General features: G+C 71.2%; 196 protein-coding genes, 3 pseudogenes and 3 riboswitches. Of the genes and pseudogenes, 103 read left to right on the top strand and 96 right to left on the bottom strand.

What is annotated here, in order from left to right; translation table 11 throughout:
- Positions 1-635 (bottom strand): 3-hydroxyacyl-CoA dehydrogenase NAD-binding domain-containing protein (locus tag H537_RS0103905; RefSeq protein WP_028996841.1); only part of this gene is annotated, 635 nt, incomplete at its 3' end.
- Positions 636-671: 36 nt separating this feature from the next.
- The gene (gene icmF / locus H537_RS0103900; protein ID WP_028996840.1) at positions 672-3965 is read right to left on the bottom strand and encodes a fused isobutyryl-CoA mutase/GTPase IcmF; all 3294 of its coding nucleotides are present in this window, start codon (positions 3963-3965) and stop codon (positions 672-674) included.
- Between the two features lie 174 nt (positions 3966-4139).
- On the opposite strand from icmF, the gene H537_RS0103895 reads away from it, so the two are divergent.
- From H537_RS0103895 to H537_RS0103880, 4 genes are all read left to right on the top strand, one after another.
- On the top strand, positions 4140-5201 hold the full coding sequence (locus H537_RS0103895; protein WP_043458137.1) for an AraC family transcriptional regulator: 1062 nt from the start codon (positions 4140-4142) through the stop codon (positions 5199-5201).
- Between the two features lie 108 nt (positions 5202-5309).
- Positions 5310-6293, top strand: a complete 984-nt coding sequence (gene gnd / locus H537_RS0103890; RefSeq protein WP_028996838.1) for a phosphogluconate dehydrogenase (NAD(+)-dependent, decarboxylating) — start codon at positions 5310-5312, stop codon at positions 6291-6293.
- A gap of 155 nt (positions 6294-6448) precedes the next feature.
- Positions 6449-7579, top strand: coding sequence for a tetratricopeptide repeat protein (locus H537_RS41065; protein WP_156901373.1), 1131 nt, complete (start codon positions 6449-6451; stop codon positions 7577-7579).
- 393 nt (positions 7580-7972) lie between these two features.
- Positions 7973-9055 (top strand): DUF3466 family protein, encoded by a 1083-nt coding sequence (locus H537_RS0103880; RefSeq protein ID WP_169516945.1) that lies wholly within the window; start codon positions 7973-7975, stop codon positions 9053-9055.
- Between the two features lie 9 nt (positions 9056-9064).
- Here the strand turns inward: H537_RS0103880 and H537_RS0103875 are convergent, their stop codons facing one another.
- The 4 genes from H537_RS0103875 to H537_RS0103860 all read right to left on the bottom strand — a co-directional run bounded on the left by H537_RS0103875 (position 9065) and on the right by H537_RS0103860 (position 13088).
- A complete protein-coding gene (locus H537_RS0103875; RefSeq protein ID WP_028996836.1) occupies positions 9065-10057 on the bottom strand; it encodes a Bug family tripartite tricarboxylate transporter substrate binding protein in 993 nt (330 codons plus the stop codon).
- A 45-nt stretch (positions 10058-10102) separates the two neighbouring features.
- A complete protein-coding gene (locus H537_RS0103870) occupies positions 10103-10450 on the bottom strand; it encodes an NIPSNAP family protein (RefSeq protein WP_028996835.1) in 348 nt (115 codons plus the stop codon).
- Positions 10440-12191: an FAD-dependent oxidoreductase gene (locus tag H537_RS0103865; protein ID WP_028996834.1), complete on the bottom strand. Its 1752-nt coding sequence runs from the start codon at positions 12189-12191 to the stop codon at positions 10440-10442. Before H537_RS0103865 ends, H537_RS0103870 begins: the two co-directional genes overlap by 11 nt.
- A gap of 72 nt (positions 12192-12263) precedes the next feature.
- Positions 12264-13088: an SDR family NAD(P)-dependent oxidoreductase gene (locus H537_RS0103860; RefSeq protein WP_028996833.1), complete on the bottom strand. Its 825-nt coding sequence runs from the start codon at positions 13086-13088 to the stop codon at positions 12264-12266.
- 256 nt (positions 13089-13344) lie between these two features.
- Here H537_RS0103860 and H537_RS0103855 point away from each other — a divergent pair, with 256 nt between their 5' ends.
- Entirely contained in the window at positions 13345-14244 is a 900-nt protein-coding gene (locus H537_RS0103855) for a helix-turn-helix domain-containing protein (protein WP_043458135.1), read from the top strand.
- Positions 14245-14364: 120 nt separating this feature from the next.
- Here the strand turns inward: H537_RS0103855 and H537_RS48855 are convergent, their stop codons facing one another.
- Complete coding sequence (locus H537_RS48855) at positions 14365-16662, bottom strand: putative bifunctional diguanylate cyclase/phosphodiesterase (RefSeq protein ID WP_051241737.1); 2298 nt, start codon at positions 16660-16662, stop codon at positions 14365-14367.
- A 665-nt stretch (positions 16663-17327) separates the two neighbouring features.
- Positions 17328-20078 (bottom strand): XrtA/PEP-CTERM system TPR-repeat protein PrsT, encoded by a 2751-nt coding sequence (gene prsT, locus H537_RS0103845; RefSeq protein WP_051241734.1) that lies wholly within the window; start codon positions 20076-20078, stop codon positions 17328-17330.
- Positions 20079-20526: 448 nt separating this feature from the next.
- On the opposite strand from prsT, the gene H537_RS0103840 reads away from it, so the two are divergent.
- Together H537_RS0103840 and H537_RS56445 are read left to right on the top strand one after the other, a co-directional pair.
- Positions 20527-21630 (top strand): HD-GYP domain-containing protein, encoded by a 1104-nt coding sequence (locus tag H537_RS0103840; RefSeq protein WP_028996830.1) that lies wholly within the window; start codon positions 20527-20529, stop codon positions 21628-21630.
- Between the two features lie 10 nt (positions 21631-21640).
- Positions 21641-25969 (top strand): PAS domain-containing protein, encoded by a 4329-nt coding sequence (locus H537_RS56445; protein WP_051241731.1) that lies wholly within the window; start codon positions 21641-21643, stop codon positions 25967-25969.
- On the opposite strand, the gene H537_RS0103830 is transcribed toward H537_RS56445, so the two are convergent.
- Genes H537_RS0103830 through H537_RS0103820 form a run of 3 tightly spaced genes read right to left on the bottom strand, consistent with a single transcriptional unit; the run spans position 25956 to position 30246 of the window.
- Entirely contained in the window at positions 25956-26999 is a 1044-nt protein-coding gene (locus tag H537_RS0103830; protein WP_238446596.1) for a zinc-binding dehydrogenase, read from the bottom strand. The two genes, H537_RS56445 and H537_RS0103830, sit on opposite strands and share 14 nt — an antisense overlap.
- Positions 26996-29407, bottom strand: coding sequence for an EAL domain-containing protein (locus H537_RS41050; protein WP_064735904.1), 2412 nt, complete (start codon positions 29405-29407; stop codon positions 26996-26998). The genes H537_RS0103830 and H537_RS41050 overlap by 4 nt, the downstream gene beginning before the upstream one ends.
- Positions 29404-30246, bottom strand: a complete 843-nt coding sequence (locus tag H537_RS0103820; RefSeq protein ID WP_028996828.1) for a phosphate/phosphite/phosphonate ABC transporter substrate-binding protein — start codon at positions 30244-30246, stop codon at positions 29404-29406. The genes H537_RS41050 and H537_RS0103820 overlap by 4 nt, the downstream gene beginning before the upstream one ends.
- 266 nt (positions 30247-30512) lie before the next feature.
- On the opposite strand from H537_RS0103820, the gene H537_RS41045 reads away from it, so the two are divergent.
- The 5 genes from H537_RS41045 (at position 30513) to H537_RS0103795 (ending at position 34420) form a co-directional block, all read left to right on the top strand.
- Entirely contained in the window at positions 30513-31076 is a 564-nt protein-coding gene (locus H537_RS41045) for a Spy/CpxP family protein refolding chaperone (protein ID WP_051241727.1), read from the top strand.
- A gap of 46 nt (positions 31077-31122) precedes the next feature.
- Positions 31123-31842 carry a winged helix-turn-helix domain-containing protein gene (locus H537_RS0103810; protein ID WP_043458132.1) on the top strand — a complete coding sequence of 240 codons (720 nt, stop codon included), beginning with the start codon at positions 31123-31125 and terminating at the stop codon, positions 31840-31842.
- A 28-nt stretch (positions 31843-31870) separates the two neighbouring features.
- Positions 31871-33169 (top strand): HAMP domain-containing sensor histidine kinase, encoded by a 1299-nt coding sequence (locus H537_RS0103805; protein WP_028996826.1) that lies wholly within the window; start codon positions 31871-31873, stop codon positions 33167-33169.
- Positions 33166-33585: a secondary thiamine-phosphate synthase enzyme YjbQ gene (locus H537_RS0103800; protein WP_028996825.1), complete on the top strand. Its 420-nt coding sequence runs from the start codon at positions 33166-33168 to the stop codon at positions 33583-33585. The genes H537_RS0103805 and H537_RS0103800 overlap by 4 nt, the downstream gene beginning before the upstream one ends.
- A gap of 79 nt (positions 33586-33664) precedes the next feature.
- The gene (locus H537_RS0103795) at positions 33665-34420 is read left to right on the top strand and encodes a ZIP family metal transporter (RefSeq protein ID WP_028996824.1); all 756 of its coding nucleotides are present in this window, start codon (positions 33665-33667) and stop codon (positions 34418-34420) included.
- Positions 34421-34438: 18 nt separating this feature from the next.
- Here the strand turns inward: H537_RS0103795 and H537_RS0103790 are convergent, their stop codons facing one another.
- Positions 34439-38434, bottom strand: a complete 3996-nt coding sequence (locus tag H537_RS0103790) for an ATP-binding protein (protein ID WP_028996823.1) — start codon at positions 38432-38434, stop codon at positions 34439-34441.
- A gap of 203 nt (positions 38435-38637) precedes the next feature.
- Between H537_RS0103790 and H537_RS41040 the strand changes: the two genes are divergently transcribed.
- From H537_RS41040 to H537_RS0103775, 3 genes are read left to right on the top strand one after another with little or no spacing between them, the layout of a single operon-like run.
- Positions 38638-39711 carry an SDR family oxidoreductase gene (locus H537_RS41040; RefSeq protein ID WP_051241725.1) on the top strand — a complete coding sequence of 358 codons (1074 nt, stop codon included), beginning with the start codon at positions 38638-38640 and terminating at the stop codon, positions 39709-39711.
- Positions 39708-40739, top strand: a complete 1032-nt coding sequence (locus tag H537_RS0103780; protein ID WP_028996822.1) for an SDR family NAD(P)-dependent oxidoreductase — start codon at positions 39708-39710, stop codon at positions 40737-40739. Before H537_RS41040 ends, H537_RS0103780 begins: the two co-directional genes overlap by 4 nt.
- A 34-nt stretch (positions 40740-40773) precedes the next feature.
- Positions 40774-41781, top strand: a complete 1008-nt coding sequence (locus tag H537_RS0103775) for a patatin-like phospholipase family protein (RefSeq protein ID WP_084150399.1) — start codon at positions 40774-40776, stop codon at positions 41779-41781.
- 112 nt (positions 41782-41893) lie between these two features.
- On the opposite strand, the gene H537_RS41035 is transcribed toward H537_RS0103775, so the two are convergent.
- The gene (locus H537_RS41035) at positions 41894-43900 is read right to left on the bottom strand and encodes a S9 family peptidase (protein WP_043458130.1); all 2007 of its coding nucleotides are present in this window, start codon (positions 43898-43900) and stop codon (positions 41894-41896) included.
- 253 nt (positions 43901-44153) lie between these two features.
- Here H537_RS41035 and H537_RS54320 point away from each other — a divergent pair, with 253 nt between their 5' ends.
- From H537_RS54320 to H537_RS0103730, 7 genes are all read left to right on the top strand, one after another.
- On the top strand, positions 44154-44702 hold the full coding sequence (locus H537_RS54320) for a DUF2244 domain-containing protein (RefSeq protein ID WP_051241723.1): 549 nt from the start codon (positions 44154-44156) through the stop codon (positions 44700-44702).
- Between the two features lie 33 nt (positions 44703-44735).
- On the top strand, positions 44736-46151 hold the full coding sequence (locus H537_RS0103760; RefSeq protein WP_051241721.1) for an NAD(P)/FAD-dependent oxidoreductase: 1416 nt from the start codon (positions 44736-44738) through the stop codon (positions 46149-46151).
- Positions 46152-46966: 815 nt separating this feature from the next.
- A complete protein-coding gene (locus tag H537_RS0103750; RefSeq protein ID WP_028996819.1) occupies positions 46967-47323 on the top strand; it encodes a bleomycin resistance protein in 357 nt (118 codons plus the stop codon).
- Positions 47324-47594: 271 nt separating this feature from the next.
- Complete coding sequence (locus H537_RS0103745) at positions 47595-48011, top strand: GFA family protein (protein WP_028996818.1); 417 nt, start codon at positions 47595-47597, stop codon at positions 48009-48011.
- A 99-nt stretch (positions 48012-48110) separates the two neighbouring features.
- On the top strand, positions 48111-48377 hold the full coding sequence (locus H537_RS52315) for a hypothetical protein (protein WP_156901371.1): 267 nt from the start codon (positions 48111-48113) through the stop codon (positions 48375-48377).
- 54 nt (positions 48378-48431) lie between these two features.
- Positions 48432-48896, top strand: a complete 465-nt coding sequence (locus H537_RS52310; protein ID WP_156901369.1) for a hypothetical protein — start codon at positions 48432-48434, stop codon at positions 48894-48896.
- A gap of 408 nt (positions 48897-49304) precedes the next feature.
- Complete coding sequence (locus H537_RS0103730; protein WP_028996816.1) at positions 49305-49784, top strand: pyridoxamine 5'-phosphate oxidase family protein; 480 nt, start codon at positions 49305-49307, stop codon at positions 49782-49784.
- A gap of 118 nt (positions 49785-49902) precedes the next feature.
- Here H537_RS0103730 and H537_RS0103725 read toward each other — a convergent pair whose 3' ends face one another.
- Complete coding sequence (locus H537_RS0103725; protein WP_028996815.1) at positions 49903-51336, bottom strand: aminotransferase-like domain-containing protein; 1434 nt, start codon at positions 51334-51336, stop codon at positions 49903-49905.
- Between the two features lie 212 nt (positions 51337-51548).
- Here H537_RS0103725 and H537_RS0103720 point away from each other — a divergent pair, with 212 nt between their 5' ends.
- Positions 51549-52847, top strand: a complete 1299-nt coding sequence (locus H537_RS0103720) for a M14 family zinc carboxypeptidase (protein ID WP_028996814.1) — start codon at positions 51549-51551, stop codon at positions 52845-52847.
- 47 nt (positions 52848-52894) lie between these two features.
- Here the strand turns inward: H537_RS0103720 and H537_RS0103715 are convergent, their stop codons facing one another.
- From H537_RS0103715 to H537_RS0103680, 8 genes are all read right to left on the bottom strand, one after another.
- On the bottom strand, positions 52895-54139 hold the full coding sequence (locus H537_RS0103715; RefSeq protein ID WP_051241720.1) for an NAD(P)/FAD-dependent oxidoreductase: 1245 nt from the start codon (positions 54137-54139) through the stop codon (positions 52895-52897).
- A 223-nt stretch (positions 54140-54362) separates the two neighbouring features.
- Complete coding sequence (locus H537_RS55370; RefSeq protein ID WP_051241718.1) at positions 54363-55478, bottom strand: HupE/UreJ family protein; 1116 nt, start codon at positions 55476-55478, stop codon at positions 54363-54365.
- A complete protein-coding gene (locus H537_RS55365; protein ID WP_028996811.1) occupies positions 55447-56544 on the bottom strand; it encodes a tetratricopeptide repeat protein in 1098 nt (365 codons plus the stop codon). Before H537_RS55365 ends, H537_RS55370 begins: the two co-directional genes overlap by 32 nt.
- An 11-nt stretch (positions 56545-56555) precedes the next feature.
- The gene (locus H537_RS0103700; protein ID WP_028996810.1) at positions 56556-58106 is read right to left on the bottom strand and encodes a DUF4331 domain-containing protein; all 1551 of its coding nucleotides are present in this window, start codon (positions 58104-58106) and stop codon (positions 56556-56558) included.
- A 159-nt stretch (positions 58107-58265) separates the two neighbouring features.
- Entirely contained in the window at positions 58266-58961 is a 696-nt protein-coding gene (locus H537_RS0103695; protein WP_028996809.1) for an anti-sigma factor, read from the bottom strand.
- A 1-nt stretch (position 58962) separates the two neighbouring features.
- On the bottom strand, positions 58963-59589 hold the full coding sequence (locus H537_RS0103690; protein ID WP_043458128.1) for a sigma-70 family RNA polymerase sigma factor: 627 nt from the start codon (positions 59587-59589) through the stop codon (positions 58963-58965).
- Positions 59590-59726: 137 nt separating this feature from the next.
- A complete protein-coding gene (locus H537_RS0103685; RefSeq protein ID WP_028996807.1) occupies positions 59727-60461 on the bottom strand; it encodes a LuxR family transcriptional regulator in 735 nt (244 codons plus the stop codon).
- 260 nt (positions 60462-60721) lie between these two features.
- Positions 60722-62422, bottom strand: coding sequence for a 2-isopropylmalate synthase (locus H537_RS0103680; protein ID WP_028996806.1), 1701 nt, complete (start codon positions 62420-62422; stop codon positions 60722-60724).
- Positions 62423-62963: 541 nt separating this feature from the next.
- On the opposite strand from H537_RS0103680, the gene H537_RS0103675 reads away from it, so the two are divergent.
- From H537_RS0103675 to H537_RS0103665, 4 genes are all read left to right on the top strand, one after another.
- Positions 62964-63353 carry a hypothetical protein gene (locus tag H537_RS0103675; RefSeq protein WP_028996805.1) on the top strand — a complete coding sequence of 130 codons (390 nt, stop codon included), beginning with the start codon at positions 62964-62966 and terminating at the stop codon, positions 63351-63353.
- 360 nt (positions 63354-63713) lie between these two features.
- On the top strand, positions 63714-64169 hold the full coding sequence (locus H537_RS0103670) for a GNAT family N-acetyltransferase (RefSeq protein ID WP_051241712.1): 456 nt from the start codon (positions 63714-63716) through the stop codon (positions 64167-64169).
- A gap of 7 nt (positions 64170-64176) precedes the next feature.
- On the top strand, positions 64177-64350 hold the full coding sequence (locus H537_RS50625) for a TfoX/Sxy family DNA transformation protein (protein ID WP_156901367.1): 174 nt from the start codon (positions 64177-64179) through the stop codon (positions 64348-64350).
- Between the two features lie 15 nt (positions 64351-64365).
- Positions 64366-64749 carry a nuclear transport factor 2 family protein gene (locus H537_RS0103665; RefSeq protein WP_028996803.1) on the top strand — a complete coding sequence of 128 codons (384 nt, stop codon included), beginning with the start codon at positions 64366-64368 and terminating at the stop codon, positions 64747-64749.
- A 234-nt stretch (positions 64750-64983) separates the two neighbouring features.
- Here the strand turns inward: H537_RS0103665 and H537_RS0103660 are convergent, their stop codons facing one another.
- Complete coding sequence (locus H537_RS0103660) at positions 64984-66420, bottom strand: aminotransferase-like domain-containing protein (protein WP_028996802.1); 1437 nt, start codon at positions 66418-66420, stop codon at positions 64984-64986.
- A gap of 151 nt (positions 66421-66571) precedes the next feature.
- Here H537_RS0103660 and H537_RS52305 point away from each other — a divergent pair, with 151 nt between their 5' ends.
- A complete protein-coding gene (locus tag H537_RS52305; RefSeq protein WP_043458127.1) occupies positions 66572-66937 on the top strand; it encodes a DUF2917 domain-containing protein in 366 nt (121 codons plus the stop codon).
- A gap of 178 nt (positions 66938-67115) precedes the next feature.
- Positions 67116-67469: a DUF2917 domain-containing protein gene (locus H537_RS0103650; RefSeq protein WP_028996801.1), complete on the top strand. Its 354-nt coding sequence runs from the start codon at positions 67116-67118 to the stop codon at positions 67467-67469.
- Between the two features lie 24 nt (positions 67470-67493).
- On the opposite strand, the gene H537_RS0103645 is transcribed toward H537_RS0103650, so the two are convergent.
- The 9 genes from H537_RS0103645 to H537_RS0103605 form a co-directional block, all read right to left on the bottom strand.
- Positions 67494-69773 (bottom strand): sensor histidine kinase, encoded by a 2280-nt coding sequence (locus H537_RS0103645; protein ID WP_028996800.1) that lies wholly within the window; start codon positions 69771-69773, stop codon positions 67494-67496.
- A 237-nt stretch (positions 69774-70010) separates the two neighbouring features.
- Positions 70011-70835: a 3-oxoadipate:acetyl-CoA acetyltransferase gene (locus H537_RS0103640; protein WP_028996799.1), complete on the bottom strand. Its 825-nt coding sequence runs from the start codon at positions 70833-70835 to the stop codon at positions 70011-70013.
- 68 nt (positions 70836-70903) lie between these two features.
- Positions 70904-72280, bottom strand: a complete 1377-nt coding sequence (locus H537_RS0103635) for an MFS transporter (protein WP_028996798.1) — start codon at positions 72278-72280, stop codon at positions 70904-70906.
- A 45-nt stretch (positions 72281-72325) separates the two neighbouring features.
- On the bottom strand, positions 72326-73102 hold the full coding sequence (locus tag H537_RS0103630) for a 1,6-dihydroxycyclohexa-2,4-diene-1-carboxylate dehydrogenase (protein WP_028996797.1): 777 nt from the start codon (positions 73100-73102) through the stop codon (positions 72326-72328).
- 62 nt (positions 73103-73164) lie between these two features.
- Positions 73165-74172, bottom strand: coding sequence for a benzoate 1,2-dioxygenase electron transfer component BenC (gene benC / locus H537_RS0103625; protein WP_028996796.1), 1008 nt, complete (start codon positions 74170-74172; stop codon positions 73165-73167).
- 51 nt (positions 74173-74223) lie between these two features.
- On the bottom strand, positions 74224-74709 hold the full coding sequence (gene benB / locus H537_RS0103620) for a benzoate 1,2-dioxygenase small subunit (RefSeq protein ID WP_028996795.1): 486 nt from the start codon (positions 74707-74709) through the stop codon (positions 74224-74226).
- A gap of 14 nt (positions 74710-74723) precedes the next feature.
- A complete protein-coding gene (gene benA / locus H537_RS41015; protein WP_051241709.1) occupies positions 74724-76145 on the bottom strand; it encodes a benzoate 1,2-dioxygenase large subunit in 1422 nt (473 codons plus the stop codon).
- A 112-nt stretch (positions 76146-76257) separates the two neighbouring features.
- A complete protein-coding gene (catA, locus tag H537_RS0103610; protein ID WP_028996794.1) occupies positions 76258-77172 on the bottom strand; it encodes a catechol 1,2-dioxygenase in 915 nt (304 codons plus the stop codon).
- Positions 77173-77216: 44 nt separating this feature from the next.
- Positions 77217-78344 carry a muconate/chloromuconate family cycloisomerase gene (locus tag H537_RS0103605; protein ID WP_028996793.1) on the bottom strand — a complete coding sequence of 376 codons (1128 nt, stop codon included), beginning with the start codon at positions 78342-78344 and terminating at the stop codon, positions 77217-77219.
- Positions 78345-78578: 234 nt separating this feature from the next.
- Here H537_RS0103605 and H537_RS0103600 point away from each other — a divergent pair, with 234 nt between their 5' ends.
- Positions 78579-79514, top strand: a complete 936-nt coding sequence (locus H537_RS0103600; protein WP_028996792.1) for a LysR family transcriptional regulator — start codon at positions 78579-78581, stop codon at positions 79512-79514.
- Here the strand turns inward: H537_RS0103600 and H537_RS41010 are convergent.
- From H537_RS41010 to H537_RS0103570, 6 genes are all read right to left on the bottom strand, one after another.
- Entirely contained in the window at positions 79504-80724 is a 1221-nt protein-coding gene (locus tag H537_RS41010; RefSeq protein ID WP_051241706.1) for a benzoate/H(+) symporter BenE family transporter, read from the bottom strand. The genes H537_RS0103600 and H537_RS41010 overlap by 11 nt on opposite strands.
- 72 nt (positions 80725-80796) lie before the next feature.
- Positions 80797-81603: a 3-oxoadipate enol-lactonase gene (pcaD, locus tag H537_RS41005; protein WP_238446595.1), complete on the bottom strand. Its 807-nt coding sequence runs from the start codon at positions 81601-81603 to the stop codon at positions 80797-80799.
- Positions 81604-81947: 344 nt separating this feature from the next.
- Positions 81948-82718, bottom strand: coding sequence for a 5'-methylthioadenosine/adenosylhomocysteine nucleosidase (locus H537_RS0103585; protein WP_028996791.1), 771 nt, complete (start codon positions 82716-82718; stop codon positions 81948-81950).
- Between the two features lie 258 nt (positions 82719-82976).
- Positions 82977-84182 carry a 3-oxoadipyl-CoA thiolase gene (gene pcaF, locus H537_RS0103580; protein WP_028996790.1) on the bottom strand — a complete coding sequence of 402 codons (1206 nt, stop codon included), beginning with the start codon at positions 84180-84182 and terminating at the stop codon, positions 82977-82979.
- A 26-nt stretch (positions 84183-84208) separates the two neighbouring features.
- Entirely contained in the window at positions 84209-84883 is a 675-nt protein-coding gene (locus H537_RS0103575) for a 3-oxoacid CoA-transferase subunit B (protein WP_028996789.1), read from the bottom strand.
- 19 nt (positions 84884-84902) lie between these two features.
- Complete coding sequence (locus H537_RS0103570; protein WP_028996788.1) at positions 84903-85604, bottom strand: 3-oxoacid CoA-transferase subunit A; 702 nt, start codon at positions 85602-85604, stop codon at positions 84903-84905.
- A gap of 177 nt (positions 85605-85781) precedes the next feature.
- On the opposite strand from H537_RS0103570, the gene H537_RS0103565 reads away from it, so the two are divergent.
- On the top strand, positions 85782-86609 hold the full coding sequence (locus H537_RS0103565) for an IclR family transcriptional regulator domain-containing protein (RefSeq protein WP_028996787.1): 828 nt from the start codon (positions 85782-85784) through the stop codon (positions 86607-86609).
- Positions 86610-86630: 21 nt separating this feature from the next.
- Here H537_RS0103565 and H537_RS0103560 read toward each other — a convergent pair whose 3' ends face one another.
- Entirely contained in the window at positions 86631-87509 is an 879-nt protein-coding gene (locus H537_RS0103560) for a LysR family transcriptional regulator (RefSeq protein WP_028996786.1), read from the bottom strand.
- A 115-nt stretch (positions 87510-87624) separates the two neighbouring features.
- Here H537_RS0103560 and H537_RS0103555 point away from each other — a divergent pair, with 115 nt between their 5' ends.
- The 7 genes from H537_RS0103555 (at position 87625) to H537_RS40995 (ending at position 94285) form a co-directional block, all read left to right on the top strand.
- Positions 87625-88773 (top strand): muconate/chloromuconate family cycloisomerase, encoded by a 1149-nt coding sequence (locus H537_RS0103555; RefSeq protein WP_028996785.1) that lies wholly within the window; start codon positions 87625-87627, stop codon positions 88771-88773.
- A 22-nt stretch (positions 88774-88795) separates the two neighbouring features.
- Positions 88796-89086 (top strand): muconolactone Delta-isomerase, encoded by a 291-nt coding sequence (gene catC, locus H537_RS0103550; RefSeq protein WP_028996784.1) that lies wholly within the window; start codon positions 88796-88798, stop codon positions 89084-89086.
- A 45-nt stretch (positions 89087-89131) separates the two neighbouring features.
- A complete protein-coding gene (locus H537_RS0103545; RefSeq protein ID WP_028996783.1) occupies positions 89132-90052 on the top strand; it encodes a dioxygenase family protein in 921 nt (306 codons plus the stop codon).
- A 14-nt stretch (positions 90053-90066) separates the two neighbouring features.
- A complete protein-coding gene (locus tag H537_RS0103540; protein WP_028996782.1) occupies positions 90067-91032 on the top strand; it encodes a tripartite tricarboxylate transporter substrate binding protein in 966 nt (321 codons plus the stop codon).
- 97 nt (positions 91033-91129) lie between these two features.
- On the top strand, positions 91130-92845 hold the full coding sequence (locus tag H537_RS0103535; protein ID WP_028996781.1) for an arylsulfatase: 1716 nt from the start codon (positions 91130-91132) through the stop codon (positions 92843-92845).
- Entirely contained in the window at positions 92832-93890 is a 1059-nt protein-coding gene (locus tag H537_RS41000) for a formylglycine-generating enzyme family protein (RefSeq protein ID WP_043458125.1), read from the top strand. Before H537_RS0103535 ends, H537_RS41000 begins: the two co-directional genes overlap by 14 nt.
- Positions 93891-93991: 101 nt before the next feature.
- Positions 93992-94285 (top strand): hypothetical protein, encoded by a 294-nt coding sequence (locus tag H537_RS40995; protein ID WP_064735903.1) that lies wholly within the window; start codon positions 93992-93994, stop codon positions 94283-94285.
- Between the two features lie 71 nt (positions 94286-94356).
- Here the strand turns inward: H537_RS40995 and H537_RS40990 are convergent, their stop codons facing one another.
- The 7 genes from H537_RS40990 to H537_RS0103490 form a co-directional block, all read right to left on the bottom strand.
- Complete coding sequence (locus H537_RS40990) at positions 94357-95187, bottom strand: methyltransferase domain-containing protein (protein WP_043458168.1); 831 nt, start codon at positions 95185-95187, stop codon at positions 94357-94359.
- Between the two features lie 287 nt (positions 95188-95474).
- Positions 95475-96278, bottom strand: a complete 804-nt coding sequence (locus H537_RS40985) for an ABC transporter ATP-binding protein (protein ID WP_043458124.1) — start codon at positions 96276-96278, stop codon at positions 95475-95477.
- Positions 96279-96283: 5 nt separating this feature from the next.
- The gene (locus H537_RS0103510) at positions 96284-97342 is read right to left on the bottom strand and encodes a FecCD family ABC transporter permease (RefSeq protein ID WP_051241701.1); all 1059 of its coding nucleotides are present in this window, start codon (positions 97340-97342) and stop codon (positions 96284-96286) included.
- A gap of 3 nt (positions 97343-97345) precedes the next feature.
- Positions 97346-98290, bottom strand: a complete 945-nt coding sequence (locus H537_RS40980; protein WP_310733007.1) for an ABC transporter substrate-binding protein — start codon at positions 98288-98290, stop codon at positions 97346-97348.
- A gap of 281 nt (positions 98291-98571) precedes the next feature.
- A complete protein-coding gene (locus H537_RS0103500; protein ID WP_028996779.1) occupies positions 98572-99141 on the bottom strand; it encodes a bifunctional adenosylcobinamide kinase/adenosylcobinamide-phosphate guanylyltransferase in 570 nt (189 codons plus the stop codon).
- Positions 99138-100460: a cobyrinic acid a,c-diamide synthase CobB gene (locus H537_RS0103495; protein ID WP_051241765.1), complete on the bottom strand. Its 1323-nt coding sequence runs from the start codon at positions 100458-100460 to the stop codon at positions 99138-99140. The genes H537_RS0103500 and H537_RS0103495 overlap by 4 nt, the downstream gene beginning before the upstream one ends.
- A 14-nt stretch (positions 100461-100474) precedes the next feature.
- Positions 100475-102343 carry a TonB-dependent receptor domain-containing protein gene (locus tag H537_RS0103490; RefSeq protein WP_028996777.1) on the bottom strand — a complete coding sequence of 623 codons (1869 nt, stop codon included), beginning with the start codon at positions 102341-102343 and terminating at the stop codon, positions 100475-100477.
- 75 nt (positions 102344-102418) lie between these two features.
- A riboswitch (cobalamin riboswitch) is annotated at positions 102419-102682 on the bottom strand.
- A gap of 98 nt (positions 102683-102780) precedes the next feature.
- Positions 102781-103015: riboswitch (cobalamin riboswitch) on the top strand.
- Positions 103016-103324: 309 nt separating this feature from the next.
- On the opposite strand from H537_RS0103490, the gene H537_RS0103485 reads away from it, so the two are divergent.
- The 25 genes from H537_RS0103485 to H537_RS0103360 all read left to right on the top strand — a co-directional run bounded on the left by H537_RS0103485 (position 103325) and on the right by H537_RS0103360 (position 129564).
- Positions 103325-103969 carry an energy-coupling factor ABC transporter permease gene (locus tag H537_RS0103485; RefSeq protein ID WP_028996776.1) on the top strand — a complete coding sequence of 215 codons (645 nt, stop codon included), beginning with the start codon at positions 103325-103327 and terminating at the stop codon, positions 103967-103969.
- 23 nt (positions 103970-103992) lie between these two features.
- Positions 103993-104805, top strand: coding sequence for a precorrin-4 C(11)-methyltransferase (gene cobM / locus H537_RS0103480; RefSeq protein ID WP_051241698.1), 813 nt, complete (start codon positions 103993-103995; stop codon positions 104803-104805).
- The gene (locus tag H537_RS0103475) at positions 104802-105707 is read left to right on the top strand and encodes a sirohydrochlorin chelatase (RefSeq protein WP_028996775.1); all 906 of its coding nucleotides are present in this window, start codon (positions 104802-104804) and stop codon (positions 105705-105707) included. The genes cobM and H537_RS0103475 overlap by 4 nt, the downstream gene beginning before the upstream one ends.
- On the top strand, positions 105704-106387 hold the full coding sequence (locus H537_RS0103470) for a precorrin-8X methylmutase (RefSeq protein WP_028996774.1): 684 nt from the start codon (positions 105704-105706) through the stop codon (positions 106385-106387). The genes H537_RS0103475 and H537_RS0103470 overlap by 4 nt, the downstream gene beginning before the upstream one ends.
- Positions 106388-106424: 37 nt before the next feature.
- Positions 106425-107534 (top strand): cobalt-precorrin-5B (C(1))-methyltransferase, encoded by a 1110-nt coding sequence (locus tag H537_RS0103465; RefSeq protein ID WP_028996773.1) that lies wholly within the window; start codon positions 106425-106427, stop codon positions 107532-107534.
- Positions 107524-108837, top strand: a complete 1314-nt coding sequence (locus H537_RS0103460) for a bifunctional cobalt-precorrin-7 (C(5))-methyltransferase/cobalt-precorrin-6B (C(15))-methyltransferase (protein WP_043458123.1) — start codon at positions 107524-107526, stop codon at positions 108835-108837. The genes H537_RS0103465 and H537_RS0103460 overlap by 11 nt, the downstream gene beginning before the upstream one ends.
- Positions 108834-109661, top strand: coding sequence for a precorrin-2 C(20)-methyltransferase (cobI, locus tag H537_RS0103455; RefSeq protein ID WP_028996771.1), 828 nt, complete (start codon positions 108834-108836; stop codon positions 109659-109661). Before H537_RS0103460 ends, cobI begins: the two co-directional genes overlap by 4 nt.
- On the top strand, positions 109658-110407 hold the full coding sequence (locus tag H537_RS0103450; RefSeq protein ID WP_028996770.1) for a cobalamin biosynthesis central domain-containing protein: 750 nt from the start codon (positions 109658-109660) through the stop codon (positions 110405-110407). The genes cobI and H537_RS0103450 overlap by 4 nt, the downstream gene beginning before the upstream one ends.
- Positions 110404-110811, top strand: a complete 408-nt coding sequence (locus H537_RS0103445) for a cobalamin biosynthesis protein (RefSeq protein WP_028996769.1) — start codon at positions 110404-110406, stop codon at positions 110809-110811. Before H537_RS0103450 ends, H537_RS0103445 begins: the two co-directional genes overlap by 4 nt.
- Positions 110812-110822: 11 nt before the next feature.
- Positions 110823-111845 carry a precorrin-3B C(17)-methyltransferase gene (gene cobJ / locus H537_RS40975; protein WP_084150409.1) on the top strand — a complete coding sequence of 341 codons (1023 nt, stop codon included), beginning with the start codon at positions 110823-110825 and terminating at the stop codon, positions 111843-111845.
- Between the two features lie 12 nt (positions 111846-111857).
- Positions 111858-112205 (top strand): (2Fe-2S) ferredoxin domain-containing protein, encoded by a 348-nt coding sequence (locus tag H537_RS0103435; RefSeq protein ID WP_028996768.1) that lies wholly within the window; start codon positions 111858-111860, stop codon positions 112203-112205.
- Between the two features lie 69 nt (positions 112206-112274).
- A riboswitch (cobalamin riboswitch) is annotated at positions 112275-112510 on the top strand.
- A 62-nt stretch (positions 112511-112572) separates the two neighbouring features.
- Entirely contained in the window at positions 112573-114678 is a 2106-nt protein-coding gene (locus tag H537_RS40970; protein WP_043458122.1) for a TonB-dependent receptor, read from the top strand.
- Between the two features lie 46 nt (positions 114679-114724).
- Complete coding sequence (locus H537_RS0103425; RefSeq protein WP_028996767.1) at positions 114725-115189, top strand: hypothetical protein; 465 nt, start codon at positions 114725-114727, stop codon at positions 115187-115189.
- Positions 115186-115524 (top strand): DUF2149 domain-containing protein, encoded by a 339-nt coding sequence (locus tag H537_RS0103420; RefSeq protein ID WP_238446594.1) that lies wholly within the window; start codon positions 115186-115188, stop codon positions 115522-115524. Before H537_RS0103425 ends, H537_RS0103420 begins: the two co-directional genes overlap by 4 nt.
- Positions 115525-115536: 12 nt before the next feature.
- Entirely contained in the window at positions 115537-119583 is a 4047-nt protein-coding gene (cobN, locus tag H537_RS0103415; RefSeq protein ID WP_028996765.1) for a cobaltochelatase subunit CobN, read from the top strand.
- 492 nt (positions 119584-120075) lie between these two features.
- Entirely contained in the window at positions 120076-120723 is a 648-nt protein-coding gene (bluB, locus tag H537_RS0103410) for a 5,6-dimethylbenzimidazole synthase (protein WP_028996764.1), read from the top strand.
- Between the two features lie 26 nt (positions 120724-120749).
- On the top strand, positions 120750-121319 hold the full coding sequence (cobO, locus tag H537_RS0103405) for a cob(I)yrinic acid a,c-diamide adenosyltransferase (protein WP_028996763.1): 570 nt from the start codon (positions 120750-120752) through the stop codon (positions 121317-121319).
- The gene (gene cbiB / locus H537_RS0103400) at positions 121319-122230 is read left to right on the top strand and encodes an adenosylcobinamide-phosphate synthase CbiB (RefSeq protein WP_028996762.1); all 912 of its coding nucleotides are present in this window, start codon (positions 121319-121321) and stop codon (positions 122228-122230) included. Before cobO ends, cbiB begins: the two co-directional genes overlap by 1 nt.
- Positions 122231-122232: 2 nt before the next feature.
- Positions 122233-123318: an aminotransferase class I/II-fold pyridoxal phosphate-dependent enzyme gene (locus H537_RS0103395; RefSeq protein WP_064735902.1), complete on the top strand. Its 1086-nt coding sequence runs from the start codon at positions 122233-122235 to the stop codon at positions 123316-123318.
- A 90-nt stretch (positions 123319-123408) separates the two neighbouring features.
- Complete coding sequence (gene cobT, locus H537_RS0103385) at positions 123409-124437, top strand: nicotinate-nucleotide--dimethylbenzimidazole phosphoribosyltransferase (protein ID WP_028996760.1); 1029 nt, start codon at positions 123409-123411, stop codon at positions 124435-124437.
- A complete protein-coding gene (cobS, locus tag H537_RS0103380) occupies positions 124434-125267 on the top strand; it encodes an adenosylcobinamide-GDP ribazoletransferase (protein WP_028996759.1) in 834 nt (277 codons plus the stop codon). The genes cobT and cobS overlap by 4 nt, the downstream gene beginning before the upstream one ends.
- Positions 125260-125841: a histidine phosphatase family protein gene (locus H537_RS0103375; protein ID WP_043458121.1), complete on the top strand. Its 582-nt coding sequence runs from the start codon at positions 125260-125262 to the stop codon at positions 125839-125841. Before cobS ends, H537_RS0103375 begins: the two co-directional genes overlap by 8 nt.
- A 75-nt stretch (positions 125842-125916) precedes the next feature.
- Positions 125917-126282, top strand: coding sequence for a DUF2946 family protein (locus H537_RS0103370; protein WP_028996757.1), 366 nt, complete (start codon positions 125917-125919; stop codon positions 126280-126282).
- Between the two features lie 70 nt (positions 126283-126352).
- A complete protein-coding gene (locus H537_RS40965) occupies positions 126353-128665 on the top strand; it encodes a TonB-dependent receptor (protein ID WP_084150383.1) in 2313 nt (770 codons plus the stop codon).
- Between the two features lie 11 nt (positions 128666-128676).
- Positions 128677-129564, top strand: a complete 888-nt coding sequence (locus H537_RS0103360) for a copper chaperone PCu(A)C domain-containing protein (protein ID WP_028996756.1) — start codon at positions 128677-128679, stop codon at positions 129562-129564.
- 64 nt (positions 129565-129628) lie between these two features.
- On the opposite strand, the gene H537_RS0103355 is transcribed toward H537_RS0103360, so the two are convergent.
- The 3 genes from H537_RS0103355 to H537_RS0103345 are packed head-to-tail and all read right to left on the bottom strand — an operon-like array spanning position 129629 to position 134306.
- Positions 129629-130567 carry a dimethyl sulfoxide reductase anchor subunit family protein gene (locus H537_RS0103355; RefSeq protein WP_028996755.1) on the bottom strand — a complete coding sequence of 313 codons (939 nt, stop codon included), beginning with the start codon at positions 130565-130567 and terminating at the stop codon, positions 129629-129631.
- On the bottom strand, positions 130564-131385 hold the full coding sequence (locus H537_RS40960; protein ID WP_051241696.1) for a 4Fe-4S dicluster domain-containing protein: 822 nt from the start codon (positions 131383-131385) through the stop codon (positions 130564-130566). Before H537_RS40960 ends, H537_RS0103355 begins: the two co-directional genes overlap by 4 nt.
- Positions 131382-134306 carry a molybdopterin oxidoreductase family protein gene (locus H537_RS0103345; RefSeq protein WP_028996754.1) on the bottom strand — a complete coding sequence of 975 codons (2925 nt, stop codon included), beginning with the start codon at positions 134304-134306 and terminating at the stop codon, positions 131382-131384. Before H537_RS0103345 ends, H537_RS40960 begins: the two co-directional genes overlap by 4 nt.
- A gap of 283 nt (positions 134307-134589) precedes the next feature.
- Here H537_RS0103345 and ssuE point away from each other — a divergent pair, with 283 nt between their 5' ends.
- The 7 genes from ssuE (at position 134590) to H537_RS40935 (ending at position 139182) form a co-directional block, all read left to right on the top strand.
- On the top strand, positions 134590-135150 hold the full coding sequence (ssuE, locus tag H537_RS40955) for an NADPH-dependent FMN reductase (RefSeq protein WP_043458120.1): 561 nt from the start codon (positions 134590-134592) through the stop codon (positions 135148-135150).
- Between the two features lie 104 nt (positions 135151-135254).
- Positions 135255-136232, top strand: coding sequence for a sulfonate ABC transporter substrate-binding protein (locus tag H537_RS40950; protein WP_043458119.1), 978 nt, complete (start codon positions 135255-135257; stop codon positions 136230-136232).
- Positions 136233-136268: 36 nt separating this feature from the next.
- Positions 136269-136688: a VOC family protein gene (locus H537_RS40945; protein ID WP_156901365.1), complete on the top strand. Its 420-nt coding sequence runs from the start codon at positions 136269-136271 to the stop codon at positions 136686-136688.
- On the top strand, positions 136660-137445 hold the full coding sequence (gene ssuC / locus H537_RS0103325) for an aliphatic sulfonate ABC transporter permease SsuC (protein WP_028996753.1): 786 nt from the start codon (positions 136660-136662) through the stop codon (positions 137443-137445). Before H537_RS40945 ends, ssuC begins: the two co-directional genes overlap by 29 nt.
- Before the next feature lie 23 nt (positions 137446-137468).
- Positions 137469-138344 (top strand): ATP-binding cassette domain-containing protein, encoded by an 876-nt coding sequence (locus H537_RS40940; protein ID WP_084150379.1) that lies wholly within the window; start codon positions 137469-137471, stop codon positions 138342-138344.
- Positions 138345-138379: 35 nt separating this feature from the next.
- On the top strand, positions 138380-138598 hold the full coding sequence (locus H537_RS0103315) for a TOBE domain-containing protein (protein ID WP_028996752.1): 219 nt from the start codon (positions 138380-138382) through the stop codon (positions 138596-138598).
- The gene (locus H537_RS40935; protein WP_051241692.1) at positions 138595-139182 is read left to right on the top strand and encodes an RBBP9/YdeN family alpha/beta hydrolase; all 588 of its coding nucleotides are present in this window, start codon (positions 138595-138597) and stop codon (positions 139180-139182) included. The genes H537_RS0103315 and H537_RS40935 overlap by 4 nt, the downstream gene beginning before the upstream one ends.
- Before the next feature lie 154 nt (positions 139183-139336).
- Here the strand turns inward: H537_RS40935 and H537_RS56440 are convergent, their stop codons facing one another.
- The gene (locus H537_RS56440) at positions 139337-141085 is read right to left on the bottom strand and encodes a methyl-accepting chemotaxis protein (protein ID WP_028996751.1); all 1749 of its coding nucleotides are present in this window, start codon (positions 141083-141085) and stop codon (positions 139337-139339) included.
- Between the two features lie 521 nt (positions 141086-141606).
- On the opposite strand from H537_RS56440, the gene H537_RS48840 reads away from it, so the two are divergent.
- Positions 141607-143235: an MASE1 domain-containing protein gene (locus H537_RS48840; protein ID WP_051241690.1), complete on the top strand. Its 1629-nt coding sequence runs from the start codon at positions 141607-141609 to the stop codon at positions 143233-143235.
- A gap of 21 nt (positions 143236-143256) precedes the next feature.
- On the opposite strand, the gene H537_RS48835 is transcribed toward H537_RS48840, so the two are convergent.
- From H537_RS48835 to H537_RS0103285, 3 genes are all read right to left on the bottom strand, one after another.
- A complete protein-coding gene (locus H537_RS48835) occupies positions 143257-146322 on the bottom strand; it encodes a hybrid sensor histidine kinase/response regulator (RefSeq protein WP_051241688.1) in 3066 nt (1021 codons plus the stop codon).
- 2 nt (positions 146323-146324) lie between these two features.
- Positions 146325-148145, bottom strand: a complete 1821-nt coding sequence (locus H537_RS48830; protein ID WP_028996750.1) for a sensor histidine kinase — start codon at positions 148143-148145, stop codon at positions 146325-146327.
- 152 nt (positions 148146-148297) lie between these two features.
- Positions 148298-149254: a CysB family HTH-type transcriptional regulator gene (locus tag H537_RS0103285; protein ID WP_028996749.1), complete on the bottom strand. Its 957-nt coding sequence runs from the start codon at positions 149252-149254 to the stop codon at positions 148298-148300.
- Positions 149255-149469: 215 nt separating this feature from the next.
- Here H537_RS0103285 and modA point away from each other — a divergent pair, with 215 nt between their 5' ends.
- The 3 genes from modA to modC are packed head-to-tail and all read left to right on the top strand — an operon-like array spanning position 149470 to position 152050.
- Positions 149470-150282 carry a molybdate ABC transporter substrate-binding protein gene (gene modA / locus H537_RS40915; RefSeq protein WP_084150373.1) on the top strand — a complete coding sequence of 271 codons (813 nt, stop codon included), beginning with the start codon at positions 149470-149472 and terminating at the stop codon, positions 150280-150282.
- Positions 150279-150959, top strand: coding sequence for a molybdate ABC transporter permease subunit (gene modB, locus H537_RS0103275; RefSeq protein ID WP_028996748.1), 681 nt, complete (start codon positions 150279-150281; stop codon positions 150957-150959). Before modA ends, modB begins: the two co-directional genes overlap by 4 nt.
- Positions 150956-152050, top strand: coding sequence for a molybdenum ABC transporter ATP-binding protein (modC, locus tag H537_RS0103270; protein ID WP_028996747.1), 1095 nt, complete (start codon positions 150956-150958; stop codon positions 152048-152050). Before modB ends, modC begins: the two co-directional genes overlap by 4 nt.
- Before the next feature lie 9 nt (positions 152051-152059).
- Here the strand turns inward: modC and H537_RS0103265 are convergent, their stop codons facing one another.
- On the bottom strand, positions 152060-153838 hold the full coding sequence (locus tag H537_RS0103265) for a methyl-accepting chemotaxis protein (protein WP_028996746.1): 1779 nt from the start codon (positions 153836-153838) through the stop codon (positions 152060-152062).
- Between the two features lie 203 nt (positions 153839-154041).
- Here H537_RS0103265 and H537_RS40910 point away from each other — a divergent pair, with 203 nt between their 5' ends.
- A complete protein-coding gene (locus tag H537_RS40910) occupies positions 154042-154725 on the top strand; it encodes a winged helix-turn-helix domain-containing protein (RefSeq protein WP_051241686.1) in 684 nt (227 codons plus the stop codon).
- A 16-nt stretch (positions 154726-154741) separates the two neighbouring features.
- Here H537_RS40910 and H537_RS48825 read toward each other — a convergent pair whose 3' ends face one another.
- Positions 154742-155134, bottom strand: coding sequence for a BLUF domain-containing protein (locus H537_RS48825; protein ID WP_051241685.1), 393 nt, complete (start codon positions 155132-155134; stop codon positions 154742-154744).
- A gap of 229 nt (positions 155135-155363) precedes the next feature.
- Here H537_RS48825 and H537_RS40900 point away from each other — a divergent pair, with 229 nt between their 5' ends.
- Positions 155364-156464, top strand: coding sequence for an RNA methyltransferase (locus tag H537_RS40900; RefSeq protein ID WP_051241683.1), 1101 nt, complete (start codon positions 155364-155366; stop codon positions 156462-156464).
- Positions 156458-157099: a DsbA family oxidoreductase gene (locus tag H537_RS0103245; RefSeq protein WP_043458118.1), complete on the top strand. Its 642-nt coding sequence runs from the start codon at positions 156458-156460 to the stop codon at positions 157097-157099. The genes H537_RS40900 and H537_RS0103245 overlap by 7 nt, the downstream gene beginning before the upstream one ends.
- A gap of 28 nt (positions 157100-157127) precedes the next feature.
- Here H537_RS0103245 and H537_RS48820 read toward each other — a convergent pair whose 3' ends face one another.
- From H537_RS48820 to H537_RS0103225, 4 genes are all read right to left on the bottom strand, one after another.
- Positions 157128-160319, bottom strand: a complete 3192-nt coding sequence (locus H537_RS48820; protein WP_051241681.1) for an MASE3 domain-containing protein — start codon at positions 160317-160319, stop codon at positions 157128-157130.
- Between the two features lie 217 nt (positions 160320-160536).
- Positions 160537-160959: a DUF1810 domain-containing protein gene (locus H537_RS0103235; protein WP_028996744.1), complete on the bottom strand. Its 423-nt coding sequence runs from the start codon at positions 160957-160959 to the stop codon at positions 160537-160539.
- A gap of 41 nt (positions 160960-161000) precedes the next feature.
- A complete protein-coding gene (locus H537_RS40885) occupies positions 161001-161975 on the bottom strand; it encodes a DMT family transporter (protein WP_084150407.1) in 975 nt (324 codons plus the stop codon).
- A gap of 73 nt (positions 161976-162048) precedes the next feature.
- Positions 162049-162741, bottom strand: a complete 693-nt coding sequence (locus H537_RS0103225; RefSeq protein ID WP_043458117.1) for a helix-turn-helix domain-containing protein — start codon at positions 162739-162741, stop codon at positions 162049-162051.
- A gap of 169 nt (positions 162742-162910) precedes the next feature.
- Between H537_RS0103225 and H537_RS55350 the strand changes: the two genes are divergently transcribed.
- Positions 162911-165364 (top strand): ATP-dependent DNA helicase, encoded by a 2454-nt coding sequence (locus H537_RS55350; protein ID WP_028996742.1) that lies wholly within the window; start codon positions 162911-162913, stop codon positions 165362-165364.
- On the opposite strand, the gene H537_RS0103215 is transcribed toward H537_RS55350, so the two are convergent.
- Both H537_RS0103215 and H537_RS50605 read right to left on the bottom strand, forming a co-directional pair.
- A complete protein-coding gene (locus H537_RS0103215; RefSeq protein ID WP_028996741.1) occupies positions 165306-165809 on the bottom strand; it encodes a DEAD/DEAH box helicase family protein in 504 nt (167 codons plus the stop codon). The two genes, H537_RS55350 and H537_RS0103215, sit on opposite strands and share 59 nt — an antisense overlap.
- 155 nt (positions 165810-165964) lie before the next feature.
- A pseudogene (locus tag H537_RS50605) lies at positions 165965-167484 on the bottom strand (ISNCY family transposase).
- Between the two features lie 269 nt (positions 167485-167753).
- Here H537_RS50605 and H537_RS0103200 point away from each other — a divergent pair.
- The 3 genes from H537_RS0103200 (at position 167754) to H537_RS40880 (ending at position 169982) form a co-directional block, all read left to right on the top strand.
- Positions 167754-168215 carry an Hsp20/alpha crystallin family protein gene (locus tag H537_RS0103200; protein WP_028996738.1) on the top strand — a complete coding sequence of 154 codons (462 nt, stop codon included), beginning with the start codon at positions 167754-167756 and terminating at the stop codon, positions 168213-168215.
- A 40-nt stretch (positions 168216-168255) separates the two neighbouring features.
- Positions 168256-168687, top strand: a complete 432-nt coding sequence (locus tag H537_RS0103195; protein ID WP_084150367.1) for an Hsp20/alpha crystallin family protein — start codon at positions 168256-168258, stop codon at positions 168685-168687.
- 134 nt (positions 168688-168821) lie between these two features.
- On the top strand, positions 168822-169982 hold the full coding sequence (locus H537_RS40880; protein ID WP_051241677.1) for an App1 family protein phosphatidate phosphatase: 1161 nt from the start codon (positions 168822-168824) through the stop codon (positions 169980-169982).
- Between the two features lie 13 nt (positions 169983-169995).
- On the opposite strand, the pseudogene H537_RS54315 reads toward H537_RS40880, so the two are convergent.
- The 3 genes and pseudogenes from H537_RS54315 to H537_RS52290 all read right to left on the bottom strand — a co-directional run.
- Positions 169996-170581: pseudogene (locus H537_RS54315) on the bottom strand (aldehyde dehydrogenase family protein); the annotation flags it as partial.
- A gap of 578 nt (positions 170582-171159) precedes the next feature.
- Positions 171160-171573 (bottom strand): hypothetical protein, encoded by a 414-nt coding sequence (locus H537_RS0103170; RefSeq protein ID WP_028996736.1) that lies wholly within the window; start codon positions 171571-171573, stop codon positions 171160-171162.
- 91 nt (positions 171574-171664) lie between these two features.
- Positions 171665-171805: a hypothetical protein gene (locus H537_RS52290; protein WP_156901361.1), complete on the bottom strand. Its 141-nt coding sequence runs from the start codon at positions 171803-171805 to the stop codon at positions 171665-171667.
- Between the two features lie 342 nt (positions 171806-172147).
- On the opposite strand from H537_RS52290, the gene H537_RS0103160 reads away from it, so the two are divergent.
- The 7 genes from H537_RS0103160 to H537_RS0103130 all read left to right on the top strand — a co-directional run bounded on the left by H537_RS0103160 (position 172148) and on the right by H537_RS0103130 (position 178784).
- Positions 172148-173143, top strand: coding sequence for an ABC transporter ATP-binding protein (locus H537_RS0103160; RefSeq protein ID WP_043458116.1), 996 nt, complete (start codon positions 172148-172150; stop codon positions 173141-173143).
- 71 nt (positions 173144-173214) lie between these two features.
- Positions 173215-174498: an ABC transporter substrate-binding protein gene (locus tag H537_RS0103155; protein WP_028996734.1), complete on the top strand. Its 1284-nt coding sequence runs from the start codon at positions 173215-173217 to the stop codon at positions 174496-174498.
- Between the two features lie 32 nt (positions 174499-174530).
- Positions 174531-175565, top strand: a complete 1035-nt coding sequence (locus H537_RS0103150; protein ID WP_238446593.1) for an ABC transporter permease — start codon at positions 174531-174533, stop codon at positions 175563-175565.
- Between the two features lie 2 nt (positions 175566-175567).
- Entirely contained in the window at positions 175568-176476 is a 909-nt protein-coding gene (locus H537_RS40870) for an ABC transporter permease (RefSeq protein WP_051241674.1), read from the top strand.
- A 7-nt stretch (positions 176477-176483) separates the two neighbouring features.
- Positions 176484-177209 carry a GntR family transcriptional regulator gene (locus tag H537_RS0103140; RefSeq protein WP_028996732.1) on the top strand — a complete coding sequence of 242 codons (726 nt, stop codon included), beginning with the start codon at positions 176484-176486 and terminating at the stop codon, positions 177207-177209.
- Positions 177206-177982: an aspartate/glutamate racemase family protein gene (locus tag H537_RS0103135; RefSeq protein WP_028996731.1), complete on the top strand. Its 777-nt coding sequence runs from the start codon at positions 177206-177208 to the stop codon at positions 177980-177982. Before H537_RS0103140 ends, H537_RS0103135 begins: the two co-directional genes overlap by 4 nt.
- A 304-nt stretch (positions 177983-178286) precedes the next feature.
- Entirely contained in the window at positions 178287-178784 is a 498-nt protein-coding gene (locus H537_RS0103130) for a hypothetical protein (RefSeq protein WP_028996730.1), read from the top strand.
- A gap of 46 nt (positions 178785-178830) precedes the next feature.
- Here the strand turns inward: H537_RS0103130 and H537_RS0103125 are convergent, their stop codons facing one another.
- The 5 genes from H537_RS0103125 to H537_RS0103105 all read right to left on the bottom strand — a co-directional run bounded on the left by H537_RS0103125 (position 178831) and on the right by H537_RS0103105 (position 182019).
- The gene (locus tag H537_RS0103125; RefSeq protein WP_028996729.1) at positions 178831-179298 is read right to left on the bottom strand and encodes a hypothetical protein; all 468 of its coding nucleotides are present in this window, start codon (positions 179296-179298) and stop codon (positions 178831-178833) included.
- A complete protein-coding gene (locus H537_RS0103120) occupies positions 179295-179513 on the bottom strand; it encodes a hypothetical protein (RefSeq protein WP_028996728.1) in 219 nt (72 codons plus the stop codon). Before H537_RS0103120 ends, H537_RS0103125 begins: the two co-directional genes overlap by 4 nt.
- Before the next feature lie 14 nt (positions 179514-179527).
- Positions 179528-180007 (bottom strand): nuclear transport factor 2 family protein, encoded by a 480-nt coding sequence (locus tag H537_RS0103115; protein WP_051241672.1) that lies wholly within the window; start codon positions 180005-180007, stop codon positions 179528-179530.
- A 107-nt stretch (positions 180008-180114) separates the two neighbouring features.
- Entirely contained in the window at positions 180115-181146 is a 1032-nt protein-coding gene (locus H537_RS0103110; protein ID WP_028996726.1) for an isocitrate/isopropylmalate family dehydrogenase, read from the bottom strand.
- A gap of 39 nt (positions 181147-181185) precedes the next feature.
- Complete coding sequence (locus tag H537_RS0103105) at positions 181186-182019, bottom strand: nucleotidyltransferase family protein (RefSeq protein ID WP_051241670.1); 834 nt, start codon at positions 182017-182019, stop codon at positions 181186-181188.
- A 108-nt stretch (positions 182020-182127) separates the two neighbouring features.
- Here H537_RS0103105 and H537_RS0103100 point away from each other — a divergent pair, with 108 nt between their 5' ends.
- Positions 182128-182976 carry a metallophosphoesterase family protein gene (locus H537_RS0103100; protein WP_238446591.1) on the top strand — a complete coding sequence of 283 codons (849 nt, stop codon included), beginning with the start codon at positions 182128-182130 and terminating at the stop codon, positions 182974-182976.
- Between the two features lie 214 nt (positions 182977-183190).
- On the opposite strand, the gene H537_RS0103090 is transcribed toward H537_RS0103100, so the two are convergent.
- The gene (locus H537_RS0103090) at positions 183191-183955 is read right to left on the bottom strand and encodes an acetoacetate decarboxylase family protein (RefSeq protein WP_028996723.1); all 765 of its coding nucleotides are present in this window, start codon (positions 183953-183955) and stop codon (positions 183191-183193) included.
- Between the two features lie 204 nt (positions 183956-184159).
- Here H537_RS0103090 and H537_RS0103085 point away from each other — a divergent pair, with 204 nt between their 5' ends.
- A complete protein-coding gene (locus tag H537_RS0103085; RefSeq protein ID WP_043458114.1) occupies positions 184160-185611 on the top strand; it encodes a hydroxysqualene dehydroxylase in 1452 nt (483 codons plus the stop codon).
- A 127-nt stretch (positions 185612-185738) separates the two neighbouring features.
- Entirely contained in the window at positions 185739-186479 is a 741-nt protein-coding gene (locus H537_RS0103080) for a PEP-CTERM sorting domain-containing protein (RefSeq protein ID WP_084150363.1), read from the top strand.
- 122 nt (positions 186480-186601) lie between these two features.
- Here H537_RS0103080 and H537_RS0103075 read toward each other — a convergent pair whose 3' ends face one another.
- Together H537_RS0103075 and H537_RS0103070 are read right to left on the bottom strand one after the other, a co-directional pair.
- Positions 186602-187441, bottom strand: coding sequence for a class III extradiol dioxygenase family protein (locus H537_RS0103075; protein ID WP_028996720.1), 840 nt, complete (start codon positions 187439-187441; stop codon positions 186602-186604).
- Between the two features lie 26 nt (positions 187442-187467).
- Positions 187468-187815 (bottom strand): protocatechuate 4,5-dioxygenase subunit alpha, encoded by a 348-nt coding sequence (locus tag H537_RS0103070; RefSeq protein WP_028996719.1) that lies wholly within the window; start codon positions 187813-187815, stop codon positions 187468-187470.
- Between the two features lie 122 nt (positions 187816-187937).
- Between H537_RS0103070 and H537_RS40865 the strand changes: the two genes are divergently transcribed.
- Complete coding sequence (locus tag H537_RS40865; RefSeq protein WP_084150361.1) at positions 187938-188954, top strand: LysR family transcriptional regulator; 1017 nt, start codon at positions 187938-187940, stop codon at positions 188952-188954.
- Here the strand turns inward: H537_RS40865 and H537_RS0103060 are convergent.
- Together H537_RS0103060 and H537_RS0103055 are read right to left on the bottom strand one after the other, a co-directional pair.
- A complete protein-coding gene (locus H537_RS0103060) occupies positions 188872-189528 on the bottom strand; it encodes a M23 family metallopeptidase (RefSeq protein ID WP_051241668.1) in 657 nt (218 codons plus the stop codon). The genes H537_RS40865 and H537_RS0103060 overlap by 83 nt on opposite strands.
- 4 nt (positions 189529-189532) lie before the next feature.
- A complete protein-coding gene (locus H537_RS0103055; protein WP_028996717.1) occupies positions 189533-190582 on the bottom strand; it encodes a L,D-transpeptidase family protein in 1050 nt (349 codons plus the stop codon).
- A gap of 255 nt (positions 190583-190837) precedes the next feature.
- Between H537_RS0103055 and H537_RS0103050 the strand changes: the two genes are divergently transcribed.
- On the top strand, positions 190838-191335 hold the full coding sequence (locus tag H537_RS0103050) for a hypothetical protein (RefSeq protein WP_028996716.1): 498 nt from the start codon (positions 190838-190840) through the stop codon (positions 191333-191335).
- A 98-nt stretch (positions 191336-191433) separates the two neighbouring features.
- Complete coding sequence (locus tag H537_RS0103045) at positions 191434-191883, top strand: YybH family protein (protein ID WP_051241664.1); 450 nt, start codon at positions 191434-191436, stop codon at positions 191881-191883.
- Between the two features lie 38 nt (positions 191884-191921).
- Here the strand turns inward: H537_RS0103045 and H537_RS50595 are convergent, their stop codons facing one another.
- Positions 191922-192923: an ATP-binding response regulator gene (locus H537_RS50595; RefSeq protein ID WP_169516944.1), complete on the bottom strand. Its 1002-nt coding sequence runs from the start codon at positions 192921-192923 to the stop codon at positions 191922-191924.
- 417 nt (positions 192924-193340) lie between these two features.
- On the bottom strand, positions 193341-193796 hold the full coding sequence (locus H537_RS0103035; RefSeq protein ID WP_028996713.1) for a fasciclin domain-containing protein: 456 nt from the start codon (positions 193794-193796) through the stop codon (positions 193341-193343).
- Between the two features lie 141 nt (positions 193797-193937).
- Here H537_RS0103035 and H537_RS0103030 point away from each other — a divergent pair, with 141 nt between their 5' ends.
- Both H537_RS0103030 and H537_RS56230 read left to right on the top strand, forming a co-directional pair.
- On the top strand, positions 193938-194867 hold the full coding sequence (locus tag H537_RS0103030) for a MerR family transcriptional regulator (RefSeq protein WP_043458113.1): 930 nt from the start codon (positions 193938-193940) through the stop codon (positions 194865-194867).
- Positions 194864-195028, top strand: a pseudogene (locus H537_RS56230) (DNA alkylation repair protein); the annotation flags it as partial. The gene H537_RS0103030 and the pseudogene H537_RS56230, both read left to right, overlap by 4 nt.
- A 29-nt stretch (positions 195029-195057) precedes the next feature.
- On the opposite strand, the gene H537_RS55345 reads toward H537_RS56230, so the two are convergent.
- A complete protein-coding gene (locus H537_RS55345) occupies positions 195058-196332 on the bottom strand; it encodes a hypothetical protein (RefSeq protein WP_238446590.1) in 1275 nt (424 codons plus the stop codon).
- 560 nt (positions 196333-196892) lie between these two features.
- On the opposite strand from H537_RS55345, the gene H537_RS0103015 reads away from it, so the two are divergent.
- Positions 196893-198035, top strand: coding sequence for a hypothetical protein (locus tag H537_RS0103015; protein ID WP_156901359.1), 1143 nt, complete (start codon positions 196893-196895; stop codon positions 198033-198035).
- 67 nt (positions 198036-198102) lie between these two features.
- On the opposite strand, the gene H537_RS0103010 is transcribed toward H537_RS0103015, so the two are convergent.
- Positions 198103-198888 carry a DUF2189 domain-containing protein gene (locus tag H537_RS0103010; protein WP_028996709.1) on the bottom strand — a complete coding sequence of 262 codons (786 nt, stop codon included), beginning with the start codon at positions 198886-198888 and terminating at the stop codon, positions 198103-198105.
- A gap of 182 nt (positions 198889-199070) precedes the next feature.
- Between H537_RS0103010 and hutF the strand changes: the two genes are divergently transcribed.
- Positions 199071-200453 (top strand): formimidoylglutamate deiminase, encoded by a 1383-nt coding sequence (gene hutF / locus H537_RS0103005; protein WP_043458112.1) that lies wholly within the window; start codon positions 199071-199073, stop codon positions 200451-200453.
- Positions 200454-200474: 21 nt separating this feature from the next.
- Here the strand turns inward: hutF and H537_RS0103000 are convergent, their stop codons facing one another.
- From H537_RS0103000 to H537_RS0102940, 13 genes are all read right to left on the bottom strand, one after another.
- The gene (locus H537_RS0103000) at positions 200475-201077 is read right to left on the bottom strand and encodes a hypothetical protein (RefSeq protein ID WP_028996707.1); all 603 of its coding nucleotides are present in this window, start codon (positions 201075-201077) and stop codon (positions 200475-200477) included.
- A 167-nt stretch (positions 201078-201244) separates the two neighbouring features.
- The gene (locus H537_RS0102995; RefSeq protein ID WP_028996706.1) at positions 201245-202216 is read right to left on the bottom strand and encodes a Bug family tripartite tricarboxylate transporter substrate binding protein; all 972 of its coding nucleotides are present in this window, start codon (positions 202214-202216) and stop codon (positions 201245-201247) included.
- Position 202217: 1 nt separating this feature from the next.
- Complete coding sequence (locus H537_RS0102990; RefSeq protein ID WP_028996705.1) at positions 202218-203219, bottom strand: aldo/keto reductase; 1002 nt, start codon at positions 203217-203219, stop codon at positions 202218-202220.
- Positions 203220-203224: 5 nt separating this feature from the next.
- Positions 203225-204187 carry a Gfo/Idh/MocA family oxidoreductase gene (locus H537_RS0102985; protein WP_028996704.1) on the bottom strand — a complete coding sequence of 321 codons (963 nt, stop codon included), beginning with the start codon at positions 204185-204187 and terminating at the stop codon, positions 203225-203227.
- Between the two features lies 1 nt (position 204188).
- Positions 204189-205043 (bottom strand): class III extradiol dioxygenase subunit beta, encoded by an 855-nt coding sequence (locus H537_RS0102980; protein WP_028996703.1) that lies wholly within the window; start codon positions 205041-205043, stop codon positions 204189-204191.
- Between the two features lies 1 nt (position 205044).
- Positions 205045-205488, bottom strand: a complete 444-nt coding sequence (gene ligA / locus H537_RS0102975) for a protocatechuate 4,5-dioxygenase subunit alpha (RefSeq protein ID WP_028996702.1) — start codon at positions 205486-205488, stop codon at positions 205045-205047.
- A gap of 100 nt (positions 205489-205588) precedes the next feature.
- The gene (locus H537_RS0102970) at positions 205589-206524 is read right to left on the bottom strand and encodes an amidohydrolase family protein (protein WP_028996701.1); all 936 of its coding nucleotides are present in this window, start codon (positions 206522-206524) and stop codon (positions 205589-205591) included.
- 3 nt (positions 206525-206527) lie between these two features.
- Positions 206528-207448: a DUF1932 domain-containing protein gene (locus H537_RS0102965; RefSeq protein ID WP_028996700.1), complete on the bottom strand. Its 921-nt coding sequence runs from the start codon at positions 207446-207448 to the stop codon at positions 206528-206530.
- 19 nt (positions 207449-207467) lie between these two features.
- On the bottom strand, positions 207468-208445 hold the full coding sequence (locus H537_RS0102960) for a Bug family tripartite tricarboxylate transporter substrate binding protein (protein ID WP_028996699.1): 978 nt from the start codon (positions 208443-208445) through the stop codon (positions 207468-207470).
- Between the two features lie 88 nt (positions 208446-208533).
- Positions 208534-209523: a Bug family tripartite tricarboxylate transporter substrate binding protein gene (locus tag H537_RS0102955; RefSeq protein ID WP_028996698.1), complete on the bottom strand. Its 990-nt coding sequence runs from the start codon at positions 209521-209523 to the stop codon at positions 208534-208536.
- A 17-nt stretch (positions 209524-209540) separates the two neighbouring features.
- Positions 209541-210224 carry a 4-carboxy-4-hydroxy-2-oxoadipate aldolase/oxaloacetate decarboxylase gene (gene ligK / locus H537_RS0102950; protein WP_028996697.1) on the bottom strand — a complete coding sequence of 228 codons (684 nt, stop codon included), beginning with the start codon at positions 210222-210224 and terminating at the stop codon, positions 209541-209543.
- Positions 210225-210268: 44 nt separating this feature from the next.
- Positions 210269-211297: an amidohydrolase family protein gene (locus H537_RS0102945; protein ID WP_028996696.1), complete on the bottom strand. Its 1029-nt coding sequence runs from the start codon at positions 211295-211297 to the stop codon at positions 210269-210271.
- 304 nt (positions 211298-211601) lie between these two features.
- Positions 211602-212537 carry a LysR family transcriptional regulator gene (locus tag H537_RS0102940; RefSeq protein WP_028996695.1) on the bottom strand — a complete coding sequence of 312 codons (936 nt, stop codon included), beginning with the start codon at positions 212535-212537 and terminating at the stop codon, positions 211602-211604.
- A gap of 221 nt (positions 212538-212758) precedes the next feature.
- On the opposite strand from H537_RS0102940, the gene H537_RS54310 reads away from it, so the two are divergent.
- Positions 212759-212932, top strand: a complete 174-nt coding sequence (locus H537_RS54310; protein WP_169516943.1) for a DUF6726 family protein — start codon at positions 212759-212761, stop codon at positions 212930-212932.
- Positions 212933-212971: 39 nt separating this feature from the next.
- On the top strand, positions 212972-214285 hold the full coding sequence (locus H537_RS0102930; protein ID WP_051241661.1) for an FGGY-family carbohydrate kinase: 1314 nt from the start codon (positions 212972-212974) through the stop codon (positions 214283-214285).
- 10 nt (positions 214286-214295) lie between these two features.
- Here H537_RS0102930 and H537_RS0102925 read toward each other — a convergent pair whose 3' ends face one another.
- Entirely contained in the window at positions 214296-215690 is a 1395-nt protein-coding gene (locus H537_RS0102925) for a replication initiation protein (RefSeq protein WP_084150355.1), read from the bottom strand.
- Positions 215691-216495: 805 nt separating this feature from the next.
- Between H537_RS0102925 and H537_RS0102920 the strand changes: the two genes are divergently transcribed.
- Together H537_RS0102920 and H537_RS40855 are read left to right on the top strand one after the other, a co-directional pair.
- The gene (locus H537_RS0102920) at positions 216496-217677 is read left to right on the top strand and encodes an AAA family ATPase (RefSeq protein WP_043458110.1); all 1182 of its coding nucleotides are present in this window, start codon (positions 216496-216498) and stop codon (positions 217675-217677) included.
- Between the two features lie 13 nt (positions 217678-217690).
- Positions 217691-218719, top strand: coding sequence for a ParB/RepB/Spo0J family partition protein (locus H537_RS40855; protein WP_051241660.1), 1029 nt, complete (start codon positions 217691-217693; stop codon positions 218717-218719).
- Positions 218720-220156: 1437 nt separating this feature from the next.
- On the opposite strand, the gene H537_RS0102910 is transcribed toward H537_RS40855, so the two are convergent.
- The 4 genes from H537_RS0102910 to H537_RS0102895 form a co-directional block, all read right to left on the bottom strand.
- Entirely contained in the window at positions 220157-222160 is a 2004-nt protein-coding gene (locus H537_RS0102910) for a site-specific integrase (RefSeq protein ID WP_028996690.1), read from the bottom strand.
- Positions 222161-222446: 286 nt separating this feature from the next.
- Entirely contained in the window at positions 222447-223859 is a 1413-nt protein-coding gene (gene hemN, locus H537_RS0102905) for an oxygen-independent coproporphyrinogen III oxidase (protein WP_084150353.1), read from the bottom strand.
- Between the two features lie 26 nt (positions 223860-223885).
- Positions 223886-224578 (bottom strand): Crp/Fnr family transcriptional regulator, encoded by a 693-nt coding sequence (locus H537_RS0102900; protein ID WP_028996688.1) that lies wholly within the window; start codon positions 224576-224578, stop codon positions 223886-223888.
- A 196-nt stretch (positions 224579-224774) separates the two neighbouring features.
- Positions 224775-225569 (bottom strand): IclR family transcriptional regulator, encoded by a 795-nt coding sequence (locus tag H537_RS0102895; protein WP_238446589.1) that lies wholly within the window; start codon positions 225567-225569, stop codon positions 224775-224777.
- Positions 225570-225677: 108 nt separating this feature from the next.
- Here H537_RS0102895 and H537_RS0102890 point away from each other — a divergent pair.
- Positions 225678-226104, top strand: a 427-nt coding sequence (locus H537_RS0102890; protein WP_028996686.1) for an MBL fold metallo-hydrolase, incomplete at its 3' end; no start/stop codon positions are given.

The raw sequence follows: 226104 nt of genomic DNA, 5'->3' as shown, positions 1-226104 counted from the left end.
TCGGCCGTGGCCAGGCCCTCCTGCAGCACGAAGATGGCCTCGTTGATCATCGGGCACAGGATGCGGTTGACCACGAAACCGGGGCTGTTCTTCACCGTCACCGGCGTCTTGCCCACCGCCTGCGCGAAGGCCACGGCCAGCGCGTGCGTCTCGTCGGAGGTCTGCAGGCCGCGGATCAGCTCCAGCAGCCCCATCAGCGGCACCGGGTTGAAGAAGTGCATGCCGATGCAGCGCTCGGGCTTGTCCAGCACCGCGGCCAGCTGCGTGATCGAGATCGACGAGGTGTTGGACGCGATCACGGCGTCGGCGCCGACGATGCCCTCGACCTGGCGCAGGATGCGCAGCTTCAGGTCGGGGTTCTCGGTCGCGGCCTCGATGACGATCTGCGCGTCCTTGAGCGCCGCGTAGTCGGTGCTGCCCTGCACGCGGGCAAGCGCCTCATCCTTCTGCGCGGGCGTGAGCTTTTCCTTCTTGACCAGGCGGTCCAGGCTGCCGGCGAGCGTCTTCACGCCGCGCTGCACCGCCTCGTCCGAAATGTCCACCATCACCACCTGCAGCCCGGCCACGGCGCACACCTGCGCGATGCCGTTGCCCATGGTGCCCGCGCCAATGACGCCGATGCGCTCAATTTTCATGCCTTCCCTTCCAATCACTCAGTAAAAACCCGCAGATTACATGCTCCGGCGGTACTGCCCGCCGACTTCGAACAGCGCGTGGGTGATCTGCCCCAGCGAGCACACGCGCACCGCATCCATCAGCACGTCGAACACGTTGCCGCCGGCAATCACCGCCTCCTGCAGCCGCTGCAGCATCGCCGGCGCCTCGGCCGCGTGGCGGGCGTGGAAGTCGGCCAGGCGCTGGAGCTGCGACTGCTTCTCCTCGTCGGTGGAACGGGCCAGCTCGATGTGGTCCGGCACCGGGTCGCCGTGCGGGTTGCGGAAGGTGTTGACGCCGATGATCGGATGCTCGCCCGTGTGCTTGAGCATCTCGTAGTGCATGCTCTCTTCCTGGATCTTGCTGCGCTGGTAGCCCGTCTCCATGGCGCCCAGCACGCCGCCGCGCTCGGCGATGCGCTCGAACTCGGCCAGCACCGCCTCCTCCACCAGTTCCGTCAGCTCGTCGATCACGAACGCGCCCTGGTTCGGGTTCTCGCACTTCGCCAGGCCCCACTCGCGGTTGATGATCAGCTGGATCGCCATCGCGCGGCGCACGCTCTCCTCGGTGGGCGTGGTGATCGCCTCGTCGTAGGCGTTGGTGTGCAGCGAGTTGCAGTTGTCGTAGATGGCGATCAGCGCCTGCAGCGTGGTGCGGATGTCGTTGAACGCGATCTCCTGCGCGTGCAGGCTGCGGCCGCTGGTCTGGATGTGGTACTTCAGCTTCTGGCTGCGCTCGTTGGCGCCGTAGCGCTCCTTCATCGCCACGGCCCAGATGCGCCTTGCGACACGGCCCAGGACGGTGTACTCCGCATCCATCCCGTTGCTGAAGAAGAAGCTCAGGTTGGGCGCGAAGTCGTCGATGTGCATGCCGCGCGCGAGATACGCCTCCACCAGCGTGAAGCCGTTGGAGAGCGTGAAGGCGAGCTGGCTGATCGGGTTCGCGCCGGCCTCGGCGATGTGGTAGCCCGAGATCGACACCGAGTAGAAATTGCGCACGCCGTGGTGCACGAACCACTCGGCGATGTCGCCCATCACCTTCAGGCTGAACTCGGTGGAGAAGATGCAGGTGTTCTGGCCCTGGTCCTCCTTGAGGATGTCCGCCTGCACCGTGCCGCGCACGTTGCTCAGCACCCAGGCGCGGATCTTGGCGGCCTCGTCGGCCGTGGGCTCGCGCCCGTTGTCGGCCTTGAACTTCTCCAGCTGCTGGTCGATGGCCGTGTTCATGAACATGGCCAGGATCGTCGGCGCCGGCCCATTGATCGTCATGCTCACGCTCGTGCTCGGATCGCACAAGTTAAAACCGCCGTACAGCACCTTGAGGTCGTCCAGCGTGGCGATGCTCACGCCGGAGTTGCCCACCTTGCCGTAGATGTCCGGGCGCGGGTCCGGATCGGCGCCGTACAGCGTGACGGAGTCGAAAGCCGTGGACAGCCGCTTGGCCGGCATGCCGTCGGAGAGCAGCTTGAAACGCCGGTTGGTGCGGAAGGCATCGCCCTCGCCGGCGAACATGCGCGTCGGGTCCTCGTTCTCGCGCTTGAAGGCGAAGGTGCCGGCCGTGTACGGGAAGGAGCCCGGCACGTTCTCCAGCAGCAGCCACTTCAGGATCTCGCCGTGGTCCTCGTAGCTGGGCAGCGACACCTTGCGCACCTTGTTGCCCGACAGCGTGGTGAGCGTCAGCGCGGTGCGGATCTCCTTGTCGCGGATCTTCACCACGTACTCGTCGCCGGCGTAGGCCTTCTGCATGTCGGGCCACTGCGCCAGCAGCTTGCGCGCGGCCGGGTCCTGGCCTTCGGCACGCGCGTCGGCCAGCGCCAGCACGGTCTTGCGGGCGCCGTCGCGCGTGGGGTCGTCCTCCTGCAGCATGCGCGCGCTCTCGCGCAGCTGCTGCAGCTCGCGCGCCAGCCGTGCCTGGGCGCGGGCGCGCTGCTTGTACGAGCGCACGCTCTCGGAGATGTCGGCCAGGTAGCGCGTGCGCGAGGCCGGCACGATGGCCGCGCCCTGCGTGCTGTGGCGCGTGTCTACCAGCGGCAGCCGGCCCTCGCGCAGCGGCAGGCCCAGCTCGCCCAGGCGCACCTTCAGCGCCTGGTACAGCGCCGTGACGCCGTCGTCGTTGAAGCGGCTGGCCATGGTGCCGAAGACGGGCATCTGCTCCGGGCGCACGTTGAAGGCCTCGCGGTTGCGCTGCACCTGCTTGGCCACGTCGCGCAGCGCGTCCTGCGCGCCCTTGCGGTCGAACTTGTTGATGGCCACAAACTCGGCGAAGTCGAGCATGTCGATCTTCTCCAGCTGGCTGGCCGCGCCGAACTCGGGCGTCATCACGTACATCGGCACGTCCACCATCGGCACGATGGCGGCGTCGCCCTGGCCGATGCCCGAGGTCTCGACGATCACCAGGTCGAAGCCGGCGCACTTGCAGGCGGCGACGACGTCGGGCAGCGCGGCGCTGACCTCGCTGCCGGCCTGGCGCGTGGCCAGGCTGCGCATGAAGACGCGCGCGCCCTGCTGCCACGGCCCGATGGCGTTCATGCGGATGCGGTCGCCCAGCAGCGCGCCGCCGCTCTTGCGCCGCGAGGGGTCGATGGAGACGACGGCGATGCGCAGGCTGTCGTCCTGGTCCAGGCGCAGGCGGCGGATGAGTTCGTCGGTGAGGCTGCTCTTGCCCGCACCGCCCGTGCCAGTGATGCCCAGCACCGGCACGCGCACCTGGGCCGCGCCCTCGTGCAGCGCCTTCACCAGGCCCGCATCGGCGGCGCCGTTCTCCAGCGCCGTGACCAGCCGCGACAGCGCGCGCCAGGCGGCGTCGCCGTGGCCCTGCAGCGCCGACACCTCGGCGGGCGCGCCTTGCGTCAGGTCACGGTCGCAGCGCATCAGCATCTCGCCGATCATTCCCTGCAACCCCATGCGCTGGCCGTCCTCGGGGCTGAAGATGCGCGCCACGCCGGCTTCCTGCAGCTCGCGGATCTCGGCCGGCACGATCACGCCGCCGCCACCGCCGAAGACCTGGATCTGCTCCCCGCCGCGCGCGCGCAGCAGCTCCACCATGTACTTGAAGAACTCCACGTGCCCGCCCTGGTAGGAACTCACGGCGATGCCGTGCGCGTCCTCCTGCAGCGCGGCGGTCACGACCTCGTCCACCGAGCGGTTGTGGCCGAGGTGGATCACCTCCGCGCCCATGCCCATGAGGATGCGCCGCATGATGTTGATCGACGCGTCATGCCCGTCGAAGAGCGCGGCGGCGGTGACGAAGCGCAGCCGGTGCACCGGGCGGTACTCGGCAAGCGACTTGAATTCGGCGGACAGATCGGTCATGGCGGCGTCTCCAGGCAGTGCTCTTGTAGCCCGCGACGATAGGCCCGCGCGCGCGCTTGCGCGATGGTGCGAGGCATCAACCGCGTTGGCAGTTTTTGCCAGTTCCAGGCCCTAGACTTCCGGGTGCCCGCCGCACGACGCCCGTGCAACTGCAGCGGCGGACCACCGAAGCCTATGCATCCCGCCCCCGTTCCGCTGGAAGAAAAGGACACCGTTTCCATCGCCTTCGTGCTGGCCGCCATGGCGCGGCTGGACGGCGCGGCGCGCGCGCGCGTGCTGCAGGCGGTGGGCATCCCGGCCGAGCTGCTGCGCGGGCCGCAGTCGCGGGTCACGGCCGACGCCTTCGCCGCGCTGTGGCTGGCGGTAGCGTCGGAGATGGACGACGAATTCTTCGGCCTGGACGCTCGTCGCATGAAGCCCGGCAGTTTCAAGTTGCTGTGCCGCTCGCTGCTGCCGGCAGCAGACCTGGGGCAGGCGCTGCGCCGGGTGCTGCGCGGCTTCGGGTGCCTGCTCGACGACATCGGCGCCGAGCTCCAGGTGCGCGAGGGCGAGGCCGTGCTGACGGTGCGCCACCGCATGCCGGACGAGGACACGCGCCGCTTCGCCGTGGAAACCTTCCTGGTGCTGGTGCACGGCCTGATGTGCTGGCTGGCCGGGCGGCGCATCCCGCTGCGCTGGGCGCGCTTCGCCTACCCGCGCCCGGCGCACGCGCGCGAGTACGCGCTGATGTACTCGCAGCAGTTGGCGTTCGACGCGCCGCAAACGGCCGTCGCCTTCGACGCCGCGCTGCTGGGCGCCCCGGTGGTGCAGGACGAGCGCGGCCTGAAACTCTTCCTGGCCGCCGCGCCGCGCTCGGTGTTCCTGAAATACCGCAACGAGGAAGGGACGGCCGCACGCGTGCGCCGCCGCCTGAAACCCTGCGTCGAGGCCGGCGCCGAGTGGCCGCGGCTGGAGACGGTGGCGGCCGAGCTGCACCAGAGCGCCAACACGCTGCGCCGCCGCCTGGCGGCCGAGGGCGCGAGCTACCAGGGCCTGAAGGACGCGCTGCGCCGCGACGCCGCCATCCACCTGCTCACCGGCTCGCGGCTGAGCGTGGAGGCCATCGCCGCGCGGCTGGGCTACGAGGACGCTAGCGCCTTCCACCGCGCCTTCCGCAAGTGGCTCGGCATGCAGCCGGGCGAGTACCGGGCGCGCGCCGCGCCCCAGGGGACGCCGCTGCCGGCGTCCGGGCGCTGAGCCGCGGCTTTCTCCCTGGCGCCACGTCCGGCGGTAACCACCCGGTACACTCCCGCCCCATTTTGGACAGCGCTATCCGGACGGAGCAGCGCAAGAAGGACGGTCGAGATGCAACTCGGGATGGTGGGTTTGGGCCGCATGGGCGGCAACCTCGTGCGGCGGCTGATGCGCGCCGGGCACGAGTGCGTGGTGTTCGATGCGGATGCCGGCACCGTGGAGAAGCTGGCCGGCGATGGCGCCGTGCCCGCGGCGGACCTGGACGCGCTGGTGGCGCAGCTGCAGGCGCCGCGCACGGTGTGGGTGATGCTGCCGCACGGGCGCATCACCGAGGAGACCATCGCCGCGCTGGCCGGTCGGCTGTCGCCGGGCGACGTCATCATCGACGGCGGCAATACGCACTTCCACGACGACGTGCGCCGCGCCGCCGAGCTGCGCGCCAAGGGCCTGCACTACCTGGACGTCGGCACCAGCGGCGGCGTCTGGGGCCTGGAGCGCGGCTACTGCCTGATGATCGGCGGCGAGGCCGAGGTGGTGCAGCGCCTGGCGCCGATCTTCGAGACCCTGGCCCCGGGCGTGGGCGACATCGAGCGCACGCCAGCGCGCACGGCTACTGCCGAGACGGCCAGCGCCGAGCGCGGCTGGCTGCACTGCGGCCCGGCCGGCGCGGGCCACTTCGTCAAGATGATCCACAACGGCATCGAGTACGGAATGATGCAGGCCATGGCGGAGGGCTTCGACATCATGCGCAGCGCCAGCAAGCCGCAGGTGCCTGCCGAGCGCCGCTACGAGCTGCCGGTAGCCGACATCGCCGAGCTCTGGCGCCGCGGCAGCGTGGTGTCGAGCTGGCTGCTGGACCTGGCCGCCGACGCGCTGGCCGAGAACGAGAGCCTGTCCAACTTCTCCGGCGTGGTGCAGGACTCCGGCGAGGGCCGCTGGACGGTGGAGACCGCCATCGAGGAATCCGTGCCCGCCGAGGTGCTGACCGCGGCGCTCTACACGCGCTTCCGCTCGCGCCAGGACCACACCTACGCCGAGAAGATGCTCTCGGCGCTGCGCTTCAAGTTCGGCGGGCACGTCGAGATCAAGAAGTGAAAGCGTAAGCCGGGTAACCCGCGCGTTGCGTCCGCATCCCGGGCCTTTGCCCGCCCCGGCCGGGGCAAGGCGCAAGCCATCGCGCTGACGCGTCCGGGGGCTGGCGCCGAACGGGGCGCGGCCTACGCTGCTTTGGAACCTCGGGAGTGGCGGCCATGCGAAAGCTCTGCGTCTGGACCTTGGCGAACCCGCACCTCGCCGCCCTCGCGGCGCTGGCCCTGGCGCTGCCGGCGCAGGCCGGCTGGGACGAGGCGCTGGCGCGCCTGCGGTCCACCGACCCAGCCGGGGCGGTGCAGGAATTCCGGCCGCTGGCCGAGCGCGGCGACGCCCGGGCGCAGTTCGCACTGGGGCTGCTGCTGGAGGAAGGGCTGGGCGCCGCCCGCGACGCCGCGGCGGCCGTCGCGTGGTACCGCAAGGCCGCCGAGCAGGACCACGCCGATGCGCAGCTCAACCTGGCCCTGGCCTACGACCGCGGCGCCGGCGTGGCGCCCGATCCGGTGCAGGCGCTCGCCTGGTACCGCCGGGCAGCCGAACAGGGTGACGTGCATGCCTTTTACGGGCTGGGCCGGCTGTACGAGTTGGGGCGCGGCGTGGCGGCGGACGCGCGCACCGCGGCGCAGTGGTACCGGCAGGCTGCCACCCAGGGCCTGGCGGTGGCGCAGTACCGGCTGGGCACGCTGCTGGAGAACGGCATCGGGCTGGCCCGCGACGAGGCCGCCGCCGCGCTGTGGTACCGGCAGGCGGCGGAGCGGGGCGACGCGGACGCGCAGAACGCCCTGGGCGTGCTGCTGGCCCAGGGCCGCGGCGGCCCGCGCGACGACGCTGCGGCCCTGGACTGGTACCGCCAGGCCGCCGCGCAGGATCATGCGCCGGCGCAGTTCAACCTGGCCCTGCTGCTGGACCGCCGCCGCGACGGCTCGGCGGACGGCGCCGAGGTGCTGGCCTGGTACCGCCGCGCCGCGGCCCGGGGCCACGCGGCGGCGCTGAACAACCTGGGCGTGGCCTACCGCACCGGCCAGGGCGTGACGGCGGACTTGGTGATGGCGCTGGCGCTGTACGAGCTCTCGGCCCAGGCCGACGGCGCGCCCGCCAACCCGGCGTCCGCGAACCGCCGCCAGCTGCTGGCGGTGCTGACGGGTACCGAAGTCGCCCAGGCCCGAGCGCTGGCGCAGCGCATGCGCGACCCGCAGCTCGGACTGATCGCGGTGCAGGAGCGGCACGACGCCCAGGCCACCGCGGCGCTGACGGCCCAGGCCGGCAAGTCTGGCCCGCCGTCGCGGCATTGACTGGAATTACCGGGATTTCCAACAGGCCGTTATTCAATGAATAACCACAGTCCCTTCTTCCAAGCCTCATAGAGCGACAGCCGTAACCAGATGCCATGAAAGTGAATTGAACCGATGCCTGCCATGGCCTGGCGGAGGCACCCTGGACGGCAGGACTGACACCCGGCCTTATTCACGGCCAAGTGCCTGCCCGCCACTCGATGGCGCCACACCAATAACACCCACATTCAATTTCCGGCGGGCTACAGCAGTAACCGCAATGCACGAAAAGCCGGAATTCGTTGGCGATTCCATGGGATGGCGGCACAGGTTTTATCGGGTTTAGGCTGGCTGACCTGGAAAGGAACTCATGCCATGCACAGAATTGGTTTGCGGTTATTGCTGGCGTTTTCCATGGCCCTGGCCATGACCGGCGGCGCCCAGGCACAGCTGCGGTATCGCGTCGAAACCATCGGCGTGCTCGGCCCGGACAATGCCAGCAGCTACAGCTGGGCTTATGGCTTGAACAACCACGGCTCGGTGGTGGGTTACTCCTATGCCCAGGACGATGAGGTGCCATTCCGGGCGTTCGCCTACGAAAACGACCAGATTCGAGACCCGGGCAATATGAACGGATTCAATACCACGAGCGCCCGCGCCATCAACGACCGCGGGCAAATCGTGGGCTACGCCACGAACTGGGCCACGTACGAAGACCGGCCTTTTCTCTACGACCAGGGGCAGCTCAAGGACTTGAATCCGGCCCCGGGTACAGGCAATGCGGCCTATGCCCATGCCATCAACGAATCTGGCCAGGTGGCAGGCACGATCAACGGCCGTGCCTACGTGCACGACGGCACGCAGGCACATTTCATTCCCTTCGAGGGCGAAGACATCGGCACCACCATCGCCTGGGCCATCAACGACCACGGCGTGGCGGTCGGACGCGCCGAACACGGGTTCGGCCGCAGCGACGCCTTCGTGTGGGACGGCAACAGCGTGTCCTACCTACCGGCACCACAGGGCGCCTCGGACTCGAGGATGGACGGCGCGGACATCAACAACGCCGGACAGATCCTGGTGGATGCCAACTACCGCGCCTTCCTCTACGACGGCGGCACCTACCAGGCCCTGGGCACGCTCAACGGCATGTCCACGTCGGCGGCGGCCCTCAACGAGAAGGGTTGGATCGTGGGCAGCTCGGAAGTGGGGGGCAGCAATCCCTCGCAGCCCTTCCACGCCTTCCTCTGGCGCAACGGCCGCATGCGCGACCTCAACGACCTGCTCGACCACGACGCAGCCCAACGCTGGGAGCTGCACTACGCCATGGACATCAACGACCGCGGCCAGATCGTGGGCCTGGGCATGACGGACGGGCTGCTGCGCGGCTTCATCGCCACGCCCGTGCCCGAGGCCGGCACGTGGAAGCTGCTGCTGGCCGGGCTGGGCGGCGTGGGCGCCGTGGCGTGGCGGCGCAGGCGCGGGCCGCGAGACTGAGGCCCGGTCTCAATCGATCGCGATCCGCCGGTCCCGGATCAGCGCCGCCAGCAGCCGTCCCTCGTCGCTGATCGTCTTGCGGAAGGCCGCACCGTCCTGCGCCACCGGCTCGGCGCCCAGCTCGGCGAAGCGCTGCTTCACCTCCGGCAGCGCCACCGCCCGGGCGATCTCCTGGCCCAGCCGCGCCACCACCTCCGCCGGCGTGGCCGCCGGCGCGAACAGCCCGAACCAGTTGCCCAGCTCCACGCCCTTGACACCCGCCTCGGCCAGCGTCGGCGCGTCCGGGAAGAAGGGCGAGCGCCGGGTGCCGCTCACCGCCAGCAGCTTCGCGCGGCCCTCGCGCAGATGGCTGAAGCCGGTGGCAGGGTCGAAGTAGTAGTCGATCTGCCCGGCCAGCAGGTCCTGCAACGCCGGTGCCGCGCCGCGGTAGGGCACGTGCACGGCGTCCACGCCGGCCTGCTGCTTGAACAGCTCGGCCACCAGGTGCATCTGAGTGCCCGGGCCGCCGGAGCCGTAGCTCAGCTTGCCGGGCTGGGCCTTGGCCAGCTGCACCAGCTCGGCCACGCTCTTCACCGGCAGGTCCTTCTTCACCACCAGGTACAGCTGCGCGTAGCCGAGGCTGGCCACGGGCTGCAGGTCGCGCTCCGGGTTCAGCGCCGGCTTGAACAGGTGCGGGTTGGCGGTCTGCACCGAGATCGGCGCCACCATGAACGTGTAGCCGTCGGCCGGCGCCTTGCTCACCTCGCCCACCGCCAGGTTGCCGCTGGCGCCGGGCTTGTTGTCCACGATCACGGGCTGGCCCAGCGCCTTCTGCAGTGGGGCCGCCACCACGCGCGCCATCACGTCGGTGGTACCGCCGGGCGGGAAGCCCACCACCAGCCGGATCGGCTTCGCGGGCCAGGGGCTCTGCGCCAGCACCGGCGCGGCCAGGGCGCTCAAGGTGCACAAGGCGGCGGCCTGCACGAGGCGGCGGCGTGAGAGGGTGTGTTGCTTCGTCTTCATGGCTTGTCTCCTTTGGTGTGATGTCTTGGGTCCGTCGTCGCCGCTTCAGCCCCGCTGGCGCAGGCTGGGCAGCTCCACCCGGCAGATGAGCCGGTTCTCCTGCGCCACGATCAGGTGCTCCGAGGCCTGCAAATAGGCCGGGAAGTCCGGGTGGCGGTCGCGCAGCGCGCTGCGGCGCTCGTACTCGGCCAGGCTCTCGTAGGCCCACAGGTGCACGAACTGGTTCAGCGGGCCCACCTGGCTGACGTGGAAGCCGATGGGATGGCCCAGCGTCTGCAGCAGCACCGGCATGGCCAGCCGGTCGAAGACCTCGATGAACTCGTTCATGCGCCGCAGCGCGATGGTGTAGACGCGGTGGTCCACGAGCGGCAGGCGTGCGAGATCAGGCGGCATGGCGCAGCTCCTTCGCGGCCGGCGCCTGCAGGCTTTCGACGCCGGCGATGTGCCGCGCCGTCAGGTACCCGAAGGTCATGATCGGCCCCAGCGTGATGCCGGCGCCCGGGTAGTTGCCGCCCATGACGCTGGCGCGGTCGTTGCCCACGGCGTACAGGCCCTCGAGGGCGCCGCCCTGCCCGTCCAGCACCCGGCCCGCCACGTCGGTGCGGATGCCATCGAAGGTGCCCAGGTCGCCCATCACCACCTTGAGCGCGTAGTACGGCCCCTCGCCGATCGGCGCCACGCAGGGGTTGGGCTGCCGCGCCGGGTCCGCCAGGTAGCGGTTGAAGCTGGTGCTGCCGCGGCCGAACTGCTCGTCCACGCCGCGCGCGGCACCCGGGTTGTAGTCGCGCACCGTGCGCTCCAGCCCCGCGGCGTCGATGCCGGCGCGCTGCGCCAGCTCCGCCAGGCTGCGGCCCTTCACCAGGTAGCCGTTGCGCAGGAAGCGCCCCAGCGGCATGGGCGCGGGCTTCACGTAGCCCAGGCCGTACTTGCGCAGGGTGGCGTGGTCGCACACGAGCCACATCGCCGTCTCGCGCTCACCCTTGCAGGCTTCGACCATCGCCGCGCCCACGTCGTGGTAGCTCTCGGACTCGTTGCAGAAGCGCAGGCCCCGGCGCGTGACGCCAATGATCCCGGGCTTGTAGCGGTCCAGCAGGTGCGGGAACACGCCCACGCGCCCGTCGCCCAGCGGCACTCTCGATACCGGCATCCACGCCGCCGGCTGCGGGTAGCGGATCGGCACCGTGCCGCCCGCCTGCTCCGCCATGCGCGCGCCGTCGCCGGTGTTGCTCGCCGGCACGGGCGACAGGTGCTCGCCGCCGCGGCGCAGGTGCGCATAGGCCTGCCGGATCCGCTCCACGTCGTGCGAGAAGCCGCCGCTGGCCAGCACCACGCCGCGGCGGGCGCGGATCTCCCTCTCGCCGTCCGGGCCCGACACGCGCGCGCCCACCACCCGGCCGCCTTCGAGCAGCAGCTCGCGCGCCGGCGTGCCGGTGTGGATGGGAATGCCCAGGTCCAGCGCGCTCTTGGCCAGCCGCGCTGCCAGCGCGTTGCCGCTGGTGACGTTGACGCCGCGCCGGTACAGCGCCAGCTCCTTCAGGTGCTTGGCCAGGCGCCGCACCACGTAGGCAAAGGAAGTGAACGACTTCGTGGCGTTGAAGAAGTGCTTCAGGTCGGCGTTGGAGCTGTTGAACATCATCCCGATGAAGGTGATGGTCTGCAGCGGCGGGCGCAGCCGCGCCATGTCGGCGCCCAGGCCGCGAATGTCGTAGGGCGCGGCCAGGATGGAGCGGCCCACGTCCACGCCGCCCGGCGCGGTGGGGTGGTAGTCCGGGTAGAGCGTGGGCACGAATCTCACGGCCGTCTCGCGCTCGAAGAACTCGACCATCTCCGGCGCCCGGTCCAGGAAGGCCTCCACGGCCGCCTCGTCGAAGAAGGCGCCGGTCTCGTGGCGCAGGTACTCGCGCGCGGCCTCGCGGCTGTCCCGCGCGCCGGCGGCCTTGGCGTGCGGGTTGCCGGGAATCCAAAGCACGCCGCCGGAGAAGGCGGTGGTGCCGCCGAAGACCGTGTCCTTCTCGACCACGACCACGTCGAGGCCGAGCTTCTTCGCCGTGACGGCGGTGGAGAGGCCACCGGCCCCGGAGCCGATGACGAGCAGGTCGCAGTGCTGCGTCCGTGATGGATTGGTGGCGCCCATGCGGCGGCCCTCCTGGTTGAGGAGTTGGAAAAATGCGGAGAGGAATACGGCCCGCCCGGCGGCGGGGCGGCGTCAGGCGGGGGTGGCGTTGAAGCCGGGGCGCGGCACGAGGTCCATGAGCATGGTGTCCATGCCGCCGTCCACGACCAGCTCCGCGCCGTTGAGGTAGGCGCTGCGCGCGCTGGCGAGGAACAGCACGGCGTTGGCGATGTCGATGGGCTCGCCCACGCGGCGGCTGGCGGTGACGGCGGCACGCCTGGCCTCCAAGCCCGGCTCCTCGTAGAACCGGGCCGACAGCGGGGTGCGGATCATGCCGGGGCAGACGGCGTTGCTGCGCAGGCCCAGCGGGCCCCATTCCGCCGCGAGCTGGCGCGACAGCAGCAGCACGCCGGCCTTGCTCGGGCTGTAGGCGCCGCTGCGCGTCTGCGGGTGCAGCGCGGCGATGGAGGCGACGTTGACGATGCTGCCCTGCCCCGCGGCCAGCAGCTGCGGCTGGAAGGCGCGGGCGCACAGCAGCGCGCCGGTGAGGTTCACCGCCAGCACCGCGTTCCACTCCTCCACGCTCACGCTGTCCAGCGCGCCGGCCTTGAGCATCCCGGCGTTGTTGACCAGCACGCCGCAGTCGCCCAGCGCGCGGCGCACCCGCTGCGCGGCCTCGCGCACGCCGGCCTCGCGGCCGACGTCGCATTCCACGGCGACGGCCGTGCCGCCGCCGGCCACGATGTCGCCGGCCACCGCCCCGGCCGCGGCGCCGTTGCGGTCCAGCAGCGCGACGCGGGCGCCGGCGCGCGCCAGCTCCGCGGCGATGGCGGCGCCGATGCCGCTGCCGGCGCCAGTGACGGCGCAGACCCGGCCTTCCAGCGCCAGCCAGGAGGTTCCGGAGGGTTGCGTGCTCATGTCTGTCTCCTAAGTATCTCGGTGTCAGTACCGGACAATTGCGCCTGGCTTAATGGCAAACCCGAAGGCACCTGAAGCCGACCAAAGCCCGAATGGTCCAGTGCCTCCGCATCACCAAGCACAATTTGTCCTTGCACATCAACGCGAAGGCAATTCGCGATGGGGTGGACTGTAGGAGCCGCTGCGATTGCTTCCAATCGACAAAGGCTGCAGCGAACCGGACAATTCGTGCATCGCCGGGTTCTCACTGAGCAGGATGACGACGGTTCCCAACTTCGCCCTCTACGGGCACGAGGCGCAGCCGAGCTGGCTGGACATGGTTCACGTGGAGCGCATCCCGGTGCGCTCCAGCCTGTTCGACTGGGAGATCGAGCCGCACGTGCACGACGCGCTGCTGCAGCTGCTGTACGTGGTGGCCGGCGGCGGCGAGGTGTTCGTCGACGAGATGAAATGGACGCTGCACCCGCCCTGCCTGGTCGTGGTGCCAGCCAGCGCGGTGCACGGCTTCCATTTCCGGCCCGATACGGACGGGCACGTCATCACCGCCGCGCAGCGCCCGCTGGAGGCCGCCGTGCAGGCCGTGGCGCCGGAGCTGCTGGGGCAACTGCGCAAGCCGGCGGTGCTGCGGGTGGAGCCCGGGAGCCGCCACGCCGAGGCCCTGCTGCCGCTGTTCGAGGCCATGGAGCGCGAGACGCGCGTGCACGAGGCCGGGCAGATGGCGGTGGGCCTGTCGCTGCTGGTGGCGCTGCTGGTGCAGGTGGCGCGCGTCGGCGCGGCGCAGCCCGCGGGCGAGGACGCGCTGCTGCGCTCGCGCAAGGCGCGGCAGGTGGAGCGCTTCCGCGCGCTGGTGGAGGCGCGCTTTCGCGAGCGCGGCGTGGGCGTGGAGGACTACGCGCGCACGCTGGGCGTCAGCGCGGGCCAGCTCAGCCGCTTGTGCCGCGAGGTGCTGGGCGCGTCGGCGCTGGACGTGCTCAACGCCCGCGTCGTGCACGAGGCGCAGCGCGAGCTGGCCTATTCGCTGCTGAGCGTCAAGCAGGTGGCGGCGGTGCTGGGATTCGAGGACGAGGCCTATTTCGGGCGCTTCTTCAAGAAGCACACGGGGCACCGTCCGACGGAATTTCGGGCCATGGCGCGGCAGCGTCTGGCGGGGGGATGAGAGAAGCTCTCATTTCACACCGCCGGGAGCCGCCCCCTGTGCGCCAGCAGCCATCCGGTTTCACGATGGCCGCAACGCTGGCGTGACTGGCAATGCGGCCCGCTGGAAGGCCTTGGCTGATCAGGCTTGATCAAGCACGGCCAATTGAGACCGCTCCGCCCAAACTGCAATGGCCCGCGAGTCCACGGGCCGGGAAAACAAATAGCCCTGTGCCGCGTCGCACTGATACTGGGCCAGCATGTCACGCACGGCCTCGGTTTCCACACCTTCTGCGACAACGGTCAGGTCGAAACTGTGCGCCAACGCAATGGTGCTGCGCACTATTTTCTCGTTGGCCGCATCACTGTCCATGTTGACGACAAAGGAAAGGTCGATCTTCAGCACATGCACCGGCAGCAGCTTGAGGTAAGCCAGTGAGGCGAAACCTGTGCCGAAATCATCTATGGCCAACCTCACGCCCATGTCCCGGATGGAAGCCAAGCGAGGGATGATCAATTCGGGACTGCGCATCACTGCGGACTCGGTGATCTCCAGCTCAAGCAGAGACGCCGGGATATCGAACTCCGCCAAGAAGCGTTTCAAGTCCGGCACAAAGTCCGCACTGAGGAGGTTGTTGGCACTGACGTTGACAGCCACCGGGACGCGCACGCCATGCTGTATCCAGTGCTGCTGCGCCTGGAGGGCACGTCGTATCACGAGACTGGTGAACGGATGAATCAATTCCGTGGATTCGGCCAGTGGAACAAATTCGGCCGGCGACATGGTCTGCCCACCGGGCCGAATCCAACGCGCCAGCGCTTCGACACCGACCATGGCTCCGTTCTTCAAGCTGACCTTTGGCTGGAACACCAGGGAAAGCTGTCCCTCGCGAATGGCCCTGGCCAGTTCCGTATGCATGGCCAGCCGGGTCAGGGAGAAGCGGTCAAGCTCCGGGCGATAGTGTTCGACAGCATGCACCTCGGATTTTGCCTTGTGCAACGCGATATTGGCACGCCGCACCAGGTCTTTGACGCTGTCCGCGTCCGAGGGAAAGGACGCCACGCCCATGGCCACGGTGATTTCGAGATCCACTTCGCCCACCGGCATGACGTGCCCAATGGCTGCATGAAGGTCGAGCAGGACGCCGTCCCCCAGTTCCGGCAAAAAGGGCAGCTTCAAGCCAAACTCGTCGCCGCCCACACGCGCCACGACGCCGCCAAGCACCTGCACAGGACGGGATATGCGGCGCACGACTTCTTTCAAGACCCGGTCTCCCGCCTCATGGCCCATCGTGTCGTTGATTTCCCTGAACCGATTGATGTCGATCAGCACGACGCTGAAAGGCGGTGCGGCCAAAGATTGAACATCACGCTCCAGCAATTGTGCGAAGGCATCCCGATTAAGCACTCCCGTCAGCGCATCGTGCCGAGCAGCATGCATATACGCATGGGCTTCCTCGAGTTGCACCCGGACCGAGCGGCACAGCATGAACCAGAAAGCCAGTATTCCCGAAATCCCCAGCAGCATCACCAGAAACGGCGCCGCGGCAGCCTTGAACCAGGCTTCGCGTATTTGCGAGACCGATACTCCTACGCCGGCAGAAAAAGGCAGAATATCCGAGCGCGCATGGCTGTACATCGTGAGCTGCCCATCGAGCACATTGCGGGCCTGGAAAAGGACCTGCTTGGTCGTCCACACATGGGGCAAGACCTCGGGATGCACGAATGGGTCGTTCAGAACAAAAACATGCTCCTCGGGCAGGTAGCGGAACAACTGAACGCCATTCATCGAGACCACGCTCATGAAACTGCCCGGCAGCACGCGCAGGCTTGTCATGCTCTGCGTCAACGTCTGGGCGGGGATGAGCGCGAATATCTGGAGTGGCGAGCCCGCCGCATCATGGCCATTGAAAAACAGCGGAAGCAGCCATTCCGAAGTGGCGGGATGCTGCACCATGGGCAATATCATCAGGTCGTCCGCCTTGACTCTCGCATGCGCTCGGTCTGCCGTGGCCACGGATTGCTGCAAGTCCTGTGTCAATTGCTGGCACTGTCGTTCCGACAACGGCACCCCATTCGTGAATAGCGCTTGCAGTCGACCATTCTTCAGAATGCCCAGGACGCCACTCACCGGATCAAATTTGGCAGCCTGCGCCAGAAGGTCACCATACTGTGGCGGTCGCGGTGCGGCCTGCAGTTCATTTTCAATGCCACGCAGGCTGAATTCTGCCTGCCGGAGTGCCGTGGTCATCGAGCTTTCCACGGCCACGGACAGGCTCATGAGGTGCTGCTCCGTACTGCTCCAGACAGTGCGGCGCTCCTTGTCAATCAGGTAAACGCCTGAGCCAGACAGCAGCGCCACGGCCACCAGCAATAACGCCCTGAGCCGCCGCCCGCCAAACACGGGCATGCAAATATCGGAACGGATGATTGGCTCCATGGAATCCGTGAGCTTCAAGCAGGCACAACAATAGCGCGGTAGCAGTATTGCGCGTTCAGTGCGCTGCCCTGGACGCAGATTTTGTGCAAAATTTCCACATCGCCAGGGATTTGCAGAAGCGAGCGGGCGGTAACCCCACTGCGCACTGGAGGCGACAGCTCAGTTCCCGCTGTGGCTTACCTTGTTGCCTGTGTATTTGAGAATCGCCTTTTCCGCACAAGGGCATCAAAAGCCTTGGCCAAAAATCCAGCCATCCCGGACTCGGAGCAGACTTTGGGGTGGCCACCTTTTTTGCTGGCCGTCGCCATGACGGGACCAAGCCGCCCCATTGCTTTTTCCATATTTCGCCAACGCCGCTGGCGTCCGGGCCATCCCATGGCGTCATTTGCATGCCTGTGACGGCTGTATCGAAACGCCCCGCATCCAGCCATTCCCAAGCCTCGGCGCCATTTCGCGAGCGCGGCGGCCAACGCGGGTTCGCTGGGCGTCAAGCCGGTGGCGGCACTGCTGAATTCGAGGATGAGGCCTGTTCCGTGGGCTTCCTCGAGAAGCACACGGGCCACCGGCCGGCGCCATTCCGGGCCATGGCACGACAGCTGCCGGTGGCGGGGTGAAGGCAGTCAGGCGCCGCGGCCCGGCCAGCGGGCCCTGCGCTCAAGCCTGCCTCACAGCTCCCGCATCAGCTTCTGCACCTCTTCCTGGCGCTTGAAGTCCTTGCCCATCTGCGCCAGGGCGTCGAGTTCGGTGCGGGCCTGGGTGCGCTGGCCGGCGTCGATGTACAGGCGTGCCAGGCCCAGGCGCCAGCTTGGGTTCTGGTCCATCGCGATGACCTTCTTCTGCATCTCGATGGCGCGGTCGAACTGCTTGTTGGCCGCCAGCGCCACCGCCAGCGTGTCCATGAACGCCGGCGTGTCCGGGCGCAGCTTGTTGGCCTTCTCGGCCAGCTCCACCGCCGTGGGCTTCTTGAGCTGCACGTGCACCCACGCCAGGTTGTTGAGCATCACCGGGTCGTCGGCGCGCAGCTTCAGCGCGTCGTTGAGCTGGCTCTCGGCCACGGCGAAGTCGCGCTGCGCGATCGCCACCTCGCTGAGGTGGAACAGGAAGCCCGCGTCCTTGGCGTGCTCGGCCATCCACTTGCTGGCGAAGCCCGCGGCGCCGGCCTTGTCCTCCTGGCTCACCAGGGCGCTGTGCACCTTCACGGCGAGGTTGGTGCTGGTGGGCTCCTTGGCCAGCGCGGCACGGTAGGCCGCCACGGCCTCGCGCCAGCGGCGCTGCGTGCTCTCGATGTCGCCTTCGAGCAGCAGGCCGGCCACGGCCATGTCCTTGTCCTTCTGCAGCGCGCGCGCCGTGGACAGCGCCGCCGGGCCCTGCCCGGCCGCCAGTTGCGCCGCGGCCAGGCGCTGCGACACCGTGAACTCGCGCGGCGCCAGCGCGCGCGCGCGCTCCAGCGCCGCGATGGCGGCGTCGTAGTTCTTGGCCGCCAGGTGCACGTCGGCCAGCATCATCTGGGCCTGCACCGAGTTGGGCCGCTTGGCCGCCACCTGGCCCAGGCTGCTGATGGACTGGTTGAGGTCGCCGCTGACGGCCTGCACGCGCGCGAGCTCGGCGAGCACGGCCGGGTCGTCGGGCAGCGCGGACACGGCCTCCTGCGCGGCGGTCAGCGCCGCGGAGTTGTTCTTCTGCGCCAGGTGGTGCTCCACCAGCGCCAGGCGCGAGCTGGCTTCCGAAGGATTGGCGCGCACGGCGTCCTCCAGCATCTTCGCCACCTCGGCCGCCGGCGCGCCGGCGGCCTGGCGGATGCGGGCCACGGCCAGCAGCGCGGGCACGTTGCGCCCGTCGGCCTTGAGCGTGGCGTCGAAGCGCTTGCGCGCGGCGTCGAACTGCTTGTCGCGCAGGTCCAGCTCGGCCAGCGCCATGGCGGTCTGCAGGTTGGCCGGCTCCACCTTGGCCGCCTGCTCCAGGCTCTGGCGCGCCTTGTCGGGCTGCTTGAGCGCCATCTGCACGCGTGCGCGCAGCAGCGAGGCCGTGGCCTGCGCGGGCGTCTTCTTCTCCAGCGCGTCGATGGCCGCGAGCGCGGCATCGAACTCGCGCCGGCGCATGCGCTCGTTGACCAGCGCCAGGTCGGCGGTGATGCCCTTGTCGTCGCTGGCGGCCGCGGACTGCAGCGCCTCCATGCCCGCGGCGTCGCCGCGCGCGAGCTGCGCCATCGCCAGGGCCACGCGGGCGCGGCTGTCGGTGGGGTCCGCCGCCGTGGCGCGCTTGAACAGCGCCTCCGCGCGCACGAGGTCGCCCTGCTGCTGGTAGGCCTGCGCCGCCAGCCCCAGCGCCATGGCCGGGGAGTCCTTCTTGTCCTTGTCTTCGAGCAGCGGCTGCAGCGTCACCAGCGCCTTGGCCGGGTCGCCCGAGCGCAGCAGCGTCTGCGCCAGCAGCAGCCGCACGGGCGCGGATTCGGGCATGAGCTGCTGCGCCTTGGTCAGGTACGCGGTGGCCTGCGCCAGCGCGCCGGCCTCGTACTCGATGGCGCCGGCGAGCTGCTGCGCGAAGCCGAAGTTGGGCGCGGCCTTGATCGCCGCCTGCACCGCCTCGCGCGCGGCCTTCACGTCCTTCTTCCGCAAGAGCGACTGCCCCTCCAGCACCTTGGTCTGCGGATGCTCGGGGTACTGGGCCTTGAGCAGCGCAAGCTGCTTGTCCGCCTCCTCGTACTTCTTCTGCCCGTTGAGCATCAGGATGTAGCCGGAGTAGGCCCCCATGATGTCCTTGCGCGCGGCCTGCGCCTGCTGGTAGGCCTTGCCCGCGCCGTCGTAGTCCTCGCCGGCCTGCGCCAGCGCGGCCAGCAGCAGCCAGGCCTCGTGGGACTTGGGATGCTGCTTGAGCAGCTCCTCGACCTGCTGGCGCGCGCCGGCCACGTCCGGTGCCGCTGCGCGAATGCGCACCTGCAACAGCTGCGCCGGCAGGTGCCCGGGATCGAGCTCCAGCGCCGACTTGAGCGCTGCCTCGGCGGGCTCGCGCTGGTTCTGTGCCAGGTGCGCCTGCGCCAGCACCGTCTGCAGCGCGGCCTTGGCCTTGGGCTGCGTCAGCGCCGCCGAGCCGTAGCGCTCCACGACCTGCGCCGCCTTGCCCTGCAGCAGCATCACCCGGGCCATCAGCGGCACGGCCTCGTCCTGCACGCCGCCGAGCTCCAGCGCCTTGCTGGCCTGCACCTCGGCGCCCACCACGTCGCCCTGCTCCAGCAGCGCCACCCCCAGCAGCACGCGCGCCTCGGCCAGGTCGGGCGACTTCTGCAGCGCGTTCTTGAGCTGGATGGTGGCCGCCTTGGGGTCGTTCTGCTCGATGTAGTTGCGGCCTGAAGCGATGAGCTCCTTCGGATCGCCGTCGGAGCCACAGCCCAGCAGCGCAGCGCCGGTCAGCAGGCTCAAGGCAAGAGGAATGGCAAGGCGACGGGGAGTTTTCATTTGAAGGCGAGCGGCGAGCCTCGCAGGCGGCGCCGAATACGGGAAGAAAGACGATTGTCGGGTGCGCCCGCTCCGCGACCGCCCCGGGCAGCGCCAATGAATTCACGACTTCGGCCCGCCGCTGCGCCGCGGGCCCGCACTGCGGGACTTCCGCCACGGAAGGCCCGCGCCGGGAGCGGCAGCATCCTCCGGCGCTCGCGGCAAGCGGATGTCAGGGCCTCGAAAGCCGTCCGCGACCTCCAGCGCACCCGGCGAATGGGAAATAGCGCACGAATTGTTCGAAACGCACTTCAACCGTCCGCTGCAAAGCCGTAAACGAATCAGGCGCGGCGCAAGGCCGTCCCGCTGCCGCCGCCAGGCCGCGCCATGCGCATTGCGCACACCCACCCCAGCCACCCTGTTCCGGAGCGCCATGTCACGCAGCACCGTTCTCATCGCCGACGACAACCCGGAGAACCTCACGGTGCTGGCCGAGCTGCTGTGCGGGCACTACCAGGTGCTCGCGGCCAACTCGGGGGCGCGGGCGCTGGAGCTGGCGACACAGCAGCCCGCGCCCGACCTGATCCTGCTGGACATCATGATGCCCGCCATGAGCGGCTACGAGGTGCTGCAGCGGCTGCGTGCCTCGCCCCAGGCGCACGACGTGCCGGTGATCTTCATCACGGCCATGAACGCGGCGGAGGACGAGCAGCGCGGGCTGGCGCTGGGGGCGGTGGACTACATCACCAAGCCGCTGCACCCGGCCATCGTACTGGCGCGGGTGCACACGCACCTGGAGCTCAAGCACGCGCGCGACCTGCTGCGCCGCGACAACGCCGCGCTGGAAGCCGAGATCGCGCGGCGCATGCACGAGAGCCATGTGGCGCAGGACGTCACCATCCGCGCGCTGGCGCGCCTGGCCGAGACGCGCGACAACGAGACCGGCAACCACATCCTGCGCACGCAGGAGTACGTGCTGACGCTGGCGCGCCGCGCTGCGGCGCTGCCGGGCTTCGCCGGCGAGCTCGACGCCCACAACATCGGGCTCATCGGCAAGTCCGCGCTGCTGCACGACATCGGCAAGGTCGGCATCCCCGACCACATCCTGCTCAAGCCCGGCAAGCTCACCGCCGAGGAGTGGGAGGTGATGAAGACGCACGCCCGGCTCGGCGCCGACGCCATCGCGCGCGCGGTGGCGGACACGCACGAGCCCGTGCCCTTCCTGGCCTACGCGCGCGAGATCGCGCTGCACCACCACGAGCGCTGGGACGGCAGCGGCTACCCCGACGGCCTGGCCGGCGACGCCATCCCGCTGGCGGCGCGGCTGATGGCGCTGGCCGACGTGTTCGACGCCCTGATCTCGCGCCGCGTCTACAAGCCGCCCATGCCCTTCGCGCAGGTGCGCGAGGTGATGGCGCGCGAGCGCGGGCGGCATTTCGACCCGCGGCTGCTGGACTGCCTCATGGACTGCTTCGAGGCCTTCTGCGACATCGCCCGCCGCTATCCGGACGGGCAGGCCTGCGACGCCGCCGGCTGAGGAGCGCGCCATGCCGCACAGCGCCGCGCCCGCCGGCAGCACCGGAGCGCGCCTGACGGCGCTGCGGGTGGCGCTGGGCTACGCCGCCGCGGCCTCGCTGTGGATCCTGGGCTCGGACTGGCTGCTGGGACGGCTGGTGCGCGACCCGGACTGGCTGATGCAGGCCGGCGCCCTCAAGGGCTGGGGCTTCGTGGCCCTGACGGCGCTGCTGCTCTACGCCCTGCTGCGCCGCAACCTGGAGCCGGCGCCGGCCGCCGCCCCAGCCCCGGCGCCGGGGCGGCGCTGGGCCCGCGTGGTGCCGGCGCCGTGGCTGGCCGCGGTGATCGCGGTGCTGACGCTGCTGGCGGTGGTGGCCGATTTCGGGCAGCTGCGCGCCCAGCAGCTGCGCCAGCTCGAAGCGCTGACCGAGCAGCAGAGCCGCCAGGTCGCGACCTGGTTCGCCTCGCACCAGTCGCAGGCGCGCTTCGTGAGCTCCAGCTCCATCTATGCCGGCTTCTACCAGCGCTGGCGCGAGGGCGACGCCCTGGCGATGGAGCGGCTCATGGACCGCCTGGCCGTCATGCGCCAAGCCTTCGGCAACCAGGCCGTGCTGGTGTTCGACCAGCGCGGCGAGGTGCTGGGCATGGAGCCCGCAGGCACCGCCGCACCCGCGCCGGCGCTGCGCCGGCAGGTGCTGCAGGCGCTGGCCACGGGCGACATCGGGCAGTGGACCGGGCGCGACGAGGCCAGCGGCAGCACCTGGATCGACATGGTGGTGCCCGTGCACAGCGGGGGCGGCCCGGCCCAGCTCGCGGTGGTGCTGCGGGTGGCGCTGGACGACGCGCTGCTGCCGATGCTGCGCCACGGGCCCTCAGCCCTGAGCAGCAGCCTCTCGATGCTGGTGCGCCGCGAGGGCGACAGCCTGGTGGGGCTGTTCGGCCAGCAGCCCGTGCCGCTGGACCGCCCGGGCCTGCTGGTTGGCCGCATCCTGTCCGGGGAGCAGCCGCTGGGCCGCACGATCGAGGGCTTGGACTACCGGGGCGTGCCGGTGGCCGGCGTGGTGCGCCTGGTGCCCGGCACAGCGTGGATGCTGGTGGCCCAGGTGGACGCCGCCGAGCTGCGCGCGGAGTCGCTGAAGGACGCGCTGTGGATCGCCGCCACCGGCGCCATCGTGCTGCTGGGCACCATCGTGGGCACGGTCATGCAGCGCGAGCGCCGGGGGCGGGCCCTGGCGCAGGCGCAGCGCGATGCCCAGGAGGAGCGGCTGCGCGCGCTGGCGCTGGTACAGGCCATCGCCGAAGGCTCCGACGACGCCATCTTCGCCAAGGACCTGCAGGGCCGCTACCTGCTGTGCAACCGCGCCGCCAGCCGCGTGCTGGGCAGCGAGCCGCAGGCCATCCTGGGCACCGGCGACGGCGACTACCTGCCGCCGGCGCAGGCCGCGGCGGTGCGCGCCAACGACGCGCAGGTCATGGCGGAGGGCCGCGTGCGCACCTACGAGGAGGTGATCGGCCACGGCGGCACGGACTTCACCTTCCTGGCCACCAAGGGGCCGCTGCGCGACGACGAGGGGCACGTCATCGGCATGTTCGGCATCTCGCGCGACATCACCGAGCGCAAGCACGCGGAGCTGGCGCTGCGCGACGCGACGGCGTTGGTGCAGGCGGTCACGGACTCGGTGCTGGACCACATGGCGGTGCTCGACCAGGCCGGGACCATCGTCAAGGTCAACGCGGCCTGGAAGCGCTTCGCCGCCGAGAACGGCTTCTGCGTCCAGGAGGGCGTGCCCCATGACGGCCTGGGCATGAGTTACCTGGCGATCTTCGGCACGGCACGGGGAGCGGACGGCGGCGAGGCCGCGCACGTGGCCCAGGGCATCGCTGCGGTGCTGTCGGGCCGGGAAACGTCCTTCTCGTACGAATACGCCTCCCACTCGCCGCAGCGCCAGCGCTGGTTCCACATGACCGTCACGCCGCTGCGCACGCACGCCGGCGGCGCAGTGGTGGTGCACAGCGACATCACCGAGCGCCACCTGGCGCAGGAGCAGCTGCGCAAGCTGTCGCTGGCCGTGGCGCAAAGCCCCATCGGCATCGCCATCCGCGACACCACGGGCCGCATCGAGTACGTCAACGACGCCTTCACGCGCATCAGCGGCTACAGCCGGGAGGAACTGCTGGGGCCGCAGATCTTCCTGATGCGGGGCGCGCTGGCGCCGACGTCCCAGGAAGGCCGGCTGTGGCGCACGCTGCAGCGCGGCCAGCCCTGGTCCGGCGAGTTCCGCGGCCGGCGCAAGGACGGCGAGCCCTGCGACGTGTTCGTGCATGCCGCGCCGATCCGCCAGGACGACGGGCGCATCACGCACCACCTCTGGATCGGCGAGGACGTGACCGAGAAAAAGCGCATCGGCGCCGAGCTCGACCACCACCGCCACCGGCTGCAGGAGCTGGTGCAGGAGCGCACCCAGCAGCTGCAGCAGGCCAACGCCGAGCTGCTGCTCGCGCGCGACCGGGCCGACGCCGCCAGCCGGGCCAAGAGCGCGTTCCTGGCCAACATGAGCCACGAGATCCGCACGCCGCTCAACGCCATCCTGGGCCTGACGCACCTGATGCGCCGCGACGTCCGCGACACCGTGACGGTGGAGCGGCTGGGGCGGGTCGGCAACGCGGCCACGCTGCTGCTGCAGGTGGTCAACGACGTGCTGGACCTCTCCAAGATCGAGGCCGGCCGCGTGGAGCTGGAGGAGGCCGACTTCTCGCTGCGCGCGCTGCTGGCGGGCAGCCAGGCGCTGGTGGCGGAGCAGGCGCACGCCAAGCAGCTGCGGCTGGCGCTGGACCCGGGCGACGTGCCCGATGCGCTGCACGGCGACCCGACGCGGCTGTCGCAGGCACTGCTGAACCTGCTGAGCAACGCGGTGAAGTTCACCGAGCGCGGCGAGGTGCAGGTGCGCGCCGAGGTGCTGGAGCGCGGCGAGCGCGGCCTGCGGCTGGGGCTGAGCGTGCGCGACACGGGCATCGGCATCGCGCCGGACAAGCTGGATCAGGTCTTCGGCGCCTTCGTGCAGGAGGACGCCTCGACCACGCGGCGCTTCGGCGGCTCCGGGCTGGGGCTGGCGATCACGCAGCGCCTGGCAGGGCTGATGGGCGGCCGGGTGGAGGTGCACAGCGAGCTGGGCGTGGGCAGCGAGTTCCGCTTCAGCGCCTGGGTGCGCGAGAGCCAGGCGCCGCAGGCCGCCGGTGCCGCAGCCGTGCTGTCCGACGTGCAGTCCGAGGCCGACGCGCTGCGCCGGCGCTGCGGCGGCGCCCGCGTGCTGCTGGTGGAGGACAACCCGGTGAGCCAGGGCGTGGTGCTGGAGCTGCTGGGCTGGGCCGGCTTGAAGGTGGACCTGGCGCGCGACGGCCGCCAGGCCCTGGACGCCGTGCAGGCACGCGGGTACGACGCGCTGCTGATGGACCTGCAGATGCCGGTGATGGACGGGCTGGAGGCCACGCGGCGCATCCGCGCCCTGGCGGACGGCCGGGGGCGCATGCCCATCCTGGCCATGACGGCCGATGCCTTCGCCGAGGACCGCGCGCGCTGCCTGGGCGCGGGCATGGACGACCACGTGCCCAAGCCGGTGGAGCCGGCACGGCTGTTCGCCACGCTGCGGCGCTGGCTGCCCGCGCGCGAGCCGGACGCCGGCAGCGGCGCACCGCCGGCCCTGCCCGCCCCGGCGCCGGACGGGGCCGCGCCGCTACCGGCCATCGCGGGCCTGGACGCGGCGCGGGCGCTGCGCTACCTCGGCGGCCAGCCCGCGCTGTACCGGCGCGTGCTGAGCCAGTTCCTGGAGCACTACGGCAACGGCGCGGTGGACGAGGCGCGCGCGCGGCTGGCCGCCGGCGACACGGCCGCGCTGGCGGCGCTGGTGCACGCGCTGCGCGGCTCGGCCCAGCCCATCGGCGCCGAGGCGCTGGCGCAGAGCGCGCGGGCGCTGGAGCGGGCACTGGCCGACGGCACGTCGGCGCAGGCCCTGGCGGTGGCGGCCGAAGGGGTGCTGGACGAGCTGCGGGCGCTGCTGGAGGGCATCCGGCAGGCACTGGCGCCGGCGCCGGCGCCGGCGGCCGGGCCCGAAGCCGGTCTGGCCGCCCCGGCCATCGCGGTCGAGCCCGGGCAGCTGCGGGAGCTGGTGCGGCTGCTGGGCGCGGGCAACTACGCGGCCGTGGCGCGCTGGCGCGATCTGGCCCCCGCGCTGCGCCTGCACCACCCCGCCGCCGCGGACGACATCGAGGCGCGGCTGCTGGCCTTCGACTTCGAGGAGGCGCTGGCGCTGTTGGAGGAGCTGGTGCGGGAGGACGCGCCCGAGGCCACGCTCACTCCACCCTGAGCGCGACCTTCCCGAACTGCGCCCCCGCCTCCAGCCGGTCCAGCGCGGCGTGCAGCTCGTCCAGTGCCCAGGTGGAGTCGATCACGGGCCGGATCGCGCCGCCGGCGCAGGCGCGCAGCAGCGCGTCCATCTCGTGCAGGTCGCCCAGCGTGGAGCCCAGGATCTGCAGCTGGCGGATGAACACCCGGCGCAGGTCCGCCGGCGGCTGGTCGCCGCTGGTGGCGCCGCAGGTGACGATGCGCCCGCCGCGCACCACCGCGCGCAGCGCGCTGCCCCACACCGCCGCGCCCACGTTCTCGATCACCACGTCCACGCCGCGCCCGCCCGTGAGCGCGAGCACCGCCTTGGCCACGTCCTGGCGCGCGCCGTTGACGGCATGGTCGGCGCCCAGCGCCAGCGCGCGCTCCAGCTTGGCGTCGTCGCGCGAGGTGACGATGGCCTTGGCGCCCGTCCACTTGGCCAGCTGCAGCGCCGCCAGCGACACGCCACCGCCGATGCCGAAGATCAGCACCGTCTCCCACGGCTTCAGTTGCGCCTTGCTGAACAGCATGCGCCACGCGGTGAGGTGGTTCACGCCCAGCGCGGCGGCCTCCTCGAAAGTGAAGCCCTCGGGCATCGGGAACACGTTGCGCGCGGGCAGGCTGACGTATTGCGCCAGCGTGCCGTCGCGGTGCTCGCCCAGGTAGGAGACGCCGGGGCACAGCACGCCCTCGCCGCGGGCGCAGAACTCGCAGCGTCCGCAACTGATGCCCGGGTGCAGCAGCACGCGCTGGCCGACCTGCAGCAGCGTCTCGCCGTCGTCCACCGCCTCCACCGTGCCGGCGCCGTCGATGCCCATGATCTGCGGCAGCCGGTGCGTGATGCCCGCGCCGCTGTCGCGCATGTACAGGTCCACGCGGTTGAGCGTGGCGGCGCGCACGCGCACCAGCACCTCGCCCGGCGCGCGCGTCGGCAGTGGCCGCTCGCCGATGGCCACCACCTCGTTGCCGCCGTGGCCGGTGATGAACGCGGCCTTCATCGTCTGCGTCATGTCTGCTCCTCCATCCTTTCCACCACGCAGGCATGCAGCTCCTGCGGGCGGCCGAGGTGGTAGCCCTGGACCTGGTCCACGCCCACGCTGCGCAGCAGCGCCAGCGTCTCCTCGTCCTCGACCATCTCGGCCACGGTGACCTTGCCGAGCCCCTTGGCCACGTCCACGATGGCGCGCACGAACACCAGGTCGTCGCGGTCGCGCGCCAGGTTGCGCACGAACAGGCCGTCGATCTTGAGCACGTCCGCGGGCAGGTGCTTCAGGTAAGCGAAGGAGGCGAAGCCGCTGCCGAAGTCGTCCAGGCACACGCGGCAGCCCATGGCGTGCAACTGCCCGATCAGGCGCTGCGCGTCGCGCAGGTCGCCCACCGCCGCGGTCTCGGTCAGCTCCACCAGCAGCCGGTGCGGCGCCACGCCGTGGCGGCGCAGCTCGCGGTCGATGTGGCGCGGCAGCGCCGGGTCCTCGAAGGAGCGCCCGGAGATGTTCACCGCCACCGCCGGCAGGCTCGGCACCGCCGCCAGCGCCGCGACGGCGCGGCTGAGCACCCAGCGGTCGATCTCGCGGATCAGCCCGCTGCGCTCGGCATGCGCGATGAACTGGCCCGGCGTGATCAGCCGCGCCGGGTCGGCGTCGTCGCGCAGGCGCAGCAGCAGCTCGTAGTGCTGCAGCGAGCCGTCGCGCGCGTCGTAGATGCCCTGGAACAGCGGCACGAAGCGGTCCTGGTCCAGCGCGCGGCGCAGCCGCTCGTTCCAGCCGATGCGCGCAAGCTTCTCGTCCGTGACGTCGCGCTCGCGGTCGTAGACCTGCCAGCCGTTGCGGCCCGCCTCCTTGGCCTGGTACATGGCGGCGTCGGCGCGCGCCACCAGCTCCTCGGGGTTGTCGGCGTGTTCGGGGAACAGCGCGATGCCCAGGCTGGAGGTCAGCCGCAGGCTCTGGCCGCGGAAGGCCACCGGCAGCCGCGCGACGGCCTGCACCACCCGCTGGCACAGCGCGCGCAGCATCTCCGGCCCTTCGGGCTCGCAGATCAGCGCGAACTCGTCGCCGCCCAGCCGCGCGAAGAACTCGCTGCGCCGCACCAGCGCGCCCACCTCGGCCGCGATCTGGATCAGCACCTTGTCGCCGGCCTGGTGGCCGAAGCGGTCGTTGACGAGCTTGAACTCGTCCAGGTCGAACATCAGCAGCGCCACCTGCGTGCCCTGCCGCCCGGCGTGCGCCAGCCGCCGCTGCAGCTCGTGCTGGAACGAGCGGCGGTTGTAGAGGCCCGTGAGCGGGTCGCGCTCGGCCAGGTAGACCAGCTGCTGCGAGGTGCGGCGCTCCACCGTGACGTCGTTGAGGATCCACAGCCGCCCGATGGGCTGGCCGTCCTCGTTGCACACCGGGTGCGCCGTGCGCGTGAGCACCGTGCCGTCGCTCAGCGGCAGCTCCTGGGTGTTGACGCGGCCCTCGCCGCTGGCGAAGCAGTCGTCGGAGACGCCGCGCACCGCGGCCAGCGCCGCCAGCGCCTGCACCGCGTGGCCGTCGAGCTCGGCGTCGGCGTCGATGCCCAGCAGCCGGCACAGCGCGGGGTTGTGGTAGACGATGCGGTCCTGCTCGTCCACGAACAGGATGCCGATGGTCATGGCCGACAGCAGCGCCGACAGCCGCGCGTGCTCCGCGCGCGACTGCGCCAGGTAGCACTCCTGCAGCGCGTGCGCCTCCTGCAGCGCCTGCATGCGCTCGGCGATGGCCGCGGCCATGGTGTTGAACGCGCGCGTGAGCGTGCCCACCTCGTCGCGGCTGCTCACGCGCAGCCGCACGTCGAAGCTGCCCTCGGCGATGCGCTGCGCCGCGCCGGTGAGCCGCTTGAGCGGGCGCGTGAGCCAGCGCCCCACCACCACCAGCAGGCCCAGCGAGCCCAGGATCGCCCCCGTGCCGATGGCCACGTTCTGCGCCACCAGCTGCCGCGCCGTGTCGCGCAGCGCCTGCAGCGCGATGCCGAAGTGCAGCCGCCCGTAGCTCTGTCCGGCCAGCTCGATGGGCATCTCCACGTCGAAGAAGCCGTCGGCCAGGTCCAGCCGCAATTCGGTGTCCACCGGTGGCAGCCGCCGCGACATGTTCCAGCCCTCGCTGGCGATGGGCTTGCCCTCGCGGTCCAGCAGCACCAGGTAGGACAGCGCCTGCGCGCTGCGGCTCTCGCGCAGGATCTCCTGCAGCGTGACGATGTCCTCCTCCGCCAGCGGCGCGGCCAGCGCGGCGTTGAGCAGCGGCTTGGACTGCTCCACGCGCAGCGCGGCCTGCGTGCGCAGCGCCCCGTCCATGAGCTGCGCGCCGCTGAGCACCAGGAGGCCCAGCACCACCGCTTCGAGCAGCACGCAGGCCAGGATGATGCGTGCCGACAGCGAGCCCAGCAGCTCCCGCAAACGGCTCAACGCAGAGTCTCCAGCTGTGCCTTGAGGTCGTCCACGTACGGGTCGAGGCTGGCCATGTCGCGCGCGGACACCGGCACCAGCGTGCCGTGGCCCAGCTCCTCCATGAAGTGGCGCCCGGCCTCGGTGCCGTTGGCGAACTCCACCATCAGGCGGCGCAGCGTCTCGACCTCCGGCGCGCGCAGCATCGGGCTGGTGAGATACAGCAGCGGCGTGGTGGTGCTCAGCACCGCCAGCGTGCGCACCGGCGCGGCGGCGGCGGTGCCGATCTGCCGCAGCGCGGTGGAGGAGGTGATGGCGGCCACCGCGTCGCCGCGGCGCATCGCCGCCAGGGAGTTGGCGTGGCTGTTGGTGGGGCGCACCGTCACGTCGCGCCCGGGCACCAGCCCGCGCTCGCGCAGCGCGCGCACCCCCGCCAGCGTCAGCGTGGCCAGCGGATCGGTGGTGGCGATGGTCTGGCCGCGCACGCCCGAGACGTCCTGCAGCGAGCTTTCCTTGAGCGTGACCAGCAGCACCTCCAGCGAGTTCTGCGGGCGCAGCAGCGGCACGTAGCCGGTCTCGTTCTGCGCCATGCGGCCGAAGGCCGGCGAGGTGGCGATCAGGTCGTACTCCCGCTTGGCGGTCTTGTCGAGAAAGGTCAGGTAGTCCGGCGCCGTCACCAGCCGCACCGGGCGCTGCAGCGAGCGCTCCAGGTGCTCCTGCAGCGGCTTGTAGAGCTGCACCAGCGTGCGCGCGCTCAGGTAGGGAACGACGCCCACGGTCAGCGGACGCTCGCCCGCGGCTCGGGCCGCGGGAGCAAGAGCGAGCACGAAGCCCATCAAGAACATCAAAAGGGCGCGCATCGGTATCACCGCCGCTGTGGTTGGAAATGCCCCTGCTCCCCAACCCGGGGTGCGGCGCTCAGCCGCGCATTGTCGCCGCCTCGGAACAGCGGTACCGCTATGGAAACCGGTTACCACGTGATACATGACACGACACGCGTCGCGAGCCGTACGTCGCGGCGGCTTCACGGTGCCCTTCACGTTTCTTTACGCCGACCACACCGCCGGGCAAAGCGCGGTCTTCAATCTGCAGGCTCCCCACTACGACAACCGTGGAGCTTTCCCAGATGAACACGCGAACCGTTTCTGCCCTGCGTTCCCTGCCCGGGCTGCGTGCCCGCGGCGCCGCGCTGGCGTTGGCGCTCGGCCTGGCCGGCGCGGCCGGGCTGGTCACGGCCCAGCCCGCACCCCCACCGCCGGCCGCCTCCGGCGCCATGCCCGGCGGCCCGATGCACATGCACGGCCACCGCCATGGCGGCCCGATGGGCGGCCCCATGGGCGGCCGCTACATGGACCGCATGCTGGAGCGCGTCAACGCCACGGCCGAGCAGCGCACCAAGATCCGCGCCATCTTCGAGGCCGCCGGCAAGGACATGGGCGCCCAGGCCGACACGCGCCGGCAGCTGCACGAGCAGGGCCTGGCGCTGCTGGCCCAGCCCACCATCGACGCCAACGCCGTGGAGAGCCTGCGCCAGCAGATGCTGGCCCAGCACGACCAGGCCTCGCAGCGCTGGTCCAAGGCCATGGTCGAGGCCGCGAACGTGCTGACGCCGCAGCAGCGCGCCCAATTGGCGGACGAAATGCGCAAGCGTGCCGCCGAGCACGACCGTGAGCACGGACCGCGCCGTTGAGGGGTCTATGCTCTCGCGCTCCTTGACAAGCCTGAGCGCCCCTGAAATGCCCCGACTGCTGTTGATCGACGACGACGCCCGACTGAGTGCCATGGTGGCCGACTACCTGCGCGGCGCGGGCTTCGGCGTCGACACCGCACCCACGCTGGCCGAAGGTCGCCGGCGGCTGCTGATGGAAAGCTTCGACGCGCTGGTGCTGGACCTGATGCTGCCCGACGGCGACGGCCTGGACCTCACGCGCGAGCTGCGCGCCGACCCGCGCACGCGGCGGCTGCCGCTGCTGATGCTCACCGCGCGCGGCGAGCCGCTGGACCGCATCGTGGGCCTGGAGCTGGGCGCCGACGACTACCTCTCCAAGCCCTTCGAGCCGCGCGAGCTGCTGGCGCGCGTGAAGGCGCTGCTGCGCCGCGCCGCGCCGGGCGCGCCCGAGGACGAGACGCTGCGCTTCGGCCGGCTGGAGATCGACATGGGCGCGCGCAAGGCACGGCTGGACGGCCGCGAGGTCGACCTCACCGCGCACCAGTTCGAGCTGCTGCGCGTGCTGGCCCAGCATGCCGGGCGCGTGATGACGCGCGACCAGATCATGGACGCGCTCAAGGGCCACGCGCAGGAGGCCTTCGACCGCTCGATCGACGTGCACGTCTCGCGCATCCGCGCCCTGATCGAGGACGACCCGCGCAACCCGCGCCGCGTGCTCACCGTGCGCGGCGTGGGCTACCTGTTCGCGCGGCGGCCGGACGAGGCGGGGCAGGAAGAGGCGCAGTGACGGCCGCGCACCGCGGCGCCGGCGCGCCATGAAGTCGCTGTACCTGCGCGTCTGGCTCACCGTGGTGGCCGTGCTGGCGCTGTTCGCGCTGGGCTCGGGCTGGCTGTTCCAGCACCAGATGGAGCACGAGCGCGGGCGCTTCGACGCCGCCGCCGGCGAGCGCCTGGCCGCCTGGGGCGAGCTGCTGCAGCAGGCGCTGCCGCCGCCCAAGGCCCCCGCGGCGCAGCAGGCCGAGGTGCTGCGCGAGTGGTCCGAGCGGCTGCGCGTGCCGCTGGCGCTGGACGATCCCAAGGGGCAGCGCGTCGGCGAGGCCGAGGCCTTCGCGCGCATCAGCGCCGAGCCGCAGGCGCGGGTGCTGCCCATCAAGCTCGACGACGGCCGCACGCTGTGGCTGGCGCGCCCGCCGCGCGGGCCGGGCGGGCGCCACGGGCCGCCGCTGCCGCCGGCGCCGCCGTGGATCCGCGGCACCGGGCTGGTGGCGGTGCTGGCGCTGCTGTTCATGGCCGTGGCCGCGGGCGCGTACCCGGTGGTGCGGCGCCTGACGCGGCGGCTGGAGGCGCTGCAGGCGGGCGTGGAGCGCTTCGGCAACGGCGCGCTGGCGCACCGTGTGGACGACAGCGGGCGCGACGAGGTCGCGGCGCTGGCGCGCAGCTTCAACCAGGCGGCCGAGCGCACCGAGAAGCTGCTGCGCTCGCACCAGTCGCTGCTGGCCAATGCCAGCCACGAGCTGCGCTCGCCGCTGGCGCGCCTGAAGATGGCCGTCTCGCTCATGGAGACGGCCTCCCCCGGCCAGCAGGCCGGGCTGCAGGCCGAGATCCACGCCAACATCGCCGAGCTCGACGCGCTGGTGGAGGAGGTGCTGCTGTCCAGCCGGCTGGACGTGCGCCCGGACCTGGAACGCCACCCGGTGGACCTGCTGGTGCTGGCGGCCGAGGAAGCCGCGCGCGTGGGCGCGCAGCTGCAGCCCGAGGCCGACGCGGATTTCAGCGTGCAGGGCGAGGAGCGGCTGCTGCGCCGCGCGCTGCGCAACCTGCTGGAGAACGCCCAGCGCTACGGCGGCGACGAGGTGGTGCTGGAGCTGGGCCGCGCCGGCGACGGCCGCGTGCGCGCCGCGGTGTGCGACCGCGGCCCCGGCGTGCCGGCGGAGATGCGCGAGCGCATCTTCGAGCCCTTCTTCCGCCTGCCCGGCCACGCCGAGCTGCAGGGCGGCGTGGGCCTGGGGCTGAGCCTGGTGCGCCAGATCGCGCAGCGCCACGAGGGCAGCGTGCGCTGCGAGCCGCGCGAAGGGGGCGGCAGCTGCTTCGTGCTGGAATTGCCCGCATGTTGAACCAAGCCACCACCACCCTTGCCTTCGACACGCCCGGCCGCGCGCTGCTGGAGATCACGCGCCGCGTGCGCGACTGGACCCAGGCGCAAGGCTTCCAGGAAGGGCTGCTCACGCTGTTCGTGCGCCACACCTCGGCCAGCCTGCTGATCCAGGAGAACGCCGACCCCGAGGTGCAGCGCGACCTGGAGCGCTTCTTCGCCCGCCTGGTGCCCGACGGCGACCCGCTGTTCCGCCACCGCGACGAGGGGCCGGACGACATGCCCGCGCACGTGCGGGGCGCGCTCACCGCCACGCAGCTGTCCATTCCGCTGCTGCAGGGGCGGCTGGCGCTGGGCACCTGGCAGGGCATCTACCTCTGGGAGCACCGCCACCGCGCGCACCGGCGCGAGGTGGCGCTGCACCTGCTGGGGCGCTGAGGCGCCCGGGCGACCTCCCGGGCCGCGCCGGCACCGCGCTTGCCGAAGCCCGCCATCGCATCGTCTTGGGAGATCCGCCATGCCCCAGTGGTTGCAAGCCGGCCTGTGGGGCCTGCTGGCCGGCGGCGCGCTGCTGCTGGGGGCGTGGGTCGGCTACCGCATGCGCATCCCCGCGCGGCTGGTGGCGGCGGTGATGGCCTTCGGCGCCGGGGTGCTGATCTCGGCCCTGTCCTTCGAGCTCATGGACGAGGCCTTCAAGAGCGGCGGGCTGGACTCCACCTCGCTGGGCTTCGTGGGCGGCGCAGCGGTGTACACGGCCGCCAACTACCTCCTGGCCCACCGCGGCGCGCGGCACCGCAAGCGCTCGGGCGACCGTCAACCCTCGGAGCAGGAGCACGAGGGCAGCGGGCTGTCCATCGCGCTGGGCGCGCTGCTGGACGGCATTCCCGAGTCCATCGTCATCGGGCTGAGCCTGCTCAAGGGCGGCGCGGTGAGCACCGTGGCGGTGGCGGCGATCTTCTTGTCGAACCTGCCCGAGGGGCTGTCCAGCGCCGCGGGCATGAAGAAGGCGGGCCGCGGGCCGGGCTACGTGTACGGCGTGTGGGGCGGCATCGCGCTGGCCTCGGGGCTGTCGGCGATCGCGGGCTTCGTGCTCTTCGACGGCAGCTCGCCGGAGGTGGTGGCCGCCACCACCGCCATCGCCGCCGGGGCGATCCTGGCCATGCTGGTGGACACCATGATCCCCGAGGCCTTCGAGCAGGCCCACGACTTCGCCGGGCTCGTCACCGTGGCGGGCTTCCTGGCGGCGTTCGCGCTGAGCAAGTGGGGGCATTGAGGCAGCCGGACCGCCACATCACCCCGCGCCCTCCTCCAGCCCCTCCAGCAGCAGCACCACTTCCGCCGCCGCCGTGTAGTGCAACCCCGGCGTGTCGGCCAGGGTGCGGTCGCGGCTGCCGGAGACGATGACCTGCAGCATGCGCACGTACACCCGGTCCTCCGCTGGCAGGCGCGGGTCCGCGGCCAGCTCCTGCAGCACCGCCTCGGCCTGCGCCCGGTCCCCGGCCCGCAGCGCCTGCCCCACCGCCGCGCCCAGCTGAGCGTTGCCCTCGCCGGCTTCGCCGCCGGCGCGGCGCCAGGCCAGGTAGGCGGACGCAGCCTCGCGCCGGGCCCGCTCGGCGGCCACCCCATCGCCCGCGGCCTGCTCGATGGAACCCAGCAGCGCCCAGCGCGCCCAGGGCTGGGCCGCGCTGCCCACCTTCAGCGCGTCCTTCAACGCCGCCCAGGCCTCGGACCGGGCCGCGTCCAGCCGCCCCAAGCGGCGCAGGCAGTCGGCGGCGTTGGCGCGCAGCAGGCTCAGCACCGCCGGATGGCCGGCGTGCCCGGCGCACTGCGCCCCCTGGCTGAAACAGCCCAGCGCGTCCTCGGCCCGGCCCAGGTGCTCGTCGTACAGCACGCCCAGCTGGTTGAGCGTGAGCGCCTGGCCCAGCGCATCGTGCAGGCGGGTCTGCCGCTCCAGCGCCTCGCGCCAGGCGGCGTCGGCCTGCGCCAGCCGCCCGGCCTTCAGCTGCACGAGCCCCACCTGGTAGCAGACGGCCGCCACGGCGCGCGCGTCGCCGAGCTGCTCGAAGCCGCGGCGCGCGTCGTCCAGCGCCGCCAGCGCCTCGGCCCAGCGCTCCTGCCGCAGGCACAGGTTGCCCAGCTGCCCCTGCCCGATGGCGGCCTGGCGCAAGTCCCCGGCCGCCTGCGCCGACTGGACAAACGACCGGTACGCCTGTGCCGCCTCGTCCAGCCGGTCCAGCTCGCGCAGGCCCTCGGCGCGCTCGGCCCAGCAGGCAGCGGCCAGCCGATGGTCCGAAGGCGCCGCATCCAGCCGCGCACAAGCCTCCTCCAGCAGCGGCAAGCCCTCCGGCGTGCGCTGCAAGGCCCGCGCCGCCCGGGCCCCGAGCAGGCACGCCCGCACCAGCTCCACGCCCGCCTCGGCCCGCGCCCCGGCCCCGCGCACCTGCTCCAGCAGCAGGTGCGCCGCGTCCAGCGCCTCGGCGCCACGGCCAGCGCCCAGCAGCCCCTCGATGCGCACACGCTCGGCACCCAGCCGCGCGGCGTCCCAGGGTCCCGGCGGGGACGGCGACGCCGCCAGCGCCTGGGATGCGGCCGCAGGCCGCGACCGGCCCTGCGCCGCATCGCGCCGCAGGAGCAGCTGCGCCAGCAGCCCCGGCCGCCGCAGCGGGCGCAGCAGCGCGATGAGGAGGTTGGCGACCTCCACCACCTCGGCCGGCGGCGCGCCGCGCTCGACGGCATCGAGCATCGCCAGCCAGTCCGGCAGCGCCAGCAGCGTGAGCGCGGCGGCGCGCGGCGGATGCTCGCGCTGCTGGCGCAGCAGCACGCCGGCGTGCTCGCTCAGGGCCGCGCCCCACAGCGGCAGCAGTGCCTGCCGCTCGGCCTCGTCCAGCCGGGAACGCAGCACCGGCACCAGTGCCGGCAGCAGCAGCACGTGGCCGAAGGCCGCGCGCGTGGCCAGGCCGGCATCGCACAGCGGGCGCACCAGCGCCTCGACCGCCTCCGCCGTCCAGCCCATCACCGACTGCAGCACCTCAGGGTGGAAGCCGCCGTGGAACATGCCGAGCACGGGCACCTGCTCCAGGGCATCCGGCGGCAGCCGCTCCAGGCACAGCTCCAGGCCGGCCAGCATCGGCGCCTCGCCGCCGACGGGGTAGCGCGCCTGCGCGACGGCCAGCTTGCGCAGCACCTGCGCGCACGTGGCCTGCGGCCCCCACAGCAGCAGATGCGGCGGCAGCTCGCCCAGCAGCCACGCATGCCCGCGCGCGGCCTGCACCAGCCCTTCGACGCCTTCGTGCGAGGCGTCCACGACGGCGGCGCCCGCCTCCTTTCGCATCAGGCGCGCCAGCAGCTGCAGCCCCGAATCCGTGTCCAGCCCCTGCAGCTCCAGCCGCTGCCCCGCGTCGTCGAAGGGCGTGGGCAACACGGCGCGGCTGGTCATCAGCAGCCGGGTTCCGGGCTGGCGCAGCAGCCGCCGGCACAGCGACAGGATCGCCCCGGCCTCCTCCTCGGCCGCGTGCGCCAGCACCGCGGGCGGCGCCGCGCCCGGCAGCGCAGAGGGTTGCAGGCTTTCCATCTGGTCCAGCACCAGCAGCGTGGGCGCCTGCGCCAGCACCCGTTCGAGCTCCTGCCGCGCCTGCGTCAGGTCGAAGAAATTGGACAGCTCGAAGCCCGGCACCAGCTGCCGGCCGAAGCGCTCCAGCACGTCGGCGGCGCTGTCGTGGACAGCGACGCTGACGAAGGCGGCCCGGTGCATCCGGCCGCAACGCAGCATCCAGGCCGCGAATTCCGCCGCCAGCGCGGTCTTGCCGACGCCGGCCGGGCCGTTGAGCACGGCATGGCGCCCGGCGTGCAGCAGGCGCTGCAGCGCCAGCAGCTCCGGGCCGCGGCCGACGAAGCCCGCCGCCGGCTCGTCCGGCACCTCGCCCAGCCGCTGCCGCAGCTCGTCGCGCCACGCCTGCAGGCGCCCCGGCGCCACGGGCCCGCGGCACAGCCGCAGCCCGTCGCGCTGCAGGAACAGCGCGGGGACGAACCAGTCGTCCAGCAGCCCCTGCCCGGCCTCACCGGCCGCCCAGGCCTCGCGCTGCAGCGCGGCGCATCCCGCCCGCAGGGCCTCGCGCACCGGATCGCCGTGGCACAGCGCGCCGAAGAAGGTCTCGGCCAGGGCGCGGGCGCTGCGCCCCGGCAGCCCGTGCCGTATCGCCACCACGGCGGGCACCCCGGCCTGCAGCAGCCCGGCCGCCGGCCCGCCCAGGCCAGCCAGGGTGGACCCGGGCGGGGCTTCCAGCCACACCAGCGCGATGCCGTGCTCCCGCAGCCGCGCGCCCAGCGCCGCCACCGGCAGCGCGTGCGCCTGCGGCTGCAGCGGCGACGGGCCCTCCGCCTCCAGGCACAGGGCCTGTGCGCCCGAGGCCGGGTCTTCCACCCAGGCGCCGTCCAGGTGCAGCACCTGCCACGGCCGGCCGGCCAGGCGCGCGCGCTCCAGCTCCGCGCACAGCGCCGCCCACGTGGGCGGCACCAGCACCTGCATCTCCAGCGCGCCGTCCAGGGACTCCACCGCCTGCCCCAGGGCCAGCGCGCCGGCGCGGTGGTCGGTGCGGCTGCCGGCGGGCAGCGGCGGGCGCGCGGCCACGGACAGCACGCGCAGCGCGCTGGCATCAGCAGGCGGGTCCGGCGGCGGCGGCGCGGCGTCGCCATCCCCCAGGCAGCGGCGCACGCTGCCACCGTACGGACCCTGGAACAGCCAGGCGTGGCCGTCGTGCAGCAGCTCCCAGGGCTGGTCCAGGAGCTGCGCGGTGGCCTCGCGCGCGGCGGCCGCTTCGTGCGGCTGGAGTGCTCCCGCTGCGTCGTCGTCCAGCAGGCGAACGCAGAAGCGGCCCACGCGCCAGCCACCGGCCGGCCCCTCGCCGCGCGGCAGCGCCTCGGCCAGCCGCTGGGCCGGCCAGGCGGCCTGATGCAGCCGCCGGCCCCAGGCCTGCAGCGCGGCCTCCACGGCCTCGGCGCGCTGCCGGGCCAGCGGATCGGGCCAGACCGGAAAGCGGCGCAGGTACCAGTCCAGCGATTCGGCGTCGAAGCCTTCCGGCACCAGCAGGCGCCACGGCTCGGAGGCCTGCGCGACGCCGCCGCCGTCCGCCGCGCTGCGCAGCAGCCGCGCCCGCGCGCTCGCCCGCCGGGCGCCGTCCACCATCTCCATGCGCGGCGCCGAGAGCTCCAGGACCAGCTCCTCCAGCCCCCCGGCCAGCCGCGACGCACCGGAAATCCCGTTGCCTGCTGCTTGTTCCTCTGTGGTCATGACCAACCCGTATCGCGTGAACCTTCGCCTGCAACCCGGGCCGCCGCAGCGCCTGCCGCGCGATCTCACCCCCGGGAACAGCCCGAGCCACTATGCCCGAGGCCACGCGCCACCTGCATTCGCGGGGGTGCAGGCACGCCGGCTGCACCCAGGCGGCAGGACGAAAGCGCCGCGCGGCGGCGTCCGAACCGCGAAGGAGCGCCATGGCCAAGCCCTTGAACCAGCAAGTCATCGTCATCACCGGCGCTTCCAGCGGCATTGGCCTGGCCACGGCCGAGCTGGCGGCGCAGGCCGGGGCACGGGTGGTGATCACGGCGCGCGACGGCGATGCGCTGCAGCGCATCGCGCAGCGGCTGCACCAGCACCACGGCGCCCGCGTGCTGGCCGTGCCGGCAGACGTGGCCGTGCGCGAGCAGCTGGAGGCCGTGGCAGACGAGGCCGTGCGCCAGTTCGGCGGCATCGACACCTGGATCAACAACGCCGGCGTCGGCATGGTGGCCTCGCAGCTCGACGCCTATGACGAGCCCTCGGCGCGACGGCTGATGGATACCAACTACTGGGGCACCGTCAACGGCTCCATGGCCGCCGTGGCACGCATGCGCCGCAGTGGGGGCACGCTGATCAACGTGGCCAGCGTGCTCGCGGACCACGCCGTGCCGCTGCAGGTGATCTACAGCGCCAGCAAGCACGCGGTGAAGGGTTTCACCGACGGGCTGCGCCAGGAGCTGCAGGCCGAGCATTCGCCGCTGGCAGTGGTGCTGGCCAAGCCCGCGTGCATCGCCACGCCGCTGATCGAGCACGCGGCGCATCCGCCCGGTCGGCAGCCGCGGCTGGTGTCGCCGCTGTACGCGACGCACGACGCGGCGCGCGCGCTGCTGCACGCCGCGCAGCATCCGCAGCGCGACCTGAGCATCGGCGGCGTCGCCGCGATGCACGGCGTGGCCGCCGGCGTGGTGCCTGGGCTGCTGGACCTGGCGGGCCCGCTGCTGGTGGACCGCCAGTGGCGCGGCGAGGCCTCCCGCGGCAGCAGCGGCAACCTTTATGAGCCCTCGCGCGACAGCCACGGCCGCACGCTGGGCCACCACCCCGGGCAGCGCGTGCACGCGAGCACCTACAACCGGCTCTCCGAACCGGCGCAGGGCCTGACCGGGCTGTTCTACGGCGCGCTGGCCGGCGGCGCCTGGCTGGTGCTGCAGGCCGTGCGCAGCAGCCGCACCCGGCCACCCGAGGCGCCGCCCGCGGGCCTGAACCCGAACCCGAACGCGAGGCAGCCATGAGCACCGCCGCCCGCCTGCCCGAGAACCCCGTGGTGGTCATCACCGGCGGCTCCAGCGGCGTCGGCCTGGCCGTGGCGCAGCGCCTGGGCCGCGACGGCGCGCGCCTGGTGCTCGCGGCCCGTGGCGAACAGGCCCTCGCCGACGCGGCGGAGCGCTGCCGCGCGCTGGGCGCCGAAGTCGTGGCCCAGGTGGCGGACGTGGGCGAGGCGGCGGACATGGAGGCGCTGATGCAGCGCGCCGTCGAGGCCTTCGGCCGCATCGACGCCTGGATCAACGCCGCCGGCACCAGCCTCTGGGGCAGCTTCGACACCATCCCGGCTGAGCACCACGAGCGCCTGATCCGCACCAACCTGCTCGGCGTGGTGCACGGCACGTACGCGGCGCTGCAGCACATGCGCGGGCGCGCCGGCGGGGGCGTGGTGGTCAACGTGGCCTCCATCGCCGGGTGCATCCCGATGCCGCTGGCCGCCAGCTACAGCGCCAGCAAGTTCGGCGTGGCGGGCTTCACCGACGCGCTGCGCGACGAGCTCTCGGCCACGGGCATCGCGGTGTGCGGGGTGTATCCCAGCTTCATCGACACGCCCGAGCACCAGCGCTCGGCGAATTTCACGGGGCGCACGGTGCGGCCGGTGCCGCCGGTGCTGGACCCGGAGCGCGTGGCGCGGGCGGTGGTGGAGCTGCTGCACCGGCCGCGGCGCTCGGTGGCGCTGGGCCTGCACCATGCCGCCGCCGTGCCCTACGCGGTGGCGCCGGACGCCACCGGCCGGGCCGCGGCGCGGGCGGCGGCGCGCTTCTTCCTGCAGCAGGGTGAGCGCGTGCCGGACAGCGACGGCGCGCTGTTCGCGCCGCTCCCGCTGCGCGCGGCCGTGCGCGGCGGCTGGGGCGTGGCCGAGCGGCGCAAGGCCGGCGGGGTGGGCATGGCGGTGCTGGGCGCGGTGGCGCTGGCGGCGGGCGCCGTGAGCTGGCTGTTCTCGGCCGGACGGCGGCGCCACGGGCGCGAGCGGGAGCGGCTGGGCACACGGCCCTGACCGGGCACGGTAGCGGGCACGACGCGAGGTCAGGATGAGGACGGTGGTGGTGTTCCAGGGCGGCGGCGCGCTGGGGGCGTTCGGCGGCGGCGCGTGGGCGTCCATCGCGCCGTGGCTGCGGGCGCGGGGCGACCGGGTGGTGGCGCTGGCGGGCACCTCCCTCGGCGCCGTCAATGCGGCGGTGGCGGCGCGACAGCTGCACACGGCCGACGCCGGCGTGCAGGCGCTGCAGCACCTGTGGCGCCACGAGATCGCCACGCCCTCGTTCCCGTTTCTGGGTGTCGCGGTGGGCGACAGCCGCCACGCCGTGGCGCTGCGGGCGTGGAACGGCCTGCTCACCGGCGTGCTGCTGGGCACGCGCAACCTGTACCGGCCGCAGCCGCTGCACTGGCTGCCGTGGGCGGCAATGAGCCGGCTGGACTACCCGCTGTACGACCGCGATGCGATGTGGGCGCTGCTGGAGCGGCAAGTCGGGCGCTACGCCAGCGTCACCGCCGCGCAGCCGCTGCTGGCCGCCGGCGCGGTGGACCTGCTCTCGGGCGAGCTGCACCTGTTCGACAGCGACGAAGCGCCCATCGGCGCGGCGGAGCTGGCGGCCAGCTCGGCGATGCCGCTGCTGTTCGAGCCGGTGGAGATCGGCGGGCGGCGCTATTGGGACGGTGACGCCACGCGCGACTCGCTGCTGCCGGCGCTGCTGGCGCGGCTGCGCGCGAGCGGGCGGCTGCGCGAGGGCGAGGCGCTGCAGCTGGTGAGCGTGGAGCCGTTCCCGCGCGAGGTGGCGGCGCTACCGCAGTCCGGCGCCGAGCTGCGCTGGCGGGCCATGAACCTGCTGCAGGCGGACAAGCTGGTGCCGCCGGAACCGCCTGCGCTCAAGCGCTGGATCCGCGTCACCCGGCCACCGCTGCCGGAGGACGCGATTTCGGCGGAATTCGATTTCTCGCCGGAGCGGGTGGAGGCGCTGATGACGCAGGGGCGGGATGCGGCGCGCATGGCGCTGGTGGGGTCGCTGGTGGGGGCGGAGGAGACGGGGGCGGGGAGGTGAAAGGCTGTTCGGCGGAAGTCGAGGCCGTCCTGTAGGACGAAGCACGGATGGCCGCCGGCGCTTCGTCTTGCGTCAGCCCCGATGCCTGCCCGGCGCAGCGCCGCCCCGCCCTTCAGCGCCCGTCGCTGCGCTGCCCGTCCCGCTCCTCGCGCCCGCCGTCCGCAGCCAGCGGCTGCTCCACCCAGCGCTGCACCCACTCCACGATGCGCCGCACGCCGTCCAGGCGGTGCGAGGGCTTGCCGTCCTTGAGCACGTGGTGGTCGCCGCCGGGGTACAGCACCATCTCGCACGGGGCCCCGGTGGCGCACATCAGGCTCACGAAGAGCTCTTCGGACTGGCACTTCGGGCAGCGCTCGTCCTCCTTGCCCTGCAGGATCAGCGTGGGCGTGCGCGCCCGCCCGATCTCCGTCATGGGCGACAGCCGGCGGCTGGTCTCGCGGTCGATGCGCGGGGTGCCGCACATGTCGTAGGGATCGCTGTAGTAGCCGCTGTCGCTGGTGCCGTAGTGCGTCTCCAGGTTCGACACCGGCGCGCACACCACCGCGGCGCGGAAGGCGCGGCTGTGGCCGATGGCCCAGGCCGCCATGTAGCCGCCATACGAGCTGCCGGTGATCGCCAGCCGCTCGTCGGCCAGGCCCTCGCGCTGCAGCGCCTTGAGGATCGCCAGGATCTGCGGCAGGTCGCGCTCGCCCCAGTGGCCGCGCAGCCGCTCGGCGAACTCGCGCCCGTAGCTGCTGGAGCCCACGGTGTTGGGCGCCACCACCAGCCAGCCGCGCGCGCACAGCACCGGCCAGAAGGCATGGTTCTGGAAGCTGAGGTCGGCATAGCTGGCCGGGCCGCCGTGCACGTCCACCAGCACCGGCATGGGCCCCCGCGCGCCTTGGGCGCGGATCAGCCACGCATCGACCTGCTCCGTGCCACCCTGGCCGTCAGGCACCTGGAAGTGGCGCACTTCGGCCTGCAGCGTCTCGCGCTGGTGCCACCAGTCGTTGAAGCGGCTCAGGGTCTGCTCGTGGCGGCCGTCCAGGTCCGCGGCGCCCAGTTCCAGCGGCGTGTCGCCGCTCTCCCAGAAGAAGGCCATGCGGGAACGCGCCACCGCGATGCCGCCCAGCTGCCGGTCGCCGTCCACCAGCATGCGCCGCTCGCCCTCGGGCACCGACAGGCTCACCAGGTGCTGGCGCCCGCGCTGCGCCAGCAGCAGGCGCAGCTGCGCGCTGTCGCTGCTCCAGTACAGGGTGCTGGTGGGCACCACCTCGACGTCCTCGCCACCGAGCCTGCGCACGCGGCCCGAGTCCGGCCCCGCCAGCCACAGCTGCATCTTGGCGTCGCCCTCGTCGAGGTTGCCGGCAAAGGCGATCCAGCGCCCATCGGGCGACCAGCACGGCGCGCTGGTGTTGCCCTGCTCGTGCGTGAGCTGCCGCGCGTGGCTGCCGTCGGCGTCCACCACCCAGAGGTCCGTGCGGTGCGCCAGGCGGCCCTCGCGGGTGCGGCTGTACACGATGCGCCGGCCATCGGGCGACCACGCCGCGGAGCGCACCTCGAAGGCGCCTTGCGTGAGCTGGCGGTCCTCGCCGCTGTCGACGTCGAGCGTGAAGAGGTGGATCTGCTGCGACAGCAGGTAGCCCACGCCGTCGAGCTTGTACGGCAGCCGCCACACCACCTCGGGCGCGCCGGCATCGCGGGGCTGGTCCAGCGACGAAGGAGCGCCGCGCGCCTCCGGGTCCACGTTGACGATGCTGGTGAGCAGCAGGCGGCGCCCGTCGGGGCTCCATTCGAAGGCGGACACGCCGCCCTTGAAGAAGCTGATCTGCCGCGCCTCGCCGCCGTCGGGGCGGATCAGGAACACCTGGTTCAGGCCGGCGCGGTCCGAGATGAAGGCGATTTGCTGGCCGTCCGGCGACCAGCGCGGCTGCTTGTCCCGCGAGGTGCCGGCGGTGAGCGGACGCGGCTCGCCGCCACCGTCCAGCGGGAAGAGCCAGAGCGTGCTGCGGTAGCCGTCGCTGCCGCGATGCGGGCGCTTGACCGCGCACACCGCCACGTCGTGCGCGGACACGGCGTGGAGGTCGTCGATGCGCTGTTCGAGCAGGAGGTCTTCGACGTCGAAGGAAGCGGTGGCCATGGCGTATTGCTCCGGCGCCGCCGTGGGAAGCTTTCCGGCATCGGCAACGCGTTGCTGTTTGGTTGCAAAGGAAGGAAAGAAACCGGTATTGCGCTGCGCCGCGCCGGCTCAAGCTCCTGAAGCCGCCGGTGCGGGCCCGCTTGACGGGATTTCGGCAAGCGCAGGTCCCGGCACGGCCCGGGCTGAACACGGGACGGGCCGGGAACTTGCCGCGCCGCCGGCGCATTCATTCAGAAAGACACGCCCCGCCGCCATGGCCGCTCCGCCGGATCGCCCACCCTCGCCCGCGCTGCCCGTGCGCGACCGGTTCGACCGGAGTGACGACTGCGACGGCTGCCCGGCGCTGTGCTGGCAGCTGCGCCGCAACTGCCGGCTGACGCCGCGGCAGCTGGGACTGGCCTTCGGCGTGGTGTGCACGTTCCATCTGCTGCTGGCGCTGGGGTTCTGGGCGCTGGGCTATCCGCTGGTCAGCCTGTTCGCCGGCATCGAGGTGGCGGCGCTGGCTGCCGCGCTGGTGGTGCACGCGCGCCACGTGCTGGACCGGGAGACCATCACCCTGGCAGCGGACCGGCTGTGCGTGGAGCGGCACTGCGGTGGGCGGGTGGAGCGCATCGAGCTGCCCGCGGCCTGGGTGCGCGTGCACACCGACGGCCCGGCGGCGCTGGTGCGGCTGAGCGCGGGCGAGCGCAGCGTGTGCGTGGGGCGTCATCTGGTGCCGGCGCAGCGTCCGCTGATGGCACGCGAGCTGCGGCGCGCGCTGGCCGGCGCGCAACGGCCGGCAGAGGACAGGCCTAAAACCTGATCGCGCGGCATACGGGTTGCCCCTAGGTTCCCCATGAACCGATGGCACCTCTCCCCTGGCGGCCCGCGGTCGCCCTTCTCCTCTTCCTTCCAGGACAGCCGCCCGGCGCTGTTCTCCACTTCGGAGCTGCGCGAGCACGGCGGGCCGCACCGGATCGTGATCGTGGGCGGCGGCGCCGGCGGGCTGGAGCTGGCGGTGCACCTGGGCGAGCAGCTGCGCAAGCTGCGTCGGCGCGAGCCGCCGGCCGAGGTGGTGCTGATCGACGCCGCGCTCACGCACGTCTGGAAGCCGTGGCTGCACGAGCTGGCCGCGGGCACGCTGGGCGGGCATGACGCGGGCGTGGAGTTCCTGCAGCAGGCGCGGCGGCACAACTTCCGCTTCCACCTGGGCACGCTGGAGTCGCTGGACCGCGCCCGGCACGAGCTGTGGCTGGCGCCGCTGGTGGACGACGCGGGCCAGGAGATCGCGCCGCGCCGCCCGGTGGCCTACGACACGCTGGTGGTCGCGGTGGGCAGCATCGTCAACGACTTCCGCACGCCCGGCGTGGCCGAGCACGCCGTCGCGCTCAACAGCGCCGCCGACGCCACGCGCTTCCACCGGTTGCTGCTGGCGGCCTGCGCGCGGGCGGAGGTGCATTCGCGCGGACCGGTGCAGATCGCCATCGTCGGCGGCGGCGCCACGGGCGTGGAGCTGGCGGCAGAGCTGATCGAGTCGGTGCACGCCATTGCCGGCCTGGGCACGGAGCTGCGCCAGGAGCCGCAGCCGGTGCAGCTGCGGCTGATCGAGTCCGGCGACCGGCTGGTGGGTGCGCTGTCGGAGGACATCAGCCGCCAGGCGCGCGAGGACCTGGAGGCGCGCGGCGTGGAGGTACTGCTGGGCCGCCGCGTCACGGAGGTGGCCGCCGACCACGTGGTGCTCGACGGCCACGAGGTGCTGCCCGCGGAGCTGGCGGTGTGGGCCGCGGGCATCCGCGGGCCGGAGGTGCTGGAGAAGCTGGACGGGCTGGAGCTCAACCGCAGCCGGCAGCTGCTGGTGCGCGACACGCTGCAGAGCACGGTGGACGCGGACGTGTTCGCGATGGGCGACTGCGCGAGCTGCGTGCCCGAGGCCGGCGCGCCGGCCGTGCCGCCGCGGGCGCAGGCAGCGCAGCAGGAGGCGCGCTACCTGGCCGACGCCCTGCTGCGCCGGCTGGAGTCGCGGCCGGTGGAAGGATTCCGCTTCCACGACCGCGGCTCGCTGGTGTCACTGGGCAGCCGCGACGCGGTGGGGCGCATCCTGGGCCGCCTGCCCGGACACGGCGTGCGGTTGCAGGGGCTGCTGGCGCGCTGGGCCTACTGGAGCGCGCACCACGCGCACATGGTCCGGCTGCAAGGGGCGCTGCGGACGGCGTGGGACCAGGTGGGGAACTGGATCGATGGAAGGTCGCAGGCGCGGGTGAAGTTGCACTGAACTGGCGGTGGGGACGGCAGGGTGTTTTGCGGTGTCGGTCCGGTGTGCTGCTGCGGCGGCGGGATGAGGCTTTTCGGCAGGACGGTGACGCCGTTCATTTCATGGAGCGGGCCGCACTTCGGTGAGCAGCACGGGGAGCCACAGCAGCTGCTGCACGGGGACCGCCTCGTCGAGCCAAAGCAAAATCGATTTTCAGCACTTGAGCATGTAGAAACAGCAGCGCCACCTTGGTCTGCTTTTGCGTGGTCGTGGAATCTCGACGCTGGGTGGCGGGTCAGGGAAAGTTGCGTGACGTTTTCCACGGTCATGCCTTTTTAGTAGCGATTGCAGTGAAAGAGGAGGCAGCGTCGTAGCGGCCCGAAGTAGTCTTGTTTCAGGCGGATGCCCGCAAGCGCGATAACCCAACAGCGTTGCCAGTTCGCTTCCTCAGCGTGCTTGTAATTTCCTTAAAACCATGTCTGCTGGCCAACTGGCTGTTTTGGAGCAATATTGGCCTAGGCGCAAAGGCATGGCTCTGGTCAAGGGATGCCTAACCCTTCCATCGAGTGGACGGCCTTTGGCCATCTCTCATCTCGAACGTCACTTACCACGATGACCAGCCTCCCGAACGAGGAACTGCAGACGGTAGTGCGGCCTCTTAGCAATCACGCTTTTTCAATCGCTGCTGCCGTATCCGAACAGCAGGTTGAAAATACACGACAATCAACCAGGACAGCAGCCGAAGGAAGCTACAGGAGATTGTTTCCCGACGGCAGAACCTGAACAGGCTCCAGCAGGCGCTGGGGCTTTTCGTCTGGCAATTTGAGGAGCCCCGGATGCAGCAAACCGTCATTCCCCAACTGCGCATCACCAGCGCCGAAAGAAGCCTCTCGCTTTATGTGGACGGCCTGGGCTTCAGCGTGGACTGGAAGCACCAATTCGAACCGGGTTTTCCGCTTTTTCTGCAGTTGACCCGATCCGGCCAAACCATTTTCCTCACGGAGCACGCGGGCGACTGCCAGGTGGGCGGGGCGGTTTATTTCAAGGTGCCCGATGCTCCAGCCTGCCATGCCGAATTTGCGGCGCGTGGGATCACCGCCACCCAGCCGCCAACGCAGACGCCATGGGGAACTTGCGAATTCGTTCTCACCGACCCGGATGGGAACCGGCTGCGCTTTGCCAGTGATTTGTAAACCATCATTGCTCGCACCAAGGGCCAGACACATTATCTTGCCTGCAGAAGAGGACCGGGGGGATGATTCGGGGATGGCCAGCCTAGGCTGCAGCCGGGACAAGGCACGGCGAGCCTGACGGAGGTTAATTCAGGTGTCGGCTGCGACACACCAGCAAACGCGCACGGAGCATCATTTTTACTGGAGCCGTGAGGCGTGCCCGCCGAAGCCGCCCATGCCACGGGAAAGGAGGCATTTTCGGCACGACCAACCTTTCCCTGTGGAGACAGCCATGCCAACCATTCAAGGCGGGTGCCTTTGCGGAGCCATCCGCTACAGATCGGATGCAGCGCCGTTGATGACCGCCATCTGCAATTGCAAGCACTGCCAGCGCCAAACCGGAACGGCGTTCTCGGTCCTCGTGGCCATACCCAAGGGCACGCTCGTCATGGAGGGCGCGCAGCCGGACACCTACCAAGACCTCGGAGAAAGCGGCCTGCCCGTGATGCGACGCTTCTGTTCCAGGTGCGGGTCTCCGATATTGTCCGAACTCGGCGCGACGCCGACCATGGATTGGCTCAAGGCCGGGACGCTGGACGACACCTCGTGGCTCCAGCCACAGGTCAATATCTGGTGCGACTCCGCACAACCCTGGGTACAAATGAGCGACGCCATACCGCGCATTCCGCGCAACCCACCACTGGCGTGAACTTTTCATCGAGTGGACAGTCAGCGGCAGGCTTCATTCAACGTGCCTGCCGCTCATGTCGAGCAAGATTGCAGATGTACGAGTCCAGGCCTGGAGTCCATGTTCAGAATCACGGTGACCTGCAAAGGGCTCTCGGAAAGCGATGTTTCCGAAGCAGTGGCCGACATGCTTTTCGAATTTTCACAGCGACCTTGGCAAAGAGAGGTGAAATGCGAATGGCGTGAAGCGGTATTGCGACTGAGTGCGCAGAGCGAGGGGGACTTAACGGGCATGGCACTGCTCGACGAGTTTCAGGATGCCGTTGTGGCTTACATCAATTTCACAAGCGAGATTCACTTTGAGGTCGAATCGGTCGTTCAGCTTTGAAGTTCCGCATGTGCTTCGCCCCATGTCCCTAGAACTCGGCCCACGTTGGTGGGCATGTCGCTGGAAGACGTTGTGGCTGAAGCCTTCATGTACGCGGCTCAACGGGTTCAACGAAGCTGGCTCGACGTCCTACCACGTGGATCACGTACGGCACTCAAGATGATTCGGTCACTGCTCGCCTCGCTCATTTCGATATTGGCCGTTTCGGCTGCAGCTTCGGAACACGGCCCGGCACCGCAAACGTCCCAGCCATCCTCGGCGGCACGCGCGGAATCGGCCACCATCACCGGCATGGCGCCGGGGGACCGGGCCTGCTATGTCGAGCTGGTCGATGCCGGCGGGAAAAAATCCCAGGACCTGGCCAGCTTCGAAGTTTGCGAAAAGACAAGCCTTGTCGGGAAACGCGTCTGGATCACCCGCAAGCGGAGCAACATCATGGCTCTCGCCTGCGAAGGACGGGAAAACTGTGCCCTGAGCGAGCGCGTGAACCTCATCGTGAGAATCAGGGAACTGAAGTAATTCTCTGGTTTCTCGTTTTCGCCGAAAAGGCATACCGAAATTCCGGGCTGGTCATTCGACAGCTGCAATGCGCACAACGGCATGTTCCATCTCAAATCGTGGATCTTGGTCGCCCTGGCCCTTCTTGCCACCGGCTGCAGCACTCCTCAAACAACTTCGGCATCCGCTTCCGACGCGGTGGCCCGTCCTGGAGTCCCCCTCCCGCCCCCCGTGGGCGGCGACCGCGATGCCCATGGGTGCATCGGATCCGCGGGCTACCTGTGGTGCGGCAAACAAAACCAGTGCGTGCGGCCATGGACTCTCCCGGAAATACTGAACGAAGGCCAGACCCTCAAGGAACGCGTCGCCCACCATTGCGGCGGCCAGTAGCGGCCCTCCCCTGTCAACCGGCACCCTGGACCCGCCCCCATGCTCAGCTCCGAACTCCTCAACTGCGCCCAGCGCTCCGTCCTCGCCTGGCTGGCGACCGTTGATTCAACGGGATGCCCCAACGTCTCACCCAAGGAGATATTCGCGGTCGTCGATGAACAAAGCTTTGCCATCGCCAACATCGCCTCGCCCGGGTCGGTCAGAAACCTTCGCATAAACAGCCAAGCCTGCCTGAGTTTCATCGACGTCTTCATACAAAAAGGATTCAAGGTGAAGGGACGGGCGGAGGTCATCGATCCGGCTCATCCGGAGTTTTCAAAATGGTCCGCACCGCTGCGGGAAATGACGCAAGACCGCTTTCCGCTTCACTCCGTCATCGTGCTGCATCCGGCGTCGGTGGAGCCGATCGTGGCGCCCAGCTACCTGTTTTTTGCGGCTGAGACCACCGAGCAGACCCAGATCGCGTCGGCCATGACAGCTTATGGCGTTCAGCCACGGCGGCCCAACGGACCTGACTGAGCCCCCAGCGCAAACTGATTCCGCTGGAGAAGGACGGGGGCTGACCAACCCGTCCGGAGCGAAATGGTGGTCAATACCAGCCAGCCCCGGCCATGGATATTCGGATAGCGATCTGCATTCAGGCCGGCCGCAGCTCACGCGCCAATTCCCCGATCCGCCGCAGCGCCCTTCGCTGTGCGTCGTCCCAGCGCCCCACCACGCCCAGCCGCAGGCAGTGCCGGTAGCGCCCGGTGCTGCTGAACATCGTCCCCGGCGCGAACACGATGCGCTCCCGCAGGCAGGCCTCGAACAGCGCCATGGAGTCGCTGCCCGCAGGCAGTTCCACCCACAGCAGGAAGCCGCCCGGCGGGTCCGTGACGCGCGTGCCCTTCGGGAAGCTCTCGGCGATCAGCCCGCGCGCCTCGTCCACGCGCTGCGCCACGGCCGAGCGCAGGCTGCGGAAGGCGCTCTCCAGCCCGGGCTGCATCAGCAGGTCCGCCATCGCCTGCTCCAGCACCTCGGTGTAGCTGCCCGAGTACACGTGGCTCAGGCGCTGCACCTGCGGCGCCCAGCGCCCGGCGTCCACGTAGCCCACGCGCAGGCCCGGCGCCAGCGTCTTGGAGAAGGAGCCGCACAGCATCACGTGGCCCGTGGCGTCGAAGCTGCGCACGGCGCGGCGCTGCTCGTCCTGCTCGCACAGCGGGTTGTAGAGCACGTCCTCGATCAGCGGCACGCCGCGCTGCGCCACCAGCTGCGCCAGCCGCCGCCGCTCGGCCAGCGGCATGCTCGACCCCAGCGGGTTGGACAGCGTGGGCACCGACAGCACGGCCTTCACCGGCTGCGTGTCGAAGGCCAGCGACAGCGCGTCCACCGACAGGCCGTGGCGCGGGTGCGTGGGAATCTCCAGCGCGCGCAGATGCATGCTCTCCAGCAGCTCCAGGAAGCCGTAGGAGGTGGGCGACTCCAGCGCCACCACGTCGCCGGGCCGGGTCACGGCCCGCAGGCACAGGCTGATGGCCGCCTGGCAGCCGGTCGTGGAGACGATGTGTTCCGGATCGAGCTGGCAGCCCATGGCCAGCGCCTGCCGCGCCACTGCGCGGCGGAACTCGGGCGTGCCGCTGCTCAACGGGTAGCGGCACAGCGAGGCGCGGTGCCGCTGCGCCGCGCGGCTCAGCGCCCGGCGCACGCGCTCCTGCGCGAACAGTTCGGCCGCCGGGTAGGCCGCGCCGAAGGACGTGAAGTTCGGGTCCTGCGCCAGCGCCGTCACCTGCGCGCCCAGGTTGCTCACCGCCACCGGCAACGACGCTGCCGGCAGCGGTGTGGTCTCGGGCTCGGGCGGGCGCCGCACGCTGCGCGCCGCCACGAAGTAGCCCGAGCGCGGCCGGGCCTCGATCAGCCGCGCGTCCTCCAAGGTGCGGTAGGCCTGCACCACCGTGGACATCGACACCCCCTGCTGCCGCGCCAGCTCGCGCACGGAGGCGATGCGCTCGCCCCGCGCCAGCGTCCCGGCGCGGATGGAGCTGGCGAGCTGGTCGGCGATGCGCAGGTACAGGGTGTCTTCGGTGCGGTCCATGCCGAATTCTGTGCTGCTCGCCCGCGAGGGGGGCAGTACAGATCGGGCCGCTTGTGACCGGCACAGGCTGCGCTGCCCGGGAAAGCAGCCACGGAACAGGCCCACCGCACATCCCCGAGCCGATGGGTGCGGGCGGCACGGAGGCCCAGGACATTCAAACCGGGGTCCGGGTCCACGCCAGCGGATCTGCCCCTTCACCGAGGAGACACACGATGTCGATGAGAAACATCCTTGTAGCGGCGTCCCTGGCCACTGCGGCGGCAGCATCCGTCCAGGCACAGACCACGGTCCCGAACGGGCCCTACGGCGACAACGACAGCATCGCCTCGCTGCGCACCTACGAGCAGCTGATGGCCGCGCTCAAGAGCAGCACTCACACCAGCCGCGGCGCCATGAGCTACGGCGTGCTGCCCTGGAAGAGCAACGGGGGCCGGGAGATTCCGTACGTCGTGGTCGGCAACGGGCCGACGGCCGCGCTGATCGTTGCACAGCAGCATGGCGACGAGATGGAGACCAGCGACTCGGCCGTCAACCTGGCGCGCACGCTGGCCAACAGCTCGGCGGCCTCCACGGCCATCCGCAACGCGCTGACCGTCGTCATCGTGCCGCGCGTCAACGTGGACGGCTTCGACGGCCGCAAGGCCGACGGCACGCTGATCACGGACGCCCAGGGGCGCGTGCCGCCCTGGCGCCAGAATTACGACCTCACCTTCTCCGCGCCGGGCCGGGTGCCGGCCTTCTACCAGCGCGGGCGCGGTTACGACATCAACCGCTACCACGCGTTCCGGCCGCTTTGCCCGCTGGACAACCCGAACTACCCGGACATCACCGTTGGCGTCACCAGCTGCGAGACCCTGGGCGTGGACAGCACCCAGCCCTACACGCTGGCGGACCTGGCCAAGGGCAACCCCGTGCCGGAGGCCAAGAACGTGCGCTGGCTGGCGGACAAGTACAAGCCGGCGGTGACGCTGGACCTGCACCACCAGGGCACGCGCGTGAACGACGGCAACATGGTCACCGCCTCCACGCTGTGGCCCACCGCCGACGAGACCGCGCAGCGGCTGCTGGCGGTGGACCCCGACGCGGTGACGCGCTTCAAACAGGGCCAGTCCATGGCCAAGCGGGTGGTGGTGGTCATCGCGCAGACGCTGGCGCGCTACCCCTACGCGGACCTGAGCCTGTACCCGGGCGGCACCGAGCCCGGCATCTCGCGCAACGCCTACGGCCTGCTGGGCTCCGGCTCCGTGCTCCTGGAGCTGCGCGGCGGCATCGGCACCAAGTCCGGCGGCTACATCCAGAAGATCGGCTACCACGCCGCCCAGGCCGTGCTGCACGAGCTGGCGCGCGACGCCAGCCTCAGCGGCTTCGACCCGAACCAGGCTGAAGTGCTGGTGCTGCCGGCCAACGGCCGGGGGCCCACGCCCGGCCAGGGCGAGAGCGAGCCGATCGCGGACGGCAGCGTGTCCAACGGCGACGCGGACGACGCCGAGGGCCATCACTTCGGCAACTGAGCGCGGGCACGCACGGCCCGGCCCGCCGGGCCGGCGGGCCGGCGGGCTCAGCGGGCGTGCGTCAGGTCCACGAAGGCGTCCATCACCTTGTGCGGGTTGCGCATCAGCTCGGCCTTCCAGCGGCCCAGGCGGCGGCGCGAGTGGATCAGCCCGCGCATCGCGCCCACGTGGCGCGGCTCGCCGATGGTGATGGCGCCCACCATGCGCTCGCCGTCGAAGCACAGCCGCGTGTAGAGGAAGCGCTCCTCGTCGGCCAGCTCCACCACCTCGCCGCCCTCGCGGCCCTTCCACTCACCGAAGGTGTGCGAGATCAGGCCCACGGTGTCGAGCACGTTCATGCTCAGGCTGCCGCGGTAGGGCATGGGCTTGCCCACCATGTTCAGCGCCGCGACGCGCCCATGCTCGGTGGCCGTGGGCTGCAGCGCGTGCACCACCCACTCGCCGGTGGAGAAGTCGCGCCCCTGCGCCACGTCGCCGGCGGCGTAGATGCACGGCACGGTGGTGCGCATGTACTCGTCCACCACGATGCCCTGCTCGATGCGCGCGCCCGTGCCTTCCAGGAAGGAGACGTTGGGGTGCACGCCGGTGGCCAGGATGATCAGGTCGGCCTCGATGGTGCGGGTGTCCATCACCAGGCGCGGGCCGGCCTCGATGCGCTCGGTGCGGCCGGAGGTGATCACCTCCACGCCGCGCGCCTCCAGCCAGCGCTGCAGCATGCCGCTGCCCGTGGGGGTCATCATCGTGCGCAGGATCTGCCCGGCCCGGCCGGCGATCACCGAGAGCTTCACGCCCGTGCCCACCAGCGCCTTCATGCACACGCCGGCCACGAAGCCCGCGCCGATCATCACCACGCGCGCGCCGGGCTTGAGCTTGTCGGCGATGGCGCGCGCGTCGTCGAGGGTCCAGCAGGTCACGACGCCGGGCAGGTCCGTGCCGGGGATGGGCGGCAGCGAGGGCGAGGAGCCGGTGGCCACCAGCAGCCGGTCGTAGTCCAGCGTACTGCCGTCGTCGAGCTCGACGCGCCCGCCCTCGGCGCCGGCGTGCACGCGCTCGGCCCGGCGGTTGAGGTAATTCACGCCCAGCGTCTCGTAGTGCCCTGGCGTCTTGCGCTGCAGCGCGCCGGCCTCGTCGATCGAGCCGTTGAGGATGTAGGGGATCGCCATGCGCGCATAAGGCTCCCCGGGCTCGCCGCTGACCAGCGTGATGCTCCCTGCCGGATCGTTCTCGCGCAGCGCTTCCACCGCGCGCACGCCGGCCGGGCCGGCACCGATCACCACGTACTTCTTCGTCATCACCACTCCATCGATACACATTGGCTTGCGAGGGAGCGGGCGGTGCCGCTGCGCGGCGCCCACCCGAACCCTTCAATGCCCGACATACGAACCGGGCAAGCTTTCGCCAAGCTGATGAATTGCGCGAAAACGGTGCGCATTCGATGGCGCGGCCTTGATCTGGCGCAAGTATTCCGGGCTGCGAGGAGAAGGAACGTGCCGCCGACTGCTCGCGGCCGGTGCCTCAGGCCCACCACGCCGCGCCGCGCTCCACCGTCCACACCAGCGCCATCGCGACGGCTGCCGCCGAGCCGCCCTGCAGCAGGGCGCGCCGCCAGGCGGGCGTGCGGCCCAGCCAGCCGAGCAGCGGCGCGGCCAGGGCCAGCAGCGCCAGCTGTCCCAGCTCCAGGCCGAGGTTGAAGCGCAGCAGCGCCCAGCCCAGCTCCCCGGCCGGCAAGGACAGCTCGCCCAGCACCCCGGCGAAGCCGAAGCCGTGCAGCAGGCCGAACATGAAAGTCACGGCGGCGCGCCGGCGCCCGAAGATCGGCACCAGGTTGTCCAGCGCCGCCAGGGCGATGGTCAGCGCGATGGCCGGCTCCACCACCGCCGGCGGCAGGCGCACTAGGCCCAGCGTCGCCAGCGCCAGCGTGGCGGAGTGCGCCAGCGTGAACAACGTGACGATGCCCGCCACCCGCCGCCACGCCACCGCGCCGTGGCCCAGCACCGCGGGCAGCAGCAGGCACAGCAGGAACAGCAGGTGGTCGTAGCCGGTGACGAGATGGTGCACGCCCGCCGCCAGGAACGATGAGGGCACCGGCGCCGCGGCGCCGGACGCGCCCGCGGACTCGGGCTCGGGTTGCGCCGGGTCCAGCAGCCGCAGCTCGGTGCGGCCGTCGGCAAAGCGCAGCCGCGCGATGCCGCGGTGCGTGGCGTCGACGTCGGCCAGCAGCGTGTAGCGCAGCGGCAGCCCGGCCGGCGGCTCGCAGTCGGCGTGCAGCGTCAGCGCCAGGTACGTGCCGTCGGCGCGGCGCTCCAGCGCGGTGCCCCGCGGCGCCAGCACGCAGTTGGAATCCGGCACCTGCAGGTGCGAGAGCAGATAGGCCTGCGCGGCAGGCAGCGCGGCGCGCAGCTCGCCCCAGGTCAGGCGGCGGTCGCCGTCGGCGTCCAGCGGCAGCGCGGTGTCAAGGTCGCGCAGGGCGACGTCCCAGCGCACTTCCAGCGCGTGCGGGCGGGCTTCGACCTGCAGGTAGGCGTCGCTGGACTTGTGGGCGTGGACGGCGCCCGCAAAGAGGGCCAGGCACAGGGCGAGCAGCGCGTGCCAGGGCTTCTCAGTTCGAGGCTTGCAGGCGTCGGTCTTCAAGATGCACCTCCTTGGCCAGTTGCAGCGCCTGTTGCCGCGCTCCCTCGTCGCCCGCCGCGCGCGCGGCGCGCACCAGCAGCAGCAGGTCCGTGGGCTCCCGCTGCACGCACACGTTCTCGCGCGCCAGGCGCAGCGCCGCCGCGGCGTCGCGCTCCACGTGCAGGGCGAACAAGGCGCGCTCGCGCCCGTGCCCCTCGGCGGCGCCGGGACGCAGGTCGGCCTGGGCGAAGCGCCGGCGCAGCTCGGCGGCAGCAGCGCTGTCCGGGTCCGCCATGGCGCGGCGCAGCAGCACGGGGTCGCTGTCCGGCTGCTCCCGCAGCAGCGCCACGGCCTCGGCCGCGCGGCCCTGATCGAGCAGCAGGTCGGCCAGCGCCAGCGTGGCGTAGCCGTCGGGTGGGCCGCGCAGCGCGGCGCGCAGGGCGGCCTCGGCCGGTTCGGTCCGGCCGGCGCGCAGTTCCAGCTCGCCCAGCGTGGTCCAGAGCCAGCCCCGGGTGGCCGCGTCCGGCGCGGCCTGCAACAGCGCCTGCAGGCGGGAGCGCGCCGCGTCGAAGCCGCCGCGCAGGGCCGCGTTCTCCGCCGCGCAGGCCGCGGCGAACAGCGCCGCGCCTGCGCGCTCCAGGCCGGTGCAGGCGGCGTCGGACTCGGCATAGCGCCCCTGTACCCGGTGCAGCGTCGCCAGCATCAGCCACGCCTGCGGCTGGGCCGGATCACGCGCCGTGAGCGCCTGCAGCCGGGCGCGCGCGCCGTCGAAGCGGTGCAGGTGCTGCTCGGCCTGCGCCAGCGCGAGCACCACCGCTGCCGGGGCGCGCGCGTCGGCCTGCCAGGGCCGCAGCAGCGCCAGCGCCTGGCCGGCCGGGCGCGGGTCGCCTTCGCGCTGGGCCAGCGCCACCAGGGCCAGCGCGCGCTGTGCCGCCTCGTCCGCCGAGGCCGGCGCCCCGGCGCGCGCCACGGCCGACGGCAGCTGCTCGATCACCTCGTCGTCGCGCCCGGGCGGCACGACGGCCGACTGCGCCACGCAGGCCGCGCCGGCCAGCAGCGCGCACAGGAGCCGCGCGAAGCGCTTCACGGCTGCTCTCCTCAGCGCGCGCCGGGCAGCGGGTGCGCCAGGTACGGGAAGCCGCCCAGCAGCGGCACGCGCGCCTGGTCCACCGCGTCGTGCAGCTTCAGCGCGGTGTCGCCCAGCGGCACGGCGGCAGGCCGGCACGCGGCGCCGAGCTGCAGGCGGTCGTCGTTGCCGTTGGCCATGCACAGCCCGCCCATCATGGCCACCAGCGAGATGTCCACCACGTCGTCCTTGGGCCGGCGGCCGTTGGGATAGCCCGCGTTGTCCTTGCCGCCCGCCAGCAGGTTGCCCACCACGCCCAGCCGGTTCTGCTGCGCGAAGGGCACCGGCGCGATGCCGGTGTTGAGCCGCAGCATCTCGGCCGGCACCACGTGGCGTGGGCGGTTCAGCCCCGCGATGCCGGTGAGGAAGGTGGTGGTGAGGTCGGTGCGCGGCAGGTTCTTCGGCGCGATGCCCGGCGCGCCCAGCGCGATCTCCAGCAGCGCCGGCAGCGTCGGGTTGGTGACGTAGCGCCCGAACTGGGCGTCGTCGCGCGGGCGCGAGGCGTTGAAGCGGTCCTTGTCGGGCAGGCCGATCACCACCTCGTTGACCAGCGGCATGCCCAGCCGCGACACCTGCACCCACCGGCCCTCCACGCGCTCGCTGGTCTGCAGCCCCGGTGGCGGCGCCGACACCAGCCGGCGCGACTCCGGCAGGCTGGCACTGGTCCAGGCGCCGATGACCGGATCGCCCCCGGCGGTGAGGCAGTCCTTGTGGATCTCCAGCGCCAGCGTGGTGACGTTCTTGTCGTCCAGCGGATTGGGCACGGCATTGATCCGGGACGGGTCGGTGATCAGCGCCAGCGGCGCGTTCACCAGGTCGAACACCGGGCCCAGGTTGACGGCGAAGGCCTCGCGGCGCTGCCCGGCGAACAGCCGCGCCGGCTTGTCGCAGCCCGGCACGCGCACGCTGTAGACGTGGCGCGCGGCGTAGCCGGCGTAATCGGGCAGCGTCTTGGTGCCGACGTTGTCCAGCGGCTTCATGAACCAGACCTGGTTGCTGTTCCAGCCGCGCAGCGGCAGCGCGTCGCCGTCGCGCCGCTCGCCGCGGCGCAGGGTCACGCCGTAGCGCTGCTGGACGTTGAGGTTCGGGTCGCCGGGCTGCGTGACCTGCCCCGACTGCACCAGCGGGATCGGCACCATCTCATTGCCGATGGGCAGCTCGGTGCCGCGCCCGCCGTTGGACAGCAGGTTGCGGAAGCGGAAGGCGAACGTCAGGTCCTCGCGCGCGTCGCCGTCGTTGTCGATGTGGATCTCGTACAGCGCGTTGGGATCCATCTGGAAGTAATTGGGGCCGCCATACGCGTCCTGCAGCGGCTGGTAGTTGGCAAGGATCGTCACGTAGCCGGCGCGTCCGCTCTCGTAGCTGGAGAACATGTAGAGGTCCGTCCCGTCCACCTTGGGCACGGTGGTGATGAAGGGCGCCTCCCGGTGGCTGGAGGCCTGCGCGCCCGGGGACAGCAGCGCGGCAAGGAGCGCCGCGGCCAGCGCGGCGGGGGTGCGTGAGAGGCGAAGGTGGGACGTCATCGTGGCTCCTGGGGATCTGCGATGCGGACGCCGGACGGGCTCGTGCCGGCGGCAGCGCCCGGCCATGAACCGGGCGTCCAGGGCCTTACGCGCCGGCTTCGCGGATGGATGCAGAACGGGAACCAGGACCCCACCTGAACGCGGGGGTGCGCGATGGGCTCAGAGCCGGACCAGCCCCAGCGACACGATCGGCCCCGTCGGCGCCCCGGTGGGCGAGCCGCCGGCGGGCTCCACGCTCACGGCGAAGGCGGCCGTGCCCTGCAGCAGGCGCGGCTGCTGCACGGTGGCGCCCTGCTGCGGCGACACCAGGCCCAGCGAGCGCGGCGCGCCGCTGTCCGGCACGGCCCACAGCTCCAGCGCCCGGCCCGAGGCCAAGCTCACCGGGCCGATCGGCCGCAGCACCAGGGCGCGGCCGTCGGCGCTGAGGCTGGCGACGAAGCGCGCCTGCAGCGCGCCGCCAGCCTGCGGATTCGGGTCGAGCACCACCACGATCGGCGGCTGCTGCGCCGGCGGCTGCATCAGCGCCAGGCCCAGCGCCAGCGCCGCCACCAGCGCACTGCCGGCCAGCCCTTGCCACAAGCCCAGCCGCCGCCACCAGGGCGGCGATGCGGGCGCGGGCACCGCATCGGGGAACAGCCGCTGCTCGATGCGCGCCCACACCTGCGGCGACGGCGACTGCGGCGCCACGCGCTCGGCCATCGGCACCAGCGCGGCCTGCCAGAACGCCACGGCTGTGCGGAGCGCCGGGTGCGCGGGCAACAACGCTTCGAAGCGCCGGCGCGCCGGGCCGCGCAGCGTGCCCAGCACGTACTCGGCGGCGAGCCGGTCGGACAGCGCGGGACGGCTGTAGTCCATCTCAAGCGCCTCCCGTGCGTTCGCGCCCAACCGCCTTGGCCAGGCAGTCCTTGAGCGCGGTGAGCGCACGCCGCACCCAGCTCTTCACCGTGCCCAGCGGCTGCACCAGGTGCTCGGCCAGCTCCGCGTGCGACAGGCCCTGGTAGAAGGCCAGCGCCAGGCACTGCTGCTGCTCGCGGCTCAAGGCCTGCATGCACAGCCCCAGGCGCCGCGCCTCGGCGGCGGACGCCAGCGACTCCAGCGGGCCGGCCTCGTCCGACGCGAGCAGGTTCAACATGTCGCGTCCTTCGTCATGGGGGTCGTCCAGGGTGGTGCTGACGGTGTCGGGCTCGGCCCGGCGGCGGCGCAGGCTGTCGATGGCGCCGTTGCGCGCGATGCTGGCCAGCCAGGTCAGCGGCTGGCTCAGCCGCGCGTCGTAGCCCTGCGCCGAGCGCCAGACCTTGACGTAGACCTCCTGCAGCACCTCCTCGGCCTGCGCCCGGTCCCGGTTGATACGCAGCACGACGGCAAACAGATGCGCGCTGGTGAGGCGGTAGAGCGCGGCGAAGCTGTCACGGTCGCCCAGTTGCACGCGCGACAGCAGCCGGGCCAGCTCCTGGTTGCGATCGGGCGACGAGGACATGGGCATGGGCAGGGGCCGGCTCGGCCGGACAGGTTGGGCATGGCGACCCGGCGGGATTGCCGCGGCCGGACATCCCGCCGCCGCGCCATGAGCAGCCAATGTAGCGAGCCGGCAGCCCAGGGCCGGCGAACGGTACGGCGAGATCAGCACATGTTCTGCAGCCCCGGGCCCAGCACGCCCTTCACCGCGGCGCGGTACACCGCGCTGATCTTGTTGGGGGCATTGAGCTTCTGCATGGCCTGGTGGACATGGAAATTCACGGTGCGCTCGCTGATGCCCAGGATCGTCGCCAGGTCGCCCGCCGACTTGCCCTCCGCGGACCACTGCAGCACCTCGATCTCCCGCGCCGACAGGACCTGTGCCTCGTGGCTCCCCGCCGGGGCCCTCACGCAAGCCGCCATGCGCGAATGCAGCACCTGCAGCAGCCACACGAGCCTGGGCTCGTGCTCCTGGAGTTGCTGCCGGTCGATCTCCCGGCCGCGGCGCACCAGCGACAGCATGCCCACGCAGCCGCTGACGTTCCTGCAGGCGTGCGACCAGCCGTGGCGCAGGCCGTGCCGCTGTGCCTCCTCCCAGAAGCCGCGGTGCCCGGGGTCGGGTGAATCGCAACGCCACGACACCGGCAGCGGGCTGGCCAGGCACTGCTGCACCACCGGGTCGATGCGGTGGTAGCCGCGGCTGCGGTACAGGCTCAGCCAGGCCTCGGGATAGTTGCTGTGGATCGCCGCGTCCGGCCGGGTTGCGCCATTCACCCGCGTGGCGCCGTAGGCGTAATGGTCGAAACCCAGGCAGGCGGTGATTTCCTGCATCAACGGCTCGATGGTCAGGGCGTCGACCGTCTCAAGCCTCCTCGAAAATTCCTCTTTCCAATTCTTCATGTGCCACCTGTGGATCGTTAGGGTTCCGGCGGCGCCGAACCGGCAGCATGACCGGCCGCCCGGCCATACCAAGCCGCGCGGCTTGCAGCGCCGGACCGGCAAGGAATGCCAGCTCGGACGAGGTTGGCGCGCGAAGCGAAAACAACGGGCTGCTGGCTTCCGTCGCGAATCCAGCGCCTGATCCGCGCGGTATGTCCTCCCCGGCTCGCGCGCCGTCTTGCGGCTTCAGGGCGGCCGGGTTGAACCGGCCGCCCCGCCCATCAGGCCGGCACGCGCTGCGGCGCCTGCTCCGCGCGGGGCGCCTCGGCCAGCGCCCGCGAGGCTGCCGACAGCAGCGCCAGGATCGAGGCCGTGGCCAGGTTGGCGTGGCGGCCGGCGCCGAAGCGGGTGCCCGGCACGCCGGCACAGGAAATTTCCACGATGGCCAGGGCGGTGGCGCCGGCGCCGCTGCCGAGGCTGCGTTCCTCGTAGGCGTGCACCGTCAGCGGCAGGCCCAGGGCGCGCACGGTGGCGTCGATCGGTCCGTTGCCCACGCCCCGCAACACGCGGCGGGCCTGCACACCGCCCAGCTCCAGCTCGATGCGCTGCTGCTCGCCGTCCCCGTCCAGATGGTGCGCGACGTAGGCCAGCGGATTTTCCGGGTCATGCGGCCGGGCCAGGTAAGTGGCGTCGAACAGGTGCCACAACGCCTCCGGGCTGATTTCCGCCTCGCTGGCGTCCGCGGCGCGCTGCACCACCGAGCTGAATTCGATCTGCATGCGCCGCGGCATCACCACGCCATGCGCCTGCTCCAGCAGGTACGCGATGCCGCCTTTGCCGGACTGGGCGTTGACGCGAATGATCCCGTCGTAGCTGCGTCCGATGTCGGCCGGGTCGATGGGCAGGTAAGGCACCTCCCAGGGCCCGTCCGCGCGCTGCGCGGCCATGCCCTTCTTGATGGCGTCCTGGTGCGATCCGGAAAACGCCGTGAATACCAGGTCGCCGACATATGGGTGACGCGGGTGGATCGGCAACCCGGTGCTTTCCTCGATAAGCCGGGCCAGGCCGTTGATGTCCGACAGGTCGAGCCGCGGGTGGATGCCGTGGGTGTAGAGGTTCAGCGCCAGCGTCACCAGGTCGACGTTGCCGCTGCGCTCGCCGTTGCCGAACAGGCAGCCTTCCACGCGCTCGGCGCCGGCCAGCAGCGCCTGCTCCGCACAGGCCACGCCAGTGCCGCGGTCGTTGTGCGGGTGCACCGACAGCACCACGTGCTCGCGACGCTCCAGGCGGCGGTTCATCCACTCGATCTGGTCGGCGAACACGTTGGGCGTGGTCACCTCGACCGTGGTCGGCAGGTTGATGATGATCTTGCGGCCCGGACCGGCCTCCCAGGCGCGAATGGCCGTGTTGCAGGCCTGCAGCGACACCTCCAGCTCGGTCATGCAGAAGGTCTCGGGGCTGTACTGCAGCGTCCACTGCGTCTCGGGATGCTGGCTGGTCAGGCGCTTGAGCAGGCCCACGTGCTCCTCGACGAGCTGCATCACCTGCTCCACGCTCATGTCGAAGACGACGCGGCGCCACAAGGGCGAGGTGGCGTTGTAGAGGTGAACGATGGCGCGCGGGGCGCCGGCCAGCGACTGCACCGTGCGCTCGATCAGGTCGGCCCGGGCCTGCGTGATGACCATGGGCGTGACGTCGTCCGGAATCAGGCCCTGCGTCACCAGCTCGCGCACGACGTCGAAATCGATCTGCGACGCGGAAGGAAATCCGACCTCGATTTCCTTGAAGCCGACACGCACCAATTCCTGGAACAGCGAGAGCTTGCGCTCGCGGCTCATCGGCTCGAACAGGGCCTGGTTGCCGTCGCGCAGGTCGGTGGACAGCCATACCGGCGCCTGGTCGATGGTCCGGTTCGGCCATTCACGGTCCGGGAGCTGGACGGTGGCGGGGCGGGGGTATTTGCTGGCGGGCTGGGAAATCATGAAAGCACCTCGGCTGGGCCGCCGCCGGGTGGGGCGGCGCCTTGTCAAGCACGTTGGAAAACAGCGGACGGATTTCCCTGCAGCCCTCGCCAATGCCGGGAGACTGGTACGCGGCCGGGGTCGGGGGAAATCCGTGCGTGTTGGCGCTCAGCGCCTGTAAACGTGCCAACCCCGGCCAGGTGCTAGACCTAGGCTTAGAACGGGGTGAGGCAGGAGATGCATGGACGGCATGGTGCCTGCTGATGGCGGCGGCTGTCTACTGTCAAAGTCGGCAAATGAGCCGGCATTTCGGCTTGGCCCGTCGCCGAGCGGCGGCGGGAAACTTCAGTTCGCTGGCGTATCAGGCCTGGAAACTGCGTGACTTCCTTCACGCTCCAATAGTGAGAGTTGTGCTCACTGTCGAAAAGGATCTGGCATCGCAGCCAGCCGACGTAGGCTTCCTCCATGTCAATGAACCGTGGCGAAGTCGGATTTCAGGTCCTGCACGAGAAACCGCACAAGCCCGTCAATTCGAAGTTGAACGCCTGCCCAGGAAACCACCTTGTCCTACCTCAGCTTGCTGCTCATCACCAAGATTGCCGCAACCATGCTGTTCGTGGTCCTGCCTTTCCTCTTTGCCGCCGGCGCCAAGCTTGAGGCCGCAACCCGGGTGAGCACGAAGAGCACGCTTTTCTTTCGCCTTTATGGCGTCGCGATCGCGGCGCTTCTCGTCGGCTATGGCTTTGGAATTCCCGCAGCCGAGCGTGGCCAGTTCCCGTGGGGCGTGGTTTCCATGGGGCTCGTGTCCAACGCAGGGGCAGCCTTTTTGCTGCTTCGTGCATCCAAACTGCGCTCCAGCAGTTTTTGGCTTGGCGCCTTCTTCGCTTTCGTGGCGGTGGGCCTGGCAATTTCCATGGGCTCCCCGAATAAGGCGCTGGGCAAAGCATGGTAGCCCTGTGCGCAACCCGGCACTGAAGGAAGCGCATGCCTGTATGCATGAAACAAGTCAGGATGAAATGATGACTTGAATTTCCTCCGGCCTTGCACTGGTCGCCGCGAAGGGCAGGCATCCTGGATAGGTTGGCCTGCCTGGGGTCGGCACACTCACGGCTTTGAGCCCAATCGCAGGGCCCATTCGCCGCCGCATTCCACCAAGCCGCTTTTGCCCATCAGGGCATTTGTGCGGCCAAACGCATGCCTCGACGCGAGTGTTCTTGATGCTTCCCGGTGCCTGGCCTGCCAGAACCCTGACACTGTTGCCCAAGAGACGGGTGGCTTGCAGGAAACACGCCCCCGACTTCAAATCTCGACCATGACGGACGACATGGAAATACGCCACGCGCTCGAAGCAGATGCTGCCGACATTGCCGAACTGATTTTTTCGACCTCGGTTGCATGCTGCTTCACGCCTGAACAGCCCTGCCCTGAATGGTATGCGGCGAGCGTGAAATCCGGGCCGATTGCGGAGTTGATCCGGTCGGCACAGACGGAATGGCTGGTCGCCATTCGGGAACACAAGATGGCGGGTGTGCTTGCCGTCCGGGACAAGAGCCAGGTGAAATACTTTTTTGTCGATCCTTCTTGCCAGAAGCTGGGCATAGGCAAGCAGCTCTGGCAATTCGCTTCCCGCAGCGGGAAGCTGGGCAAGCCGCTCACGGTCCGCTCATCATTGTTCGCGGTCCCCGTATACGAAAGTCTCGGGTTCGTTGCCACCGAGGCGCCAGGAATATTCAACGGCATGCACTACCAAGCCATGGCAACCCGTTGAGGCCATCTTGTTCAGCAAGCTTCGCAATCTCGGAAAAGCTTTCTCGCCAATGCTGCTGGCTGCCGGCATCCAGTCAAAGGAGCCATTACGCGACATGGGCACGGTGGCCGCGTACATCGCCGTGAAAGCGGCAGGCAGCACGCTCTGGGACCCGACAGCTCCAGTTAACATTGTGTTTTAGCTGAGGAGGTTTCTTTTGAGTCCTGCTGAAATTCGTGCACTCGTCGACCACTACATCGACGCCTACAACCGCAAGAACGTTGACGACATGCTCCGGGATGTTCATCCGCAGGTGGAGTTCAAGAACATTTCTGCAGGCGTGTTGAATGAAAGCACCACTGGGGTCGCGGAACTGAAAGCCCTTGCCCAGCAGTCACTCTCCCTGTTTTCAGAAAGGCATCAAGAGATCACGTCCTTCGAGATCCAAGATTCCGTGGCGGTCGCCACCATCGCCTTTCGCGCTGTCGTTGCCGCCGACCTGCCAAACGGCCTGAAGAAGGGAATGGTTCTAGAGCTCTCTGGCCGCTCGGAGTTCGAGTTCAGCAACGGATCCATTTCCAAGATCACGGACATCAGCTGAGCGCGCGGGTGGCCTGACCCTGCGGCCAACCGGACAGCCACATGCACGGGAAATGGCCGGTGCCGTCGAATTCCAGTTGTCCTCCCGCATCAAGGGCGAGCTGCATGAAGCTGCCTTGGCGAAGCCCGGTTTCACAGGAACAGGGTTGGGGAAATCGCCGGGGGATCGATCGTTATCGAGGTGCTCGCCCGACAAGCCCTGCTTGCCGGGTAGCCGTCGTGCTGCGTGCCGATCTCACGCCATCGGCGCCACCGCCTGCGCCAGTTCTCCCACCCGCCTCAGCGCCCGCCGCTGGGCCTCGTCCCACCGCCCGCCCAGCCCCAGCCGCACGCAGTGCCGGTAGCGCCCGGTGGTGCTGAACATGGTCCCCGGCGCGATGCAGATGCGCTCCGTCAGGCAGGCGTCGAACAGCGCCATCGAGTCGCTGCCCGCGGGCAGCTCCACCCACAGGATGAAGCCGCCCGGCGGGTCCGTGACGCGCGTGCCCTTGGGAAAGCTCTCCGCGATGATCCCGCGCGCCTCGTCCACCCGCGCCGCCACGGTGTTGCGCAGCTGGCGGTAGGCGCTCTCGGCCCCGGGCTGCGTCAGCAGGTCCGCCACCGCCAACTCCAGGAACTCGGTGTGCGCGCCCGAGTGCACCGCCTTGAGCCGCTTGACCTGCTCCGACCAGCGCCCGGCGTCCACGTAGCCCATGCGCAGGCCCGGCGCCACCGTCTTGGAGAAGGAGCCGCAGATCATCACGTGCCCCGTGTCGTCGTAGCTGCGCACCGCGCGGCGCTGCTCGTCGTGCTCGCACAGGGCGTTGTAGATCACGTCCTCGATCAGCGGCACGCCGCGCTGCGCCACCAGCTGCGCCAGCCGCCGCCGCTCCACCAGCGGCATGCTCGACCCCAGCGGGTTGGACAGCGTCGGCACCGCCAGCACTGCCTTCACCGGCTGCGTGTCCAGCGCCAGCGACAGCGCGTCCACCGACAGGCCTTGGCGCGGGTGCGTCGGAATCTCCAGCGCGCGCAGGTGCATGCTCTCCAGGATCTCCAGGAAGCCGAAGTAGGTCGGAGACTCCAGCGCCACCACGTCGCCGGGCTTGGTCACCGCGCGCAGGCACAGGCTCACCGACTCCAGGCAGCTGTTGGTCACCAGGATGTCGCGCAGGTCCAGCTGGCAGCCCATGCTCAAGGCCTGCCGCGCGATGGCGCGCCGCAGCTCCGGCGTGCCCGCACCCAGCGGGTAGCGGCTGAGCGTGGCGCGGTTGCGCTGCGCGGCCCGGCCGATGGCGCGGCGGACGCGCTCGTAGGGGAACAGCTCGTCGCCCGGCGTGGCCGCGCCGAAGGAAATGAAGCCCGGGTCCACCGCCATGGCGAACACGCGCGAGCCCATCGAGCTCACCGACACTGCCTGCGACTGCGGCGGCAGCGGCGTGGTCTCAGGCTCGGGCGGACGCCGCGTGCTGCGCGCCGCCACGAAGTAGCCCGAGCGCGGGCGCGCCTCGATCAGCCGCGCATCCTCCAGCGTGCGGTAGGCCTGCACCACCGTCGCCATCGACACGCCCTGCTGGCGCGCCAGCTCGCGCACGGAGGCGATGCGCTCCCCGCGCGCCAGCGTGCCAGCCCGGATGGAACCGGCCAGCTGGTCGGCAATGCGCAGGTACAGGGTGTCTTGTGTGCGGTCCATGCCGGATTCTGTGCCGGTCCGTCGCGTACAGACCAATACAGATGTCTGCGCATCCGACCGGCACAGCCGCCCGCGCCGAGGCGCTGTGCCGGCTGTATTGGCCGCTTTCTGCATCTGTGCAGGTCCACCGCCCGCGCCGACAGTGGCAGCCATGGACACCACCACCGCCGCCACCGCCATGAACACCTCCTCCTCCGCCTTCGATCTGGCCCCCGGCGCGACGCTCGCGCTGCATCACGCCGCCGGCCGCGAGCTGGTCGTGTACAGCGGCCGTGTCTGGGTCACCTGCAGCGGCTGCGCGCAGGACCTGTTCCTCACCGCCGGCCAGCGCGTGCGCCTGGCCCCCGGCGCCGTCGCCGAGTGCGACAGCCCCGGCGCCGCGCGGCTGCAGCTCCAGCCAGCGCACGGCCGGCTGTGGTGGGCCGCCGCGCTGGCGCTGCGCGCCCTGGGCCGCGTCGCGCTGCGCCTGCAGGGCGTGCACGTGGGCCTGCCCACGCGCATGGCCGAACGCCGCTGAGAGCCTCCCTCGCGGCGCCCGGCCCAAGGCACCGCGAGATGGCTTGAACCTCCGGCGCCCCGGCCGCAACGCAGCCCTCTCACCGGTACGCCTGGCCGTACCGCCACGAAGAAGCGTCCGCCCGCGCCGGCCTTGCCGGCGGGCGGCGCGGGACCACCTTTGAACCCGGAGACCCGCCATGCACACCACCGATGCTTCCTCTTTCGAGCTGGCGCCCCGCAGCGCGCGGCGCCTGGACTTCGCCCACGACCGCGAGCTGGTCGTGCTGCGGGGCCGCGTCTGGCTGACCTGCAGCGACCACGGCGAGGACGTGTTCGTCAGCGCCGGCCACTCGGCGCGCCTGGGACAGGGTGCGGTGATCGAGTGCGACGGCGCCGAGGCCGCGCGGCTGCGCCTGGTGCCTTCGCACGAGGGCTGGCTGTCGCTGGCCGGCCGCGCGCTGGCGGCCCTGGCGGCCTGCCTGCCGCGCTGGCCCGTCCTGCGGCCTGCAGCGCCGGACGCACGGGCGCTCGACGGGGGACGCAACACGTGAAGCGAGGGCGCCACCCGCCGGCGCTCAGGCCGGCTCCTGCAGCAAGTCCAGCGTCAGCGTCACGCTGAAGATGCTGCCCTGCCCCGGCGCACTCTTGAGCTCCAGCTGTCCGTCCATCATCTCCACCAGGCGCCGCACGATGGACAGCCCCAGCCCCGTGCCGCCGAAGCGCCGCGTGATGGAGCCGTCGGCCTGCGTGAAGGGCTCGAAGATGCGCGCCTGCTGCGCCGGGTCGATGCCGATGCCGCTGTCCGACACCTCCAGGCGCAAGGTGATGCGCCCAGCCTCGCGCGCCACGGCGTGCACGTGCAGCTTCACGCCGCCCTGGCTAGTGAACTTCACCGAGTTGCCCAGCAGGTTGAGCAGCACCTGCCGGATGCGCAGCGGGTCGCCGCACAGCCGCGCGGGCAATGCGGTGGAGAACTCCATCTTCAGCGACAGGCCCTTGCTGAGCGCCTGCGGATGCACGATGGCGTGCACCGCGTCGAGCAGCGGCACCAGCTCGAAAGGCACGCACTCCAACCTCATCTCGCCGGCCTCGATGCGGGAGAGGTCCAGCACGTCGTTGGTCAGCGCCAGCAGCTGCTCCCCTGCCTGGCGGATGTGGCGCACGAAGCGCCCGATGTCGTCGGGCAAGGTCCGCTGCTCCAGCAGCTGGCTCAGACCAATGACGGCATTGAGCGGGGTGCGGAACTCGTGGCTCATGTTGGCCAGGAACGCACTCTTGGCCCGGCTCGCGGCCTCCGCCTGGCGCGTGCGCTCCTGCAGCTGCGCCTGCACGGCTTCGAGCTCGGCGGTGTAGCGGCGCAGCGCCTCCTCGATCGCCTTGCGCTCGCTGAGGTCCGCGATCACGGCCAGGAAGCCGATGGACCGCCCCGCCTCGTCGCGCAGCACGCTGATGCTCAGCAGCCCGGGAAAGGCGCTGCCGTCGGCACGCACGTAGGTCCACTCGTTGTGCGGGCGGTCGCTGGGACGCTCGTCCTTGGAGAGCAGCCCCTCGCGCAAGGCTGCCGGCAACCAGCGGGCATTGGCGCTGACGTCCGGCGGAAAGTAGCGCGCCTTGTAGCGCAGCTCGCCGGGCTCGCAGAAATCCGTCACCAGGCTGCCCAAGGCCTCCGACGCCGGGCAGCGGAACATCGCCTCGGCGGCCGGGTTGAAGGCGGTGATGTGCCCCTCCAGGTCCATGGCGATGACGGCCGTGGCAGCGCTGGAGACGATGGCCCGTTCGCGGGCGGCCGCGATCTCCAGGGCACGCGTGCGCTGCACCACCTGCTGCTCCAGCGTGGCGTTGAGCTCCAGGATGCGCGAGCGCTCCTCGCGCAGGCTGCGCTTGTGGGTCAGCGCGTCCTGCGACGCATACAGCAGCAGCGCCAGCAGCAGCGCAGCCGCGGCCACCGATGCGGTCAGGGACAGCGGATGGCGCAGGCCGAGCCGCCGCATGAAGTCCGGTACGGCCTGCACCTCCACCTGCCACTGCCGCCCGTAAAGGTCGATGCTGACGTGCTGCGTGGCCAGCCGGGCTCCGGGCACCCACTCCGGCGCGGTGAAGGCGGCCACCGGCAGGTCCGGATCCGTGGTGTCGCGCAGCGCTACCGCCTGGCCCAGCGTCTCGTATTCCAGGAAGTCCCTGAGCACGTCGCTCATGACCATCGAGCCCGCGGCCCAGCCGATGCACAAGGACTCGCGCAATTCGGGCGCCGGCAGGTTGGCGCCCCGGTACACCGGCAGCACCAGCACGTAGGCCTGGGTCGGCAGGTCCTGGGCCTGGTGCGGCAGCGTGACGGGCGCCGTCAGCCGCGGCTCGCCGCTGCGCAGCGCCGCCAGCGTGGCCGCCCGGCGCCTCGGGTCCGAGGCCATGTCGAAGCCGAAGGCCGCTTCGTTGCCCCGCCGCGGCGCGACGTACTGGGCCACGAAGCGCTCACCGGGGTTCGGCTCGATGCCGCGCACCTGAAAGTCCGGCAGGCCCTGCTGCCGCATAGCGGCCACGAAGGCGGCCTCCTGGTCCGCGGGCACGCGCCGGATGAAGGCGAAGGCGCGGGCGCCCGGGTATTGGTGAGCCATGTCCAGCCCGGCCTCGTAGCGCCTGAAGGCGTCGGCGGACAGCCTTCCGACGCCATCGCCACCGGCCAGGATCGCGCTGCGCATGCCGAGCACGCCGTACTCGTAGGTCCGCATGCGCCGGCGCAGCTGGTCGGCCAGCCGCTCGGCCACGGCGTGCAGCCTTTCGTCCACCACGGCCTGGTTGAAGCGGTACTGCCAAGCCCCAGCCGCCGCAGCGCCAACGATCCCCAGCAGCAGCACCATCAATACCGGCGCCGGCCAGCGCAACGCCGGCCGGCGGCCTGTCCCCTCTGACGCTGCCCCTTGCTGCCGCCCCACGACCTGAGTGCTCCCCATGGCTGCCGTGGACCACGGCGTTTCCTTGCGATGGAAGAATTTTCCGGCATAAAGCCGCCAGAAGCGAATTTATGCGTGCACGCGTGGCCAACTGTCAGAGGAGTGTGGCGGCCCCGGTGAAGCCGCAAGGCTTGCAGGCAGGTCTCAGCCCAGTCCGAGGAGGCGGCGCGCCTGCTCCGGCGTCGCCACGGTGCGGCCGTGCTCGAAGCACAGCTCGGCCACGGCGCGCACCAGCGCCGCGTTGGACGGCGCCAGCGTGTGCTTGTCCAGGCGCACGTTGTCTTCCATGCCGGTGCGGCAGTGGCCGCCCAGCTCCAGCGACCAGCGCGCCATCGTCATCTGGTCCTTGCCGATGCCCGCGCCGGTCCAGGTCGAGCCGGGCGCCACGCGCTGCAGCGTGCGCACGCAGAACTCCAGCACCTCGCGGTCCACGGGCATGGCGTTGCGGATGCCCATCACGAACTGCACGTGCAGCGGCCCCTTGATCATTCCCAGCTGCTGCAGCTTGGCGGCCTGGAAGATCATGGACAGGTCGAAAGCCTCGATCTCGGGCTTGATGCCCAGCTCGCGCATCTCGGTTGCCAGCCACTCGACCAGCTCAGGGCTGTTGTCGTAGACCCGCGTCGGAAAGTTCACGGAGCCGGTGGCCAGGGAGCCCATGTCGGGCCGCAGCGCCAGGTGCGCGCCGCGCTCGCGCCCAGCGCCGGAGCGGCCGCCGGTGGAGAACTGCACGATCATGCCCGGGCAGTGCTTGCGGATGCCTTCGAGCACCCGCGCGAAGCGCTCCGGCGACGAGGTGGCGGAGCCGTCGTCGTTGCGCACGTGCAGGTGCACGAGCACCGCGCCCGCTTCGAAGGCCTCTTGCGTGGACTCGATCTGTTCCTGGACCGTGATGGGCACGGCGGGGTTGTCGCGCTTTTGCGGCAGCGAGCCGGTGATGGCGACAGTGATGATGCAGGGGGTCGTCATGGCAGGGTCCGGTGAGGGAGCCCGGCGCCGGGCACGGAAGCCGGCGCCAGGTCGTTGCGGGCGTGACTTCAGTGGCGCCCGATGGCGGCCCGCGCGGAAGGCGGGGTGGCGCTGGCGGTGTTCGCCGCCTGCGGGTGCTTCAGGGCCGAGCGGCCGTGGTTGATCATGGCGACCGCCGCCGCGGCGATCACCGCGGGAATCGCGATCGCGATGAAGTTCTGCTGCAGCGGCAACGCCATGGCCACCAGCGCGCCGATCACGATGGGCGCCAGGATCGCGCCGCTGCGGCCCACGCCCGAGGCCAGGCCGATGCCGGTGGAGCGGATTGCCATGGGGTAGAACTGCCCGGCATAGGCGTAGGTGACGATCTGCGTGCCGATGGTCGAGGCACCGGCCAGGCCGACCACGAAGAACAGCGCCTCGGTGGGCATGGGCGTGCCCAGCAGCGTGATCGACACGGCGGCGAGCACATACATCGAGAACAGCACCCACTTGATGTGGAAGCGGTCCGCGAGCCAGCCGCCGCCCACCGCGCCGATCATGGCGCCAAAGTTCAGCGTCAGCACGAAAGTCAGCGCCGATCCCAGGCTGTAGCCGGCGCTGGCCATCAGCTTGGTCAGCCAGGAGCTCAGCGCGTAGACCATGAACAGGCACATGAAGAAGGCCACCCAGAACATCACGGTGCTGAAGCCGCGGCCGTCCTGGAAGAGGTGGCGCACCGGCGCGCCGTGGGCCTTGTCGGCGCCGGGCAGCACGAAGCCGTCGCTGGCCGTGGGACGGAAGCCCGGGTCCAGTCGCGCGACGAGGGCCTTGAGCTCCTCGTGGCGGCCTTGCCGCAGCAGGAAGGGCATCGACTCCGGCAGCGATTTCAGGATGAACGGGATCAGCACCACCGGCAGCGCCGCGGCGAGGAACACCGACTGCCAGCCGTAGCTCTCGATCAGCTCCTTGCCCAGCACCGCGGCGAGCATGCCGCCCACCGCGTAGCCACTGAACATCAGCGTGACCAGGGTCGAGCGCAGCTTGCGGGGTGCGTATTCGGTCATCTGCGCCACGACGTTGGGCATCACGCCACCGATGCCCAGGCCCGCCATGAAGCGCGTGACGCTGAACGTCACCGGGTCGCTCGCGAGCCCAGCCGCGGCCGTGAACAGGCTGAACAGCGCGATGCAGATCACGATCGCCCAGCGGCGGCCGATGCGGTCGGCCACGGTGCCCAGGAAGATGGCGCCGAACATCATGCCGAACAGCGCCGAGCTCACCATGAAGCCGGCTTGCGTAGGGTCCACGCCCATCTGCTTCATGATCGACGGCAGCGCGATGCCAGCGACCGCGAGGTCGTAGCCGTCGAAGATGATGATGATCGCGCACCAGAACAGCACCAGGCCGTGGAAGCGGTTGAAGCGGGCCTCGTCGGCGATCTTGTGGACGTCTATCTGTCTCATGCTCTTGTCTCCTAGGGTTCTTGTGTGATCGGGGCTCCGTGGGCCTCAGCCCTGGTCGCCGCCGCCCACCGGCAGCGTCACGCCGGTGATGTAGGAGGCCTCGTCCGAGGCCAGGAACAGGATCGCGCCGACCTGCTCCTCGATGGTTCCGTAGCGCTTCATCAGGCTGGAGGAAACGGTCTGGTCCACGATCTGCTGGTACCAGCCCTTCTCCTGCTCGGTGGGCTGCTCGGTGTTGCGCGGGATGCGCCGCGGCGGCGCCTCGGTGCCGCCGGGCGCGGTGGCGTTCACGCGCACGCCGCGCTGCGCGTTCTCGAAAGCCAGGCAGGCCGTGAGCGCGTTGACGCCGCCCTTGGCCGCGCCGTAGGGCACGCGGTTCACGCCGCGCGTGGCAATGGAAGAGACGTTGACGATGGAACCACTGCCCTGTTCCAACATGATGGGCAGCGCGGCATGGCAGCACCACAGCGTGGGGAACAGCGAGCGCCGCACCTCGGCCTCGATCTCGTGCTCGCGGTAGTGCTCGTAGGGCTTGGCCCAGATGGTGCCGCCGACGTTGTTGACGAGGATGTCCAGGCGTCCGAAGCGGCGCAGGGCCTGGCCCATCACGCCTTCGGCGTCGGCGTTGCGCTCCAGGTCGGCGGTGAGCGTGAGCAGCCGCTCTGAGGCGCCAGGCAGTTCGCGCAGCTCGTGGACCAGCTCGGAGCGGTCCACGGCCGCCACGAGGCCGCCCTCTTCCAGCAGCCGCTCGACGACGCGCCGGCCGATGCCCTGCGCCGCGCCGGTGACGACGGCAACCTTGTTTTCGAAGCGTGGTTTCATGGTGTTCAGGCAGAAAAAAGGCCCGCGGCCAGGCCGCCGGCCGGGGCCAAGAGGAGACGACTTCAGGCGCTGGCCGCGAACTTCTCGTAATAGAAGTTGGCCGGCTGGATGCCGCGCTCGCGGATGAAGGCGCTCACCGCCTCCACCATCGGCGGCGGCCCGCAGAGGTAGATGTCCACCTCGCCGTCGTGCAGGTGCGCCGGCTCGATGTGCTGCGTGACGTAGCCCTTCTTCGGGTAGCTGCTGCTGTCGCTGGCCACGCAGGCGGTGAACGTGAAGTTGGGAATGCGCGCCGCGAACGCCTCCAGCTTCTCCATCTCCACCAGGTCGGCGTCGTGCGTCACGCCGTAGATCAGGTGCAGCGGAAACGCGCTGCCCTCGGCGGCGATCTTCTCCAGCATCGCCGTGAAGGGCGCCAAGCCCGTGCCGCCGGCCAGCAGCAGCAAGGGGCGCTTGATGTCGCGCAGGTAGAAGCTGCCCAGCGGGCCGGTCAGCGTCATGCGGTCGCCCGCCTTCGCCAGGCCGGTGAGGAAGCTGCTCATCAAGCCGCCCGGCACGTTGCGGATCAGGAACGACACTTCGCCGTCGCGCGGCAGCGAGCTGAACGAGTAGGCGCGCGTCTGCGTGCTGCCGGGCACCTGCAGGTTCACGTACTGGCCCGGCAGGAAGGCCAGCTTGTTGAGCGACTCGTCCTTGACGGACAGCGCAATGGTGCTGGGCGAGAGCTGGCGTACGTTGCTGATGGCCGCATCGAAGGAGGCCTGCTGCGTGCGGCACACGACCGACGAGGCCGGCACGCGCACCACGCAGTCGCTCTTCGCGCGCATCTGGCAGGTCAGCACGAAGCCCTGTGCGGCCTCGTCCTCGCTCAGGGCGTCCTCGATGTAGTCGCCCATCTCGTACTTGCCGGCCTCGGCAAAGCACTTGCAGGTGCCGCAGGCGCCGTCGCGGCAGTCCAGCGGTACGTTGACGCCCTGGCGGTAGGCGGCGTCGGCCACGGTCTCGGTGGCGGTGGCTTCGATGAAGCGGGTGACACCGTCCTCGAACTGAAGGGCAATCTGGTGTTGCATGGCAATACTCCTCCACGCGGCGAATGCGCCAAGCGCACCCGCTCGGCAGACTCAGATGTGATAGACGTCGACGACGTGGTGGATGTAGTCGTTCTTCAGCACCACGACCTTGCGCCGGATGAGCGGCTGGCCGCTGGTGAGGTCCAGCAGGTAGCGGCTGGTGCCGAAGTAGCTGTCCGTCGCGTGGTAGCGGTAGCTCAGCGTGTGCCAGTTGAAGCGCACTTCCACCTGCTCGCCCTGCTGCGACACGATCTCCACGTTGTGGATGTTGTGCCCCGTGCGCGGATCGGGCGTGCTGGCCGCCGAGCGCTCGGTCTTGATGCGGAAGACACGGTCTTCCAGGCCGCTGCGGTTGGGGTAGTAGATCAGCGAGATCTCGCGCTGCGGGTCGCGCGTGAGCTCATCGTCGTCATCCCACGCCGGCATCCAGAACTCGGCATCGGGGTGGTAGCAGGTCAGCCACTCGTCCCACTGGCGGTCGTCCAGCAGGCGCGCTTCACGGTACAGGAAGGCCTGGACCTGTTCGATGGTCATCATGGTCGGGGTCTCCTTCAGGCGTGGTCGTGGCTGCAGGCATGGCCGTGAGCGTGGTCACCGGCGCAGGCTTCGCGGGGGCCGGCCTGCTGCTCGGCCTCGATGGCGCGCTGCATGGTCTGCAGCCAGTAGCGGTGCTGCTCGGTGTAGAGGCCCTCGTCCTCGGTCTTCACGCCGGAGAGCGTGGGGTTGAGGCCGATCTCCTTGGCGGCCTCGTCGGGCCCTTCCACCCAGTGCGTGGCGCCGCGGCACATGTCGTTCCACTCCAGCGCGATGCCGGCGTAGCCCTGCTGGCAGGCGCGGAACTCCTCCAGGTCGTCAGGCGTGGCCATGCCCGTGGCGTTGAAGAAGTCCTCGTACTGGCGGATGCGCCGGGCGCGCGCCTCGGCCGACTCGCCCTTGGGCGCGATGCAGTAGATGGTGACCTCGGTCTTGTCCACCGCGATAGGGCGCAGCACGCGGATCTGCGAGCTGAACTGGTCCATCAGGTAGACGTTCGGGTACAGGCACAGGTTGCGCGAGTGGCCGATCATCCAGTCGGCCTTGGCCTGGCCGTGCTGCGCCACCAGCTGGTCGCGGATCGGGTAGGCCGGGCGGTCCTCGGGGTTGCCCCACTTGGTCCACAGCAGCATGTGGCCGTGCTCGAAGGCGTAGAAGCCGCCGCCCTGCTTGGCCCAGCTGCCGGCGTCCATGGCCTTGATGTTGTCGCCCGCGGCGGCCAGCTTGCGCTGGTTGGTCGTCGCGGCGTAGTTCCAGTGCACGGAGCTCACGTGGTAGCCGTCGGCGCCGTTCTCGGCCTGCAGCTTCCAGTTGCCGTCGAAGGTGTAGGTCGAGGAGCCGCGCAGCACCTCCAGCCCCTCGGGGGACTGGTCCACGATCATGTCGATGATCTTGGTGGACTCGCCCAGGAACTCGGTCAGCGGCGGCACGTCGGGGTTGAGGCTGCCGAAGAGGAAGCCGCGGTAGCTCTCGAAGCGCGGCACCTTCTTCAGGTCGTGGCAGCCGTCCTTGTTGAAGGACTCGGGGTAGCCCGCGCCGTTGCCGTCCTTCACCTTGAGCAGCTTGCCGCTGTTGTTGAAGGTCCAGCCGTGGAAGGTGCAGGTGAAGCTGGCCTTGTTGCCCTTCTTGTGGCGGCACAGCGTGGCGCCGCGGTGCGAGCAGGCGTTGATGATGGCGTTGAGCTCGCCCTGCTTGTTGCGCGTGATGACGATGGGCTGGCGGCCGATGGTCGTCGTGAAGTAATCGTTGACGTTGGCGATCTGGCTCTCGTGGGCCAGGTAGATCCAGTTGCCTTCGAAGATGTGCTTCATCTCCAGGTCGAACAGCGCTTCGTCGGTGAAGGCGCTGCGGTGCAGCCTGTAGACGTGCCGGTCCTTGTCCTCGACCAGCATGCCGGCCAGGCGCTGCTGGACGCCGGTGAGGGATGCGGAAGTGCTCATGTCTGTCTCCATGCCCCGGATGGGCGGGCGATGTTGGGCAAGGCTCCGCCCAGCCGGGGCCGGAAATGGCCCCGGAGGACGGGCTGTTTTCAGTGGGAGCCGCGGGCGCGCGTCAGGCGGCGGCGCGCGGACGGGCGAAGTCGGTGCCCGGCACGCTGGACTGCTCGGCGTGCAGCGTGAAGTCGAAGCGGATCTCGTGGAAGGGCTTGTCCACGCCCAGCGCCTGCATCGCGGCGGCGTCGTTGTTGGTGTGGATCGGCGGCACCAGGCCCTGGCGCGTGCCAAAGGCAAAGTCGTCCCACAGGTGCGGATCGTTCTCGAGGTTGATCTGCGTGGTCAGCTTGCGGTGGCCGGGCGCGCTGACGAAGAAGTGGATGTGCGCCGGACGGTGGCCGTGGCGGCCGAGCTGCTGCAGCAGGCGGTCGGTGGCGCCGCCCGGGGGCACGCTGTAGCCCACCGGCAGGATGCTGCGGAACTTGTAGCGGCCCTGCGCGTCGGTCACGACGGTGCGGCGCAGGTTGAAGTCGCTCTGGCTCTTGTCGAAGAACGAGTAGTTGCCCAGGTGGTTGGCGTGCCACACCTCGACCTTGGCGCCCGCGACGGGCTTGCCGTCGGTGCCGCGCACCACGCCCTGCATCACCACGACCTCGCCCGGCGTGTTGCCGTCGTCCAGGCGGGCCTCGCCCTGCGCCACCGGCGCGCCGGCCACGTACAGCGGGCCTTCGATGGTGCGCGGCGTGCCGCCCTTGAGGCCGGCGCGGGCCTCGGCCTCGTCCATGCGCAGGTCCAGGAAGTGCTCCAGGCCGGTGCCCGGAACGACCAGGCCCAGCTCGCCGCTGCGGCCCGCGTCGGCCAGGTAGTTCAGGCCGGACCAGAACTCCTCGGGCGTGACGTCCAGCTCCTCGATCGCCAGCATCAGGTCGCGCAGCAGGCGGCCGACGACGGCCTTGACGCGGGGATTGCCCTCGCTGACGACGCCGGTGGTCTCGAAACGGGTCACCAGTTGGTCGATGGTCTTCTTGTCCATGAGTGTCTCCTTCAGTGATGCAACAGTGGGGAACGGTTGAGGGCTCAGCGATCGCGGCGCAGGCGCGCGACCTTTTCCTCGTCGATGGCGACGCCCAGGCCGGGCGCGGTGGGGATCTGCAGCGAGAAGTCGCGGTAGGCCAGCGGCTCGCGGAGGATTTCCTCGGTCAGCAGCAGCGGGCCGAACAGCTCGGTGCCCCAGGCCAGCTCGTGGAAGGTGCAGAAGAGCTGCGCCGAGGCCATGGTGCCCACAGGGCCTTCGAGCATCGTGCCGCCGTAGAGCTCGATGTTCGCGGCCTTGGCGATGGCCGCGACCTGGGCTGCGCCGTGCAGGCCGCCGGCCTGGTTGATCTTGATGGCGAAGATGTCGGCGGCCTGCGCCCGCGCCACCTCGAAGGCGTCGCGCGGGCCGTGCAGGGCCTCGTCGGCCATGACCGGGATGATGTTGGCCTGCGTCAGCCGCTGCAGCCCGGTCTTGTCGTGGGCGGCGATGGGCTGCTCGACCATGTCGATGCCCGCGTCGGCCAGCCTCTGCATGCCTTCGAGCGCCTGCGACACCGACCAGGCCTGGTTGGCGTCGACGCGCACGCTGGCCATGTCGCCCAGGGCGCGCTTGATGGCGGCCACGTGCGCCACGTCGTCCTTCACCGGGCGCAGGCCGATCTTGAGCTTGAAGATGTTGTGGCGGCGGATCTCCAGCACCCGCTCGGCCTCGGCGATGTCGCGCTTGGTGTCGCCGCTGGCCAGGGTCCAGGCCACGGGGATGCTGTCGCGCACCCGGCCGCCGAAAAGCTCGCTCAGCGGCACGCCCAGACGCCTGGCCTGGGCGTCGTAGAGGGCGGTCTCCAGCGCGCACTTGGCGAAGCGGTTGCCCTGGATGCGCTGAGCGACGCCGGCCATCAGCCGCGCCACGCCGCGCGGGTCCTGGCCCACCAGCATCGGCGCGATGTAGGTGTCGATGTTGGTCTTGATGCTCTCGGGGCTTTCCTCGCCGTAGGCCAGGCCGCCGATGGTGGTGCCCTCGCCCCAGCCGACGATGCCGTCGCTGGCCTCGATGCGCACCAGCACCAGCGTCTGGTGGTTCATCGTCGCCACCGACAGCTTGTGCGGCCGGATGGTGGGCACGTCCACCAGCAGGGTTTCGACCGCGAGGATCTTCAGTTCAGAGCTCATCTGCACAGCTTTTTGGGATGCGGCTGCGGCGCCTTTTCAGGGTGCCGCAGTCGGTCATTTCAAAAATGCGGATATTCAGATCCGCCCGGTTTCAGGCAAAACACCGTCCTCGCCGGCATTTCCAGGAATTACCGGTGGTTATTGATGTCTGCCTTGGATGGGATGAATCTTAGGAATCGGCAGGCACGAAGTCCAAGACGCTTTTAGACTGCTTCAATACCTAAAAGGCATGCAATGGAACTGCGTCACCTGCGCTACTTCGTGGCCGTCGCCGACGAGCAGAGCTTCACGCGCGCGGCGGAACGGCTGCACATCTCGCAGCCGCCGCTGAGCCGGCAGATCCAGGACCTGGAGGAGGAGTTGGGTACGCCGCTGTTCGAACGCGGCTCGCGCCCGCTCAAGCTGACCGAGGCGGGCCGGTTCTTCTACGGCCACGCCACGCGGCTGCTGGAGCAGGCCGCGCAGGCTGCCCGGGCCACGCGGCGCGTGGCGCGCATGGAGCGGCGGCTGGTGATCGGCTTCGTGGGCTCGACCATGTACGGTGCCATGCCGCGGCTGGTGCGGCTGTTCCGCGCCGAGAGGCCGCAGACGGAGCTGTCGCTGGTGGAGATGTCGACGCTGGACCAGATCGAAGCCCTGAAAGCGGGCCGCATCGACGTGGGTTTCGGGCGCATTCGCCGGGACGACCCGACTGTCAAGCGCGAGGTGCTGCGCGAGGAGCGGCTGGTGGCCGCCATACCCTTGGAGCATGCTCTGGCGATTCCAGAGCAACCGATCATTCTCGCCGCGTTGGCGAACGAAGATATTCTGGTTTACCCCAAATCTCCGCGCCCCAGTTATGCCGACCAGGTACTGGCGCTATTTCGGGATCAAGGGTTGGAGCCGGGCACCGTACACGAGGTGCAGGAAATCCAGACCGCGCTGGGCCTGGTGGCGGCCGGCATGGGTATTTGCGTGGTGCCCACCGGCGTGAGCCGGCTGCGGCCGGACGAGGTGGTGTACCGCCCCTTGAGCGACCCGCAGGCGGTGTCGCCGATCGTGATGAGCACGCGGCTGCACGACCAGAACGAAGATTTGGTGCTGCTGCGGGCGCTGATCGACCGCATCTACCAGGAGCATGCCGCGGCGCGGCGGCGCGCTGAGGCAGCGGGCGGGGAGGTCAGCGGCTGACGCTGCTCGCGCCTGTGGCGGGGCTGGTTGCGGACGCAGCGGGCGCGGCCGGGCGCTTCCAGCCGAGCACGGCATGGGCGCAGCCGCCGATCACCACGCCCCAGAAGGCCGCGCCCAGGCCCCAGAGGGTGAGGCCCGAGGCCGTGACGAGGAAGGTCACGATGGCCGCCTCGCGGTGCTCGGGGTCGCTGGCCGCGCCCTGCACGTTGGCCGTGATGGCGCCGATGAGCGCCAGCCCCGCCAGCACCGCGACGAAGGCCGGCGGCAGCACGGTGAACAGGCCGATGATGGTGCCGGCCAGGCACCCGCCCACGAGGTAGAACAGGCCGTTGGCGATGCCGGCCACGTAGCGCCGCCCGGCGTCCTCGTGCGCCTCGCGGCCGGTGCACAGCGCCGCGGTGATGGCCGCCAGCACGGTGGTGATGCCGCCGAACGGCGCCGTGAGCAGCGAGGCCACACCGGTGGCCACGAGCACCGGGCGCGCCGGCGTGGCGTAGCCGGCGCCGCGCAGGATCGCCATGCCGGGCAGGAACTGCCCCGCCAGGCTCACCACCGCCAGCGGCACGGCGAGGCTCAGCGTCGAGGCCCAGCTCCATTGCGGCGTGATAAACACCGGGCGCGTGACCTCGAAGCGCAGCGTGCTCCAGTCCACGCCGCCCAGTCCCGCCGTCAGCGCGATGCCCAGCGCCAGCACCATCAGCAGGTGGTAGCGCGGCCAGAAGCGCCGCGCCACGAGGTAGGCACCGACCATGCACAGCGTGGGCAGCGGCAGCGCCTCCACGGCCTTGAAGGCACGGGCGCCGAACTGGAACAGGATGCCGGCCATCATGCCGCAGCACACGCCGCGCGGGATGCGCCGCATCAGCCAGTCGAAGCCGCCCGTGAGCCCCACCAGCAGGATCAGCGCCGCCGCCGTGATGTAGGCGCCTACCGCCTCCTGCAGCAACAGCCCCGGAAAGAGCGTGATCAGCAGCGCGCTGCCCGGCGCCGACCAAGCGGTGATGACCGGCACCTTGAGCCACCAGCTCAGCGCGATGCCCGAGACGGCCGCGCCGATCGAGATGGCCCAGACCCAGGAGGCGATCATGTCCGGCGCGGCGTCGGCCGCCCGCGCCGCCTGGAAGAAGATCAGCAGCGGCCCGGCATACGAGATCAGCACGGCCAGGAAGCCGGCCGTGACGGCGGAAACGGACCAGTCGCGTCGGAGCATGGCGATGCGTGTTCGATGAGGAGGAAACGAAAAGCGCCCGGAACCGGGCGCTCATGGCGAGGAAAACGCGGCTCAGGCCGGCACGGCCTGCAGCCAGTCCTCCAGCGCCTCGCAAAAGGCGTCCGGCTGCTCCAGCACGCTCAGGTGCGAAGCCTCGCGCAGCACCACCAGCCGCGCCCCCGGGATGCCCTGCGCGATGGTGCGCGCCATCTCGGGCGGCGTGCCCTGGTCCAGCACGCCGGCGATGACCAGCGTCGGCGCGGCGATGCGCGGCAGCCGTGCGGTGGTGTCCACGCCGGCGATGGCGTGGCAGCAGGCGATGTAGCCGGCCGCGTCGCAGCTCAGCACGCGCTCGCGCCAGTGCGCCACCACCTCGGGCCGCTCGGCATGGAAGCCCTCGTGGAACCAGCGCTGCAGCGCGCCGTCCACGATCGCCTCCAGCCCGGCGCGCTCGATGCCGGCGATGCGCTGCGCCCAGCCGGCCTGCGCCTCGGAGGGATAGCCGGAGGTGGTATTGGCCAGCACCAGCGCCTTTACCTTGTCCGGATGCCGCAGCGCCAGCTCCTGGCCGACCATGCCGCCCATGGACAGGCCGATCCACACGACGGGGCCCAATTCCAGCTCGTCGATCATCCTTGCGGCGTCGTTGGCCAGCGCCGCCATCGTGTACGGCCCCGGCGGCGCCTCGCTGCCGCCGTGGCCGCGCTGGTCGTAGCGCACCACGCGGCCCTGCGCGGCAAGGTGCCGCGCCAGCGCGTCCCACATCGTCAGGTCGCAGCCCAGCGCGTGGGCCAGCACGAAGGTGAGGCGCGGCTGGCCGTCGCGCGGGCCCTCGATGCGGTAGTGCAGGCGCGGCGTGGTGCGGGTCACAGCGTCCACGGGCTGCCCTCCGTCACGCAAGAGAGCTTGGCGCCGTGGCGGGCCAGGGGTGCGCACAGCGCATCGCGGAGGGAGGCGTTTCGGGTGTGATGGCTCATAAGGGTCTTCCTTGGATCGCACGGCGCGCTTGCACCGGCCGGCCGGGCTGGCGGTGCGCGCCGCGTGGCGCGGTGCAGGCCCGCTGCAGCCACCGGATGGCCAGGCAATCCACCAAATGTTCTATATACGAACATATATTCGTAATTCGAACCGACGAGATGCGCAGACTACGGCCCGGGCGCCGGCCTTGTCAAGGCAAGGGCGGCGCAGGAGGTGGCGGATCTCGATTCATGGAGCGCGCTGCCTCAGCCCCCCGCCCCCAGCATCGCGCACACCACCGCATGCGTGTAGCGGCTCGCCACGTCGTCGATGAAGCGGTTGAAGTCCACGTGGGCCGTGTCGTCGGCGCGGTCGGAGATGGTGCGCATCACGGCGCAGGGCACGCCGAAGTCGTGGCACACCTGCGCCAGCGCGGCACCCTCCATCTCCACCGCGAGCGCCTCGGGATGATCGGCCTGCAACGCCTGCGCTTCGGCCGTGGTGCTGACGAAGCGGTCGCCGCTGAGGACCAGCCCGTGGTGCACGCGCGGCGCCTGCGCCACGCCGCAGGCCTGCAGTTGCGCGCGCGACAGCTCGGCGCACGTGCCGGCCTCGATGGCCGCCAGCACGCCCTCGCAGGCGCTCCCCAGGCGGCGCGACAGCACCGCGTCCGCGCCGAAGCGGTCGGTGCCGTACAGCGGCACCTCGAAGCGCGGAAAGATGGGCGAGGCATCCATGTCGTGCTGCAGCAGCTGGTCGGCCACCACGATGTCGCCGATGCGCACGCCCTGACCCAATCCGCCGGCCACCCCGGTGAAGAGCAGCACCTGCACGTTGAAATGCTCCAGCAGCACCGCGGTGGTGGTGGCCGCCGCCACCTTGCCGATGAGCGAGCGCACCAGCACCACCTCGTGCCCGCCCAGCTCGCCGACCCAGAAATCGCGCCCCGCCCGGCGCACGAGCTGCGCCTGCGGCAGCGAGTCCCGCAGGCCCCGCAGCTCTGATTCCATGGCGCTCACGATGGCCAGGCGATTCATGACGATTCCCTCCCGCGGACAGTCCCGCATCACGGTTGTTGGCTGCGCGGCCCCTCGGGCCGCCACGGGGCGGGAGTATCCAACAGCGGCCACAGGGGGCTCTGTCCCCTGGGGGCGATGCGTGCCCCGGGCCCGGCGCCATCACCGCCGTTGCAGGCCGGACGTGAAAACGCCCGCGGGCAGCGGGCGTTCGCAATGGTGGGGACGCGGCTCAGGCCGCCACGGCTGGCAGCCCGCCGGCGTGGACCCTGCAGGAGGTCAAACCCGCTCCAGCACCATCGCGATGCCCTGCCCCACGCCGATGCACATGGTGCACAGCGCATAGCGCCCGCCGCCGCGCTGCAGCTGGTTCACGGCCGTGGTCACCAGCCGCGCGCCGCTGGCACCCAGCGGATGGCCCAGGGCGATGGCGCCGCCCCACGGGTTCACGCGCGGGTCGTCGTCGCGCAGGCCCAGATCGCGCAGCACCGCCAGCCCCTGCGCCGCGAAGGCCTCGTTGAGCTCGATCACGTCCATCTGCTCCAGGCTCAAGCCCGTGAGCTGCAGCACCTTGCGCGTGGCCGGCGCCGGGCCGATGCCCATGATGCGCGGCTCCACGCCGGCCGTGGCCATGCCCACCACGCGTGCCCGCGGCGTCAGGCCGTGGCGTGCCGCTGCGGCCTCGCCGGCCAGGATCAGCGCGCAGGCGCCGTCGTTCACGCTCGAGGCATTGCCGGCCGTGACCGAGCCGTCCGGGCGCACCACGCCCTTGAGCCTGGCCAGCGCCTCCATCGAGGTCTGGCGCGGATGCTCGTCCTTGGCCACCACCAGCGCGTCGCCCTTCTTCTGCGGCACCTTCACCGGCGTGATCTCGGCGTCGAAGAAGCCCGCCTCCTGCGCCGCCACGGCCTTGAGCTGGCTGGCGAGCGCCATGCGGTCCTGCGCCTCGCGCTCGATGCCGAACTGCTGCGCCACGTTCTCCGCCGTCTCGGGCATGGAGTCCACGCCGTAGCGCTCCTTCATCAGCTTGTTGACGAAGCGCCAGCCGATGGTGGTGTCGTACACGGCGTTGTCGCGGCTGAAGGCGCTGGTCGCCTTGGGCATCACGAAGGGCGCGCGGCTCATGCTCTCCACGCCGCCGGCAATCATCAGCTCGGCCTCGCCGGCCTTGATGGCACGCGCCGCGGTGCCCACGGCGTCCATGCCGGAGCCGCACAGCCGGTTGACGGTGCTGCCCGGCAGCGCCAGCGGCAACCCGGCCAGCAGCAGCGACATGCGCGCGACGTTGCGGTTGTCCTCGCCGGCCTGGTTGGCGCAGCCGTAGATCACGTCGCTGACGGCTTCCCAGTCCAGGCTCGCGTGGCGCTCGGCCAGCGCCTTGAGCGGCACGGCGCCCAGGTCGTCGGCGCGCACGGAGGAGAGGCTGCCGCCGTAGCGGCCGAAGGGCGTGCGCAGCGCGTCGCAGATGTAGGCGTGTCGGGTCATGCTTGTCTCCAGGGTTGTCGTGGGGTTCAGGCCTGCTTGAGCGTGACGCCGGGCGTCAGGGCCTGCAGGTCGCGCAGCGTGAGGCCGGGCACGAGGTCGATGACGGTGCCTTCGCCGTCGGCCAGGTCGATCACGGCCAGGTCCGTGTACAGGCGGCTCACGCAGCCCAGGCCCGTGAGCGGGTAGCTGCACTTGGGCACCAGCTTGGCCTGTCCGCCCTTGGTGAGGTATTCCATCATCACGAAGGTCTTCTTCGCGCCGATGGCCAGGTCCATGGCGCCGCCCACGGCGGGGATCGCGTCCGGCGCACCGGTGTGCCAGTTGGCGAGGTCGCCGGCTGCCGAAACCTGGAACGCGCCCAGCACGCAGATGTCCAGGTGGCCGCCGCGCATCATCGCGAAGCTGTCGGCGTGGTGGAAGAAGGCGCCGCCGGGCAGCAGCGTCACGGGCTGCTTGCCGGCGTTGATGAGATCGAAGTCCTCCTCGCCGGCCGCGGGCGCCGGGCCCATGCCGATGACGCCGTTCTCGGAATGCAGCACGACTTCCTTGTCGTCCGCGAGGTGGTTCGCCACGGCGGTGGGCAGGCCGATGCCGAGGTTGACGACGGCGCCGTCGGGAATGTCCTGCGCGACGCGCGCAGCCATCTGATCGCGCGTCCAGCGGGTGACGACCGGCGTGGCCTGGGTGGCTTGGTTGCTCATGGTGGGCTCCTCGTTCGGTTCAGGCGGCGCGCTTGAAGCCGCCGGCCGTGGTGGCGACGCGCTCGATCGGCACCACGCGCTGCACGAACAGCCCCGGCGTGACGATCGTTTCCGGGTCCAGCTGGCCGAGCTCGACGACCTCGTGCACCGTGGCGACGGTAGTCTGGGCCGCCATGGCCATGACCGGCCCGAAGTTGCGCGCCGTCATGCGGTAGGTCAGGTTGCCCCAGCGGTCGCCCCGCTCCGCCTTGATCAGCGCGTAGTCGGCATGGATGGGCGACTCCAGCACGTACATGCGCCCGCCGATCTCGCGCGTCTCCTTGCCCTCGGCCAGCGCCGTGCCGTAGCCCGTGGGCGTGAAGAAGCCGCCGATGCCCGCGCCCGCGGCGCGGATGCGCTCGGCCAGGTTGCCCTGTGGCACCAGCTCCAGCTCGATCTCGCCGGCGCGGTAGAGCGCGTCGAAGTGGTGGCTGTCGGCCTGGCGCGGAAAGGAGCAGATGATCTTGCGCACCCGCTTGAGCGACAGCAGCCGCGCCAGCCCGGTATCGCCGTTGCCGGCGTTGTTGTTGACGATCACCAGCCCGCGCGCGCCGGTCTCTATCAGCGCGTCGATGAGCTCGTTGGGCTGCCCGGCGGTGCCGAAGCCGCCGATCATGACGGTAGCGCCGTCGCGGATGTCCGCCAGCGCATCCAGCGGTGAGGACACGATCTTGTCAATCATGGGAAGGCTCCAGGAGAGTTCGGAAACGCCGCCGCCAGCTTGTGCGCCGGACGTCAATATGTTCTAATTACGAACATCAGTTCTATAAACGAACATCATGGCGCGCAGACTAGGGACGCCGGGCCGGCCTGTCAAGGCATGCCGGTGCGCCCCGTGCGGCCTTCATGGAGCAGCGAGATGCCGACCAAGCGTGCCGAACCGGCCCCGTCCGCCGAGGGCGAGGGCCAGGGTGAAAGCGAAGGGCTCAAGCCCAGCGACAGCTACGTGCAGTCCTTCGCGCGCGGGCTGGAGGTGCTGCGCAGCTTCGGTGCCGGCGTGCCGGCGCAGACGCTGTCGGAGACGGCCGAGCGCGTGGGCCTGACGCGCGCGGGCGCGCGGCGCATCCTGCTGACGCTGCAGACGCTGGGCTACGTGGAGCAGGACGGGCGGCAGTTCCGCCTCACGCCCAAGGTGATGGAGCTGGGCTTCGCCTACTTGAGCGCGCAACCGTGGTGGCACCTGGCGCAGCCGTTGATGGAGGAGCTGACGCAGCAGCTGCAGCAGTCCACCTCGGCAGCGGTGCTCGACGGCGAGGACATCGTCTACGTGCTGCGCGTGCCGATGCAGAAGATCATGTCGATCAACCTCGGCGTGGGCTCACGGCTGCCGGCGCACGCCACCTCGATGGGCCGGGTGCTGCTGGCCGGGCTGGCCGAGGAGCAGCGCGAGGCACGCGTGGCGGCCATGGCGCTGCAGCCGCTCACGCCGCGTACCACCACCGACCCCGAGAAGCTGCTGCGCACGCTGTCGCAGGTGCGGCGCCAGGGCTTCGCGCTGGTCAACGAGGAGCTGGAGCTGGGGCTGATGTCGCTGGCCGTGCCCATCAAGGACCGCGCCGGGCGCGCAGTGGCGGCCATCAACGTCAGCAGCCCGGCACGTCGCCAGTCGGCCGCGGAGCTGCAGAAGCTGGCGCTGCCAGCGCTGCAGTCGGTGGCCGAGCGCATCAGCTCGATGCTGCCGCATTGAGCCCGCGCCGGCCCGGCCGGCTCACGCCCGCTCGCCCACCAACTCCCGCAGCCGCCCCAGCAGCCCCGACCCGTCGCCAGCGCGGAAATTCATGATCACCGGCGACACCACGCCGGCCTCGGCCAGCGGGCGGTAGTCCACGTCGTCGCGGTGCAGCCGGCGCACCGACTCCGGCACCAGCGCCACGCCGATGCCCGCAGCCACCAGCCCAATGGCGGTCTGCAGCTCGTTGGCTTCCATCGCCACCCGCGGCGACAGGCCATGCCCGCGGAACATCTGCAGCACCTGGTCGGCATAGCTCGGCCGCGGGCGCGCCGGGTACAGGATCAGCGGCTCGTCGGCCAGCAGCGCCAGCCCCACGCGCTCGTGGCGCAGCAGCGCGTGGCGCGCGGGCAGGGCCGCCACCACGCCCTCCTCCAGCACCGTCTCGGCCTGGATCTCCGGGTCGCCCAGCGCCAGGCGCCCGAAGCCCACGTCGATGCGACCGGCCTTGAGCGCATCGGCCTGCTGCACCGTGGTCAGCTCCGACAGGCTCACCTCCACCTCCGGATGCGCCGCCCGGAAGCGCCGTATCAGCTCGGGCAGCAGCCCGTAGAGCATCGAGGGCACGAAGCCGATGCCGAACCACGCGCGCTGCCCGTGCGCGATGCGCCGCGTCGCCTCCGCCGTCTCCCGCAGCCGCGCCTGCAGCTGCACCGCCTGCTCCAGGAAGAAGCGCCCCGCCGGCGTGAGCTGCATCGGGCGCGCCTTGCGGTCCAGCAGCTGCGCGCCCAGCTCCTCTTCCAGCTGCTGGATCTGCCGGCTCAGCGGCGGCTGCGCCATGTGCAGCCGCTGCGCGGCGCGGCTGAAGTTCATCTCGGTGGCGACGGCCTCGAAGTAGCGCAGGTGTCTCAGCTCGATCATGGGGTTTCTACCGAAGTTCCATACCGTAGAGGTATTGCTCAGGATGTGAACGATATTGGACACGGTACTGCCAGGCGCCGAACATGCACTCATCCATCACGCGATACCCGGCATGAAGCCCGCAACCATCGAATCCATCGAGGCGATCCTGGTCGATCTGCCCACCATCCGTGCCCACCAGCTGGCGATGACGACCATGCACCGGCAGACGCTGGTGATCGTGAAGCTGCGCTGCAGCGACGGCATCACCGGCATCGGCGAGGCGACGAGCATCGGCGGCCTGGCCTACGGAGACCAGAGCCCGGAAAGCACCAAGCTGGCCATCGACGCCTACCTGGCGCCGCTGCTCGTCGGCCAGGACGCCAGCAACGTCAACGCGGCCATGGCGCTGGCGGGCAAGCAGGTGCAAGGCCAGTCCTACGCCAAGTCGGCCATCGAGACGGCGCTGTTCGACGCGCTGGGCCAGCGCCTGAACCAGCCCCTGCACGCACTGCTGGGCGGCGCGCTGCGCAGCTCGCTGCCGGTGCTGTGGACGCTGGCCAGCGGGGACAGCGGGCGCGACATCGAGGAGGCGCTGGCGCTCATGGAGCAGCGCCGGCACCGCGTGTTCAAGCTCAAGATCGGCCGCGGCGACCCGGACGCCAACGTCGCGCACGTGGCGCGCATCAAGCAGGCGCTGGGCCAGGACGTGCTCATCACCGTGGACGTGAACCAGGCCTGGGACGAGGCGACGGCCTGCCGTGCCATCGCCGCCCTGGAAGCCGCCGGCGTGGGCCTGATCGAGCAGCCCGTGCCGCGCCGCCACCGCGCCGCGCTGCGCCGCCTGGCCGAGCGCTTCGACGTGCCGATCATGGCCGACGAGTCGATCAACGGCCCGGAGGACGCGCTGGAGCTGGCCGCCGAGGGCGCGGCCGACGTGTTCGCACTGAAGATCTCCAAGGCCGGCGGGCTGCTGGCCACGCTGCGCACGGCCGCGGTGGGCGAGGCCGCGGGCATCGGCCTGTACGGCGGCACCATGCTCGAAGGCAGCGTGGGCAGCATCGCCGCGGCGCATGCCTTTGCCGCCTGCCCGCAGCTGCGGTGGGGCACCGAGCTGTTCGGCCCGCTGCTGCTCAAGGACGACGTGGTGCTGGAGCGCCCGCAATACCGCGATTTCGAGCTGCACCTGCCGCAGGGCCCGGGCCTGGGCCTGCGCCTGGACGAGGACAAGCTCGCCCACTACCGCCGCGACCGCGACCGCATCCAGGTCGCCATGGCCTGAACCACCTGAAGGAATCCATCCCATGCTGTTCCATGTCCAGATGACCGTGCGCCTGCCGCACGACATGCCGGCCGCGCAGGCCGACGAGCTCAAGGCCCGCGAGAAGTCGATGGCGCAGGAGCTGCAGCGCGCCGGCACTTGGCGCCACCTGTGGCGCATTGCCGGGCGCTACGCCAACGTCAGCGTCTTCGACGTGGCCAGCCCGCAGGAGCTGCACGACACGCTCTCGCGCCTGCCCCTGTTCCCCTACATGGACATCGAGGTCCAGGCCCTGTGCCGGCACGCCTCGTCGGTCCATGACGACGACCGCTGAGACGGTCCGTTCACTTCATCGATTCCACCCGACCGAGGAGACACCATGAGCAACGAATTCACCGTCCAGCAACTGCTCGAACGCGTCAACGGCACCCGCCAGGGCGAAGAAGGCAACGAGCGCGTGCGCCAGTTCACGGCACGCATCGTGTCGGACCTGTTCCGCACCATCGACGACCTCGACGTGAGCGCCGACGAGTTCTGGGCCGCCACCGACTGGCTCAGCCGCCTGGGCGGCAGCGGACAGATGGGCCTGATCACCGCCGGCCTGGGCTTCGACCGCCTGCTGGACATCCGCGCCGACGAGGCCGACCGCCAGGCCGGCCGCGCCTCGGGCACGCCGCGCGCCATCGAGGGGCCGCTCTACATTGCCGGCGCGCCGCTGAGCCAATACGAGACGCGCCTGGACGAGGGCGAGCCCCGCGGCGAGGTGCTGGTGATGGAAGGCCGCGTGCTGGACGAGAACGGCCAGCCGGTGGCTGGCGCGCTCGTGGACGTGTGGCATGCCAACGAGCACGGCCGCTACTCGCACTTCGATCCCTCGCAGCCGCCCTACGCGCTGCGCCGGCGCATTGAGACCGACGCGCAGGGCCGCTACCGCTTCCGCAGCTTCCTGCCGCCGGGCTACGCGATTCCGCCCAACAGCCCCACCTCCGAGCTGTTCGAGGCCCTGGGCCGCCACGGCAACCGGCCGGCGCACATCCACTTCCTGGTGGCGGCGCCGGGCCAGCGGCTGCTGACCACGCAGGTCAACCTGCCCGGCGACACCTTCATCGACGACGACTTCGCCTTCGCCACGCGCGACGGCCTGGTGGTCACGCTGGAGCCGGGCACGGCGCCGCAGGGCTACGAGTCGCTGGGCGTGACCGGGCCCTTCACCCGCGTGCGCTTCGACTTCACGCTGCAGCGCGCGCTGCACGAGGACGAGAGCAAGCCGCTGGCGCGCATGGCGCGCGTGGCGGGCTGAAGCGGAGGTTGCCGATGCTGAACCGCCGCACCCTGCTGGCCGCGCTGGCGCTCCTGGGCGCCGGCGGCGTCCACGCGCAGGCCGCGTACCCGTCCAAGCCCGTGCGCTGGATCGTGCCCTTCCCGCCCGCGGGCGCGATGGACGTGATCGCCCGCACGCTGGCCGAGCACATGGGGCGCGCGCTGGGCCAGAGCTTCGTGATCGAGAACAAGCCCGGCGCCGGCGGCAACATCGGCATGGACCTCGTCGCCAAGGCCCCCGCCGACGGCCACACGATGATGATCGTGGCCAACGGCATGGCCGTGAACAAGTTCCTCTACGGCAAGCTCAGCTTCGATCCGGTGAAGGACTTCGCGCCCGTCTCGCTGGTGGCCGTGGTGCCGAACGTGCTGGTGGTGCCCGCGGCCAGCAGCGCCCGTTCGGTGGCCGACGTGATCGCGCAGGCCAAGGCCAAGCCCGGTGCCCTCACCTACGCCTCGGCCGGCAACGGCACTTCGCTGCACCTGGCCGGGGAGCTCTTCGCATCGATGGCGAAGGTGGAGCTGATGCACGTGCCCTACAAGGGCAGCGGACCGGCCATCACGGACCTCCTGGGCGGCCAGGTGGACCTGATGTTCGACAGCCTCACCTCGGCGCGGCCGCACATCGAGTCCGGCAAGCTGCGGGCGCTGGCCGTCACCACGCGCACGCGCGCCAGCGCGCTGCCCGCGGTGCCGACCATCGCCGAGGCCGGCGTGCCGGGCTACGAGCTCGCGCCGTGGTACGCCGTGTACGTGCCCGCGGCCACGCCGCAGCCCGTGGTGGCCAAGCTCAACCAGGCGCTGCTGGATGCGCTGCGCAAGCCCGAGGTTCGGCAGCGGCTGGCGGCCATCGGCGCCGAGCCGGTGGGCAGCACGCCGGAAGCGTTGCGCGCGCACCTGCAGTCCGAGATGGACAAGTGGGGCCGCGTGATCGCCGAGCGCGGCATTCGGGCGGACTGACGCCGCCGCCGGCTGCCAGAGAACGCGCCATCGGCATGCCCCGGCACAGGGATCGGCCGGCAACACACGGTCCCAGGGAAGTTGCATGGAGACAAGCATGGGCATTCGCCTTCGCCCCGGCGCGTTCGCGCTGGCGGCCGCGGCACTGTGGAGCGTGGTGGCGCCGGCTTCGGCCGCCGACCAGCGCCCCAACGTGCTGCTGATCGTGGCCGACGACCTCGGCTACTCGGACATCGGCGCCTTCGGCGGCGAGATCGCCACGCCGCACCTCGACCAGCTCGCCCGCACGGGCCTGCGCCTGAACCAGTTCTACGCGTCGCCCTTCTGCTCGCCGACGCGCGCCATGCTGCTGTCGGGCGCCGACAACCACCGCGTGGGATTCGGCAGCATGGCCGAGCTGATGACGCCGCAACAACGCAGCCTGCCCGGCTACGAGGGCTACCTCTCCGACCGGGCGCTGACCTTCCCGCAGCTGCTGCGCGACGCCGGCTACCACACCTACATGGCCGGCAAGTGGCACCTGGGCACGAAGGAGGAGCACGCGCCGCCGAACCGCGGCTTCGAGCAGTCCTACGCCATGCTCAACGGCGGCGCGGGCCACTTCGACCAGACGGGCATCATCACGCAGGACCGCGACAAGGCGCCCGTCGCCTACTACCGCGACAACGGCAAGGACGTGAAGATCCCCACCGAGGGCTTCTACTCCAGCGAGTTCTTCGCCTCGAAGCTGATCTCCTACATCGACGCGAACAAGGCCGACGGCCAGCCCTTCTTCGGCTACCTCGCCTTCACCGCGCCGCACTGGCCGCTGCAGGCGCCCGACGAGTACATCCGCAAATACGAGGGAAAGTACGACGTGGGCTACGACGTCATCCGCGAGCGCCGGCTCACGCGCATGAAGGCGCTGGGCCTGGTGCCCAAGGACATGCAGCCCTACGTCGGCAACGCGGTCTGGCCGCGCTGGAAGCAGCTCACGCCGCAGCAGCAGCGCATCGAGTCCAAGCGCATGGCGGTGTACGCAGCGATGGTCGAGTCCATGGATGCGCAGATCGGCCGCGTGCTGGGCTACCTGCGGCACACGGGCCAGCTGGACAACACGGTGGTGGTGTTCCTCTCCGACAACGGCGCCGACGGCAACACGGTGCTGGACGAGGGCGCCACGCGGGAGTGGGCGCACCGGCACGCCGACAACAGCGTGGAGAACACCGGCCGGCGCGGCTCCTTCGCGGAGTACGGCCCGGGCTGGGCGCAGGTCGGCTCCACGCCCTTCAACATGTACAAGGCCTTCATGTACGAAGGCGGCATCGCCGTGCCGGCCATCTTCAGCGTGCCGGGCACGGTCAAGCCCGGATCGATCGCGAACGCCCCGGCGCACGTGACCGACATCGCGCCCACCGTGCTGGAACTGGCCGGCCTGCGTCCGCCGGGCGCGAGCTACCAGGGCCGCGAGGTGGTGCCCATGGACGGGCGCTCGATGCTGGGGCTGCTCACCGGCCGGCAGCCGGTGGTGCACGAGGAGTTCCTGCGCGGCTGGGAGTTCAATGGCCGGCGCGCGCTGCGCAAGGGCGACTGGAAGGTCGTGCTGGCCAACAAGCCCTGGGGCACCGGGCAGTGGCAGCTCTTCAACGTGGCCCAGGACCGCTCCGAGCTGCGGGACCTGGCGAAGAAGCACCCGGCCAAGCTCAAGGAACTGGTCGCCGAGTACGACCGCTACGCGCGCAGCAGCGGCGTGGTGGAGTTCGAGGGCCTGGCCGAGCGTCCCGGCTACAGCAACGGCCGCAAGTACTACGAGGACCTCCATGAAGGCCACTGAGGCCGCCGCCCGGTGGGCGCTGGCCGCCGTGCTGGCGCTGGGCGGCGCCACCGGCGCGTCGGCCACGGGCCGCAAGGCGGCCGGGCAGGACGGCCCCTTGTGCCGCGGCTATGCCGGCCTGCCCGAGGGCTTCGGCCCGGCCACGGGCAGCGCTCCCAACCGCGCCGGGCTGGTGGCGGTGAAGGGTGGCACCTTCACGCTGGGCTCGCGCGACGGCTACCCGGAGGAAGGCGAGCCGCAGCGCAAGCGGGTGCGCGACTTCTGGATCGACCGCCACGAGGTCACCAACGCCCAGTTCGCGGCCTTCGTGAAGGCCACGGGCTACGTGACGCGCGCCGAGCGCCCGCTGGACGCCTGGGCCTACCCGGGCGTGCCGCGCGAGCGGCTGGTGCCCTCGTCGGTGGTGTTCGTGCCGCCGACGCAGCCAACGGCCGCCTACGGCTGGTGGAAGCTCATCCCGGGCGCGGATTGGCGCCATCCGCGCGGGCCGGGCAGCGACATCGAGGGGCTGGAGAACCACCCCGTGGTTCACGTCGCCTTCGAGGACGCCCAGGCCTATGCGCGCTGGCTCGGCCGCGAGCTGCCGACCGAGGCACAGTGGGAATACGCCGCGCGCGGCGGGCTGGAAGGCGCAACCTATCCCTGGGGCAACACGCCGGAGCTGCGCGGGCGCGCGATGGCCAACAGCTGGCAGGGGCGCTTTCCCTTCGAGGACGACGCCGCCGACGGCCATGCCGGCACCGCGCCGGTGGGCTGTTTCGAGCCCAACGGCTTCGGCCTGGTGGACGTGGTCGGCAACGCCTGGGAGTGGACGCGCGACCCTTGGCGCGACCGCCACGGCCAGGACGGCAGCGACAACCCGATGGAGGTGAAGCTGAACGCCGCCGACGGGCCGCGCGGCACGCAGCCGCGCGTCATCAAGGGCGGCTCCTTCCTGTGCGCCCCGGACTTCTGCGTGCGCTACCGCCCTTCCTCGCGCCAGCCTCAGGATCCGCTGCTGGCCACCCAGCACCTGGGCTTCCGGACGGTGCTCAACACGCGCTGAGGCTGCGGCCTGACGAAAAACGAACCCCACCTGGCACGCTTGATGCAATTCACCTGCTGAGCACGCCAGGCATTCCAGCGTGGCGTGCAGGAGCTACCGCCATGGGCACGCTGCAACTTGAACAACCGGGCTACGAACTGCACTTCGAATCCCTGGACGGCACGGCGCGAGGATTTGCGCTGCCGTGCGACGCTCGGGGGCAGGTGGACATGGACCGCCTGGAATCCACGGTGCTGCATCACTACCTGTTCGCGCGGGCAGTGATCGGCAAGATGTTCAGACTGCCCACCGTGAAGACGCGTTCGGCCTGGATTTTCTACTGCCGGATTCACACGGCACTCTTGCGCGGCTCAGAAAACAAAACCGTCCAAGTAACTCGCGGCTGCCGAGATTGAAGGCTTCTTCGTCCGCAGCCTCATCCTCAATCGGCACGCGCTTCGCCTGCCGTGCCTTTCGCATTTCATTGTCAGGCGGCGGGCGACGTCGCAGGGAATGGCAGCTTTGTCGCCGTGGCGATATGGGCGCGCATTTCGAAGGCGATGCTGCCGGCCGGTTCCAAGTAAGGCGCCAGAACCCGTTCCGCCTCGTACAGGACCCGGCTGATCTGATTTTCATCCAGTTCCACGCCCATGGACGGCAGCCAGCCGCGAAGATCGGCCTCGACCATCGTGCGAATGCTGGGAAACTGGGCTCTTTCAGTTTCAGTCCGGATCACGGGTGAGCTTGCCCCGGCCAGCGCGAGCAATTCGGACAAACGCGCCGGGTCGCCCAGCATGAAGGGGGCGCTCAAGGCATCGGCCGCCTGCCGGCCGGCATGTCGTTCCAGCAGCGCCGCCAGGGCGGCATAAGCCGGAATATGTTCCAGTGCGTCCCAGACGACCACGAACAATGGGCCCTGGGGACCGAGCACGCGCAGCATCTCGCGCAGAGCCTGAACCCGGTCCGCGAAGAACATCAGGCCAAACTGGCACACCACGGCATCGAAAGCCCCGTCCGCAAAGGGAAGGGACTCGGCCACGCCCTGCTTCCACAAAATGCCCGGCGCAAGCTCCGCCGCCACGGCCAGCATGCCCGGATGGGGATCCAGCCCGACGACCGAGGCATCCGGTCCAGCGCGCCTGCGAATTTCCCGCGCCAATATTCCCGTGCCGCAGGCCACGTCCAGCACACGGCAATCCGGCTTGATTTGCAAGGTGTCGGTCGCCCGGGATACCCAGGGCTGGAACAAGGCTGGCACGAATACCAGCTCATAGGCCCAGGCGGCGTCCAGTTGGGATTGCGATGCGGACTGGGCCATGAACTTCTCCCAGCAACCGGCGCGATCCACGTGCCGCGTGGAGCCGTCCGGCTGGCCCCGCAATGCATGGCAAGCGAGGCGAATACGAATAGATCGATTAATTAATTATCAACCATGCAGCAATGATTTCAAGGTGCATGTTTGAAATTTTCGTTGCGAGGATGGTCAAAATGGCATCCGAACAATTCAAATATCTCCCAAAATTTACATTAATAATATGATCAAAGTATGCACTCGCTTTTAATTATTCGAGCAGGCGGGTTAACCCATACTTTCAGTCTGCAGCCTTACCCTGCCTCGTCCAGCGCCAGCTCCACCCGCGGCCGGCCGTCCGCGCCGCGCTCGATGCGCACCGCGCCCTGGAACACCGCCTCCAGCGCGCGCTGCAGCGACGCCTCGCCCGGCGCGCCCGCGGCCACCACGCGGCCCTGCGCCATCACCACCACCTGATCGGCCCGCAGCGCGATGGGCAGGTCGTGCAGCACGCTCACCACCGCGCGCGGCTGTGCGGGGTCGCGCGCCAGCCGAGCGAACAGCCGCGCCAGCGCCACCTGGTGCGGCGCGTCCAGGTGCGTGGTGGGCTCGTCCAGCAGCAGCAGCGGCGCCTCGGTGGCGAGCGAGCGCGCCAGCAGCACGCGCTGGCGCTCGCCGCCCGAGAGCTCGCGCAACCGGCGTTGCGCCCAGCCGAGGCATTCGGTCAGCGCCATGGCGTGTGCCACGGCCTGCGCGTCCGCCGGACCCGGCGTGCCCATCAGGCCCAGCCGTGCGATGCGGCCCAGCGCCACCGTTTCGCGCACCGTCAGCTCGCCCGTCACCTCGCCCTGCTGTGCCAGCCAGGCCAGCTCGCGCGCCCGCTCGGGGGCCGCCAGCCGGTGCACCGGCCGGCCGTGCAGCCGCACCTCGCCGGCCGCCGGCGCCTGCAGCCCGGCCAGCGTGCGCAGCAGCGTCGATTTACCCGCGCCGTTGGGGCCGACGATGGCGGTCCAACCCGTGCCCAGCGCCAGGTCCACGCCGCGCAGCGCCTCGCGCTGGCCCAGCCGGACCACCACGCCGCGCGCCTGCAGCGCCGGCGCCGCCGTGTCCCGCGTCATTCCGCTCATGACACCCCCTGCCGGCGCAGCAGCAGGAACAGGTACAGCCCGCCGACCACGGCCGTGACCACGCCCACCGGCAGCTCCTGCGGCGCGATCAGCGCGCGCGAGAGCACGTCCGCGCCCAGCAGCAGCACCCCGCCCATGGCGGCACTGGCGCCCAGCAGCCAGGCATGCGCGCCGGGCGCATTGCGGCGCACCAGGTGCGGCGCCACCAGGCCCACGAACGCCACCAGCCCCGCCTGCGACACCGCCAGCGCCGTGCCCAGGCTCAGCAGCCCCACCAGCGCCAGGCGCACGCGCGCCAGGTCCAGCCCCAGGCTGGCGGCGCTGTCCTCGCCCAGCGTGAGCGCGTCCAGCGCCCGCGCCAGGCGCAGCGCCAGCCACAGCACCAGCGCCAGGCCGCCGGCCATCAGCAGCAGCGCGGACCAGCCGATGAAGCTGGTGCTGCCCAGCATGAACGCCTGCTTGCCGCGCAGCGCGTCGGGGCTGAGCACGGTGAGCAGGTCGCTGGCTGCGCCCAGCAGCACCGCCACCACCACGCCCGCCAGCAGCAGCCGCGTCGTGTGCAGTGCTCCGCGCGCCAGCGACAGCGTCAGCAGCACGCCGATCAACGCGCCGCCGAAAGCCGCGGCCACCAGGCCCACGCGCTCCAGCCAGGCCACGGTGGCCAGGCTCAGCACCACGCCGCCCATGGACGCGCCGGCCAGCACGCCCACCACCCCCAGGCCCGCGCCGGCGGCGGCGCCCAGCAGGTAGGGGTCGGCCAGCGGGTTGCGGAACAGGCCCTGCGCGATGGCGCCGCCCAGTCCCAGCAGCGCGCCCACCAGCGCCGCGCCCAGCGTGCGCGGGGCGCGGATCTCGCCCAGGATCAATCCCGCCTGCTCGCCGCGCAGCTCTTCCAGCAGCCCGGCGGGCGAGAAGCCGCCGGAGCCGGTCGCCAGCCCCGCGGCCAGGCCCAGCACGCCCAGCAGCGCCAGCGCCCAGGCCAGGCGGCGCCGGCGCCGCGCGTCGGCGTCCGGGGCGGCCGGCGCCAAGCCGTTTCCTGCCTCGCAGACGGCCATCGCTCAGCTCCGGCCCAGCCGCGCCAGGCAGTCGGCCAGCACATTGGCGGCCTCGCCCAGGCGCGGGCCCGGGCGCACCAGCATGTCGTACTGCGCCGTCTCGAAGCCGCAGCGGCGGTCGTTGCGGATCGCCGCCAGCGCGCCCCAGCCCGGACGGTCGGCCATGCCCGCCTGCTCGCGCTTGGGGCCCATGATCAGGTCCGGTTGCGCGCGCACCACGAACTCCGGGTTCAGCTTCGGGAACGGGCCCATGGTGGAAGGCACGATGTTCGACATGCCCAACCGCACCAGCGTCTGCCCGATGAAGGAGCTGGCGCCGGCCGCGTAGGGGCCGCCGCCGATCTCGAAGTACACGCGCTGCCCACGCATGGAGGCCGGCACGCGGCGCGCGGCGATCTCCAGATCCTGTTCGATGCGCGCCCACACGCGCTGCACCTCGGCCGGCGTGCCCAGCAGCCGCGCCACCACCTCCAGGTTGCGCCGCACGTCGGCATGGGTTTCGGAGTGCAGGCGCACCACGCGCAGGCCCAGCGCTTCGAGCCGGTCCAAGGAGCGCGCCGACGGCGCGGCCAGCACGACGTCGGGCCTGAGCGCGGCGATGGCCTCGATCTGGGCGTCCTCCATGCCGCCCAGGCGCGGCAGCTTGGCCAGCTCCGCCGGCCAGTCGGAGTAGCGGTCCACGCCCACCAGCCGCGCCCCGCCGCCCAGCGCCCACACGCTCTCGGTCAGCGAGGGCCGCAGCGAGACGATGCGCCGCGGCGGCTCGCTGAATCGGTGTTCCTGGCCGCGGTCGTCGCGCAGGACCAGGGGCTCAGCAGCCGCGGGCAGCGCGGCCAGCGTGGCCGTGAAGGCCAGGACGGACAGAAATGCGCGGCGGGCGCGGCTGCGTCTTGTCTTCGACGGTGGATTGGATGGGTCGCTGGCCAGAAGCTGATGGGCTTCGCCCACTACTTCCTCATTCCCGCGAAGGCGGGAATCCAGGCGGCCCCACGCCAGCACGCCAGTGGGCAAGCGGGCGCACCAACGCCAAACACGCTGGAGCGCCGGCCGGCCGGCCTCGGGCTGACTTGGGGACCGCCTGGATTCCCGCCTTCGCGGGAATGACGGAGTGGGGTGCGCAACACCCTGGCTGACGGGGTGCGGCGACGCACCGACCGTCCCCGAACTGCACTGCACCGTCGTGGTCATGAGGACGCCTTGCTCCAGGCCGTTGCCCAACGCACCGCACTTCATCGCCCACCCTTCACGCTCATCTCGCACCCCGCCACCATCAGCGTCACGCGCCCGCACAGCGCGGCCACGCGCTGGTGCAGCAGCCCCAGCGCGTCGAGGAAGGCACGCGTCTCGCGGCCCAGCGGCATCACGCCCAGGCCGATCTCGTTGGACACCAGCACCACCGGCGACACGCATTCGCGCAGCGCCTGCAGCAGCGCCTCTTCGCGCGCGCGCCAGCCCGCCTCGTCCAGCGCCACGCCGCCGGGCGGCATCAGGCACTGGGTGAGCCACAGCGTCAGGCAGTCCACCACCAGCAGCCGCTGCGGCAGCGCGTGCTGCCGGATCGCTGCCGGCAGCTCCACCGGCGCCTCCACGGTGGCGAGCGCGCCCACGCGCTCCGCCCGGTCCACGCGGTGGCGGCGGATGCGCTCGGCCATCTCGGCGTCGGCCGGCAGCGCGGTGGCGATCAGCGTCGCACTGCGCGCCGGGTCGGCCGTCAACCAGGCCTTGGCACGCAGCTCGGCCGTGCGCGACTTGCCACTTTTGGCGCCGCCAAGGATCAGCTCATGGGACAACGAATTCATGCCAAGGGCTCCGGGCAGAACAGCCGCGCCGCCAGCGCCGGCGACGATGGGAACCAGGGATGGAACCAGCTCGCGCGCAGGCTGCCGCTCACGTACACCGGCTCGCCGGCGCCGGCCGCCGCGCCGCGCGCGGACTCGGTCATGAAGGCCGGCGCCAGCGCCGTCTCGAAGCGCGACCAATGAAAACTGTGGCCGCGCAGCTCCTCGCCGCCCAGCGCCAGCCGGTGCGGGCCCAGTGCCGCCAGCCGCCGGCCCAGCACGGCCGTGCCGGGCAGCAGGCCCCACAGCGCGTGGCCTTGGCCCTGCTTGTCCACCAGGGTTTCGGCCAGGGCCATCATCCCGCCGCACTCGGCCCACAGCGGGCGCCCGGCGAGGACGTGGGCCACGATCTGCTCGCGCAGGTCCACGCGCGCGGCCAGCGCCTCGGCATGCAGCTCGGGATAGCCGCCGGGCAGCCACAGCGCGTCGCACGCGGGCAGCGCATGGCCGGCCAGCGGCGAGAAGAACACCAGCTCTGCCCCCATCGCGCGCAGCAGCGCCACGTTGGCGGGGTAGATGAAGGCAAAGGCGGCGTCGCGCGCCACGGCGATGCGCCGGCCGGCCAGCAGCGGCGGCACGCTCGCGACGGCGTCCGCCCCCGGCGCCTGCCAGCGCGGCCAGTTGCCCAAGGCACGCTGCCCCAGCGGCGTGGCCGCCAGCGCGTCGGCCGCGCGGTCCAGGCGCGCCAGGGCATCGGGCAGCTCGCCCGCCTGTTGCAGCCCCAGGTGCCGCTCGGGCAGGGACAGGCCCTCATCGCGCGCAAGGTGGCCCAGCCAACCGGCCTCGGGGTCCAGCGCCTCCTGCAGCATGGCCGCATGGCGCGCGCTGCCCACGCGGTTGGCCAGCACGCCGGCCCAAGGCAGGCCCGGGCGCCAGGTGCGAAGACCATGCGCCACGGCGCCGAAGGTGCCGGCCATGGCGCTGGCGTCGATCACGGCCAGCACCGGGATGCCGAAGCGCCGCGCCAGGTCGGCGGCGCTGGGCTGGCCGTCGAAGAGGCCCATGACGCCTTCGACGATCAGCAGGTCCGCCTCGCGCGCGGCCGCGGCCAGGCGCGCGGCGCAGTCGGCCTCGCCGTTGATCCACAGGTCCAGCGAGTCCACCGGCGCGCCGGAGGCCAGGGCCAGCCACTGCGGATCGAGGAAATCGGGGCCGCACTTGAAGGCCCGCACGCGCGCGCCGGCCCGGGCATGCAGCCGCGCCAGCGCCGCCGCCACGGTGGTCTTGCCCTGGCCGGAGGCGGGGGCGGCAATCAGGACGGCGGCGGGTGCGTGGCTCATGGCGGCCCCGGCGCTCACTGCTGCGTCCAGCGCAGCGACACCAGCAGCGTGCGGCCCGCGGTGCCGTAGAAGCGCGCCGTCTCGTAGGCCTTGTCGGCCAGGTTGTCCACGCGCGCCTGCAGCTCCAGGCCGGGGACCAGCGAGCGGCTGGCCACGAGGTTGAACAACGTGAAGCCCCCCAGGCGCTGGAGGTTGTCCTCCTTGTCGAAGCGTGCTCCCACCGTCTGCACCTCCGCGCCCAGGTTCCAGCCGCCCCAGGCCGTGTCGGCGCCCAGGGTCGCCACCTGTTTCGCACGCCGTGCCAACTGCCTGCCCGTGTCCTGGTTGGTGGGGTTGTTGAGGTCCAGCGAGCCGCGCAGCGACATGCCGGCCAGGCGCGTGCGGCCGTCCAGCGTCAGGCCCTCAAGACGTGCGCTGCCGACGTTCGCATAGCAGCTCGTCTTGTTGGGACAGGGGCCCGCACCGCCGAAGTTGATGAGGTTGTCCACGTCGTTGCGCCACACCGTGGCGCCCGCTTCGCTGCCGCCCTCGGCCCAGCGCAGGCCCAGCTCCACGTTGTGGCCGCTCTCGGGCACCAGCGTGGACACGCCGTAGGGCCCGAAGCGCTGGTACAGCGTCGGCACGCGGAAGGTGGTCGCCGCGGAGGCGCTGGCACGCCACTGCGGCGCGAAGCGCCAGCCCCAGGCCAGGCTGCCGGTGCTCTTGCCGCCGAACTCGCTGTCGTGGTCGTGGCGCGCATGCACCTGCAGCGAGTGCGCCCCGAAGTCGCCGCGCCAGCCCGCCATCACGCCGTTCTGGAAGCGCCCGTCGCGCAGCACGGGCATGACTTTGGTGGTGGGCGACACCAGGTCCAGCTTGTCCTCGCGCCGCTCCACCGCCACCGTCACGCGCTGCGAGCCCAGGCGCAGCTCGTGCTGCGCCAGGAAGTCGCGCAACGTGGTCTCGGCCCGGTAGTAGCTCGGCTGCAACTCGTAGACGCTGTTGGTCTCGCCCAGCTGCACCCGGCTCTCCGAAGTCTCGGACCAGCGGCCCTGCCAGCTGAGGGCGGCGGTGCGCAGCTCGTGGCGGGCAACGTCGTCCAGGGTCTTGCTGGCGTCGTAGCCCGCGCGCACGTGGCTGCCCTGCAGCGTGGCATCCAGGCGGTGGCCGGGCGCGAAGGCCCAGCCCACGCGGGCCAGCAGCGAGCCGCGCTGCCAGCCGTCGGCATCGGGGTTGGAGCCCGCGTCGGTCTTGGCGCTGAAGCCGTCGCTGCGGCCATGCGAAGCCGACAGCGAGTAGTCGACGGCCCCGTCCCCGCCGCTGAGGCTCACCTGCCCCTGGCGCGTGTTGTAGGTGCCCGCGGACAGCGACGCCGAGGCCCGCATCGGGCCCGCGCCGCGCTTGGTGAAGAGCTGCACCACGCCGCCGATGGCGTCCGAGCCGTACACCGCCGCGCCGGGGCCGCGCAGCACCTCGATGCGCTCGATCTGCTCGATGGGGATCTGCTCCCACATCGCGCCGCCGCTGGTCTGGGAGTCCACCCGCACGCCGTCGAGGTAGACCGCGACCTGCCGGTTCTCGGCGCCGCGGATGTACACGCTGGTGTTGTTCCCCACGCCGCCGTTGCGGCTGATCTGAACCCCCGGCTGCCGCGCCAGCAAGTCCGCCACGCTGAACACGCCGGCGCGCTCGATCTCGTCGCGCTCGATCACGGACACGTCGGCCAGCACCGAGGAGCGCGGCTGCGGGCTGCGCGTGGCGCTCACCACGACGGCCTCCATGGGCTGGGTGGAGGCCAGGGCCACCATCTGGTCCTGCGCCATCGCGGCCACGGGCACCAGGGACAGCACGCCGGCGGCGCGCGCGAGGGAGCGAGCCGGGCGGCTCTTGCGGGAGAGGGACATGGAAACGTCAACAGGAACACATCGCGCGCAGCCACTTCCCCGCAGCCGCGCACCTCACGACGCCGCGCGCTTTCGCGCGGCATCACCTCGTTGGCCGGTATCCGGGCTGGCGGAGACGACCCATGTGCCCTTCCCAGGCATGCAGCGCGCACCAGAGGCGGCGCCAGAGGCCCAGTGGATTCGACACGAGTTGAGGAAAGTTGAATCCTCGTCCGCTTACCGTTGCGGGGGCAGCTCAGGTTGCGGGCGTGACGTCAAATCGCCACGGGCCCGTCCTGATTCCCGTTGAACTGTCCCGGCCAGGCGGCCGGGACGAGCACCAACGGCGCGCATCATAGCCGCTCGGCTCCCACGCTCCGCTCAGCGGCAGCCCGTACCGAGCGGTCATGCCATACAGGATGCGCGCTCAACTTCCATCGACATTCGGCTCTAGGCCTATAGAATCCGGCCGCGTTGGTGCTCGGACCGGTGTTCCGCCGGTCCGGTTAAACGGGAATCAGGAAGGGCCGCCGCCACGCGGCACCCCAGCCTGAGCTGCCCCCGCAACGGTCAACGGCCGAGGCGTCATGTGACGCCTCATCCGGGTCCTCGCCCACTGGAAGCTGCCGCTTCCGGGAAGGGTTCCCCGGACGTGCCGCCAGCCCGGATACCGGCCAACGAGGAGCCGCAACCGCCATGGCGGGCGCGGCGTGTCAGCTCGGGGCCTGCGGGGTAAGCAGGGCCCGGCACCGTTGCTTCGAGTTCCCATGCTCACTGCCTTGCTGCGCCCGTCCGGCGCCGGTAGCACCCCTGCGCGGCCGGTGGCCGCCGCCCCGTGCCGCGCGCACGGCGGCAGCACTGCGCCCACACCCGCTGTTCCCCCCGTTCCTGGCTGCAGACCCGGTCTGCGCGTCCTCGCCTGATCCCCGCGCAGCCCCGGCGCGGTGGCCCGGGGCTGGGCGCCTGAACCGCCACCGAGAAACCCAAGCAGAAGGAACTCCCATGCACATCGAACCCGGCCTGCTGGCCCAGGACAAGCTGCTGTTCGCCAATGCCGCCGCCGTGGCGGTGCTCGCCGCGCACGCGCCGGCACTGGCGCGCCGCCCCGCGCTGTGGCTGCGCACGGCCATTGCCGCCCTCTTCTTCTCGGTACTGATGCAGAGCTTCCACCTCAAGGCCGGGCCCTCGGAGCTGCACCTGATCGGCGCCATGCCGATGTACCTGCTGCTGGGCTACGTGCCCACGCTCTTCGGCTTCGCCGCCGGGCTGCTGCTGCAGGGCCTGCTGTTCGAGCCGCAGGACCTGGCGCACCTGGCCGTCAACGCGCTGTCGCTGATCGTGCCGCTGATGGTGGTGCAGCACACGCTGGGCCGCGCCGCCGCGGGCGCGGCGCAAGCCGGCCTGCGCCGCATCGTGCGCCTGGACGCCGCCTACTACGCCGGCGTGACGCTGATGGTGGGCTTCTGGCTGGCACTAGGCGAGCAGGCCACCGCGCTGTCCGACTGGGCCGTGTTCGCCGCCTCCTACCTGGGCGTAGCCGCGCTGGAGCCGGTGTTCACCTGGGGCCTGCTGCGCCTGGTGTCCACGGTGCGCGCGCAGGCCTGGGCCCGCGCCTGCCTGGACGAGCGCCTGACGGCAGCGGCCTGAGCGCGCGCACGGACACCCCCGCGATGACGACGCAAGGCACCGTCTGGTTCGTGGGCGCCGGTCCCGGCGACCCCGAGCTCATCACCGTCAAGGGCCGCTCGCTGATCGAGCGTGCCGGGGCGATCCTGTTCGCGGGCTCGCTGGTCAACGAGGCGGCCACGCGCTGGGCGCCCGCGGGCTGCGAGATCGCCGACAGCAAGGACATGACGCTGGAGCAGATGGCCGCCTGGCTCATCGAGCACGCCGCGCGCCACGCCACCGTGGTGCGGCTGCAGACCGGCGACCCGGCCCTCTACGGCACGCTCATCGAGATGGTGCAGCCGCTGGACGCCGCCGGCATCCCGGTGGCGGTGGTGCCGGGCGTGTCCTCCGCCATGGCCTCGGCAGCGGCGGCCGTCGAGAGCTTCACGCTGCCGGAAGTCACGCAGACAACGATCTTCACGCGCGTCGAGGGCCGCACGCCCATGCCCGAAGGCGAGTCGCTGCGCGAGCTGGCGGCCCACCGCTGCACGCTGTGCATCTTCCTGTCCATCACGCTGCTGCACAAGGTCGAGGCCGGGCTGCGCGCCGCGGGCTGGAGCGAGGACGCGCCGGTGCTGGTGGTGCACAAGGCGAGTTGGCCGGGCGAGGAGCGCATCGTGCGCGGCACGCTGGCCACCATCAAGCAGCTGTGCCGCGACGCCGGCATCGTCAGCCAGGCCATGGTCATCGCCAGCCCCACGCTGGGCGCGCGCCACTGGAGCGAGCTCGCGCGCTCGCGCCTGTACGACCCGAGCTTCACCCACCGTTTCCGCCGGGCCAGCACGCCCGGCACGCCTGCCCCGGAGGCCCCATGACCGACACCATCCTGCTCGTGGGCCACGGCTCGCGCGAAGACAGCGGCAACCAGGAGATCCGCGAGTTCGTGCGGCTCTGGCGCGAGCGCCAGCCGCACTGGCGCATCGAGGTCTGCTTCATCGAGTTCGCGCCGCCCTCGCTGCACGACGGCCTGCTGGCCGCGGCGCACGGCGCCCGCCGCGTGCTGGTGCTGCCGCTGATCCTCAACGCTGCAGGCCACGTGAAGATGGAGATCCCCGAGGCCATCGAGCACGCGCGCGCGCACTGCCCGGACACCGAGTTCCTGTACGGGCCGCACCTCACGGCTTGCGACCCGATCCTGGCCATCCTCAAGCGCCGGCTGCGCAAGGCCATGGCCTCGCTCGACATGCCCGATCCCACCACCACCGGCGTGGTGCTGCTGGGCCGCGGCTCCTCCGACCGCGCCGCCAACGGCGACATGGCGAAGATGGCGCGCTGGCTGCAGGAAGAGAGCGACCACGAGCTGGTGGAGCTGGCCTTCACCGGCATCACCTGGCCGCGCCTGGAACGCGTGGTGCAGCGCCACGCGCTGCTGGGCATGCGCCAGGTGGTGGTGCTGCCCTACTACCTCTACACCGGCACGCTGATGCAGCGCATCCACCGCCAGGTCGAGCACCTGCGGGCGCAGTACCCGCAGCTGCGCTTCGCCGGCGGCACGCACTTCGGCTTCGAGCAGGAGATCTTCGAGCTGCTGGAGCAGCGCGTGGCGGCACTGCGCGAGGGCCAGCCGCAGGCCGCGCTGCCCTGCGACGGCTGCCGCTACCGCGAGATCGCGCACGACCTGGGCCACGGGCATTCGCACGAGCACACCCACGCGGCGCCTGGCGCGCACCCCCATGGCCACGACCACCACCACGCGCCCGCGGAGGCCACGGCATGAGCAGCGTCAATACCGTCACCGAGCAGCTCACGCGCGCGGGCCAGGCCATCGAGCACGACAGTTTCGCGATCATCGACGCGGAGGCCGGCGCCCATGCCTACACGGCCGCGCAGTGGCCGGTGGTGCGGCGCATGATCCACGCCAACGCCGACTTCGAGTTCAACGGCCTGACGGACTTCCATCCCGACGCGGTGGAAGCCGGCATCCAGGCCCTGCTGCACGGCCCCACCGCCCTGGTGGCCGACGTGGAGATGATCTGCTCGGGCCTGTCGCAGCCGCGCCTGGCGCACTTCGGCGTGCGCACGCACCAGTTCATCAGCGACCCGGACGTGATCGAGGCTGCCCGGGCCGAGGACACCACGCGCGCCGTGCAGGCCATGCGCAAGGCCGCGCGGCTGGGGCTGCTGCAGGGCGCCATCGTGGGCATCGGCAACGCGCCCACGGCACTGATCGAGCTGGTGCGCCTGATCCGCGAGCAGGGACAGCGCCCCGCGCTGGTGGTGGGCATGCCGGTGGGCTTCGTCTCGGCGGCCGAGTCCAAGGCGCTGATGGCCGAGGTTAGCGACGTGCCGTGGATCGTGATCCGCGGCCGCAAGGGCGGCTCCACGCTGGTGGTGGCGGCCATCCACGCGCTGCTGGCGCTGGCCGAGGCGCGCCAGCGCGCGGCGCAGGCGGCCTGAGCGCCCGGCCCCGACGCATCCCCGGAGGAGCCCGGCCATGATGGAAAAGACCGTCAAGCGCGGCATCCGCACCGGCTTCACCACCGGCGCCTGCGCCGCCGCGGCGGCGCGCGCCGCGGTGGAGGGCCTGGTGCGGGGCGAGGTGCCCGCGCAGATGGAATCGCTGCTGCCCAACGGGCAGCGCGTGCGCTTCGACGTGCACGACGGCCGCTGCGACGCCACGCAGGCCCACGCGATGGTGGTGAAGTTCGCCGGCGACGACCCGGACTGCACCGACGGCGCGCACCTCACGGCCGACGTGTTGCGGCTGCCCGGCGCGGCCGGGCGCTTCGTGCTGCAGGGCGGCCCGGGCGTGGGCACGGTGACGCTGCCGGGGCTGGGCCTGGACGTGGGCGGCCCGGCCATCAACCCGGTGCCGCGCCGCAACATCGAGGACAACGTGCGTGAGGCCGGCGCGGCGCTGCTGGCGCACGACGGCCTGGCCGTGACCATCTCGGTGCCGCAGGGCGTGGAGATGGCACGCAAGACGCTCAACGCGCGGCTGGGCATCCTGGGCGGCATCTCGATCCTGGGCACCACGGGCATCGTCAAGCCCTACAGCACCGCGGCCTACCGCGCCAGCGTGGTCCAGGGCGTGGAAGTCGCGGCCACCACCGGCGCCGGCACCGTGGTGCTGACCACCGGCGGGCGCACCGAGAAGTTCGCCTTCGCGGAGCTGCCCGGGCTGCCCGAGGCCTGCTTCGTGCAGATGGGCGACTTCCTGCGCTATGCGCTGGACACGGCCGTGGCCGTGGGCCTGCAGCGCGTGGTGATCGGCGGCATGGTGGGCAAGCTGACCAAGATCGCGCAGGGCGAGACCATCACCCATGCCAACCGCGCCGAGGTGGACACCGCACTGCTGGCCGAGATCGCCGCCGGCGTGGGCGCCCCGGCCGAGGAGTGCGCCGCGATCGCCGCGGCCGAGACGGCGCGCTTCGCCGCCGAGCGCATGCAGGCGCTGGGGCTGCTGGAGACCTTCCACGCGGCCCTGGCGCGCAAGGTGGTCCAGACCGTGACCGCACGCTACCCGGGCCGCTTCCGGCTCGACGTGCTGGTCTGCGATTTCGACGGAAAAAAGATTGCGGAGGCATCGTCCCATGCCGAATGACTTCCTGGAACCGGCCCCGCGCCCGCCGCGCTGCCGCATCGTGGGCGTGCTCGACGACGGCGCCGCCGGCCTGGGCGCCGCGGCGCTGAAGGCGCTGGCCGAGGCCGAGCTCGTGATCGGCGCCCGGCGCACGCTGGCGCTGCTGGAGGCGCGGCTGAACCCCGAGGCCGAGCGGCGCGAGCTGGGCGGCCTGTCGGCCGTGGTGGAGGACGTGCGCGCGGCACAGGCCGCGGGCCGGCGCTGCGTGGTGCTCGCCACCGGCGACCCGCTGTGCCACGGCATCGCGGGCACGCTGGCGGCGCGGCTGTGCCTGGAGGCCATCGAGGTGCTGCCCAACCTCTCGACCATCCAGCTCGCCTGCGCGCGCGTGGGGCTGGTGTGGCAGGACCTCAAGATCGTGAGCATCCACGCCCGGGACGCGGGCGAGTGGCAGCCTGGCGCCGACCCGCGCCACGGCCTGTACGCCCTTGCGCAGGCGCTGCGCCGGCATGAGCGGCTGGCGGTGCTGACCAGCCCGGACAACACGCCCGACCGCGTCGCGCGGCTGCTGCTGGCCGAGGGGCTGCAGGACGATTTCCAGATGGCCGTGGCCGAGCGGCTGCTGCAGGCCGAGGAGCGCGTCGTCAGCGGGCTGAGCGTGGCCGAGGCCGCGCGGCAGCGCTTCGCCGACCCCAACGTGCTGCTGCTGTGGCGCAGCGCACCGCGGCCGGCGCCGGTGCGCTTCGGGCTGCCGGACGCCGCCTTCGAGCAGCGCCAGCCCGACAAGGGGCTGATCACCAAGCACGAGGTGCGGGCGGTGTCGCTGGCGCGGCTGCAGTTGCGCGAGCACAGCATCGTCTGGGACATCGGCGCGGGCTCGGGCTCGGTGGGGCTGGAGGCAGCGAGGCTGTGCCCGGCCGGCCACGTCTATGCCATCGAGAAAAATGCCGAGGACGTGGAGATTGCCGGGCGCAACCGCTGCGCCTTCGGCGTGTCGAACCACACGCTGGTGCACGGCAAGGCGCCCGAAGGGCTGGACGGCTGGCTGGACCCGGACGCCGTGTTCATCGGCGGCTCCGGCGGCGAGCTGGCCGGGCTGATCGCGCTGTGCCTGCGGCGGCTCAAGCCCGGCGGCACGCTGGTGATGAACTTCGTGACCCTGGAGAACCTGGCCACCGCCACCGAGGCGCTGCGCGCCGCCGGCGCGGCCTGGGACGTGACGATGCTGCAGGCCTCGCGCAGCAAGCCCATCCTGCACATGCACCGCATGGCGGCGGAGAACCCGGTGTGGATCGTGTGCGCACGCGCTGGAGAAGCGGCATGAACGACAACGACAAGCCGGCCGCGCTGGGGCGCCTCATCGGCCTGAGCCTGGGCCCGGGCGACCCGGGGCTGATCACGCGCGCGGCCTGGGCGCAGCTGCAACGCCGCGACGCGCTGTGGACCTATCCGCAGCGCAGCACCAGGACGCCGAGCTACGCCTTCGACATCGTGCAGCGCGCGGGCCTGCAGCCGCCCGGCGCGCACCTGGCGCTGCTGTTCCCGATGACGCACGACGAGGAGAAGCTGGTGCGCAGCTGGCAGCGCGCGGCCGATGCGGTGCTGCCCACGCTGCGCGCCGGGCAGGACGTGCTGTTCCTGGTCGAAGGCGACGCCAGCACCTACGCCACCTTCGGGCACCTGGCGCGCACGGTGCGGGCGCTGGAGCCGGCCGTCCAGGTGGACACCCTGGCGGGCGTCAACGCCTTCGTCGCCGCGGCGGCCACGCTGGGGCGGCCGCTGTCGGAGCAGGACGACACCATCGCCGTCGTGCCCGCGGCCTATGGCGTCACGGCGGTGGACCGGCTGCTGGCGGACTTCGACACGTTGGTGCTGCTGAAGGTCAAGCCGCTGATGGACGAGCTGATCGACTGGCTGGAGCGCCGCGGCCTGCTGGCCGGCACGGCCTTCATCGAGCGCTGCGGTGCGCCCGACGAGCGCGTGCTGCGTGGCGATGAAATCCTGTCGCTGCGCGGGCAGAAGGTGAGCTACCTGTCGCTGATGCTGGTGCACAACCCGCACCGCGTTCGCGGCGAGCGCGTGCGCGGCTGCCTGAAGAAGAGCGGCCCGGCGCCGCAGCAACCCGTGTTGGAAAGCATCGAGCAATGAGCCGTACCGATCCCCGCCTGGCCATCGTCGCCATCACGAAGCACGGCGCGCAGCAGGCCGCCGAGCTGGCCGCGAAGCTGCCGCACGCCTATGTCGTATGCAGCGAGAAATTCGCGCCGGCCTTTGCCGGGCTCGCCAACCCGGTGCGGGCCTACGCGGGCGCGTTGCGCGACGAGATCGGCGCGCTGTTCGAGGGCTACGACCAGCTGGTGTTCTTCGTCTCGCTGGGCGCGGTGGTGCGGCTGATCGCGCCGCATTTGAAGTCCAAGGACGAGGACCCGGGCGTGACGGTGGTGGACGACGCCGGGCGCTACGCCATCCCCGTGCTCTCGGGCCACGTGGGCGGCGCCAACGCCTGCGCCGAAGAGATCGCCGCGCTGCTGGGCGCCACGCCGGTACTGACCACCGCCTCGGACGTCGTGAAGACCATCCCCGTGGACATCCTCGGCCGCGAGCTGGGTTGGCGCGTGGAGGCGCCCAAGCTCAACGTCACGCGCGTGTCGGCGCACGTGGTCAACGGCGAGCCCATCGCCTTCGTGCAGGAAGCGGGCAGCGCGCACTGGTGGACGCGGCCCACGCCGCTGCCGCAGAACATCCACCGCTTCGGCCGCTTCGAGGAAGTGGACCTGGAGCGCTTCCGCGCCGTGCTGTGGGTGACGCGGCGCGAGGTGGCCCCGGCGCTGTGGAAGCAGCTCGACGAGCGCCTGGTGGTGTACCGCCCGCCGCAAGACGGTGCCACGGCATGAGGCCCGCGGGGCGGGTCGCGCTGGGGCTGGGCTGCGACCGCGGCACGCCGCTGCGGACCATCGAGGAGGCGGTGTCGCAGGCGCTGGCCCTGGCGGGCGCTGGCTGGGACGACGTGGCGGCGGCAGCCAGCATCGACCTGAAGGCCGACGAGGCCGGGCTGCTCGCGCTGGCCCGGCAACGCGGCTGGACGCTGCGCTTCCATGCCGCGGCGGCGCTGGCGCAGGTGCCGGTACCCAACCCCTCGGAGACCGTGCGCCGCTACACCGGCACGCCGTCGGTGAGCGAGGCCGCGGCGCTGCTGGCGGCCGGGGCCAGCATGCAGGCGCTGCTGGTCGAGAAGCACAAGCACCGCGGCCCGGACGGCCGCAACGCCACCGTGTCGGTGGCGCGCATGAACGAATGAAGGAACAAGCGATGAGCGAACTCGACAGCGGCACCGCCGTGGCCGCCGCAGCCCCGGGCACGCCCGGCGGCCGGATCACGCTCGTGGGCATCGGCCCCGGCAGCGTGGAGCACATGACGCAGCGCGCGCGCGAGGCCATCGCCGAAGCCGACGTGGTGGTGGGCTACGCGACCTACATCAAGCTGGTGGCCGACCTGCTGGAGGGCAAGGAGGTCGTGCGCAAGGGCATGACCGAGGAGCTGGACCGCGCCGTCCACGCGCTGGAGGCGGCCCGCCAGGGCAGGAAGGTGGCGCTGATCTCCTCCGGCGATGCGGGCGTGTACGGCATGGCCGGACCGACCTACGAGGTGCTGTTCCAGGCCGGCTGGACGCCCGACGACCCGGTGCAAGTCGAGATCGTCCCCGGCGCCTCCGCGCTCAATGCCTGCGCCGCGCTGGTGGGCGCGCCGCTGACGCACGACTTCTGCGCCATCTCGCTGAGCGACCTGCTCACGCCCTGGCCGGTGATCGCGCGGCGGCTCGATGCCGTGGCGCATGCGGACTTCGTGGTGGCGCTCTACAACCCCAAGAGCGGCCGGCGCACGCGGCAGATCGTGGAGGCGCAGCGGCTGTTCCTGCGCCACCGGCGGCCGGACACGCCCGTGGCGATCGTCAAGAGCGCGTACCGGCGGCGGCAGCACATCGAGCTCACGACGCTGAAGCGCATGTCCGAGCACGACATCGGCATGCTCAGCACGGTGCTCATCGGCAACAGCGCCACCTTCGTGCGCGACGGCCTGATGGTCACGCCGCGCGGCTACGCCAACAAGTACGACGCCGAGCAGGGCTTCGAGGCGCGCGAGGGCGAGAAGGCGGGCCGCTCGCTGAGCACGGGGCTGCTGGGCTGGCTGGAAACGCTGCAGGCGCAACATGCCGCCGGCCACACCGTGGCGGACCTGGCGCGGCTGCATGGGCTGCCGGCCGACTACATCGCCGCCACGCTGGCGGAGCCGGCGCAGGCCGAGGCGCCAGCCGCGGGCGAAGGCGAAGGCTGAAGGAGGCCGCACATGGACAACAACGACACCGTGGTGAAGCCCAAGATCGGCGCCTACCGCCGCCACCTGCTGATCTGCACCGGCCCGCGCTGCGCGCAGCAGGGCGAGTCGCAGGCGCTGTTCGACAGCCTGGGCGAGAAGTTCAAGGCCGCCGGGCTGGACCAGGGCGAGCTGCGCGTCAAGCGCAGCCGCGTGAGCTGCTTCGCCGCGTGCAAGGGCGGGCCGGTGATGTGCGTGCAGCCCGACGGCACCTGGTACTACAACGTCACGCCCGAAAACATGGACCGCATCATCGAGCGCCACCTGTGCGGCGGCGAGGTGGTGGAAGACCTGGTGTTCCACCAGGGGCCCGGCGCCTGAGCCACGCGCGGCGCTGCCAGTGCAGCATTGGATGACATCGCAACGCTTCGGGAAACGGCGCGCCGCCTCGGTAGAATCCCACCCGTTGGTGCTCGGACCGGTGTTCCGCCGGTCCGGTTAAACGGGAATCAGGAAGAGCAGCCGCACCGCGGCACTCCTGCCTGAGCTGCCCCCGCAACGGTCAACGGCCGAGGCTTCATCCGAAGCCTCATCCGGGTTCTCGCCCACTGGAAGCCACGCGCTTCTGGGAAGGGTTCCCCGGACGCGCCGCCAGCCCGGATACCGGCCAACGGGGAGCCGCGTGCGCGCGGCATGGTGCACGGTGGCCGCGGGGAGGCTGCCACCGGCGTTCAGTGCGTGTCAGCTCATGTCCCTTTCCCAGGCTTCGCGGCCCCTGCGCCGCGCCCAACGGCCCCTGCCGGCATTCGCTTGCGCCTGCCTTCTGGCACCCGCCTCGGCCCTGGCGGCCGACTCCGAAACCTCCGAGCCCCAGGCCGAAGTGCAGGCCGTGCGCGTCACGGCCCGCCACTACGACAACGCCGTGGGCGCCAGCGACGCGGCGTCGCAGGGCGTGATCCGCGCCGAGCTGCTCAAGAGCCGCCCGGCGCTGCGCCCGGGCGAGGTGCTGGAGTTCGTGCCTGGCGTGATCGTCACGCAGCACTCCGGCGACGGGAAGGCGAACCAGTATTTCCTGCGCGGCTTTAACCTGGACCACGGCACCGACTTCGCTACCACCGTCAACGGGCTGCCGGTGAACATGCCCACGCACGGCCACGGCCAGGGCTACGCGGACCTGAACTTCCTGATGCCCGAGCTGGTCGAGCGCATCGAGTACCGCAAGGGACCGTACGACGCGCAGGGCGGCGACTTCTCCGCCGCGGGCTCGGCCGACATCGCCTACCGCCGCACGCTGGACGCGCCCTTCGCCGCGATCACCATGGGCCAGCGCGGCTACCGTCGCGCCGTGACGGCCGGCTCCACCGAGGTCGGGCCGGGGCTGTCGCTGCTGGGCGCCGTCGAGCTGCTGTGCAACGACGGGCCGTGGACCGTGGCCGAGGGGCTGCACAAGGCCAACGGCGTGCTGACGCTCTCCGGCGGCGCCGCGGCGCAGGGCTTCAGCGCCAGCGTGATGCACTACGACGCGCACTGGACGGCAACGAACCAGGTGCCGCAGCGCCTCATCGACGCCGGCACCTATGACGGCCGCCCCTTCGGCCGCTTCGACTCGCTGGACCCGAGCGACGGCGGCAGCACGCGCCGCAGCAGCGTCTCCGGCGAATGGCACCGCCGCGGCGACGACGGCAGCGCCACGCGCGTGGCGGCCTACGCCATGAGCTACCGGCTGGCGCTGTTCTCCAACCACACCTACGCGCTGGAGCGCCCTGAAGGCGACCAGGCCGCGCAGCAGGACCGGCGCCAGGTCTACGGCTTCAGCAGCAGCCACGCCTTCAACCACGCGCTGGGCGGGCTGGCAGCGCGCAGCGAGTTGGGGCTGCAGCTGCGGCACGACCGCATCCGCGTCGGCCTGTTCGAGAGCGTGGCGCGCCAGCTCACGGCCACTGTGCGCGAGGACCGCGTGCGGCAGACGCAGCTCGGCCTCTACGGCCAGACCTCGGTGGAGGTCACGCCCTGGCTGCGCACCATCGCCGGCCTGCGCGCGGACCAGGCGCGCTTCGACGTGGACGGCCTCAGCAATGCCGCCAACTCCGGCCGCGCCTCGGCGCACCTGGTCTCGCCCAAGTTCTCGCTGATCCTCGGCCCGTGGCGGCAGACGGAACTCTTCTACAACGCCGGCCGCGGTTTCCACAGCAACGACGCGCGCGGCGCCACCGCGGCGGTGGACCCGGTGCCCGGGCTGGTCGCGGCGCGCGGCCAGGAGGTCGGGATGCGCACCGAGTGGCTGCCGGGGCTGCAAAGCTCGGTGGCGCTGTGGAAGCTGGACTTCGACTCCGAGCTGCTCTACGTGGGCGACAGTGGCACCACCGAACCCAACCGCCCCAGCCGCCGCCATGGCGTGGAGTGGAACAACCGCTGGATTCCCGCGCCATGGCTGCTGGTGGACGCGGACCTGGCGTGGTCGCACGCGCGCTTCACGGGCGCGGACCCGGAAGGCCTGGGCGACCGCATTCCCAACGCCGTGGGCCGCATCGCCTCGGTGGCGTTCACGCTGCGCGAGCTGGGCCCCTGGTCGGCCAGCCTGCAGTGGCGCTACCTGGGCAGCGCGCCGCTGGTCGAGGACGACAGCCTGCGCTCGCGCTCCTCGCTCACCGCCAACCTGCGCCTGAGCCGCCGCCTGGGCCGCGACAGCGAGCTGACGCTGGACGTGTTCAACCTGTTCGACCGGCGGGTCAACGACATCGAGTACGCCTACGACTCGCGTGCGCCCGCCGAGACCGCGCCCGTGACCGACCCGCGCCACGTGCACCCGGCCGAGCCGCGCACGCTGCGGCTCACGCTGCGCACCGCCTTCTGAGCGGCGCGCCGGCTCCTCCTCCTCCCCTGACTTCGACCCGCTGACCATGCTCGATACCGTCTTTTCCCAACTGGCCCAGTCGCTGCTGTGGCCGGTGCTGGTGCTGGTGGCGCTGGCCTTCGTCTACGCGCTGTGGACGGCTGGCGCCACCGTCATGGAGGCGTGGCAGCGCCGGCGCCGGCCGCAGTGGCGCGCGCTGGGCGACACCGGCGGGCTGTCGCTGGAGGAGCTGGAGCTGGCGGTGCTGCGCCGGCTGGAGCCGGCGCGGCTGCTGGGGCGGCTGAGCCCGATGCTGGGCCTCATCGCCACCATGATCCCGCTGGGCCCGGCCCTGCAGAGCGTGGCCGCCGGCCAGGCGCAGCAGGCGCTGCAGGTCTTCAGCGGCGCCTTCGCCGGCGTGGTGCTGGCGCTGGCGGCGGCGTCCATCGGGCTGACGGTGTACTCGGTACGCCGGCGCTGGCTGCTGGCCGAGCTGGTGGCCGAGCGGCGCGCGCGGGGAGTCGCCCTGTGAGGCCGGGGCGCGGCCCGGACATCCTGGGCGAGGACGACGACGACCCGATGCTCTCGGCCGTCAACCTGGTGGACGTGTTCCTGGTGCTGGTGGTAGCGCTGCTCACGGCCGTGGCGGCGCAGAGCTCGCGCTCGCAGGCGGCCGAGGCCACGCCGGTGACCAAGGCCGGCGAGGCCGACATGGAACTGGTCGTGCACGAGAACGGCCAGGCCGTGCGCTTCAAGGGCAGCGGCAGCGCCGGCGCCGCCGAGGGCAGCGAGCGCGCCGGGGTGGCGTACCGGCTCAAGGACGGGAGCATCGTGTACGTGCCGGAGGCTGCGGCCTCCGCGCCCTGAACGGAGCCCGGCATGACGATGCAGCTCCGACACGCGCTGGCCGCCTTGCTGCTGCTGGCCTGCACCCTCGCCCAAGCCGCCCCCGCCCGCCTGCTCTGGTTCACCGCCGAGGTCACGCCCGTGCCGCGCACCGCGCTGCTGGAGCGCCTGGCGGCGGAGGCCGGCTTCGAGCTGCAGCACCTGGAAGTCCCCCTGCGCGGCCCCGACACGCTGCCGCCCGCGCAGCTCGCCGCGGTGCAGAGCGCCCTGGACGGCGCCGCGCTGGCCTGGATCGACGCGCCGCACCCGAGCGTGACGCTGCGCCTGCAGCGGCTGCTGGGCTCGGCGCTCCAGGACTTCGCCGCCCGCCACGGCGCGCAGCGCGTCGCCTGGGTAACGCCCGGCGCCACAAGCGCTGACACCTCCACCCTGCAAGCCCGCATCGCCGCCTACCTCGACGCCGGCGGCGAGGCCAACCTGCGCCACGCCGTGGCGCTGGCGCGCGCGCTGGTGGACGGCCGCCCCGCCCCCGAGCTGCCGCCGCCCGCTCCCCTGCCCGCGCGCGGCCTGTACCACCCCGACGCCCCGGCCCTGTTCGCCGACGCCGCCGCCTTCGGCCGCTGGCAGGCGACCCAGAGCGCGCTGCAGGGCAAGCCGGCCGTCGCGCTGCTGGTGCACCGGCAAGCCTTCGTCAACGGCGCCACGCAGGCGCTGGACGCCTGGCTGCGCGCCTTCGCCCGCGAGGGACTGGCGGCCTACGCCGTGTTCGGCACCCAGATCGACGCGCCCACGCTGGCCGCGCTGCTGGAAGTGCCCGCCGCCGTCGGCGGCCCAAGCCTGCACCCGCGCTTGCTGGTGACGCACCTGCTGCTGCCGCAGGCCGCGGCGCTGCAGCCGCTGTTCCAGCGCTGGGGCGTGCCGGTGCTGGCCACGCAGCCCTACCGCAGCGGCAGCCAGGCGGACTGGGAGCGCGACGCCGCCGGGCTGGCCTCGGCCGACGTGCCGATCTACCTGGCGCAGCCCGAGGCTGCCGGCGCCATCGACCCGCTGCCCGTGATCGCCCATGCCGACCAGGGACGCCAGCCGCAGCTCATCGAGCGCCAGGCGCTGGCCGTCATCGCCAAGGCGCGGCGGCTGATTGCGCTGCGCGACAAGCCCAACGCCGAGAAGCGGCTGGTGGCCTTCGTCTACAACTACCCGCCCGGCGGCACGAACTTCGGCGCCTCCTTCCTGAACGTGCCGCGCAGCCTGGAGCAGGTCTCCAGCGGCCTGGCGCAGGCCGGCTACCCAGTTCAGCCGCTGGCCGAGCAGGCCTGGATCGACGGCCTGAAGCCGCTGCTGGGCGCCTACTACCGCGGCGCCGATCTCGTGGCGCTGCTGGACAGCGGCCAGGCCGACGCGCTGCCGCTGGCCGAGTACGAGGCCTGGTGGCGCTCGCTGCCGGCGCCGCAGCGCGAGCGCATCGAGGCGCAGTGGGGCGCGCCCGCCAGCAGCCGCTACGTGGTGGCCTGGCGCGGGCAGCGGGTGTTCGTGATCCCGCGGCTGCAGGCGGGCGCGCTGGCGGTGCTGCCGCAGCCGCCGCGCGAGGAGACGCTGCGCCAGGGCCAGGACCCGTTCATGCACCGCAACAGCCGGCCGCTGGCGCACCACTACCTGGCTGTGTACCTGTGGGCGCGGCAGCACGCCGACGCGCTGATCCACTTCGGCACCCACGGCACGCAGGAATGGGCGCCGGGCAAGGCGCGCGCGCTGGACGTGCTGGACGACGCCCTGCTGCCGCTGGGCGACGTGCCGGTGGTCTACCCGTACATCGTGGACAACCTGGGCGAGGCCCTCACGGCCAAGCGCCGCGGGCGCGCGCTGATGGTCAGCCACCGCACGCCGGTGCTGGCGCCCGCGGGCTTCGAGTCGCGCATGGCGCACATGCACGAGCTGATGCACGAGTGGGAGACGGTGGACGCCGGCCCCACGCGCCAAGCGCTGGAGCGCGAGCTGATCGCGCAGTTCGTCGAACACCAGCTGCACCGCGACCTGGGCTGGACGGCGGAGCGCATCGCCGCGGACTTTGCCGGCTTCCTGGAGCAGCTGCACCCCTGGCTGGACCGGCTGGCTCAGAGCGCGCAGCCGCGCGGGCTGGCCGTGTTCGGCCGCGTGCCGGACGAGGCCTCGCGGCGCCAGCAGCTGCTGCAGATGCTGCGCCAGCCGCTGATCGAGGCGCTGGGCGAGGACATCGACGAGGTGTTCCTGATCGACCACGCCGCGGTGGCGACGTCGCGCCCCGGGCGCTGGCTGGACGTGGCGCTGCGCGATGCCGAAGCCGCCAGCCGGCTGGACCTGCGCCCGCCCGAGCCCGTGGGCCCGGTGCCCAACCGCGCCGCGCGCAAGCCCATCGACACGCCGGCGCTGCGCGCCCTGGCCGAGCGCGCGCAGGCGCTGGAGCGGCTGCTGTCCACCGAGGGCGAGCTGCCGGGGCTGCTGGCCGCGCTGGAAGGGCGCTTCGTGCCCGCGGCCTACGGCGGCGACCCGATCCGCAACCCGGAGAGCCTGCCCACCGGGCGCAACCTCACCGGGCTGGACCCGTCGCGGCTGCCCACGCGCCAGGCCTACGAGGTCGCCAAGCGGCTCTTCAACGACTGGCTCACCCAGTGGCGCGCGGAGCATGGCGAGCGCGTGCCGGCGCGGCTGGCGCTGTCGCTGTGGGCCGGCGAGACGCTGCGGCACCAGGGCGTGATGGAGGCGCAGGCGCTAGTCGCCCTGGGCGTGCAGCCGGTGTGGGACGACAGCGGCCGGCCGCTGCAGCTGCGCGTGATCCCACGCTCAGAACTCGGGCGCGAGCGCGTGGACGTGCTGCTGTCGGTCACCGGCTCCTACCGCGACCAGTTCCCGGCGCTGATGGGGCTGGTCGACCGCGCCGTGGCGGCGGCCGGATCCGCCGAGACGGGCAACGCCATCGCGCGCCACGACGCCAGGCTGCGCGCGGAGCTGGAGCGGGCCGGCGTGCCGGCCGAGCAGGCGGCGCTGCTGGCGCGGGCGCGGGTGTTCGGCAACCGCCAGGGCGACTACGGCACCGGGCTGTCGGACGCGGTGCAGGCCGACGGCCTGAAGCGCGAGGACGAGCGGCTGGGCGCGATGTTCCTGCAGCGCATGAGCCAGCCCTTCGTCGACGGGCAGGCGCTGGACGGCGTGCCCGAAGCGGCAGCCGCGCAGGCGCTGGGCGCGCACCTGCGCGTGGCCGACGCAGCGCTGATGTCGCGCAGCTCGCACCTGTTCGCGATGGCGACTTCCGACGACCCCTTCCAGTACCTGGGCGGCCTGGCCGCTGCGGCGCGCGCGGCGGGCAAGTCCGAGGCGCTGGGCTTGTACGTGAGCCAGCTGCAGGACTCGGGCGAGTCGCACACCGAGACGGCCGGGCGCGCGCTGTCGATGGAGATGCAGTCGCGCTACCTGCACCCGGGCTGGCTGAAGGCGCAGCGCGAGGAGGGCTACGCCGGCACGCTGCAGGTGCTCAAGGCGGTGCAGTTCGTGTGGGGCTGGCAGGCGACGGCGCCGGACACGGTGCGCTCGGACCACTGGCAGTCGCTGCACGAGGTGCTGGTGCGCGACCGCCACGGCCTGGGCCTGCCGCAGTGGTTGCGCGGGCATCCTCAAGCCTACGCGCAGGTGGTGGAGCGGCTGATCCAGGCCCAGCGCCTGGGCCACTGGCAACCCGACGCGGCCACGCGGCAGGAGGTGGCGCGGCTGTATGCGGAGCTGACGCGCGCGGCGCCGCTGGCGCAGGAGCTGAAGGGCGTGCGGCAGTGGGTGCAGTCGCAGGTGGAGCCTGAGCCGGTGCCCGTGGCGCCCGCAGTGCCGCGCGCGCCCACGCCGGCGGTGCAGCCGCGAGCCGAGGTCCGCAAGGAGCCGGAACCGGAGCCGAAGGCGGTCCCGAAGCCGCGCGTGGGCGTGCTGCTGAAGCGCCAGCCCGAGCTGAAGGCGACGGTGGCTCCGCTGCTGTCGCAGGCGCTGGCGCTGGTGGCCATGGCGCTGGTGATGGTGGGCGGGGCGGCCTGGCAGGGGCGGCAGGTGGGGCGGAAAGCATGAAGGAACGTTGGCTTGACCTGCCGATGGGCCGGAGAACGCCGAGCTGCGTTGGCCGTGAGCTGGCCCGCCTCGCCCCTTGCCTCGTCATTCCCGCGAAGGCGCACTGGTGTCCGGGGAAGGTTGTTGGTTGTTAGCCATGAGCTGCGCTGTACCGATAACTACCTCGTCATTCCCGCGCAGGCGGGAATCCAGGCGGCCCCACGTCAGCGCGAAGCCTGGGCGCTGCGCACCAGGGCCCAAGCCTCGGTGTTCAACCCGATCTGCTGCCGGCAGCTTGGGGGCCGCCTGGACTCCCGCCTGCGCGGGGGTGACGAATCAGGGTGCGAAGCGGCTCGACTCACGAGATGCCACGGCTTGCAAAGCTCCCCAGACAGCACTGCGCCTTCGCGGGCGTGACGAAGCAGAAGAGCTGACGCCCGTACTTCGCCCGGCACAGCGCTGGCCGAGGAATGACGCAGCCATGCCCGTATCCATTCCCAGCGGCCTCACCCCATGAACACCCACTTCGCCCCCGCCGACCGCGACGCCCTCTACCGCGTCATCGCCGCCCGCCGCGACATGCGCCACTTCGTCCCGGGCGACGTGGAGCCGGCCACCCTGCGCCGCATCCTGCAGGCCGCGCACCAGGGTCCCTCCGTCGGGCTGATGCAGCCCTGGCGCTTCATCCGCATCACGGAGCCCGCCCTGCGCCGCGACATCGCCGCGCTGGTGGATACCGAGCGCCAAGCCACGGCCGAGGCGCTGGGCGAGCGCGGCGCCGATTTCATGCGGCTGAAGGTCGAGGGCGTGCGCGAGTGCGCGGAGCTGCTGGTGGCGGTGCTGGCGCCCGACGACGGCACGGTATTCGGCCGGCGCACGCTGCCGCAGGAGATGGCGCTGTGCTCGCTGGCCTGCGCGATCGAGAACCTCTGGCTGGCCGCGCGCGCGGAGAACCTGGGCCTGGGCTGGGTCTCGCTGTTCGAGCCCGAGGCCCTGGGCGCGCTGCTGCACCTGCCCCCGGGCGCGCGGCCCATGGCACTGCTGTGCCTGGGGCCCGTGGCCCGCTTCTACGACGAGCCGATGCTGCAGGCCGAGGGGTGGCGCCAGGCCCGGCCGCTGGACGAGCTGCTCCACACCGACCGCTGGCCGCAAGACCGCTGAACACCCCTGACGAGAAGGACCTTCGCATGGACATCGAAACGCCCCCCACCGCCGCCCGCTACGAACGCCCCGAGGGCGAACGCCGCGGCCTGGTCATGGTCCACACCGGCCACGGCAAGGGCAAAAGCACCGCCGCCTTCGGCCTGGCGCTGCGCGCGCACGGGCGCGGCAAGCGCGTGCACGTGTTCCAGTTCATGAAGGTGCCCAGCGCCCGCTTCGGCGAGCACCGCGTCTTCGAGCAGCTGGGCATCCCCATCGAGGGCCTGGGCGACGGCTTCAGCTGGAAGAGCCGCGACCTGGAGCATTCCGCCGAACTGGCGCGCCAGGGCTGGGACAAGGCCGCGGCCATGATCCGTGCCGGCGAGCACTTCATGGTGGTGCTCGACGAAATCATGTACCCGCTGCGCTACGGCTGGCTGGCGCTGGACGACGTGCTGCAGGCGCTGCGCGAGCGGCCCGCGCACGTGACGGTGGTGCTCACCGGGCGCGGCGCGCCGCAGGAGCTGATCGACCTGGCCGACACGGTGACGGAGATGGCCCTGGTGAAGCACCACTTCAAGGCCGGCGTGCCGGCGCAGCGGGGCATCGAGGACTGATGGCGACCGTCGCTCTGGCCTGCGTGGCGGCGCTGGCGCTGGACCGCGCCTTCGGCGAGCCGCCGGCACGGCTGCACCCGGTCGTGGGCATGGGGCGCTACCTGGGCGCGCTGGGGCCCTGGCTGCTGAAGCTGCCACCCCGGGCCGCCTTCGCCGGCGGCGCGCTGGCCTGGCTGGCCGGCGTGAACGTCGTGGTGCTGCTGGCCTGGCTGCTGCAGCGCGCGCTGCTCGAAGCCCTGCCCTGGTGGGGCGCGGCGCTGCTGCTGGGCGTGCTGCTCAAGCCGCTGCTGTCCTGGCGCATGTTGCGCGACGAGGTGGCGGGCGTGGAGACGGCACTGGGACGCTCGCTGGACGAGGGCCGGCGCCAGCTGCAGCGGCTGGTCAGCCGCGACACCACGCGGCTGCAGGCGCACGAGGTGCGCGAGGCGGCCATCGAGACGCTGGCGGAGAACCTGAACGACTCCGTCGTGGCGCCGCTGTTCTGGTTCGCCGTGGCCGGGCTGCCGGGCGCGGCGCTGTACCGCTTCGCCAACACGGCCGACGCCATGTGGGGCTACCGAGGGCGCTGGGAATGGGCTGGCAAGTGGGCCGCGCACGCCGACGACGTGCTGTCATGGCTGCCGGCGCGGCTGACCGCGCTGCTGCTGTGCCTGGCCGCCGGCCGCCGGCCCGCGGGCCTGGCGGGCGAGGCGCGGCGCACGCCCTCGCCCAACGGCGGCTGGCCCATGGGCGCGATGGCGCTGCTGCTGGGCGTGCGGCTGTCCAAGCCGGGCGTGTACGCACTGAATGCGCAGGGACGCGCGCCCGAGGGTGCGGATCTGCGCCGGGCCGTCGCCTGGTGCGGGCGGGCGGTGGTGCTGGCGGCGGTGCTGTGCGCCGCGGCGGACCTGGCGCTCTGGGCTTTGACATGAACATGGACCTTCTGACCCTTTCCCCCCCGGGCAGCGCCGAGGCGGCGTCGTCCGCCTTCGCCGCGCCCGTGCACGGCGGCCCGGACGGCGGCCCGCCGGTGCGCTTCGACTTCTCCACCAACGCCTGCCCGCTGGAGGCGCCGCAGCCGGTGCGCCGGGCGCTGGGCACGGCGGACCGGGGCCGCTATCCGGACCCGGACTACGGCGCGCTGCGCGAGCGGCTGGGCGCGTGGATGGACGTGGCGCCCTCGCGCGTGCTGCCCACGGCCGGCAGCAGCGAGGCGATCCGCCGGCTGACGCTGGCGGCGCGGCTGCAGGGCATCGAGCAGGTGCTCGTGCCGCAGCCCGGCTACGGCGACTACCGCGCCGCGGCGCAGGCGCTGGGCCTGGCGGTATCGCCCTACGCCGACGGTGTCGAGCTGCTGGAGCGGCTGAGCACGCCGCAGGCGCGGCCGGCGCTGGTGTGGCTGTGCGAGCCCTGCAACCCGACCGGCGAGAGTCTGGGCACTGCTTTCTGGGGCGAGCTGCTGGCCGTGGCGCTGGCGCGCGGCGCGCTGCTGGCGCTGGACCGCGCCTACGAGCCGCTGCGGCTGGAAGGGCGCGACCCGATACCGCGCGAGTTCGCCGACCGCGCCTGGCAGCTCTGGTCGCCCAACAAGACGCTGGGCCTCACGGGCGTGCGCGCGGGCTGGGTCGTGGTCCCGCTGCACGACGCGCTGGACGGCCGGATGCAGGCGCTGGCGCCGAGCTGGGTGCTGTCGGCCGAGGGCGTGGCGCTGCTGGAAGCCTGGACGCTGCCGGCGACGCAGCACGGCGTGAACGCCGCCTGCCAGCGCCTGCGCGCCTGGAAGCGCCAGCAGCGCGCCGCGCTGCAGTCGCTGGGCTGGACGCAGCGCCCCTCCGTCACGCCCTTCTGGCTGGCGCGGCCCGACGTGGCGCGGCTGCCGCAGCGCCTGGCCGCGCTGCGCGCGCAGGGCATCAAGCTGCGCGACGCCACCTCCTTCGGCCTGCCGGGCTGGGTGCGCGTGAGCGTGCAGCCGCCGCCGGCGCAGGAGGCGCTGCTGCACGCCTGGCGCACGAGCGGCTAAAGCACGGCGCGCCGAACCCGAAACACCCTGACCAGAACCACGAACAACTGCCCCGCCCGGCTCCCGGCCGGGCCCCACCGGAGCAAGACCATGAACATCCCCGCCATCGACACCCTGGACCAGCCCGCGCTGGAAGCCGCGCTGCGCCGCCGCATCGACAACAAGACGAAGCCGCTGGGCGCGCTGGGCCGGCTGGAGGCGCTGGCACTGCAGATCGGCCTGGCGCTGGGCACCGAGGCGCCGAAGCTGCAGCAACCGCAGATGGTGGTGTTCGCCGGCGACCACGGCCTGGCGGCGCAGGGCGTGTCGGCCTACCCGGCGGACGTGACCTGGCAGATGGTCATGAACTTCCTGGCCGGCGGCGCCGCGGTGAGCGTGCTGGCGCGCCAGCACGGTTTATCCCTGACGGTGGTGGACGCGGGCGTGCGCTGCGACGTCACGCCGCAGCCGGGGCTGCTGCTGCGCAAGATCGCGGCCGGCACGGCCGACGCGTCGCAGGGCCCGGCGATGACGGCGGACCAGTGCGCCACCGCCATCGCGGCCGGGCGCGAGGTGGTGCGCGGGCTGCCGGGCAACGCGCTGCTGCTGGGCGAGATGGGCATCGGCAACAGCTCCAGCGCCGCGCTGCTGCTGTCGCGGCTGGCGGGGCTGCCGATCCAGGCCTGCGCCGGGCGCGGCACGGGGCTGGACGACGCGGGCCTGGCGCACAAGGTGCGGGTGCTGTCGGCCGTGCTGGAGCGCCACGCGGACGCCGTGGAGCCGCTGCAGGCGCTGGCGGCGCTGGGCGGTTTCGAGATCGCGATGATGGTGGGCGCGGTGCTGCAGGCCGCGGCCGAGCGCCGCGTGGTGGTGGTGGACGGCTTCATCGTCGGCAGCGCGGTGCTGGTGGCGCATGCGCTGCAGCCGGCCGTGCTGCAGCGCTGCGTGTTCGCCCACCGCTCGCAGGAAGGCGGCCACCCGCTGCTGCTGCGCCACCTGGGCGTGGAGCCGCTGCTGGACCTGGGCCTGCGCCTGGGCGAGGGCTCGGGCGCGGCGCTGGCCTGGCCGCTGCTGGAGTCGGCCTGCCGCATCCTGGAAGAGATGGCGAGCTTCGAGTCGGCGGGCGTGAGCCGGGCATGACGGCCTTGCTGCACGAGCTGCGCCTGTTCCTGATCGCGCTGCAGTTCTTCACCCGGGTGCCGATCCCCAGCCGCGTCGGCTTCGAGCCGGCGTGGCTGCAGGCCTGCGCGCGGCACTTCCCGGCCGTGGGGCTGGTGGTGGGCGCCTTCGGCGCGGCGGTGCTGCTGGGCGCCTCGCTGCTGTGGCCGCCGGCCGTGGCGGCGGGGCTGTGCATCGCGGCCACCGTGTGGCTGACCGGCGGCTTCCACGAGGACGGGCTGGCCGACACCTGCGACGGCCTGGGCGGCGCGGTGCGGCGCGAGCGGGCGCTGGAGATCATGAAGGACTCGCGGCTGGGCAGCTACGGCGCGCTGGGGCTGCTGCTGGTGCTGGGACTGAAGGCCGCGGCGCTGGCGGCGCTGATCGGCCACTCGCCCATGCTCGCGGCGCTGGCGCTGGCCTGGGGCCATGGCGCGTCGCGCTGCGCGCCGGTGCTGCTGATGCGGCTGCTGCCCTATGGCGGCGACCCGGAGCACGCGAAGGCGAAGCCGCTGGCGCTGCACATCGGTGGTGCCGGCGTGGCGGTGGCGCTGGGCTGGCTGCTGGCCTCCAGCCTGGGCGCCGCCTGGCTGGGCGGCGCGCCGGCCCGGGCGGCCTTGCCCTGGGCGCTGGGCGCGCTGGGTCTGGTGGTGCTGTGGATGACGCGCTGGCTGCGCCGGCGCCTGGGCGGCTTCACCGGCGACACGCTGGGCGCGGCGCAGCAGTTCAGCGAGCTGGCCGCGCTGCTGGCCTGGCTGGCGGTGATGGAGGCCGCCAAGGCGGCAGCGGCGGCGGGAGGCAGCGATGTCTGAGCCGCTTCCGGACGGCGCCCTGCTCTGGGCCTGGCGCCACCCGCGTGCCGAGGGCGCGCAGGGCCGCTGCATCGGCCGCACGGACCTGCACGTGGACCCGCGCCGGGCCAAGCGGCTGGCGCACCGCGTCCGCCAGGCCGCGCGCCGCCACGGGTTGCCGCGCGTGGTCTGGACCTCGCCGCTGCGGCGCTGCGCGGACGTGGGCCGCTGGCTGCGGCGCTGGGGCTGGGAGCACCGCATCGACGCGGCGCTGATGGAGGCGGACTTCGGCGCCTGGGAAGGCCTGGGCTGGGAGGGCATCCCGCGCGAGGAAGTGGACGCCTGGTGCGCGGACTTCGCCGCCGCGCGCCCGGGCGGCGGCGAGTCGCTGCGGCAGGTGCTGGCGCGCGCCGCCGCCTGGACGCCGCCGGCCGGGGCGCCGGCGCTGCTGGTCACGCACGGCGGCTGGATGCTGGCGCGGCGCTGGGTGGCGATGCACGCGCAAGCGCCTCAGCTGCCGACCGAATGGCCGCGGGCGCCGGGGCATGGGTGCCTGTGGCGGCTGGAGCGCGTTCGGGTGGAGTGGCGAGAGTGAGTATTTCGAGGCGGCTCGCTGTTGCATCCCGCCCACCAAAGGCTGGCGCCGGTCGCCCTGCCTAGAATCCCCAGCGTGACCTCCTGCGCCCGCCTCCGCCCACCCCAGCGCCTCGCCGCGCTGCTGGCGCTGGTGCTGGCGCTGCTGGTGCAGGCCTTGTGGATGCCGCGCATGGCGGTGGCGCAGGCCGCGGGCGTGGAGGTGTGCTCGGCGCAGGGCCACCGGCGCATCGCGCTGCCGTCCGAGGACGGGCAGCCCCCGCACCGTCACGGCCTCGAATGCTGCTGCCCGGGCACCTGGGCCGCGGCGCCGCCGCCCCACGTCGCGGCCCTGCCGCTCGTCACCCACCGCCAGGCCCCTCAGGCCGCGCCGCAAGGCGCCGCGCCCTCGCTGGACTGGTACGCGCCGCTGTCGCGCGGCCCGCCCGCCTTCCTGCACTGACATCCGCCGTGGCCGTCCGGCCTGCGCACCGCGCGCGCTGGCGGCTTGCATGTCCCCGCAGGAAGACCTCATGCCCCTTCTGAAACCTCCGTGCGCGCTCACGCTGCTGAGCGCCGCCCTGTCCTGCGCCGCCTGGGCGCAGGTCGAACCCGCCGCCTCCCCGCCGGCGGTGGATGCCGCCGCACCGGCCGAAACCGACGACGACGGCACGCCCATCCGGCAGCTCGGCGTGGTCACCGTCACCGGGTCGCGCCCGACCTCGCTGCCCACGCAGATCCCCACCACCATGGAAGGCGTGACGCGCCAGGACATCGAGCGCAGCGTCAACGCCACCGACAGCGAGGACGCGCTCAAGTACTTCCCGAGCCTGCTCGTGCGCAAGCGCTACGTCGGCGACTACAACCACGCCATCCTCTCCAGCCGCGCCTCGGGCACGGGCAACAGCGCGCGCTCGGCGGTGTATGCCGACGGCATCCTGCTGTCCAACTTCCTGGGCAACGGCGTGGGCGGGCTCTCCTTCCCGCCGCGCTGGGGGCTGGTCACGCCCGAGGAGATCGAGCGCGTGGACGTGATGTACGGCCCCTTCTCGGCCGCCTACCCGGGCAACTCGGTGGGCGCGGTGGTGGACTACGTCACGCGCCTGCCCACGAAGTTCGAGGCCCACGGCAAGGTCGGCTACGTCGCGCAGCCCTTCGACCTCTACGGCACCCACGCCACCTACCACGCCAAGCAGGCCAGCCTCGGCCTGGGCGACCGCGCCGGCGACTGGGCCTGGTGGCTCAACGTCAACCGCACCGACAGCGAGGGGCAGCCGCTGACCTTCGTCACCCGCCCCGCGGGCACCGCGCTGCTGGGCACGGGCGCGATACCGGGCCTCGACAGCGCGAACAAGCCCTGGCTCATCGTGGGCGCCGGCACGCAATACCACACGGTGCAGGACCACCTGAAGCTCAAGCTGGCCTACGACTTCAGCCCCACGGTGCGCGCGAGCTACGTCTTCGGCCTGTGGCGCAACGACGCGGACGGCCATGTCGAGTCCTACCTGCGCGACACCGGCGGCAGCCCGGTCTATGGCAGCGGCTTCAACGTGTCGCGCGAGCGGTTGCTGCACACCATGCACGGGCTCAGCATCAAGAGCCGCACGCGCGGCGAGTGGGACTGGGAAGTCGCCGCCAGCCTCTACGACTACCACCGCGACGACAAGCGCCAGAGCGGCTTCAGCACGCCGCTGCCCACGCCCAGCACGCTGGCCGATGGCAGCGGCACGGGCTGGAACACACTGGCCTTCAAGGGCACCTGGCGCCCGCCGCAGGCGCAAGGACGCCACGTCGTGGAGTTCGGCGTGCAGCAGGACAGCTACCGGCTGCGCTACCTGACCAACAGCGTCGCCGCCGACTACCTCAGCGACGACCGCGGCGTGCAAGCCAGCAACGTGCAGGGCGACACCCGGCTGCGCAGCCTCTGGGCCCAGGACACCTGGCAGTTCTCCGAGCGCTGGAAGACCGTGCTGGGCGGGCGCATGGAGCGCTGGGACGCCGACAACGGGCGCACCGACATCGCGGCGCTGCCCTCGCCGCTGCCGCCCCATCCGGCGCGCCACGAAACGGACTTCTCGCCCAAGGCGGCGCTGTCCTGGCAGTGGCTGCCGCAGACACTGCTCAAGGCCTCCGTGGGCCGCGCGGTGCGCTATCCCACGGTCAACGAGCTCTATGGCGCGACCGCCACCGTGGACTCGCAGTTCATCAACGACCCCGGCCTGCGTCCGGAGAAGTCCTGGACCGGCGAGCTCAGCGCCGAGCAGGACCTGGGAGCGGCGCTGGCGCGGCTGACCCTGTTCGCCGAGGACACGCGCGACGCGCTGTACACGCAGAACGTCTTCGACGCCGCGGCCAACAAGCGGATCGGCCGGGTCCAGAACGTCGGCCGCATCGCCACCACCGGCCTGGAAGCCGCGTTCAACAGCAACGGCTGGCTGCTCAAGGGCCTGGACCTGTGGGCCAGCCTGACCTATGCCGACTCGACGATCAAGGAGAACGCCGGCTACGTGAACGCCCCCGGCGACACGATCGGCAAACGCCAGCCCAACATCCCGCGCTGGCGCGCCACGCTGCTGGCCTCCTACCGCTGGGACGAGCACTGGACCACCACGCTGGGCGCGCGCTACAGCGGCCGCCAGTACCGCACGCTCGACAACGCCGACGTCAACGGGTACGCCTACATGGGCGTGAGCAAGTTCGCCGTGGCGGACCTGCGCGTGCTCTACCGCTTCGACAAGCAGTGGAGCGCGGCCTTCGGCATCGACAACCTCAACAACTATCAGTACTGGAATTTCCACCCGTACCCGCAGCGCAGCTACTCGCTGGAGCTGAAGTTCGACCTGTGAAGGACACCGCCATGCACCGCTTCAACCTCAAGCTCATCCTGATCTCCGCGCTGGCCTCGCTCCCGGCCATCGGGGCCCACGCGCACGTCACGCTGCCCCCGGGCGGCGCCACCGCAGGCAGCACCTACCCGGCCGCGTTCCGCGTTGGCCATGCCTGCAAGGACGCCGCCTCGACCACCGGCATCCGCGTGCGGCTGCCCGAAGGTTTCACGCTCATCGACGCGCAGCCGCGGCCCGGCTGGACGCTGAGCACCAGCGCGCGCGAGGTCACGTGGACGGCCGGCAGCGCCCAGGCCGCGCTGCCCAAGGACGACAAGACCACCTTCAACCTGCGCGGGCGCCTGACCGACAAGCCCGGCACGCTGTGGTTCAAGGTGCTGCAGAGCTGCGACCAGGGCAGTGCCGACTGGGCCGAGATTCCGGCCGGCGGCGGTGCCGCGGCACCGGCCTTCCCCGCCGCGCGGCTGGACGTGCTGCCCGCGGGCGTGGCGCCGGTGGACGTGCGCGAAGCCTGGGCGCGGCCCACCGTGCCCGGGCAGCGCAGCACCGGCGTGTACGGCCGCCTCACCGCGGGCGCCGGCGCACGGCTGGTGGGCGGCTCCACGCCGCTGGCCGAGAGCGTCGAGGTGCACCAGATGGCCATGGAAGGCGACGTGATGCGCATGCGCACGCTGGAGCGGGGGCTGGAACTGCCACCGGGCCAGGGCGTGGAGCTGGCGCCGGGCAGCGGCTATCACCTGATGGTCACCGGCCTGCGCCAGCCCATCGCGCCGGGCAGCACGCTGCCGCTGACGCTGCGCTTCGTCGATGGCGAGGGGCGCGAAAGCTCGCTGGCGCTGCAGGTGCCCGTGCCGGCCAAGGCCCCGGAAGCGCCGGCGCACACGCAGCACCAACATTGAGCCGAGGCGCCGGCGCGGCCGGCGCGCATGCCCGGCCGCGGCAAACGCCGGGGCCGGGCCGGTTTCAGGCCACGGCCTGGTAGTACAGGTTCTGCGGGTGGCGCACCTGCGCGAAGAAGAACCAGCGCTCGGCCAGCAGGCCCGCGCTCTGCAGCAGCACCGCCAGCCACCATGGAAACAGGCCGTCCCAGACGCCGGCCCAGCACAGCGCCAGCAGCAGCACGGGCAGCTTGAAGGCCAGCAGCACGAAGGCGGGCCGCACCAGGCGCAGGGTGCCGCCCGGTGCGCGATGGAAGAACTCCTGCGTGCTGTGGCTGCCGCCCGTGAAGCCCATGGACAGCTGCACCACGCGCATCCCGCCCAGCCCCGTGGCGGACTGCGGCGTGGAGCGCGGCACCAGCGCGTCGTTGCGCCGCAGCGCCCCGAGGCGCCCGGCCCAGGCCAGCACGGTCAGCCCCAGCGCCCAGGGCAGCAGCGCGGCGGCCAGGGCGTCCTCCCCTGCCGAGGTTGCCAGCGCCCCGGCCAGCACGCAGCCCGAGGCTTGGCCCATGAGGGTGTAGTTCAGCACCGTCAGCGGGTGCGCCCACTCCCGCACCACGCGCAGGCAGGCGTAGACCATGCCCGTGCACAGCCACAGCAAGGCCGACAGCGCCAGGGCGGCCAGCGCCAGCGCCGCCTGGGCGCTGCCTGGCAGCTCCAGCCGCACTGCCAGCGCCCAGGCCGCCGTGGCGGCCATGAAGGCCGGCAGCACGATGACCTCGCGCGACATCCACGAAGTGCGCCACATCGCCACGGCGCGCCACGCGCGCGCCGGCCGGCCCAGGTGCGCGAAGGCCGCGCCCAGCGCCACGCCCAGCAGGGCCTCGGCCAGCAACAGCGACGCCTGCAAGAAACCCGGCGCTGGCGCCGCGCCGGCCAGTGCCGCCAGCGCCAGGGCCACTACCAGGCCCTGCGCGCTCCCGGCCAGGGTGGTGAAGACGACGATGGACAGCGAGGGGTTCATCCGGGCCTCCGGGACGTGCCTTGCGGCGGCGTGGACACCGGCGCGGTGGACGTCTCCCCGGCGCCGCGGCGCGGCAGGTAGCGGTTGGCCGGGCGCGTCTCCCACTCCGGCATGAGCGCGTAGCCACCGCGCTCGGCGACGGCGCGCGAGACGGCCGATTCCGGGTCCTTCACGTCGCCGAACAGCCGCGCGCCGGTGGGACAGGCCTTGACGCAGGCGGGCTGGCGGTCCTCGGCCGGCAGCAGCGGGTCGTGGATGCGGTCCACGCACAGCGTGCACTTGGTCATCACGCCGCGCGCCTCGTCGTACTCGCGCGCGCCATAGGGGCAGGCCCAGCTGCAGTACTTGCAGCCGATGCACTTGTCCGCGTCCACGAGCACGATGCCGTCCTCCGCGCGCTTGATGCTCGCGCCGGTAGGGCACACCGGCACGCAGGGCGGGTCCTCGCAGTGCAGGCAGCTCTTGGGCAGGTGCAGCGTCTGCGTGTCGGGGAAGGTGCCGGACTCCCAGGTCTGCACCCGGTTGAAGAAGGTGCCGCGCGGCGAGGGCTCCCAGGCGCCGGCATCGGGCGGCAGCCCGGCGGCGCCGGCGCTGTTCCACTGCTTGCACGAGACCACGCAGGCCTGGCAGCCGACGCACACGTCCAGGTCGATCACCAGCGCCAGCTGCCGCGCCAGGGTCTCGCTGCGCGCGGCGGGCACGGCGTCCGAGGAACGAGCCGCCGGCCGCGGCGCGGCCGTCGCCGGTGGCGCCGGCGGCGCCTCGGCCTCGCGCCGCAGCCACGACCACCAGCCGTCCAGAGCCAGTCCCAGCTTCATGCGCGCCTCCCGGTGGACATGCGGCCGGTCAGGGTGCGCCACGCGGCGCGCACCACGGCCACGCCGGGCACGCCCGGCGGCGTGGGTACGCTTTCCACCTGCGGCGCGGTCCTTTGGGCCTCATCCGGCGCGCAGGGGCGCAGCCGCACCCGCACGTCGTACCAGCCGGCCTGGCCCGTGATCGGATCGGCGTTGGCGATGCGGCCCTCGCCGAAAGGCAAGGTCGCGCTCAGCAGGTGGTTGATGATGAAACCCTTTCGGCTTTCGTCGGCCTCGGCCGGCAGCTGCCACGCGCCGGGCGCCTTGCCGATGGCGTTCCAGGTCCAGACCGTGCCCGGCTCCACCGCCTCGCTGCAGCGGATGCGGCACCGCACCCGGCCCCAGCGGCTCTCCACCCAGCACACGGCGCCGTCCTCCACGCCCGCGGCGCGCGCCGTGGCGGGATGCACGTGCAGCGCGTTGTGGCTGTGGAGCTGGCGCAGCCAGGCGTTCTGCGAGTCCCAGGAGTGGTACATCGCCATCGGCCGCTGCGTGATGGCGTGCAGCGGGTACTCGTGCGCGTCGTCCAGGCGTTGCTCCAGCGGCGGCGCCCAGAAGGGCAGCGGATCGAACCAGGCCGCCACCCGCGCGCGCAACCCGTCGGGCGGCTGCCGGCCCGGGCGCTTGCCCTGCGCCGCCAGCCTGAAGGTCTGCAGCGTGTCGGCGTAGAGGGCGAGCTGGATCGGGTCGTTGCGCTGGCGCCAGCCCATGGACTGGGCGAAGTCCAGGTACGCGCGGTTCCAGTTGCGCCGGTACTGCATCGCCTGCGGCAGGCGGTGGTGGAACACGCAGTCGTGGCTGGCATAGGCCTCCCACTGCTTCAGGTTGGGTGCGCCGCGCAGCGCGTCGCCGCGTTCGCCGCGCCAGCCCATGAGGAAGCCGATGCCCGGCTGGTGCTCGTAGCGCTGGACAAAGTCGGCGTAGCCGGCGTACTTGCGCGTGCCGTCGGCCTGCGTGAAGGCCGGCAGCTTCAGCCGCGCGGCCAGCTCCACCAGCACGTCCTGGAACGGGCGGCACTCGCCCAGCGGCGGCAGCACCGGTACGCGCACCGCGTCCATCGGCCCCTCGAACTCGGAGATGGGCCTATCCAGCAGGCTCAGCGCGTCGTGGCGCTCCAGGTACGTGGTGTCGGGCAGCACCAGGTCGGCGTAGGCCACGGTCTCGCTCTGGAAGGCGTCGCACACCACCACGAAGGGAATCATGTGCTCGCCGTTCTCGTCCCGGGCGTTGAGCGCCTTGCGCACCTCCAGCGGCTCCATGCTGGAGTTCCAGGCCATGTTGGCCATGTAGATCAGCAGCGTGTCGATGCGGTAGGGGTCGCCGCGCGCGGCGTTGGCGATGACGTTCTGCATCAGCCCGTGCACCGCCAGCGGGTAGGCCCAGGAGAAGGCATGGTCGATGCGCAGCGGCGTGCCGTCGGCATGCACCGCCAGCTCCTCGGGGCTGGCTGGAAAGCCCAGCGGCGGCGCGTCCAGCGGCGTGTCAGGCTTCAGCTTGTCCGGGTCGTTGAAGGCCCGGTAGTTGGGAACGATGTGGCGCGGGTACGGCGCCTTGTGCCTGAAGCCGCCGGGCGCGTCGATGGTGCCCAGCACGCTCATGAGCAGCGTGAGCGCGCGCACGGTCTGGAAGCCGTTGGAATGCGCCGCCAGCCCGCGCATGGCGTGGAAGGCCACGGGCCGCAGCGGCACGCGGGCGTGCTCGGTGCCCCAGGCGTCGGTCCAGGGGATGTCCAGCGCGTCGTCGTGCCGCAGCGCGGTTTCGCCCAGCTCGCGCGCCAGGCGCCGGATGCGCGCGGCCGGGATGCCCGTGATGCCCTCGGCCCACTGCGGCGTGCACGCCGCCACGCGCTCGCGCAGCAGCTGGAACGAGGGCGCCACGCGCGTGCCGTCGGGCAGCGTGAAATGGCCTTCCAGCGCCAGCTCGCGCCCCGGCTCCAGGCCTTGCGGGTAGGCGGCCACCGCAGCACCCGAGGCCAGGTCCCAGGCCAGCTTGTTGTGCGGGTTGCGCCCGTCGGGCGGTGGGCCGGCGGCGGGGTCGAAGGCGAACAGGCCCTCGCGCTCGCCCTCCTCCAGCGCCACCAGCTGCGGCGCGTTGGTGCAGCGCTGCAGGAAGGGCCGGTCGATCAGCTCCTCGCGCAGCAGCTCGTGCAGCAGCGCCATGAACAGCGCGCCGTCGGTGCCGGGGCGGATCGGGATCCACTCGTCGGCGATGGCGGCATAGCCGCTGCGCACGGGGTTGATGGCGATGAAGCGTCCGCCGCGCTGCTTGAAGCGCCCCAGCGCGATCTTCATCGGGTTGCTGTGGTGGTCCTCGGCGGTGCCGATCATCAGGAACAGCTTGGCGCGTTCCAGGTCCGGGCCGCCGAACTCCCAGAAGCTGCCGCCGATGCTGTAGATCATTCCGGCGGCCATGTTCACCGAGCACAGCCCGCCGTGCGCGGCGTAGTTGGGCGTGCCGAACTGGCGCGCGAACAGCCCGGTGAGCGCCTGCATCTGGTCGCGCCCGGTGAAGAAGGCGAACTGCTTCGGGTCGCTGCCGCGGATGCGCCGCAGCCGCTCGGCGAGCAGCGCCAGCGCCTGTTCCCAAGGGATCGGGTCGAAGATGCCGTCGCCGCGCTCGGTGCCGGGACGGCGCAGCAGCGGCTGTGTCAGCCGCGCCGGCGAAAACTGCTTCATCAACCCCGCGCTGCCCTTGGCGCAGATGACGCCCTGGTTCAGGGGATGGCGCCGATTGCCGTCGATGTAGGCCGGCTGCCCGTCGCGCAGGTGCACGCGGATGCCGCAGCGGCAGGCGCACATGCAGCAGGTGGTGGTGCGGATCTCGGTGGGTGCGACGGATGCGTCGCTTGCGCTCGGCGGGGTGCTACAGGCGGGGTCGGTCAACCGGTGCTCCTTGCAGGGATCCCGGCGGGACGGCAGCCCAGCGCGCCGGCCCGCGGGAGCGGCCATCCTAAAAACCCTCAGTCGCTTCGCGCAAAGCATGAATGCGCATATGCAAGCAGGAAAAGCGCGGGGCCGAGCGTGGGTCTTCAAACGATTGAGTCCGCAACCTTCTCCACCGCAGCCGGTGCCCGCGGCAGCTCGTCGCCGTCATATGAGCGCGCCGGATAAACATAGCCGCACACATTCGTTCTCCGGCCGCCGGGCGCTGCCTATCGTGCAGCCCATGAAGATCGTCAGCCTTTCCGGAAGCCCCTCCGCCATCTCCCGCTCCGCCGCGCTGCTGCGCTGGTGCGAAGCCCAGCTGGCGCCCGGCGCGTCGTCCCTGCATGCCATCGCGCTGCGCGAGCTGCCCGCCACGTCGCTGCTGCAGGCACGGTTCGAGGACGCCGAGCTGCAGGCGTCGCTGCGCCAGGTGGCCGAGGCCGACGTGGTGCTGCTGGCCACGCCCATCTACAAGGCCGCCTACAGCGGCCTGCTCAAGGTGTTCCTGGACCTGCTGCCGCAGGACGGCCTGGCCGGCAAACAGGTGCTGCCGCTGGCCACCGGCGGCAGCCTCGCGCACCTGCTGGCGCTGGACTACGGGCTGCGCCCCGTGCTGCATGCCCTGGGTGCGCGCCAGTTGCTCGACGCGGTGTTCGCCACCGACGGCCAGTTCCAGAAGCACCCGACGCTGGGTTACGTGCCCGATGCGGAAACGATCGCGCGAATGCAGCGCTCGCTCCAGCCGCTGCTGCAGGCGCCGCCGCGCCCTGCTGCCCAGGTTGCCATGGCCGGCACCTGTTGAAGCCCGCGCCGCTTCCGCAACGCTCCACGCCCCTCCCCGCTGATTCGCGCCCCGCGGCACCCGGCCGCGGTGCCAGCGCCCTACCGATTCAAGGAAAGAACACCATGCTGCCCAACCTCAACCGTCCGCACCGCCGCCGCATCCTGCTGCGCGCCGCCGTGGCCGCCGCCGTCCTGGCCGCCAACCCCAAGTGGCTGCGTGCGCAACCCGCCGTCACGCTGCGCGTGGGCTACCAGAAGTCCGCCAGCCTGTTCGTGCTGCAGAAGGCCCAGGGCACGCTGGAGAAGCGCCTGGCCGCGCTGGGCGCCGGCGTGCAGTGGGTGGAGTTCCCGGCCGGGCCGCAGCTGCTCGAAGGCCTCAACGTCGGCTCGGTGGACGTGGGCTACGTCGGCGAGGCGCCACCCATCTTCGCCCAGGCCGCGGGCGCCAACTTCGTCTACATCGGCCACGACCCGGCCTCGCCCACGGCCGAGGCGATCGTGGTGCCCAAGGATTCGGCGCTGAAGTCCATGGCCGAGCTCAAGGGGCGCAAGGTCGCGCTCAACAAGGGCTCCAACGTGCACTACCTGCTGGTGAAGCTGCTGGAGAAGCACGGCCTGAAGTACGCGGACATCCAGCCCGTGTTCCTGGCGCCGGCGGACGCGCGCGCGGCCTTCGAGCGCGGTGCGGTGGACGCCTGGGCGATCTGGGACCCGTTCCTGGCCGCCGTAGAGAAGCAGCTGGGAGCGCGCGTGCTGGCCGACGGCCGCGGCGTGGTGGACAACTTCAACTACTACCTGGCCGAGCGCGGCTTCGTGGACCGCCACCCCAAGGTGATCCAGGCGCTGTTCGACGACCTCACGGAGCGCGGGCGCTGGCTCAAGAGCCACGTGGACGAGGCCGCCGCGGTGATCGCGCCGCTGCAGGGGCTGGATGCGGAAGTGGTCAAGCGCAGCATCCAGCGCTACGAGTTCAACGTGACGCCGCTGACGCCCGCCGTCGCCGCGCGCCAGCAGCTCATCGCCGACGCCTTCCACGGGCTGAAGCTGATCCCGAAGCCCATCCGCATCGCCGACGCGCTGCCGACGCGCGCAGCGCCCTGAGGCGGCACGCCAGAGCCCAACCGAGTGAGCCGCACCATGTTCCAAGAAGCGCATCTGGACCACGTTCAACTGCCGATGCCGCCCGGCGGCGCCGAGCGGGCACGGTCTTTCTATGCCCGCGTACTGGGGCTTCGCGAGCTGGACAGCCCGTTTCCTGCCGATGGCCCGCGCGTGCTGCGCTTCGTGCTCGAAGGCACCACGCTCGACCTCAGCGAGGGGCCCTACACCGGCGTCGCGCCGCAAGCGCACCTGGCGCTGCAGCTGCGCGACGTGCCCGCCGTCGTGGAGCGCCTGCGCGCCGCCGGCCGGCCGGTGGACGCGTGGACGCTGGACGAGACCGGCCGCGCCGTCACCGAGGACCCCTTCGGCAACCGGCTGGAGCTCATCAGCCCGCCGGCCGAGCCGGCGCTCTACCGCAAGGACCATCATGTCACGCAGCTTCGCATTTCCGTCTAAGGGCGCGCGCCACGCGCTGCCCTGGCTGCTGCCGGTGCTGATCGTCGTGGCCTGGGAAGTGGCCTCGCGCATGGGCTGGCTCTCGACCCGGGTGCTGCCCGAGCCCTGGGCGGTGCTCACGGCGTTCTGGACGCTGCTGGCCTCGGGCGAGCTCGGCGAGCACGTGGCGGTGAGCACCGGCCGCGCCTTCGCGGGGCTGGCCATCGGCGGCAGCCTGGGGTTGCTGTTCGGACTGCTCACCGGCAGCTTCAGGCGCGCCGAGACGCTGCTGGACACCACCTTCCAGATGCTGCGCAACATCCCGCCGCTGGCGCTGATTCCGCTGGTGATCCTGTGGTTTGGCATCGGCGAAGGCGCCAAGCTGTTCCTGGTGGCGGTGGCGGTGTTCTTCCCGATCTACCTCAACACCTTCCACGGCATCCGCGCCGTGGACCGCGGGCTCATCGAGATGGCGCGCAGCTACGGGCTCAACGGCTGGCCGCTGTACCGCCACGTCATCCTGCCCGGCGCGCTGCCTTCCATCCTCGTGGGCCTGCGCTTCTCGCTGGGACTGATGTGGGTGCTGCTGATCGTGGCCGAGACGCTGTCGGCGCAGTCGGGCATCGGCTACATGACCATGAACGCGCGCGAGTTCCTGCAGACCGACGTGGTGCTGGTGGGCGTCGTCCTCTACGCGCTGCTGGGCAAGGCCGCCGACCTGGCCGCCCGCGGCCTGGAGCGCTGGTGGTTGCGCTGGCATCCGGCCCACCAGCATTGACCAATTCAGAGGGAGAACAAGGCATGAAATTCCCAGGCATTCGCCTCGGCTCGGCGGCGCACGCTGGCTTCGCGCCCACCCAACCGGCCGACGCCGGATTCGCGCAAGCCGCCGCGAATGCGCGCGGCGCGGAAGTGGTGGTGGAGCGGCTGAGCAAGCGCTACGGCGGGCGGCCGGTGCTGCAGGACGTCTCGCTGCGCTTGGCGCCGGGCGAGTTCGTCGCCATCGTCGGGCGCAGCGGCTGCGGCAAGAGCACGCTGCTGCGCCACGTCGCCGGGCTGGAGCAGGCCGATGCGGGCCTGCTGCACGTAGGCGGCGGCGTCGGTGGCGCGGGCACGCGCATCATGTTCCAGGACGCACGGCTGCTGCCTTGGAAGAGCGTGCTGGACAACGTCGCGTTGGGCCTGCCGCAGCCGCAGGGCCGCCAGCAGGCGCGCCGCGCGCTGGCCCAGGTGGGGCTGCTCAAGCGTGCGCTGGAGTGGCCGGCGGTGCTCTCGGGCGGGCAGCGCCAGCGCGTGGCCCTGGCGCGCGCGCTGGTGCACGAGCCGCGGCTGCTGCTGCTGGACGAGCCGCTGGGCGCGCTGGACGCGCTCACGCGCATCGAGATGCAGCGGCTCATCGAGACGCTGTGGCGCGAGCACGGCTTCACCGCGCTGCTGGTGACGCACGACGTGTCGGAAGCCGTGGCGCTGGCCGACCGCGTGGTGTTGATCGAGGACCAGCGCATCGCCTTCGACGAGCGGGTGCCGCTGCCGCGCCCGCGTCCGCACGCCGACCCGGCCTTCGCCGCCTTCGAGGCGCGGGTGCTGGAGCGGCTGCTCAAACCGTCCACCCCGCCGGAGGCCGAGGCCGAGGACGTGGCCTCGCCCGACACCGGCCGGCTGCGCTGGGCCGTCTGAGCCCGCGCCGCAACGAAACGCAGGAGCCACAGCACATGCCCATCACCGCCATCAACGTCCGCAACCAGTTCCGCGGCAAGGTGATCGAGATCATCCACGGGCCCGTGGTGTCCGAGGTGGACATCGAGACCCCCGGCGGGCTGATCGTCACCTCCGTCATCACCAGCCGCTCCGTCAAGGAGCTGGGGCTGCAGCCGGGCAAGGAGGTCATCGCGCTCGTGAAATCGACCGAGGTGTCGATCGCCACGCTATGAGCCTGCCGACGCGCCTGCTGATCATCCCGGGCCTGCACGACAGCGGCCCGGCGCACTGGCAGACCTGGCTGCAGTCGCGCCATCGCGGCGCGCTGCGCGTGGTGCAGTCCGACTGGGAGCGCCCGGCGCTGGAGCGCTGGGCCGCCACGCTGGAATCCACGCTGCGGCAGGCCGCGCCGGCGCGCTGGATCGCCGTGGCGCACAGCTTCGGCTGCCTCACGCTGGCGCGTCACCTGGCGCTGCGGCCGGACTCGCCCATCGCCGCGATGCTGCTGGTGGCGCCGGCCGAGCCGCAGAAGTTCGGCGTCACGCCGCTCCTGCCGCGTGGGCCGCTGGGCCGGCCGGGGCTGCTGGTGGCCAGCGACACCGACCCGTGGATGCAGGCCGCCAGTGCCCTGGCCTGGGCCGAGCGCTGGGGCCTGCGCACGCTCAACCTGGGCGACGCCGGACACGTCAACGCCGAATCGGGCTTCGGACCCTGGCCGCTGGCGCAGCGCTGGGTCACGGGCATGGAGCAGCGCCTGGCGCGGCAGGCACGCGGGGCGATGCCCACGGCGCCGCCGGGGTGGCGCTTCGCGTGCTGAGGCGGCGGCGATCCCCGGCCTGGGCGCGGACCGCTCCCACCACGTCAACCGCCGCTACTCGCCGATGCGGCTGGCGCTCAAGGACGCGCTGACGCGGCAGTGGCGCGCGCCGCGGAAGGAGCAGGAGAGCTACCTCTGAGGCGCGGCGGCGGGCTCAGAACGAAGTCCACTCGTCCTGATTGTTCGCAGCCACGGCCGCAGGCGCGGGCGGCGCTGCCGGGACGCGCTGCGCCGGGACGGCGCGGCTGCCGGCGCGGGCCTGCGTGAGGGTGCGCTGCGCCAGCACCGCAGCGGCGGGCGCGGGCGCGAATGCGGGCGCCCGCGGCGGCGCCGCCTCGTGATCGAGCCTGAAGGTGCGCACCAGCTCCGCCAGGCGCTGCGCCTGCTGGTTCAGGCTGCCGGCCGCGGCCGTGCTCTGCTCCACCAGCGCGGCGTTCTGCTGCGTCACCTCATCGAGTTGCGACACCGCCTGGCTGACCTGCGTGATGCCGCTGGTCTGTTCAACGGAAGCGGAGCTGATCTCGCCCAGCAGGTCCGACACGCGCTGGACCTGGCGCACCAGGTCCTGCATCGTCGCGCCGGCATCGCCCACGAGTTCGGAGCCCGTCTGGACCTTGCTCACGCTGTCGGCGATGAGCGTCTTGATCTCCCGGGCCGCCCCGGCGCTGCGCTGCGCCAGGTTGCGCACCTCGCCGGCCACCACCGCGAAGCCGCGGCCCTGCTCGCCCGCACGCGCGGCTTCGACCGCGGCGTTGAGCGCCAGGATGTTGGTCTGGAACGCGATGCCGTCGATCACGCCGATGATGTCCTCGATCTTGCGGGAGCTGGCACTGATCTCCTCCATCGTGGAAACCACCTGCGAGACCACCCCGCCGCCCTTGCGCGCGGCCTCGCTGGCCGCCGAGGCCATCTGCGAGGCCTGCTGCGCCGTATCGGCGTTGTGCTTGACGGTGACGTTGAGCTGCTCCATGGACGCCGCCGTCTCTTCCAGGCTGGCGGCCTGCTTCTCGGTGCGCTGCGACAGGTCGGTGCTGCCCGCGGCCACCTCGCGGCTGCCGGTGGCGATGGAGTCCGAGCCGCTGCGCACCTGGCGCACCAGCTCCGACAGGCGCTGGTTCATGCGTGCCAGCGCCTGCAGCAGCCGCGCGGCCTCGTCGTTGCCCTGCACCTCCACGCGCGTGGAGAGATCGCCGTCGGCCACGGCTTCGGCGGTTTCCACCGCACGCGTCAGGGGCTTGGTGATGGAGCGCGTGATCAGCAGCGCCGCCGCGCTGCCCAGCGCCAACGCCAGCACGGCGCAGCCGAGCAGCACTGCGCGTCCCTGCCGCTCGGTGGCAGCCGCCATGTCCTTCTGCTGAACCGCCAGCTGGGTGTTGTGCGCCCACCATTGCTGCAGCGCCACGTCGAGGTTGTGGTAGGCCTCGCGCGAAGGGCCGAAAAGCATCTTCTGGGCCTTCTCCAGCGCCGCCGGGTTCTCGACCGTACTGCGCGACACGCTGCGTATCTGCTCCCACTGGGTGTAGTACGCCGCGACTGCGGCGCGCACTGCGCCCAGCAGGCGCCGGTCCTCATCGTCGGACAGCAGCGCCTTCTCGTAGTGCTCCAGCGCCTGTGCCGCAACCTTCTGCTGCTCGCCGACGCGCTGCTCCATGTCGTCCATCTCCGCCGGGGTGTTGACCATGATGTGCTGCGACTCGAAACGGCGCATGGCGCTCAGCGCCATGGCGATCTGGTGCTCGGTCTCGAACGAGGGCACCAGGTTCTCTGCGTAGTAGCCGGAGATGCCGGCCAGCGTGGATATCTCCACCAGGGCCACCGCAGCCATGGCGCAAAACAAGGCCAGGACCAGGCCGAAACCGGTTCCAAGACGGGGTCCGATACGCCAGCGATTGAGTGATTCCATGATTGATGAGGCCTTGCTCCGTTGTTGTTGATGTTTGCAGGCAGCGTCCGGCGAGAGGCGCCCGCGAACGCCTGCATCGGCCAACGGCGCCAGACATTGACCCCGCGCAAGGGTTGTCGACGCGAGACTTCACATTCCGGACACAGAACCGTGCGCCGGCGCCTCGGCCGCAGACAAACATCTGCACCAGCAGCAAGTTTTCGGCTGGCCACGACAACGCCTCCCGATGGCCGACCTGTACAGTGCCGCGCAGCGCGCGCCTGCCCGCCGACGCGTGCCTGGAGTCAGCGGGAGGAAATTCAACCGCCATTGACTACCGATTCCGAAGCCATCGAATCGGGAAGGTCGCGGCCATCTACAGGCACATGGACCCCCCGGCAAGTCAGGTTGCCAAGGATCCAGTCCTGAAAACAGTCTAGACCTCACCGTATTTCTGCCGAGGCATGACAAAGGAATCGCATGCTCAGTATTTCCAGTAGACGAGCATCATGAATATGAGGGTAGCCAGGAGTTTGGTTTGGTTGTCTGTTTTCGTCGCGACTTACCTGCTGGGCGCCTGGGGAGGGCAGGCGCTCTTCATCGCGCCGGACCTGGGAGCCGCGCTGTGGCCGCCAAGCGGGCTGTTCCTGGCAGCACTGCTGCTGTGCGCCAATTCGCGGCGGCCCTGGTTCATCGTGGTCGGCGCGGTTACCGACTTCGTTGCCAGCTTCCTGATCTTCGGCTTTCCGGCTGGGCTGAGCGTCGCCATCGCGGTGGGAAACACGCTGGAGGCGGCCGCGGGCGCGTACCTCCTGCGGCGATGGACCGGGAGCGATTTCAGGCTGGAGGGCACGGCCTCGGTGTTCGCCTTCACGCTGCTGGCGGCCTTGGCAAGCCCGCTGCTGAGTACCGCCGTGGGCGGCACGGCCATGAGTTTCCACACCGGGCAACCGCTGCTGAGCGCCTGGAAACTCTGGTGGACGGGCGATGCGGTCGGCGTGCTGATTTTCACACCCTTGGTGCTGTTCCTTTTCAGGAAACAGCGCGCCGCTGTGCAGGACGATCCCCCCGCGGGCCTGGCGGAAATCATTCTCATGCTGTGCGTGCTGCTGCTGGGTGGACACGTTGTGTGGCTACCGCCTTATCCCAACGAATTCTTCTTATTACCCGTACTGATCTGGATCGCGCTGCGCGGTGAATTCCTGACCATCGTTTTCGCGAATTTCCTGGTGACCCTCCAGGCCGTGCTTTACACCCAGCATGGATATGGCTCCTTCGCCAGCGACCCGTCGCTGGAAACCCGCCAGCTCCTGACGCAGTCCTTCATCATGGCTGCGGCGCTGACCGGGCTGGTGCTGGCCGGCCAGGCCTGCCAGCGCCGCAAGTCGATCCTGGAGCTGCAGGCGGCGCGCAACGCGGCGGAGGCGGCCCTGGCGTCGGCCGAGAGGGCCAGGGCTTCCGCGGAGGAAGCCAGCCGGGTGAAGTCGCAGTTCCTGGCCAACATGAGCCACGAGTTCCGCACCCCGCTCAACGCCGTCATCGGCCTGAGCCACCTGCTGCACCAGCGTGCCATGCCTGCCGACATGGCGCGCTTCGTCACCCACATCCAGCACGCCGGCGAGCAGCTGCTGGCGCTGACCAACGACGTCCTCGACCTCTCTCGCATCGAGGCCGGCGAATTGCGTCTGGAGGACGTGCCGTTCGCGCTGATGCCGCTGCTCGATGCCGTGCAGGCGATGGTCCGGACGCAGGCGGATGCCAAGAGCCTGCCTCTGTGGCTGGATGTTGCGGCCGGCGTGCCGCCGCGGCTGGTCGGCGATCCGCTGCGGCTGCGCCAGGTGCTGCTCAACCTGCTGGGCAACGCGGTGAAGTTCACGGCGGCCGGCCAGGTGACGCTGCGCCTGGAAGTGGTGGCCCGCGAGGCCGGGTGGATACGGCTGCGCTTCGAGGTCGCCGACACGGGGATCGGCATCGCGGCCGAGCAGCAGCAGCGCATCTTCGAGCCCTTCGTCCAGGGCGACAGCTCCACGACGCGGCGCTTCGGCGGCACGGGCCTGGGCCTGTCGATCGTGCGCCGGCTGGTGGACCTGATGGGCGGCACTTTGCAGCTGCAAAGCCAGCCCGGGCAGGGCAGCGTCTTCAGCGTGGAGCTGCCCTTTCGCGTCGGTTGAGTCCCCGGCCGCCGGGCGCGCTCAGTCGCCCGGTGCCTGCCCCGCATAGCGCCGTATCGAATCCAGCGCCAGCGCCAGCGCCGAGTCCAGGCGTGCCAGGGCCTGCGGCAGCAGCGCGCCGCCGCGCGCGTCCCGCTCCAGGGCTTCGGCCGCCGAGGCCACGCCGTCCAGCGCCAGGCTGGCCGCCGCGCCCTTGAGCTTGTGCGCCAGCGCTGCGACCACGCCGGCCTCGGCGGTGCCGAGGGTGTGGACGCAGTCCGCGTACTCCTGTTCGAACAGGCGCAGGCAGCGGACGTAGAGCGCCGGGTCCCTCCAATACTGCAGGCCGCGCGCCGGGTCCAGGCCCGGGAAGTCGGCACCGGCATCGCCGGCCCGGCCGTCGGCAGCCGGCGGCGGCGCCGCGGCCGGGCGGGGCCCGTCGCGGCGTCCGGTGAGCCGCAGGATGACGTCCACGGCCGCGGCGACATTGATGGGCTTGGCGATGAAGTCGTCCATGCCGGTGGCCCGCGCCGTTTCCTGCTCGGACTGGAAAGCCCCCGCGGTCAGCGCCACCACCGGCAGCCGGGCCAGGGCCGGCGTGCGGCGGATGGCGCGCGTGGCCTCGTGGCCGTCCATGACCGGCATCTGCACGTCCATCAGCACGATGTCCACCGCCCCCTGGCGTGCGTGCAGCCACTCCAGCGCCTGCTGCCCGTCCTCCGCCAGCGACACCTGCGCCCCTTCGCTGCCGAAGATGCCCTGCGCCACCTCGCGGTTGATCTCGCTGTCGTCCACCACCAGCAGGTGCAGCCCCTGCAGCCGGCCCTGCCGGCCGCCGGCCGGGGCCTGCGCCGCCAGCTCGCCGCGCCCGTGCAGGACCTGCTGGACGGCGTTGAAGAGCGAGGACGTGGTCACGGGCTTGGGCAGTACCGCGTCGACCAGGCGGCTGTCCGGATGCGCCTGGAGCTCCTCGCGCGAGAACGCCGTGACCATCACCACGATCGGCTCGCGCACCCCGTTGCCGGCCTGGCGGATGGCACGCGCCACCGCCAGGCCGTCCATGTCCGGCATCTGCCAGTCCAGCAGCACCACGTCCGCCATCGCCCGGCGCGCCCGCCGCGCGAGCACCGCGTCGACGGCGGCCGAGCCGGACGCCACCATGTCGGCCTTCCAGCCCAGGTGCTCGGCCGTCTTGTGCAGGGCCTCGCGCGCCACGGCGCTGTCGTCGGCGATCAGCACTTCCAGGCCGGCCATCGCGGCGCCGGGCAGGGCCTCGGCCGGGACGACGGCCTCGCGCCGCAGCTGCACCGTGAACCAGAACTCGCTGCCGCTGCCCGGGATGCTGAGCAGGCCGATCTCGCCGCCCATCATCTCCACCAGCCGCCGGCAGATGGTCAGGCCCAAACCCGTGCCGCCGAAGCGGCGCGTGGTGGAGGCATCGGCCTGCGAGAAGGGCGCGAAGATCTCCCGCTGCTTCTGCGGCGTGATGCCGATGCCGGTGTCGCACACGAGGAAGCGCAGCGTGACCGCCTGCGTGTCCTGCGCATCGACGCGGATGTCCACGTCCACGTGCCCGCGATCGGTGAACTTGATCGCGTTGCCGGTCAGGTTGACGAGCACCTGCTCCAGGCGCAGCGCGTCGCCGCGCAGGTGGTCCACGCCGCGCGGGGGCGGGTGGATCACCAGCTCCAGGTTCTTGGCCCCGGCCGTGGCCGCCATGACGGTGGAGAGGTTGTCCAGCACGTCGGCCAGCTCGAAGGGCGCGTCTTCCAGCTCCAGGCGGCCGGCCTCGATCTTCGAGTAGTCCAGGACGTCGTTGATGATGCCCAGCAGCATGCGCCCGGCGTTGTGCACCTTGCGCACCAGCGTCCGCGCGGCGGCGCTCAGCTCCTCGCGCTCCAGCAGGTAGACCAGTCCCAGCACGGCGTTCATGGGCGTGCGGATCTCGTGGCTCATGTTGGCCAGGAAGTCGCTCTTGGCCCGGCTGGCGGCCAGCGCCTCGTCCGCGCGCCGGGCCAGCGCCTCGCCCAGCTGCGTCCGCTCGGCCAGCAGCCGCTGGATCGCGGCATGGGCGCGGGTGCGCTCGTCCAGCGCGGCGTGCTGGCGCTCGGCGGCGCGGTGGATCAGCACGGCGGCGATGCCGGTGAGCAGCACCAGCACGCCGCCCAGGGTGCACAGGATCACGGCGTTGTCCTGCCACTCGCCCAGGTAGTCCTGCGTGGCCACGCCGACCAGGATGTAGAAGGGGTAGTCCCGCAGCCGGCGGTAGGCATTGCTGCGCTCGATGCCGTCCAGCGGCGTGGTGGCGACGTAGGAGCCGCCTTCGGGCGCCGAGCGCAGCACCTGCTGCAGCTGCGCCGAGACGTTGCGGCTGCCCAGGGCATCGCGGGCTTCGGGATGGCGGTGCACCAGTGCCAGGTCCGCGGTGCGGATGGTGGCCGCGCCGTTCGGCCCCAGCGCGAGGCCGGACAAGTTTCGGCCCAGCTCCGCCGTCGCCAGGCTGGCGTACAGCACGCCGGCGAAGGCGCCGTCCGGTGCGTTGAGCCGGCGGGCCAGCACGATGACCCACTGCTGGGCAATGCGTGCCACCAGCGGCCCGGACACGATCAGCACCGGGGCCGCGCTATCGCGGGCACGGATGAAGAAGTCCCGGTCCGCCTGGCTGACCAGCGGCCCCTCGCCCACGCCGCCGTAGCGCACGACGCCGTCGGGCCCGGCCACGCGCAGGGCGAGCGCTTCCGGCAGCAGCGACTGCTGGTGCGCCAGGAAGCGGTTGAAGTCCTCGCCCCGCAAGCTGCCGTCCCTCACCCGGCTCTCGTACTCCCAGACCGCGGTGCGCAGCACGACGTCGGTCTTGTCGAACACGGCGCTGAGCTGGCGGTCCAGCAGCGTGGCGAAGTTCTGCGTGGCCAGCACGGCACGCTCGCGCACCTGCTGCCGCTCGTAGCCCAGCGCGTAGGCCAGCAGCGTGGCCACCAGCAGCGTGATGGTCGCCAGGAACAGCGCATACGGCTTCCAGCGCAGACGCCGCACCGGCGCGGGCGCGCCGGGCGGCTGCTCCAGGACCACGGCATCGTCGACGGCGGGAGGGGTCAGGTTGCCCGGCATGCTCAGGCCGCTGCGTCGAAGGGCAGGCTGACCTGGAGCACGGCACCGCGGCCGGGCTCGTCCTCCACGGCCAGCGTGCCGCCCAGCAGCCGCGCAAGCCGCCGTACGCGCGCCAGCCCCTGCTCGAAGGCGCCGTGCGCCCGCGGGACCGGGCCATCGGCCTGCGCGGCGGGGTTGTCGGCAGCCAGGCCGCCGGCCGCGGGTACTTCGAGCTGCAGCAGCAGCTGCTGTTGCCCGGCCGCGAGCGGGACGTGACGCACGCGCAGGCTCACGTCGCCGTGGTCGGTGACCCGCACGGCATGGGCCAGCAGGCCCAGCAGCAGGCGCCGGAGCTGGAACGCGTCGCCGCGCAGCCGCGGCGGCAGCTCCGGCGCGAGGTCCAGCTTCAGGCCCAGGCGCTTGCGGCGGGCTTCCGGCTCCACGGCCTCGCGCGCGGCGTCCAGCAGGGCCGGCAGCTCGAACACCTCGTGGCGCAGCCGGGCGCCGCCATCGGTACGGTGCGAGCGCTCCAGCGCGCCGGTGGCCAGCGCCAGCAGCCGCTGCCCGGCCTGCTCGATCTCGCGCACGTAGCGCAGCGCCTTGTCCGGCAGCTCCATTTGCCCCAGCAGCCGGCTCAGTCCGATGACGGCGTTCAGCGGCGTGCGGACCTCGTGGTTCATCTGGGCCAGGAACACGTCCCGGGCCTCGCCGGCGCGCAAGGCCTGCCCATGCAGCCGCCCCATCAGCGCCTGCAGCACCTCGTCGATGCGGGCCAGCTCGGCCGGCAGCCGCCGCGACGGCGGCGGCACCTCGGCGCCTTCGGCGATGCGATGCACGCGCTCCACGAAGCGGGCCAGCAGCCGCAGGAAGTAGGTGGACAGGGTCCAGGCCAGCGCCGTGGCCAGCAGCACCGTCAGCACCGCCGCCGTCCAGACGCCGTGGTGCAGCCCGGCATGGGCGAGCTCCAGCGCCTGCAGCGGCGTGCGCACCAGCGTCACCCAGCCGAAGCCCGCGAAGGGCGTGCTGCCGGGACTGGTGGCCCAGGCCGTGACGTAGTCGCGCCCGTCGGGCCAGCGCTGCACGCGCCAGCCGCGCGGCACCTCCTCGGCCAGCACGTGCAGCGGCAGCGCGTCGCCCAGCGCGCCGACCGGGCCCAGGCGCTGGCGCCCGTCGCTGCCGGTGATGAAGAGCTGCGCATCGCGCGTGGGAATGGCCCGGGCGAACAGCTCGATGCGCTCGCGCAGCCAGGGCCAGGACAGGTGCACCGCCACGACGCCGGCCAGCTGGCCGTCCTCGCGCAACGGGGCGGACAGGTCGATGAAACGCCAGGGCTCGCCGGCCTGCAGCGCCGGCAGCAGCCGCTGCAGCAGCTCCGCCTCGTGCACGTCGCCGTAGTGCAGCCGGTCCTGGGCCGCGCCCCACCACTCGCGTCCCGCCACGTTCATGCCCACCAGCCGGCCCGCCGAGGCGGCGAGCACCTTGCCATGCGCGTCCGTGACGCCGGCCCAGGCATGGCTGGGCTGGGCCTGCAGGCCGTTCATGAGCGCCTGCAGCAGCACGGGCTGGCGCAAGGCGCCGCTTTCCTCGACCAGTTGCGCCTGCGCCAGCAGCTCGCTGCCGAAGCGCCCCAGGTCCGTGTCGATGGCGGCCGCCACGCCCACGGCCTGCTGCAGGTTGAGCTCGCCGGCTGCGGCGCGCGCCTCGCGGTCGATCTGCTCCGAGCGCAGCGCCACAAGCCCGCCCGCTCCCAGCGCGCTCAACACGAAGGTCAGCAGCGTGAGCAGCGTGCGCAGGCCAGGCGCCCGCCGCGCGGCGGGCGCATCGGGCGCTGCAGGAATGGACAAGCCGGAAGGAGCAGAGCGCGGCATGGCGGAAGGAGGGACGGACCGGGCAAGCCCGTGCACGGGTCCCGGCCAAGCGGCAGCCGGAGCCCGGCAGCTTCAGGCAAGCCGTATTCCACGGCGTGAGCCAGCGCCCGCTCACGCCACGGGGTTCTTCACAGCTCGGCTTGCGCGGAAGGCTCCGCCGCCATCGCGCGCTCGACCTGTTCGCGGTTGAGCGGCGGCGCGAAGCAGTGGATGAAATCGAAGACAAAGCCGCGCAGGAAGCTGCCGCGGCGCACTGCCAGCCGCGTCATGTTGGTGGCGAAGAGGTGGCGCGCGTCCAGCACCGTCAGCCGCTGGTCGCGCTCCTCGTCGCAGGCGATGGCGGCGATGATCCCCACGCCCATGCCCAGCTCGACGTAGGTCTTGATCACGTCCGCATCCATGGCGGAGAGCACCACGTCGAACTTCAGCCCGCGCCGCTCGAAGGCCTCGTCGATGTGGCTGCGGCCGGTGTAGCCGGGCTCGTAGGTGACGATGGGGAAGGCCGCCAGCCGCTCCAGCGTCAGCAGCGCGCCCTGCGCCGCCTCCTGCGCCAGCGGATGGCCGGGCGGCACGATCACGGCGTGGGTCCACGAGTAGCACGGCAGCGCCACCAGCTCCGGGTAGCTCGCCAGCGCCTCGGTGGCCACGCCGATGTCGGCCTCGCCCTCGATCAGCAGCTCCGCCACTTGCTGCGGCGAGCCCTGCTTGAGCCGCAGCGCCACCTCGGGGTAGCGCTCGCTGAAGTCCCGCACCGCCGCCGGCAGCGCGTAGCGCGCCTGCGAGTGCGTGGCGGCGATGGTCAGCGTGCCCTTGCCCTGCGCGGCGAACTCCTGCCCGGCGCCACGGATGTTCTGCGCCTCCTGCAGCAGCCGCTCGATCATCGGCAGCACCATCTCGCCCGGCGGCGTCAGCCCCGTGAGGCGCTTGCCCACGCGCACGAAGAGCTCGATGCCGATCTCCTCTTCCAGCTCCCGGATCTGGCGGCTCACGCCGGGCTGCGAGGTGTGCAGCACTTCGGCCACCACGGTGAGGTTGAAGCCCTGGCGCACGGCTTCGCGCACGGAGCGCAATTGCTGAAGGTTCACGGTGAACAGCCCGTTTGTTTTGATGCGAATGGCGCATTTTCAAAGTTGTTTATGCGATTGCAGCGATCAAATCGGGCTATCCAAATTTGGTTTTCGCATATGAAATGCGAAAACTGGCCGGCGCTCCACGCCACCCGCTGTCGCGCAAGCCCTGACCATCCCGCGATGCCCCAGTGTTTTCCCGCATGATGGAGCCCTGTTTCAGGGGGTATGGCATGCCGGAACGGAAGACGGGGACAGGGGCGCTGGCGGCACTGCTGCTGGGCTTGATGGGTGCGGGCGCGACCGGCGCGGCCCGGGCCGACGAGGTGCTGGTGGCGGTGGCGGCCAACTTCAATGCGCCGCTGGCGCGCATCGCGCAGGGCTTCGAGGCCCGCACCGGCCACAAGCTCAAGGCGGCGGCGGCCAGCACCGGCAAGCTCTACGCGCAGATCGCCGCCGGCGCGCCCTTCGAGCTGCTGCTCTCGGCCGACGACGAGACCCCCGCGAAGCTGGAGGCCGAGGGCCGCGCCGTGCCCGGCAGCCGCTTCACCTACGCCATCGGCGAACTGGTGCTGTGGAGCGCGCAACCGGGCCTGGTGGACGCCCAGGGCGCCGTGCTGGGCTCCGACCGCTGGAAGCACCTGGCCATCGCCAATCCCAAGACCGCGCCCTACGGCCGCGCGGCGCTGGAGGTGCTGCGCGCGCGCGGGCTCGAAGCGGCGGCAGCGCCGCGGCTGGTCACGGCCGAGTCCATCGCCCAGGCACAACAGTTCACGGCCTCGGGCAACGCCGAGCTGGGCTTCCTCGCCTGGTCGCAGCTCTCCGTGCCGGGGCAGGCGCCCACGGGCTCCTGGTGGCGCGTGCCCGCGAGCCTGCACGAGGAGATCCGCCAGGACGCCGTGCTGCTCAAGCCCGGCCAGAACCGCCCGGCCGCCATCGCCCTGCTCGCCTACCTGAAGACCGAGCCGGCCAAGGCGGAGATCCGCGCCTGGGGCTACCGCGTTCCCGGCGAGGCCGCGGCGCCGGCGAAGCCGGGCAAGCCGTGACCGAGGCCGACTGGAGCGCCGTGCGCCTGACGGCGGCGTTGGCGGCCACGAGCACGGTGCTGCTGCTGCTGGTGGGTACCCCGCTGGCCTGGGCGCTGGCGCGCACGCGCTCGCGCCTGAAGCCCGTCGCGGCGGCGCTGGTGGCGATGCCGCTGGTGCTGCCGCCCACGGTGCTGGGTTTCTACCTGCTGATCTTCATGGGCCCGAACGGGCCGCTGGGGCAGCTGATGGACGCGCTGGGCTGGCAGCGGCTGCCCTTCAGCTTCGGCGGGCTGGTGGTGGCCTCGGTCATCTACTCCATGCCCTTCGTGGTGCAGCCGCTGCAGCAGGCCTTCGAGGCCATTCCCGAGCGCACGCTGGAGGCGGCCTCCACGCTGCGCGCCGGGCCGCTGGACCGCTTCTTCACCGTGGCGCTGCCGCTGGCGCGCCCGGGGCTGCTCACGGCCAGCGTGCTGGGCTTCGCGCACACGGTGGGCGAGTTCGGCGTGGTGCTGATGATCGGCGGCAACATCCCCGGGCAGACGCGGGTGCTGTCCATGGCCGTGTACGACCACGTGGAGGCCGGCGAGATCGCCGACGCGCACCGCCTGGCCGCCGGCATGGTGGCCTTCGCGCTCACGGTGCTGGTGGCGCTGTACCTGCTCAACCGCGCGCCGCGCGACGGGGGCCGCCCGTGATCGAGGCCAAGCTGCAGCTGCAGCGCCGCGACTTCTCGCTGGAGGTGGCGCTGGAGCTGCCCGCGCGCGGCGTCACGGCGCTGTTCGGCCCCTCGGGCTGCGGCAAGACCACGCTGCTGCGCGCCATTGCCGGGCTGGAGCGCGCGCAGGGGCGCGTGGCGATGGGCGAGGCGCTTTGGCAGGACGACGCGCGCGGCGTGTTCGTGCCCACGCACCGGCGCCCGCTGGGCTACGTGATCCAGGAGTCGGCGCTGTTCGCCCACCTGGACGTGCAAGGGAACCTCGCCTACGGACGCAAGCGCGCCGGCGACGCGGCGCAGCGCCTGGCGCTGGAGCCGGTGATCGAGCTGCTGGGCATCGGCGCGCTGATGCGCCGCCGCGTGGGCACCCTCTCCGGCGGCGAGCGCCAGCGCGTGGCCATCGCGCGGGCGCTGGCCACGGCGCCCGAGGCGCTGCTGATGGACGAGCCGCTGGCGGCGCTGGACGCGGCGCGCAAGGCGGAGATCCTCCCCTACCTGGAGCGGCTGCAGCGCGAGATGGCGCTGCCCATCCTTTACGTCACGCACTCGCTGGACGAGGTGGCACGCCTGGCCGACCACCTCGTGCTGCTGCAGGGCGGCCGTGTGCAGGCGGCCGGTCCGCTGGCCGAGCTGATGGCGCGCACTGATTTGCCGGCGCTGGTGCGCCGCGGCGTCCCGGGCGCGCCGGACGAGGCCGGCGTGGTGATCGAGGCGCAGGTGCTGGAGCGCGACGAGGCTTACGGGCTGGTGCGCATCGGCTTCAGCAGCGGCGCGCTGTGGGTGGGCGAGGCGCCGGGCATGGCCCTTGGGCAGCGCGTGCGCGCGCACGTGCTGGCACGCGACGTGAGCCTGGCGCGCGTGCCGCCGCAGGAAAGCACCATCGTCAACGTGCTGCCCGCCCTGGTGGAGCAGGTGCAGGCCGACCGTGGCACCGCGCTGCTGCAGCTGGCCGTCGGCGGCCTGGGCGGCACGCGGCTGCTGGCGCGCATCACGCGCCGCAGCTGCGAAAGCCTCGCGCTGAAGCCAGGCGACGAGGTGTTCGCACAGATCAAGGGCGTGGCGCTGATGTAGGGACGCAGGTCAGAAGCTCGTCCAGTCGTCCGACCCCGACGGCGCCTGGGCCTGCAGCGCCATCGGGCGCCCGGCCCGAACGGCGGCCGCGCGCTTGGGCTCCCGCGGCTTGACCTCGGTGCCACGGCGCAGCGCTTGCGGTCTGGCTGCCGCCACGCGCGCCGGTGCCAACGTCTCAGCCAAGGCCGGAGCAGCCACCTCGGCCATCGCCGAATGGCTGAAGCCCGAGGTCGCCAGCCGGAACACCGACACCGCCTCCACAAGGCGCTGCGCCTGCTGCCGCAGGCTTTCCGCCGCGGCCGCGCTTTCCTCCACCAGCGCCGCGTTCTGCTGCGTGGCCTGGTCCATCTGCGCCACGGCCTCGCCCACCTGCGCCACACCCTTGCTCTGCTCGCTGCTGGCGCTGTTGATCTCGCCCATGAGGTCCGTGACACGCTGGATGGACGTCACCACCTCGGCCATGGTCCGGCCGGCCTGGTCGGCCAGCACCGAGCCGTCGCCCACGCGCTGCACGCTGTCGGTGATGAGCGCCTTGATCTCCTTGGCCGCCTCGGCGCTGCGCTGCGCCAGCGTGCGCACCTCGCCGGCCACCACGGCGAAGCCGCGGCCCTGCTCGCCGGCGCGCGCGGCCTCGACCGCGGCATTGAGCGCCAGGATGTTGGTCTGGAACGCGATGCTGTCGATCACGCCGATGATGTCGGCGATCTTCTTGGAGCTGTCCTCGATGCCGCGCATGGTCTGCACCACCTGCGCCACCACCTCGCCGCCCTTGACCGCCACGGCCGAGGCGCCCTGCGCGAGCTGGTCGGCCTGGCCGGCGTTGTCGGCGTTGTGGCGCACCGTGCTGCCGAGCTCGTCCATCGAGGCGGCGGTTTCCTGCAGCGCCGAGGCCTGCTGCTCGGTGCGTTGGCTCAGGTCCTGGTTGCCCTGCGCGATCTGCGCGCTGGCCGTGGCCACGCCTTCGGCGTTGCGCCGCACCTCGCCCACCGTGCGCTCCAGGTTGTCGCGCATGGTCTTCATCGCGGCCATCAGGCTGCGGTCGTCGCCGGGGCGGCAGTTCAGGTCCACGGCCAGGTTGCCCTGGGCGATCTCGCGCGCCACGCGGGCGGCCTCGCCAGGCTCGCCGCCGAGCTGCCGGGTGATGGAGGGCGTGATCGTCAGCGCCAGGCCACCGGCCAGCACCACCGCCACAAGGCAGGCGCCCAGCATCAGGTTGCGGCTGAGCGCGTAGGTGGCGGCGGCCTCGCGCACCGACTCGGCGGCCAGCGCGTTGCCGTGGTCGATGTAGGCAGTGACGCTCTTGACCAGCGCGGCCAGCAGCGGCCGGCACTCGGCGTTCATCTTCTCGATGGCCTGCTCGCGCTGCCCTTCGAGCGCCAGGCCCACGATGTTCAGCGCCAGCGGCCCGTAGCGCGTTTCGACGCTCTCGATCTCCCGGAACAGGCTGCGCTCCTGCTCGGAGGCCGCGGACAGCATCCCGCGCAGCCGGCTCATCGCGGCGTCCACCCGCTCGTGCGCTTTCATGACGGCCGCCTTCTCGGCGTCGCGGTCGGCCGGCGTCGTCACCAGCACCAAGTTGCGCGCGCTGATGGCCCGCGCGTCCGCGGCCGCCTGCGCCTGCCTCGCCAGCGCCAGGCGCGCCGCCACCTCGCCGGTGTAGCGCTCGAAGCTCTCGTGCTCCTGGCTGAGCACGCGCAACGACAGCACGCACACGGCAATGACCAGCAAGGCCAGCAGCGAGAAGCCCGCCGCCAGCTTCGATTTGACTGTCATGTCCTGCAGCTTCATCGGGTAGCCCCTCTCGTTAAAGCAGCTGGTGGTGTTGCAACCCCCTCCACCGAACTGCATGAAGTTGTCTGATTTGTCTCAATGTAGTGTCAGTTCTGACGAAAGTTTCCTTTTGAACGTGACATGTTTGTGAAAACCTCGTCATTTCAGATTCATGGTGACGTTGGACTTACGCCGCCCGGAGGCGCGTAACATTCAGCGCCGTGGACAACCCCAATACCCCAGCACCGGAGAGCGCCCTGGCCTGGGTCGGCCTGCACGGCACGGCTGTGCGGGTAGGCGAGTGGCCGGTGCGGCACTTCGAGGACAGCGACGACTTCCTGCTCTCGGGTCTTGCCCACCGGTTTGGCGCTTACGTGGTGGAGTCGCGCCAGCGCGGCGTGTCGGGGCTCGACCTGCTGCGGCTGGTGCGCCGGCGCAGCGATGCCGCGGTGCTGCTGCTCAGCGCCGAGCCCCTGCAGGACTTCGTGCCCGGGCTGCAGTCCGGAGCCGACATGGTGCTGGGCCTGGATGCTCCGCTGGAGCACGTGGCGGCGGCGCTGGCAGCGGTCGAGCGGCGCCGCGGTCAGGCGCAGGCGGCCACCGGCCACTGGACGCTGGACCGGCAGCAGCTGAAGCTGGTGGCCCCGGACGGCACCGAGATCGCGCTGACCGACAGCGACGCGGTGATCCTGCAGGCCTTCGCCGACGCGCCCGACCAGCGCGTACCGCGCGAGCTGCTGCTGCAGCGGCTGTGGGGGCCCGACGGCGCGGGCATGGACAACGCGCTGCACGCCACCGTGTACCGGCTGCGCAAGCGCATCGAGAAGAACGGCAGGCTGCTGTCGCCGCTGCAGGCGGTGGCGCGGGTGGGCTACGAGTTCCGGGCCCGGCTGCAGCAGGCCTGAGCGCGCGGCGGCGGACTCAGCAGCGCAGCGGCAGCTCCGCCAGCATCAGCTCCAGCACGCGCTGCGCGCGCTGCGGCGACACCGAGGTGGTTTGCAGCAGATCGTCGACCAGGTCGTCGGCGCCGGGCATTTCGAACAGTTCCATGTGCCAGTCCGCAAAGCGGCGCGCGGTCACGTCGCGGTCCAGCAACCGCCGCACCTGGCCGTGGCGGGGATCGGCCTGGATGCGCTCCATCAGCGCCTGCAGCGCCGGCGCCGGGCCTTCGATCAGCTGCGCGAAGCAGCCGCCGGTGAACATCAGCACCCCGGTGATGTCGGCCTGCCCGTTGTGGCGCCGCGAGTGCTCGTACAGCGTGCGAATGTCCGCCGGCTCGATCAGGCTGCGGCTGATGTAGAAGATCTGACGCAAGAGAGGCTCGGAAAAAGTTAAGCAAGCGAAGCAACTGCCGGGGCGCAGGCTAGCGCAGGGCATGGCGGTGAAGTCATCTGACGACCTCAGAGTTCTCAAAAAGTTAACGGTTCGTATGCAATCCAGGCTCGGCGAAGCCGCGGTCGCCGCCCGTGTCACGTGATCTGCCTACACTCCCGCCTCCCCGGCCCGCCGCCGGGCTTCCCGGTTGCCTTCCGCAGTTCACCCCATGCAAGTCGAAACCCTCCGCCAGCGCCTGCGCGCCCTGGGCGCGCGGCCCGTGCACGAGCAGCACCTGCTGCGCCTGTGGACGCGCGCGCTGCCGCTGGACACCACCACCGTGCGCCGCCCGGAGCACTGGCTGCCGGCCGAGGTCCGCGCCGCCCTGCCCGGGCTGCAGGCCGAGATCGCCGCGCTGGCGCGGCTGCGCTCCGCGCACCCGGGCGCCGACGGCTCCGTGCGGCTGCTGGTGGACCTCAACGACGGCCAGGCCGTGGAGAGCGTGCTGCTGCCGCGCGGCGGCGTGTGCGTGAGCACCCAGGTCGGCTGCGCCGTGGGCTGCGTGTTCTGCATGACCGGCCGCTCCGGGTTGCTGCGCCAGGTCGGCAGCGCGGAAATCGTGGCCCAGGTGGCCCTGGCGCGCGCGCAGCGCGACGTCAAGCGCGTGGTGTTCATGGGCATGGGCGAGCCGTCGCACAACCTGGACAACGTGCTCGAAGCGATCCAGCTGCTGGGCACGGCCGGCGGCATCGGCCACAAGGAGCTGGTGTTTTCGACGGTGGGCGACGAGCGCGCCTTCGAGCGGCTGCCCACCCTGGACGTGAAGCCGGCGCTGGCGCTGTCGCTGCACACCACCGACGCCGAGCTGCGCGAGCGGCTGCTGCCGCGCGCCCCGCGCATCGCGCCCGATGCGCTGGTGGAAGCCGCCGAGCGCTACGCGCGCCTCACCGGCTACCCGGTGCAGTTCCAGTGGACGCTGATCGAGGGCGTCAACGACAGCGACGCGGAGCTGGCCGGCATCGAGCGGCTGCTCAAGGGCAAGTACGCGATGATGAATCTCATCCCCTACAACAGCGTGGCCGAGCTGCCGTACCGGCGCCCGGACGGCGAGCGCGCCGCCGAGATGGCGCGCTGGCTCAACCGCCGCGGCATCCTCACCCGGCTGCGCAACTCCGCCGGGCAGGACGTGGACGGCGGCTGCGGCCAGCTCCGCGCCCGCGCCCTGGGCGGCGAGACCGCCGTGGCCGTGCACCGGCGCCGCCCCGCGCAAGACCTCCCCGCCCCGGCCGCCACGGCGGCCACGAACACCCCACAGGAATCCGCATGCTGAAGATCGACTTCGTCTCCGACGTCGCCTGCCCCTGGTGCGCCGTCGGCCTGTACTCGCTGCAGGAGGCACTGCGCCGCCTGCCCGACCAGGCCGTGGAGCTGCGCCTGCAGCCCTTCGAGCTCAACCCCGCGATGGGCCCGGAGGGCGAGGACAGCACCGAGCACCTCGCGCGCAAGTACGGCCGCACGCCGGCGCAGCTGGAGGAGTCGCGCGCCCACCTGCGCCAGCGCGGCGCGGAGGTCGGCTTCAGCTTCGGCCCGCGCACCCGCATCTGGAACACCTTCGACGCCCACCGCCTGCTGCACTGGGCCGGCGAGCAGGGACGCCAGGTCGAGCTCAAGCGCGCGCTGCTCAAGGCCTACCAGGCCGACGACCGGAACCCCTCCGACCCCGCGGTGCTGCTGGACGCGGCGCGCGAGGCGGGCCTGGACGCGGACACGGCGCGGCAGGTGCTGGAGCAAGGGCGCTACGCCGAAGAGGTGCGCGCGCAGGAGCGCCACTGGCAGGAGATGGGCATCCAGTCCGTGCCCTCGGTGATCGTCAACGACCGCTACCTGATCCAGGGCGCGCAGCCGCCCGAGGCCTTCGAGCAGGCGCTGCGGCGCATCGCGGAAGAGGACACGCAGGCGGGCTGAGACGGGGCTGGACCGCACCCCGGGGTCCTCAAACCCGCGTGCACTCCAGGTCCGCCAGCCCCGTGCGGGCCGCCTCCAGCAGCGCCTCCACCTCGTCCGCCAGCCCCGCCACCGCTGCCTCGGCGGCGTCGGGGCTGTGCACCTGCGCTTCCACCGCCAAGGCCGCCTGGCGCAGCCGCGGCGCGAACACCGTGCCGCCCACGCCGCGAAGCCGGTGCGCCAGCCCGGCGATCTCCTCGGCCTCGCCCCGCGCCAGCAGCTCGCGCAGCAGCGCGGCCGACTCGCCGTGGTGCGCCACCAGCGTCTGCAGGATCTGCTGCACGGCCTCGGGCCGCCGCAGCCGCGCCCACAGCGCCGGCCAGTCGATGGCCGGCTCCGCCGCGCCGCCGTCGCCTTCAGCCTGGCCCGGCGCCTGGCCCTGAGGCGGCAGCGCTTGTGCGTCCGGGGCGCGCAGCCGCCCCACGGCCCGCAAGATCACCGTGCAGAGCTCGTCCACGTCCACCGGCTTGGTGACGTGGTCGAACATTCCGGCCTCCAGGCAGTGCCGGCGCTCCTCGGCCAGCGCGTAGGCCGTCAGCCCGATCACCGGCAGCCGCGGATACAGCGCCCGGCAGCGCCGCGTGGTGTCGTAGCCGTTGAGGCCGGGCATCTGCACGTCGGTGACGAGCACGTCCACGCCGTCGGCGCCCTGCTGCAGCAGCTCCAGCGCCTCCAAGCCGTTGCTGGCGACGGTGCAGCGCGCGCCCTCCTGCTCCAGCAGGTCCTGCAGCACCCAGCGGTTCACGCCGTCGTCCTCGGCCGCCAGCACGTGCAGCCCGCGCAGCCGCTGCCCGGGCTGCGCCGCCGGCAGCGCGGGCACGGCTTCGGGCAGCCGCGCCTCGACCACCGGCAGCCGCACCAGGAAGCAGGTGCCTCGTCCCGGCTCGCTGCGCACCTCGATGCTCCCCTGCATCAGCTCCACGATGTGCTTGGTGATGGACAGCCCCAGCCCGGTGCCGCCAAAGCGCCGCGTGGTGGAGCTGTCGGCCTGGGTGAAGGGGCGGAACAGCTGCTGCACCTGCGCGGCGCTCATGCCGATGCCGGTGTCCTCCACTGCCATCTCCAGCCAGCAGTGCTCGCCGTCCACGGCCTTCGTCACCCGCAGCCTCACGCTGCCCTGGTCGGTGAACTTGATGGCGTTGCCCAGCAGGTTGACCAGCACCTGCAGCAGCCGGGTCTCGTCGCACAGGATGCCCCGCGGCAGGTCCGGCGCGCAGTCGGCGCTGAACTCCAGCCGCTGCGTCAGCGCCCGCGGCGCGGTCAGCCGCATGGCGCGCTGGACCAGGTGCAGCAGGTCCACCGGCCGCTGCTCCAGGCTCAGCTTGCCGGCCTCGATCTTGGCCAGGTCCAGGATGTCGTTGACCAGCTCCAGCAGCAGGCGGCCGGAATCGTGGATCTGCCGCACGTAGTCGGGCCCCGAGGCCGCCTTCGGGTCGCGCAGCGCGATCTGCGCCATGCCCAAGATCGCGTTGAGCGGCGTGCGGATCTCGTGGCTCATGTGGGCCAGGAAGGCGCTCTTGGCCAGGTTCGCCGCCTCGGCCGCCACCTTGGCCGCGGCCAGCTCGGCCGTGCGGGTCTCGACCAGCTCCTCCAGGTGGTGCCGGTAGCGCGCCAGCTCCTCGCCCATGCGCTTGCGGTCGGTGACGTCGCGCACGTAGCCGTGCCACAGCACGCTGCCGCTGCCGTCGGCCACGGTCTCGGGCTCGGCCTCGCACTCCAGCCACAGCGTGCGCCCGTCGGGCAGCACGGCGCGGAACTCGTCGTGCCACGTGCGCAGCCGGCTGGCCGACACGCGTATCGCGGCGCGCACGCGCTCCATGTCGTCCGGATGCACCACCTGGAACACCGGCGCCGCGTCCCGCACCACGCCTTCGGGCGCGATGCCGAAGATCTCGCGCATGCCTTCGCTGGCATACGGGAACGCGGCGCGCCCGTCGGGCCAGCGCTGGAACTGGAACACCATGCCCGGCACCTTGGCCGAGATCTTCTGCAGCCGCGCCAGCAGCTCCTCGGTGCGCTGCTGCATCGCCTTGCGGTCGGTGATGTCCATGTGCACGCCCGCGGCGCGCAGGGCCGAGCCGTTGCCGGCGCGCTCCACCACCTGGCCGCAATCGAGGATCCACACGTAGTGCCCCGCCTTGTGCTGCAGCCGGTGCTCGCATTCGTAGAACGGCGTGCGGCCCGTCAGGTGAGGATCGAGCGCGGCGCGGATCCCCGGCCAGTCGTCCGGGTGCACCAGCTCGGCCCAGCTGCTGATGTCGGGAAGGATTTCATCGGGCGAATATCCCAGCATCAAACACCAGCGCTCGTTGAACACGACCGCGCCGGACTTGATATTCCACTCCCAGGTGCCGACGTTCGTCGCGGCAATGATGTTGCGGTAACGCGCGCTCATTTCCTGCAGCGCCGCCTGCGGCATGCGCACACCCTGCACGAAAATGGCATAGAAAATCATGCCGTAGGCCACGGTCTTATAAAGGTGGCCGGACAGGTTCATGATGTCCGTGACCTGGCCGTACAGCGTGAAGAACAGCTCGGACAAACCCATGGTCCAGGCCGCGGCGGCCATGAGCGCGGTGCTGAACGAGTGCGAAGCCCAGGCCTGCCAGGCCAGCCTGAAGGCCGCTGCCACGAACAGCGCCACCAGCGTGTACTCGACGCCGATCTTGAAGTCGCTGAGGCCCTCGCCCGGGATGAAGGTGCGCGGCAGCCGCTCGGCGTGCCACAGGCCGACCCAGTAGCTCAGCCCCACCAGGGCCACGGTGCCCAGCAGGCCCAGCACGGTGGCCGGGCGCGACGCCGGCTGCTGCGGCAAGAAGGCAAACAGCAGCAGCGCGGCGGCGGAAAACAGCCGTGCCGCCAGCCAGAAATTGATGGCTTTTTCCGGTCCGCTGGGCGTGACGAATGCCGGCATGCCGTCAAACGAGAAGGTGTGGGCAAAATCGATCGTGGCCACCAGCAAGAATCCCAAACCCAGGGCCAGCATGCGCTGGTCGCTGCGGCGGTGCAGCGTCCAGGTCAGCGCAAATACCATTACCGCCATCGCCATGGCGGAAAATTCCAATACCGTGTGCAGCGCCAGATAATGGTGCGGCACGTCGAAAATATGCTCGGCCGGCAACCAGAAAGCGAGCAGCATGAAACCGGTCAGCAGGCCGACCCCGGCTTTCAGGCTCCTCATCGCGCTTTCAGGGGCGACCATGCGTCACGGCTTCGTTGTGGTTGATGCACTGCTTTCGGCGCATTGCCGCCCCCGGACCGACGCGCAGGTCCGGCGGGATTTCGGACGGATGCCCTTTCTCGCAGCTTAGGATTGTGCCCAAATGTGACCGCAGCGCCGGATTCCGGTCAATCGGAATGTCGGCCGGCCTCTCGGGGCAGCGAGAAGCGGCGGTGCGTCAGCGCAGCAGTTCCAGCGTGCGCGGGTCGGGTCCGCCGAAGAAGCGCTGCAGCGCCTGGCCGAACAGTGCCTCCTCGGGCGCCACCTGTGCGAACAGCGTCATGCAGGAGCGGAATTTCAGGTCGTCGGGCGAGTGGAAGACGTCGTGCGCGCTGCGCGATGCGGGCACGCCCAGCACCAGCGCCGTGCACTCGCGCAGGCGCGGGCCGAGCTGCGGGTGGCGCCAGTAGGCCAGCGCCTCCTCGCGCGAGGCCAGGCCGTAGTGCAGCGCGGTGCTGCTGCGGCCCAGCGCCTTGAGCTGCGGGAACACGAACCACATCCAGTGGCTGCGCTTGTCGCCGGCGGCCAGCTCGGCGCGCACCTGCGGCAGAACCGGATCCTGCGCGGCAACGAAGCGCTGGAGGTCGAAGGGGTCGTCCATGGCGATGCTCCAGGTGGGGCCGGCCGCGCGACGCCCGGGGGTCACTGGCCGGCGGTGGTCAGGGACCCGGAGCTTGCCCCAGCGGCGCCGCCCTTTTCCGGGCCGGGCTGGCGTGACGCGCCGGCCAGCTCGCCGCGCACCACGGCCAGCACCCCGGCCACCACCAGCAGCAGGCCCAGGAAGGCCCAGGCCGAGGGCCGCTCACCCACCACGGTGACGGCCAGGACGAAGGCCACCACCGGCTCGCCCAGCGCCAGCGTCACCGCGGACGCCGCGGACACGTGGCGCAGCCCGTGGCTGAACAGCAGGTAGGCCACGCCGGCCGTGGCCACGCCCACGTAGAGAACGGCCAGCACGTCGGTGCCGCGCGCCGAGGGCGCGCCGGACTCCCACCATGCGGCAGGCAGCGCCAGCGCCGCGGCCACGGCGAAGGCGTGCAGCGTCACGGCCGAAGGTGCCATCACGCGCAGCAGCCGCTGGCTCAGCAGCGTGTAGACAGCGTAGGACAGCCCGGCGAGCAGGCAAAGCGCGATGCCGCCCGCCGCGATGCCGGCCGACGCGCCGCCGCCGGCCAGCGTCATCAGCGTCCCGCCGCCCACGGCCAGCGCGGTGCCCAGCCACCAGGCCGCGGCCGGCACCCGGCGCGCCAGCAGCGACTGCAGGATGCCCGCCCACACCGGCCCGCTGCCCAACGCGATGGCCGTGCCCACCGCCACCCCGGCGCCGCGCACGCCGGCGAAGAACGCGAGGTTGTAGGCCGCCATGCTCAGCCCCGCGCCCAGCAGCGCGAGCCAGGGCATCGCGGCGCCATCGGCAGAGACTTGGTCCGGCCGGGCCTGGCGGCGCTGCCAGCTGAAAACAGCGGCAAAGAAGGCGGCGGCCACCAGCAGCCGCAGCGCGCCGAACCACAGCGGGCTCAGCGCCCCGGTGGCGAAGGACTGCGCGGTGCCCGTGGTGCCCCAGAGGGTGGCAGCCGCCAGCACCAGGGCGACGCCGGTTTTGGGATCGGTGTTCATGCCGCGCAGGATGCGGCGCGGCGGCACGGGCAACTGTCGAGAAACTCGCGTCCTGCGCCTGAACCCGCGCCGCTCAGCGGCCGGGCCTGCGCAGCGCCCGGGCGCCGGTGCCGCGCTCGCGCCGCAGTGCGAAGGCCAGGGCGCTGGCCGTCGCGTAGCCTACCTGCAGTGCCGCGGCCTCCAGCGACAGCCCGGCGCGCAGCAGCCGCTCGGCGGCGTCCAGCCGGCGCGCGCGCACCCAGGCCGCAGGCGGCTGGCCGGTGAGCTCGGCGAAGCGGGCGTGGAAGCGCTGCGGGCTCAGGCAGCACAGGGCGGCCAGCCTCGGCGTGGACCAGTCGGCGGCCGGGGCCGCGGCGACCGCGGCTTCCAGCGCCGCCAGGTCCAGGCGACGGCGCGCCAGCAGCGTGGGGGTGTCGCCCAGGGCGGCCAGCAGCGCGGGGGCGTCCAGCGCCTCGGCCGGCTGGGCTTTCCAGGCCGGCGGTGGCGTGAAGCGGCGGATGCGCTGCAGCGCGCCGATGCCGGGCGGGGCGTCGAGCACCAGCATGCGCGCCGGCAGCTCGGCCAGGAAGGCGTGCGAGACGCCGGCCGGGACGATCAGCGCGCTGGCCGCGTCGACGAAGGCGGCATGCCCGTCCAGCTCCAGCTGCAGGCAGCCCTGCAGCCCCACCAGCACCTGCGCATGCTCGTGCGCGTGCGCCGGGTACTCGCCGGTGTAGCGGCGAAGCGAGGCCTGGGGTTCGTGCAGGAGCGGGCGGTGGAGGTCCATGGCGCGGGGCGGCAGCGGTGGGCGGAAGGGGGAGCCCGGGGCTCGGCGCGGAGGGGGATTGTGCTTCGTGGTTCTGCAGAGGACGGCAGGGGGCTTATTGGTCGGACACCCCAGCGGGCCGGCCCCACGGGCCAGCGCCTTCCCACCCCCGCGCGACAATCCAGCCTGTATGTCCGCACAGTCCGCCGATCAGCCGCTCTACACCGTCGCCGTGCGCGCGCTGTGCGAGTTCGGGCTGCGCCGCGGCGATCTGGACCAGCGCCTGAGCGGCGGCCCCACGGCGCAGGAGGGCATCGAGGGCCACGCGCTGGTAGCTTCGCGCCGCGGCCCGGGCTACCGGCGCGAGCTGCCGCTGCAGGCCGACGTGGGCGATCTGCGCGTGCGCGGCCGTGCCGACGGCTACGACCCCGCGCTGCACCGGCTGGAGGAAGTCAAGACCTACCGCGGCCGGCTGGAGCGCCAGCCGCCCGGCGTGCGCGCGCTGCACTGGGCGCAGCTCATGATCTACGGCGCGCTGCTGTGCCGCGAACAGGGCTGCGCCGACGTGGAGCTGGCGCTGGTCTACCTGGAGCTGGGCAGCCGGCAGGAAACCGTCTTCACCCGCCGCTGCACCGCCGAGGCGCTGGAAGCCGAGCTGCGCTCGGCCTGCGCCGCCTTCGAGCACTGGGCACGGCAGGAAGCGACCCACCGCGCCGCGCGCGACGCGGCCCTGCGGGCGCTACCTTTCCCACATGCCGGCTTCCGCCCCGGACAGCGCCAGCTCGCCGAGGCCGTGTACCGCGCCGCGCGCGACGCCCGCTGCCTGCTGGCGCAGGCGCCCACGGGCATCGGCAAGACGGTGGGCACGCTGTTCCCGCTGCTCAAGGCGCTGCCGGCGCAGGGCATCGACCGCGTGTGCTTCCTCACCGCCAAGACCTCGGGCCGTGCCCTGGCGCTGGAGGCGCTCAGGACGCTGCGCGCAGCGTCGCCACCGCCGGCATCCGCCCCGGTGTTCCCGCTGCGCGTGCTGGAGCTGGTGGCGCGCGAGAAGAGCTGCGAGCACCCGGACAAGGCCTGCCACGGCGGCTCCTGTCCGCTGGCAGCGGGCTTCTTCGACCGGCTGCCCGCGGCGCGGCTGGAGGCGCCGGCGCTGCCGTCGTGGGAGCGCGAGCCGCTGCGCGCGCTGGCCGCCCGCCACGGCCTGTGCCCGTACTACCTGGGCCTGGAACTCGCGCCCTGGGCCGACGTGTTCGTCGGCGACTACAACCACTGGTTCGACACCACCGCGCTGCTGCACGGGCTGAGCACCGCCCAGGGCTGGAAGACCGCGCTGCTGGTGGACGAGGCGCACAACCTGGTCGAGCGCGCACGGCGCATGTACTCCGCCGAGCTGGACCCGGCCACCTGGCGCACCCTGCAGCGCGGCACCAGCGGCGAACTCAAGCGCGCGCTGCAGCGCCTGCAGCGCCGCTGGCGCGAGGCAGTGCGGCTGCCGGCAGCCGACGACACTGAAACCGGCGCCGGCGACACGCCGCTGCCGCAGGCGGCGCCGGCCCAGGCCGCGCTGGCGCTGGCCGGGGATGGCGGCGAGGTCGAAGCCGCGGCATTGCCCGCCCTGGCCGCCGCGCCCGCCGCCCGGCCCCGGACGCCGCGCCTACCCGCGCCGCCTTACCGCGTGCTGGAGGAGATGCCGGCCCCCTTTGTAGAAGCGCTGCAGCTGGCGGCCTCGGCAGTGCTGGAGCACTTGGCCGACGACCCCGGCAAGCCCGACCCGGCGCTGCTGGACTTCGCCTTCGACGCCCTGCACTTCGCCCGGCTGGCGGCGGATTTCGGGCCGCATGCCCTGCTGGACCTGCACACCGAGGGCCGCCACGAGCGGCTGTGCCTGCGCAACGTGGTGCCCGCGCCGCACCTGCAGCCGCGGCTGGCGGCGGCGCACAGTGCCACGCTGTTCTCGGCCACGCTGCAGCCGCCGCACCACCACCTGCAGCTGCTGGGGCTGCCCGAGGACACGGCGCGGCTCGAAGTGGCGGCGCCCTTCGCCGCGGAGCAGCTGCGCGTGCACGTGGCGCGGCGGCTGTCCACGCGCTGGCAGCACCGCGAGGCCTCGGTGGAGCAGATCGTGCGGCGCATGGCCGCGCAGTACGACGACCGGCCGGGTCACTACCTGGCCTTCTTCAGCAGCTACGGCTACTTGCAGCAGGTGGCGCAGCGCTTCGAGGCGGAGCGGCCGGACATCCCGGCCTGGCGCCAGTCACGCGGCATGAGCGAGGAGGAACAGGCCGCATTCATCGCGCGCTTCGTGCCGGGCGGGCGCGGCATCGGCTTCGCGGTGCTGGGCGGCGCCTTCGGCGAGGGCATCGACCTGCCGGGCGAGCGGCTCATCGGCGCCTTCATCGCCACGCTGGGGTTGCCGCAGGTCAACCCGGTCAACGAGCAGTTCCGGGCGCTGCTGCAGCGGCGCTTCGGTGCGGGCTTCGAGCACGCGTACCTGTATCCGGGGCTCCAGAAGGTGGTGCAAGCCGCGGGCCGCGTGATCCGCGGCCCCGAAGACCGTGGCGTGCTGCACCTGCTCGACGACCGATTCAGCCGCCCGGACGTGCGCGCCCTTCTCCCGGCGTGGTGGTCCATGGACGCAGGATGAGCTCGCCCAGGCGAGCCCAAAGGCTGGGCCGGCGCGCGTCGCCGGAGGCCGGGCGCCGGCCGCACATCCCCAGCATCGCGACACCCAGGGTGAAGTAGAGCCCGTAGTCGTCGGCGTTGCCGGCCGACGGGTCCAGCGACAGCGCCCAATCTCGGCCCTGCTCGTCCCCGACCACCACCGTCCCGAACGCCAGTGCCTGCAGGCCGGACGCCGAGAGCGCCGCCGGCAGCACCGCGTCCTGCAGCAGGCCGTGCAGCCCCGCCACCTCCCAGGCCCCAGCCCGCTGCAGGCCCTCCACCCACTCGGCCAGCCCGTCCGGCAGCAATGTCAGCACCGAGGCCGGCGCCGGCACCGGCACTTCCTCGTCAAGCTCGGGCAAGAGGTTCGCGTGCGCCGGCCACCCCGAGGCACCAGCCAGGACAAGAGCGATCAGGGCGGCTTTCATTCCGTACTCCCAGGCAACTGCATTCACAACGGCGCCAGCATAGGGCGGGCATGTCACAAGTTGTGACAACAATACCGCCATATGGCGCCCGGCTTCAGACGGCGGAGCCGGGCGTCTGACGTGCCGCAAAGCCGGTGCGATGCGCTTGAAAAAAACTAGGGCGGCAAAGTCAACTGATCGGCCAGCTGCTCCAGGCCAGCAAGGTAGTGCTCGGGATTGCGGCGGAAGCGCGTGCGCTGCACGCGCGCACAGCGCCGCCGCTCCAGTTGTTGTCGTAACTCCTGCCAGCGTTGTCGGTTGGCACTTGCGAGCTCGCGTGCCGTGACCAAGCACCCCCGCGTAGCCGTTGCCGCCAGCAGTCGCACCGCACCGCGCAGCACCGTGGCAGGGCTGGCGGCCTTGCGACCCGTGGTGCGCCGCTCGTGATGGCGGTACGAGCCGAACAGCTGTTCGAGATCGTTGTTGGTGCGTGGCAACTCGTCGTTGTCGTAGCAGTGGAACAGTCCCGCGTGCCAGCGGCGCGCCACGTGCGCGAAGCGCTCCAGTGCCGGGGCCAGCGTGCCCGCGTGATGCCCGTGGCGGCTCATGGCCCCGAGCAGTCCATCGAAGCGCCGCTGTACCACGCGGGCACTGGAGCCGTCTTCATTGCTCAGGATGTGAGCGGCCTTGTGCACCCAGTGCCAGGCGTGGATCACGTCGGGCCACAGCGCGGCGGTGCGTTGCAGCGCGCGCTCCAGCAGCCCCTGCAGCTTGGTCAGCGGTGCCGGGCACCGCGGCCCCCCCTTTGCCCCACCCGCTGCAGGCTCTGGCTAACGGCTTCGAGCCGCTGCTTCAGGCGCAGCCCGTCGGCATCTAGCGGCGGGTGACCGTCGTCGGTGAGCGCGCTGCGCACCGCCGAGCAGTAACCGCGCACGACCTGGGCCTCGGTGTCGTCGCGCCCTTCGACCGAGCGCTCGATAGGGCGCACGCCCCTGACCTGGGCCTTCAGCAGCTTCTTGGCGTGGCGGTCGGCCTCGAACACCGGCAGCGCCGCCTCGCGCAGGAAGTGGAACTGGCACAGCTGGTGGGGCACCCCGGGCAGCTCCTGCGCCACCGCCCGCCGGATCGTGTCCTGCCCGTCGCTGATGACGCCCACCACCGGTATCTTGCCCAGCGGCTGCAGCGCCTGGTGCAGCAGTTGCGCCAGATCCGCGCTGGTACTGGAGAGCAGGCTGCGCGCGAGCAACACCTGGCTGGAGAGGCAGTCGCGCAGCACCCACAGCACCTCATGCCCCACGTCGGGCTGCAGCCCGTCGAGCGCCAGTACCACGCGGCCTTGGGCGGCGAGTTCCTGGCGCAGCCGCGCGCTGTCGCCCAGCGCCGTGGCCAGCAACTCGTCGTAGCGGTCCACCAAGTTCGTGACGCTGCGCTCGCAAATGCCCACGCCCCGCGCCACCAGCGCCGCATGGATCTCCGGCACGCTACGGTGCTCCTGGTAGCGCAGCGCGCCCACCAGCGCCAGCACATCCAACCCGAACTCGTGCTGGGGCAGTACCAGCGCGCCTTCGGCTTCGGGGCGGTAGGGGCGGTGGTAGTGCTCGCACGCTGGGTTCTCGCAGCGCGAGATCCTCATGCGCAACCCCAGCATGCCGCCCAGCGTCACCACCGTGCGGCGGTTCTCGTAGCGCCAGTGCAGCGACTCACCGCACGCCGGGCATTCCTGCCTCAGCACCGTCAGCAGCTGAACTTGCCCGGGCGATCCTCTGGTGGTGAGCCGCGCCATCGCATACCTCCGCGTGGCAGCAAATAACCCCTCTTGGACGCTTCAACCCTCAGCAAGTTCTGCCGGCCTAGAAAAAAAGCCTCTTGAAGCCGCGCGGGGCTGCCCTATCTGGTGCTCATCCCGGCCCGCAAGGCACCAACGCAAGGACGCCACGGGGCCGCCTGACGCAGGAGGACACAGCAATGTATGGATCCCTTTTGAGCTTCCCCGGTGGCCTGTTCGGCGACTTCGAGCGCCTGCGCCGCGAGCTTGACGACGTGTTCGGCCCCGTGGGCCAGCCGTCGAGCATCCGGTCGGTTGCGCCCGGCACCTATCCGGCCATCAACGTCGGCCGCACGCCCAACAGCGTGGAGGTCTACGCCTTCGCCCCGGGCTTGGACCCGGCCAAGATCGAGGTCAATCTCGACCGCGGCGTGCTGACCATCTCCGGCGAGCGCGCGTCGTCGCTGCCGCAGGGCGAGGAAGGCGGCAAGCAGCAGCGCGTGTACGGCCGCGAGCGCCCGAACGGCCGCTTCATGCGCGCCATCAGCCTGCCTGACGACATCGACCCGTCCAAGGTGCAGGCCCGCTACCGCGACGGCGTGCTCAACGTGAGCGTCGCGCGCCGCGCCGAGGCCCAGCCGCAGCGCATCCAGGTTCAGTGACGAACGCAACCAACGCAACCAGTTCACGGGAGACATCGCCATGAGTGACACCCGCGACATCCAGACCCAGAGCCGCAACGAGAGCAACGTGCAACAACAACCGCAACAACAGAGCGCCCGCCGCGTGGCGGCCCAGGACGACCGCGCCATGGTGCCGCGCGTGGACGTGCTGGAGGACGAGTCCGGCATCACGCTGCTGGCCGACCTGCCCGGCGTGCCGCGCGAGCAGCTGGAGCTCAAGGTGGAAGGCGACACGCTGCTGATCGAAGGCACCGTCGCCGCGCCCACGCCCGAGCAGCTGGAGCCGCTGTACGCCGAGGTGCGGCTGCCGCGCTACCGCCGCGCCTTCACGCTCAGCCGCGAGCTCGACACCGGCGCCATCCAGGCGCAGCTGCGCGACGGCGTGCTGAACCTGCGCATCCCGAAGCAGGCGCACGCGCAGCCGCGGCGCATCGAGGTGCAGGTCGGCTGACACCGCTTCCCTCCTCCCCGGGCACCGATCGACACCACCCGCCCGGGTTCGAGCCCGCCGCCGCGACCGGTTCGCGGCGGCGGGTTTTTTTCTTTCGGGCACGCGCGGGGCACGAACCTTGCCTCGCCGCGGCCATGAAGCTGCGACCTGCAATCGGCCGCTGGGTGGCGCGCGCCGACCGGCTCAACGACTGGCGCCGCACCCGGCTGCACCACGTGCGGCCCCGGCATCCGCTGGAGATCGTCCCGTACCTCGGCTTCGGGACGTCCCGGCGGCTGCAGCTGGGCGGGCGGGTGCTGCGGCTGGTGGAGCACCGCGCGCCGCAGGCGGACGACCCGGCCTGGCGCAACCTGGTCGCCGTCTACCGGCGCATGGCCTCCGACGAGGTGGCGCACGCCCGGGTGCGGGCCGCGCTGGAGGGGCTCACGGTGGAGACGCGGGCTGACGCCGAGGGGCATTTCCAGCTTGCCATCGAGCCCGGCGGGCCGCTGGAGGCGGGCTGGCACGCCATCGCGCTGGAGCTGCTGGCGCCCTTGGCCCCCGGCGCGGCGCCGGCGACGGCCTGTGCCCGCGTGCTGGTGCCGCCGGCCTCGGCGCGCTTCGGCGTGATCAGCGACCTGGACGACACGGTGCTGTGGTCCGACGCGCGCAACCGGCTGCGCATGCTGGCGCTGCTGCTGCGCTCCAACGCCTACACGCGCAAGCCCTTCGAAGGCGTCTCGGCGCTGTACCGGGCGCTGCACCGCGGCGCCGCCGGGGCCGAGGGCAACCCGGTGTTCTACGTCTCCAGCAGCCCGTGGAACCTGTACACGCCGCTGACGGACTTCCTGCGCCTGCAGGGCCTGCCCGAGGGGCCGCTGATGCTCAAGGACTTCGGCGACCACATGCTGTTCGAGCCGCTGGACCATGCGCAGCACAAGCTGCGCTGCATCGAGCAGATCTTCGGCACCTACCCCGGACTGCGCTTCGTGCTCATCGGCGACAGCGGCGAGCACGACCCGGAGATCTACGCCGAAGTGGTGCGCGCGCACCCTGAGCGGGTGCTGGCGGTGTACATCCGCAGCGTCGATCCCGACCCCGCCCGCCACGCCACCGTCGCGCAGCTGGCCGAGGGCGTGCGCCGCGCCCGCGTGCCGATGCTGCTGGTGCCGGACAGCCTGGCGGTGGCCCGCCACGCGGCGGACGCCGGCTGGATCGCGGCGCAGGCGCTGGAGTCGGTACGGGCCGACCAGCGCGAGGAGGAGGCCGCGCCGCCGGTGTCGGCACAGCCGGACATCCCGAGCGTGGCGACCTGAGCCGCCCCGCGGCTCAGCCCAGCCCGCCCTGGCACAGGTATTTGACGTGCAGGTAGTCGTCCAGCCCGTGGGTGGAGCCCTCGCGGCCGTAGCCTGAGGCCTTCACGCCACCGAAGGGCGCGGCCTCGACCGCCAGCGCGCCCTCGTTCGTTGATGCCCACGATGCCCGTCTCCAGCGCGTCGGCCACGCGCCAGAGGCGCGCCACGTCACGGCTGTAGAAGCAGGCCGCGAGGCCGAAGGGCGTGTCGTTGGCCTGCGCCGCCACCTCCTCCTCGCTCTCGAAGCGCAGCACCGGCACCACCGGCCCGAAGGTCTCCTCGCGGGTGCCTTCCATGCCGGGCCGCACGTTCGCCAGCACCGTGGGCGCGTAGTGATTGGGGCCGCTGGCCGCCTCGCTGCGCACGCGGCGGCCGCCCACCACCATGCTTGCGCCCTGCTCCAGGGCGTCGCGCACGTGGCGCTCGATCTTGTCCACGGCGCGGGCGTTGATCATCGGGCCGATCTGCGAGGCCGGATCGCCGGCGGGGCCCCCCCGCAGCGCGCCCACGCACGCGGCCAGCTTCTCGACGAAGGCATCGTGCACGGCGCCGTGCACGTAGGCGCCCGGGTGCGCAGTCCGAGCTCGGCCAGCGCTTGGCCCAGCGCGATGGGCGCGCGCGCCACCAGCACGTTGTCGTTGGGATGCAGCCGGATCAGCGGCGAGAGGTTCGAAGAGGCGGTCATGGCTGGTGGTCGGGCTGCGGAGAACGGGGAGCGGGTGGCGCGGGGCACGGGGCACGGGATCAGCCCTTGGCGATCGGCTCCTTGAGCTTCAGCCGCTCGATGCGCTGGGCGTCGCGGCGGTAGGTGGCGGCCACGTACTGCGCGTAGTCGGGGCCGTCGAGGTACATCAGCGGGGCGTTGATCTTGTCGCAGGCGGCGGTGAACTCGGGGCTGGCCGCGGTGGCCTTGAAGGCCTCGCGCAGGCGCTTCTCGATGGCCGGCTCCAGCCCCCTGGGCGCGCTCGGGAGCGGCGCACTACGACGCGCAGGGGCTGGCGCGGGTGCTGCCGGTGGAGGTGGCTATCGAGCTGCCGCCGGTGGGGCTGATCACGCTGCAGGGGCGGAGGAGCTGATGGGGTGGCTGCGGGAAACGGCCGCAGGCCGCCGCCCCATCGCTTGAATCAAGTCCGCGGCTTCAAGCGTCGCGCTCCGCATCCAGCTGGCGTTCCAGCCAGGCCGTACCGAGGGCCTTGAGCTTTTCCCAGTGCGCGTCGTTGAGGCAGATGGTGCGGGGCCGGGTCCGCTTGTCCACGGCTGGCTCGGATGCGTGCCTGGGCCGGTCGCGGCGCAGTTCCAGGCCGCTCGGGTCGATGGACAGGATGCGCGCGGCCCTGCGCAGCGCGTCGCCCATCACGGCGTGGTCGTCTTCCACGCGCCAGGGCTGGGACGTCAGCAGCCCCAGCTGCCTGCGCGCCTCCTCCTTCAGCGCCGCCGCCTCCGTCGCCGTGACGCCGGTGGAGTAGTTCAGCAGGTGCAGCGGCATGGCCGCGATGGCGGCCTGGTGTGCCTCGGTGCTCTCCGAGGCTCCTTGTGCGAAGTCGGTTGCCATGGGTGTCTCCCTGGAAGCTGAAAACCGGGCGCCACGCCCGGTTCAGGCATGACGACGGCAATCACCATACCGCAGGGCTCGGCCCCGGCCCTCAGCCCATGAACCCCTTCGCCAGATCCACCAGCGGCACGTAGGCGGTGGGCAGGCGCGACGACCCCTGCTCGATGCTGCCGCCGCCGTACACGCCGACCTGCTGCGCGAACGCCGACGCCATTCCGAGCAGCAGCGCCACGACCAGCCACCGCCCCGCTGACGCCACAACCCCACGGATTTCCCCCCTGGCCCCCGAGATCCCTCTGGTGAGAACCACGCAGCGGCGGTCTGTGCCGCCTGCTTGACATGGCCCTGGTTGTTGCACGGATTTCGTCGGCGTCTCGTCAGACCTGAGCGGTTGTGACCAAATCTTACAAATAGTGTCAGAGGCAGTGCCGGCGCGCCGGGCGCCTGTGCCTTGGGACAGGGCGCGTCGCCCCGAAGCGGTGCCCTGATTGCACACTTTGGAGGCATCAGATCGTATGCAATCTGCGCCTTCGACGGGATACAAGCTGGCACGGGCATTGCGTACCAGCGTTGCATGAGCACCGATCTCGCGCATCTCGAACTGGTGGCCCTGAGCAAGCGCTACGGGCCCGGCACGCCGGCCGTGGACGCCATCGACCTGCAGGTTCGCGCCGGCAGCTACTGCTGCCTGCTGGGCCCCTCGGGCTGCGGCAAGACGACCACGCTGCGCATGATCGCCGGCCACGAGGTGGCTACCGAAGGCGACATCCTGCTGGGCGCGCGCAACATCACCGACCTTGACGCCACGCAGCGCGGCACGGCGATGATGTTCCAGAGCTACGCGCTGTTCCCGCACCTCAACGCGCTGGACAACGTGGCCTTCGGCCTGAAGATGCGCGGCGTCGATGCCGCCACGCGGCGCGCGCGCGCCGCGGAGCTGCTGGACCTGGTGGCCATGGGCGCCTACGCCCAGCGCAAGCCCGGCGAGCTCTCCGGCGGCCAGCAGCAGCGCGTGGCGCTGGCACGGGCGCTGATCACCAACCCCAAGGTGCTGCTGCTCGACGAGCCGCTCTCGGCGCTGGACCCCTTCCTGCGCGTGAAGATGCGCGCCGAGCTCAAGCGCTGGCAGAAGGACCTGGGCTTCAGCTTCGTGCACGTCACGCACTCGCAGGAGGAGGCGATGGCGCTGGCGGACCAGGTGGTGGTGATGAACGCCGGGCGCATCGAGCAGCAGGGTACGCCGCACCAGATCTTCAACGCGCCGCGCACCGAGTTCGTGGCGCGCTTCATGGGCGGCCACAACGTGCTGCCCGCCGGCAGCGCCAAGGTGGCCGTGCGCAGCGACCGCACGCTGCTGACGCGCGGCGCCGCGAGCGCTGGCGAGGGCTTGGCCGCCACCGTGCAGAACGTCGAGTACCAGGGCACCTACGTGCTCGTGACGCTGGCCTCGAACGCCGGCGAGGTCGCCGCCATGCTGCCCGAGGGCGCCTTCGACGTCGCGCCGTGGGCACCGGGCGAGGCTGCCACCGTGTCGTGGCTGCCGGCGCACGCGCACGCGCTGCAAGCCTGAGCCGCGGCGCCCTCGTCTCCTTTCGCTTTTCTCCCCCGCCAACAACACACCGTTCCCGTCAAGGAGCTCGCATGTCCGACAGCAAGATCAAGAACCCCGTGGCGCAAGACACCGCGCTGGGCCGCCGCAGCCTGCTGCAGGGCATGGCCGGCATCCTGGCCACCGGCATGGCGCCGGCCGTGTTCGCGCAGGAGAAGGTCGTCCTGCGCTACCTGGGCACCGCGGTGAACCAGGACAAGAAGATCGCCGAGAAGTTCAAGGCCGACACGGGCATCGACATCCAGTACGTGGCCGTGACCACCGACGACGTCACCAAGCGCGCCGTCACCGCGCCCAGCTCCTTCGACCTGATCGACACCGAGTACTTTTCGCTCAAGAAGATCATCCCCACCGGCAACCTCAAGGGGATCGATGCCAGGCGCATCAAGAATGCCGACAAGATCACGCCGCTGTTCACCCGGGGCGAGGTCGCGGGCAAGAAGGTGGGCGACCAGGGCACCGCGCCCAAGAAGGTGATGTACCTGCCCGGCGAGAAGGCCAAGGCCTTCGCGGACTCGCCCACGCAGTTCATGACGCTGATCCCCACCGTCTACAACGCCGACACGCTGGGCATCCGGCCCGACCTGATCAAGCGCCCGATCAGCTCCTGGGCCGAGCTGCTCAATCCGGAGTTCAAGGGCAAGGCCGCGATCCTGAACATTCCCTCCATCGGCATCATGGACGCGGCGATGGTGGTGGAGGCCATGGGCCTTCACAAGTATCCCGACAAGGGCAACATGACCCGCGCCGAGATCGACCTGACCATCAAGACGCTGATCGAGGCCAAGCGCGCCGGCCAGTTCCGCTCGCTGTGGAAGGACTTCAACGAGAGCGTGAACCTGATGGCCTCGGGCGAGGTGGTGATCCAGTCCATGTGGAGCCCGGCCGTCACCGCGGTGCGCACCAAGGGCATCGCCTGCAACTTCCAGCCGCTCAAGGAAGGCTACCGTGCCTGGGCCGCCGGCTTCGGGCTGCCCTCCACGCTCTCGGGCCGCAAGCTCGACGCCGCCTACGAGTTCATCAACTGGTTCCTCGACGGCTGGGCCGGCGCCTACCTCAACCGCCAGGGCTACTACAGCGCCGTGCTGGAGACCGCCAAGGCCCAGATGCAGCCCTACGAGTGGGCCTACTGGATGGAAGGCAAGCCCGCCGCGCAGGACATCAAGGCCCCGGGCGGCGAGCTGCTGGCCAAGGCCGGCAGCGTGCGCGACGGCGGAAGCTACGAATCCCGCATGGGCGCCATCGCCTGCTGGAACGCCGTGATGGACGAGAACACCTACATGGTCCAGAAGTGGAACGAGTTCGTGGCGGCTTGAGCCGGTTGAGCTGACCGCCTGGAGACGCCCGCATGTCCAACCAACCCGTCATGCCCGCGGAGGCGGGCATCCACGAGCCACGCGAAGCCGCCCGGCCTGCGCGGATGCCCGCCTCCGCGGGCATGACGAAGCGGGGCGTTTCCTCCCCTGGCGTGCAGGCCGGGGCGCGCGGCCCGCGCAAGCCCCGCACCCTGCGCGCCGGCCCGCCCGCCTGGCTGCAGGCCACGCCCTTCTCGCTCGTGTTCCTGCTGTTCTTCATCGCCCCGCTGGCGCTGGTGGCGATGGTGAGCTTCTGGAACTTCAACGAGTATGAATTGCTGCCCGGCTTCACCTTCGACAACTACCTGAAGGTGTTCGAAGGCTGCCCCGTCAACCCCGACGGCCAGCTCTGCGTCACCTTCGCGACGTACCTTTCGACGCTGAAGTTCTGCCTGCTGACCTGGGCCATCACGCTGGTGCTGGGTTTCGCCGTGGCCTACTTCCTGGCCTTCCACGTGCGCGGCACGGGCGTGCAGACGCTGCTGTTCCTGCTGTGCACGATCCCGTTCTGGACCTCCAACGTCATCCGCATGGTTTCCTGGGTGCCGCTGCTCGGGCGCCACGGGCTGGTCAACGACACGCTGATGGCGACGGGGTTGATCCAGCAGCCGCTGGAGTGGTTGCTCTTCTCCGACTTCTCCGTGGTGCTGGCCTTCGTGCACCTCTACACGATGTTCATGCTGGTGCCGATCTTCAACTCCATGATGCGCATCGACCGCTCGCTGCTGGAGGCCTCGCGCGACTGTGGCGCCGGCGCCTGGCAGACGCTGTGGAACGTCATCGTGCCGCTGTGCAAGAGCGGCATCGTGATCGGCTCCATCTTCGTGGTGACCATCGTCATGGGCGACTTCGTGACCGTGGGCGTGATGGGCGGGCAGCAGATCGCCTCGGTGGGCAAGGTGATCCAGGTGCAGACCTCCTACCTGCAGTTCCCGCTGGCCGCGGCCAACGCCGTCATCCTGCTGGCGACGGTGCTGATGATCGTCTGGGGCCTGACGCGGGTGGTGGACATCCGCCGGGAGCTGTGAACATGGCCGCCTTCAAATCCGCCCGCCCTGCGCGCCGCGACGACCGCCGCCCGCCCGGCTTCTGGCCGCTGGCCACGCTGTTCGCGCTGTTCGTGCTCTTCCTCTACGGGCCGACCTTCACCATCTTCGTGCTGAGCTTCCAGGGCCCGCAGGGCGGGCTCACCTTCCCGATGCGCGGCTGGTCGCTGCACTGGTTCGCGCAGCTGGCCGAAGGCCTGGGCACGGTGGACGTGTGGGCCGCGCTGCGCCGCTCGCTGGCGCTGGGCGCGGTGGTGATGGGCCTGACCGTGCTGCTGTCGGTGCTCGCGGGCCTGGCCTTCCGCAAGCAGCTGCGCGGCGGCTCCGCGCTCTTCTTCGTGACCGTGGCCAGCCTGATCATGCCCTCCATCGTCGTGTCGCTGGGCATCGGGCTGCAGTTCCGGCTGCTGGACGACGGCGTGCGCGCGCTGCTCGCGGCCTGGGGCCTGGACGGCGTGCTGGAGAGCTACACCACGCTGATGGGCCTCTACACCTCGGCGCTGGGCGCGCACCTGACTTGGACGCTGCCCTTCGGCCTGTTGATCATGTTCGCGGTGTTCAACCGCTTCAACCCGGCCTACGAGGAAGCGGCGCGCGACCTGGGCGCCACCCCCTGGCAAAGCTTCAAGCACGTGCTGCTGCCGCTGATCGGCCCGTCGGTGGTGGGCGTGGGCCTGTTCGGCTTCACGCTGAGCTGGGACGAGATCGCTCGCACCTCGCAGGCCATCGGCGACGTCAACACGCTGCCGCTGGAGCTGCAGGGCCTGACCACCACCGTCACCACGCCTGCCATCTACGCGCTGGGCACGCTCACCACGCTGCTGTCGCTGGCCGTGATAGCGCTGGCGCTGGCCGTGTCCTGGCTGCTGGGCCGGCGGCGCGCCGCTGCCTGACGCCGCCATGGCTGATGATCTCGACATGACCGACGACGCCACCCCCGCCGCCACGAACCTCTCCGACGCGCAGATCCACGACCGCATCGTGGACGCCATCCTCGACCACCAGCTCCTGCCCGGCACCCGGCTCGCGGAGGACAAGCTGGGCCAGGCCTTCGGCGTCTCGCGCACCCGCATCCGCCAGGTGCTCATCCGCCTGGCGCAGGAGCAGATCGTCACGCTCGCGCCGCACCGCGGCGCCTCGGTGGCAACGCCCGACGTGGACGAGGCGCGCGAGGTGTTCGAGGTGCGCCGCATGGTGGAGCCGTTGCTGGTGCAACGCTTCATGCAGCACGCCTCGGCCGGGCACCTGGGCGCGCTGGCGAGCTGCCTGGCGCAGGAGGAGGCCGCGCGCGCCGCGGGCGAGCGCCGGCGCGCCATCCGCCTCTCCGGCGAGTTCCACCTGCGCATTGCCGACGGCGCGGCGCACCGCACGCTGGGACGCGTGCTGCGCGAGCTGGTGTCGCGCACCTCGCTGGTGATCATGACCTACGGCAACGGCGAGGCGCCCACGGGCTGCGGCTGCGCCGACCACCGCACGCTGCTGGCGGCCATCCGGCTGCGCGACGAGAAGGCCGCCGCGGCGCTGATGACACAGCACCTGCTGGAGATCGAGCAGCAGCTGCGCATCGAGCCGCCGGCCGCGCAGGTGCCGGACCTGGCGCAGATCTTCGGAGCCACCACGGCATGAGCGCGCCGTCCACCCCGCGGCGCCTGCTGGTGCTCAACCCCAACACCTCGGTTTCCGTGACCGAGCTGGTCGCCACGCACGTCCGGGCCGAGCTGGGCGCGGGCGCCACCGTGGACGCCGCCACCGCGCGGCTGGGCGCGGCCTACATCGCCAGCGAGGCCGCCAGTGCCATCGCCGGCCACGCGGCGCTGGACGCCTGGGCCGCGTACCGCGCGCAGGGCACGCGGCCCGATGTCGTGCTGCTGGCCTGCTTCGGCGACCCGGGGCTGTTCGCGCTGCGCGAGCTGTGCGACTGCCCCGTCACCGGGCTGGCGGAAGCGGCCTTCCTGCAGGCAGCGCGGTCGTCGGCGCGCGGACGCTTCGGCGTCGTCACCGGCGGCGCGGCCTGGGGCCCGATGCTGGTGCGCCTGGCGCAGGGCCTGGGATTCGCCGACGCGATGGCCGGCGTGCACACCGTCGCGCCCAGCGGCGCGCAGCTCGCGGCCGACCCGGACTCGGCGCTGCCGCTGCTGGCGCGGGCCTGCCGCGACGCGGCCCGCGCGCTGGACGTGGACTGCGTGATCCTGGGCGGTGCCGGGCTGGCAGGCCTGGCCGCGCGCATCCAGCACGAGGTGCCGGTGCCGCTGATCGACAGCGTCACCGCGGGCGCCCGGGAGGCGCTGCGGCTGGCGGACGAAGCGGCGCCGGGCGCCGCGTCCGCGACGCCGTCCGGCGAGGGGCCGGCGTGGCGCGGCGTCTCGCCGGAGCTGGCCGGCTACCTGGCAGGGCGCTGAGCTGGGCTACGCCGCAAGGCCAAACTCGCTGCGCAGCGGATGGTCGTCCGGCGTGATGGCGGTCGGAAAGCATGGCGAACTTGACGCTGCCGTCGAGCCAGCGGTTCGTCACCACAAACCGTGGCTTTCCGTGACGGACTTCAACTTCCACTCCGATTTGTCCGGGTTTACGAGAATATCCCCCCCGTTCAGGGGGGTCGAAGCTTCTTCCATCGGTCGCCAAGGCGGACCGGGGCAGTACCAGGTGCTTCGGCACCCGGCGTCCGCCGTGACTCATCTTTGAACGGCTGGAGGAGAAGTGCCCATGGTGAACAAGCGTTCTCCGATCTTCGCGGTCCTGGCTCTCGCGGCCTGGGCGTTTTGCGGTGCGGGTCCGGCGCTGGCGCAAGGCAAGGCGCCGCGCGGCGACGCGGCCCAGGTGCGCGTGCTGCACTGCGCCGACGTCGTGTGCAGCGCGCCGGGCATGGGCGCGGCCCGCGGGCAGCTGGCGCTGTCGGCCCACTACCCTCAACTGGCGGGCATGGCACTGCGCGTGGTGGTGGTGGACGAGGCGAACAAGCAGGTGTCGCTGATCGACGTGCGCTCGGACGTGGCCGCCAGCGGGGACTTCCGCGTGGACCTGCCGGTGCACCTGCTGGGCCGCGGCACCTATGGCATCGGTGTGCTGGCCGGCTCGCGCTTCCTGGCCGACGGACGCATCCAGGTGATGGCCGCGGCGCGGCCCACGCTGCCGCGGACGCTGCAGGCCCGCGTCCCGGGTACCAGCCGCGTGAGCGCAGCCGGCACGCTGCCGCGCGGCTGAAGGCGCGTCCGGGCCGGCACCGCGGCGGGGACGCTCCCGGGGCCTCTCAGAGCAGCCGAAGGTCCACGATCAGCGCGAAGGCCGGCGCGATGCGCAGCGGGCGGCCGTTGCCGTCCAGGTCCACGTGTCCGGCCAAGCCCACGCCGTGGCCCGAGACCTCCAGCCGGATCGCCAGCATCTGCAGCAGCGGCGCATCGGGCCCGCGTGGGCGCCAGGTGCCGTGCTCCAGCGCGACGAACACCAGCTCGGTGCCCGGCTCCACCTGCGCCAGCGCCTCGCGCTGGAAGCGCTTGAAGCCGGTGAGCGGGTGGCCCGAGGGCTCCTCGTCGGCCACGGGCAGCACGCGCGCGTCCAGCGCCCGCTGGCGGCGCAGCGCCAGCCAGCGGCCGGCATAGTGGCGCAGCCGCACGCCCGGGGCGCACAGCCGCGCGGCGTAGAGCGTGTACACGGCACGCAAGCCCTCCGGGACTTCGGGAGGACGATCGTTGCGATCGGATTCGGGATGCTGGTTCATGGCACCTCGGCGTCGAGCCGTGACGGGGCTCGCCACATCAGACTGATGCCCCGTCCGGGCAACGCACAAGCCGTCAAAAAGGGCACCTCCCCCGCCTTGAAGCGGAACGGCACCCCCGCCGCGCCCACCGCAATGAGCGCCACCACCGCATCGAAGGGAGCGTCAAAACCCTGAGGCGGCGGCCTGCCGGCGCCACGCAGGGCGTCCGGCTCCATGCAACGCGGCCTCATCAGGGCGCGTACAGCACGAAGCGCGCGTCGCGCCGCGCGATGCGCCAGCCCTTGGCGGTGAGCGTGAACACGTCGTCGAACTCGCCCATCACCTGCCGCCGTGCCGGGCGGCCGGAGGCGCCCTCGGCGTCGCCGGTCTCGCCGCCCCACAGCAGGACGTAGCTCAGGCCGCGCGCCCGCGTGGCCGAGTCCAGCTCGATGACGCTGCCGGTGACGAGGTGGCGCGTGATGCGGTCGGTCGGCCGCGTGCGGTAGGAGGCGAGGATGGCCTCGCGCCCGCGCAGCGGCTCGCCGCCGGGACGGGTGAGCACCGCGTCGGTGGCGAACAGCGCCGCGAACGCCTCGTGGCGGTGGCTGTCGGTGCAGTGCGCGGCGCGCACCACGAGATCGCGGCAGGCCTGCTCGGCCAGCAGGCGGTCCAGGGTGGACAGGGAAGCGGCGGCGGCGCCGCTGCTCTCTTTGGGAGGGAGGGAAGGCATGGTTGGTTCACCAGGACTGCAGGCAACGCGGCGATTTGAACGCAGCGCCCATGCCCGGTGCGGCGCGGGGCCACCGCCGCAGCGCCCCCCGCGCCGGCAGCGGCGGCTCAGCCGTTGGCGATGCGCGCCACCAGCGCCTGGGTGTACTCCTTCGTGCTGGCCTTGCCGCCGAGGTCGCCGGTGCGCACCTGGTCCAGGTTGAGCGTGTCGTCGATCGCCTCGCGCAGCCGCGTGGCCTTGTCGCCGAGCCTGACGTGGTCGAGCATCTGCGCCGCGGCCAGCAGCAGCGCCGTGGGGTTGGCCAGGCCCTTGCCGGCGATGTCGGGGGCCGAGCCGTGCACGGCCTCGAAGATGGCTGCATCCGCACCGATGTTGGCGCCCGGCGCCATGCCCAGGCCGCCCACCAGCCCGGCCGTGAGGTCCGACAGGATGTCGCCGAAGAGGTTCGTGGTCACCAGCACGTCGAACTGCCAGGGATTGAGCACCAGCTTCATGGCGCAGGCGTCCACGATGATGCTGTCCATCTCGATGCGCCCGGCGTAGCGCTCGGCGTGCATCTGCTGCGCCGTCTCCAGGAAGATGCCGGTGAGCGCCTTCATGATGTTGGCCTTGTGCACGACGGTGACCTTCTTGCGGCCCAGTGCGATGGCGTGCTCGAAGGCGTACTCCAGGATGTGGCGGCAGCCCTGGCGCGTGTTGATGCCCGTGGCCATGGCCACGGCGTGCGGGTCGTCGTCGATCTGCACGTAGTGCTCATGGCCGATGTAGAGGCCTTCCAGGTTCTCGCGCACGAGCAGCAGGTCGATGTTGTCGAAACGGCCGCCGGGGATGATGGTGCGCGCCGGGCGCACGTTGGCGAAGAGCCGGAACTCCTCGCGCAGCCGCACGTTGGAGGAGCGCCAGCCGCTGCCCGAAGGCGTCTCCAGCGGCCCCTTGAGCGCCAGCCGCGTGCGGCGGATGCTGTCCAGCGTGGCCTGGGGCAGCGGGTCGCCCGCGGCCTTCATGCCGGCCGCGCCGGCCACCTGCGGATCCCATTCGAAGGGCGAGCCCAGCGCGTCCAGCACGGCCACGGCGGATTCGACGATCTCGGGGCCGATGCCGTCCCCGGCGATCAGGGTGGCGGGAATGCGGTTGCTCATGAAACTTGCTCCTTCCTTGGGGGATGTCTTGATCTGGATCTACTTGTCCGGAGGCTTGTCGATGGCGGCCGTCCAGGCCGCGATCTCCTCCTCGCTCATCGTACCGGCTGGGCGCAGCCGGGCATCCCCGGCGCCGTGTTCGAGATCGGGCAGGTACTGCTCGCGCGACAGGAAGGTGCCCTGGCAACGACCGTTGGCCGGCGGCGGCGCCAGCATCTCGTCCTGCAGCTTGTGCAGCAGCCCGTGCATCACCCACGCCGGGACGCGGTCGCGCTCGTCGGGATAGATGTAGCCGAACAGCACCAGGTGGCTCAGCAGCACGCGCCAGTGCTCTCCGGCGCGCTCCATCAGGTGCGGCCAGTCCAGCGTGGCGGCGCAGCCGCGCAGCACGTGCGCCACGTCGGCGCCGTCGTAGCGCTCGCGCTCCATGATGAAGGACTTGGACCAGATCATGTCCTCGGCCGACATGGTGCGCACCGTGCGGCCCAGGACCGTGTCGCTGCCCGCGCGCTCGAACCAGCCCTCGTCCACCGCGTTGAGCCCGTTGGCCGAGGCGAAGATGAAGTCGATGAAGAAGGGTCCCTGGTAGACCTTGCCCAGCCAGTGCGGGAATGTCAGCTCGCTGCACAGCCCGGTGCCCGCAAGCACCTGGTCCAGCCGCAGGAAGTCCTCGCGGCGGATGAACAGGTCCAGGTCCTTGGTCGGCCGCTCCACGCCGGTGAGCCCCGCCAGCGCGAAGGCACCCCCCACCAGGAACGGCACGTCCGCATCGTCCAGCGCCTGCAGCACCTGCAGGTAGAAGGGTTCGGCCTGCGGGTCGAGAGCGCTCGCACTGGCGGCCGGCGGCAGCGGCGTCTTGGCGGTGGATGTCATGCCGCTCCCGGGCAAGGCCCATGCCTTGCTCCAGGGCGGCACCGGGGGCGCCGTCCGAGGCGCGGCCCCGCGTCACTCATTTCATCGATTGGTCGAAGGAGGACCGGGATGACCATGCCCACCGAGCAGCTACAAGCCACCACCTCGCCCTTGCAGCCCCAGGAGCAGCAGCATCCCCAGCCGGCCGCGGCGGGCGTGCTGCGCTTTGCCGCCGTGGGCGACCTGCATTGCACCAAGGACTCGGCCGGGCGCTTCCGCTCGTTCTTCCACCAGGCCGCCGAGGCCGCGGACGCGCTGCTGCTGTGCGGTGACCTCACCGACTACGGCACCACCGAGGAGGCCAAGGTGCTGGCCGCCGAGCTGGCGCAGGTGGCGATGGCCAAGCCGGTGGTGGCGGTGCTGGGCAACCACGACTTCGAGAGCGGCCAGCCCGAGGTGGTGGCTCACATCCTCAAGGACGCGGGCGTGCGCATGCTCGACGGCGAGGCCGTGGAGGTGCTGGGCGTGGGCATCGCCGGCGCCAAGGGCTTCGCGGGCGGCTTCGGCCGTGGCGCGCTGGGCCCCTGGGGCGAGCAGGCCATCAAGGCCTTCGTCAACGAGGCGCTGCACGAGGCGCTGAAGCTGGAGTCGGCGCTGGCCAAGCTGCGCACGCCCGAGAAGATTGCGCTGCTGCACTACGCGCCCATCGCCGCCACGGTGCAGGGCGAGCCGCTGGAGATCTTCCCGTTCCTGGGCACGACGCGGCTGGAGGAGCCGCTGATCCGCTACCCCGTGAGCGCCGTGTTCCACGGCCATGCCCACCGCGGCACGCCCGAAGGGCGCACCGTCAACGGCACGCCGGTGTTCAACGTCGCGATGCCGCTGCTGCGCCACGCCTACCCGCAGCAGCCGCCCTTCAGGCTGCTGGAGCTGCCGCGCCCGGCGCAGCAGACCATGGACGACGGCGGACCGCGCTAGCGCCGACGCGGCAGCGCGGCGCCGGCCGTCAACGCCGCGAAGGGCGCGCTGCCGGCATAGCGGGTGAACGCCTGCGCCGAATGGAGCACGCCGGAAGGCTCGGCCGCCATGACCCAGGATTTCCGATCATCCGAGGCGCCGTCGCAGTGCTGCGTGCGTGCAACCTCCTCTGCTGCCTTTTGCGAGGTGAACAGGTTGGGCGCGTGGTCAGATCTCAGCTCGCGTGCACGGGCCGCGGCGCAAACAGCAGTGCCTGCGCCCGCGGCACCACCTGGGTCCACAGCGGACGCGGCCCCAGGCGCAGCGCCCGTAGCGCGTCGGCCAGCGCGCCCTGCCCCACGCTCAGCAGCGCGCCGCCGGGGCCCGGCAACTCGTGCCAGCGCTCCTGGCGCAGGCGCAGCTCGCTGACCACCGGCACCCCGTCCAGCAGCGTGTGCGCCATGAGCGACAGCTCGCGCGGCGGCCCGTGGCCCGCGGCGGCGCGGCAGGACAGGGCCAGCGCCGGCTCGGCATCGCCCTCGTGCAGCGCGCAGCGCAGCCAGCCGGCGTGCTCGCCGCAGCGCAGCTCGGCCACCCATTTCGGAAAACCCGCCAGCCGCACCCCGCCCTCTCGCGCGCGCTCGGTGGTCACGGGCATCTGCCAGATGAAGGCCTCGAAGCGCGCGCAAAGCAGCGCGCGCAGCGCCCGCAGCCGGGGCAGCGGGCCGCGGCCCACCGGCAGCACCAGCGCCAGCTCGTCGTAGGCGCCCAGGTCGCCTTCGGCATAGCGCACCGCCACCACGCCCAGCAGGCACCGCCCGGGGCGCCAGACGAGCGGCTGCAGCAGCGCCGCCGAGGCCGCGGGCAGCAGCGCGCGGGCGACGTCGGCATCGGCGCTGAACACGGCCGCCATGGCGGCCAGCGACGCCAGGCGCAACGGCACGGGCTGCCCGCCCAGCGCCGCGCTGGGATGGCGGGCCACGCTGTCGAGGAAAGCCATGGTGGCGGCGTGAGCAGCCGCCGTGCCGGGCCTGGGAACACCGGTTGCCACCGCAACGCAGCGCGGCGGCCTTCACCGGGAGGCCGGCGCTCCCTATTCCTCCTGCCCAATGCCAAGACTTCCATCGTTCCCGCGCAGGCCGGTACCGGCCACCGCCACCGGCACGTCCCGGCCGAACAAGAAATTCCCGCTGGAAGCCTGCACTTGGACACCGCCCACGACGCCGACGTGCTGATCGCCGGCGCCGGCGTGGCGGGCCTGTCCTGCGGCGCGGCGCTGGCCGAGGCCGGGCTGAAGGTCTGGGTGCTGGAGCGCGACGCCCTGCCCGGCGGGCGCGCGGCGAGCTGGCCCGACCTCGTGACCGGCGACGTGGTGGACATCGGCCCGCACGTGCTGACCAGCGAGCACCGCAACTTCCGCGCGCTGCTGCGCCGCCTGGGCACCGAGGGTGACGTGTACTGGCAGCGCCAGCCGCTGATCACGCTGCTCGACGCCGGGCGGCGCATCGCCATCCCCACCTCCAGGCTGCCGCCGCCGCTGCACGGGCTGCCGGCGCTGCCCCGGGCGCTGCGCTGCATCAGCCTGCGCGACATGCTCTCCAACCTGCCCGTGGTCTGGCACGCGGCGCGGCTGGACGAGGACGCCACGCTGGCACTGGACGGCATCGACGCCATGCGGCACCTGCGCCAGCTCGGCGCCAGCGAACGCAGCATCGAGTGGTTCTGGACCTCCGCCGCCATGGCGCTGCTCAACGTGCCGCTGCAGCAGTGCTCGGCCGCAGCGCTGATGCGGGTGTACCGGGTGATCCAGGGACGCAGCGGCTACTGCTTCGGCTTCCCGCGCGTGCCGCTGGCCTCGCTGTACGTGCCGGGCTGCCGCGCGCGCATCGAAGCCGCGGGCGGGCGCGTGCTGCTGCGAACGCCGGTGGCGCGCGTGCACGTGGAGTCGGGGCGTTTCCGCGCCCTCGAGCTGGAAGACGGCAGCCTGCTGCGCGCGCCAGCGGCCGTGCTGGCGTTGCCGCCGCAAGCCTACCGCCAGGATCTGCTGAACGTGCCCTGGCCCGCGCTGTCGCATGCGGCGCACCGCTTCGACCCCGCACCCTACGTCAGCGTGTACCTGTGGCTGGACCGGCCGATCACGCGCGAGCGCTTCTGGGCCCGCGCCTGGGCCACGCGCGACCTGCACACCGACTTCTACGTGCTCTCCAACTTCCGCCGCCAGACGCACGGCACGCTGCTGGCGTGCAATTCCATCCACGTGCGCCTGGCCTGGGACTGGAGCGACGAGGAAATCGTGCAGCGCACGCTGCAGGAGGTGGCGGACTTCGCCCCCCTGGCGGCGCAGGCCCGCGTGCTGCATGCGCGGGTGCACCGCATCCCCATGGCCGTGCCCTGCCCCGCGCCGGGCACCGAGCGCGCCCGGCTTCCGGCCGCCACGCCCTTTGCCGGGCTGTGGCTGGCAGGGGACTGGACCCGCACCGCGCTGCCGAGCTCGATGGAAAGCGCCGCGCGCTCCGGCGCCCTGGCGGCCGAGGCCGCCGCGGCCAGCTTTGGAAGAACGTTACAAATATCGCTGCCCACGCCAGAGACCACCGGACTGATGGCACTGCTGCGGCGCTTACCCGTACCCCCCGGGAATCAACCTGGCTTGACTTGAAACAAGCCCCGCGATCTTTGTAATAGCAGGTAATGTCGCTGTAACCATGTCCTGACACTTGCTACAGTCTTACCACATTCCCGGGTTGACAACTCAGGAGGAACGTAGCAGTTGAAGTTAGGCTGGCATGAAGAAGTTGGGGTTATTGATGTTGGGAGCGGCGCTGAGCGCGGGCACACAGGCTGCGACGATCAGCTACGACTTCACCTCCGATCAGGCCGACACGGACTTCAACTTCGACGGCCGGCTGGGGCTGTTTGACAGCACCCTGGGCACGCTCACGAGCGTGCTGCTGGAGGTCTATGGAGAGTTCACCTCGGAAATGAGCATCGGCAACGCCGGCAAGGGCACGATGCGCAACACGCGGGTCAAGACGAGCTACACCATGTACTTCAACAGCTCGTTGCAGCCGCTGAATGACCTCCTCGTGGAAGCCCAGGCCGAGGAGCCCTGGGTGTCCTGGGGCATCGACTCGGGCAACCTGCGCGTCGGCCCGTACTCGTCGGTGAGCTTCGGTCCGATCACCGAGGGCAGCATGGGTCTGATCGACGCCAGCAGCCTGCTGTCGGCCTTCTCGGTGGCTGGCGGCGGCGAGTTCGGCCTGAACTGCATCACGGAAACCAGCACCTTCGTGGAGATGGGCGGCAACGGCTGGTTCAAGCAGAGCACCACGGGTGCCTGCGCCGCGGCCATCACCTACAACTACGACGAGGCCCTGCTGGACGCCGGGGAGCTGGGCGGCGCTGCTGGCGGCGCTGGCGGCGAGCCGATACCCGTGCCAGAGCCGCCGTCGCTGGCGGTGCTGGGCCTGGGGCTGGGCTACATGGCCCTGCGCCGCGGGCGCTCCCGCAAGCCCGCCGCGGCCTGAGCCGCCCAATCGTCCGTACAGATGCATCGCGCCCGCGGAGCCAGGCTCTGCGGGCGCGATTTGTTTTTCAGGGCAGACGGCGCCACGGGGCTTCACCCCGCGCCGTCCGCCCGGTGGCACTGTCAGGCCACCGGCTCCAGCAGCATCAGGCCCGAGGCGGTGTTGGAGATGGGGATGTGGTAGTTGCGGTGCAGCGCCTGCACCTTCTCGCCCAGCGCGGCGCGCGTGGCCAGCCACATCAGCAGCTCCACGCCTTGCGTGCCGGTGTGCTCGACCAGCTCGCGCGTCGTGAACTGCGTGGCCCACTGCGGGTCGTCGACCATGCTGTCCATGAAGCGCAGGTCGCATTCCTTGTTGATGAAGCCCGCGCGCTCGCCGTCGAGCTGGTGCGACAAGCCGCCGGTGCCCAGGACCAGCACGCGGTCGTCAATGTCCCACTGCGCCACGGCACGACCGATGGCCTCGCCCAGCTTCCAGCAGCGCTTGGCGCTGGGCAGCGGGTCCTGCACGGTGTTGATGCACACCGGGATCACGCGCACCGGCCACTTCTGGTCGGGCCACAGCAGCGCCATGGGCAGCGTGAAAGCGTGGTCCACCTTCATCTCCTGGCAGGTGGTGAGGTCGAACTCCTGCTCCACCAGCGACTCGATCAGCTGCCACGACAGCGCCGCGTCACCCTGGAAGGCGGGCAGCGTCGGGATGCCCCAGCCCTCGTCAGCGTTGCGGTACTCGGACGCGGCGCCGACCGAGAAGGTCGGCATCTTGTCCAGGAAGAAGTTCAGGCCGTGGTCGTTGTAGATCAGCACCACGACGTCGGGCCGGGCCTCGGCCAGCCACTGGTGGATGGGCCTGAAGCCGTCGAAGAAGGGCTTCCAGTACGGGTCCTGCTGCAGGCCCTTGGCGATGGCGCGGCCGATGGCCGGGACGTGCGAGGTGGTGATGCCACCGATGATCTTTGCCATGTGAGGTCTCCGGAATCGGTGGCGGTTCAGCGGGCGGCGTCCAGCAGCTTCTGCTGGAACTGCGCGCGGGTCATGCCGGTCTGCTGCGCGCCGATGTCCTGCATGTCCAGGCCCAGGATGCCGGCGAACTTGGCCAGGTAGTAGGCGTTGCCGCCCGCGGCAATGAGCTGCAGCACGTTGCGGCTGCGGATGGCCTCGCGCTGCACAGGCGTCAGACCGTATCTCGCGCAGTAGGCGTCCTCGTCGGCGACGAAGGCCTGGCGGTTGGCCTCGTCGTTGAACGAGTAGCACATCGTGTTGAGGGCGTAGCCCTTCATCGCCTGCTCGCCGTCGAAGATGACGGTGCCGGGAATGGGTTTCTTCGGTTCTCTCATGGGCCTTGTCTCCGAAAAGCCGACGGACTTGCTGCAGATCAAGCGCTGTCCTCGCGCTTGCCCTGGACGGCAGTGTGGTCTCAGCCATCATTCGGAAAAAGGCTGGCTGACTCATTGAACTCATGAGCCGTTTCGATCATTTGGACCTGGACGGTCACCTGCTGGCGCTGCTGCTGGCCGTCTACGAGGAGGGCTCCGTCACGCGCGCCGCCGCGCGGCTGGGCGTGACGCAGTCGGCCGTGAGCCACCTGCTGGACAAGCTGCGCGGCATCGTGGGCGACCCGCTGTTCGTGCGCAGCGGCCGCGGCATCGTGCCCACCGCGCGCGCGGAGGCGCTGGCGGGCCGGGCCCGGCTGCTGCTGGAGGACTTGCAAGGCTTCACCACCGTCGGCGGCTTCGACCCGGCGCGGCTGGACCTGACGGTGACCATCGCCGCCAACGACCTGCAGCGCGACCTGCTGCTGCCCGCGCTGCTGCACCGGCTGCGGGCACAGGCGCCGAAGCTGAAGCTGCGAGTCATCAACTCCGGCGTGCCCACGGCGGAGATGCTGCGCGAGGGACAGTGCCAGCTGGTGATCACACCGCGCCCGCCGGATGCGGCGGACGTGGTGCAGAAGCGGCTGTTCGAGGACCGCTACGCCGTGTTCTACGACCCGCGTGTGCGCACGGCGCCGGCCGGCCTGGAGGAGTATCTGGCGGCCGAGCACGTGACGGTGGTGTACGAGCCGCGCCGGGCGCTGGACTTCGACCGCTGGTTCGCCGAGCAGGCCTGCGCGCCACGGCGCATCGTGGCCAGCGTGTCCAGTTTCGCGGCGGTGTCGGCCTTCGTGCAGGGCAGCGCGCTGCTGGCGACGCTGCCCTCGCTGCTGCGCGTGCACCAGCTGCGCGGGCTGGCGCTGGCGCCGCCGCCGCTGGACTGCCCGGCCATGCCGATGTACCTGGTCTGGCACTTGAAGCACCAGGCGGAGCCGATGCACGCGTGGCTGCGGCAGGAGGTGGAGGCGCTGGTGCCGGCGGTGCTGGCCGGCAGCGCGGGACCGATGCCGCTGGAGCCGCTCAGGGCCGCTGCGCCTTCGCCAGCAGCGGATACGGATTCACCGCCGTCCCCTTCCACCACTGCCGCTCGGGGCCGAGCCTGAAGATGGCGAAGTGCAGGTGCGGCGCATCGGGATTGGCGTTGCCGGTGCTGCCGACGTAGCCGACGAGCTGGCCGCGCTGGAGCGTCATGCCCTCGCGCAGGCCGTCCGCGTAGCGGTCCAGGTGCGCGTAGTAGTAGGCGTAGCGTCCGCTCGGGTCGAACTGGTAGATCGTCAGCCCGCCGGGCACGCTGGTGAACAGCTTCACCAGCCGGCCCTCGTCCACCGCGAGCACCGGCGTGCCGCGCGGCGCCATGACGTCCAGCGCCTCGTGCGGGCGCGCGCCGGCGTCGCGGCCGTCGCCGAAGGTGTCGCGCAGCTCGGCGGGCGCCACGCCCTGCACCGGCATCAGCAGCCGGCGCTCGGCGAGCACGGCGAGATCCGCCTGCATCGCCTGCGCCTCGGCCTCCTGCGCGGCCTCGGTGCCCTGCGCGGCCGCGGCGACGGCCAGGCGCGGCGCCGGGCGCGGTCCGGCGGGCAGCAGCACCACCGCCAAGCCCAGCCCACCGCCCAGCACCAGGCCCAGCGCGGCCGAGCGCAGCGCGCGCGCCACCTGGAAACCCCGGCGCGGCGGCATGGCGCTACTCCTGCACGTCGACGGGGAAGCCCGTCTTCACGAGCGCCGACAGCCGCTGCGCGTCCCAGTTGGTCAGGTTCACGCAGCCGTTGGTGACGCGGCGGCCCAGCAGCGCCGGCTCCGCCGTGCCGTGGATGCCCCAGTGCGGCTTGGACAGCCCCATCCACACCACGCCCACCGGGTTGTTGGGCCCGGGCGGGATCTCGGCCTTGACGTGGTGCGGCTTCGATTCGCGGATGCGCGCCGGGTCGTAATAGAAGGTGGGGTTGGTGACTTCGTTGGCGATCGTGAAGCGGCCTGATTCCAGCGGGTCGAGGTTGCCGCCCAGGCTGACCGGGAAGGCCGCCGCAACAGAACCGTCCTCGCGCAGCGCGTAGAGCACGTGGTCGGACTTGTCCAGCCGCAGCGAGGTCACCTGCGGCGCCGGGGCCGCGCCGGTGCCCACGTCCGTGACCACGAGGCGCTCGCCGGCGGCGAAGCGCGCGTGCGGGTTGAGCTGGCGCAGCAGCTTCGGGCTCATGTGGTACTTCTCGGAGAGAGCTTCCTGCGGCGACTCGTAGCCCAGCCGCTCCAGCTTGGTGCGCTCCATCATGTCCCGCGGGATGCGCTCGAAGGGGCCGGCCACGTCCTGCGGCGCCAGGGTGACGAGGCCCAGCACGGGCGCCGCGTCCGTCCGCAGCGCCTGCCAGGTCAGCGGGCCGAGCAGGCCGTCCACCGGCTTCAGGCCGCGCGCGAGCTGAAACGCCGCCACGGCGCGGCGCATGTTGGTGCCGTAGAAGCCGTCGATCTCGCCGACCGGAAACCAGGCCCGGTCGAGCATCACCTGGGCCCGCACCACGGCCGGGCCGCGGTCGCCGGGCTTCAGGGACGGCGGGTCGGCAGCCGGGGCGTTGTAGCGGGCGAGCAGCGCCTCAACGGCGGCGGGTTCGCCCGCCGCCACCGGCGCGGAGGCTGGCGGCTGAGCCGGCGCCGCGGCGGCAGCCAGCCCGGACGAGGCGGCCCAGGCCGCAAGGGCGAGGAAAGAAGAAGCGAGGGGAAAGCGGCGTCGGGGCATGGGTGTCTGATCGGCTGTCGGGATAGGCCCTCGCCCGCCGGAACACCGGGCGGCCGGCCCGGGCCCGCGGCGCAGAGGCTTGTGGACCAGCGCGGACAGGCAATCGCTGAGCCGGCGCGGCCCCGGGTTCGCGCGCGCGGCCGCGACGCACGCCGGGGCCGCCTGCACCCAGAGCCCGGCGGCCCCTGAGAAATCCCGGGCGAACTCGGAGCGCATGCGCCGTCTCCAAGCCGCATGCGCCGTGCATTACCGGGCTTGTGCCTGCTGCTTGCCGTCCAGGCCGCCCCGGCCCAGGACGAGGACGCCCTGCGCTCGGATCCCTGCCGCGGCGCCCTGGCGGCCTTGCAGGCGCAGGAGGCAGCGGCGGCTGCAACCACACCCGCCAGGGAACCGGAAGCCGACGAGGCCGCGCACCATGCCGCCCTGGCCCGCCTGAATGCCGCGCGCGACCTGGCTGCCCGCGCCTGCCTGCAGGGCCGCGCCGACCAGCCCGCCCACCCCGGGCGGCTGGCAACGCCGCCGCTGAGCGTGCCGCCGCTGGCGGTCACGCCGCAGACCGCCCCGCTGCCGCTCCCGCCCGCGGGCATTCCCGTGCCGCTGCCTCGCGCCGCGCCGCCGGTGTCCATCACCACCTGCGACGCGCTGGGCTGCTGGGCCAGCGACGGCACGCGGCTGCCGCGCGCCGGCCCGAACCTGATCGGCCCGCGCGGCTTCTGCACCGCGCCGGGCGGGGTGCTGCACTGCCCGCCCTGAAAACCCGCACGCGGCATGAAGGCGCAAGGGTCCCACGGTTGCCTCGGCTCACCGGGCGGCGAAAAATTCTGGTCCCTGTCAACGACATGGAGGCTTCCATGCATCCGGTTCGTTCAACCCTGGTGGGACTGTCGCTGGCCCTTCTCGTGCCGGTCGCGGCACTGGCTGCGGACACCAAGGGCGGCCCGCAGGCCGATGTGAGGGCTGCCTATGCGGCATGGGACGCCGCCTTCAACCAGCATGACGCCAAGGCCTTGTCCACGGCCTACGTCGCCAACGCTCGCTTGCTGCCACCCACGCACGAGGCCGCCACCGGGCCGGCGGAAATCGAGAAGTTCTTTGCCGGCGTCATCGGCAGTGGCGTCTCCAACCACCGCCTGGAGTTGCTGGACAGCGGCAGCAGCGGCCAGCTCGTCTGGGCTTCCGCGCGCTGGAGCGCCGAGGCCAAGGGCACCGACGGTACGGTGAAGAAAGTGGGCGGCTTCGCCACCCACGTTTTCGAACGCAGCGGCAACCGGCTGAAGCTGAGGGAGCACACCTTCAACTGAGACGGGCCGTCACTTCGGAGCCCCACGCCGGCCGCGACTCAGCACCCCGCCGCGGCCGGCGCAGGGCCTTCCAGCCACTGCAGCAGCGTCCGGTACAGCAGCCCGAGGTCGGCCGGCTTGGACAGCACGGCGTTCATGCCCGCGGCCAGGCAGGCCATGCGCTCTTCATTGAAGGCGTTGGCCGTCAGCGCCAGCACCGGGACGCCGCCCCAGCCCGGCAGCGCGCGGATCGCCCGGGTCGCGTCCAGGCCGTCCATGCGCGGCATCGCCACGTCCATCAGCACCAGCCCGTAGCAGCCGGCGCGGGCCTTGTCCAGCGCCTCCAAGCCATCGGCGGCCGTGTCCACGGCCAGCCCCGCGCTGGCCAGCATCGCCACCGCCAGCTCGCGGTTGACGCGGTTGTCCTCGACCACCAGCGCACGGGTGCCGGCATGCCGGGCGCGCAGCGCCGCAGCCGCCTCCAGCGCGGGATGGAACTCATGCCGCGCAGCCCTAGGCCGCGCGCCGGCCGCCTCTGCCTGAATTGCCAGCGGATCGACCGGCGCCGCAGCCAGGGAATTCGGCTCAAATGCCTTGGCGAATTTCAGGGATAGGGCCGCACCTGCCTGGCGCGGCGTGAGCTCGCGTACCGTGGCCTGCAGAAGCATTTGGGTTCCCGGCACGAAACAACTCCACCATATCTCGGCATCGAAATGACGGCCATTCGGCTGCGCGAATCTCCATCCGGACACTCCGACACCCTGGGCCAGGATTCTCTCGAACAAATTCATGCCCAGCTCGCGGGAAGGCTGCCCGCCCGGCTGGAACCCGGGAGAAACATCGAACAGCGTGCGTCCGCCCAGCGATGCCAGACCCAGCAGTTGCAGCGCGGCCGGATTGGCCCGGATGAGGCGGCCCTGCCCGGCGTCAAGCACGATGCAGGCGTCCCTGGAGGCTTCGAAAAGTTGCCTGTGGCTGGGCTCCGCATCGGGCAGCACGTCTCGCTCAAGGTCCGCGTGCCGGTCCAGCGGTGGCAACGTTTCTTCAGGCTTGTCGCTCATGAGCTTGTGTTCCAGGCAGGCGCTCCGGCAGCCGGAGCTGGTGAAATTCGCGGAAATCCTGGAGCAGGCCTGCCTGCGCCGCATGTATTCAGACCCGCACGATATTATCGACCGGCAAATTTATCCACCATCGGCAGTATCCATCCACTGCCGACCTGCTTGGTGATTCGCGATGGCCGGCATGGCTTCGGTAGTATCTTGAGCCATGGGCAAGTACAACGGCCTAAATTAGGCCAAGATATGACAGCAGAATTGTGACCAAACCGTCAACGCGGGGGGCGCTTGATTCATCTCAATCGGACACGCGGTGCTGGCAAAATGAATATCCGGAAATTCAAAAGCAAAAACCCGTGGCGGGTCGCGCCACGGGTTTCGTCATGCCTGAAGGAAATCCGGCCCGCTGGGCCGGTTGCAGGCTCACTGGGGCATCAGCACCCGGTCGATGACGTGGATCACGCCGTTGTCGGCCACGATGTCGGTCTTGACCACCTTGGCCTGGTCCACCGAGACGCCACCTTGCGTGGACACCGTCAGCGCCCCGCCCTGCACCGTGGGCACCTTGCCCGCCTTCACGTCGCTGGCCATCACCTTGCCCGGCACCACGTGGTAGGTCAGCACCTGGGTGAGCTTGGCCTTGTCCTTGAGCAGCGCCTCCAGCTGCTCCTTGGGCACCTTGGCAAAGGCCTCGTCGCTGGGCGCGAACACCGTGAAGGGGCCCTTGCCCTTGAGCGTGGCCACCAGGTCTGCCTGCTTCACGGCCGTCACCAGCGTGTTGAAGGTGCCTGCGGACACGGCGGTGTCCACGATGTCGGCCGCCTGGACGGCGGAAGCCAGGCCCAGCGTCAGGATGGCAGCGGACAACAGTTTGTTCATGTCGATCTCCTGGTCGGTGTAGAGAGGCAAGGTTGCATCTGCTTGGACAAACGATGTTTTGTCTAAGACAAACATCGTTTGCTGGGCATCTTAGGCGATGTCCGGGGTGCGCATCAAGATTTGTCCAGGACAATCAGGGGTATGAGTACCGTTTTGTCCATCGCCGACGTGGAGCGCGACACCGGCCTGAGCAAGGACACGCTGCGCATGTGGGAACGCCGCTACGGCTTTCCGCAGCCGCGGCGCGACGCGCTGGGCGAGCGCAGCTACGCGCCGGAGCAGGTGGAGAAGCTGCGGCTGATCCGGCGCCTGATGGACGCCGGCCACCGGCCGGGGCGGCTGGTGCCCTGCCCGATGGACGAGCTGCGCACGTTGCTGGGCGCGGGGGGCCCGGCGCAGCGCGCGCCGGGGGCCACGGCGGCAGCGCCTTCGGGTCCGGCCGCGGAGGGTAGCGACGAGGTCCAGGGGCTGATCGCGCTGCTGCGCAGCCACGATGCCGCCGCACTGCGCCAAGCGCTGGCGGTGGCGCAGGCGCGCCATGGGCTGCGCGGCTTCGTGATCGAGGTGGTGGCGCCGATGGCGCGGCGCGTGGGCGAGGCTTGGCTGCACGGCGAACTGCGCATCTTCGAGGAGCACCTGTTCACTGAATGCGTTCAGGCCACGCTGCACGCGGCGCTGGGGAATCTGCCCGCGCATGCGGGCCGGCCGCGCGTGCTGCTGGCCACGCTGCCTGGCGAGCCGCACGGCCTGGGGCTGCTGATGGCGCAGACGGTCCTGAGCCTGGAAGGCTGCGCCTGCATGTCGCTGGGCACGCAGGTGCCGCTGGACGACATCGTGGCCGCCACCGCGTCCTGGGACGCCGAGGTGGTGGCGCTGAGCGTCACTGGCTGCCAGAAGCGCAACCTGGTGCTGGCGAGCCTGGCGCAGCTGCGCACGCTGCTGCCGGCCGGCGTGGCGCTGTGGGTGGGCGGCGCCGCGCCCGCGCTGGGCCGCCGCGCCCTGGAGGGCGTGCTGCGGGTGGCGGCGCTGGAAGAAATCCCGGAAGCAGTGCAGGCGTGGCGCTCGGCATGAGCGGTGCCACCACCCAGCTCCAGTCAGCCGACTACCACGTCGCCCAGGTCCGCCAGGCCTTGGAATCGCTGGCCGACGCGCAGGCCGCGTGGCAGATGCGCGCCTGCATGCGCGACCAGCTCCCGTTCCTGGGCCTGAGCGCGCCACTGCGGCGCCAAGCGGTGGCGGCGCTGGAGCGGCCAGCGCCGGTTCAGGACCCCTGCCTCACGCAGCGCACGTATTTCGCGGGGCACCGGGCGCTCAGCCCGCCCGAGGACGAGTCGGGAAAATCGGCGGAACGGAACATCCGCAGTACCTTGGTCCAGGCGAAATAAGGTTCGCGCAGGTCACGCTGCCAGAAGACGTAATTGCTGTGCAGGCGGTCCCTGGCAAACACGTAGATATCGTGAACCGGCGGTGGATCGAAGGGGCCGCCCACGTAGGTCGAACGGTAGGAGTGGTGCTCCACCTGCATGCCGATGGGCACCCGGCCCTGCGCCTGGTCGTTGAACGGGTAGATGAATTTCTCGTGCTGGGGGTCGTCCAGGTAGACATCCGGTGAACCCAAGCCTATGCCCTTGTCCAGCAGGTTCTCGACGATACCCGGTGTGTAACCGATGGGATAATTCACGAACTGGATCACCACGGTATTCAAGAATGCCTTGCGCGCTGCCGTGTCAACCTGCGCCAGGCCCGCGTAATACCCGGCCTTCTGCTCCTCGGTGATGGGGTCCACGGGTTGCCCGAAGGCCGTTTCCGCCAGGATCACGCCTTCGAAATTCGGGTTGGCGTTGTAGTGCCGGGCCAGCTCGCGGACCAGTGCGATCAGGCGATTGCGCGCATGCTCGTTCCAGAGCGCGAGGTTTTCCCCGAAAGTATCCCGCTGGTTCTTGAACTTGTAGACACCGCCGCCGTAGTAAGGCGTGCGCAGGTATGCCGGCGCCACCTTGCCCTCGCTGAATCCGCGAATGCTCAGCAGCACGAAAAAGCGCTTGTGCTGCGCTGCCGCCTTGGCCAGGTACCGGTCGATACGCCCAAAGCGGTACACCCCTTTTTCCAACTCCAACTGTGACCAGTAGGCGCGCAGCACGATGCCTTTCACCACGGGCAAGGGACGGATCTCGTTCAAGGTGGTATCGAAGGTGGCTTCCCTCGTCTCGGAATCCAGTACCACGTAGTGGCCGGGATTCCATTTCATGACACCCGGCGCAAGGCTGAGTTCCGGCACGGATGCTCCCACGCCTTGCGCCGTTTCCGCTACGGGCTGGCGCGCTTGCGGCGAGGCTTGAAGCGGCACCTGCGAAAAGGCCTCGGGCCCTTTACCCGTCAAAAGCGTTTCCCCACCGCTCTGTGCTTGGCCGGATTCCATGGACGTCGTGGTCGCGGCCGTCAACCCGGCCGAATTTCCACCGCCGCCACAGCCCCCCAGCCACAAGACCACGACCATTACCAGGCCTGACATCAGGCGACGACTGAAAATGCTCATGGCGCGCTGGGCGGAGCCCCCCTCAAACTCAAAGAACCCGAGACACCTTTTCAGCAAAATACTCCAGTTCGCGACAGGCCGTAAACCCTGCGTCGAAAAGGCAGTTAGGCGCTCGCTGAAATTCAGGCCGCTTCGCTTTGGACGACAGCCGTTGAAACTCCAAGGTTTGAATATTCGGGACGGCCTGGCAGGCATCGTCGGTGGTCCGCTGCGCCAGGCGCTGCGCACGCTACCCCACGCGCAAGTGCCGGTGGACGGGGTGCCGTAGGCTCCCTCGCCCCAACGCCGCCGCACGGCCCTCCTGCACCCGCTTGGCTGTCGCCTGGAGACGAGAATTCGGGTCGTTCAAGCACACCCATGACGCATGCCGCGGCAGCCGGGCGCCGTGAGCGCAGTAAGTCCATACTAATTTCAGACCCAACACGGAGTTCTGGAAAATTTGATATTGATCACGAAACAGCAGCTTGGAAACTTGCTGCCGACCCGGTACCACACTACTTTTTATCAGCTGGGGTTCCCGTGGCGTACCGCAGTCATTTTCATAACAATGGGAGCATTTCATGGAACCATCCGTTATGGTCCTGGGGCTTTTGCTCGCCTTGCAGGTCCTGCTGCTGGCCGGCTGTGGCGGTGGCGGCGATGCCGGCACCGAAAACCGGCTCGAAACCCCCAGCATGCTGTTACCAAGCACCCAGCCCGAGGCCGCCACGGGCACCGTCAAGTGGAACCCCGGCCATTACCTGGGATTTGCCGCCGACGTGGAGGACAGCGAATTCCACGCGGGCCTGGACGAAATACAGGACGTGCCGGTTGTCAAAGGCGCTGTGCTGCGCGTTTTCTGGCGCCAACTGGAACCGCAGAAAGATGTGTATGACTTCAGCCGCATCGACCGCTATCTGGAGCAGGCCGCAGCCCATAAAAAGCGCTTCGGCTTGCTGCTGACCACCAAGAATTTCCGCGCCGGGGTGGCGGCACCGGATTACCTGCGAACGCCATGGTTTGACGGTGGCGTATTCCTGGTGGCCAAATTCAAGGGCATGATCGGCGACAACATCACGCTGTGGGACAACAATACCTATTACCGGCTGGTCAAGCTCATCAAGGTACTGGCCGCGCGCTACGATGGAAATCCGTGGTTCGAAATGCTGATCATCAACGAGACAGCTTTCGGCCAACCGGTGATTCCCATGCCCGAGGCCCAGCGGGCCGGGTTTTACGACAACCTGATGCGGGTGGATGCTGCGGCACGCCAGGCTTTTCCCCGGACCGTGGTGATCCAGTACGTGAATTTTCCCTATACGTATACGCCGGCAGTGACGCAGAACCTGCTGGACAAGGGCGTCGGCATTGGCGGACCGGATGTATTTCTCGACGACAGGGACCATGACACACGTGTGTACCCGCTCATCGAGCAGGCCCGAGGCCGGGTACCGGTGGGCATGCAGGTGGAGGCGGATTGCTATTACGCGAGATCCCTGGGCGGCCCGTGGGATCCACCGCCAGCGCGCGAGCTCTACGACCTGGCGCGCAACCGCCTGCACAGCAATTACATCCTTTGGCAACGCGTGCTGAAGACGACGTATCGGCCGTGGGAAAAGGTGCTCGCCATGTTTCGTTCGCCGGATTTTCCGGCGAACGCCTCGGGCGGCCTGGAAACCGCCTGCCCGGCCAGCTACGCGCGCTGCATGGGCCAGCAACTGTAGGCCGCGCGTTGGCCGCCGGGACTGATCCCGGCGGCGGCATCAACCCCCTTGCCACGGCAGGCGCGAGTCAGTCCTCGACCATGTCCCTGTAGGCGTGCCAGCTCGCATGCGCCAGCAGCGGGAAGACGAAGATCATGCCCAGCATCAGCGTCGCGAAGCCCAGCAGCGTCAGGCCCGCGATGAGCGCGGCCCACAGCAGCATGGGCAGCGGGTTGCGCAGGCAGCAGCGCAGGCTCGTGAGCGCGGCGGTGATCACGTCCACCGGGCGGTCCACCAGCATCGGCGCACTGACCACGCCGAGCGCGAACACCGCGCCGGCCAGCAGCGCGCCGGCGCCCAGGAAGACCAGCATCAGCCCAAGGTACTGGCCGGAGAGCACTTCAGCCATGAGCTGCGAGAAGTGGATGGCCTCGCCGCTGTAATAGAAGGCGAACAGGATCGCAGCCATGCGCTCCCAGAAGATGTAGGTCAGCGCCAGCATCAGCCCGAACAGCGCAATGGAGCCGGCATTGGCGCGGATGGCCAACAGCGAGTCGCGCAGGTGCGGCGCCTCGCCCTCCTCCATCTGGCTCGCGAGCCCGTACAGCGCGATGGCCAGGAAGGGCCCCACCAGCAGGAAGCCGCCCAGCAGCGCCGGCGCGATGTAAGTGGCTTTCCAGGCTGCAGTGCTCAGCAGCATGCCGACCGCGGCGATGAGCACGCCCATGCCCAGGCTGGGCGCGGGCGTGCGCAGCACGTCTTGCATGCCCTGGCGCAGCCAGTGCAGAGGGCGGTCCGTCGCGATGGCTCGCACGCCGGGTGCGGCCGAGGAATGCGGACGGTGGAGGCTGTGTCGATCGAGCGTGTGGTTCATGAGAACTCCTACGCGGTGGGAAAGACAAGCCGGCACGGCGTCGGTTCATGAGGGAACCGCCGCCGGCGCACTGCAGCGGATGCTAGCGACACGCCGGGAGCAAGAAAACATGCGACGCGAGCGTGGAAAAAGCGCCTGGCGGCGTACCCTGGCTGCCTCACTGCACAGCCCTGGAGACTTCGATGCTGTCTCAACTTTGGGTGCCCCGCGCCTGGCTGCCCGGTGGCTGGCGCGAGCGGGTGCTGCTGGAAGTGGGCCGCGACGGGCGTTGGCTGGCCATCACGCCGGACATGGACGCGCCGCCGGGCGCGGAGATCGCCGCCGGCCCGCTGCTGCCCGCGCTGGTGGATGCGCACAGCCATGCCTTCCAGCGCGCGTTCGCCGGGCTGGCGGAGACGCGTGAGGGCGCAACGGAAGACGACTTCTGGTCCTGGCGCGAACGCATGTACGGCGTGGCCTCGCGCATCACGGCCGAGCAGCTGCGCGCCGTGGCGGCGCAGCTCTACGTGGAGCTGCTGCGCGGCGGCTACACGCAGGTGTGCGAGTTCCACTACCTGCAGCGCGACCCCGAGGGCAGTCCCTACGCCGATCCGCTCACGCTAGGCTGGGCCCTGGCGGACGCGGCGGCCGAGGCCGGCATCGGGCTCACGCTGCTGCCGGTGCTGTACGAGCGCGCCGGCTTCACGCTGCCCGCCCTGAGCGAGCAGCAGCGCCGCTTCGCGCTGGACGCGCGCGGCGTGTGGGAGGCGGCGCGGCAGGTCCAGGACGCCGGCCGGCCGCTGCTCAGCGCCGGGCTGGCGATCCACTCGCTGCGCGCGGCGGCGCCGGCGTCCATCCTGGCGCTGCGCGACCTGTCGGAGGATTTCGAGGGGCCGATCCACATCCATGTCGCCGAGCAGACCGCCGAGGTCGAGCAGTGCCTGGGCGCCACCGGCGAACGGCCCATCCAGTGGCTGTACGGGCAGGGGCTGCTGGACCCGCGCTGGCACCTGGTGCACGCGACCCACGCCACGCGCAAGGAGATCGCGGCCGTGGACGCCAGCGAGGCCGGCGTGGTGCTGTGCCCCTCCACCGAGGCCAACCTGGGCGACGGCCTGGCGGACCTGCCCGGCTGGCTCGCGGCCGGCGTGTGCGTGTCCATCGGCTCGGACAGCCAGGTCTCGCGCGACGCGGTGGAGGAGCTGCGCTGGCTGGAGTACGGCCAGCGCCTGCACCTGCGCCGGCGCAATCTGGCCGCGGCGCCAGGCACGGGCCAGCCTTCGACCGCGGCGCGCCTGCTGGACGTGGCGGTGCACGCGGGCGCCCGCGCGGCCGGCGAGCCTGGCTGGGGCCTGGTGGAAGGCGCGCGGGCCGATGCACTGGTGGCGGATGCCGGCGCGGACGGCCTGCTGGGCGTGCCGCCCGGGCGGCTGCTGGATGCGCTGCTGTTCGCCGGACCCACGCGGCCCTGGCGCGACGTGCTGGTGGCCGGGCGCTGGGTGGTCCGCGAGGGCCGCCACCCGGCGGCCGAGGCCATCGCGCAGCGCTTCAGCGCGGCGATGACGGCGCTGTGGCGCGAAGGTTGATCCGGAAACGCAGCTCGATGCTCAACCCGCCCCGCCGGACGACCGCGTGCGCCACTGCTTGAAATCCTCCGCGAACTTGTGCCGCCGCCACGCGCGGTAGTCCTCGTCGAGCTGGCGCAGCTGCTCCTCGCGCCACTGGAGGTAGTCGGGGTCGAAGTCCACGTCCTCCCGCGCCTCGGCAGAACGGTGGCCCTGCGGTGCCTCGGGTACGTGCCCCCACGACTGGAAGCCGCCGCCGAAGTCACCGCCCTGGTACCGGCCCGCATCGGCCGCCGGTCGGCCCTGGCCTGACGGCTCGGACGCGGCCAGGTGCGGCGCCTCGGCCACGTGGCCCCGCACGCTCAGGCCGCCATGCCTGAAGTCGCCCGGCGCCGTGCCGTGGGCGGGCGCTTCACGGTCCTGCTGCCGCCCCTGTTCGCCAGCGCGGGAAGGCGTCCCTTGCGCAGTGCCCGCGACGCGCTGCCCGTCCGTGTCGTACAGGCGTTCGCGGTGCGCCGGTCGGAAATTCGGGTGGTCCATGGCAGCTCCTTCTGCACGTTTTCGGCCCCATGCGTAGACCAGCCAGGCCCCGACGCCGATGCCCAGCAGCAGCCGGGTACGGCTTGCCTGCTTCGTCTGCTCCATGGCGATTCCTCCAGCCGACAGGGTGAAAGGACCGGGGCCGGTGGCCGCTGCAGGCGCGCCTGGCGGGCCGCCCGGGGTCTCGCGCGGGTTCGCGAGCAGCCGACGTGCCGGTGTCGCCGTCTCCCACGGCGCCGGGCGAACCGGAATCCGCAGCCGGCCCCGGCGCCCTACTCCGGCTGGATGCCGGCCGCCCGGATCACCGTGCCCCAGTGCGCGATCTCGCTCTTGAGCAGCTCGCCCAGCTGCGCCGGCGTGCCGGAAGCCAGGCGCACGCCCAGGGCGCCCAGGCGCTTCTGGACCGAAGGATCAGCCACCGCCTCGCGCGTGGCCTGGTTCAGGCGTTCGATCACCGCCGCCGGCGTGCCCGCGGGCGCCGCCAGCGCGTTCCACGAGGCCACCGCGTAGCGCAGCACCCCGGACTCCTGCACGGTCGGCACCTGCGGCAGCGCAGGATTGCGCTTGTCGGAGGACACGGCCAGCGCCCGCAGCACGCCGCCGCTCACCTGCCCCAGTACCGGCGCCAGGATCTCGAACGCCACGTCGGCCTCGCCGCCGCGCAGCGCGCTCACCACCGCCGGCGAGCCCTTGTACGGGACCACCAGCGCGTCGATGCCCGCTTCGCGCTTGAACATCTCGGCCGCCAGGTGCTGGGTACTGCCGGCGGAGATGGTGGCGATGGTCAGCTTGCCCGGGTTCGCCTTGGCATGGGCGATCAGGTCCTGGAGCCGGCTGAAGCGCGAGCCCGCGGGCACGAACAGGCCGATGTCGAACACGCCCAGCAGCCCCACGGGCGCGAAGTCGCGCAGCGTGTCGTAGGGCAGCTTCTTGAACAGCGACACGCTCAGCGCGTTGCTGTTGCTCATCAGGAGCAGCGTGTGCCCGTCCGGCGCGGCGCGCGCCACCGCCTGCGAGGCGACGATGCTGCCGGCGCTGGGCCGGTTGTCCACCACGATGGTCTGGCCCAGGCTCTTGGACATGGGCTCGGCCACGGCGCGGGCCGTGAGGTCCGCCACGCCGCCGGGCGCGAAGGGCACGATCAGCGTGATCGGCTTCGATGGGAACTTCGGCTGCGCGCGCACCGTGCCGGCCAGCGGCAGCAGCGTCGCGGCAGCGACCAGGCGGCGGCGGCGCGTAGACATCTCAGAACTCCTCGGTGTCGATTTCCTGCTGCGTGGCGGCGTTGTAGCGGGCGCCGGCCACGGTGCGCTGGTTGATCAGCGCATCCAGCTCGGCCAGCGTGGCCGCGTCCAGTTGCAGGTCCGCCGCGGCCAGGTCCTCTTCCAGGTGGGCGATGCTGGTGGTGCCGGGAATGGGGACGATGTCCTCGCCTTGCGCCAGCAGCCAGGCCAGCGACAGCTGCGCCGGGGTGCAGCCGCGAGCCTCGGCGATGTGCCGCAGGCCTTCGAACAGCGCCAGGTTGCGCGCGTAGTGCTCGGGCGAGAAACGCGGCATGGCGCGGCGGATGTCCTTGGCGTCCAGCGTGGAAACATCCGTCAGCCCGCCGGCCAGAAAGCCGCGGCCCACCGGGCTGAAGGCGACAAAGGCCACGCCCAGCTCGCGGCAGGCCTGCAGCACCGCGATCTCCGGGTTGCGCGTCCACAGCGAGTACTCGGTCTGCAGCGCGGCGATGGGGTGCACGGCGTGGGCGCGCTTGAGCGTCGCGGCCGACACCTCCGACAGGCCCAGCGTGCGCACCTTGCCCTCGCGCACGAGGTCCGCCATGGCGCCCACCGACTCCTCGATGGGCACCTGCATGTCCAGGCGGTGCAGGTAGTAGAGGTCGATCACCTCCACGCCCAGGCGCTGCAGGCTGTCCTCGCAGTTGCGGCGCAGGGTCTCGGGGCGGCCGTCGATGACGCGGCGCGTCACGCCGTCCTCGCCCTTGACCCCGGCCATGCCGCCCTTGCTCGCGAGCGTGAAGCGGTCGCGGTGGGGCTTCAATGCGCGCCCGACCAGCGTCTCGTTGGCGCCGAAGCCGTAGAGGGCCGCGGTGTCGAAGAGCGTGACGCCCAGGTCGAGCGCGCGCAGCAGCAGCCGCTCTCCCTCTTCCGGCGGCGGTGGCACGCCGTAGGCGTGACTGAGGTTCATGCAGCCCAGGCCGAGGGCCGAGACGCTGAAGGGACCGATGCGACGCTGCTGCATGGCGATCAGCCCTCGTTGAGCTGCTGCTCCAGCTGGTGCAGCACCTCGTAGCAGGCCAGCACCTGCGACACGCTGGAGTTGGGCTCGCGGCCTTCGCGGATGGCGGCGAAGAACTCGCGGTCCTGCAGCTCGATGCCGTTCATCGACACGTCCACCTTGGACACGTCGATCTTCTCCTCCTTGCCGCTGACCAGGTCGTCGTAGCGGGCGATGTAGGTGCCGCTGTCGCCGATGTAGCGGAAGAAGGTGCCCAGCGGGCCGTCGTTGTTGAAGGACAGCGACAGCGTGCAGATCGCGCCGTTGGCGGCCTTGAGCTGGATGCTCATGTCCATGGCGATGCCCAGCTGCGGGTGGATCGGGCCCTGCACGGCGTTGGCCTTCACGATCGGGCTGCCGGCCTGGTAGGCGAACAGGTCCACCGTGTGCGCGGCGTGGTGCCACAGCAGGTGGTCGGTCCAGCTGCGCGCCTGGCCCAGGGCGTTCATGTTGGTGCGACGGAAGAAGTAGGTCTGCACATCCATCTGCTGGATGTTGAATTCGCCGGCCTCGATCTTCTTGTGGATCCACTGGTGGCTGGGGTTGAAGCGGCGGGTGTGGCCGCACATCGCCACCAGGCCCGTCTCCTTCTGCAGCCGCACCACCTCCTGCGCGTCCTCCAGCTTGTCGGCCAGCGGAATCTCCACCTGCACGTGCTTGCCGGCCTTGAGGCAGGCGATGGCCTGCGCGGCGTGCATCTGCGTGGGCGTGCACAGGATCACGGCGTCCACTTCCGGCAGCGCCAGGCTGTCGGCCAGATCGGTGCTCACGTGCTTGATGCCGTACTTCTCGGCCACCTCGCGCGTCTTCTCCAGGTCGCGGCTGATGAGCGAGACCACCTCGACGCCGTCGATGTTCTTGATGCCGTCCAGGTGCTTGATGCCGAAGGCGCCGGCGCCGGCCAGCGCGACCTTGATCGTCTTGTTGCTCATGTCAGTTGTTCTCCAGGATGAGGTGGCCCACGGCCGTGTTCGAAGCGGGCACGTGATAGAAGCGTTGCTTGACCGTCGGCTTCGGGCCGCCGTTGACATCGCTCATCGCGCCGCGCGCGATCAGCCACATCACCAGCTCGATGCCCTCGCTGCCGGCCTCGCGCACGTAGTCGATGTGCGGGATGCTGGCGGCGGCTTCCGGATCGTCGATCAGCTTGTCCAGGAAGGCGTTGTCCCACTCGCGGTTGATCAGCCCCGCGCGCGGCCCCTGCAGCTGGTGGCTCATGCCGCCCGTGCCCCAGATCTGCACGTTCAGCGGCTCGTCATAGCTCTCCACCGCCTTGCGGATGGCCTTGCCGATGTTGAAGCAGCGCCGGCCGCTGGGCACCGGGTACTGCACCACGTTGACCGCGAAGGGAATCACCGGGCAGGGCCAGGCCTCGGGCTGGCCGAACATCAGCGACAACGGGACCGTCAGGCCATGGTCCACGTCCATCTTGTTGACGATGGTCAGGTCGAAGTCGTCCTGGATCACGGACTGCGCGATGTGCGCGGCCAGCTCCGGATGGCCGATGACCTTGGGCACCGGGCGCGGGCCCCAGCCCTCGTCGGCGGGCATGAACTCCGCGCCCGTGCCGATGGCAAAGGTCGGGATCATGTCCAGGCTGAAGGCCGTGGCGTGGTCGTTGTAGACCAGGAAGACCACGTCAGGCTTGTTCTCCTTCTCCCACTGCTTGGCGAAGTCATAGCCCTGGAACACCGGCTGCCAGTAGGGCTCCTGGGTCTTGCCCAGGTCCAGGCTGGCGCCGATGGCCGGCACGTGCGAGGTGTAGACGGATGCGGTGATACGGGCCATGTCAGTTGCCTTTTTTCTGCCCGGCCACGCCCTGCGGCTGGCGGTGGGGCTGCGCGTCGCCATGCTCGCCGGCAAAGCGGTTGCCTTCGGCGGAGCGGCCGCCGGCGGCCATCATCTGCCGGTACTCCTCTTCCGTCATGCCGGTCATGCTGCCGGCCATCTGCTGGAAGCTGCGGCCGTCGGTGGCGCCGATCTTGGCCAGGAAGTAGATGTTGCCGCCCAGGGCGATGCAGCGGTTGAGGTCGCGGGCCAGCACGGCCTGCTTCTGCTCTTCCGTCATCGCCCACTGGTCCAGGTAGGCGCGCTCGTCGGCCTTGAACTTCTCGCGGTTCTCGGCCTTCATCAGCGACATGCAGAACTGGTTGAGCCAGTAGCCCTTGCGGGATTGGTCGGCGTCAAAGATGGTCGTGCCGGGCACGTCCTTGTAGGGTTTGTCGAGTGCCATGTGTGTCTCCTTCAGCAATGGCCGTTCGGGCTGAGCCCGTCGAAGCCCCGCCGCTCGGCCGGCGCAGAGCCCTTCGACAAGTTCAGGGCGAACGAAAGATTCACTTGACTTCCTCGGGCCAGTACAAGCGCATCGGGTTGTCCACCAGCAGCTTGCGCTGCAGCTCGGCGGTGGGGGCGATGTGCGGGATGAAATCCACCAGCAGGCCGTCGTCGGGCATGTGGCCCTTGAGGTTTGGGTGCGGCCAGTCGGTGCCCCACAGCACGCGGTCCGGGAACTCCTCCACCACGCGGCGCGCGAAGGGCACCACGTCGCGGTAGGCGTTGCGCTCGCCGTTCAGCGCCGGGGGGCCGCTCACCGACAGGCGCTCGGGGCAGCTCACCTTGCTCCAGACGTTGCCGTGCTCGCGCATGAAGCGCAGGAACAGCTCGAACTCCGGCCCGTCGATGGGCTTCGTCACGTCCGGGCGGCCCATGTGGTCCACCACCACGGTGGTCGGCAAGGCGGTGAAGAAGTCCCACAGCTCCGGGAGATCGACCGCCTCGAAATAGATGACGACGTGCCAGCCGAGCTTGGCGATGCGGCCCGCGATCTCCATCAGCTCGTCCTTGGGCGTGAAGTCCACCAGGCGCTTGACGAAGTTGAAGCGCACGCCGCGCACGCCGGCGTCGTGCAGCGCCTGCAGCTCCGCGTCGCTGACGCTGCGCTTGACGGTGGCCACGCCGCGGGCCTTGCCCTCGCTGTGCAGCAGCGCGTCCACCAGCGCACGGTTGTCGGCGCCGTGGCAGGTGGCCTGCACGATCACGTTGCGCGCGAAACCGAGGTGGTCGCGCAGCGCGAAGAGCTGGTCCTTGGACGCGTCGCAGGGCGTGTACTTGCGCTCCGGCGCGAAGGGGAACTTCTCGCCCGGGCCGAACACGTGGCAGTGCGCATCGACGCTGCCGGGCGGCACCTGGAAGGCGGGCTTGGTCGGGCCCTCGTACCAGTCGAGCCAGCCGGCGGTCTTGGTGAAGTCACCAGTGGTGGGTTTGCTCATCATTCAGTCCTTCTTGACGTGGGCCAGGATGCGATCGGCTTCGGTGCGCCAATCGGGGCTGCGGGCGAATTCCTTGGTGCCCTTGGGGCCGAACAGGCCCTGGTCGGCCAGGTCGGCGACCCAGGCCTGGCGCTCGGCGGTGCCGGCAGCGCTCCAGGGCGTGAGGCCGGCGTCGCGCACCGTCTCGGCCACCTCGCGCACTTCCTCGCTGCGGCGGCGGCCGTGCTCGATCACGCGCTGGAAGAAGTAGGCCGCCTGCTTCTCCCAATCAATGCCCGGGAAGGTTTCCTGCAGCGAGGCGATCACGGCGTCCTCGACACCGTAGTGGCGGGCCGAGGTGAAGCTCTCGATGATCATGGCCTCCAGGCCCTTGATCATCACGCTACGGCACATCTTGGTGGCGGAGGCCACGCCCAGCTCCTCGCTGCTGACCTTGGCGTCGAAGCCCAGGGCGTTGACCAGCGGCTCCAGCGCGCACGCGTCCGGGCCGCCCAGCAGCAGCGGCACGCGGATGCGGTAGGGCGGGATGGAGGTCATCACCGCGCCTTCGACGTAGCGCCCGCCCGCGGCGCCGATCAGCTCCGCGGCGCGCTGCTTGGCGCCGGGCGAGGCGGAGTTGAAGTCCAGGAAGAAGGCGCCGGCCCGGATGCCCGCCACGCAGGCCTGCGCCACCGGCACGGCCTGGCTGGCGGTGACGGCGCTGACGATGAAGTCGGCGCGCGAGGCCAGGTCGGCGTGCGAGGTGGCCAAGCCCACGCCATGGATGCGCGCATGCGCCACCAGCGCCTCGGCCGTCGCGGGCGCATCGAGCTTGAGGTCGTAGGCGGAAACGGCCAGGCCTTGCTTGCGCAGGTCCTCGGCCAGGATGCGGCCCACCTCGCCGTAGCCGACGAGGCCGATGTGCCAGTGCTTGGGATCGTCCATGGCGGGGGTTCTCCTCGGTTCAGTCCAGCGAGACCTTGGCGCGCTTGATGACCTCGGCGTACTTCTTGGACTCGGCCGCGATGAAGGTGTTGAACTGATCGCGCGTGACCGGGAACACGTCGTAGCCGAAGGTGGCGTAGCGCTGCTTGATCTCCGGGTCGGCCAGGGCTTCCTCGATGTCCTTCTGGATCTTGTCGGCCACCGGCTTGGGCAGGCCCTTGGGCGCGGCGATGGTGGTCCAGCCCGTGACCTCGTAGCCCGCCGGGCCGCCGGACTCGGCCACCGTGGGCACGTCCGGGAAGGCCGGGTGGCGCTTCGGCCCGGTCACGGCGATGAACTTCAGCTTGCCCGAGCGCTGCAGCGGGCCGGCCGTGGCCAGCGAGCCCAGGGCGAAGTCGAGCTCACCCGTGGCCACGCCGGTGTAGAGCTGCGACGTTTCCTTGTAGATGATGTGCTGCATCTGGGTGTTGGTCATCGACTCCAGCAGCGCCGACCCCAGGTGCACCGGGTTGCCCACCGACCACGAGCCGTAGTTCAGCGCACCCGGACGCGCCTTGGCGTCGGCCACGATCTCGCCCACGCTCTTGTACTTGCTGTTCGCGCCCACGCCGACGAAAAAGTAGGTCTTGAACAGCGGCGCGATCGGATCGAAGTCCTTCACCGGGTCGTAGGGCAGCTTCTTGAACAGGTGCGGGTAGGCCACCAAGTGCACGTTGTCCAGGTGGATCAGCTCGTGCCCGTCGGGGGCGCCGCGCTTGAACTGGTCGATGGCGATGAAGCCGTTGGCGCCGGGCTTGTTCTCCACCACCACCGGCTTGCCCCATTTCTTCTGCAGCCGCTCGGCCACCAGCCGCACCACGGCCTCCGGACCGGCACCGGCTGGGAACGGCGTGGTGATGCGCACCGGCTTGGTGGGGAACTCCTGCGCCTGGGCGGTGCCGGCGATCAGGGCCAGCGTGCCGATGGCGGCCGCGGCAAGGGTCTTGAGGCGGATCATGGTATCTCCTGTCGTTGATTTGTTGCGTCGTGGCGGGAAGCGTCGTTGCTGCCGCATCCTTGGTCGTGTACGAAGCCGGTGCCCAGGTTCAGTCGGGGTGCACGTTGCCGGCCTTGATGACCTCGCGCCAGCGCGGGATCTCGCGCGCGATCAGCGCACCGAAGGCCTGCGGCGTGCCGGGCATCGGCGTCGCGCCCTCCCCCGCCATCTGCTGCATCACCTCGGGCGACTGCAACGCCTGGTTGATGGCCGCATTGAGCCGCGCCACCACCTCGGCCGGCGTGCCCGCGGGCGCGACCACGCCGTACCACTGGTCGGCCTCGAAGCCGGCATAGCCGCTCTCGGCCACCGTGGGCACGTTGGGCAGCGCCTGCAGCCGCGCGCTGCCGGACACCGCCAGCGCGCGCAGCCGGCCGCTGCGGATGTGCGGCAGCACCGCGGGCGAGCCGGTGAAGGTGGCATCCACCTGGCCGGCGATCAGGTCCGTCACCGAGGGCGCCGTGCCGCGGTAGGGGATGTGCGCGACGAACATGCCGGTGCGCAGCTTCAGCGCCTCGAAGGCGATGTGCGCCGCGCTGCCGTTGCCGCCGGAGGAATAGGCGAGCTTGCCGGGCCGGGCCTTGGCGCGCTCGACCAGGTCGCGCAGCGTTCGGATGTCGGACGCGGCGTTGACCACCAGCACGTTGGGCACGCGCGCCACCCAGGCCACCGGCACGAAGCTCTTGAGCGGGTCGTAGGGCAGCTTGGGATAGAGCGAGGGGTTCACCGCCAGCGTGCCGATGTGGCCCATCAGCAGCGTGAGCCCATCAGGCTCGGCCTTGGCCACGAGGTCCGCGCCGATGCTGCCACCGGCGCCGGGCTTGTTGTCCACCACCACCGTCTGCCCGGGCGCACCCAGGCGCGGCGCGATGGCGCGCGCCAGGATGTCGGTGCTGCCGCCCGGCGTGAAGGGCACCACCAGCCGGATAGGCTTGCCCGTGGCCTGCGCCCAGGGGCCGGCGGCCGGCCAGAGCGCCACCGCCGCCAGGCCGAGGCCCAGCAGCGCGCGGCGCGCAACGGGTGTGGTGTGCAGGCTCATCGCGGCGCGGCGGGCGTTCAGTCGATGTACTTCAGGCCGGCCTTTTCCAGCGGGCCGCGCATGTTGTACATGTCCAGGCCCAGGATGCCCGAGGCCAGCTTGGCGCGCTTCTCGCCTTCGAAGCTCTCACGCTTGGCGGCGGCCTCGGCCACTTCCTTGACCTTGGCGGCGGGCACGCAGCAGATGCCGTCGTCGTCGGCGACGATGGCGTCGCCCGGGGTGACCAGCATGCCGGCGCACACCACGGGGATGTTCACCGAGCCCAGCGTGGCCTTGATGGTGCCCTTGGACGAGATGGCCTTGCTCCACACCGGGAAGCCCATCTCCTGCAGCACGCGCACGTCGCGCACGCCGGCGTCGATGATCAGCGCGCGCGCGCCGCGGGCCTGGAAGCTGGTGGCCAGCAGGTCGCCGAAGTAGCCGTCGGTGCACGGGGCCGTGACGGCGGCCACCACGATGTCGCCGGGCTGAATCTGCTCGGCCGCGACGTGCATCATCCAGTTGTCGCCCGGTTGCAGCAGCACCGTGACGGCCGTGCCCGAGACCTGCGTGCCGGGGTAGATCGGCCGCATGTAGGGCTGCAGCAGGCCGACGCGGCCCTGGGCCTCGTGCACGGTGGCCGAGCCCAGCGCGGCCAGCTGGTCGGTGGCCTCGCGGTCGGCGCGGTTGATGTTGCGGTAGACGACACCGAGTTCGTACATGGTGATTCCTTTGTGTGAGCGAAAGCTGCGTGCGGACAGCGGGCTTACAGGCCCTTGGCCTTCAGGGCGGCGTCCAGGCGCGGGAAGACGCGGCGGGCGTTGCCTTCGAAGACCTGGTAGCGCTCCTCTTCCGTCAGGTTGGCGGTGGCCTGGACGTAGCGCTTGGTGTCGTCGTAGTAGTGGCCGGTCTCCGGGTCGATGCCGCGCACCGCGCCGATCATCTCGGAAGCGAAGAGGATGTTCTTCACCGGGATGACCTTGGTGAGCAGGTCGATGCCGGGCTGGTGATAGACGCAGGTGTCGAAGAAGATGTTGTTGAGCAGGTGCTCGCTCAGCAGCGGCTTCTTGAGCTCCTGCGCCAGGCCGCGGAAACGGCCCCAGTGGTAGGGCACCGCGCCGCCGCCGTGCGGGATCAGGAACTTCAGTGTCGGGAAGTCCTTGAACAGGTCGCTGGTGAGGCACTGCATGAAGGCGGTGGTGTCCGCGTTCAGGTAGTGCGAGCCCGTGGTGTGGAAGCAGGGGTTGCAGCTGGTGGAGACGTGGATCATCGCCGGGATGTCCAGCTCGACCATCTTCTCGTAGATCGGGTACCAGTGGCGGTCGGACAGCGGCGGGCTGGTCCAGTGGCCGCCCGAAGGATCGGGGTTCAGGTTGATGCCGACGAAGCCGTACTCCTTGACGCACTTCTCCAGCTCGGGGATGCAGGTTGCGGGGTCAACGCCAGGCGACTGCGGCAGCATCGCCGCGCCGATGAAGTGGTCCGGGAACAGCTGGCTCACCCGGTAGCACAGCTCGTTGCAGATGGCGGCCCAGGTGGAGGAGGTCTCGAAGTCGCCGATGTGGTGCGCCATGAAGCTCGCACGCGGGCTGAAGACCGTCAGGTCCGAGCCGCGCTGCTTCATCAGCTTGAGCTGGTTGGTCTCGATGGACTCGCGCAGCTCGTCGTCGCTGATCTTGAGCGCCTTCGGGTCGGGCTTCTTGCTCGGGTCCTTGAGCGAGGCGATCTGCAGGTCGCGCCAGGCGCCCAGCGCCGCCGGAGCCGTGGTGTAGTGGCCGTGTACGTCGATGATCATCCGGATCTCCTAGAGGGTTTTGGTCGGAACTTCAGGCCGGCTCCCAGCGCGCGGCCCGTTCGGTTTGTTCTGTGGCCCAGCACCGCGGGGCGGGCAGATGGCATGCCGGGATGTGCCTTGCCAACCTTGCCGTCGCGGCGCGATTCTGGGCAGGCGCGGGCCGCGAACCAAGACCGTTCAGCCCATAGCTGCTATATCAATCCGGCATGGCTCCGGCCGCAAAGCCATCGCAAAGCGGACTGGCAAAGTTACCTTTGGCCCCGCAAGTCGAAAGCGGGTTTTGCCGGACCGCCGGCAGGACGGCTCAATCGGTTCCGACGATGGCCGGCGTACCGCCGGTGGGCAGGCCCAGGCTGAGGTCGATGAGCAGTTGCGTCACCTGCCGCATCAGCGGACCCGGGCGCCGGCTGGAGGAGCGCGCCAGGCACAGCACGCTGGTGAGGGCCGGATCGGTGAGCGGGCGCGCACGCAGCTCCTGTACCCGCGGCGAGGCCGTCACGGCGCTGGCGGTGAGCACCGCGCAGCCGTGGCCCGCGGCCACCAGGTCGATGATTGCGGCCACGCTGGACACTTCCCAGGCGATCTGCAGCTTCAGCCCGGCCAGCGCGGCCTGCGTCTCCAGTTGGCGCCGGATGACGTGCGCGCGCTCGGGCAGCACCAGCGGCAGCGCCGCGAGCTCGCGCAGCGGCACCAGCGCCCGCCCCTGGGCACGGCCCGAAGGGGCGTCGCGCCGCTCCACCAGGCACAGCGGCTCGTTGAGCAGCGGCATCACCTCCAGCCCGGGCTGGGCCTCGGGGTTGTAGAGCAGGCCCACGTCCACGCGCGAGCTCAGGATCCATTCCACGATGTGCGTGGACAGCCCCTCGACAATGGCCAGCTGCGCCCGCGGCAGCCGCGCCTTGAAGGTCTCGACCAGCGGTACGGTGAGCTTGCGGCCCATGGTCGGCGGCACGCCGATCACCACACGTCCCACCGCCTCGTCGCGCGAGGAGCGCATGTCCTCGCGCGCCTGCGCCACCGCCTGCAGGATGCCGCTGCCGTGCTCCAGCAGCCGCCGCCCGGCCTCGGTCAGCACCACGCCGCGGCCGTTGCGCAGCAGCAGCGTCTCGCGCAGCTCGGTCTCCAGCGCGCGCACCTGGCGGCTGAGCGCGGGCTGGGCGATGTCCAGCACCACGGCGGCCTTGCTGAAGCTGCCCAGCTCCGCGACCTGGACGAAATATTCGAGCTGCTTGAGGTTCACGCCGTACCAGAGCCCGCAAGGCGCGGGCAATCAAAAATGTCACAGGGCCGCGATGGCGGCGGGCGCAGAGGATAGCGCCTAGCCCCGGACCAGCCCGGGCCGGGCCGGGCCGGGCCGGGCCGGGCCGGACGCTGGCGTGACCGATGCCTGCGCCCGGCGGCATTCACGGTTGTTACATGCCTGGCCTGTCAACTGGGTTCCCATCTTGCCGTTGGGCAGTGATGCGTACTGTTGTCTCCCTGTGCTGCGCCGTCCTGCTGTCGTCCCTGCTGGGTGGCTGCGGCGCCCTCGCCTTCCCCTGCCGAGCCACCTCGGCGGTGCTGAAGATCGTTCCCGTGGTCGGCCACGCGGCCGCCGTTCCCACCGACGCCTGCGCGGCGGTCATCGATCCCTGACCCGGCGCCATCACCGGGCGGCCTGCCGACAATCCGGCCATGCCGCCCTCCTCCACCTCCACCAGCCCGGCTGCCGCGGGCAGCCTGCACCTGGGCCTGGACCTCGGCACCTCCGGCGTCCGCGCCGTGGTGATCGACGCCCAAGGCGCGGTGCAGTCCACGGCCCGCGAGCCCCTGCCTCCGCCGCGGCGCGAGGGCCCGCGCATGAGCCAGGACCCTGCTTTGTGGTGGCAAGCAGTGCAGCGGGTGCTGGCCGCGGTGCTGGCGCCGCTGGAGCGCTCCCGGCTGGCGAGCCTGGCGGTGGACGGTACCTCCGGGACGCTGCTGCTCACCGACCATGAAGGCACGCCGCTCGCACCGGCCCTGATGTACGGCGACGCAGCTTGCATAGCGGAAGCTGCCCGCATCGCGACCGTGGCCCCGCCGGACACCGCCGCGCGCGGCCCGGCCTGCGCGCTGGCGCGGCTGCTGTATCTGCAGGACCGGCATCCCGGCGCGGCGCATGCGTTGCACCAGGCGGACTGGATCACTGCGCGGCTCACTGGCCGCCTCGGCATGTCGGACGAGCACAACGCACTGAAATTGGGCTACGACCCGCTGCGCCGCTGCTGGCCCGAGTGGCTGCAGGCGCTGGGCGTGCGCGCCGGGCTGCTGCCTGAAGTGGTGGCGCCGGGCACGCGCATCGGCTTCGTAGCGCCAGACATCGCCCACGCCTTCGGCCTGCCGCCGCAACTGCAAGTCGTTGCCGGCACCACCGATGGCGTGGCGGCCTTCCTGGCCACCGGCGCGAGCCGCGTAGGCGAGGCCGTCACCTCGCTGGGCAGCACGCTGGTGCTCAAGCTGCTGTCGCCGCGGCCGGTGATCGCACCGGCTTTCGGCATCTACAGCCACCGGCTGGGCGCGCGGTGGCTGGTGGGCGGCGCCTCCAACAGCGGCGGCGCAGCGCTGCTCAAGCATTTCAGCGCCGAGCGCATGGCCGAGCTCACGCCGCGCCTGCGCCCCGAGACGCCGACCGGCCTGGATTACTACCCGCTGCCCGCGCCGGGCGAGCGCTTTCCCGTCAGCGACCCCGCGCTGGCGCCGCGGGACTCGCCGCGCCCGGCCGACGACGCGCTGTTCTTCCAGGGCCTGCTCGAAGGCATCGCGGCGGTGGAGGCGCTGGGCTACCAGCGCATGGCCGCGCTGGGCGCGCCCGCGCCGTCGCGCGTGCTCACGGTCGGTGGTGGCGCGCGCAACGCGGCATGGACGTCACTGCGTCGGCGTTGCCTAGGCATGCCGGTGGAATTGGCGTCCCAGGAGGAGGCGGCCTACGGCAGCGCGCTGCTGGCGCTGCGGGCCGTGGCGGCCGGATAGGCAAGGCGAATCAGGCCGCCGCGCCCGACGCCCGGTCCCAGCCCGGCCCGTACACCGCCTCGGCGTACACGCGCACCAGCACCGAGCCCAGCACGCCGTGCAGCACGTCGCCCTGGGCGGCGCGACGCGACACCACCGCGCTGAGCATGCCGCGCGCGGCCAGCTCCTGCAGCGCCCGATCGACCCAGCCGCGGCGCTGTACCGGGTCCAGCGCCGCGATCTCGCGCTTGAGCCCGGCGATGCGCTCGTTGAGCCAGTTCTCGGTGGCCCCGACCGCATGCGGCGCCGGAGAAGGCACCGACGCCACGGGCACCGAGGGCGGCGCCATGGCCTCGGTCGCGGGCCTACTCTCGACCACCGTGGCGCCATCCAGCGGCGCCGGTGCCGGCGGCAAGCCCAGCAGAGCCTCGTCCTCGCCGTTGCGCAGCAGCGAGCGCAGGTAGGCGTAGGCGTGCTCGATGCCGCGCAGCTTGCGGTTCACCGCGCGCCGCTCCAGCACATCCAGTTGCTCGCGCACCCGCTCCTCGCCGAACTCCTTGATCAGGCCGTCGAGCTTGGCCTCGCGGATGCCCAGCGACTCCGCGCGCAGCACCAGGCCGGCGTCCACCGGCCCCTCGGCCAGCGCGCGGGCGCGCGGCGTGCCGCGCTTGCGGCGCACGGCGAACTGCACCTCGCTCACGGCGCGGCCGAGCTTGTGCTCGATGAGCTCGATCTCGATGTCAGTCTCGCTGTTGATCTCCTCGATGGCGGGCTTCACGCGCTCGTTCTTGAACTTGCGCCATTCGCGCCGCTCCGCGCCGCCGGGGGCGGGATTGAGCGCGTCGGCCCACCACTGCACAGGCTTGCGGCTGGTGACGCCGGAGGGGTTGTCGCGGTAGCGGGCACAAATCTCGTACAGCGCCACCGCCGCGTAGGAACCCAGCTTGGCCAGCACGTCCAGGTCGATGCGCGCCCAGCGCGCGGGCTCGCGCAGCGCCGACATGATCGTGGGCGGGTAGGACCAGGACACCCAGTTCTCCCCGTTGCGTACCTCGATGGCGACTTCGCTGAGCATGCTGAAGCCGCGCCACTTCAAGCCGTCGCCCGGGGCGGTGGACTCCCAGTCCACCTCCAGGCCGCGCATCTCCCGCAGGTAGCGCTTGGCCGCCGTGCGGTCCTCGCCGCTGGAGCCGGTGGTACGCAGCAGCGCCGGCAAGGGCGCTTCGAACATGTAGTCCGCGGCCGGCATGGTCTCCATCGCCTGGAGCCGAGACTGCGACACTTGCAGCAGCGCGTTGTAGAGCCGCCGCCCGGTGAGGGTGACGCGGCGCGAGCGCGGGACCATCACGATCATCTCGTGGGGCTTGCGCAGCTCGGTGCCCTCCTCCTTGGGAGCCGCTGCCCGGGTCACTTCCTTTTCATCCATGGACACATCATATGTCCGATGCACATTGGACAGTTCGGTTCACGGAGCTTCGGCCAATTTTCCGTTCTAAGCGCGTATCTGCGTCCAAACGACTGCAGACGTTCTTGCTACGATAAATGGCGGGTAAAAGATGGACATCCGAGGCGCTTACGGCTAGAGAGGCCACCACCGCACCCGGTTAAAGCTCGGACGGTTGCCGTCCCGAACACCGTTCCAAGCCGCCTGACCCGCCGGTTAAAACTTGGACGCTTGGCTTGCAGGTCGATCGGCGGAGTGGTGACACGCCCGGTTAGAAAGCGGACACTTGTGGGGACCCCCGTCTTCGCACGGTGCAATGGAGGCCGGGTAAAAACCGGACGGATGGCCTCCCAGGCCGCTTCGCCACGCTGCGTGACCGATCAGGCAGCCGTCTTAATGCCACGGCTAGCCGTGCTTCTTGTTACGTCCAACCTTTACCGAGCTTGTGCACAAGTCCATCCGTGTCCCGGATAGAAGCTGGACGCTGCCGGGTGAAATCCGGACGGGAACGGGTAAGGAATGGACGGAAGCGGGTAAGAACCGGACGGAAAGTGACTTCAATACTCAATAAGTTGTTGATTTTAAAGGATAAATTTAGTTATCCACATGTCTTAATCTCTTCAAGTCTTCTTGAACTTTCTTAATCTCTCGGAGGATCTATATAAGAAGGCTTGATGGATGTTGTGGCTGCTGAACGTTTGTGCGCCGCAATGCGTTTCATGCGATTTTTCCGATGTGCCATGCATAATCGCCCGCACTCGGAAAAACGTAACAAACCGGCATCATCATGGACATCAGACAGGCGATCCGTCGGCAAAGCCTGGCCGACATCGAACACCAGGCTGCCCGCGTGGCGGCGATGATGGGACACATACGCGCGGCGATGCTGCCGCCGGCAGCGAAGAAGGCGGCCCCCACCCTCAGCGCCGCACAGCTGGCCCAGCTGTGCCATGTGGACAAGTCCAAGATCGCCTACCGGCTCACCCGCGGCGACCTGCCGTCGGGCGAGATGCAGGGCAACCGGCGCGAGTGGCCCATGTCCGAGGCACGGCAGTGGATCCGCGAGTTCCGCGCGGCGCACATGCGTCCCGAAGGCGCGGCCGGCACCACGCTGACGGTAGCCAACTTCAAGGGCGGCGTGGCCAAGACCACCTCGGCGGTGACGCTGGCGCAGGGCCTGTCCATGCGCGGCCACAAGGTGCTGGTGGTGGACCTGGACCCGCAGGGCTCGGCCACCACGCTGTTCGGCGTGCTGCCCGATGCCGAGGTCGAGCAGGAGCACACGGCGATGCTGCTGTTCTCGGGCGCCCACGAGGACCTGAGCTACGCAATCCGCGAGAGCTACTGGCCGGGCATCGACCTGGTGTGCGCCGCGCCGCTGCTGTTCGGCGCGGAGTTCGCGCTGCCGGCGCGGCAGACGCGCGATCCGGGCTTCGAGTTCTGGCGCGTGCTGGACCGCGGCCTGGACCAGGCGCGCGTGGACTACGACGTGATCATCATCGACACGCCGCCGGCGCTGAGCTACGTGACCATCAACGCGCTGATGGCGGCCGACGGCGTGATCATGCCGCTGCCCCCTTCCGCGCTGGACTTCGCCAGCTCGGCGCAGTTCTGGGACCTGTTCAGCGACCTGTGCAACCAGCTCATCCGCAGCCGCGGCCAGGACAAGACCTTCGAGTTCATCGACGTGCTGCTGTCGCGCGTAGAGTCCAACGACGCGGCCAGCACGGTGGTGCGGCAGTGGGTGCTGGAGGGCTACGCGGACAAGGTGCTGCCGATCGAGATTCCCAAGACCGCCGTCACCGCCACCGCGTCGGCCGAGTTCGGCACCGTGTACGACCTGCCGCGCGGTGCCATGAATGCCAAGACCTTCGCCCGCGCGCGCGACGCCTACGACCGCATGTGCGAGCTGGTGGAGCAGCAGATCCAGGCCGTGTGGGCCATGCAGCTCGAACAGCTCGCCGTCTGAGGAAGGCTGAACCATGAGTCTCAAGAACAAGGCCGCCAAGCTCGACTTCAGCAACCTCCCCGGCCTGGCCTCGGACGCTGAGGTGCCCGCGCGGCCCAAGACCGCGCCAGGCGCGATGATGGCGTTCGCCAACGAGGCGCGCTCCGACCTGTTGCGTGAGAACGAGGTGCTGCAGGCCAAGGCCCGCCAGGCCGAGGCGCTGCAGGGCCGACTGGACGAGGCGCTCAACGAGTTGCGGCAGTGGGACGGCGCCAAGGCCTCGCGGCTGATCGACCCAGCGCTGATCCGCCCCAGCCGCTGGGCCAACCGGCACGAGCTCAATTTCAATACGCCGCTGTTCGACAAGCTCAAGGCCGAGGTGGCGGACGCGGGCAGCAACGTGCAGCCGATCAAGGTGCGCCCGGTGGCCGAGCCGGCGGGCAGCTTCGAGGTGGTGTACGGCCACCGCCGGCTTGAAGCCTGCCGGCAGCTGGGCCTGCCGGTGCTGTGCCTGGTGGACAACATCGAGGACCGTGCGCTGTTCGTGGAGATGGAGCGCGAGAACCGCGGCCGCAAGGACCTCTCGGCCTGGGAGCAAGGAATGATGTACCGGCGCGCGCTGGACGCCGGGCTGTTCCCGTCGCTGCGGCAGCTGGCCGCGTCCATCGGCATGCAGCCCGGCAACGTCAGCACGGCGCTGCAGATCGCGGCGCTGCCGGACGCGGTGGTGCAGGCCTTCGCGTCGCCGCTGGATCTGCAGTTCCGCTTCGTCGCGCCGCTCAAGGCCGCGCTGGAGCGGGACGAGGCGGGCGTGATCGAACGCGCTCGCACGCTGGCCGCCCAGTCACCGCGGCCAGGGGCACGAGAGGTGCTGGCCCGGCTCACGGCGCAGGATGGCAATGCCAGCCTCTCCCGGCAGATGCGCTACACGCAGGGCGGCAAGGTGGTGGGCTCTTGCGACAAGGACGCACAAGGCAACATGACGCTGCGCTTCAAGGCCGGCGCGCTGACGCCGGACAAGGAGAAGCGGCTGCAGGAGTTGCTGGCGAAGTTCTTCGATTGAGGCACGCGCCACGCCCATGGCGGGCGCAGTCGTTTTCCAAGAGGGGCCTGCGGGCCCCTTTTGTTTGAGGCAGGTGTTCTACCGTAGAACACCTCGGGTTGCGGTCGAGGCAGGGCGCCGGCTGGCTGTGGACCGCTTTGCTGGTTCGTGGGCCAGGGTGTTCTACCGTAGAACACCAGCCGGAACGGCCGGCACCCAAAGTTGGCATGCGGCGAGCGCATTGGACAGGTGGTGGCTTCATGGGCTTGCCGTGGCACAGGGTCCTGCGTTGCAAGCAGCCGCCGAAGTGCGGAATGCGTCGTGTGAACCTGGATGAACCAGGGTCTGCAGTCGAAGCATGGGTGCAACCGTCCCCTCGCCCGTGACAGCGAGAGAGCGGCTGGGCTGAGGGTGGTTCGTGCACCGGTGGAGCCACCCCGAAGGTCGGTGGCCCACCAACCGCTTGGCCGTGGACGGCTTGGCTTGCGTGCTTCGACTCGTACCCCTGTCCCTATCCAGAAACCGTCTCCAGAGGGCGGCCAGCCGGACGGTTCCAAGAGAGCCGACCAGCAGCGCGGCGTGCTACAGCGATCTCTTTGGCTTCGCAGGCAAGGGGCGGCTGACGCCGTAGTGGCCGGGAGAGCGACGGCATGCCGCCGGCGGCAAGTAGAACCCTGGATTTGCAGCAAGGGCGGAGGGTCGTTTCCAGTGCCGGGAGCCACGCGAAGCGCGCAGGACAGGCGGTGCGGATCTCCACCCATCAGCCGGCGAGCCCCTGTCCATTCACGCCGGGCCAGCCAAAGGGTGGGCGTTGGGTGTCGCCGTTGGCACGTTCGCCATGTTCTTCCAAGCTTGTGCGCGGGCTCAGCCCGGAATGGCACAGCGTGTCTGAAGAGTTCCTGGGATCCCCATCCTTCCCGGGCGAGCGGCCATCCGAACCAGCGTGGCAGCCCCGTGTCTTCGCAGGCCCGAACTCAATCCTGTCGAAGCGGTGGCATGAACGGCGCATCCAGGAAGGAGCAGGAGGCGTGCTGACTCGTCTGCATCATCGTGGCTTCCGGCTTTCACCTTGGCGGCGAACCGGGGTGCAAGGCGGGCCTGCTTGCACGATGCCATGTGAGAACGACCGCGCACCGACCGGCTTGCGCAAGCACGACGGAGCGGGCAAAGGGTGCCTTGGCCGGGGATGTAGGGCCCGCAGCGGGTGAGGGCAGCACAGCCTGGTCAGGCCTCTCGGGAAGACCGGCAGGCTTCCCGAGCGGAGAGGGTGTTCTACGGTAGAACACCCCCCGCGCAGGCCTCGCCGCATGAACGGCATCAAGCATCCAAGCTGGGGGAAAACGCTTGGTGAGCGTTGCTTGAGGCAAGCGCTCACGCCTCAAGCAGTACGGCCGTCCCGGATGTTCTACCGTAGAACACCTCCACTGCCGGCCACCTCTCGGCAGCCCCGCAGTTTGCTCAGCCCTTGCCGCGCCGCTGCTGCAGCTTCTCGAACTCGCGCACCATGCGCGCCCGCTCGGTGCCCAGGTAGATCGTCGTGGTCGCGATGCTGGCGTGCCCCAGCGCCTGCTGCAGCACTTCTACGGGGATTTGCGCTGCCGCGCCCTGGCGGGCAAAGGTGTGGCGCAACCAGTGCGTGGAGGCGGCCCGCAGCCGTGCGGCGTCCAGGCCGTCCACCGCGTGGGCGCTATCGGCGATGCGGTGGAAGAAGCGCTTGAGCATGCGGTACAGGCCGCTGGCTCCCAGCGCGCGGCCCGTCGGGGTGGCGCGTTGCAGGGACAGGCTGCCGTCGGCGGCAGCGCTCCAGCGCGGCGGTGCCTCCGCCAGGGTGCACACCAGCGGCGCGGGCGAGGGCAGTTCCCCCAGCGCCTCGGCGTCGGCGTGATGCGCCGACACGAGCGCGGCCAGGTCGTCCGCCAGCGGCACCTCGCGCGGCTTGCCGCCTTTGCCATGCACCTGCAGGACGGTGGCGTCGATGCCCTCGCCGTCCAGCCGCACGCGGCGCACCGAGGCCATGGTCGCTACCGCGAGTTCCGCCAGCCGCAATCCCGTACCCGTCAACAGCTCCAGCACTAGGCGCAGGCGGCGCTGCTCGGCACCGGCCGGCACGCCGCTCCGCGTGCGGGCCGAGGTTTCCTCCGCGTCGAGCCGGTGCCGGATGAAACGCCACTCTGTTTCCGTGAACGAGCGCTCGATGTCGATGCGCGCCCCTGCCAGTGCTGCCTTCTTGCTGACCGCCCGCAGTGGGTTGCCCACCAGGTAGTTGGCGTCGCGCAGCCCGTCAAACAGCGCCTGCACCACCACCAGCGCCTGCCGCTGGGAGCCGGACTGCAGCGGCCCGCGGAACGGACGCCAAGCCGGGTCATCGCGTGCCACCACGGCGGCGCAGCACCATTGCGGCGGCGGCTGGCGGATGAACTCCCGGTAGGCCTGCGCATCCCGGCTGTCGATCGAGGAGAGCGGCTTGTCCCGCTCCAGCAGGCACCAGAGGTAGAAGCGTTCCACCTCCTTGCGGTAGGCCCGCAGCGTTGCGGGCTTGTCACGGTACTGCTCCAGCCAGGCCTCGATCGCCTGGCGGTCGTCCTGGGCACCCAGATGGTTCGGCATGCGTGTTGCGAACAGGCCCGGCGCTCCCGGGCCGCCGGCCAGCCGCGGCGGCACTGCGAGCTGTTCCAGCGGCAGGAGCGCGAAGCGCGGCGGTACCGCCACCGAACGCAGCACTGTGGTACGCCAAACCGCATGGCGCTGAGGAGGCGCGATGGCTTCTTCGCGCAAGGGCTCTTCCCACTCCCGGCTCAGCGGCAGCAGCCAGGCGGTCAGCGACGCGGCACGTGCCTGTCCCAGGCCCTGCACGCGGCGCCACCAGTTGGCGCCATGGGCATTGACGGTCCGGACCAGCGCGTCCAGCGTTCCCATGCCGGCCGCCTTCAGGCGCTCCGTCAGCGCCAGCGACAGCCACAGCGACAGTGGATCGGAAGGGGCAGGGCGCCGTGCCAGCAGCGCCTCCACGCGGCGCAGGGCACGCAAGGGATCTGCTTCCCGGACAAGGCCCGATGGCCGTTCATCCGCCTCCAGGGTCTGAACGTGGTCCAGCCCGTAGAAGTCGCGGTACTCGCGCAGCAGCTCCGCCTCGGAGTGCGCCTCGCGGTCCAGTCCCTGGCTGTCGATGAACTCGTCCAGGTCGGGCAGGGCGACCGTGCCCGGTCCAGCCGGCGGCTGCGCCAGCAACAGCAGCTCGACCGTGATGCGCTGTTCCTCGCCCAGCCCCATGTTCAGCGCGTGTCCTTCGCGCAGCACCTGCTGCAGCAGGGCAGCCCGCTGCTTCTCGATGTGGCGCCGGTCCGCGCTCAGCTCACCGAAGCCCAGGTAGCGCTCCCAGGCCTGCCGCAGATCCAGGCCCTGCAGCCAGCTGCGCAGGAAGGCGAAGTGGTGCCGCCCCAGTGCCTGGCCCTCGCGCAGCACGCGCGTGCGTACACCACGCGGCCGTCCGCGGCGCCGCCCAGGTGCCGCGGGGTCAAGGACTTGCGCCGTTTTCGAACCGTTCTCTGTCGCGCCCACCCCAGATATCCCATTTATTGAAGCGGCACGATAATAGGAGTAATCAGGACGCGCTTAACCCGAATTTTTTGGATGAGCGAGTCAAGGTTCGGGCAGAAATGAAGGGGTTATAGGACGCAGCCCCGTCACAGGTCCCGAGCGGGTGGTGATGTGGCATGCGGCCTCAAAGAGGCCGCCCAAGCTCGCCCGGCTACACCACCTTGGAGAAGCGCTGCCGGTTTCCGGAGGCCTGCAGGTGGCGGTCGAACACCATCGCGATGGCACGCACCAGGTACCAGCCCGCGCGCGTCACGTCGACGGCCTTGTCTTCAAGTAGCACCAGCCCCGACTGCGCCAGCGGCTTCAGCGCTTCCAGCTCGCGGCCGAAGTACTCGCGCATGCGGATGCCGTGGGCGCGCTCCACGTTGTCGAACTCCAGGCGGCCCTGGCACATCAGCGCCATGATCACGTCGCGCCGCAGCAGGTCGTCGCCGTCCAGTGCATACCCACGCACCACGGGCAGCTCGCGCCGCGCCAGGCTTTGGTGGTACTCGGGCAGCGTCTTGGCGTTCTGGTAGAAGCTGCCGCCGATGCGCCCGATGGCCGACACGCCCAGTGCCACCAAGTCGCAGTCCGGCTGCGTGCTGTAGCCCTGGAAGTTGCGGTGCAGCTTTCCCTCCCGGCGCGCCACAGCCAGCGGGTCGTCCGGCAGCGCGAAGTGGTCCATGCCGATGTGCTCGAAGCCGCGCGCCAGCAGCCCATTGATGGCGTCGCCCAGCATGGCGATGCGCTGCGCCGGGCTGGGCAGCTCCTCGGCGTTGATGCGGCGCTGCGGCTTGAAGCGCTCGGGCAGGTGCGCGTAGGCGTAGAGCGCGATGCGGTCCGGCCGCAGCTCGCCGATCTGCTGCACCGTGCGCGCGAAGCTCTCGGGGGTCTGCCGCGGCAGCCCGTAGATGAAGTCGGCGTTGATCGAGGTGAAGCCCAGCGTCCGGGCGCTGTCCATGAGCGCTTTCACGCTCTCGAAGGACTGCACGCGGTGCACCGCCTGTTGCACGTCGGGGTCGAAATCCTGCACGCCGAAGCTCAGCCGGTTGAAGCCCAGGCCGCGCAGGTGTGCCAGCCGGTCGGGCGTGACCGTGCGCGGGTCCACCTCGATGGAAATCTCGGAGTCCGGCGTGAAGCGAAAGCTCTGCGCCAGCCTGTCCATGACGCGGGCGAGCTCGGCGTCCGAGAGGAAGGTGGGCGAGCCGCCGCCGAAGTGCAGCTGCGACACCGGCCGTCCCGCGCCCAGCGGCTCCAGCACCAGTGCCAGCTCCGTCTCCAGCGCGTCGAGGTACTCGGCGGCGCGCTCGTGGTGCTTGGTGATGATCTTGTTGCAGGCGCAGTAGTAGCAGATGGACTCGCAGAACGGGATGTGCACGTACAGCGACAGCGGCGCCGCCGCGCTGCCCGGTGCGAGCTGCTCGATGGCCGCGCGCGCCTGCGCCGGACCGAAGCCGTGGTGGAAGCGGTCGGCCGTCGGGTACGAGGTGTAGCGCGGGCCCGGGGTGTCGAACTTGCGCAGCAGGTCTTCGCTCAGCAGCGTGCGGGCGTCCGTGGTGAGCGCTTCGGTGGTGAAAGGCATGGGGTACTGCGAAGGAGAAGAGAGGATCACTGCAGCGGATGGCGTTCCAGCCGCTGCGCGTCAAGGATGTGAATGTGGCGCTTGTCCACCTGGATCATCTGCCCGGCTTCCAGCTCGCCCAGCACGCGCGAGAAGTACTCTGGCGTGATGGACAGCCGCGAGGCGATGGTGGCCTTGCTCACCGGCAGCGACACCGTGCCCGCGGCGCGCACGCTGTCGCGCGACCGGCCGCGCAGCAGGTAGTTCACCACCCGCTGCGTGCCGCTGTGCAGGGAGTAGGCCTCGACGTCGTCCATCAGGTTCTGCACCCGGTGCGACAGGTCGGTGAGCATGCGCAGCGCGAAGGTCGGATCGCGGCTGACCTCGGCCAGCAGCGCGTCCTTGGGCAGGCTCAGCACCAGCGTGTCGGCCAGCGCGGTGGCATTGAAGGAACTGGGCCGCCCGCCGAACACCAGCGACTCGCCGAAGCCGCAGCCCGGGCCGACAAGCTCGATCACCTTCTCCTGGCCCGCGGTAGAGATCGCGTGCAGCTTGACCTGGCCCGTGACCACGACGTGCAGCGCGTCGCAGCTGTCGCCGCTGCGGAACACGGCTTCGCCGCGCGTGTAGCGGCGCACCTGGCACGCTTGCGCCAACTCGTCCAGCTCGGCGGGACACCGGCTCTGGAACAGCGGCAGCACGGAGAGGTAGCGGGGGACGTCGAAGTGGCTCAGGTTCATGAGCCGTGACTGTCCGCGCCAAGGGCCTTGCCGCCCATTCTTCGAACGGTCAGGCCGCTGTGGCGGGAAGGAGGATATTGACGTTGCTCAAGGAGTAGTCCGCCCCGCCAGGCATCGTTCCGAAGAACTAGCGCCGTGAAATCCTACCGCCCGCCGCTGCCTTCTAGGCCGGGCAGGCACGCGGGCCATCGCCGCCTCAGGCTGCCCCGAGCCGTCGCGACAGCGAGGCCGCGCAGCGCCGGATCGCGCCGGCCAGCGGGCTGTCCCAGGCCGTGTCGAAGGTGGCGCTGGGGCCGATGCCGGTGATGCTCAGCAGCAGCGCGCCGCTGCCGTCGAACACCGGCGCGGCCAGCGCGCTCACGCCGGGGAGGGCCTGGTCCACCACGCGTGCCATGCCCTGGCGGCGCACCTCGTCGAGCTTCTCCTCGAAGGCCGCCTCGTCCAGCGGCGTGCCGGCGAAGCCGCCTATGGCCGCTTCCTGCGCCAGCACCGCCTGCACCTCCTCGCGCGCGCGGTGCGCGGCGAAGAGCCAGCCCGAGGCCGTGCCGCGCAGGCTCATCACCGTGCCGTGGCGCATGGCCACGTGCACGGGGCTGGGTGCCTCGGCCACGCGCACGATGGTCGGGCCGCGGTTGCCCCACACCGCGATGGACATGGTGTGGCCGGTGGACAGCGCCAGCTCCTCGATCATCGGCGTGGCCAGCCGCACCGGGTCGAACTGCTGCAGGCTGATGAGGCCCAGCTGCATCGCCAGCGGCCCAAGCCCGTAGCGGCCGCTGCCGGCGTCCTGCTCGATCAGGCCCAGCTTGCCGAAGCTCACCAGGTACGGATGCGCCTTGGCCGGCGCCATGCCGGCTTCGCGCGCGAGGTCTTTGAGTGCCATCGGCCGCCCGTGGTGCGCCAATGCCAGCAGCAGCTGGCCGCCGACCTCGATGCTCTGAATGCCGCGCGAGCCGCGCTCCGCGGCCGCGGAGGAAATGCTGTCGTCCACAGTGGATCTCAGGGTTTTTTCTAACAAAACGGATTAGACATTAACGAACAAGCTGACTAAGATCAATCCTGTCGTTAAACATTATTGAAGCTGTTCGCCACATTGATCATGAGCAAAGCCTTCGCCTCCCAAGCCGACCTGGAAGAGAAAAAAGTCAGCTTCACGCAGCTGTCCGAGCATGCCTGGGCCTACACGGCCGAAGGCGACCCGAACACCGGGATCATCATCGGCGACGACGCCGTGCTGGTCGCTGACACCCAGGCGACGCCGGCGATGGCGGCTGACGTGATCCGCCGCATCCGCGAGGTGACGGACAAGCCCATCAAGTACGTCGTGCTCACGCACTACCACGCCGTGCGCGTGCTGGGTGCCTCGGCCTACGAGCCGCAGCAGATCCTGGCCAGCCAGGACACCTACGACCTGATCGTCGAGCGTGGCGAGCAGGACAAGGCCAGCGAGATCGGCCGCTTCCCGCGCCTGTTCCGCAACGTGGAGACGGTGCCCGCCGGGCTGACCTGGCCCACCATGACCTTCA

The sequence above is a fragment of the Azohydromonas australica DSM 1124 genome (assembly GCF_000430725.1).
Taxonomy (GTDB): Bacteria; Pseudomonadota; Gammaproteobacteria; order Burkholderiales; family Burkholderiaceae_C; genus Azohydromonas; species Azohydromonas australica.
The sequence above is the reverse complement of the archived record's forward strand: the minus strand, read 5'-3'. Positions and strand labels throughout refer to the sequence as shown.

Excerpts from the sequence above, each read along its gene's own strand:
- H537_RS0103860 (WP_028996833.1), bottom strand. The coding sequence starts at position 13,088 with ATGAGCACGCAACCCTCCGGAACCTCCTGGCTGGCGCTGGAAGGCCGG.
- H537_RS0102985 (WP_028996704.1), bottom strand. The coding sequence starts at position 204,187 with ATGAGCAACAAGACGATCAAGGTCGCGCTGGCCGGCGCCGGCGCCTTC.
- H537_RS54310 (WP_169516943.1), top strand. The coding sequence starts at position 212,759 with ATGCGTACTGTTGTCTCCCTGTGCTGCGCCGTCCTGCTGTCGTCCCTG.
- H537_RS56445 (WP_051241731.1), top strand. The coding sequence starts at position 21,641 with ATGCCGCACAGCGCCGCGCCCGCCGGCAGCACCGGAGCGCGCCTGACG.
- H537_RS0103875 (WP_028996836.1), bottom strand. The coding sequence starts at position 10,057 with ATGAAGACGAAGCAACACACCCTCTCACGCCGCCGCCTCGTGCAGGCC.
- H537_RS0103460 (WP_043458123.1), top strand. The coding sequence starts at position 107,524 with ATGCCGAATGACTTCCTGGAACCGGCCCCGCGCCCGCCGCGCTGCCGC.
- H537_RS55345 (WP_238446590.1), bottom strand. The coding sequence starts at position 196,332 with ATGAGCATTTTCAGTCGTCGCCTGATGTCAGGCCTGGTAATGGTCGTG.
- cbiB (WP_028996762.1), top strand. The coding sequence starts at position 121,319 with ATGGCGACCGTCGCTCTGGCCTGCGTGGCGGCGCTGGCGCTGGACCGC.
- H537_RS40970 (WP_043458122.1), top strand. The coding sequence starts at position 112,573 with ATGTCCCTTTCCCAGGCTTCGCGGCCCCTGCGCCGCGCCCAACGGCCC.
- H537_RS0103820 (WP_028996828.1), bottom strand. The coding sequence starts at position 30,246 with ATGCGCGCCCTTTTGATGTTCTTGATGGGCTTCGTGCTCGCTCTTGCT.
- H537_RS0103680 (WP_028996806.1), bottom strand. The coding sequence starts at position 62,422 with ATGATTTCCCAGCCCGCCAGCAAATACCCCCGCCCCGCCACCGTCCAG.
- H537_RS0103650 (WP_028996801.1), top strand. The coding sequence starts at position 67,116 with ATGCACACCACCGATGCTTCCTCTTTCGAGCTGGCGCCCCGCAGCGCG.
- H537_RS41035 (WP_043458130.1), bottom strand. The coding sequence starts at position 43,900 with ATGGCCACCGCTTCCTTCGACGTCGAAGACCTCCTGCTCGAACAGCGC.
- H537_RS0103720 (WP_028996814.1), top strand. The coding sequence starts at position 51,549 with ATGTCGATGAGAAACATCCTTGTAGCGGCGTCCCTGGCCACTGCGGCG.
- H537_RS40855 (WP_051241660.1), top strand. The coding sequence starts at position 217,691 with ATGAGTCTCAAGAACAAGGCCGCCAAGCTCGACTTCAGCAACCTCCCC.
- H537_RS0103155 (WP_028996734.1), top strand. The coding sequence starts at position 173,215 with ATGTCCGACAGCAAGATCAAGAACCCCGTGGCGCAAGACACCGCGCTG.
- H537_RS0103880 (WP_169516945.1), top strand. The coding sequence starts at position 7,973 with ATGGCCCTGGCCATGACCGGCGGCGCCCAGGCACAGCTGCGGTATCGC.
- H537_RS0103120 (WP_028996728.1), bottom strand. The coding sequence starts at position 179,513 with ATGGAGCCGGACGCCCTGCGTGGCGCCGGCAGGCCGCCGCCTCAGGGT.
- H537_RS0103790 (WP_028996823.1), bottom strand. The coding sequence starts at position 38,434 with ATGACCACAGAGGAACAAGCAGCAGGCAACGGGATTTCCGGTGCGTCG.
- H537_RS0103465 (WP_028996773.1), top strand. The coding sequence starts at position 106,425 with ATGATGGAAAAGACCGTCAAGCGCGGCATCCGCACCGGCTTCACCACC.
- H537_RS0102960 (WP_028996699.1), bottom strand. The coding sequence starts at position 208,445 with ATGATCCGCCTCAAGACCCTTGCCGCGGCCGCCATCGGCACGCTGGCC.
- H537_RS0103070 (WP_028996719.1), bottom strand. The coding sequence starts at position 187,815 with ATGAGAGAACCGAAGAAACCCATTCCCGGCACCGTCATCTTCGACGGC.
- cobI (WP_028996771.1), top strand. The coding sequence starts at position 108,834 with ATGAACGACAACGACAAGCCGGCCGCGCTGGGGCGCCTCATCGGCCTG.
- H537_RS0103000 (WP_028996707.1), bottom strand. The coding sequence starts at position 201,077 with ATGGAGCAGACGAAGCAGGCAAGCCGTACCCGGCTGCTGCTGGGCATC.
- H537_RS0102925 (WP_084150355.1), bottom strand. The coding sequence starts at position 215,690 with ATGGATGAAAAGGAAGTGACCCGGGCAGCGGCTCCCAAGGAGGAGGGC.
- H537_RS0103030 (WP_043458113.1), top strand. The coding sequence starts at position 193,938 with ATGAGTACCGTTTTGTCCATCGCCGACGTGGAGCGCGACACCGGCCTG.
- H537_RS0103500 (WP_028996779.1), bottom strand. The coding sequence starts at position 99,141 with ATGAATTCGTTGTCCCATGAGCTGATCCTTGGCGGCGCCAAAAGTGGC.
- bluB (WP_028996764.1), top strand. The coding sequence starts at position 120,076 with ATGAACACCCACTTCGCCCCCGCCGACCGCGACGCCCTCTACCGCGTC.
- H537_RS0103870 (WP_028996835.1), bottom strand. The coding sequence starts at position 10,450 with ATGCCGCCTGATCTCGCACGCCTGCCGCTCGTGGACCACCGCGTCTAC.
- H537_RS0103130 (WP_028996730.1), top strand. The coding sequence starts at position 178,287 with ATGGTGAACAAGCGTTCTCCGATCTTCGCGGTCCTGGCTCTCGCGGCC.
- H537_RS0103865 (WP_028996834.1), bottom strand. The coding sequence starts at position 12,191 with ATGGGCGCCACCAATCCATCACGGACGCAGCACTGCGACCTGCTCGTC.
- H537_RS0103605 (WP_028996793.1), bottom strand. The coding sequence starts at position 78,344 with ATGAGCTCTGAACTGAAGATCCTCGCGGTCGAAACCCTGCTGGTGGAC.
- cobM (WP_051241698.1), top strand. The coding sequence starts at position 103,993 with ATGACGACGCAAGGCACCGTCTGGTTCGTGGGCGCCGGTCCCGGCGAC.
- H537_RS40885 (WP_084150407.1), bottom strand. The coding sequence starts at position 161,975 with ATGAACACCGATCCCAAAACCGGCGTCGCCCTGGTGCTGGCGGCTGCC.
- H537_RS0103090 (WP_028996723.1), bottom strand. The coding sequence starts at position 183,955 with ATGGCTTTCCTCGACAGCGTGGCCCGCCATCCCAGCGCGGCGCTGGGC.
- H537_RS0103640 (WP_028996799.1), bottom strand. The coding sequence starts at position 70,835 with ATGACGACCCCCTGCATCATCACTGTCGCCATCACCGGCTCGCTGCCG.
- H537_RS0103135 (WP_028996731.1), top strand. The coding sequence starts at position 177,206 with ATGAGCGCGCCGTCCACCCCGCGGCGCCTGCTGGTGCTCAACCCCAAC.
- H537_RS0103805 (WP_028996826.1), top strand. The coding sequence starts at position 31,871 with ATGAAGTCGCTGTACCTGCGCGTCTGGCTCACCGTGGTGGCCGTGCTG.
- H537_RS0103725 (WP_028996815.1), bottom strand. The coding sequence starts at position 51,336 with ATGGACCGCACCGAAGACACCCTGTACCTGCGCATCGCCGACCAGCTC.
- ligK (WP_028996697.1), bottom strand. The coding sequence starts at position 210,224 with ATGTACGAACTCGGTGTCGTCTACCGCAACATCAACCGCGCCGACCGC.
- H537_RS41040 (WP_051241725.1), top strand. The coding sequence starts at position 38,638 with ATGGCCAAGCCCTTGAACCAGCAAGTCATCGTCATCACCGGCGCTTCC.
- H537_RS40990 (WP_043458168.1), bottom strand. The coding sequence starts at position 95,187 with ATGGCCCAGTCCGCATCGCAATCCCAACTGGACGCCGCCTGGGCCTAT.
- H537_RS40950 (WP_043458119.1), top strand. The coding sequence starts at position 135,255 with ATGCTGCCCAACCTCAACCGTCCGCACCGCCGCCGCATCCTGCTGCGC.
- H537_RS0103545 (WP_028996783.1), top strand. The coding sequence starts at position 89,132 with ATGAGCAACGAATTCACCGTCCAGCAACTGCTCGAACGCGTCAACGGC.
- gnd (WP_028996838.1), top strand. The coding sequence starts at position 5,310 with ATGCAACTCGGGATGGTGGGTTTGGGCCGCATGGGCGGCAACCTCGTG.
- H537_RS0103510 (WP_051241701.1), bottom strand. The coding sequence starts at position 97,342 with ATGGCCGTCTGCGAGGCAGGAAACGGCTTGGCGCCGGCCGCCCCGGAC.
- H537_RS0103195 (WP_084150367.1), top strand. The coding sequence starts at position 168,256 with ATGAGTGACACCCGCGACATCCAGACCCAGAGCCGCAACGAGAGCAAC.
- ssuE (WP_043458120.1), top strand. The coding sequence starts at position 134,590 with ATGAAGATCGTCAGCCTTTCCGGAAGCCCCTCCGCCATCTCCCGCTCC.
- cobS (WP_028996759.1), top strand. The coding sequence starts at position 124,434 with ATGACGGCCTTGCTGCACGAGCTGCGCCTGTTCCTGATCGCGCTGCAG.
- H537_RS0103100 (WP_238446591.1), top strand. The coding sequence starts at position 182,128 with ATGACCATGCCCACCGAGCAGCTACAAGCCACCACCTCGCCCTTGCAG.
- H537_RS0103670 (WP_051241712.1), top strand. The coding sequence starts at position 63,714 with ATGACGGACGACATGGAAATACGCCACGCGCTCGAAGCAGATGCTGCC.
- H537_RS0103540 (WP_028996782.1), top strand. The coding sequence starts at position 90,067 with ATGCTGAACCGCCGCACCCTGCTGGCCGCGCTGGCGCTCCTGGGCGCC.
- H537_RS0103075 (WP_028996720.1), bottom strand. The coding sequence starts at position 187,441 with ATGGCAAAGATCATCGGTGGCATCACCACCTCGCACGTCCCGGCCATC.
- H537_RS40865 (WP_084150361.1), top strand. The coding sequence starts at position 187,938 with ATGAGCCGTTTCGATCATTTGGACCTGGACGGTCACCTGCTGGCGCTG.
- ligA (WP_028996702.1), bottom strand. The coding sequence starts at position 205,488 with ATGGCACTCGACAAACCCTACAAGGACGTGCCCGGCACGACCATCTTT.
- modA (WP_084150373.1), top strand. The coding sequence starts at position 149,470 with ATGCCGGAACGGAAGACGGGGACAGGGGCGCTGGCGGCACTGCTGCTG.
- H537_RS0102920 (WP_043458110.1), top strand. The coding sequence starts at position 216,496 with ATGGACATCAGACAGGCGATCCGTCGGCAAAGCCTGGCCGACATCGAA.
- H537_RS0102970 (WP_028996701.1), bottom strand. The coding sequence starts at position 206,524 with ATGAGCAAACCCACCACTGGTGACTTCACCAAGACCGCCGGCTGGCTC.
- H537_RS41010 (WP_051241706.1), bottom strand. The coding sequence starts at position 80,724 with ATGCTCCGACGCGACTGGTCCGTTTCCGCCGTCACGGCCGGCTTCCTG.
- H537_RS41065 (WP_156901373.1), top strand. The coding sequence starts at position 6,449 with ATGCGAAAGCTCTGCGTCTGGACCTTGGCGAACCCGCACCTCGCCGCC.
- H537_RS0103730 (WP_028996816.1), top strand. The coding sequence starts at position 49,305 with ATGCTCAGCTCCGAACTCCTCAACTGCGCCCAGCGCTCCGTCCTCGCC.
- H537_RS0103445 (WP_028996769.1), top strand. The coding sequence starts at position 110,404 with ATGAGGCCCGCGGGGCGGGTCGCGCTGGGGCTGGGCTGCGACCGCGGC.
- H537_RS0103630 (WP_028996797.1), bottom strand. The coding sequence starts at position 73,102 with ATGAAACCACGCTTCGAAAACAAGGTTGCCGTCGTCACCGGCGCGGCG.
- H537_RS0103830 (WP_238446596.1), bottom strand. The coding sequence starts at position 26,999 with ATGACGCAGACGATGAAGGCCGCGTTCATCACCGGCCACGGCGGCAAC.
- benC (WP_028996796.1), bottom strand. The coding sequence starts at position 74,172 with ATGCAACACCAGATTGCCCTTCAGTTCGAGGACGGTGTCACCCGCTTC.
- catC (WP_028996784.1), top strand. The coding sequence starts at position 88,796 with ATGCTGTTCCATGTCCAGATGACCGTGCGCCTGCCGCACGACATGCCG.
- H537_RS0103315 (WP_028996752.1), top strand. The coding sequence starts at position 138,380 with ATGCCCATCACCGCCATCAACGTCCGCAACCAGTTCCGCGGCAAGGTG.
- H537_RS0103840 (WP_028996830.1), top strand. The coding sequence starts at position 20,527 with ATGTCACGCAGCACCGTTCTCATCGCCGACGACAACCCGGAGAACCTC.
- H537_RS0103470 (WP_028996774.1), top strand. The coding sequence starts at position 105,704 with ATGAGCAGCGTCAATACCGTCACCGAGCAGCTCACGCGCGCGGGCCAG.
- H537_RS0103700 (WP_028996810.1), bottom strand. The coding sequence starts at position 58,106 with ATGACGTCCCACCTTCGCCTCTCACGCACCCCCGCCGCGCTGGCCGCG.
- H537_RS0103690 (WP_043458128.1), bottom strand. The coding sequence starts at position 59,589 with ATGCCCATGTCCTCGTCGCCCGATCGCAACCAGGAGCTGGCCCGGCTG.
- H537_RS0102990 (WP_028996705.1), bottom strand. The coding sequence starts at position 203,219 with ATGCAGCAGCGTCGCATCGGTCCCTTCAGCGTCTCGGCCCTCGGCCTG.
- H537_RS0103235 (WP_028996744.1), bottom strand. The coding sequence starts at position 160,959 with ATGGACGACCCCTTCGACCTCCAGCGCTTCGTTGCCGCGCAGGATCCG.
- H537_RS0102945 (WP_028996696.1), bottom strand. The coding sequence starts at position 211,297 with ATGATCATCGACGTACACGGCCACTACACCACGGCTCCGGCGGCGCTG.
- H537_RS0103160 (WP_043458116.1), top strand. The coding sequence starts at position 172,148 with ATGAGCACCGATCTCGCGCATCTCGAACTGGTGGCCCTGAGCAAGCGC.
- H537_RS0103200 (WP_028996738.1), top strand. The coding sequence starts at position 167,754 with ATGTATGGATCCCTTTTGAGCTTCCCCGGTGGCCTGTTCGGCGACTTC.
- H537_RS0103585 (WP_028996791.1), bottom strand. The coding sequence starts at position 82,718 with ATGAATCGCCTGGCCATCGTGAGCGCCATGGAATCAGAGCTGCGGGGC.
- H537_RS0103015 (WP_156901359.1), top strand. The coding sequence starts at position 196,893 with ATGGAACCATCCGTTATGGTCCTGGGGCTTTTGCTCGCCTTGCAGGTC.
- H537_RS54320 (WP_051241723.1), top strand. The coding sequence starts at position 44,154 with ATGGCCGCTCCGCCGGATCGCCCACCCTCGCCCGCGCTGCCCGTGCGC.
- pcaF (WP_028996790.1), bottom strand. The coding sequence starts at position 84,182 with ATGACCCGACACGCCTACATCTGCGACGCGCTGCGCACGCCCTTCGGC.
- H537_RS0103575 (WP_028996789.1), bottom strand. The coding sequence starts at position 84,883 with ATGAGCAACCAAGCCACCCAGGCCACGCCGGTCGTCACCCGCTGGACG.
- H537_RS0103055 (WP_028996717.1), bottom strand. The coding sequence starts at position 190,582 with ATGCCCCGACGCCGCTTTCCCCTCGCTTCTTCTTTCCTCGCCCTTGCG.
- H537_RS55350 (WP_028996742.1), top strand. The coding sequence starts at position 162,911 with ATGTCCGCACAGTCCGCCGATCAGCCGCTCTACACCGTCGCCGTGCGC.
- H537_RS0103780 (WP_028996822.1), top strand. The coding sequence starts at position 39,708 with ATGAGCACCGCCGCCCGCCTGCCCGAGAACCCCGTGGTGGTCATCACC.
- H537_RS0103760 (WP_051241721.1), top strand. The coding sequence starts at position 44,736 with ATGAACCGATGGCACCTCTCCCCTGGCGGCCCGCGGTCGCCCTTCTCC.
- H537_RS0103715 (WP_051241720.1), bottom strand. The coding sequence starts at position 54,139 with ATGACGAAGAAGTACGTGGTGATCGGTGCCGGCCCGGCCGGCGTGCGC.
- ssuC (WP_028996753.1), top strand. The coding sequence starts at position 136,660 with ATGTCACGCAGCTTCGCATTTCCGTCTAAGGGCGCGCGCCACGCGCTG.
- H537_RS0103685 (WP_028996807.1), bottom strand. The coding sequence starts at position 60,461 with ATGAAGAATTGGAAAGAGGAATTTTCGAGGAGGCTTGAGACGGTCGAC.
- cobO (WP_028996763.1), top strand. The coding sequence starts at position 120,750 with ATGGACATCGAAACGCCCCCCACCGCCGCCCGCTACGAACGCCCCGAG.
- H537_RS50595 (WP_169516944.1), bottom strand. The coding sequence starts at position 192,923 with ATGAGCGACAAGCCTGAAGAAACGTTGCCACCGCTGGACCGGCACGCG.
- catA (WP_028996794.1), bottom strand. The coding sequence starts at position 77,172 with ATGGACAAGAAGACCATCGACCAACTGGTGACCCGTTTCGAGACCACC.
- benB (WP_028996795.1), bottom strand. The coding sequence starts at position 74,709 with ATGATGACCATCGAACAGGTCCAGGCCTTCCTGTACCGTGAAGCGCGC.
- H537_RS0103105 (WP_051241670.1), bottom strand. The coding sequence starts at position 182,019 with ATGACATCCACCGCCAAGACGCCGCTGCCGCCGGCCGCCAGTGCGAGC.
- H537_RS40945 (WP_156901365.1), top strand. The coding sequence starts at position 136,269 with ATGTTCCAAGAAGCGCATCTGGACCACGTTCAACTGCCGATGCCGCCC.
- H537_RS52315 (WP_156901371.1), top strand. The coding sequence starts at position 48,111 with ATGTTCAGAATCACGGTGACCTGCAAAGGGCTCTCGGAAAGCGATGTT.
- H537_RS0103660 (WP_028996802.1), bottom strand. The coding sequence starts at position 66,420 with ATGGACCGCACACAAGACACCCTGTACCTGCGCATTGCCGACCAGCTG.
- H537_RS52305 (WP_043458127.1), top strand. The coding sequence starts at position 66,572 with ATGGACACCACCACCGCCGCCACCGCCATGAACACCTCCTCCTCCGCC.
- H537_RS48855 (WP_051241737.1), bottom strand. The coding sequence starts at position 16,662 with ATGGAGCCAATCATCCGTTCCGATATTTGCATGCCCGTGTTTGGCGGG.
- H537_RS0103635 (WP_028996798.1), bottom strand. The coding sequence starts at position 72,280 with ATGAGACAGATAGACGTCCACAAGATCGCCGACGAGGCCCGCTTCAAC.
- H537_RS0103600 (WP_028996792.1), top strand. The coding sequence starts at position 78,579 with ATGGAACTGCGTCACCTGCGCTACTTCGTGGCCGTCGCCGACGAGCAG.
- H537_RS0103750 (WP_028996819.1), top strand. The coding sequence starts at position 46,967 with ATGCAGCAAACCGTCATTCCCCAACTGCGCATCACCAGCGCCGAAAGA.
- H537_RS0103535 (WP_028996781.1), top strand. The coding sequence starts at position 91,130 with ATGGGCATTCGCCTTCGCCCCGGCGCGTTCGCGCTGGCGGCCGCGGCA.
- H537_RS0103010 (WP_028996709.1), bottom strand. The coding sequence starts at position 198,888 with ATGAACCACACGCTCGATCGACACAGCCTCCACCGTCCGCATTCCTCG.
- H537_RS0103125 (WP_028996729.1), bottom strand. The coding sequence starts at position 179,298 with ATGAACCAGCATCCCGAATCCGATCGCAACGATCGTCCTCCCGAAGTC.
- H537_RS0103115 (WP_051241672.1), bottom strand. The coding sequence starts at position 180,007 with ATGCCTTCCCTCCCTCCCAAAGAGAGCAGCGGCGCCGCCGCCGCTTCC.
- H537_RS0103035 (WP_028996713.1), bottom strand. The coding sequence starts at position 193,796 with ATGAACAAACTGTTGTCCGCTGCCATCCTGACGCTGGGCCTGGCTTCC.
- H537_RS0103375 (WP_043458121.1), top strand. The coding sequence starts at position 125,260 with ATGTCTGAGCCGCTTCCGGACGGCGCCCTGCTCTGGGCCTGGCGCCAC.
- H537_RS0103225 (WP_043458117.1), bottom strand. The coding sequence starts at position 162,741 with ATGGACCTCCACCGCCCGCTCCTGCACGAACCCCAGGCCTCGCTTCGC.
- H537_RS40940 (WP_084150379.1), top strand. The coding sequence starts at position 137,469 with ATGAAATTCCCAGGCATTCGCCTCGGCTCGGCGGCGCACGCTGGCTTC.
- H537_RS40995 (WP_064735903.1), top strand. The coding sequence starts at position 93,992 with ATGGGCACGCTGCAACTTGAACAACCGGGCTACGAACTGCACTTCGAA.
- H537_RS0103810 (WP_043458132.1), top strand. The coding sequence starts at position 31,123 with ATGCCCCGACTGCTGTTGATCGACGACGACGCCCGACTGAGTGCCATG.
- hemN (WP_084150353.1), bottom strand. The coding sequence starts at position 223,859 with ATGCCTTTCACCACCGAAGCGCTCACCACGGACGCCCGCACGCTGCTG.
- H537_RS0103570 (WP_028996788.1), bottom strand. The coding sequence starts at position 85,604 with ATGATTGACAAGATCGTGTCCTCACCGCTGGATGCGCTGGCGGACATC.
- H537_RS0103495 (WP_051241765.1), bottom strand. The coding sequence starts at position 100,460 with ATGAGCCACGCACCCGCCGCCGTCCTGATTGCCGCCCCCGCCTCCGGC.
- H537_RS0102980 (WP_028996703.1), bottom strand. The coding sequence starts at position 205,043 with ATGGCCCGTATCACCGCATCCGTCTACACCTCGCACGTGCCGGCCATC.
- H537_RS40960 (WP_051241696.1), bottom strand. The coding sequence starts at position 131,385 with ATGAAGCTGGGACTGGCTCTGGACGGCTGGTGGTCGTGGCTGCGGCGC.
- H537_RS0103435 (WP_028996768.1), top strand. The coding sequence starts at position 111,858 with ATGGACAACAACGACACCGTGGTGAAGCCCAAGATCGGCGCCTACCGC.
- H537_RS0103245 (WP_043458118.1), top strand. The coding sequence starts at position 156,458 with ATGCTGAAGATCGACTTCGTCTCCGACGTCGCCTGCCCCTGGTGCGCC.
- H537_RS0102965 (WP_028996700.1), bottom strand. The coding sequence starts at position 207,448 with ATGGACGATCCCAAGCACTGGCACATCGGCCTCGTCGGCTACGGCGAG.
- H537_RS56440 (WP_028996751.1), bottom strand. The coding sequence starts at position 141,085 with ATGGAATCACTCAATCGCTGGCGTATCGGACCCCGTCTTGGAACCGGT.
- H537_RS0103695 (WP_028996809.1), bottom strand. The coding sequence starts at position 58,961 with ATGGACTACAGCCGTCCCGCGCTGTCCGACCGGCTCGCCGCCGAGTAC.
- H537_RS0102930 (WP_051241661.1), top strand. The coding sequence starts at position 212,972 with ATGCCGCCCTCCTCCACCTCCACCAGCCCGGCTGCCGCGGGCAGCCTG.
- H537_RS0103045 (WP_051241664.1), top strand. The coding sequence starts at position 191,434 with ATGCATCCGGTTCGTTCAACCCTGGTGGGACTGTCGCTGGCCCTTCTC.
- H537_RS41000 (WP_043458125.1), top strand. The coding sequence starts at position 92,832 with ATGAAGGCCACTGAGGCCGCCGCCCGGTGGGCGCTGGCCGCCGTGCTG.
- H537_RS0103060 (WP_051241668.1), bottom strand. The coding sequence starts at position 189,528 with ATGCCGCCGCGCCGGGGTTTCCAGGTGGCGCGCGCGCTGCGCTCGGCC.
- H537_RS0103745 (WP_028996818.1), top strand. The coding sequence starts at position 47,595 with ATGCCAACCATTCAAGGCGGGTGCCTTTGCGGAGCCATCCGCTACAGA.
- H537_RS40870 (WP_051241674.1), top strand. The coding sequence starts at position 175,568 with ATGGCCGCCTTCAAATCCGCCCGCCCTGCGCGCCGCGACGACCGCCGC.
- H537_RS52310 (WP_156901369.1), top strand. The coding sequence starts at position 48,432 with ATGTCGCTGGAAGACGTTGTGGCTGAAGCCTTCATGTACGCGGCTCAA.
- H537_RS0103895 (WP_043458137.1), top strand. The coding sequence starts at position 4,140 with ATGCATCCCGCCCCCGTTCCGCTGGAAGAAAAGGACACCGTTTCCATC.
- H537_RS40900 (WP_051241683.1), top strand. The coding sequence starts at position 155,364 with ATGCAAGTCGAAACCCTCCGCCAGCGCCTGCGCGCCCTGGGCGCGCGG.
- H537_RS0103215 (WP_028996741.1), bottom strand. The coding sequence starts at position 165,809 with ATGAAAGCCGCCCTGATCGCTCTTGTCCTGGCTGGTGCCTCGGGGTGG.
- H537_RS41045 (WP_051241727.1), top strand. The coding sequence starts at position 30,513 with ATGAACACGCGAACCGTTTCTGCCCTGCGTTCCCTGCCCGGGCTGCGT.
- H537_RS0103140 (WP_028996732.1), top strand. The coding sequence starts at position 176,484 with ATGGCTGATGATCTCGACATGACCGACGACGCCACCCCCGCCGCCACG.
- icmF (WP_028996840.1), bottom strand. The coding sequence starts at position 3,965 with ATGACCGATCTGTCCGCCGAATTCAAGTCGCTTGCCGAGTACCGCCCG.
- H537_RS0103565 (WP_028996787.1), top strand. The coding sequence starts at position 85,782 with ATGCCGACCAAGCGTGCCGAACCGGCCCCGTCCGCCGAGGGCGAGGGC.
- H537_RS0103855 (WP_043458135.1), top strand. The coding sequence starts at position 13,345 with ATGACGACGGTTCCCAACTTCGCCCTCTACGGGCACGAGGCGCAGCCG.
- H537_RS40880 (WP_051241677.1), top strand. The coding sequence starts at position 168,822 with ATGAAGCTGCGACCTGCAATCGGCCGCTGGGTGGCGCGCGCCGACCGG.
- cobJ (WP_084150409.1), top strand. The coding sequence starts at position 110,823 with ATGAGCGAACTCGACAGCGGCACCGCCGTGGCCGCCGCAGCCCCGGGC.
- H537_RS48835 (WP_051241688.1), bottom strand. The coding sequence starts at position 146,322 with ATGCCGGGCAACCTGACCCCTCCCGCCGTCGACGATGCCGTGGTCCTG.
- H537_RS0103150 (WP_238446593.1), top strand. The coding sequence starts at position 174,531 with ATGTCCAACCAACCCGTCATGCCCGCGGAGGCGGGCATCCACGAGCCA.
- hutF (WP_043458112.1), top strand. The coding sequence starts at position 199,071 with ATGCTGTCTCAACTTTGGGTGCCCCGCGCCTGGCTGCCCGGTGGCTGG.
- H537_RS0103775 (WP_084150399.1), top strand. The coding sequence starts at position 40,774 with ATGAGGACGGTGGTGGTGTTCCAGGGCGGCGGCGCGCTGGGGGCGTTC.
- H537_RS48820 (WP_051241681.1), bottom strand. The coding sequence starts at position 160,319 with ATGAGGAGCCTGAAAGCCGGGGTCGGCCTGCTGACCGGTTTCATGCTG.
- H537_RS0103450 (WP_028996770.1), top strand. The coding sequence starts at position 109,658 with ATGAGCCGTACCGATCCCCGCCTGGCCATCGTCGCCATCACGAAGCAC.
- H537_RS0103490 (WP_028996777.1), bottom strand. The coding sequence starts at position 102,343 with ATGTCCCTCTCCCGCAAGAGCCGCCCGGCTCGCTCCCTCGCGCGCGCC.
- cobT (WP_028996760.1), top strand. The coding sequence starts at position 123,409 with ATGAACATCCCCGCCATCGACACCCTGGACCAGCCCGCGCTGGAAGCC.
- H537_RS0103795 (WP_028996824.1), top strand. The coding sequence starts at position 33,665 with ATGCCCCAGTGGTTGCAAGCCGGCCTGTGGGGCCTGCTGGCCGGCGGC.
- H537_RS0103475 (WP_028996775.1), top strand. The coding sequence starts at position 104,802 with ATGACCGACACCATCCTGCTCGTGGGCCACGGCTCGCGCGAAGACAGC.
- benA (WP_051241709.1), bottom strand. The coding sequence starts at position 76,145 with ATGAGCACTTCCGCATCCCTCACCGGCGTCCAGCAGCGCCTGGCCGGC.
- H537_RS0103265 (WP_028996746.1), bottom strand. The coding sequence starts at position 153,838 with ATGAAGCTGCAGGACATGACAGTCAAATCGAAGCTGGCGGCGGGCTTC.
- H537_RS0102955 (WP_028996698.1), bottom strand. The coding sequence starts at position 209,523 with ATGAGCCTGCACACCACACCCGTTGCGCGCCGCGCGCTGCTGGGCCTC.
- H537_RS0103080 (WP_084150363.1), top strand. The coding sequence starts at position 185,739 with ATGAAGAAGTTGGGGTTATTGATGTTGGGAGCGGCGCTGAGCGCGGGC.
- H537_RS0103395 (WP_064735902.1), top strand. The coding sequence starts at position 122,233 with ATGGACCTTCTGACCCTTTCCCCCCCGGGCAGCGCCGAGGCGGCGTCG.
- cobN (WP_028996765.1), top strand. The coding sequence starts at position 115,537 with ATGACGATGCAGCTCCGACACGCGCTGGCCGCCTTGCTGCTGCTGGCC.
- H537_RS0103360 (WP_028996756.1), top strand. The coding sequence starts at position 128,677 with ATGCACCGCTTCAACCTCAAGCTCATCCTGATCTCCGCGCTGGCCTCG.
- H537_RS0102995 (WP_028996706.1), bottom strand. The coding sequence starts at position 202,216 with ATGTCTACGCGCCGCCGCCGCCTGGTCGCTGCCGCGACGCTGCTGCCG.
- H537_RS40985 (WP_043458124.1), bottom strand. The coding sequence starts at position 96,278 with ATGACGCGGGACACGGCGGCGCCGGCGCTGCAGGCGCGCGGCGTGGTG.
- H537_RS40935 (WP_051241692.1), top strand. The coding sequence starts at position 138,595 with ATGAGCCTGCCGACGCGCCTGCTGATCATCCCGGGCCTGCACGACAGC.
- H537_RS0103555 (WP_028996785.1), top strand. The coding sequence starts at position 87,625 with ATGAAGCCCGCAACCATCGAATCCATCGAGGCGATCCTGGTCGATCTG.
- H537_RS0103355 (WP_028996755.1), bottom strand. The coding sequence starts at position 130,567 with ATGAACCCCTCGCTGTCCATCGTCGTCTTCACCACCCTGGCCGGGAGC.
- H537_RS0103645 (WP_028996800.1), bottom strand. The coding sequence starts at position 69,773 with ATGGTGCTGCTGCTGGGGATCGTTGGCGCTGCGGCGGCTGGGGCTTGG.
- H537_RS40965 (WP_084150383.1), top strand. The coding sequence starts at position 126,353 with ATGCCCCTTCTGAAACCTCCGTGCGCGCTCACGCTGCTGAGCGCCGCC.
- H537_RS0103170 (WP_028996736.1), bottom strand. The coding sequence starts at position 171,573 with ATGGCAACCGACTTCGCACAAGGAGCCTCGGAGAGCACCGAGGCACAC.
- H537_RS0103110 (WP_028996726.1), bottom strand. The coding sequence starts at position 181,146 with ATGAGCAACCGCATTCCCGCCACCCTGATCGCCGGGGACGGCATCGGC.
- H537_RS0103425 (WP_028996767.1), top strand. The coding sequence starts at position 114,725 with ATGCTCGATACCGTCTTTTCCCAACTGGCCCAGTCGCTGCTGTGGCCG.
- H537_RS0103485 (WP_028996776.1), top strand. The coding sequence starts at position 103,325 with ATGCACATCGAACCCGGCCTGCTGGCCCAGGACAAGCTGCTGTTCGCC.
- H537_RS0102900 (WP_028996688.1), bottom strand. The coding sequence starts at position 224,578 with ATGAACCTGAGCCACTTCGACGTCCCCCGCTACCTCTCCGTGCTGCCG.